General features: G+C 70.6%; 207 protein-coding genes and 15 pseudogenes (1 of these 222 only partly in view). 103 read left to right on the forward strand and 119 right to left on the reverse strand.

The window, feature by feature from the left end:
• On the reverse strand, positions 1 to 895 hold the 5' portion of the coding sequence (locus OG870_RS02995) for a LysR family transcriptional regulator (RefSeq protein WP_266593736.1). It extends 119 nt beyond the left edge of the window; 895 of the gene's 1,014 nt are visible here — the first part of the coding sequence; the start codon lies at positions 893 to 895; its stop codon lies off the left edge, out of view.
• Positions 896 to 966: 71 nt separating this feature from the next.
• On the opposite strand from OG870_RS02995, the gene OG870_RS03000 reads away from it, so the two are divergent.
• A complete protein-coding gene (locus OG870_RS03000; protein ID WP_266593734.1) occupies positions 967 to 1,854 on the forward strand; it encodes an SDR family NAD(P)-dependent oxidoreductase in 888 nt (295 codons plus the stop codon).
• 111 nt (positions 1,855 to 1,965) lie between these two features.
• Here the strand turns inward: OG870_RS03000 and OG870_RS03005 are convergent, their stop codons facing one another.
• Complete coding sequence (locus OG870_RS03005) at positions 1,966 to 3,165, reverse strand: amidohydrolase (RefSeq protein ID WP_327690590.1); 1,200 nt, start codon at positions 3,163 to 3,165, stop codon at positions 1,966 to 1,968.
• Between the two features lie 187 nt (positions 3,166 to 3,352).
• On the opposite strand from OG870_RS03005, the gene OG870_RS03010 reads away from it, so the two are divergent.
• Positions 3,353 to 3,916, forward strand: a complete 564-nt coding sequence (locus OG870_RS03010; protein ID WP_266593730.1) for a hemerythrin domain-containing protein — start codon at positions 3,353 to 3,355, stop codon at positions 3,914 to 3,916.
• Positions 3,917 to 3,952: 36 nt separating this feature from the next.
• On the opposite strand, the gene OG870_RS03015 is transcribed toward OG870_RS03010, so the two are convergent.
• Positions 3,953 to 4,480: a hypothetical protein gene (locus OG870_RS03015; RefSeq protein ID WP_266593728.1), complete on the reverse strand. Its 528-nt coding sequence runs from the start codon at positions 4,478 to 4,480 to the stop codon at positions 3,953 to 3,955.
• A 169-nt stretch (positions 4,481 to 4,649) separates the two neighbouring features.
• On the opposite strand from OG870_RS03015, the gene OG870_RS03020 reads away from it, so the two are divergent.
• Positions 4,650 to 5,183: a DoxX family protein gene (locus tag OG870_RS03020; RefSeq protein WP_266593726.1), complete on the forward strand. Its 534-nt coding sequence runs from the start codon at positions 4,650 to 4,652 to the stop codon at positions 5,181 to 5,183.
• Positions 5,184 to 5,188: 5 nt separating this feature from the next.
• On the opposite strand, the gene OG870_RS03025 is transcribed toward OG870_RS03020, so the two are convergent.
• Positions 5,189 to 5,971, reverse strand: coding sequence for an alpha/beta fold hydrolase (locus tag OG870_RS03025; RefSeq protein ID WP_266524527.1), 783 nt, complete (start codon positions 5,969 to 5,971; stop codon positions 5,189 to 5,191).
• A gap of 326 nt (positions 5,972 to 6,297) precedes the next feature.
• On the opposite strand from OG870_RS03025, the gene OG870_RS03030 reads away from it, so the two are divergent.
• Positions 6,298 to 7,539, forward strand: a complete 1,242-nt coding sequence (locus OG870_RS03030) for a cytochrome P450 family protein (protein ID WP_266845418.1) — start codon at positions 6,298 to 6,300, stop codon at positions 7,537 to 7,539.
• Between the two features lie 134 nt (positions 7,540 to 7,673).
• Here the strand turns inward: OG870_RS03030 and OG870_RS03035 are convergent, their stop codons facing one another.
• The 3 genes from OG870_RS03035 to OG870_RS03045 all read right to left on the reverse strand — a co-directional run bounded on the left by OG870_RS03035 (position 7,674) and on the right by OG870_RS03045 (position 11,120).
• Positions 7,674 to 9,224 carry a helix-turn-helix domain-containing protein gene (locus OG870_RS03035; RefSeq protein WP_266593720.1) on the reverse strand — a complete coding sequence of 517 codons (1,551 nt, stop codon included), beginning with the start codon at positions 9,222 to 9,224 and terminating at the stop codon, positions 7,674 to 7,676.
• 116 nt (positions 9,225 to 9,340) lie between these two features.
• Positions 9,341 to 10,525 (reverse strand): GDSL-type esterase/lipase family protein, encoded by a 1,185-nt coding sequence (locus tag OG870_RS03040; protein WP_266524521.1) that lies wholly within the window; start codon positions 10,523 to 10,525, stop codon positions 9,341 to 9,343.
• 16 nt (positions 10,526 to 10,541) lie between these two features.
• The gene (locus OG870_RS03045; RefSeq protein WP_266593718.1) at positions 10,542 to 11,120 is read right to left on the reverse strand and encodes a TetR/AcrR family transcriptional regulator; all 579 of its coding nucleotides are present in this window, start codon (positions 11,118 to 11,120) and stop codon (positions 10,542 to 10,544) included.
• A gap of 69 nt (positions 11,121 to 11,189) precedes the next feature.
• Between OG870_RS03045 and OG870_RS03050 the strand changes: the two genes are divergently transcribed.
• The 3 genes from OG870_RS03050 to OG870_RS03060 all read left to right on the forward strand — a co-directional run bounded on the left by OG870_RS03050 (position 11,190) and on the right by OG870_RS03060 (position 13,220).
• Positions 11,190 to 11,684 (forward strand): FBP domain-containing protein, encoded by a 495-nt coding sequence (locus OG870_RS03050; RefSeq protein ID WP_266593716.1) that lies wholly within the window; start codon positions 11,190 to 11,192, stop codon positions 11,682 to 11,684.
• A 9-nt stretch (positions 11,685 to 11,693) separates the two neighbouring features.
• Positions 11,694 to 12,314: an L-threonylcarbamoyladenylate synthase gene (locus tag OG870_RS03055; RefSeq protein ID WP_266524516.1), complete on the forward strand. Its 621-nt coding sequence runs from the start codon at positions 11,694 to 11,696 to the stop codon at positions 12,312 to 12,314.
• 150 nt (positions 12,315 to 12,464) lie between these two features.
• Entirely contained in the window at positions 12,465 to 13,220 is a 756-nt protein-coding gene (locus tag OG870_RS03060; RefSeq protein WP_266524514.1) for a dienelactone hydrolase family protein, read from the forward strand.
• Positions 13,221 to 13,516: 296 nt separating this feature from the next.
• Here the strand turns inward: OG870_RS03060 and OG870_RS03065 are convergent, their stop codons facing one another.
• Complete coding sequence (locus OG870_RS03065; protein WP_266593714.1) at positions 13,517 to 16,414, reverse strand: glycosyl hydrolase family 95 catalytic domain-containing protein; 2,898 nt, start codon at positions 16,412 to 16,414, stop codon at positions 13,517 to 13,519.
• A gap of 554 nt (positions 16,415 to 16,968) precedes the next feature.
• Positions 16,969 to 17,118, reverse strand: a complete 150-nt coding sequence (locus tag OG870_RS03070; RefSeq protein WP_266593712.1) for a hypothetical protein — start codon at positions 17,116 to 17,118, stop codon at positions 16,969 to 16,971.
• 360 nt (positions 17,119 to 17,478) lie between these two features.
• Between OG870_RS03070 and OG870_RS03075 the strand changes: the two genes are divergently transcribed.
• The 4 genes from OG870_RS03075 to OG870_RS03090 all read left to right on the forward strand — a co-directional run bounded on the left by OG870_RS03075 (position 17,479) and on the right by OG870_RS03090 (position 22,785).
• Complete coding sequence (locus tag OG870_RS03075; protein WP_266593710.1) at positions 17,479 to 18,678, forward strand: glycoside hydrolase family 64 protein; 1,200 nt, start codon at positions 17,479 to 17,481, stop codon at positions 18,676 to 18,678.
• A 359-nt stretch (positions 18,679 to 19,037) separates the two neighbouring features.
• A complete protein-coding gene (locus tag OG870_RS03080; protein ID WP_327667771.1) occupies positions 19,038 to 19,952 on the forward strand; it encodes an MHYT domain-containing protein in 915 nt (304 codons plus the stop codon).
• Positions 19,953 to 20,165: 213 nt separating this feature from the next.
• Complete coding sequence (locus OG870_RS03085) at positions 20,166 to 21,671, forward strand: metallophosphoesterase family protein (protein WP_266593706.1); 1,506 nt, start codon at positions 20,166 to 20,168, stop codon at positions 21,669 to 21,671.
• Positions 21,672 to 21,750: 79 nt separating this feature from the next.
• Positions 21,751 to 22,785 carry an LLM class flavin-dependent oxidoreductase gene (locus OG870_RS03090; RefSeq protein ID WP_266524494.1) on the forward strand — a complete coding sequence of 345 codons (1,035 nt, stop codon included), beginning with the start codon at positions 21,751 to 21,753 and terminating at the stop codon, positions 22,783 to 22,785.
• A gap of 2 nt (positions 22,786 to 22,787) precedes the next feature.
• On the opposite strand, the gene OG870_RS03095 is transcribed toward OG870_RS03090, so the two are convergent.
• Positions 22,788 to 23,762: a TauD/TfdA dioxygenase family protein gene (locus OG870_RS03095; RefSeq protein ID WP_266593704.1), complete on the reverse strand. Its 975-nt coding sequence runs from the start codon at positions 23,760 to 23,762 to the stop codon at positions 22,788 to 22,790.
• 273 nt (positions 23,763 to 24,035) lie between these two features.
• Here OG870_RS03095 and OG870_RS03100 point away from each other — a divergent pair, with 273 nt between their 5' ends.
• Complete coding sequence (locus OG870_RS03100; protein WP_266524490.1) at positions 24,036 to 24,470, forward strand: cupin domain-containing protein; 435 nt, start codon at positions 24,036 to 24,038, stop codon at positions 24,468 to 24,470.
• Here OG870_RS03100 and OG870_RS03105 read toward each other — a convergent pair whose 3' ends face one another.
• From OG870_RS03105 to OG870_RS03130, 6 genes and pseudogenes are all read right to left on the reverse strand, one after another.
• Complete coding sequence (locus OG870_RS03105) at positions 24,471 to 26,813, reverse strand: ATP-binding SpoIIE family protein phosphatase (protein ID WP_266524487.1); 2,343 nt, start codon at positions 26,811 to 26,813, stop codon at positions 24,471 to 24,473.
• A gap of 76 nt (positions 26,814 to 26,889) precedes the next feature.
• Positions 26,890 to 27,357 carry a peroxiredoxin gene (locus OG870_RS03110; RefSeq protein ID WP_266524485.1) on the reverse strand — a complete coding sequence of 156 codons (468 nt, stop codon included), beginning with the start codon at positions 27,355 to 27,357 and terminating at the stop codon, positions 26,890 to 26,892.
• Positions 27,354 to 27,734: a DoxX family protein gene (locus tag OG870_RS03115; protein WP_266524483.1), complete on the reverse strand. Its 381-nt coding sequence runs from the start codon at positions 27,732 to 27,734 to the stop codon at positions 27,354 to 27,356. The genes OG870_RS03110 and OG870_RS03115 overlap by 4 nt, the downstream gene beginning before the upstream one ends.
• Positions 27,735 to 27,825: 91 nt before the next feature.
• Positions 27,826 to 28,812: an NAD(P)-dependent alcohol dehydrogenase gene (locus OG870_RS03120; protein ID WP_266593702.1), complete on the reverse strand. Its 987-nt coding sequence runs from the start codon at positions 28,810 to 28,812 to the stop codon at positions 27,826 to 27,828.
• Between the two features lie 254 nt (positions 28,813 to 29,066).
• On the reverse strand, positions 29,067 to 29,765 hold the full coding sequence (locus tag OG870_RS03125) for a TetR/AcrR family transcriptional regulator (RefSeq protein ID WP_405656722.1): 699 nt from the start codon (positions 29,763 to 29,765) through the stop codon (positions 29,067 to 29,069).
• Between the two features lie 141 nt (positions 29,766 to 29,906).
• Positions 29,907 to 30,134 (reverse strand): annotated as a pseudogene (locus OG870_RS03130) (helix-turn-helix transcriptional regulator); the annotation flags it as partial.
• Position 30,135: 1 nt separating this feature from the next.
• Here OG870_RS03130 and OG870_RS03135 point away from each other — a divergent pair.
• Positions 30,136 to 30,984 (forward strand): annotated as a pseudogene (locus tag OG870_RS03135) (MFS transporter); the annotation flags it as partial.
• Positions 30,985 to 31,058: 74 nt separating this feature from the next.
• On the opposite strand, the gene OG870_RS03140 reads toward OG870_RS03135, so the two are convergent.
• A complete protein-coding gene (locus OG870_RS03140; RefSeq protein WP_266524476.1) occupies positions 31,059 to 31,589 on the reverse strand; it encodes a MarR family winged helix-turn-helix transcriptional regulator in 531 nt (176 codons plus the stop codon).
• 279 nt (positions 31,590 to 31,868) lie between these two features.
• On the opposite strand from OG870_RS03140, the gene OG870_RS03145 reads away from it, so the two are divergent.
• Both OG870_RS03145 and OG870_RS03150 read left to right on the forward strand, forming a co-directional pair.
• Positions 31,869 to 32,090, forward strand: coding sequence for a hypothetical protein (locus OG870_RS03145; protein WP_266593700.1), 222 nt, complete (start codon positions 31,869 to 31,871; stop codon positions 32,088 to 32,090).
• 73 nt (positions 32,091 to 32,163) lie between these two features.
• Positions 32,164 to 32,868 (forward strand): response regulator, encoded by a 705-nt coding sequence (locus tag OG870_RS03150; protein WP_266593698.1) that lies wholly within the window; start codon positions 32,164 to 32,166, stop codon positions 32,866 to 32,868.
• A gap of 93 nt (positions 32,869 to 32,961) precedes the next feature.
• Here OG870_RS03150 and OG870_RS03155 read toward each other — a convergent pair whose 3' ends face one another.
• Positions 32,962 to 33,654, reverse strand: coding sequence for a TetR/AcrR family transcriptional regulator (locus OG870_RS03155; RefSeq protein ID WP_266593696.1), 693 nt, complete (start codon positions 33,652 to 33,654; stop codon positions 32,962 to 32,964).
• 120 nt (positions 33,655 to 33,774) lie between these two features.
• Between OG870_RS03155 and OG870_RS03160 the strand changes: the two genes are divergently transcribed.
• From OG870_RS03160 to OG870_RS03190, 7 genes are all read left to right on the forward strand, one after another.
• A complete protein-coding gene (locus tag OG870_RS03160) occupies positions 33,775 to 34,524 on the forward strand; it encodes an SDR family oxidoreductase (RefSeq protein WP_266524468.1) in 750 nt (249 codons plus the stop codon).
• Between the two features lie 67 nt (positions 34,525 to 34,591).
• Entirely contained in the window at positions 34,592 to 35,494 is a 903-nt protein-coding gene (locus OG870_RS03165; protein ID WP_266593694.1) for an SDR family NAD(P)-dependent oxidoreductase, read from the forward strand.
• Between the two features lie 101 nt (positions 35,495 to 35,595).
• On the forward strand, positions 35,596 to 36,588 hold the full coding sequence (locus tag OG870_RS03170) for an ATP-dependent DNA ligase (protein ID WP_266593692.1): 993 nt from the start codon (positions 35,596 to 35,598) through the stop codon (positions 36,586 to 36,588).
• A gap of 143 nt (positions 36,589 to 36,731) precedes the next feature.
• Positions 36,732 to 37,508: an NPP1 family protein gene (locus tag OG870_RS03175; protein WP_266524462.1), complete on the forward strand. Its 777-nt coding sequence runs from the start codon at positions 36,732 to 36,734 to the stop codon at positions 37,506 to 37,508.
• A gap of 458 nt (positions 37,509 to 37,966) precedes the next feature.
• Positions 37,967 to 39,139 carry an MGH1-like glycoside hydrolase domain-containing protein gene (locus OG870_RS03180; protein ID WP_266593690.1) on the forward strand — a complete coding sequence of 391 codons (1,173 nt, stop codon included), beginning with the start codon at positions 37,967 to 37,969 and terminating at the stop codon, positions 39,137 to 39,139.
• 154 nt (positions 39,140 to 39,293) lie between these two features.
• Entirely contained in the window at positions 39,294 to 40,463 is a 1,170-nt protein-coding gene (locus tag OG870_RS03185; RefSeq protein ID WP_266524458.1) for a lactate 2-monooxygenase, read from the forward strand.
• Positions 40,460 to 41,440 (forward strand): 2-hydroxyacid dehydrogenase, encoded by a 981-nt coding sequence (locus OG870_RS03190; protein WP_266524456.1) that lies wholly within the window; start codon positions 40,460 to 40,462, stop codon positions 41,438 to 41,440. Before OG870_RS03185 ends, OG870_RS03190 begins: the two co-directional genes overlap by 4 nt.
• 6 nt (positions 41,441 to 41,446) lie before the next feature.
• Here OG870_RS03190 and OG870_RS03195 read toward each other — a convergent pair whose 3' ends face one another.
• From OG870_RS03195 to OG870_RS03205, 3 genes are all read right to left on the reverse strand, one after another.
• The gene (locus OG870_RS03195) at positions 41,447 to 43,057 is read right to left on the reverse strand and encodes an RICIN domain-containing protein (RefSeq protein ID WP_266593688.1); all 1,611 of its coding nucleotides are present in this window, start codon (positions 43,055 to 43,057) and stop codon (positions 41,447 to 41,449) included.
• A 427-nt stretch (positions 43,058 to 43,484) separates the two neighbouring features.
• Positions 43,485 to 43,862, reverse strand: a complete 378-nt coding sequence (locus OG870_RS03200) for a toxin Doc (protein WP_266524452.1) — start codon at positions 43,860 to 43,862, stop codon at positions 43,485 to 43,487.
• Positions 43,863 to 43,865: 3 nt separating this feature from the next.
• Positions 43,866 to 44,111, reverse strand: coding sequence for a hypothetical protein (locus tag OG870_RS03205; RefSeq protein ID WP_266524450.1), 246 nt, complete (start codon positions 44,109 to 44,111; stop codon positions 43,866 to 43,868).
• A 145-nt stretch (positions 44,112 to 44,256) separates the two neighbouring features.
• Here OG870_RS03205 and OG870_RS03210 point away from each other — a divergent pair, with 145 nt between their 5' ends.
• Together OG870_RS03210 and OG870_RS03215 are read left to right on the forward strand one after the other, a co-directional pair.
• A complete protein-coding gene (locus tag OG870_RS03210) occupies positions 44,257 to 44,748 on the forward strand; it encodes a methylated-DNA--[protein]-cysteine S-methyltransferase (RefSeq protein ID WP_266593686.1) in 492 nt (163 codons plus the stop codon).
• A 14-nt stretch (positions 44,749 to 44,762) separates the two neighbouring features.
• The gene (locus tag OG870_RS03215) at positions 44,763 to 45,485 is read left to right on the forward strand and encodes a 2OG-Fe(II) oxygenase (protein WP_266524446.1); all 723 of its coding nucleotides are present in this window, start codon (positions 44,763 to 44,765) and stop codon (positions 45,483 to 45,485) included.
• A gap of 118 nt (positions 45,486 to 45,603) precedes the next feature.
• On the opposite strand, the gene OG870_RS03220 is transcribed toward OG870_RS03215, so the two are convergent.
• Together OG870_RS03220 and OG870_RS03225 are read right to left on the reverse strand one after the other, a co-directional pair.
• A complete protein-coding gene (locus tag OG870_RS03220; protein ID WP_266524444.1) occupies positions 45,604 to 46,233 on the reverse strand; it encodes a hemerythrin domain-containing protein in 630 nt (209 codons plus the stop codon).
• Positions 46,230 to 47,843, reverse strand: coding sequence for a DHA2 family efflux MFS transporter permease subunit (locus tag OG870_RS03225; RefSeq protein WP_266524442.1), 1,614 nt, complete (start codon positions 47,841 to 47,843; stop codon positions 46,230 to 46,232). Before OG870_RS03225 ends, OG870_RS03220 begins: the two co-directional genes overlap by 4 nt.
• A gap of 168 nt (positions 47,844 to 48,011) precedes the next feature.
• On the opposite strand from OG870_RS03225, the gene sigJ reads away from it, so the two are divergent.
• Positions 48,012 to 48,956, forward strand: coding sequence for an RNA polymerase sigma factor SigJ (sigJ, locus tag OG870_RS03230; protein WP_266593684.1), 945 nt, complete (start codon positions 48,012 to 48,014; stop codon positions 48,954 to 48,956).
• Positions 48,957 to 48,961: 5 nt separating this feature from the next.
• On the forward strand, positions 48,962 to 50,425 hold the full coding sequence (gene qcrB / locus OG870_RS03235; RefSeq protein ID WP_266593682.1) for a cytochrome bc1 complex cytochrome b subunit: 1,464 nt from the start codon (positions 48,962 to 48,964) through the stop codon (positions 50,423 to 50,425).
• Here the strand turns inward: qcrB and OG870_RS03240 are convergent.
• Both OG870_RS03240 and OG870_RS03245 read right to left on the reverse strand, forming a co-directional pair.
• The gene (locus OG870_RS03240) at positions 50,416 to 52,659 is read right to left on the reverse strand and encodes a glycoside hydrolase family 9 protein (RefSeq protein WP_266593680.1); all 2,244 of its coding nucleotides are present in this window, start codon (positions 52,657 to 52,659) and stop codon (positions 50,416 to 50,418) included. The genes qcrB and OG870_RS03240 overlap by 10 nt on opposite strands.
• A 151-nt stretch (positions 52,660 to 52,810) precedes the next feature.
• A complete protein-coding gene (locus OG870_RS03245; RefSeq protein WP_266593678.1) occupies positions 52,811 to 55,906 on the reverse strand; it encodes a glycoside hydrolase family 2 TIM barrel-domain containing protein in 3,096 nt (1,031 codons plus the stop codon).
• Between the two features lie 256 nt (positions 55,907 to 56,162).
• Here OG870_RS03245 and OG870_RS03250 point away from each other — a divergent pair, with 256 nt between their 5' ends.
• A complete protein-coding gene (locus tag OG870_RS03250) occupies positions 56,163 to 58,547 on the forward strand; it encodes a SpoIIE family protein phosphatase (RefSeq protein WP_266593676.1) in 2,385 nt (794 codons plus the stop codon).
• A gap of 4 nt (positions 58,548 to 58,551) precedes the next feature.
• Here the strand turns inward: OG870_RS03250 and OG870_RS03255 are convergent, their stop codons facing one another.
• A complete protein-coding gene (locus tag OG870_RS03255; RefSeq protein ID WP_266524427.1) occupies positions 58,552 to 59,121 on the reverse strand; it encodes an RNA polymerase sigma factor in 570 nt (189 codons plus the stop codon).
• A gap of 19 nt (positions 59,122 to 59,140) precedes the next feature.
• Between OG870_RS03255 and OG870_RS03260 the strand changes: the two genes are divergently transcribed.
• From OG870_RS03260 to OG870_RS03270, 3 genes are all read left to right on the forward strand, one after another.
• Positions 59,141 to 60,502, forward strand: a complete 1,362-nt coding sequence (locus OG870_RS03260) for a serine/threonine-protein kinase (protein WP_327690591.1) — start codon at positions 59,141 to 59,143, stop codon at positions 60,500 to 60,502.
• 127 nt (positions 60,503 to 60,629) lie between these two features.
• The gene (locus OG870_RS03265; RefSeq protein ID WP_266845460.1) at positions 60,630 to 61,331 is read left to right on the forward strand and encodes a DUF4232 domain-containing protein; all 702 of its coding nucleotides are present in this window, start codon (positions 60,630 to 60,632) and stop codon (positions 61,329 to 61,331) included.
• Positions 61,332 to 61,453: 122 nt separating this feature from the next.
• A complete protein-coding gene (locus tag OG870_RS03270; RefSeq protein ID WP_266845696.1) occupies positions 61,454 to 62,707 on the forward strand; it encodes an SLC13 family permease in 1,254 nt (417 codons plus the stop codon).
• Between the two features lie 9 nt (positions 62,708 to 62,716).
• Here the strand turns inward: OG870_RS03270 and OG870_RS03275 are convergent, their stop codons facing one another.
• Together OG870_RS03275 and OG870_RS03280 are read right to left on the reverse strand one after the other, a co-directional pair.
• Positions 62,717 to 64,549 (reverse strand): RICIN domain-containing protein, encoded by a 1,833-nt coding sequence (locus tag OG870_RS03275; RefSeq protein ID WP_405626359.1) that lies wholly within the window; start codon positions 64,547 to 64,549, stop codon positions 62,717 to 62,719.
• Between the two features lie 408 nt (positions 64,550 to 64,957).
• Positions 64,958 to 65,860 (reverse strand): helix-turn-helix domain-containing protein, encoded by a 903-nt coding sequence (locus OG870_RS03280; protein WP_266845464.1) that lies wholly within the window; start codon positions 65,858 to 65,860, stop codon positions 64,958 to 64,960.
• Positions 65,861 to 65,923: 63 nt separating this feature from the next.
• On the opposite strand from OG870_RS03280, the gene OG870_RS03285 reads away from it, so the two are divergent.
• Positions 65,924 to 66,742 (forward strand): phytanoyl-CoA dioxygenase family protein, encoded by an 819-nt coding sequence (locus tag OG870_RS03285; protein WP_405626356.1) that lies wholly within the window; start codon positions 65,924 to 65,926, stop codon positions 66,740 to 66,742.
• Positions 66,743 to 66,976: 234 nt separating this feature from the next.
• Here OG870_RS03285 and OG870_RS03290 read toward each other — a convergent pair whose 3' ends face one another.
• From OG870_RS03290 to OG870_RS03300, 3 genes and pseudogenes are all read right to left on the reverse strand, one after another.
• A complete protein-coding gene (locus tag OG870_RS03290; protein ID WP_266524417.1) occupies positions 66,977 to 68,344 on the reverse strand; it encodes a cytochrome P450 in 1,368 nt (455 codons plus the stop codon).
• A 166-nt stretch (positions 68,345 to 68,510) separates the two neighbouring features.
• Positions 68,511 to 68,642, reverse strand: a pseudogene (locus tag OG870_RS03295) (IS481 family transposase); the annotation flags it as partial.
• 36 nt (positions 68,643 to 68,678) lie between these two features.
• The gene (locus tag OG870_RS03300) at positions 68,679 to 69,650 is read right to left on the reverse strand and encodes an aldo/keto reductase (protein ID WP_266524415.1); all 972 of its coding nucleotides are present in this window, start codon (positions 69,648 to 69,650) and stop codon (positions 68,679 to 68,681) included.
• Positions 69,651 to 69,893: 243 nt separating this feature from the next.
• Between OG870_RS03300 and OG870_RS03305 the strand changes: the two genes are divergently transcribed.
• Entirely contained in the window at positions 69,894 to 70,736 is an 843-nt protein-coding gene (locus OG870_RS03305) for an endo alpha-1,4 polygalactosaminidase (protein ID WP_266845467.1), read from the forward strand.
• A gap of 84 nt (positions 70,737 to 70,820) precedes the next feature.
• On the opposite strand, the gene OG870_RS03310 is transcribed toward OG870_RS03305, so the two are convergent.
• The 4 genes from OG870_RS03310 to OG870_RS03325 all read right to left on the reverse strand — a co-directional run bounded on the left by OG870_RS03310 (position 70,821) and on the right by OG870_RS03325 (position 73,447).
• Positions 70,821 to 71,372 carry a flavoprotein gene (locus OG870_RS03310; RefSeq protein WP_266524410.1) on the reverse strand — a complete coding sequence of 184 codons (552 nt, stop codon included), beginning with the start codon at positions 71,370 to 71,372 and terminating at the stop codon, positions 70,821 to 70,823.
• A gap of 25 nt (positions 71,373 to 71,397) precedes the next feature.
• A complete protein-coding gene (locus tag OG870_RS03315) occupies positions 71,398 to 71,856 on the reverse strand; it encodes a nuclear transport factor 2 family protein (RefSeq protein ID WP_266593660.1) in 459 nt (152 codons plus the stop codon).
• Positions 71,857 to 72,033: 177 nt separating this feature from the next.
• On the reverse strand, positions 72,034 to 72,228 hold the full coding sequence (locus OG870_RS03320; protein WP_266525776.1) for a ferredoxin: 195 nt from the start codon (positions 72,226 to 72,228) through the stop codon (positions 72,034 to 72,036).
• Between the two features lie 19 nt (positions 72,229 to 72,247).
• A complete protein-coding gene (locus OG870_RS03325; protein ID WP_266593657.1) occupies positions 72,248 to 73,447 on the reverse strand; it encodes a cytochrome P450 in 1,200 nt (399 codons plus the stop codon).
• A 279-nt stretch (positions 73,448 to 73,726) separates the two neighbouring features.
• Between OG870_RS03325 and OG870_RS03330 the strand changes: the two genes are divergently transcribed.
• Both OG870_RS03330 and OG870_RS03335 read left to right on the forward strand, forming a co-directional pair.
• Complete coding sequence (locus OG870_RS03330) at positions 73,727 to 74,350, forward strand: LysE family transporter (RefSeq protein WP_327690592.1); 624 nt, start codon at positions 73,727 to 73,729, stop codon at positions 74,348 to 74,350.
• Between the two features lie 109 nt (positions 74,351 to 74,459).
• Positions 74,460 to 74,906 (forward strand): nitroreductase family deazaflavin-dependent oxidoreductase, encoded by a 447-nt coding sequence (locus OG870_RS03335; protein WP_266593653.1) that lies wholly within the window; start codon positions 74,460 to 74,462, stop codon positions 74,904 to 74,906.
• Positions 74,907 to 75,055: 149 nt separating this feature from the next.
• Here the strand turns inward: OG870_RS03335 and OG870_RS03340 are convergent, their stop codons facing one another.
• Positions 75,056 to 76,024 (reverse strand): cation diffusion facilitator family transporter, encoded by a 969-nt coding sequence (locus tag OG870_RS03340; protein ID WP_266524392.1) that lies wholly within the window; start codon positions 76,022 to 76,024, stop codon positions 75,056 to 75,058.
• 95 nt (positions 76,025 to 76,119) lie between these two features.
• On the opposite strand from OG870_RS03340, the gene OG870_RS03345 reads away from it, so the two are divergent.
• Together OG870_RS03345 and OG870_RS03350 are read left to right on the forward strand one after the other, a co-directional pair.
• Positions 76,120 to 77,133, forward strand: a complete 1,014-nt coding sequence (locus tag OG870_RS03345) for a glutathione S-transferase family protein (RefSeq protein WP_266593651.1) — start codon at positions 76,120 to 76,122, stop codon at positions 77,131 to 77,133.
• 36 nt (positions 77,134 to 77,169) lie between these two features.
• Complete coding sequence (locus tag OG870_RS03350) at positions 77,170 to 77,478, forward strand: DUF4235 domain-containing protein (RefSeq protein ID WP_266524388.1); 309 nt, start codon at positions 77,170 to 77,172, stop codon at positions 77,476 to 77,478.
• A gap of 76 nt (positions 77,479 to 77,554) precedes the next feature.
• Here the strand turns inward: OG870_RS03350 and OG870_RS03355 are convergent, their stop codons facing one another.
• Entirely contained in the window at positions 77,555 to 77,947 is a 393-nt protein-coding gene (locus OG870_RS03355) for a VOC family protein (protein WP_266524386.1), read from the reverse strand.
• A gap of 129 nt (positions 77,948 to 78,076) precedes the next feature.
• On the reverse strand, positions 78,077 to 78,796 hold the full coding sequence (locus OG870_RS03360; RefSeq protein ID WP_266524384.1) for a TetR/AcrR family transcriptional regulator: 720 nt from the start codon (positions 78,794 to 78,796) through the stop codon (positions 78,077 to 78,079).
• A 132-nt stretch (positions 78,797 to 78,928) separates the two neighbouring features.
• On the opposite strand from OG870_RS03360, the gene OG870_RS03365 reads away from it, so the two are divergent.
• From OG870_RS03365 to OG870_RS48030, 4 genes and pseudogenes are all read left to right on the forward strand, one after another.
• Positions 78,929 to 80,431, forward strand: coding sequence for an APC family permease (locus OG870_RS03365; protein ID WP_266524382.1), 1,503 nt, complete (start codon positions 78,929 to 78,931; stop codon positions 80,429 to 80,431).
• Between the two features lie 19 nt (positions 80,432 to 80,450).
• Positions 80,451 to 82,085, forward strand: a complete 1,635-nt coding sequence (locus tag OG870_RS03370) for an amidohydrolase (protein ID WP_327690593.1) — start codon at positions 80,451 to 80,453, stop codon at positions 82,083 to 82,085.
• Between the two features lie 444 nt (positions 82,086 to 82,529).
• Complete coding sequence (locus OG870_RS03375; RefSeq protein WP_327690594.1) at positions 82,530 to 83,972, forward strand: hypothetical protein; 1,443 nt, start codon at positions 82,530 to 82,532, stop codon at positions 83,970 to 83,972.
• Between the two features lie 56 nt (positions 83,973 to 84,028).
• Positions 84,029 to 84,234 (forward strand): annotated as a pseudogene (locus OG870_RS48030) (IS982 family transposase); the annotation flags it as partial.
• Between the two features lie 165 nt (positions 84,235 to 84,399).
• Here OG870_RS48030 and OG870_RS03380 read toward each other — a convergent pair.
• From OG870_RS03380 to OG870_RS03400, 5 genes are read right to left on the reverse strand one after another with little or no spacing between them, the layout of a single operon-like run.
• A complete protein-coding gene (locus tag OG870_RS03380) occupies positions 84,400 to 85,647 on the reverse strand; it encodes a cytochrome P450 (RefSeq protein ID WP_266524376.1) in 1,248 nt (415 codons plus the stop codon).
• The gene (locus OG870_RS03385) at positions 85,644 to 86,249 is read right to left on the reverse strand and encodes a GTP-binding protein (RefSeq protein WP_266524374.1); all 606 of its coding nucleotides are present in this window, start codon (positions 86,247 to 86,249) and stop codon (positions 85,644 to 85,646) included. Before OG870_RS03385 ends, OG870_RS03380 begins: the two co-directional genes overlap by 4 nt.
• A complete protein-coding gene (locus OG870_RS03390; RefSeq protein WP_266524371.1) occupies positions 86,230 to 86,601 on the reverse strand; it encodes a DUF742 domain-containing protein in 372 nt (123 codons plus the stop codon). Before OG870_RS03390 ends, OG870_RS03385 begins: the two co-directional genes overlap by 20 nt.
• Complete coding sequence (locus tag OG870_RS03395; protein WP_266524368.1) at positions 86,598 to 87,017, reverse strand: roadblock/LC7 domain-containing protein; 420 nt, start codon at positions 87,015 to 87,017, stop codon at positions 86,598 to 86,600. The genes OG870_RS03390 and OG870_RS03395 overlap by 4 nt, the downstream gene beginning before the upstream one ends.
• A gap of 5 nt (positions 87,018 to 87,022) precedes the next feature.
• Complete coding sequence (locus OG870_RS03400; protein WP_266593641.1) at positions 87,023 to 88,771, reverse strand: sensor histidine kinase; 1,749 nt, start codon at positions 88,769 to 88,771, stop codon at positions 87,023 to 87,025.
• 315 nt (positions 88,772 to 89,086) lie between these two features.
• Here OG870_RS03400 and OG870_RS03405 point away from each other — a divergent pair, with 315 nt between their 5' ends.
• Complete coding sequence (locus OG870_RS03405; RefSeq protein ID WP_266593831.1) at positions 89,087 to 89,449, forward strand: DUF1304 domain-containing protein; 363 nt, start codon at positions 89,087 to 89,089, stop codon at positions 89,447 to 89,449.
• Entirely contained in the window at positions 89,446 to 90,009 is a 564-nt protein-coding gene (locus OG870_RS03410) for a TetR/AcrR family transcriptional regulator (RefSeq protein WP_266593639.1), read from the forward strand. Before OG870_RS03405 ends, OG870_RS03410 begins: the two co-directional genes overlap by 4 nt.
• Positions 90,010 to 90,013: 4 nt before the next feature.
• On the opposite strand, the gene OG870_RS03415 is transcribed toward OG870_RS03410, so the two are convergent.
• Both OG870_RS03415 and OG870_RS03420 read right to left on the reverse strand, forming a co-directional pair.
• On the reverse strand, positions 90,014 to 90,865 hold the full coding sequence (locus tag OG870_RS03415) for a hypothetical protein (RefSeq protein ID WP_266524360.1): 852 nt from the start codon (positions 90,863 to 90,865) through the stop codon (positions 90,014 to 90,016).
• 68 nt (positions 90,866 to 90,933) lie between these two features.
• Positions 90,934 to 91,893: a GlxA family transcriptional regulator gene (locus OG870_RS03420; protein WP_266593637.1), complete on the reverse strand. Its 960-nt coding sequence runs from the start codon at positions 91,891 to 91,893 to the stop codon at positions 90,934 to 90,936.
• 71 nt (positions 91,894 to 91,964) lie between these two features.
• Here OG870_RS03420 and OG870_RS03425 point away from each other — a divergent pair, with 71 nt between their 5' ends.
• Entirely contained in the window at positions 91,965 to 92,915 is a 951-nt protein-coding gene (locus OG870_RS03425; protein ID WP_266524356.1) for an NADP-dependent oxidoreductase, read from the forward strand.
• Between the two features lie 30 nt (positions 92,916 to 92,945).
• Here the strand turns inward: OG870_RS03425 and OG870_RS03430 are convergent, their stop codons facing one another.
• Both OG870_RS03430 and OG870_RS03435 read right to left on the reverse strand, forming a co-directional pair.
• Positions 92,946 to 94,052: an NAD(P)-dependent alcohol dehydrogenase gene (locus OG870_RS03430; protein ID WP_266593635.1), complete on the reverse strand. Its 1,107-nt coding sequence runs from the start codon at positions 94,050 to 94,052 to the stop codon at positions 92,946 to 92,948.
• 54 nt (positions 94,053 to 94,106) lie between these two features.
• Positions 94,107 to 95,561, reverse strand: coding sequence for an aldehyde dehydrogenase family protein (locus OG870_RS03435; protein ID WP_327690595.1), 1,455 nt, complete (start codon positions 95,559 to 95,561; stop codon positions 94,107 to 94,109).
• 103 nt (positions 95,562 to 95,664) lie between these two features.
• Here OG870_RS03435 and OG870_RS03440 point away from each other — a divergent pair, with 103 nt between their 5' ends.
• Positions 95,665 to 96,102 carry a MarR family winged helix-turn-helix transcriptional regulator gene (locus OG870_RS03440; RefSeq protein ID WP_266524350.1) on the forward strand — a complete coding sequence of 146 codons (438 nt, stop codon included), beginning with the start codon at positions 95,665 to 95,667 and terminating at the stop codon, positions 96,100 to 96,102.
• Positions 96,103 to 96,344: 242 nt separating this feature from the next.
• Complete coding sequence (locus OG870_RS03445; protein ID WP_266525773.1) at positions 96,345 to 96,725, forward strand: anti-sigma factor antagonist; 381 nt, start codon at positions 96,345 to 96,347, stop codon at positions 96,723 to 96,725.
• 45 nt (positions 96,726 to 96,770) lie between these two features.
• Here the strand turns inward: OG870_RS03445 and OG870_RS03450 are convergent, their stop codons facing one another.
• Positions 96,771 to 97,724, reverse strand: coding sequence for a ribose-phosphate diphosphokinase (locus OG870_RS03450; RefSeq protein ID WP_266524348.1), 954 nt, complete (start codon positions 97,722 to 97,724; stop codon positions 96,771 to 96,773).
• Positions 97,725 to 98,020: 296 nt separating this feature from the next.
• Positions 98,021 to 99,211: a cytochrome P450 gene (locus OG870_RS03455; protein WP_327690596.1), complete on the reverse strand. Its 1,191-nt coding sequence runs from the start codon at positions 99,209 to 99,211 to the stop codon at positions 98,021 to 98,023.
• 144 nt (positions 99,212 to 99,355) lie between these two features.
• Here OG870_RS03455 and OG870_RS03460 point away from each other — a divergent pair, with 144 nt between their 5' ends.
• Positions 99,356 to 100,018, forward strand: coding sequence for a DUF4230 domain-containing protein (locus OG870_RS03460; RefSeq protein ID WP_266524335.1), 663 nt, complete (start codon positions 99,356 to 99,358; stop codon positions 100,016 to 100,018).
• Here OG870_RS03460 and OG870_RS03465 read toward each other — a convergent pair whose 3' ends face one another.
• From OG870_RS03465 to OG870_RS03490, 6 genes are read right to left on the reverse strand one after another with little or no spacing between them, the layout of a single operon-like run.
• Positions 100,019 to 101,779: a complex I subunit 5 family protein gene (locus OG870_RS03465; protein ID WP_327690597.1), complete on the reverse strand. Its 1,761-nt coding sequence runs from the start codon at positions 101,777 to 101,779 to the stop codon at positions 100,019 to 100,021.
• Positions 101,779 to 102,126, reverse strand: a complete 348-nt coding sequence (locus tag OG870_RS03470) for a sodium:proton antiporter (protein WP_266525771.1) — start codon at positions 102,124 to 102,126, stop codon at positions 101,779 to 101,781. Before OG870_RS03470 ends, OG870_RS03465 begins: the two co-directional genes overlap by 1 nt.
• 8 nt (positions 102,127 to 102,134) lie before the next feature.
• Positions 102,135 to 102,875 (reverse strand): MnhB domain-containing protein, encoded by a 741-nt coding sequence (locus OG870_RS03475; RefSeq protein WP_327690598.1) that lies wholly within the window; start codon positions 102,873 to 102,875, stop codon positions 102,135 to 102,137.
• Positions 102,872 to 103,132, reverse strand: coding sequence for a Na(+)/H(+) antiporter subunit B (locus tag OG870_RS03480; RefSeq protein ID WP_266524327.1), 261 nt, complete (start codon positions 103,130 to 103,132; stop codon positions 102,872 to 102,874). The genes OG870_RS03475 and OG870_RS03480 overlap by 4 nt, the downstream gene beginning before the upstream one ends.
• Positions 103,125 to 103,577, reverse strand: a complete 453-nt coding sequence (locus OG870_RS03485) for an MrpF/PhaF family protein (protein ID WP_266524324.1) — start codon at positions 103,575 to 103,577, stop codon at positions 103,125 to 103,127. The genes OG870_RS03480 and OG870_RS03485 overlap by 8 nt, the downstream gene beginning before the upstream one ends.
• Positions 103,574 to 103,756 carry a hypothetical protein gene (locus OG870_RS03490; RefSeq protein ID WP_266524322.1) on the reverse strand — a complete coding sequence of 61 codons (183 nt, stop codon included), beginning with the start codon at positions 103,754 to 103,756 and terminating at the stop codon, positions 103,574 to 103,576. Before OG870_RS03490 ends, OG870_RS03485 begins: the two co-directional genes overlap by 4 nt.
• A gap of 245 nt (positions 103,757 to 104,001) precedes the next feature.
• Here OG870_RS03490 and OG870_RS03495 point away from each other — a divergent pair, with 245 nt between their 5' ends.
• Positions 104,002 to 104,688: a VanZ family protein gene (locus OG870_RS03495; protein WP_405626341.1), complete on the forward strand. Its 687-nt coding sequence runs from the start codon at positions 104,002 to 104,004 to the stop codon at positions 104,686 to 104,688.
• A gap of 137 nt (positions 104,689 to 104,825) precedes the next feature.
• A complete protein-coding gene (locus OG870_RS03500; RefSeq protein WP_266593623.1) occupies positions 104,826 to 106,052 on the forward strand; it encodes an RICIN domain-containing protein in 1,227 nt (408 codons plus the stop codon).
• A gap of 12 nt (positions 106,053 to 106,064) precedes the next feature.
• On the opposite strand, the gene OG870_RS03505 is transcribed toward OG870_RS03500, so the two are convergent.
• A complete protein-coding gene (locus OG870_RS03505; protein ID WP_266524318.1) occupies positions 106,065 to 106,301 on the reverse strand; it encodes a hypothetical protein in 237 nt (78 codons plus the stop codon).
• Positions 106,302 to 106,409: 108 nt separating this feature from the next.
• On the opposite strand from OG870_RS03505, the gene OG870_RS03510 reads away from it, so the two are divergent.
• The 3 genes from OG870_RS03510 to OG870_RS03520 all read left to right on the forward strand — a co-directional run bounded on the left by OG870_RS03510 (position 106,410) and on the right by OG870_RS03520 (position 109,399).
• Positions 106,410 to 107,450, forward strand: coding sequence for a PHP domain-containing protein (locus OG870_RS03510; RefSeq protein WP_266524316.1), 1,041 nt, complete (start codon positions 106,410 to 106,412; stop codon positions 107,448 to 107,450).
• A 37-nt stretch (positions 107,451 to 107,487) separates the two neighbouring features.
• Positions 107,488 to 108,150 (forward strand): HAD family hydrolase, encoded by a 663-nt coding sequence (locus tag OG870_RS03515; RefSeq protein WP_327690599.1) that lies wholly within the window; start codon positions 107,488 to 107,490, stop codon positions 108,148 to 108,150.
• A 289-nt stretch (positions 108,151 to 108,439) separates the two neighbouring features.
• Positions 108,440 to 109,399 (forward strand): SDR family NAD(P)-dependent oxidoreductase, encoded by a 960-nt coding sequence (locus tag OG870_RS03520; RefSeq protein WP_266593619.1) that lies wholly within the window; start codon positions 108,440 to 108,442, stop codon positions 109,397 to 109,399.
• On the opposite strand, the gene OG870_RS03525 is transcribed toward OG870_RS03520, so the two are convergent.
• Positions 109,396 to 110,052 carry a M15 family metallopeptidase gene (locus OG870_RS03525; RefSeq protein WP_327690600.1) on the reverse strand — a complete coding sequence of 219 codons (657 nt, stop codon included), beginning with the start codon at positions 110,050 to 110,052 and terminating at the stop codon, positions 109,396 to 109,398. The genes OG870_RS03520 and OG870_RS03525 overlap by 4 nt on opposite strands.
• 77 nt (positions 110,053 to 110,129) lie before the next feature.
• Positions 110,130 to 110,960 (reverse strand): alpha/beta fold hydrolase, encoded by an 831-nt coding sequence (locus OG870_RS03530; RefSeq protein ID WP_327690601.1) that lies wholly within the window; start codon positions 110,958 to 110,960, stop codon positions 110,130 to 110,132.
• Positions 110,961 to 111,215: 255 nt separating this feature from the next.
• Between OG870_RS03530 and OG870_RS03535 the strand changes: the two genes are divergently transcribed.
• Positions 111,216 to 112,244 (forward strand): SDR family oxidoreductase, encoded by a 1,029-nt coding sequence (locus OG870_RS03535; protein WP_327690602.1) that lies wholly within the window; start codon positions 111,216 to 111,218, stop codon positions 112,242 to 112,244.
• Positions 112,245 to 112,300: 56 nt separating this feature from the next.
• On the opposite strand, the gene OG870_RS03540 is transcribed toward OG870_RS03535, so the two are convergent.
• The 5 genes and pseudogenes from OG870_RS03540 to OG870_RS03560 all read right to left on the reverse strand — a co-directional run bounded on the left by OG870_RS03540 (position 112,301) and on the right by OG870_RS03560 (position 117,106).
• Positions 112,301 to 112,534 (reverse strand): hypothetical protein, encoded by a 234-nt coding sequence (locus OG870_RS03540; RefSeq protein WP_266593611.1) that lies wholly within the window; start codon positions 112,532 to 112,534, stop codon positions 112,301 to 112,303.
• Positions 112,535 to 112,639: 105 nt separating this feature from the next.
• The gene (locus OG870_RS03545) at positions 112,640 to 113,932 is read right to left on the reverse strand and encodes an ROK family transcriptional regulator (protein ID WP_266593609.1); all 1,293 of its coding nucleotides are present in this window, start codon (positions 113,930 to 113,932) and stop codon (positions 112,640 to 112,642) included.
• A 106-nt stretch (positions 113,933 to 114,038) separates the two neighbouring features.
• The gene (locus OG870_RS03550; RefSeq protein ID WP_405627031.1) at positions 114,039 to 115,013 is read right to left on the reverse strand and encodes a phosphotransferase family protein; all 975 of its coding nucleotides are present in this window, start codon (positions 115,011 to 115,013) and stop codon (positions 114,039 to 114,041) included.
• Positions 115,014 to 115,036: 23 nt separating this feature from the next.
• A pseudogene (locus OG870_RS03555) lies at positions 115,037 to 115,492 on the reverse strand (reductase); the annotation flags it as partial.
• Between the two features lie 561 nt (positions 115,493 to 116,053).
• Complete coding sequence (locus OG870_RS03560; protein WP_323179514.1) at positions 116,054 to 117,106, reverse strand: LacI family DNA-binding transcriptional regulator; 1,053 nt, start codon at positions 117,104 to 117,106, stop codon at positions 116,054 to 116,056.
• Between the two features lie 529 nt (positions 117,107 to 117,635).
• On the opposite strand from OG870_RS03560, the pseudogene OG870_RS03565 reads away from it, so the two are divergent.
• A pseudogene (locus OG870_RS03565) lies at positions 117,636 to 117,773 on the forward strand (ABC transporter permease subunit); the annotation flags it as partial.
• Here the strand turns inward: OG870_RS03565 and OG870_RS03570 are convergent.
• Complete coding sequence (locus tag OG870_RS03570) at positions 117,707 to 118,063, reverse strand: hypothetical protein (protein WP_327692383.1); 357 nt, start codon at positions 118,061 to 118,063, stop codon at positions 117,707 to 117,709. The pseudogene OG870_RS03565 and the gene OG870_RS03570 overlap by 67 nt on opposite strands.
• On the opposite strand from OG870_RS03570, the gene OG870_RS03575 reads away from it, so the two are divergent.
• Both OG870_RS03575 and OG870_RS03580 read left to right on the forward strand, forming a co-directional pair.
• Positions 118,050 to 119,693, forward strand: a complete 1,644-nt coding sequence (locus OG870_RS03575) for a glycoside hydrolase family 13 protein (RefSeq protein WP_327692282.1) — start codon at positions 118,050 to 118,052, stop codon at positions 119,691 to 119,693. The two genes, OG870_RS03570 and OG870_RS03575, sit on opposite strands and share 14 nt — an antisense overlap.
• Before the next feature lie 191 nt (positions 119,694 to 119,884).
• Positions 119,885 to 120,463, forward strand: coding sequence for a PAS domain-containing protein (locus tag OG870_RS03580; protein ID WP_405627028.1), 579 nt, complete (start codon positions 119,885 to 119,887; stop codon positions 120,461 to 120,463).
• Here the strand turns inward: OG870_RS03580 and OG870_RS03585 are convergent.
• Together OG870_RS03585 and OG870_RS03590 are read right to left on the reverse strand one after the other, a co-directional pair.
• Positions 120,415 to 121,317, reverse strand: a complete 903-nt coding sequence (locus OG870_RS03585; RefSeq protein WP_327667743.1) for a DUF3626 domain-containing protein — start codon at positions 121,315 to 121,317, stop codon at positions 120,415 to 120,417. The genes OG870_RS03580 and OG870_RS03585 overlap by 49 nt on opposite strands.
• Before the next feature lie 141 nt (positions 121,318 to 121,458).
• The gene (locus OG870_RS03590) at positions 121,459 to 122,457 is read right to left on the reverse strand and encodes a quinone oxidoreductase family protein (protein WP_327690604.1); all 999 of its coding nucleotides are present in this window, start codon (positions 122,455 to 122,457) and stop codon (positions 121,459 to 121,461) included.
• Between the two features lie 149 nt (positions 122,458 to 122,606).
• Here OG870_RS03590 and OG870_RS03595 point away from each other — a divergent pair, with 149 nt between their 5' ends.
• Positions 122,607 to 123,194, forward strand: coding sequence for a CGNR zinc finger domain-containing protein (locus OG870_RS03595; protein WP_266524294.1), 588 nt, complete (start codon positions 122,607 to 122,609; stop codon positions 123,192 to 123,194).
• 188 nt (positions 123,195 to 123,382) lie between these two features.
• On the opposite strand, the gene OG870_RS03600 is transcribed toward OG870_RS03595, so the two are convergent.
• A complete protein-coding gene (locus tag OG870_RS03600) occupies positions 123,383 to 123,979 on the reverse strand; it encodes a TIGR03086 family metal-binding protein (protein ID WP_266524291.1) in 597 nt (198 codons plus the stop codon).
• A 121-nt stretch (positions 123,980 to 124,100) separates the two neighbouring features.
• On the opposite strand from OG870_RS03600, the gene OG870_RS03605 reads away from it, so the two are divergent.
• The 3 genes from OG870_RS03605 (at position 124,101) to OG870_RS03615 (ending at position 128,072) form a co-directional block, all read left to right on the forward strand.
• On the forward strand, positions 124,101 to 125,372 hold the full coding sequence (locus OG870_RS03605; RefSeq protein WP_266524289.1) for an FUSC family protein: 1,272 nt from the start codon (positions 124,101 to 124,103) through the stop codon (positions 125,370 to 125,372).
• A 70-nt stretch (positions 125,373 to 125,442) separates the two neighbouring features.
• Positions 125,443 to 126,489 (forward strand): hypothetical protein, encoded by a 1,047-nt coding sequence (locus OG870_RS03610; RefSeq protein WP_327690605.1) that lies wholly within the window; start codon positions 125,443 to 125,445, stop codon positions 126,487 to 126,489.
• Positions 126,490 to 126,824: 335 nt separating this feature from the next.
• On the forward strand, positions 126,825 to 128,072 hold the full coding sequence (locus OG870_RS03615; protein ID WP_327690606.1) for a lactonase family protein: 1,248 nt from the start codon (positions 126,825 to 126,827) through the stop codon (positions 128,070 to 128,072).
• On the opposite strand, the gene OG870_RS03620 is transcribed toward OG870_RS03615, so the two are convergent.
• Entirely contained in the window at positions 128,040 to 128,765 is a 726-nt protein-coding gene (locus tag OG870_RS03620) for a DUF2470 domain-containing protein (RefSeq protein WP_266593593.1), read from the reverse strand. The two genes, OG870_RS03615 and OG870_RS03620, sit on opposite strands and share 33 nt — an antisense overlap.
• Positions 128,766 to 128,849: 84 nt before the next feature.
• Complete coding sequence (locus OG870_RS03625) at positions 128,850 to 129,458, reverse strand: TetR/AcrR family transcriptional regulator (protein ID WP_266524281.1); 609 nt, start codon at positions 129,456 to 129,458, stop codon at positions 128,850 to 128,852.
• Between the two features lie 118 nt (positions 129,459 to 129,576).
• On the opposite strand from OG870_RS03625, the gene OG870_RS03630 reads away from it, so the two are divergent.
• The gene (locus OG870_RS03630; RefSeq protein ID WP_266524279.1) at positions 129,577 to 131,145 is read left to right on the forward strand and encodes a cytochrome P450; all 1,569 of its coding nucleotides are present in this window, start codon (positions 129,577 to 129,579) and stop codon (positions 131,143 to 131,145) included.
• On the opposite strand, the gene OG870_RS03635 is transcribed toward OG870_RS03630, so the two are convergent.
• On the reverse strand, positions 131,107 to 131,937 hold the full coding sequence (locus tag OG870_RS03635) for a pentapeptide repeat-containing protein (RefSeq protein WP_266593591.1): 831 nt from the start codon (positions 131,935 to 131,937) through the stop codon (positions 131,107 to 131,109). The two genes, OG870_RS03630 and OG870_RS03635, sit on opposite strands and share 39 nt — an antisense overlap.
• Positions 131,938 to 131,994: 57 nt before the next feature.
• Complete coding sequence (locus tag OG870_RS03640) at positions 131,995 to 132,795, reverse strand: phosphotransferase enzyme family protein (protein ID WP_266524275.1); 801 nt, start codon at positions 132,793 to 132,795, stop codon at positions 131,995 to 131,997.
• Positions 132,796 to 132,845: 50 nt separating this feature from the next.
• On the opposite strand from OG870_RS03640, the gene OG870_RS03645 reads away from it, so the two are divergent.
• Complete coding sequence (locus OG870_RS03645; protein WP_266593589.1) at positions 132,846 to 133,565, forward strand: Clp protease N-terminal domain-containing protein; 720 nt, start codon at positions 132,846 to 132,848, stop codon at positions 133,563 to 133,565.
• Here OG870_RS03645 and OG870_RS03650 read toward each other — a convergent pair.
• Complete coding sequence (locus tag OG870_RS03650; RefSeq protein ID WP_266593587.1) at positions 133,562 to 134,056, reverse strand: GIY-YIG nuclease family protein; 495 nt, start codon at positions 134,054 to 134,056, stop codon at positions 133,562 to 133,564. The genes OG870_RS03645 and OG870_RS03650 overlap by 4 nt on opposite strands.
• A 192-nt stretch (positions 134,057 to 134,248) precedes the next feature.
• On the opposite strand from OG870_RS03650, the gene OG870_RS03655 reads away from it, so the two are divergent.
• The gene (locus OG870_RS03655; RefSeq protein WP_266524268.1) at positions 134,249 to 134,449 is read left to right on the forward strand and encodes a DUF5999 family protein; all 201 of its coding nucleotides are present in this window, start codon (positions 134,249 to 134,251) and stop codon (positions 134,447 to 134,449) included.
• A gap of 35 nt (positions 134,450 to 134,484) precedes the next feature.
• On the opposite strand, the gene OG870_RS03660 is transcribed toward OG870_RS03655, so the two are convergent.
• The 10 genes from OG870_RS03660 to OG870_RS03705 form a co-directional block, all read right to left on the reverse strand.
• Positions 134,485 to 135,120, reverse strand: coding sequence for an FxLYD domain-containing protein (locus OG870_RS03660; protein WP_266593585.1), 636 nt, complete (start codon positions 135,118 to 135,120; stop codon positions 134,485 to 134,487).
• 74 nt (positions 135,121 to 135,194) lie between these two features.
• Entirely contained in the window at positions 135,195 to 135,938 is a 744-nt protein-coding gene (locus tag OG870_RS03665; RefSeq protein WP_266524262.1) for a PIG-L deacetylase family protein, read from the reverse strand.
• An 81-nt stretch (positions 135,939 to 136,019) separates the two neighbouring features.
• Positions 136,020 to 137,330 carry an alpha/beta fold hydrolase gene (locus OG870_RS03670; protein WP_266593583.1) on the reverse strand — a complete coding sequence of 437 codons (1,311 nt, stop codon included), beginning with the start codon at positions 137,328 to 137,330 and terminating at the stop codon, positions 136,020 to 136,022.
• Between the two features lie 101 nt (positions 137,331 to 137,431).
• Positions 137,432 to 138,457, reverse strand: a complete 1,026-nt coding sequence (locus tag OG870_RS03675; RefSeq protein ID WP_266524255.1) for a LacI family DNA-binding transcriptional regulator — start codon at positions 138,455 to 138,457, stop codon at positions 137,432 to 137,434.
• A 79-nt stretch (positions 138,458 to 138,536) separates the two neighbouring features.
• The gene (locus OG870_RS03680) at positions 138,537 to 139,949 is read right to left on the reverse strand and encodes a BNR repeat-containing protein (RefSeq protein ID WP_266593581.1); all 1,413 of its coding nucleotides are present in this window, start codon (positions 139,947 to 139,949) and stop codon (positions 138,537 to 138,539) included.
• Between the two features lie 34 nt (positions 139,950 to 139,983).
• Complete coding sequence (locus OG870_RS03685; protein WP_266524247.1) at positions 139,984 to 140,304, reverse strand: L-rhamnose mutarotase; 321 nt, start codon at positions 140,302 to 140,304, stop codon at positions 139,984 to 139,986.
• Positions 140,305 to 140,336: 32 nt separating this feature from the next.
• Positions 140,337 to 141,416 (reverse strand): rhamnose ABC transporter substrate-binding protein, encoded by a 1,080-nt coding sequence (gene rhaS / locus OG870_RS03690; RefSeq protein ID WP_266524245.1) that lies wholly within the window; start codon positions 141,414 to 141,416, stop codon positions 140,337 to 140,339.
• Positions 141,417 to 141,538: 122 nt separating this feature from the next.
• Entirely contained in the window at positions 141,539 to 142,513 is a 975-nt protein-coding gene (locus tag OG870_RS03695; protein ID WP_266524243.1) for an ABC transporter permease, read from the reverse strand.
• Positions 142,506 to 143,546 (reverse strand): ABC transporter permease, encoded by a 1,041-nt coding sequence (locus OG870_RS03700; protein ID WP_266593579.1) that lies wholly within the window; start codon positions 143,544 to 143,546, stop codon positions 142,506 to 142,508. The genes OG870_RS03695 and OG870_RS03700 overlap by 8 nt, the downstream gene beginning before the upstream one ends.
• The gene (locus OG870_RS03705; RefSeq protein ID WP_266593577.1) at positions 143,543 to 145,060 is read right to left on the reverse strand and encodes a sugar ABC transporter ATP-binding protein; all 1,518 of its coding nucleotides are present in this window, start codon (positions 145,058 to 145,060) and stop codon (positions 143,543 to 143,545) included. The genes OG870_RS03700 and OG870_RS03705 overlap by 4 nt, the downstream gene beginning before the upstream one ends.
• A gap of 271 nt (positions 145,061 to 145,331) precedes the next feature.
• On the opposite strand from OG870_RS03705, the gene rhaI reads away from it, so the two are divergent.
• On the forward strand, positions 145,332 to 146,492 hold the full coding sequence (gene rhaI / locus OG870_RS03710; RefSeq protein ID WP_327690607.1) for an L-rhamnose isomerase: 1,161 nt from the start codon (positions 145,332 to 145,334) through the stop codon (positions 146,490 to 146,492).
• A gap of 45 nt (positions 146,493 to 146,537) precedes the next feature.
• Here rhaI and OG870_RS03715 read toward each other — a convergent pair whose 3' ends face one another.
• Positions 146,538 to 146,903, reverse strand: a complete 366-nt coding sequence (locus OG870_RS03715; protein WP_327690608.1) for a YciI family protein — start codon at positions 146,901 to 146,903, stop codon at positions 146,538 to 146,540.
• The gene (locus OG870_RS03720; RefSeq protein ID WP_266593573.1) at positions 146,900 to 147,763 is read right to left on the reverse strand and encodes a LysR family transcriptional regulator; all 864 of its coding nucleotides are present in this window, start codon (positions 147,761 to 147,763) and stop codon (positions 146,900 to 146,902) included. The genes OG870_RS03715 and OG870_RS03720 overlap by 4 nt, the downstream gene beginning before the upstream one ends.
• Before the next feature lie 169 nt (positions 147,764 to 147,932).
• Between OG870_RS03720 and OG870_RS03725 the strand changes: the two genes are divergently transcribed.
• Entirely contained in the window at positions 147,933 to 148,808 is an 876-nt protein-coding gene (locus OG870_RS03725; RefSeq protein ID WP_266593571.1) for an NAD(P)H-binding protein, read from the forward strand.
• A 17-nt stretch (positions 148,809 to 148,825) separates the two neighbouring features.
• On the opposite strand, the gene OG870_RS03730 is transcribed toward OG870_RS03725, so the two are convergent.
• Positions 148,826 to 151,456 (reverse strand): glycoside hydrolase family 78 protein, encoded by a 2,631-nt coding sequence (locus OG870_RS03730; protein ID WP_266593569.1) that lies wholly within the window; start codon positions 151,454 to 151,456, stop codon positions 148,826 to 148,828.
• A 278-nt stretch (positions 151,457 to 151,734) separates the two neighbouring features.
• Here OG870_RS03730 and OG870_RS03735 point away from each other — a divergent pair, with 278 nt between their 5' ends.
• From OG870_RS03735 to OG870_RS03755, 5 genes are all read left to right on the forward strand, one after another.
• A complete protein-coding gene (locus OG870_RS03735) occupies positions 151,735 to 153,774 on the forward strand; it encodes a bifunctional aldolase/short-chain dehydrogenase (protein ID WP_327690609.1) in 2,040 nt (679 codons plus the stop codon).
• Positions 153,771 to 155,219, forward strand: coding sequence for a rhamnulokinase (locus tag OG870_RS03740; protein ID WP_266845530.1), 1,449 nt, complete (start codon positions 153,771 to 153,773; stop codon positions 155,217 to 155,219). The genes OG870_RS03735 and OG870_RS03740 overlap by 4 nt, the downstream gene beginning before the upstream one ends.
• A 73-nt stretch (positions 155,220 to 155,292) precedes the next feature.
• The gene (locus OG870_RS03745) at positions 155,293 to 156,048 is read left to right on the forward strand and encodes a (Fe-S)-binding protein (RefSeq protein ID WP_266593823.1); all 756 of its coding nucleotides are present in this window, start codon (positions 155,293 to 155,295) and stop codon (positions 156,046 to 156,048) included.
• A complete protein-coding gene (locus OG870_RS03750) occupies positions 156,045 to 157,547 on the forward strand; it encodes a LutB/LldF family L-lactate oxidation iron-sulfur protein (protein WP_266524220.1) in 1,503 nt (500 codons plus the stop codon). The genes OG870_RS03745 and OG870_RS03750 overlap by 4 nt, the downstream gene beginning before the upstream one ends.
• On the forward strand, positions 157,544 to 158,212 hold the full coding sequence (locus tag OG870_RS03755; RefSeq protein WP_266524218.1) for a LutC/YkgG family protein: 669 nt from the start codon (positions 157,544 to 157,546) through the stop codon (positions 158,210 to 158,212). The genes OG870_RS03750 and OG870_RS03755 overlap by 4 nt, the downstream gene beginning before the upstream one ends.
• A gap of 135 nt (positions 158,213 to 158,347) precedes the next feature.
• Here OG870_RS03755 and OG870_RS03760 read toward each other — a convergent pair whose 3' ends face one another.
• Together OG870_RS03760 and OG870_RS03765 are read right to left on the reverse strand one after the other, a co-directional pair.
• Positions 158,348 to 158,944, reverse strand: coding sequence for a hypothetical protein (locus tag OG870_RS03760; protein WP_266524215.1), 597 nt, complete (start codon positions 158,942 to 158,944; stop codon positions 158,348 to 158,350).
• Positions 158,945 to 159,317: 373 nt separating this feature from the next.
• Positions 159,318 to 159,794: a MarR family winged helix-turn-helix transcriptional regulator gene (locus tag OG870_RS03765; RefSeq protein WP_266593562.1), complete on the reverse strand. Its 477-nt coding sequence runs from the start codon at positions 159,792 to 159,794 to the stop codon at positions 159,318 to 159,320.
• 156 nt (positions 159,795 to 159,950) lie between these two features.
• Here OG870_RS03765 and OG870_RS03770 point away from each other — a divergent pair, with 156 nt between their 5' ends.
• Positions 159,951 to 161,060: an ABC transporter substrate-binding protein gene (locus tag OG870_RS03770; protein WP_266593560.1), complete on the forward strand. Its 1,110-nt coding sequence runs from the start codon at positions 159,951 to 159,953 to the stop codon at positions 161,058 to 161,060.
• Between the two features lie 160 nt (positions 161,061 to 161,220).
• On the forward strand, positions 161,221 to 161,853 hold the full coding sequence (locus tag OG870_RS03775) for a transposase family protein (protein WP_266593558.1): 633 nt from the start codon (positions 161,221 to 161,223) through the stop codon (positions 161,851 to 161,853).
• Between the two features lie 223 nt (positions 161,854 to 162,076).
• Here OG870_RS03775 and OG870_RS03780 read toward each other — a convergent pair whose 3' ends face one another.
• Positions 162,077 to 162,265 carry a hypothetical protein gene (locus OG870_RS03780; protein ID WP_266593556.1) on the reverse strand — a complete coding sequence of 63 codons (189 nt, stop codon included), beginning with the start codon at positions 162,263 to 162,265 and terminating at the stop codon, positions 162,077 to 162,079.
• A gap of 29 nt (positions 162,266 to 162,294) precedes the next feature.
• On the opposite strand from OG870_RS03780, the pseudogene OG870_RS03785 reads away from it, so the two are divergent.
• The 3 genes and pseudogenes from OG870_RS03785 to OG870_RS03795 form a co-directional block, all read left to right on the forward strand.
• Positions 162,295 to 162,576, forward strand: a pseudogene (locus tag OG870_RS03785) (transposase); the annotation flags it as partial.
• Positions 162,577 to 162,896: 320 nt separating this feature from the next.
• On the forward strand, positions 162,897 to 164,453 hold the full coding sequence (locus OG870_RS03790; protein ID WP_327690610.1) for an alpha-L-arabinofuranosidase B: 1,557 nt from the start codon (positions 162,897 to 162,899) through the stop codon (positions 164,451 to 164,453).
• A gap of 85 nt (positions 164,454 to 164,538) precedes the next feature.
• On the forward strand, positions 164,539 to 166,098 hold the full coding sequence (locus tag OG870_RS03795; protein ID WP_266593552.1) for an alpha-L-arabinofuranosidase B: 1,560 nt from the start codon (positions 164,539 to 164,541) through the stop codon (positions 166,096 to 166,098).
• A gap of 1,263 nt (positions 166,099 to 167,361) precedes the next feature.
• Here OG870_RS03795 and OG870_RS03800 read toward each other — a convergent pair.
• Both OG870_RS03800 and OG870_RS03805 read right to left on the reverse strand, forming a co-directional pair.
• Complete coding sequence (locus OG870_RS03800; protein ID WP_266524189.1) at positions 167,362 to 167,688, reverse strand: helix-turn-helix domain-containing protein; 327 nt, start codon at positions 167,686 to 167,688, stop codon at positions 167,362 to 167,364.
• A complete protein-coding gene (locus tag OG870_RS03805; RefSeq protein WP_266593550.1) occupies positions 167,685 to 168,833 on the reverse strand; it encodes a tyrosine-type recombinase/integrase in 1,149 nt (382 codons plus the stop codon). Before OG870_RS03805 ends, OG870_RS03800 begins: the two co-directional genes overlap by 4 nt.
• 287 nt (positions 168,834 to 169,120) lie before the next feature.
• Between OG870_RS03805 and OG870_RS03810 the strand changes: the two genes are divergently transcribed.
• On the forward strand, positions 169,121 to 169,978 hold the full coding sequence (locus OG870_RS03810) for an AAA family ATPase (protein WP_266593821.1): 858 nt from the start codon (positions 169,121 to 169,123) through the stop codon (positions 169,976 to 169,978).
• Between the two features lie 59 nt (positions 169,979 to 170,037).
• Positions 170,038 to 171,330 (forward strand): VWA domain-containing protein, encoded by a 1,293-nt coding sequence (locus tag OG870_RS03815; protein ID WP_327692283.1) that lies wholly within the window; start codon positions 170,038 to 170,040, stop codon positions 171,328 to 171,330.
• Positions 171,331 to 171,468: 138 nt separating this feature from the next.
• Here the strand turns inward: OG870_RS03815 and OG870_RS03820 are convergent, their stop codons facing one another.
• Positions 171,469 to 171,831 carry a cupin domain-containing protein gene (locus OG870_RS03820; protein ID WP_266525751.1) on the reverse strand — a complete coding sequence of 121 codons (363 nt, stop codon included), beginning with the start codon at positions 171,829 to 171,831 and terminating at the stop codon, positions 171,469 to 171,471.
• A 172-nt stretch (positions 171,832 to 172,003) separates the two neighbouring features.
• On the opposite strand from OG870_RS03820, the gene OG870_RS03825 reads away from it, so the two are divergent.
• Positions 172,004 to 172,399, forward strand: a complete 396-nt coding sequence (locus OG870_RS03825; RefSeq protein ID WP_266524187.1) for a nuclear transport factor 2 family protein — start codon at positions 172,004 to 172,006, stop codon at positions 172,397 to 172,399.
• Positions 172,400 to 172,666: 267 nt separating this feature from the next.
• On the opposite strand, the gene OG870_RS03830 is transcribed toward OG870_RS03825, so the two are convergent.
• Positions 172,667 to 173,992 (reverse strand): competence protein CoiA family protein, encoded by a 1,326-nt coding sequence (locus OG870_RS03830; RefSeq protein ID WP_266593548.1) that lies wholly within the window; start codon positions 173,990 to 173,992, stop codon positions 172,667 to 172,669.
• Between the two features lie 326 nt (positions 173,993 to 174,318).
• Here OG870_RS03830 and OG870_RS03835 point away from each other — a divergent pair, with 326 nt between their 5' ends.
• A complete protein-coding gene (locus OG870_RS03835; protein WP_266524183.1) occupies positions 174,319 to 174,963 on the forward strand; it encodes a universal stress protein in 645 nt (214 codons plus the stop codon).
• Between the two features lie 229 nt (positions 174,964 to 175,192).
• Here OG870_RS03835 and OG870_RS03840 read toward each other — a convergent pair whose 3' ends face one another.
• From OG870_RS03840 to OG870_RS03850, 3 genes and pseudogenes are all read right to left on the reverse strand, one after another.
• Positions 175,193 to 175,699: a flavodoxin domain-containing protein gene (locus tag OG870_RS03840; RefSeq protein ID WP_266593546.1), complete on the reverse strand. Its 507-nt coding sequence runs from the start codon at positions 175,697 to 175,699 to the stop codon at positions 175,193 to 175,195.
• Between the two features lie 16 nt (positions 175,700 to 175,715).
• Positions 175,716 to 176,447, reverse strand: coding sequence for a CBS domain-containing protein (locus OG870_RS03845; RefSeq protein ID WP_266593544.1), 732 nt, complete (start codon positions 176,445 to 176,447; stop codon positions 175,716 to 175,718).
• Positions 176,448 to 176,459: 12 nt separating this feature from the next.
• Positions 176,460 to 176,788: pseudogene (locus tag OG870_RS03850) on the reverse strand (acetate--CoA ligase family protein); the annotation flags it as partial.
• A gap of 393 nt (positions 176,789 to 177,181) precedes the next feature.
• Between OG870_RS03850 and ppk2 the strand changes: the two are divergent.
• Entirely contained in the window at positions 177,182 to 177,985 is an 804-nt protein-coding gene (ppk2, locus tag OG870_RS03855) for a polyphosphate kinase 2 (protein ID WP_266593542.1), read from the forward strand.
• A gap of 1 nt (position 177,986) precedes the next feature.
• Here the strand turns inward: ppk2 and OG870_RS03860 are convergent, their stop codons facing one another.
• Entirely contained in the window at positions 177,987 to 179,261 is a 1,275-nt protein-coding gene (locus OG870_RS03860; protein WP_323179513.1) for a universal stress protein, read from the reverse strand.
• On the opposite strand from OG870_RS03860, the gene OG870_RS03865 reads away from it, so the two are divergent.
• The 5 genes from OG870_RS03865 (at position 179,260) to OG870_RS03885 (ending at position 184,776) form a co-directional block, all read left to right on the forward strand.
• Positions 179,260 to 180,972, forward strand: coding sequence for a SulP family inorganic anion transporter (locus tag OG870_RS03865; RefSeq protein WP_266593540.1), 1,713 nt, complete (start codon positions 179,260 to 179,262; stop codon positions 180,970 to 180,972). The genes OG870_RS03860 and OG870_RS03865 overlap by 2 nt on opposite strands.
• Positions 180,973 to 181,154: 182 nt before the next feature.
• Entirely contained in the window at positions 181,155 to 181,559 is a 405-nt protein-coding gene (locus OG870_RS03870) for a cyclic nucleotide-binding domain-containing protein (RefSeq protein WP_327692284.1), read from the forward strand.
• 44 nt (positions 181,560 to 181,603) lie between these two features.
• Positions 181,604 to 182,263 (forward strand): CBS domain-containing protein, encoded by a 660-nt coding sequence (locus tag OG870_RS03875; RefSeq protein ID WP_266593815.1) that lies wholly within the window; start codon positions 181,604 to 181,606, stop codon positions 182,261 to 182,263.
• Between the two features lie 174 nt (positions 182,264 to 182,437).
• Positions 182,438 to 183,142 (forward strand): response regulator, encoded by a 705-nt coding sequence (locus OG870_RS03880; RefSeq protein ID WP_266593538.1) that lies wholly within the window; start codon positions 182,438 to 182,440, stop codon positions 183,140 to 183,142.
• Between the two features lie 608 nt (positions 183,143 to 183,750).
• Positions 183,751 to 184,776, forward strand: coding sequence for a 6-phosphofructokinase (locus OG870_RS03885; RefSeq protein WP_327690611.1), 1,026 nt, complete (start codon positions 183,751 to 183,753; stop codon positions 184,774 to 184,776).
• A gap of 210 nt (positions 184,777 to 184,986) precedes the next feature.
• Here OG870_RS03885 and OG870_RS03890 read toward each other — a convergent pair.
• Positions 184,987 to 185,166: pseudogene (locus OG870_RS03890) on the reverse strand (ATP-binding protein); the annotation flags it as partial.
• Positions 185,167 to 185,267: 101 nt separating this feature from the next.
• Here OG870_RS03890 and OG870_RS03895 point away from each other — a divergent pair.
• Positions 185,268 to 185,477: a ferredoxin gene (locus OG870_RS03895; RefSeq protein WP_266593534.1), complete on the forward strand. Its 210-nt coding sequence runs from the start codon at positions 185,268 to 185,270 to the stop codon at positions 185,475 to 185,477.
• Positions 185,478 to 185,645: 168 nt separating this feature from the next.
• On the opposite strand, the gene OG870_RS03900 is transcribed toward OG870_RS03895, so the two are convergent.
• The 6 genes from OG870_RS03900 to OG870_RS03925 form a co-directional block, all read right to left on the reverse strand.
• Positions 185,646 to 186,164, reverse strand: a complete 519-nt coding sequence (locus tag OG870_RS03900; RefSeq protein ID WP_266593532.1) for a DUF2231 domain-containing protein — start codon at positions 186,162 to 186,164, stop codon at positions 185,646 to 185,648.
• Positions 186,165 to 186,271: 107 nt separating this feature from the next.
• The gene (locus tag OG870_RS03905) at positions 186,272 to 187,750 is read right to left on the reverse strand and encodes an aspartate ammonia-lyase (protein WP_327690612.1); all 1,479 of its coding nucleotides are present in this window, start codon (positions 187,748 to 187,750) and stop codon (positions 186,272 to 186,274) included.
• 142 nt (positions 187,751 to 187,892) lie between these two features.
• The gene (locus OG870_RS03910; protein WP_327690613.1) at positions 187,893 to 190,718 is read right to left on the reverse strand and encodes an ATP-binding protein; all 2,826 of its coding nucleotides are present in this window, start codon (positions 190,716 to 190,718) and stop codon (positions 187,893 to 187,895) included.
• A 222-nt stretch (positions 190,719 to 190,940) separates the two neighbouring features.
• On the reverse strand, positions 190,941 to 191,315 hold the full coding sequence (locus tag OG870_RS03915; RefSeq protein ID WP_266593526.1) for a WhiB family transcriptional regulator: 375 nt from the start codon (positions 191,313 to 191,315) through the stop codon (positions 190,941 to 190,943).
• Entirely contained in the window at positions 191,312 to 192,745 is a 1,434-nt protein-coding gene (locus OG870_RS03920; RefSeq protein ID WP_266845566.1) for a sugar porter family MFS transporter, read from the reverse strand. The genes OG870_RS03915 and OG870_RS03920 overlap by 4 nt, the downstream gene beginning before the upstream one ends.
• Before the next feature lie 154 nt (positions 192,746 to 192,899).
• Positions 192,900 to 193,889, reverse strand: a complete 990-nt coding sequence (locus OG870_RS03925; protein WP_266845568.1) for an ROK family glucokinase — start codon at positions 193,887 to 193,889, stop codon at positions 192,900 to 192,902.
• A 371-nt stretch (positions 193,890 to 194,260) separates the two neighbouring features.
• Here OG870_RS03925 and OG870_RS03930 point away from each other — a divergent pair, with 371 nt between their 5' ends.
• Both OG870_RS03930 and OG870_RS03935 read left to right on the forward strand, forming a co-directional pair.
• Positions 194,261 to 194,674: a cupin domain-containing protein gene (locus tag OG870_RS03930; RefSeq protein ID WP_327692285.1), complete on the forward strand. Its 414-nt coding sequence runs from the start codon at positions 194,261 to 194,263 to the stop codon at positions 194,672 to 194,674.
• A 53-nt stretch (positions 194,675 to 194,727) separates the two neighbouring features.
• Positions 194,728 to 197,556, forward strand: a complete 2,829-nt coding sequence (locus OG870_RS03935; RefSeq protein WP_266593520.1) for an ATP-binding protein — start codon at positions 194,728 to 194,730, stop codon at positions 197,554 to 197,556.
• On the opposite strand, the gene OG870_RS03940 is transcribed toward OG870_RS03935, so the two are convergent.
• On the reverse strand, positions 197,553 to 200,375 hold the full coding sequence (locus tag OG870_RS03940; RefSeq protein ID WP_327690614.1) for an AAA family ATPase: 2,823 nt from the start codon (positions 200,373 to 200,375) through the stop codon (positions 197,553 to 197,555). The two genes, OG870_RS03935 and OG870_RS03940, sit on opposite strands and share 4 nt — an antisense overlap.
• A gap of 381 nt (positions 200,376 to 200,756) precedes the next feature.
• Between OG870_RS03940 and OG870_RS03945 the strand changes: the two genes are divergently transcribed.
• The 3 genes from OG870_RS03945 to OG870_RS03955 all read left to right on the forward strand — a co-directional run bounded on the left by OG870_RS03945 (position 200,757) and on the right by OG870_RS03955 (position 203,100).
• Entirely contained in the window at positions 200,757 to 201,206 is a 450-nt protein-coding gene (locus OG870_RS03945; RefSeq protein WP_266524148.1) for an SsgA family sporulation/cell division regulator, read from the forward strand.
• Between the two features lie 161 nt (positions 201,207 to 201,367).
• Entirely contained in the window at positions 201,368 to 202,723 is a 1,356-nt protein-coding gene (locus tag OG870_RS03950; protein ID WP_266524146.1) for an NAD(P)/FAD-dependent oxidoreductase, read from the forward strand.
• A complete protein-coding gene (locus tag OG870_RS03955; protein ID WP_266524144.1) occupies positions 202,720 to 203,100 on the forward strand; it encodes a hypothetical protein in 381 nt (126 codons plus the stop codon). Before OG870_RS03950 ends, OG870_RS03955 begins: the two co-directional genes overlap by 4 nt.
• Before the next feature lie 14 nt (positions 203,101 to 203,114).
• Here the strand turns inward: OG870_RS03955 and OG870_RS03960 are convergent, their stop codons facing one another.
• Positions 203,115 to 203,576 carry a hypothetical protein gene (locus tag OG870_RS03960; protein ID WP_266524142.1) on the reverse strand — a complete coding sequence of 154 codons (462 nt, stop codon included), beginning with the start codon at positions 203,574 to 203,576 and terminating at the stop codon, positions 203,115 to 203,117.
• A gap of 187 nt (positions 203,577 to 203,763) precedes the next feature.
• Here OG870_RS03960 and OG870_RS03965 point away from each other — a divergent pair, with 187 nt between their 5' ends.
• A complete protein-coding gene (locus tag OG870_RS03965; protein WP_327690615.1) occupies positions 203,764 to 204,723 on the forward strand; it encodes a sigma-70 family RNA polymerase sigma factor in 960 nt (319 codons plus the stop codon).
• Between the two features lie 34 nt (positions 204,724 to 204,757).
• Here OG870_RS03965 and OG870_RS03970 read toward each other — a convergent pair whose 3' ends face one another.
• Positions 204,758 to 205,486 carry an SDR family oxidoreductase gene (locus tag OG870_RS03970; RefSeq protein ID WP_266593510.1) on the reverse strand — a complete coding sequence of 243 codons (729 nt, stop codon included), beginning with the start codon at positions 205,484 to 205,486 and terminating at the stop codon, positions 204,758 to 204,760.
• 376 nt (positions 205,487 to 205,862) lie between these two features.
• On the opposite strand from OG870_RS03970, the gene OG870_RS03975 reads away from it, so the two are divergent.
• From OG870_RS03975 to OG870_RS03990, 4 genes are read left to right on the forward strand one after another with little or no spacing between them, the layout of a single operon-like run.
• Positions 205,863 to 206,741 carry a patatin-like phospholipase family protein gene (locus OG870_RS03975; protein ID WP_266524137.1) on the forward strand — a complete coding sequence of 293 codons (879 nt, stop codon included), beginning with the start codon at positions 205,863 to 205,865 and terminating at the stop codon, positions 206,739 to 206,741.
• A gap of 26 nt (positions 206,742 to 206,767) precedes the next feature.
• Positions 206,768 to 207,964, forward strand: a complete 1,197-nt coding sequence (locus tag OG870_RS03980; RefSeq protein WP_405627023.1) for a macrolide family glycosyltransferase — start codon at positions 206,768 to 206,770, stop codon at positions 207,962 to 207,964.
• The gene (locus OG870_RS03985) at positions 207,964 to 208,452 is read left to right on the forward strand and encodes a hypothetical protein (RefSeq protein ID WP_266593506.1); all 489 of its coding nucleotides are present in this window, start codon (positions 207,964 to 207,966) and stop codon (positions 208,450 to 208,452) included. Before OG870_RS03980 ends, OG870_RS03985 begins: the two co-directional genes overlap by 1 nt.
• The gene (locus OG870_RS03990) at positions 208,449 to 209,387 is read left to right on the forward strand and encodes a hypothetical protein (RefSeq protein WP_327690616.1); all 939 of its coding nucleotides are present in this window, start codon (positions 208,449 to 208,451) and stop codon (positions 209,385 to 209,387) included. Before OG870_RS03985 ends, OG870_RS03990 begins: the two co-directional genes overlap by 4 nt.
• Positions 209,388 to 209,512: 125 nt before the next feature.
• Here OG870_RS03990 and OG870_RS03995 read toward each other — a convergent pair whose 3' ends face one another.
• The 8 genes and pseudogenes from OG870_RS03995 to OG870_RS04030 all read right to left on the reverse strand — a co-directional run.
• Complete coding sequence (locus OG870_RS03995) at positions 209,513 to 210,550, reverse strand: aldo/keto reductase (protein ID WP_327692286.1); 1,038 nt, start codon at positions 210,548 to 210,550, stop codon at positions 209,513 to 209,515.
• A pseudogene (locus OG870_RS04000) lies at positions 210,547 to 211,116 on the reverse strand (ATP-binding cassette domain-containing protein); the annotation flags it as partial. The gene OG870_RS03995 and the pseudogene OG870_RS04000, both read right to left, overlap by 4 nt.
• Positions 211,117 to 211,210: 94 nt before the next feature.
• Positions 211,211 to 211,714: pseudogene (locus tag OG870_RS04005) on the reverse strand (ABC transporter transmembrane domain-containing protein); the annotation flags it as partial.
• The gene (locus OG870_RS04010) at positions 211,711 to 213,084 is read right to left on the reverse strand and encodes an LLM class flavin-dependent oxidoreductase (protein WP_405626280.1); all 1,374 of its coding nucleotides are present in this window, start codon (positions 213,082 to 213,084) and stop codon (positions 211,711 to 211,713) included. The pseudogene OG870_RS04005 and the gene OG870_RS04010, both read right to left, overlap by 4 nt.
• 347 nt (positions 213,085 to 213,431) lie before the next feature.
• Positions 213,432 to 213,947, reverse strand: coding sequence for a flavin reductase family protein (locus OG870_RS04015; RefSeq protein WP_266524129.1), 516 nt, complete (start codon positions 213,945 to 213,947; stop codon positions 213,432 to 213,434).
• 425 nt (positions 213,948 to 214,372) lie between these two features.
• On the reverse strand, positions 214,373 to 214,837 hold the full coding sequence (locus OG870_RS04020) for an ROK family protein (protein ID WP_327690617.1): 465 nt from the start codon (positions 214,835 to 214,837) through the stop codon (positions 214,373 to 214,375).
• A gap of 148 nt (positions 214,838 to 214,985) precedes the next feature.
• Complete coding sequence (locus OG870_RS04025; protein WP_266593500.1) at positions 214,986 to 215,834, reverse strand: hypothetical protein; 849 nt, start codon at positions 215,832 to 215,834, stop codon at positions 214,986 to 214,988.
• A gap of 130 nt (positions 215,835 to 215,964) precedes the next feature.
• A pseudogene (locus OG870_RS04030) lies at positions 215,965 to 216,147 on the reverse strand (winged helix-turn-helix transcriptional regulator); the annotation flags it as partial.
• A 202-nt stretch (positions 216,148 to 216,349) separates the two neighbouring features.
• Between OG870_RS04030 and OG870_RS48035 the strand changes: the two are divergent.
• Positions 216,350 to 216,481, forward strand: a pseudogene (locus OG870_RS48035) (IS256 family transposase); the annotation flags it as partial.
• 15 nt (positions 216,482 to 216,496) lie between these two features.
• On the opposite strand, the gene OG870_RS04035 reads toward OG870_RS48035, so the two are convergent.
• The gene (locus OG870_RS04035) at positions 216,497 to 217,267 is read right to left on the reverse strand and encodes an MBL fold metallo-hydrolase (protein ID WP_266524122.1); all 771 of its coding nucleotides are present in this window, start codon (positions 217,265 to 217,267) and stop codon (positions 216,497 to 216,499) included.
• A gap of 121 nt (positions 217,268 to 217,388) precedes the next feature.
• On the reverse strand, positions 217,389 to 218,258 hold the full coding sequence (locus OG870_RS04040; protein ID WP_405626274.1) for a helix-turn-helix transcriptional regulator: 870 nt from the start codon (positions 218,256 to 218,258) through the stop codon (positions 217,389 to 217,391).
• 78 nt (positions 218,259 to 218,336) lie between these two features.
• Here OG870_RS04040 and OG870_RS04045 point away from each other — a divergent pair, with 78 nt between their 5' ends.
• The 3 genes from OG870_RS04045 to OG870_RS04055 are packed head-to-tail and all read left to right on the forward strand — an operon-like array spanning position 218,337 to position 219,793.
• The gene (locus OG870_RS04045; protein WP_266524118.1) at positions 218,337 to 219,104 is read left to right on the forward strand and encodes an SDR family oxidoreductase; all 768 of its coding nucleotides are present in this window, start codon (positions 218,337 to 218,339) and stop codon (positions 219,102 to 219,104) included.
• 42 nt (positions 219,105 to 219,146) lie between these two features.
• Positions 219,147 to 219,623: a hypothetical protein gene (locus OG870_RS04050; RefSeq protein ID WP_266593494.1), complete on the forward strand. Its 477-nt coding sequence runs from the start codon at positions 219,147 to 219,149 to the stop codon at positions 219,621 to 219,623.
• Positions 219,584 to 219,793 carry a 4-oxalocrotonate tautomerase family protein gene (locus OG870_RS04055; RefSeq protein WP_266524112.1) on the forward strand — a complete coding sequence of 70 codons (210 nt, stop codon included), beginning with the start codon at positions 219,584 to 219,586 and terminating at the stop codon, positions 219,791 to 219,793. Before OG870_RS04050 ends, OG870_RS04055 begins: the two co-directional genes overlap by 40 nt.
• A 624-nt stretch (positions 219,794 to 220,417) precedes the next feature.
• Here the strand turns inward: OG870_RS04055 and OG870_RS04060 are convergent.
• Positions 220,418 to 220,588 (reverse strand): annotated as a pseudogene (locus OG870_RS04060) (pirin family protein); the annotation flags it as partial.
• On the opposite strand from OG870_RS04060, the gene OG870_RS04065 reads away from it, so the two are divergent.
• Positions 220,553 to 221,346, forward strand: a protein-coding gene (locus OG870_RS04065) for an IS5 family transposase (RefSeq protein ID WP_266593813.1) whose coding sequence is annotated in 2 segments (ribosomal slippage) — positions 220,553 to 220,871 and positions 220,871 to 221,346 — 795 coding nt in all. Because the reading frame shifts where the segments join, the coding sequence is not laid out codon by codon here. The pseudogene OG870_RS04060 and the gene OG870_RS04065 overlap by 36 nt on opposite strands.
• 19 nt (positions 221,347 to 221,365) lie before the next feature.
• Here OG870_RS04065 and OG870_RS04070 read toward each other — a convergent pair.
• Positions 221,366 to 221,521, reverse strand: a complete 156-nt coding sequence (locus tag OG870_RS04070) for a hypothetical protein (protein WP_323179512.1) — start codon at positions 221,519 to 221,521, stop codon at positions 221,366 to 221,368.
• Positions 221,522 to 221,741: 220 nt separating this feature from the next.
• Here OG870_RS04070 and OG870_RS04075 point away from each other — a divergent pair, with 220 nt between their 5' ends.
• A complete protein-coding gene (locus tag OG870_RS04075; RefSeq protein WP_327690618.1) occupies positions 221,742 to 222,215 on the forward strand; it encodes an RICIN domain-containing protein in 474 nt (157 codons plus the stop codon).
• A gap of 134 nt (positions 222,216 to 222,349) precedes the next feature.
• On the opposite strand, the gene OG870_RS04080 is transcribed toward OG870_RS04075, so the two are convergent.
• Positions 222,350 to 222,721 carry a transposase gene (locus tag OG870_RS04080; RefSeq protein WP_327690619.1) on the reverse strand — a complete coding sequence of 124 codons (372 nt, stop codon included), beginning with the start codon at positions 222,719 to 222,721 and terminating at the stop codon, positions 222,350 to 222,352.
• Positions 222,722 to 222,917: 196 nt separating this feature from the next.
• On the opposite strand from OG870_RS04080, the gene OG870_RS04085 reads away from it, so the two are divergent.
• Both OG870_RS04085 and OG870_RS04090 read left to right on the forward strand, forming a co-directional pair.
• The gene (locus OG870_RS04085; RefSeq protein ID WP_327690620.1) at positions 222,918 to 224,432 is read left to right on the forward strand and encodes a hypothetical protein; all 1,515 of its coding nucleotides are present in this window, start codon (positions 222,918 to 222,920) and stop codon (positions 224,430 to 224,432) included.
• Between the two features lie 68 nt (positions 224,433 to 224,500).
• A pseudogene (locus OG870_RS04090) lies at positions 224,501 to 224,635 on the forward strand (IS5 family transposase); the annotation flags it as partial.
• Positions 224,636 to 224,745: the final 110 nt, after the last annotated feature.

Consider the following 224,745-nt stretch of genomic DNA (forward strand, 5'->3'; position numbering starts at 1 on the left):
CGGCTCGGAGGGCGGCTGCCACGCGCGTCACCGGCTCGGTCGGTGGGTGGGGCAGCCGGGCCAGGAGCAGACGGCGCTGTTCCTGGGGCCCGCCGCGGACCGGAAGGACCCGTACGCCCGGTGGCGCGGCGGGGGCGAGGGTGGAGGGCACGGTGGTGAGGCCGCACCCGGTGGCGACCAGCTGGAGTTTGGCCAGCCAGTCACGGGCGCTGTGGACGATCTCGGGCCGCTCGTCCAGGCCGGGCCACACCCCCAACAGCCGGTCCTCGCCGGAGCCGGAGCTCGCGATCCAGCGCTGCCCTCGCAGGTCGGCGACGTCGACGAAGTCACCGCGGGCGAGCGGGTGGGCGGCGGGCACGGCGAGACACAGTGCGCGTTCGGTGAGCGTCTGCAGAGCCAGCGGGGGTGACTCGGCGTCCGGCGGGCGAAACGGCGGCGCCGAGGCCAGGAGCGCGAGGTCCAGGCTGCCCGCCCGCAGGGCCCGCACCAGCGCCGGGGTGGTGCCTTCGCGGCTGACGACGTCGAGCCCGGGGTCCGTGCGGCGCAGTGTGGCCAGGGCCGCCGGCACCAGGACGGCTCCGGCGCTGGGGAACCAGCCCAGTCGGACCGTGCCGGCCTGCTCGGGCAGTCCGGACAGTTCGCGCGCGGTGGCGTCGATCTCGTCGAGCACGATCGTCGCGCGGCGCATCACCACGCGGCCGGGCGCGGTCAGGCGTACTCCTTCGCGCCGCCGTTCCAGCAACTCCGCGCCCGCCACCCGCTCGATCGCGGCGATCTGCCGGGACACCGCCGACTGGGTGTAGCCCAGCGACGCGGCGGCCGCCGTGAAGGTGCCCTGTTCGGCAACCGCGCGGAAGACGCGCAGCGCGGTCAACGACACATCCGTGAAGTCCATGACGATTACGGATACTACCTGTGCCTCAATGTCGTTGGACTCATGGCTGCGGCTTTTCTAGCGTGGCAGGCATGAACGCTTCGCGAATCGCCCTCGTCACGGGCGCCAACCAGGGACTGGGCCGCGCCCTCGTCGAGGGACTGGCCGCTCGCATGAGCCCGGAGGACGTGGTGTTGCTCACCGGCCGCGACCGGCAGCGTGTGGCGGACGCGGCCCGGGAGGTGGCCCAATTGCCCGGTACCCGCAGTCGGATAGAAGGCCGGGTGCTGGATGTGACCGACACCGAGGCTGTCGCGCGGCTGGCCGAAGAGCTGCGGGCGCAGCAGGGCGGCGTCGATGTCGTGATCTCCAACGCCGTCGCACGTGTGCTGCCCGACGAGTCCCAATCCGGGCGGGCCGACGAGTTCATCGACGTCTCCAACACCGCCACCCACGCGATCCTGCGCTCGTTCGGCCCCGTCCTGCGCCCGGGCGGCCGACTGCTCGTCGTGGCCAGCAGCCTGGGCACCCTGGGCCATCTCGATCCGCGGCTGCACCACCTGTTCGACGGCGCGAGCCTCGACCAGGTCGAGTACGCGGTCGAGTCCTGGCGGGGCCGCATCCACAACAAGACCGCCGAGGAGGCCGGTTGGCCCCGCTGGCTGAACGTGCCCTCGAAGGTCGCCCAGGTCGCCGCCGTCCGTGCGGTCGCCGCCGAACGCCGTGAACACGACGTGCTCGACGGCACCCTGATCGCCTCCGTGTGCCCGGGCATGGTCGACACCGCCACCTCGCGGCCCTGGTTCAGCGACTACAGCCACGCCCAGTCGCCTGCCCGCGCCGCCCGCGCCGTGCTCGACCTGGTCTTCGCGGAGCACGTCGACCCCGCTCTGTACGGCGAGTTGATCCGCTTCGGCAAGGTTCTGCCCTGGCACGACGGCGCGCCCCTGGTGGAACAGGACCGGCTGCTCACACCCTGAGGCAACGTTCGGCGGCTGCACCCCGGGCGACCGGCCCGTGACCCGTCTCGGCCCCCAGGCGAGGCATCGCGCGCGGCCGGAGGCGGCACGAAGGTGCGTGTTTCCGGGCCGTCATCGCCCGGCCGCGAGCACGGCACCGCGCCCGTGCTCGCGCCACGCCTGCTCTCGAAGTTCCGCGGACATCAACAACTCGACCGCCGTGCAGGCGAGCGCCTCCGTCGCCGCCAGCATCGCGCGGCGGCCGCGGTCGGAGGACGCCGCGGTGGCGAACTCCGGGGTGTGGTCGGAGCCGTCCGGATCCATGATCGCGACGAAGGGGTGGATGGCGGGCACGCGGCCGCTGACGTTGCCGATGTCGGAGGAGCCCAGGTAGACGCCGGGCTGGGGAGGCGTCACGCTGATACCTGTGCGTGCGAGGTGCCGGGCGAACCGTCCCGACAGCACCCCGCTGTCGCGGAAGTGCTCGTAGGACGGGGAGACGCGCCCGAACGTGACCGTCGTCCCCGTCGCCCGGGCCACCCCTTGAGCGCACGTCAGCAGCTCCCCCGCCAGCTCCTCCAGGGCGGTGGTCGTCCCGGCGCGCAGGCCGAACAGTCCCTCCGCGTACTCGGGGACGATGTTCGTCGCCACGCCCCCGTCGGTGACGATGCCCTGCACATGTGAGGCCTCGGGGAGCCGTCTACCCACGACGGCAAGGGTGTTGAACAGCTGGATGAGGGCCGCGAGGGCGTCGATGCCCTCGGTCGGGTTCCCGGTGGGGTGCGCGGCGCGGCCGTGGAAGCCGACGCGGTATCGCGTCTGGGCGGTCAGGGGCGCCCACTGCCAGCTGTGCACGCCGGGATGGAACATCAGCGCGGCGTCGACGTCGTCGAACAGGCCCGCCTCGGTCTCGGCGGCCTTGCCACCGCCGCCCTCCTCGGCAGGCGTTCCCACGGCCCACACGGCCCCTGCGCCCTCCCCCGCGACGGCCCGTGCCGCGAGCGCGGCACCGAGGCCGGCCGCGGCGACCAGATTGTGGCCGCACGCGTGCCCGAGCCCGGGCAGGGCGTCGTACTCCAGGAGCAGGGCCACCGCCGGGCGGCGTATGCTTCCCGCCCGCGCGACGAACGCGGTGGGCATTCCGGCGAGACCACGCTCCACGACGAACCCCGCGCGTTCGAGTTCGCCGCTCAGCAGCCGGGCCGCCCGGTGTTCCTCGAAGGCGTACTCGGGATCCGCGTGCAGGGCGAGGGCGATGTCCCACAGGCGCTCCGCACGCAGAGCAACCTCCCTGACCACCCGTCCGACCGCCACGTCCACCGCGTCTGTCACGCCGGCCTCCCCAGGTGTGCCATCCATGTCGGCTCTTGTGGGCGGGTTCCATCAAGGCGGCGGCCCACACCCTGTCCGACCGGGCGAGCTGCGGTGGTCGGGCGTTAGCGCAGCGGGGGCCTGGGCACTCGGGGCTCGCGGTGGATCCGGACCGGGAGCCACCGCTTCCTGGCTGGAGGTGGAGAGCATGGGACATGGTGGAAACGTCATCGACGAGCTGATGACCGATCACCGGGAGGTCGAGGAGCTGTTCGGCCGGATCGAGGCACTGCCGTCCGGAGACAAGGTCCGCAAGGTGTACGCCGACCAGGCCACGATGGAACTGGTGCGGCACTCGGTGGCCGAGGAGGAGTACCTCTACCCGGCGGTGCGGGAACACCTGGTCAACGGGAACGCCATGGCGGACAGGGAGATCGAGGACCACTCCAAGGCCGAGCAGCTGATGAAGGATCTGGAGAGCTGCGAGGCGGGCGACGCGGAGTTCGACCGGCTGATCGGGACGCTGATGAGCGAGGTCCGTTCGCACATCGCCGACGAGGAGCAGAACCTCTTCCCCCAGCTGCGCGCGGCGTGCACGGCGGAGGCACTCGACGACCTGGGCGACAAGGTCCGCCGGGCCAAGAAGCTGGCGCCGACCCGGCCGCACCCCTCGGCCCCGGACACCCCTCCCGCCAACAAGCTGCTGGCTCCGGGGGCCGGAGTGGTCGACCGGATGCGGGACGTGCTGAGTGGACGCGGCAAGCACGACTGACGGAGGCCGGCCGACTGCCGGAGCGGGCGGCCCGTTTCAGGCGGTGAGCGGGAGGGGCGGCTTGAGCAGGTGCAGCAGCTGGTCCTGGTGGAGCGCGGCGACGGGGGCGAGCAGGTCGGGGTGGCGCAGCAGTGTCGCCGCCCGCAGGTCGCCGGCCTCGGGGGCGAGCAGGCGTCGGAACGCGACGGGCGTACCGGCCGTGTGGCTGCTCTCGGCGGCGGCTGCCACCGCGAGGGCGGCCAGTTCCGGGTCTCCCAGCAGGCCGGCCGCCCAGCTGGCGACGACCTCGTCGACCCAGGTGCGCCAGGCATGGACTTCGGTGTCCTGGCCGGTGACGTCGTGCGCACCCGCGAGCCGGTCGAGCCGGGCGGATCCGCCCGAGCCCGCCATCCCGACGAGCGCGGCGTCCATCGGGGTCGGGTAGCGCAGCCAGGCCGCGACCGTGACGGCCTGGCGGGCCTGCGCCTCGCACAGGGCCGAGGCCAGGGCGCCATCACCTGAGGGGTAGGCGCAGGTCAGCCACTGGGTGGTCGCCGCGATCAGCGGGGAGAGGTCTGTGAGCACTGCGGGGCCGTCCGTACTACGTGGGAGGACTGGGAACTGGGCAAAGACGGTAGCTCGCGGTTGCCGGGGAGGAACATGCCCTCACCTCGCCCGATGACGTGGCATCGACCACAGCACGGCGGGGAACCCGGTGGCTCTCTGCACGCGCTCCTATCCCTGGGAGAAAGTCATGAGCTTCCTGCGTCTGGTCGGCCGCCCCATGCTCGCCTCGATGTTCGTCGCCGGCGGACTGAACTCGCTGCGCGCTCCCGAGCAGGTCGCCCCCGTGGCCGAGCCCGTCGTCCAGCCCGTCACCGAGCGGATAGACGCTCTGCCCGACCGCACCGAACAGGTCGTACGGCTCAACGGAGCCGTACAGCTGGTGGCCGGTCTGCTGCTGGGCACCGGGCGTCTGCCTCGGCCCGCCGCGCTGGCCATAGCGGCCACGCTGGTGCCGACGACGCTTGCGGGTCACCGTTTCTGGGAGGCGGAGGATCCCGACGAGCGCGCCCAGCAGCGCATCCACTTCCTGAAGAACCTGTCGATGCTGGGCGGTCTGCTGATCGCGGCCGACGACACCGCCGGCGCCCCCTCCCTGGCGTGGCGGGGCCGTCATGCCGCCCATGACCTGCGCCGTGAGGCTCATCTGGTACGGCGTTCCGTCGGTGCCACCGCACGGCCCGCCGCGGCGGTCGGCGGTGTCAGGGCCAAGCTGGCGCGCTGATCACCTCACCCGCCCGCAGGGGTCACGAACCGGTCGAGGGCACTGGTCAGCTCCGCCGGCTTCTCCACCGGCAGCTCGTGGCCGGCGTCGATGATGCGGATCACCGCGTCCGGGTAGTCCTTCGCCATGCGCAGCATCTGCTGCACCGGCAGCTGGATGTCGTGATAGCCGTGGATCATGAGGGTGGGTACGCGGATCTCGCCGACCCGGTCCAGTACGTCGAAGGCGCGCATGGCGCCGTAGAGCGTCATGACGACCTCGCGCGGGGTGTCGGCGGAGGACTTGACGTAGGCGCGGATCTCGTCGCGGGGGTGGCCGGGAGCGAAGGCGCGCTGGATGTTGGTGGCGACGAACAGCTTGTACGGGACGAGGGTCGAGGCCGCCATCAGCAGACCCCTGCCGCGGCTGAAGGCCATGCGTCCGATGGAGTTGACCAGTACGAGGCGTTCGACCCGGTCGGGGTGGTCGAGGCTGATGGTCTGCGCGATCATGCCGCCCATCGAGTGGCCCACGAGAACCGCCCGGTCGACCTTCAGGTGGTCGAGGAGGGCGATGACGTCCCTGGCCAGCTCCGCGACGGTGCGCACCCCCGCCCCGCTGCTCTCGCCGTGACCGCGCAGGTCCAGGCGGATCACCCGGCGCTGCTCGGCGAAGTGCTTCATCTGGTGGTCCCAACGGTGCCGGTTCGCCGTCCAGCCGTGGATGAACACCAGAGGCACGCCGTCGCCGTCGCGGGGGCCCTCGTCGTCGTACGTCAGCGCTGCGCCGTCGACCTCGAGCTGCGGCATCGGTGCCTCCTGAATGCGTCCGGTTACTGGCGAGTAGGGTAGCGCTCGCCGAGGCACACGTCACCGGCGCGGGCAGAGGAAGCCGACGCAGGCACACGGTCGGGCCCCGTGCGGGCGCACGGAGCCCGGGATTCCGGGGGCACCCTTGCGGCTGTCCGTCTGCGCCTTGCGGAACCGGTCGGCAGGCCCGTCAGGGCCGGAATGTCGCGGCGAAGTTTCGCTCAACCGTGCGAGAGCGAGGGGTGGCGATGTGTACTGTGCTGCGAGTGTCCGTTGCAGGGGCCATGGATTTCGCCCTGCCCGCCTTCCGTTCCGGGAGATCCGTAGTGACCGTGACCGATCGCCTCGACCGCTTTGTCATCGACCCGTTCGGAGCCGACATCGCCGCCGAGAGCGCCCGGTTGCGCGCCCTGGGCCCGATCGTGCCGGTCGAGTTGCCGGGCGGCATCCCCGCCTGGGCACCAACCGGCTACGACACCCTGAAGGAACTGATCCTCGATCCTCGGGTCAGCAAGGACCCGCGGCTGCACTGGAGGTTGTGGCCCGAGCTGGGTGAACACCCCTCGTGGGGCTGGATATTGGGCTGGGTGGGCGTGGTCAACATGCTCTCCACGTACGGCGGCGACCACGCCCGCCTGCGCAAGCTGGTGGCGCCGAGCTTCACCCGTCGGCGCACCGAGATGATGCGCGCACGGGTGGAGGCGATCACCGCGGAGCTGCTCGACGCACTGGAGGCGGCGGGCGCCGACGGCCAGGTGGTCGACGTCAAGGCGCTGTTCGCGCAGCCGCTTCCCATGCGGATCATCTGCGAACTGTTCGGCGTGCCGGACGAGTTGGTGGACGCCACGGGTCGGCTGATCGCGGCCATCATGGACACCTCCGACCCGAGCCCGGAGCACGCCGCGTCCGTGCAGCGGCAGATCGGGACGGTGCTGCCGGCGCTGATCGCCCACCGCAGCGAGCACCCCGGGGACGATCTGACCACCGAGTTGATCCGGGTGCGGGACGAGGACGGCGACCGGCTCAGCGACGAGGAACTGCTGTACACCCTGCTGCTGGTGATCGGTGCAGGGTACGAGACCACGGTCAACCTCATCGGCAACGCGGTCGTCGCCCTGCTCAGGCACCCGGGGCAGCTGGCCGCCGTACAGGCCGGGACGACCGGCTGGGAGGGCGTCGTCGACGAGACGCTGCGGGTGCACCCGTCGATCGCCGCGCTGCCCCTGCGGTTCGCCGTCACCGACATCAAGGTCGGCGACGTCACGGTCCCCGCGGGCGACGCCATCATCACGACGTACGCCGCCGCGGGGCTGGATCCCGTGCGCTACGGGCCGGACGCGGACGTCTTTGACGCGGCGCGCGGGGCCGAGGACCATCTGGCGTTCGGCATCGGGGTGCACCGGTGCATCGGCGCTCCGCTGGCCCGGGTGGAGGCGCTGACCGCGCTGCCCGCTCTTTTCGGACGTTTTCCCGGGATGCGGCTGGCCGTCGGCGAGGACGAGCTGCGGCAGGTGCCGTCGTTCATCGCGTTCGGCTGGCAGGAGGTGCCGGTGCGGCTGCGCGCGTAGAACCGCAAGGACCACGAAGACCGCAAGGGGGGCCCGACCGGTCCCCCGTTCCGGTCGTGCCCCGCCCATCGAACTTACGTCTAGGGCGGATCCGTTGTGTACCGCGTCAATGCCCGCTGCGGTCTGCGCAGGGCTCACTTGTGCACAGGCGAGCCCGGATGGTCCCGGTTCGTCCGGTTGAGGTCGGGCTGGTCGAGGTCGCCGAGGGCCAGGTGGGCGAGCACGACCTCGTAGAGATCGGTGCCGGAGGCGAGCAGTTGGCGTTCGAGGACGGGTTCCGCGCTGCGCACGTGCTCGCGCACCGTCTGCGCGTGCACGCCGAGGAGGTGGGCGGCGCGTTCGGCGTTGCCGCCTGCCGCGATCCAGGTGCGCAGGGTGCGGCGGAGGTCGCGGGCGTCGGACTCCAGGCGGCCGAGCAGGTCGTGTGCCCAGGTGCGCAGTGCGGGCCCGGCCAGCAGGTCGCCGAGCCGAGGGTCGGCGGTGTCCGTGGTGCCGGCGGTGTCGACGGGACCGGTCTCGTGGGGTTCCTCCGGCAGGCCGACGCGGGCGTTGATCGCGAGGTGGACGACGGCGCGGGCGGGGAGGTCGGAGAAGTCCGCGCGCAGCAGGCCCTCCACGCGTTCCATGCGGGCGCGGACCGTGTTGCGGCTGACGCCCAGGACCTTGGCCGCGTTCACGGCGGTGAACTCCAGGCCAAGGCGGGTGGTGGCGAGGAGTTCGGCGCGGGTGTGGTGCGCGAGTGTGTCCAGCGGGCGCAGGACCTCGGTCGTCCAGCCGTGGAGCACGGCCGGGTCCATCAGGCGTTCGGGGTGGGTGCGTTCGGCGTAGACGGCTTGCTTGTCGGGCCGGAAGCGGGCGACGGCGAGGGCGCTGACGGCCTGTCCGTAGCCGGTCGCGGTGCGGACGAGGCTCTGCGGGGCGCTGCCGCCGAGGAAGGTGCCCGGCCGCCTGCCGACCAGCAGGCGCAGCTCCGCGGCGGCCGCGTCGTGCGGAGCGACGACGATGACGTGCGCGTCCACGGCGGGGCAGCGCACGACCAGGGCCTGCTCGTCCGTCGCGTCCAGGCATTCCTCGGCGATGCGGTCGCGGTCCTGGGCGCCGGCTTCGAGCACGTAGACACAGGCGGTGTCGGTGTCGAGCAGGCCGGGCCACAGCCCTGCGGCGACACGACGGGCGGAGATGGTGTCCTCGACCATCAGGAGTTGCAGGATGGCCAGGCGCAGATCGGACGTCGCCCGTTGCAGACGGCGTCCGGCCATGCTCGACTCGTGTGCCCTGAGCAGGAGTTCGACCACCTGGGCGGTGTGGGTCACGATGTCCGAGGCCCGGCGGTCGAAAGGTTCCGTGCGGGACACCACCAGCACACCGGCCGAGGCGGGCTGCGGCAGCTCCACTCTGACGAGGCGCAGGTGACGCCCTTCGTCGTCCCAGGCCGCGGAGGCGATGCGGCCGGAGACGATGTCCGCGACGAGGCCCTCGTCCAGCGGTGTCGGCGTTCCGGCGAGGAGGCTACCCGTGTCGTCCTGCAGACAGGCCGTCCCGTGCACCGCGTCCGCGAGCCAGGCGGCGACCCGGCGGATGTCCCGTCCGGTCGGCCGGAGGTGGTCGAGCAGTTCCTGTGCCCACGTCGTGCCGTCGGCGCCCGTCACCTGCGCAGGGCGGGCCCCGTCCTTTCGGCCAGCCATCTCGGCCTTCTCCTCGTCCATCGCATCGACCTCGGCATATCGGTCGGGGACGTTACCTCACGTATGCCCGAAGGCGACACGAGTACGACGTCCGTACGGCGATGCGACGACGACCTTCACACTCCGCGAACGCCGAACACACCTCCCTCGGCGAAGGCCAGTTCGGCGAAGCGTTCGCCGATGCGGAGGTGGGTGGCGGCATCCGGGTGGAGCTGGTCGGGCAGCGGGAGTTCGGCGGAGTCGGACTCCCCGTACAGGTCGCGTCCGTCGAGGTAGTGCAGGTTCGGGTCCTCGGCCGACCGTTGGGCCACTATGCGGTTCAGCTCGTCCCGGATCACGCCGAGGGCCAGTTTCCCGTCGGCACGTTCCGCCGGATCGCCCATGGCGTGGAACTGCAGCCTGCCGTCGCCGAGGGAGGTGAAGTCGATGGCGCTCGGGCCGGGCGTGTCCTCGTGCATCGGGCACAGGATGGGTGAGACGACCAGCAGCGGTGTGGTGGCGTGGCCTTCGCGGACGGTGTCGAGGAAACCGTGGACGGCCGAGGTGAACGCGCGCAGGCGCATCAGGTCGGTGTTGACCAGGTTGATGCCGATCTTGACGCTGATCAGGTCGGCGGGGGTGTCGCGCAGCGTGCGGGCGGTGAACGGGTCGAGCAGGGCGCTGCCGCTCAGTCCGAGGTTGATCAGGTCCACGTCGCCGAGGGAGGCGGCGAGTGCGGGCCATGTGGTGGTGGGGCTCGCCGCGTCGGAGCCGTGACTGATCGAACTGCCGTGGTGCAGCCACACCTTGCGGCCGCTCGGCGGTGCGGGCTCCACCGGGGCGTCGGTGCGCAGGGCGACCAGTTCGGTCGTCTCGTTGTGCGGGAGCCAGATCTCCACGTTCTTGTCTCCCTCGGGCAGGCCGGTGAAGCGCAGGGTGCCCACGGGGCCGGGACGGAGCTCGGTGGTGCCGGCGGCCATGTCGACGGTCACGGTGTTGCCGCCCGTGACGCTCGCCCGGCCGGCCGCGCGGCCGTCGACGAGGAGGTCGTACACGCCGTCGGGACGCGGCGGGGCACCGACGTAGACGCGCTTGGTGGGCAGGGTGTCCAGTTCGACGGCGGTGGCACGCGTACGGAAGGCCAGCCGTACACCCGAGGGCTGGGACTCGGCGCCGGCCAGCTGTGGATCGGTGCACTGGGCGCGGGCCCGGGCGGGCAGTCGGTGCGGCAGTACGCCGTGTTCGGTGTGTTCCACGTCGAGTGCGCCGCGCAGCAGGTCGGCCGTGATCGGCGTGGTGATCCAGTCGTACGTGGTCTGCATGTACTCCGCCTGTCGGTCAAGTGGTGGGTGCGGTGGGCCAGTTGCGCAGCAGGGCGTCAAGGGCGTCAAGGATCCGCGTCCAGGACTCCTCGGAGCCGGGGGCGCTGTGGCTGAAGCCGCCGGCAGTCTCCAGGCTCGAGTAGCCGTGGAAGACGCTGCCAAGCAGCCGTACGGCGTGCGTCTCGTCCGGTTCCGTCAGGTGGTAGCCGCGCAGGATCGCCCGCGTCATCCGGGAGTGGCGGATGCCCGCGCCGGCGGCGGCCGTCTCGGGGTCCAGTCTCAGCCGGGCCGCGGCCGACCGGCCGGGGTGTTCGCGGCCGTAGTCGCGGTAGACGTTCGCGAAGGCCACCAGGGCGTCCTTGCCGGCCCGGCCGGCCAGGGCGTCGGCGGCCCGGTCGGCGAGCTCCTCCAGGGCGAACAGGGCGATCCGTGTCCTGAGGTCCTGGGAGTTGTGCACATGCGAGTACAGACTCGCGACCTTGACGTCGAAGCGCCGGGCGAGCTCCGAGACGGTCACCTGGTCGAAGCCCACCTCGTCGGCGAGCTCAGCACCGGCCCGCACCACACGCTCCGTGGTCAGCCCTACACGCGCCATAACCACCCTTCCCTCCGCCTGAAGCAATTATGTTTTGCCTAAAGCTTTTAGGCAAATTACCGTGTTCTTATGGAACCGCTGACCGAGCAAGAGATCCGTGCCGCGTTCGTGAACTGCACCAAGGGCGAGGCCAAGCGCCTGAACATCCCCCGCGACCTGGCCCTCCAGCCCTGGGAGGACCTCGACTACCTCGGCTGGCGCGATCCACAGGCTCCCGACCGCGCCTACCTCGTGGTCGAGCTGGAGGGCCGCCCCAGGGCCCTCGCGATGCGCTCCTCCACCGCCGGTTCCTGGCAGGCGCGGCGCAGCATGTGCTCGATGTGCCTCACCACCCACTCCGGTGGGGTGTCCCTGATGGTCGCGCCGAAGGCGGGGAAGGCCGGACAGCAGGGCAATTCGGTGGGCGCCTACATGTGCAGCGATCTGGCCTGCTCGCTGTATGTACGCGGCAAGCGGGACGCGGGCATCGGCGCACGGCTCCACGAGACGGTCACCCTGGAGGAGAAGATCGAGCGGACCGTGGCGAACGTCGCCGCGTTCGTCGCCAACGTGACCACGGCATAAGCTCGCCCAATGGCGAAGTACTTCGACGTGCACCCCGACAACCCCCAGCCGCGCACCATCGCCCAGGTCGCGGACAGCATCCGCGCCGACGCGCTCATCGCGTACCCCACGGACTCCTGCTACGCGCTGGGCTGCCGACTGGGCAGCCGTGACGGGATCGAGCGGATCCGGACCATCCGCCATCTCGACGACCGGCACCACTTCACCCTGGTCTGTCAGGACTTCGCGCAGCTCGGCCAGTTCGTACGGGTCGACAACGACGTGTTCCGGGCGATCAAGGCGTCGACACCCGGCAGTTACACCTTCATCCTGCCGGCGACGAAGGAGGTGCCGCGGATGCTGCAGCACCCGAAGAAGAAGACGGTCGGCGTGCGCATCCCCGACCACGTCGTCACCCAGGCCCTGCTCTCCGAACTCGGCGAGCCGCTGCTGTCCAGCACGCTGCTCCTGCCCGACGAGGACGAGCCGATGACACAGGGCTGGGAGATCAAGGATCGCCTCGACCACGTGCTGGACGCGGTGGTCGACTCCGGGGACTGCGGCACCGAGCCGACGACGGTCATCAACTTCTCGGAAGGCGAGGCCGAGATCGTACGGCGGGGGGCCGGGGACGTCAGCCGGTTCGAATGACGGCGTCGGCGGTGAGGCCGGGGGCCTGACGGCTGGACGAATGGCCCGTGCAACGATGACCCGGACCGGCCGCGACCGGCCCGTCGGGCCGACGTGTCGCTTCACCGCAGAGTACGCAAGTACGCAAGTACGCAGAGAGGTAGTCCCCCCATGACCTCCGTACAGGGAACAGCCGTTGACATCCCCACCGAGGACGGCGTCGCGGACGCCTATGTAGCACACGCCGCCGACGGCGGTCCCCGGCCCGGCGTTCTGCTCTACCAGGACGCCTTCGGGTTGCGCCCCCATCTGACGTCGATGGCCGACCGGATCGCCGAGGCCGGCTACACGGTGCTGGTGCCCAACGTCTTCTACCGTCACGGGCGTTCGCCGGTCGTCGAGCTGCCGGAGTTCATCGACCCCGAGGCGCGACCGGAGATCTGGGGGAAGGTCTGGCCGCTGATCCAGTCCCTGACGCCCGACCTCGCGATGCGGGACGCGGACGCGTATCTGCGCTGGCTGGCCGACTCCCCCCTGGTCGCGGACGGCCCGGTCGCGTTGACCGGTTACTGCATGGGTGCGCGGCTGGCCCTGTACACGGCGGGCACCTACCCGGAGCGGGTCGCGGCCGCGGCCGGCTTCCACGGAGGCCAGCTGGCGTCGGACGCTCCCGACAGCCCGCACCTGGTGGCCGAACACATCACCGCCGAGCTGTACTTCGGCCACGCCGACCAGGACTCGTCCCTGCCTCCCGAGCAGATACAGCGCCTGGAGGACGCGCTGACCGCTGCGGGTGTACGCCACCGCTGCGAGGTCTACCCGGGCGCCGCCCACGGCTTCACCCAGGCGGACACCGCGTCGTACAACAAGGACGGCGACGAGCGGCACTGGGCCGCGCTGCTCGACCTCCTCAAGCGCACGTTCTGACGCGCACTGCCCGAGGCACGCGGGTGCCGGCCTGACCTTCGACCCGTGTCGAAGACCTACGCACTGCATTTCCCAGCTCGCCCTCTGCAAGCAAGGGAGGACGCCCTCGCCGGCGTCGACATCTTCCTGACCGGTATCGCAGCCCTGCACTGAACGACTGCGAACGAGCACGAACGGCCGCTGCACCGCCCGTCCCACCGATCAATCTCTTGGTGTGCCGGCGGCTACGGAGCCGACGACGGCCCTCACGGGCGCGCGGGCGGGGCGCGTCCGTGAGGGCCGTCCAGTCGGCGCCGTCACACTCCGACGGGCTGCCACTCCTGGTTGTCGCCGCCGCCGGTGGGCCACTGGATGATCTTGGCGCCGTCGGCCGTCGAGCCGCCGTTCACGTCCGCGCACAGGCCGCTCTTGACGTTGATCAGGCGGTAGTAGCCACCGGACGTCGGTACGAGCTTCCACCACTGGTTGACGCCGTTGGTGTCCGACCACTGGTCGAGCGCTGTGCCGTTGGAGGTGGAGCCGCCGGGGTTGTCGAGCACCTTGCCGCTGTTGACGTTGGACAGGCGGTACGAGCCGTCGTAGTCGGGGAGCAGCTTCCACTTCTGGTTGGCGCTGCCGGACCAGGGGAACTGGATGGCCGCGCCGCCGTTGGCGGTGGAGGCGCCGGAGATGTCGATGACCTTGCCGCTCCTGCGGTTGACCAGCTTGAAGACTCCGGTGAGCAGGCCGATCGTGATCGTGGTGCTCGTGCCGGCGGTCAGCGACACCGTCCGGGCGTGGTTGCCCAGCGAGGACGTCTTCACCGTGGCGGCGGTGCTGACGGACGTGATGCCGCGTCGGCAGATGAAGGTGATGTCCTGGTCGATGTCCGAGGTGAGCTTGACGGTGGCGGTACGGGCCACGGTGTCCCAGGTCAGGGACTGGATGCTGATGCGGTTGCGGCCGCGGACGCCCTTGATGGTGCCCTGGGCCAGCTGGTCGGGGAGGGCGGGGAGGATCTCCAGGACGCCGGGGCGGCTGTAGACCAGTGCCTCCGCCAGGATGGCGGGGATGGTGTTGGCCGCGTCGCAGTTGTAGATGTCCAGATTGGGGTTGTGGGAGGTCATCAGCGAACGCCAGACCATGTTCTTGCCGTAGATCTTCAGCAGGTTGGCGTACACGCCGGCGCCGTCCTTGAGGCGGGCGCGGGACAGCGCGCGGTGCAGGCTGCCGTGGGCCGAGAAGTTCGCGTCGCCGCGCTTGTCCAGGGCCTTGGCCGCGTACTTGACGAGGTCGGGCTTCTCCTCGGGGTTGATCTCGTGCAGCGGCCAGGCGCCGTACATGTGCTGTACGTGCCGGTGGTCGTAGCGGTCGGTCAGGCCCGGCCAGGACCATTCGGCGAGCGCGCCGTCACCGTTGATGGTGTAGTCGGGCAGCTTGGCGAGCAAGGCGGTCCAGCGGGCCACGCCCTTGCCGCTGCCCTGTTCCAGTCCGAGTTCGTTCGCGGCGTCGATGGCGGCCTGCAGGGCGTGTCTGCCGGCCATGATGTCGCCGGTGGCGTTGATGGAGAAGGACTGGCCCGTGCTGGTCGGGGTGTTCTCCATGGAGAAGGAAGGGACGAACACGGCCTTGCCGTGGGAGTCGGTGCGGGTGAGGAAGTCCTCGTAGAACAGGGCGAGTTCCATCAGGGCGGGGCCCAGCTTGTTCTGGAGAAAGGCCTTGTCACCGGTGACCTGGTAGTACTCCAGCAGTGGGTAGAGCATCCAGTCGGCGCCGCCGGTCCATGCCTGGCCTGGGAAGCTGCCGTTGTTGAAGTGCAGCATGTGCCCGTACTCGCCGTCGGTGCGGGACGGGGCGAGGAAGCCGCGAGCGTTGTAGAACCGGGTCGCGTTGTCGCGCCAGTCGGCCAACTGGCCGAGGACGAGGTCGAAGTACCCCTGCATCGCGTCGGTGAGGTCGAGGATGTTGCCCCCGGAGACCTGGAAGTTGATGTTGGCGTCGGTGGTGAAGTCGTCGGCCCAGGAGCCGGCCCAGGTGCCGGTCCAGATGCCGGTCAGGCGGGGCGGCAGAATGCCGGTGGAGCTGACGAACAGATAGCGGCCGGAGTCGTACATCCGCTCCAGCAGCGCTATGTCGACCGCGCCACTGTTGGACTTCTGGCGGGCGATGAGGTCGCTGGTGGACAGTTGTCGGTCGGCGGTGGAGACGTTCAGGTCGATGCTGGAACGGTCGTACATCGCCTGGTGCTTGGGGGCGTGTCTGCCCAGCAGGGTGGCATAGTCGGCGGTCAGCGAGGCCAGCGCGGCCTGCAGCGGCTTGGCGTCCCAGCCGGTGGAGGTCTCGTACCGGCCCAGCTTGGTCAGCAGCAGCACCTTGGTGGCCTTGGCGACCACGAGGGTGTTTCCGCTCGCGGTGACCGAGGAGCCGGATCCCGAGACGACGACCCGGGTGACGCCCTCGTAGCCGAAGGCGCCCTTCCCGGCAGGGTAGGTGCCGCGCAGGTTCAGGTAGCCGTCGCCGCTGGAGACGCTGGCGGTGGTGGCGAAGGAGACGCTGGACGGCGTGGAGTCCAGTGCGGTGTTGACGCTGAGGGTGGTGTCTACGGTGCGGCCGGTGGCCGGCAGCAGCTCGTGGACGATGACCTGGTCGGCGCGGGAGACGAAGACGTGGCGCTTCCAGGTGCCGAAGGAGTCCGTCCAGGTGTGGGTGACCTCGCCGGTGCGGAAGTCGGTGATCCGGGCGTAGTCGTTGACCGTGGTCATGCCCGGGGTACTGAGCTGCAGCTCGTAGCCGGGGTGGAACGTCTGCGTCCACTGCAGGTTCCAGCCGTTCGCGAAGGTCGACGCGGCCCCGGAGTAGTCGCCCGCCAGCGCCTTGTCCCGGGCCGGCTCCAGCACGCTTCTCAGGTCCGGGGGCATCGTGCTCCGGGTGCCGTTCGGCAGCACCAGTTTGTGGTAGTTGAAGATCATCTTTTCGAGCGTGGGCGTGCCGTAGTACACGGTGCCGTACTCGCCGTTGCCGCTGAGGAACCCGTCGGTCCAGGCCGAGGCGGTGGCGTTGTCCCATGTACCGCGGCCCGGGAGGGTGACCTGGGGCGGGACGGCCGCGGCGGCCCGGTTGGCGAACACGAAGCCCGGCAGGGTCGTGGCGCCGAGGGTCAGTGCGGCGGCGGTGAGGAAGCGCCGGCGGTCCACGGGACGGTCGGGCAGTCTCATGATGCGACTCCGTTGTCTGATGCCTGACGGTGGGTACGGCCGGGCGTGGCGGCGCGCCGGTTCTGGTGCGGGCGGGGTGGCTTCTCGCCGGGAGGGAGCAGGCCGGCGCCCCGGATCGCGCGGTGGCAGGCGTGATCCGGGACTGCGGCCCAGCCCCGCTCCTCAGGCATGGCGTGGGAACTCGTCGTCGCCGCGCCGACGAACGCCCGCCGGCCTGCCGGGTTCACCACATGCCACTCCTCGCGTTTCCTCTCCATGTCCGTGGCGTAACACTCACCAAGGACATGGGATGGATTAGCAGGGATGGCGCCCCGTGGTGTCTAGAGCTGTGGGCGTAAAAACCTTCGATGGCCAGTAAATTCGAAGAACGTGGGGAGATTTTCCCTTTTCTGTTATCGGTGGCGAGGACCGAGGACTGCTCATACATGGGATGTCTTCCGCTCGGGTGGCGACCGAGAAGAATGGCGAGACATTCGGACGCATGTCACCACATCCCGATCGCCCGTTCACCCGTTCACCCGTTCAGCGGATCAGCGGATCAGCGGATCAGCGGATCAGCGGATCAGCGGACGGTCGACCGTCGGGACGCCGGCCGGCTTGAGGCAGAGCGCCCGGGGAGAGCGCATGCCCGAGATGGCGGCGGCGGTGATCGTGGCGAGGCGGACGATGGCGACCAGTCCTCCAGCACGGGCAGGACTGTGCACGTTCGTGCGTGCTCGGCGAGGATTTCGCCGTGCCCCCGGACCGGCACGCGGCTCGTGGGCACGACGCGCCGGAGCCCTTGGGCTCACCGTGCCGGGTGAACGTCGGATTCGCGGACCCCGGCGGCGAGATCGACGGCGTGCGGGCCTCAAGTGGACATCGGACGCGCACTCCACTGGAAACGACCACGGCGCCCGCGGAGTTCGCTCCGCGGGCTCCTTTCGTCGGCCATGGTTCAACTTATTGACATGCACGCGACCCGGTGCCAGTTTGAGAGCGCTCTCAAAGAGGTCCGGACCAATCCGGACCCATCCCCACAGGTGATTCCCCCCACAACAAGTGAACCCCCACGGAGGTGGAGCGTGCCCAGAAGGCTCACTCACCGGCTCCTGGCCCCGGCAGCGGCGGCCGCGCTGCTCGCCGCGGTCCTCGCCATCCACTCGCCGTCGTCCGCCGACGCCGCGGTGCCCGACACCATCCCCCTGAAGCTGACCAACAACTCCGGTCGCGGCGAACCTGTCTACGTCTACACCCTGGGCACCCTGCTCTCGACGGGGCAGCAGGGCTGGGCGGACGCGAACGGCACGTTCCACGCCTGGCCCGCGGGCGGCAACCCGCCCACTCCCGCCCCCGACGCGTCGATCGCCGGGCCCGCCACCGGTCAGTCGAAGACGATCCGGATCCCCAAGTTCTCCGGCCGGATCTACTTCTCCTACGGCCAGAAGCTCGTGTTCAAGCTGACGACCGGCGGTTTGGTGCAGCCGGCCGTGCAGAACCCGAGCGACCCCAACCGCGACATCCTGTTCAACTGGTCCGAGTACACGCTCAACGACTCCGGCCTGTGGCTCAACAGCACCCAGGTGGACATGTTCTCCGCGCCCTACGCGGTCGGGGTGCAGCGCGCCGACGGCAGCACGGCCACCACCGGCCACCTCAAGCCGGGCGGCTACAACGGCTTCTTCAGCGCTCTGCGTGGACAGCCGGGCGGATGGGCCAACCTGATCCAGACGCGCTCCGACGGCACCGTCCTGCGCGCGCTGGCACCGGGCTACGGCCTGGAGAACGGAGCCCTTCCCGCGTCCGCCATGGACGACTACGTGAGCCGCGTCTGGCAGAAGTACGCGGCGAGCACACTGACGGTGACACCGTTCACCGACCAGCCGGACACGAAGTACTTCGGCCGCGTGTCGGGCAACGTCATGAACTTCACCAACAGTTCGGGAGCGGTCGTCACCAGCTTCCAGAAGCCGGACGCCGACAGCATCTTCGGCTGCCACAAACTGCTCGACGCGCCCAACGACCAGGTACGCGGACCGATCTCCCGCACCATGTGCGCGGGATTCAACCGCTCCACCCTCCTGGCCAACCCCAACCAGCCGGACACCACGACGGCGAACTTCTACCAGGACGCGGTGACCAACCAGTACGCCCGGAAGATCCACGCCCAGATGGCCGACGGCAAGGCCTACGCCTTCGCCTTCGACGACGTCGGCAACCAGGAGTCCCTGGTGCATGACGGCAGCCCGCAGCAGGCGTACCTGACCCTCGATCCCCTCAACTGAAGGCTCAACGCCCCGCTCCCGCACACGGGGTGGCCTGTGTGCGGGAACGGGAACGGGATTCAACACGGTGATGGCGAGCAGACCGAACAGGGCCGTCTCCAGCAGCCAGTTGAGCCAGAAGTCGCGGCAGGAGCAGCCGCGAGGCGCTCGGCCTCCAGGTGGGCGGCCACGCGCCGGGTCTGCCTGACAAATATGACTTCTAAATATGATGTGTGACTGAAACTCGCCCATAGGTGACCGGAGTTAACCGCCGGGAGTTGAGAGTTATTCAGTTACCAGTGGTAATCCCTTGCCTTTACCTGACCTTCACACGTAGACCTTGCTCCACGTTCTGCCATGGCTCTGGGGGGAGTTGGCACATGCACGGCACGGTTGACGGGTTCCGCTATGGCGCGGTGACCCCTGCGGCTGCCTATCTGATGGCCTGTCTGGGAGGGGCGCTGGGACTACGCTGCATCGTCCGGTCCCTGCTCAACGAGGAGTCATGGAAACCCGGTTGGCTGGCGCTCGGCGCCGCGTCGATCGGCTGCGGCATCTGGACGATGCACTTCATCGCCATGCTCGGCTTCCAGGTCAAGGAGACCGGGATCCGCTACGACACGGGTCTCACCCTGCTGAGCCTGGCCCTGGCGATCATCGTGGTCGGCATCGGCGTGTTCATCGTCGGCTACCGCGGCTCCGGCAAGATCACGCTGGGCGTCGCCGGCGTGGTCACCGGTATCGGTGTCGCCGTCATGCACTACCTCGGCATGGCCGCGGTGGAGGTGAACGGCGACATCCGGTACGACCCGCTCACCGTCGCCCTGTCCGTCGCCATCGCCATCGTCGCCGCTACCGCCGCGCTGTGGGCGGCCGTCAGCATCCGCGGCTTCATGACGAGCCTCGGGGCCAGCCTGGTCATGGGTGTGGCGGTGTCCGGCATGCACTACACGGCCATGGCGGCCGTCAGCGTCCATGTGCACGACAACGGCAACGGGGCCTGGGCGGGCGACTCGCCCACCTCCCTGCTGCTGCCCATGCTCCTGGGACCGGCCGTCTTCCTGCTGCTGGCCGGGGTGGTGGTCATGTTCGACCCGCTTCTGGTGCTGGGCGACGGCGAGTGGAGCAGGTCGGCCACGTCCCGGCGGACCTCGGCGGCCAAGGAGGCGAACGAGCCCGTACCGCAGCACAGCAGCGCCGGCTTCGCCGAGCCGGTCGGCCAGGCCCGCCGCCGGCAGGATCACTACGGGACCGCCGCACCGCAGTGGGCCCCACCGCCCGGCCACGACTGGTGATCCGCGGCAGCGTTCCACATGCGGACGGACCGGGCGGTTCAGCGTTCCGTCCGCACGGGATACCGGCCCGTCCGCACGACAAGCCGGCCCTCGGTTCGGCGCACCGGGCGGGCACGCGGCAGGAACCGGTAGGCCGGGCGACCGGCCGAACTCCCGCGTAGGGCAACCCACCCCACCAGGGGCGGAGGAAGCCAAGATTGTTACGGTGCAGCGGTGTCTGACTCTTCACGCGATACCGCCGAAGGCGCCGGCTGGGGCTCCACAGAGCGCGGCGAGTACAAGCGGCTGATGCCGCACAGGGTAGAGAAGCTCTCCTGGCTCAGCCCCAAAACACTGTGGGCCGCTCGCAACGGCGTGCTGGCCTCCTGGTTCGGGGACCCCACGGGCCGTACCCGCAGCAGATGGGTGGCCCAGCGCCAAGCCGCGGGCGCACCCGCGGACAAGGTGATCCGGCGTGAGGATGCGGACCGGTTCTCGTTCATGGTCATCGGCGACACCGGGGAGGGCGACGACCCCCAATACGCGGTGGTACCGGGCTTCTTGAAGGTCGGTCAGGGGACGGACTTCGCTGTCATCGCCAGCGACGTCATCTACCCGGTCGGCAGCGCGGACGACTACGCCACCAAGTTCTTCGGCCCCTACCAGGACTACCGGGCGCCGATCTACGCGATACCCGGCAACCACGACTGGTACGAGGACCTCGGTGCCTTCATGCACGTCTTCTGCGAGGACGCCCCGCCCCTCGCGCCCGAGCCGGCGGCGCGCCCGCTGACCCGGGCCTGGGCACGCGGTCTCCTGTGGCACCGACCGCGCCCGAAGGACGGTCAACGCCTGGACGAGGCACGGCAGTTGCGGTCCGAGCCGGACCAACGGGCCGTCCAGCCGGGCCCGTACTGGGCCGTGGACGCCGGACCGGTACGGATCATAGGCATCGACACGGGCCTGCTCGGCACCATCGACGCCGAACAGGGCGCATGGCTGCGGGAGGTGTCGAAGGGCCCCCGGCCCAAGATCCTCATCACCGGCTCGCCCCTGTACGTCGACGGTGAGCACCACCCCTGCACCATCGAAGGGGGCAACGGCACCGTCGACGACATCGTCCGCGACCCCGAGCACCACTACGTCGCGGCGATAGGCGGCGACATCCACAACTACCAGCGCTACCCGGTCCAGGTGGACGGTCGCACGATCCAGTACGTCGTCTCGGGCGGCGGCGGCGCGTTCATGCACGCCACCCACACCATCCCCCGCGTCGACATCGCGAACGTCACCGAGAAGGACTTCCGCTGCTACCCGCTGCGCGGTGACTCCCTCGCCTTCTACAGCAGGCTCTACGGACGCCGCCTGCGCCTGCCGCGCCTGTTCACCCTCACCGAGCACGAGGCGATGGCCGTGATCGCCGAGCGGCTCGGCATTCCGCCGACCCGTGCCCCGGGCGGGCCGGTACGCGTCACCCGCCGGGCCCGCATCGTGGCCAGTCTGCTGGGTGCCGGCGGCCGCCCCGACCGCACCTCGCGCCTGCGCCTCCCGGTCCGCAAGATCTACACGCAGCTGTTCTCGCCGAGTTCGGCGACGTACAGTCCGCCCTTCTTCAAGTGCTTCCTGCGTCTGGACGTCACTCCGGAGGCGATCCGGCTGCGCTGCTTCGCCGCCACCGGCAACCGCGCCCAGGAGGTCGAACCGCCGGTCGAGGACGAGTTCACCATTCCCCTGACCTGAGCTTGAAAGTGGGAACACTTCCTGCGGGGATCCGGTTGACGCTGCCGTAGACCTTGATCGACGAACGACGGAGGACGCTGTGTCGCCGACCTCACGCCCCTTGCGCAAGCTGGGTTTCCTGACCATCGGCCTGTTCGACGAGACGGATCCGCGCCGGGGGCACGAGTCCACGCTGGAGATCATCGAACTGGGTGAGCGGCTCGGCTTCGACAGCGCATGGCTGCGGCATCGTCATCTCCAGTACGGCATCTCCTCCCCCGTCGCGGTGATGGCGGCGGCCTCGCAGCGCACCAGTCGTATCGAGCTGGGCACCGCGGTCATCCCGCTCGGCTGGGAGAACCCGCTGCGCCTGGCCGAGGACCTGGCAACGGTCGACATCCTGTCCGGGGGCCGGATCAACCCGGGTGTCAGCGTCGGCCCGCCGATGCACTACGAGCAGGTGAAGGAGGCGCTGTACCCGGACACGGCCGAGGCCGAGGACTTCTCCTACGAGCGGGTGCGGCGCCTGCTGGACCTCGTGCGGGGCAAGAGCGCGACGGACTTCAGCGGTGTCGAGGGCTTCGAGGTGTTCTCGGACCGGGTGCAGCCCCACTCCCCCGGTCTGGGGCGCCGGCTCTGGTACGGCGGTGGGAGTCTGGGTTCGGCGCGCTGGGCCGGTGGGCACGGCATGAACTTCCTCACCAGCAGTGTCGTGAAGGCCGAAGGGGCGGGCGGGGAAGGGGACTTCGACTTCGCGGAGATCCAGCTGTCCCACATCCGCGCCTTCCGGGCCCAGCACCAGGACGGCGAGAACGCGCGCGTCTCGCAGGGCCTGGTCGTCATCCCCACCGACTCCGCCTCGCCCGGCCAGCGCGCGAAATACGAGGAGTACGCGGCCAGGCGCACCCCTCGCACGACCTCACCCCAGGGCCCGGCCCGCCTGATGTTCGCGCCGGACATCGTCGGCACCTCCGAGGAGATCGCCGAACGCCTCCACGCTCATGCCGCGTTCCGCGAGGTGGACGAGGTGGCGTTCGCGCTGCCGTTCACCTTCGAGCACGAGGACTATGTGCAGATCCTCACCGACATGGCCACGAAGCTCGGTCCCGCGCTGGGCTGGCAGCCCGCCGTCTGAGGTCACCAGCGGCCCGGCTCCATTCCGGTGACCGGCTGCGACGGTCTACCGTCCACGCCTACGGGTACGTCGCCCGTCAGCATCACCCGGTGCATGATCCGCGGGACGTCGAGGTGGGTGTTGTCGCTGGGGGCGAGGTGGATGGTGGCCCGGTTGTCCCAGAAGGCCACGCTGCCCGGCTCCCAGCGGAACCGCACCGTGTACTCGGGCCGGACCGCCTGCTCCAGCAGCATGTCGAGGATCGCCCGGCTCTCCGGGCGGGAGACGTCGGTGATCTGCTCGAGGTAGTAGCCGTTGACGAACAGCACCCGCTCGCCCGTCTCGGGGTGCACGCGCACCAGCGGGTGCTCGGAGGCGACCTGATGGTCCAGCAGGTGGCGCAGGTAGCTGTCGTCGCCTGGGCGCGGCTGGTAGCCGACGCCCAGGCGGTGCTCTGCGCGGAGCCCGTCGACGAACGCCCGCACGGGAGCGGAGAGTCCGGCGTAGGCGGCCGCCAGGTTCGACCATGTCGTGTCACCGCCGTAGGGCGGTACGGTCTCGGCGCGCAGGATCGTCGCGGCCGGCGGGTCGATGCGCGCACCGTGGTCGCAGTGCCAGCCGCGCAGCAGCGTGTGCCGTCGGCGCTGCAGCCACTCGTCGTGCTCCATGCCGAATCTCCCGCCCAGCTCCAGGCGGTCGGCGGTCGTCTCGACCTCGGGGACGTCCGGCGGCGAGGCAGTGCCCCGTTTGCGCAGCACGACGGGCTTGCCGAAGCGGCGCGCGAATGCCACGTGCCCGGCGTGGTCGAGTCGCTGCCCGCGGAAGAACACCACCTTCCAGCGCAACACCGCCGCCCGGATCGCGGCGACCACGGCGTCGTCCGGTGCGGAGGCGAGATCGACCCCTGTGATCTCGGCTCCGATGTGCCCGGCGACCGGTTTCACCTCGATCGCCGCGGCCTGTTCGACGCCCGTCACCGTGTCCCGCTCCATCGTCATACGCGCTCCGATGATCACCGGACCGACTCGGCTCGGCCGGCCCCGCATCCGATCTTCGCAGGGAACGCGGGGGATGTTCCATACCAGATTCCCGGGCTCACGGACGACAAGAAACCCGCGGACGGGTACGGGAGCGGACCGCGGTATGACGCCTGAGTACGGATTGAATCATTCAGGCCCCAACTGCCTTTGTGGGCATCTATGTTCACGTCGTCACTCGATCTTCGTCCCCTCGACCCTTGTCGCCAGTCCCTCGTCTCGGGAGGCCTTCACATGCGCAATGCGCTCCGTACCGCCGTCGTCGGCGCGGTCGTCACCGGCACCGTTCTGACCTGCAACACCGCCGGAGCCACGCCGCCCGGCCCGGGGGTGACCGGGCGGCTGATCAGCCAGACCACCGTCGGGGACACCGACTACGTCGTCCGGGAGATCACCGTCCCGCCCGGCCAGAGCACCGGCTGGCACTACCACGACGGCACCGTCTACGGCTTCGTCCGTCAGGGCACCCTCAGCCACTACCACGCCGACTGCGCCGAGGACGGCGTCTACAGGACCGGCACCACCGTCCGCGAGCCGGGCGGACCGAGCGATGTCCACCTCGGCCGCAACGAGGGCACCACACCGCTGATCCTGGACGTGCTGTACATCCTGCCGCACGGCGCGCCCTTCTCGGAGGACGTGCCGAACCCGGGCTGCTCGTTCCAGTGATCACTGCGGGGTCAGCGACTGTTCGGCCCAGATCGTCTTGCCCTGGCCCGTCTGCCGACTGCCCCAGCGCTGGGTGAGCTGGGCGACCAGCAGCAGTCCGCGGCCGCCCTCGTCGAAGGCGTGTGCCCGGCGCAGGTGCGGTGAGGTGGAACTGCCGTCGGACACCTCGCAGATGAGGGTGCGGTCACGGATCAGCCGCAGTTGGACGGGGGGTGAGCCGTACCGGATCGCGTTGGTGACGAGTTCGCTGACGACGAGTTCGGTGACGAACGCGGCCTCGTCCAGGCCCCAGGCGGTCAGTTGCTCGGTCGCCGCTTGCCGGGCCGCGGCCACGCGCTCCGGATCCGGGGTGATGTCCCAGGTCGCGACCCGGTCCTCACGCAGCGCCCGGGTGCGCGCCAGCAGCAGCGCCACGTCGTCACCGGGCTCCTCCGGCAGTACGGCCTTGAGGACCGTGTCGCACAGCGTGTCGAGGGTGTCGGCGGGGGCGGTGAGCGCGCGGCACAGTTCGTCGGTGGCGTGGTCGACGTCGCGGTCGCGGTCCTCGATCAGGCCGTCGGTGTACAGGGCGACCACGGAGCCTTCGGGCAGTTCCAGCTCGGTGGCCTCGAAGGGCAGGCCGCCGACGCCGAGCGGGGGCCCGGCCGTCATGGGGATCACGCTCGCGGTGCCGTCGGGCAGCACGAGCGCGGGCGGTGGGTGGCCGGCCGCGGCAAGGCTGAGGCGACGCGAGACGGGGTCGTAGACGGCGTACAGGCAGGTTGCGCCGAACTCGGCGGCCTCGGCGCCGCTGTCGTCCGACGCCAGGTGGATGACCAGGTCGTCGAGGTGCGTGAGGAGTTCGTCCGGCGACAGGTCCACGTCCGCGAGGGTGCGTACGGCCGTACAGAGGCGGCCCATCGTCGCCGAGGACGGGATGCCGTGTCCGACCACATCGCCGACGACCAGGGCGACACGGCTGCCGGACAGCGGGATGACGTCGAACCAGTCACCGCCGATGCCGACCGGCGAGCCGCAGGGCAGATACCGGTGGGCCACGTCGACCGCTGCCTGTCCGGACAGTCCCCTCGGCAGCAGGCTGTTCTGCAGCGCCAGTGCGGTGGTGCGCTCGCGGGCGAAGCGGCGCGCGTTGTCGATGCAGACCGCGGCCCGGCTGGCGAGTTCCTCGCCGAGAACGGCGTCGTCGTCGCCGTAGTCGTCGGGATTCGCCATGCGGACGCCGACCGCGACGCCCAGCGTGATGCCCCGGGCCCGCAGCGGCACCGCGAGCATCGAGTGGACGCCCCTGCGGTACGAGCGGCCCGCGGGCGCCCGCGTGTTGCGCTCGGCGACCCACCGCATGAAGTCCGGCTCGCCCGCATGGCTGAGGACCGCCCGCCCCGTGTGCAGGGCCTTCGCGGTCGGCGAGAACGACGGGTAGATGTCGGTGTCCCCGACGTGCACGGCGGCCTCGGGCGTGCCCTCGGTGGCGGAGCCGTGGGCGACCCGCCGCATCATGACGTCGGCGTCCGGCATCACCGGCCGCTCCTCCGCGCCGAGAACCCAGTCGAGCAGGTCGACACTGGCGAAGTCGGCGTACCGGGGCACCAGGAGTTCGATGAGTTCCTCGGCGGTGCGGATCACGTCCAGGGTGGTGCCGATGGAGGCCGCCGCCTCGTTCAGCAGCGCCAGGCGCTGGCGGGCCCAGTACTGCTCGGTGCTGTCGAACGCGGCGAGCCCGACCGCGTACACCTCACCGGAGGGCTCCCGCAGCGGCCACATCTCCGTGGTCCAGGCATGATCCCGATTCAGTGCCGGGGCACCGCCGTAGCTCTCGTAGCGGCTCGTGCTGCCCGTCTCGGCCACATGGCGCAGATGGGCCAGGAAGCCGCTGCTGTGCTCGGCGTCCGGCACCGTGTCAGCGAAGAACCGGCCGAGCAGGGCGTCCTCAGGCACGCCCATGACGCGGGACGCGGCGTCGTTGAGGCGCAGATAGCGCTGGCGGACGTCGAAGACGGACATCGACATCGCGGCCTGCTGAAAGGCTCGGCCGGCCAGGACGGAACGGTGGTGGTCACCGGCGGGCTCGGCCGTGATCACGTAGCCGCCGGGTTCGCCGGCCCCGGTCGACATCACGCACGCCCGCACCATGAGCGGGACGGCGGAGCCGTCGCGATGCCGCACCATGACGGTGCCGGTCAGCGCCCCGACGGCCTCGGGCAGGGGTTCCTCGGCGAGCAGGTCCCGCACCGGCCGGCCCACCGCCTCGCCCGCCGGGTATCCCGTCAGCTGCCGGGCGCCCTCGCTCCACCCTGTCACGATGCCGCGGGCGTCCACGACCGCCGCGTTAGAGGCGTGCTCCATAGCCTTCAGAATGGTGCTTTTGTCCCACTGCTTCAACCGAAACGGAGGACCGGCCGGGTCCTCCGTTTCGCGGATGTCACTTCTGTTGTGCGCGCAGAGCGGCCAGGGCCCGGTCGGCGTGGGTGTTCATCCGCAGTTCGCTGCGGACGATGTCCAGGACGGTGCGGTCCTGGGCTATGACGAAGGTGACGCGTTTGGTGGGTGCCAGGGTGAAGCCGCGCTTCACGCCGAACAGCTCGCGGACCGTTCCGTCGCTGTCGGAGAGCAGCGGCATGCCGAGCGTGTGTCGGCCCGCGAACTCCTGCTGGCGTTCGACGGGGTCGCCGCTGATGCCCACGGGCTGGGCGCCGACGGCGGCGAACTCAGCTGCCAGATCGCGGAAGTGGCAGGCCTCCGCCGTGCAGCCGGCGGTCAGGGCTGCCGGGTAGAAGAAGAGCACCACCGGCCCGTCGGCGAGCAGTTCGGACAGCATGCGGGGGGTGCCGGTCTCGTCCGGCAGTTCGAAGTCGTCGACCTTGTCACCGATGGCGAGGCGTTCCGTCACGACCGTCCCTCCCCGCTCCTCGCGACGCTGCGGGCCCACAGCACGAGGGGCAGCTGCAGGGGCAGCCGTCCCAGGGCCGCGGCCTTCTGCGGGGTGGGGCGGTGGCGCCAGTCGACGGCCATCTTCACGTTGGCGGGGAAGACGCCGACGAAGAAGGCGGCCGCGGCCAGCGCCGAGGCCTTGCGGGTGCGGGGCAGTGCGATGCCCGCGGCCAGTGCCAGTTCGGCGGCGCCGCTGACGTACGTCCATGTCCGGGGCGCGCCCGGCAGGGCACGCGGAATGGTCGCGTCGTAGGGGCTCGGCGCGGCGAAGTGGGTGACACCTGCTGCGGCCAGCAGGCCGGCGAGCAGCAGGGGCGAGCGTTCGGACCGTGGCACGGTTCCTCCTCTGGTGACCTGCCGGGCGATGTTACCGGAGGGTAGAGGGGCGACGTCCCGGGCGTCCGGCATGGGCGGGCCTTCCGCTCTCTCACACCACGGTGACCACGGCCTTTCCGCGGGCGTGCCCCTGTTCCATGTGGCGCATGCCGTCGGCGACGTCGGCCAGGGGGTAGGTCCGGTCGACCACGGGGGTGAGTGTGCCGGCCTCGATCAGTTCGGTGACGGTGAGGAGGTCGTCGTGGGTCGGCCCGGCCGGGGCCGACGGGAGGATCACACGAAGCTGCTGGCGGACGAGGGCATTGACCGTGACCAGCCGCAGCATGGCTCCCATCGCTCCGAAGAGGTGACCGGGCGAGCCGCCGCCGTTGGCGACGAGGGTCCCGGTCGGGGTGAGCGACCGGCGCAACCGGTTCAGTGGGTGGTTGCCGACGTTGTCCAGGATCACGTCGTACCGGACGCGCCCTTCGGTGAAGTCGTTCCGGGTGTAGTCGAGGACGTGCGCGGCGCCCAGTGAGCTCACCAGGTCGGCGTTGCGGGCGCTGCACACCGCGGTGACCTCGGCGCCCTGGGCTGCGGCGATCTGTACGGCGAAGGTGCCCACGCCGCCGGCCGCCCCGTTGACGAGCACCCGTTGCCCGGCCCGCACCCGGCCCACCGTCCGGATGCCGCGCAGTGCGGTCACCGCCCCCATCGGCACTGCGGCGGCCTGCTCGAAGGTGAGGCGGGAGGGTTTGGGCACCAGCAGGTCCGCGGTGGTGCGGGCGTACTGCGCGAAGGCGCCCTGGCAGAAGCCGAGCACCTCGTCGCCGGGCTGGAGCCCGTGTACGTCGGCGCCGACCGCCTCGACCCGTCCGGCGGCGTCGATTCCGGCCACCCGGGACTTGGGCCGGGTCAGCCCCACTCCTCCCAGCCGTGCCACATAGGGATCACCGCGCATCATGTGCCAGTCGTAGGGGTTGAGCGCGGCGGCGTGCACCTGCACGAGCACCTGACCGGCCCCGATCTCGGGCCGGTCGGTCTCCCTCAGCCGCAGTATGTCCGGCGGGCCGAACCGTTCCTGAACGATCGCCTTCATGCGCCTCCCCCTTCACCCCCTCCTGATCGCCGGTCACGGCACCGGTCGACCAGCAGCGGGGACATGAGGTGTACGGCGTACGCCTCTGCTGGCACGGTAGGTGTACGCCGTACACCCGTCAAGGGGCGACGTGGACCGCAGCGGGGAAGAGGTGCGTCCTGGACGGCGACTTCAGGAGGACAGAAGGCCTGGGCGGTGACCCCAGACGGACAGAAGGTCTGAGGCGGCCGCCGCCAGGGCTTGTGCCCATGGGCTCAGCCGCGGTCGGCGCCCTGGAGCCGCTCAAGGCCGTCCAGCGTCAGGTCGAGGGCGAACTCGAACTCGAACTGGTCGTCACAGCCCGAGCCGACGACGGACTGCTCGTCGTGGGCCACCGCCATGGCCAGTTCGGTGATGTGGGGATAGCGAGCGGCCATCTCCTCGGGCGGGAGGGCGTCCGGATCGGGCGCGCCGTCGGAGGTGTCCCGGAACAGCTCCTGGGAGAAGCCCAGCAGGCGGCTGCCCATGACGTGCATCGCGTGATGGAGCAGGTCGATCGAGAATCCCCCGGCCCGGAAGATCCCGATCATCGAGTCCAGGTACTGCATGACCGCGGGGGTGGGGGTGGCCCGCGCCTTCATCCGCGCCTCGATGACCGCGGGCGCCCACGGGTGGCGCAGCAGCATGCGTCGGGCCGACAGCACGCGCAGGCGAACGGCGTTCTTCCAGTCGGTGCCGCGGGCCGGTGGGTCGATCTCCCCGACGAGGGCGTCGATCATGCCGTCCAACAGCTCGTTCTTGTTCGCCACATGCTTGTACAGCGCCATGGGTACGACATCGAGTGCCTGCGCGATCCTGCGCATGCTGAGCGCGTCGACTCCGCCTTCGTCGGCCAGGGCGACGGCGGCCCGCAGTACCCGCTCCTTGCTCAGGGGTGTGCGGGGCTGTGCTGCGGCGCCGACCTGCGTGGCCATCGCGACCATCCCCTCTCGGCCCGCCCGTCCGGGCACTGCCCGGAGCCGGCCCTCGTTTGCCTTGACGAAGGTACAGCGTCCACCCGGTGCACTCCCTGCGAGGTATACGGCGTACGCCCGCGACGCCGCCGTATACCGGCCCTAGGCGCGGCGGTTGTGGGTGCCGGGGGTGTAGCCGAAGGAGCGGCGGAAGACGTCGATGAAGGCGCTGGTGGAGGACCAGCCGCAGTGGTGGGCGACCCTGGTGACGGGTGCGTCGTCGGCCAACATGCGCAGGGCGTGGTGCAGCCGGGACTGAGTGCGCCACTGCGGGAAGGTCACGCCGAACTCACTGCGGAAGAGGCGGCTGAGGGTGCGCTCCGAGACCCCGGTCGCGGTGTCCGGGATCGGTGTGGCCGCCTTCCATCCGGAGGCGGCGCGCGCGGCCCGCGCTGCCGCGGGCAGCAGCAACACGGCGATGGGCTGGTTCTCCTTCGGCGGCAACATCGGCTTCGCGCTCGCACCACTCCTCGTCGCCGCCGTAGTCGCCACCGGGGGCCTGAACGCCTCTCCCCTGCTGGTCGTCCCGGCGCTGGCGGGGGCGGCGCTGTGCGCGGCCGCGGTGCGTTCCTCGGGGAGCCGCGCGGCGGATTCCCATGCAGTTGCCGCCCCCGACGTCGACGACTGGGCGTCGTTCGTGCGGCTGTCCGGTGCGATCGTGTGCCGCTCGATCGTGTGCCGCTCGATCGTCTTCGTCGGCCTGAGCGCCTTCGTCTCGCTCTACGTCCGGCAGCGGACGGGCGGCGGCGAGGCGGCCGGCACAGCGGCACTGTTCGTGTTGTACGGGGGCGGCGCGCTGGGCACGATGGCCGGGGGCCGGCTCGCCGACCGGTACGGACGCATCGCGGTGGTGCGGCGGTCGTACGCCCTGACCGTCCTGGCCGTCGCCGGCGTGATCCTCGTACCCGGCCCGGCGGTCTATCTGTTCGTCGCCCTCACCTCGGCAGGGCTGTACGTCCCCTTCGCACTGCACATCACGCTCGGCCAGGACTTCCTGCCGCGACGGCTGGGCACCGCGAGCGGGGTCACCCTGGGCCTGACGGTGAGCGTCGGCGGGCTCGCCGCCCCGGACCAGGGTGCGCCGGCCGACGACACCTCGCTGCGGACCGCCCTGGTCCCGCTGATCGTGCTGCCCGCCCTGGGCCGACTGCTGTTGTGCGGCCTGCGCGAGCCCGTCCCGGCGGTGGAGCCGGCGCCCGTACGGCAGCCACCCCGCCGACGCCCCGCGCCACCTCGGCGTGAGCCGGCGTCGGGTCAGGCGGTGCCCGCCTGCGCGACCGGCTGCTCCTCCGCGTCGTCGTCGAAGGAGTGGGAAAGGAAGTCGTCGACCATGCGGTGGAAGAGAGTGGCCAGCTGCCGCAGCTCCTCCGGCTTCCAGTCGGACAGGGCCAGTTGCATGCCGCGGGATCCCGCGTCCCGGACGCGGACTATGGCCTGTTGTCCGGCGTCGGTGAGCTGGATGCGCTGGGCGCGGCGGTCGTCGGGGTCGGGAACGCGGGTGACGTAACCGGACTTCTGCAGTTGCTGCACCGTGCGCGTGACGTGGGACGCCTCCACTCCCAGCCGGTTGGCCAATTCCCCCGGGCGCAGCGGCTCCGAATCGGCGACCTGCCGCAGCAACGCCACGGCCGCGCGGTCCAGCGGCACACCGGCGAGGGCCATCAGCCGGTCGTGCTGCCGGGCGCGCGTACTCAGGTAGGTGATGCGGGTGAGCGCTCGCTCGATCTCGATCACCTCGTCCGAGGCGGGGGTGTCGGGGATTTCGGGGAGCGGTGGAGGGGACATGCGATCAACTTTACCATATTGTTGCGTAACTCAAGTAATCTGGTGTGCGTGCTGCCGGCACGGCCCCCATCGTCGACGCGGCGGGTGAGCAGCTCACCCGCAAGGACCCTTGGCGATCCGGCCACCGCCGAGCCGGCCGCAGGGTGCCCGCCCCCCGTCTGACCTCCCCGGCTTCCCTCCGAGAGCGTCGCTCGTGTCGCGGGACACGGGCGATCCTCACCCGTCGTTCCTGGCGTGCATCGCCCACCATTGCTTCCAGGACCCGACCGGAAAGACGCGATGAGCATCCCTTGGCAGCGCTATGCGGACGACCACGTCCGCTTCGTCGACACCATGATCCTCACGGACGACGGCACGTGCGCCGTCGTCCCGACCGCCGCCCCGGGGCACGGCTTCGGGCTGATAGGCAAGCACGAACGCGCCCACTCCGTCGGTGGCGCCCTCCAGGTCCGCCACCCGCTGGAGGACGGATTCGAGGTCGCCACCCGCCTCCTCCTGTAACCCGCCGCTCCCTGCCGTGACGAACTGCCCGGCGCCAGGGAACCGCAGCCATGAGACGAGAAGAACGGACACCATGACCCTCCGCGTGCTGCTCGCCGACGACCACGCCCTCCTCCGGGCCACGTTCCGGATCCTGATCGACTCCTGCGACGACATGGAGGTGGTCGCCGAGGCCACCAATGGCGGCGAGGCCGTAGCACTCGCGCGCGTGCACCGCCCCGACCTCGCGCTGATGGACATTCGCCTGCCAGGCACCGACGGCGTGGCCGCCACGTCCGCGATCTGCTCCGACCCCGATCTGTCGGGCACGCGCGTGCTGATCCTCACCACGTTCGAGATCGACGAGTACGTCGCCCAGGCGCTGCAGGCCGGCGCCAGCGGGTTCCTCGGCAAGGACGTGACCGCCGACGCGTTCCTCGACGGCATCCGGACGGTGGCCGCGGGCGACTCGCTGCTCTCCCCACTCGCCACGCGCGCGCTGATCACACGCTTCCTGGCCGCCCCCGCGCAGAAGGAACGCCCGATGGCCTCCGCGGACCTCTCCGCCCTGACCACCCCTGAGCGCGAGGTGATGGGCTGGGTGGCGGAGGGCCACTCGAACGAGGAGATCGCCGAGAAGCTCTCCGTCAGCCCGCCCACGGTGCGCACGCAGGTCCACCGCACCATGACCAAGCTGGGCGCCCGCGACCGCGCCCAACTCGTCGTCATCGCCCACCAATCGGGCCTCACGACGGTGTCGCCGCCCGCGGATCGATGCCCGCTGACAACTGACATCTGACATCCACACCGACATCCAACGGCCGGCGGCCAGCATCTGACGGCTGACGGCCGACATCTGACCGCTCACGGCTCACGGCTCACGGCTCACGGCTCAGCCTGCGGAGAGTCTGTCCAGCCACTGTTCCAGCAGCGCCGACTCGGCGGGCGTGAACACTGGGGTCTGATGGGCGCGCAGGCGGGCGGCCAGCGTCGCGGCGGCGACAGGGACGGCCTTGTCCCGCTCGCGTGGCTGGCCCGTTTCGGCGGGACGGGTCAGCGAGTCGAGCACACTGTCACGCAGTCGCTCGGAGAACTGCGGGTCCGGGTACTGCTCCGGTCTGGTCAGCATCGACAGGGCCGCGCCCACGTTGGCCGACATGATCATCTGGGTGGCGAGGGCGGGCGGGACGGTGAGCCGGCCGTTGGCGGCGCAGCGTTCGAGGATCCCGTGCAGCAGGGCGTGCGCCTCCTGGGCCGCCGCAGGCGGAGCCGTCAGCTCGGGCGAGTACATCAGGCGGTAGTGGTTGGGGTGTTCCAGCGCGAAGCGCATGTGGCTGTCCCAGCCGCTCCGAAGGTCGGCGACCGGGTCGTCGCTGGGCCGGGCGGCCCGCTTGGAGGCGAGGTACTCCGCGAAACCGCGGTCGACGACGGCGGCAAGCAGCCCGGCCTTGTCGCCGAACAGCCGGTAGAGCATCGGCGCCCCCACCCCGGCTGCCTCGCAGACCGCACGCGTCGAGACATCCGCGACCGGCGCCTTGGCCAGCAGGTCCGTGGCGGCTTCCAGGATCTTTTCCCTCGCATCCATGCGTCCACGGTACGCCATTCGTAGCGCCGATACGAAAGGGGCTGTACCGTCGCTACGAATTCGTGTTATCGTCGATACGAACTAGCCGTAGCATCGATAACAGAAGCGAAGGACGCAGTCATGACCACTCAGCCTCAGACGGACCGGCGCGCCGCGATCGTGACGGGCGGATCGCGCGGCATCGGACGGCAGGTCGCCCAGCGGCTCGCCGCCGACGGGTTCGCCGTGGTCGTCGGATACGCGGGAAACAAGGACGCGGCCGACGACGTCGTACGCACCATCGAGGCGGCGGGCGGCACCGCGTACGCAGCCCGCGCCGATGTCGGCGACGAGACCGAGGTCGGTGCCCTGTTCGATCTGGCGGAGGCCACGTACGGCGGCGTGGACGCGGTCGTCCACGCCGCCGGCCGGATGCCCCTCTCCCCCGTCGCCGAACTCGACCTCGGTGAGCTCGACGCCGTGTACCGCACCAACATCCGCGGCACGTTCGTCGTCGACCAGCAGGCCGCCCGCCGGCTGCGCCCGGGCGGGGCGCTCGTCAACTTCTCCACCTCTGTGGTGGGTCTCGCCTTCCCCGGTTACGGCGCCTACGCCGCGAGCAAGGGTGCGGTCGAGGCGCTGACACTGATCCTCGCCCGGGAGATGCGCGGCCGTGACGTGACGGTGAACGCCGTCGCGCCAGGTCCCACGGCCACCGAGCTGTTCCTCGACGGCAAGGACGAGGAGACCGTCACCCGCCTGGCCGCGCAGCCCCCGCTGCAGCGACTGGGGACTCCGGAGGACATCGCCAACGTCGTGTCCTTCCTCGCCGGCCCCGAGGGCCACTGGATCAACGGCCAGGTGCTGCGGGCCAACGGCGGCATCATCTGACGGCGCGCCACGTCCTTCGAGAGTCGAGAGGAACAGTGAGAACAATGAGAAACGGTGAGGAACAGTCATGAGTGACAGCAGGGTCATCCTCGTCACCGGCGCCTCCAGCGGTTTCGGCGCCCTCACCGTCCGCGCGCTCGCCGGGCGCGGACACACGGTGTACGCGGGCATGCGCGCCCTCAGCACACGCAACGCCCGGGCCGCCGCGGACCTCGCCGCCCACGCGTCGGAGCACGGAGTCGAGCTGCGGTCCGTGGAGCTGGACGTGACGCGGCAGGACAGCGCGGATGCGGCCGTCGTCCGCGTCGTCGACGAGCAGGGCCGCCTGGACGTGGTGGTCCACAACGCAGGGCACATGGTGCTGGGCCCGGCCGAGGCGTTCACCCCCGAGCAGCTGGCGGACGTCTACGACACGAACGTGCTCGGCACCCAGCGCGTCAACCGCTCCGCGCTGCCCCAGCTGCGCCGCCAGGGGCAGGGGCATCTCGTGTGGATCGGCTCGTCCAGCACGCGCGGCGGCTGCCCGCCCTTCCTCGCCCCGTACTTCGCGGCGAAGGCCGCCATGGACGCCCTCGCGGTGAGCTACGCCGCGGAACTCGTACGGTTCGGCATCGACACCTCGATCGTCGTGCCGGGCGCCTTCACCTCGGGCACGAACCACTTCGCCCACGCCGGAGCACCGGCCGACGCCGACCGGGCCGCCGCCTACGACAGCCGGTACAAGGCGCTGATGGAGGATGTGAACGAGCGGCTGGCCGGGCTGATACCGCCGGACGCCGATGTCGGCGACGTGGCGAAGGCCGTCGTACGGACCGTCGAACTGCCGCCCGGCAGGCGGCCGTTCCGGATCCACGTGGACCCGAGCCGCGACGGCAGCGAGGTCGTCTCCGCCGTGGCCGACCGCATCCGTGTCGAGTTCTTCCGCCGGGTGGGTCTCGATGATCTGCTGACCCCGGCAAGCAGTCTGTAGGCAGCTTCGTTACCTGCGGACAGCGCCGTTCAACAGCCCCGTTCAGGGGAAAGCGGCGCGCGGAGCGAATGGCGGCGGGCCGCACCGTCGACAGTCATCCCGTGACGCTCCCCCTGATCCCGCCCATGCTCGCCAGAGCCGGCAAGCTGCCGCCCACCGCACAGGACGCCCGCTGGGCCTACGAGACCAAGCAGGACGGCCAGCGCGTGGTGGCCTACCTCGAAGGGGACGGCAGCGTCCTGCTGCGGGCACGGTCCGCGGAGGACATCACCGGTGCGTACCCCGAGCTGCGGCCGCTGGGCTCGGCGCTCGGTACGACACCGGCCGTGCTGGACGGGGAGGTACTGGCGCTGGACGACCGTGGACGCGCCGACTTCCAGTTGCTGCAGTCCCGCATGGGGCTGGCGCACGCGCCCGGCAGGGCGGCACGGCAGGCGGCGAATGTGCCCGTGCACCTCGTCCTGTTCGACGTGCTGCACCTGGGCGGACAGGACCTCACGGCGCTCCCGTATGCCCGGCGGCGGGGGCAGTTGGAGCGGCTAAGTCTCGACGGTCCGTTCTGGTCCACCCCGGCCGCGCTGGTCGGGAACGGTGATCAGGCCCTGCGGGCCACCCGTGAGCACGGTCTGGAGGGCCTGGTGTGCAAGCGACTGGACTCGGTGTACGAACCCGGGGTGCGTTCCCGGGCCTGGATCAAGATCCGCAACATGCACAGTGAGGACGTCGTCGTGGGCGGCTGGCTGCCAGGCAGGGGGCGACTGTCGGGACTGCCCGGCGCGGTCCTGGTCGGACAACGGGCGGCGGGGCGGCTGCGGTACGTCGGGAGCGTGGGCACCGGCTGGAGCGAGGCCGAGCGTGCGCAACTGGCGGCGCTGCTGGGGGCCGCCGCGACCGACGTATGCCCCTTCGACCCCGTACCGCCGGTCGTGGGAGCCAACTGGGTGGTGCCCCGGCTGGTCGGCGAGGTCCGCTACAGCACCCGTACCCGGGCCGGAATGCTGCGCCAGCCGTCGTGGCAGCGGCTGAGACCCGACCTGGCGCCCGAGGAGTCGTCGGCCGACATCCCGGACGATCCGGATGGGCCCATTGCCTGACACCCCGTCATCAACCGAACATTGGGCTGCGCTTCACCACTGGTACGCCTGCGACCTCTTGGCCCGGAAGTGAAAACCCGGGATGCTGAACTCCCTTGCCCCCCACAGCCGTTGGGCTGCGCCCGGACCAAGAGGAGGACGCAGTGTCGTCGCAGAAGTCCAAGCTGCATCGCAGGAGATGGCTGACCGGTCTGGCCGGCGCCGCCACGCTCGTCATCGCCTTCCCCGCCGCCGCCTTCGCCGCCCCGCCCCAAGCGCTGCCCGCGGCCGCGGACGCCGCGGAGTTCACGTACCAGCCGGCTTTCGACTACGACACGGACGGCTGCTACTCCAGCCCCGCCATAGGCCCCGACGGCACGATCAACGGCGGCCTCAAGCCGACCGGCGCCCTCAACGGGCAGTGCCATGACGCCTCCGACCTCGACAACACCAACAGCTACTCGCGCTACAAGTGCAACAACGGCTGGTGCGCGTACATGTACGGCCTGTACTTCGAGAAGGACCAGGCCCTCGCCGGCAGCAGCATCGGCGGGCACCGGAACGACTGGGAGCACGTGGTGATCTGGGTGCAGGACAACCAGATCAAGTACGTCTCGACGTCCAACCACGGCTCGTTCACGGTGCATGCGGCCTCCGAGGTCCGTTTCGACGGCTCGCACGCGAAGATCGTCTACCACAAGGACGGCATCAGAACGCACTGCTTCCGGCTGGCGAACACGAACGACGAGCCGCCGGAGAACGACAAGCACACCTGGCAGTATCCGCCGCTGGTCGGCTGGGACGGCTACCCCGCGGGCCTGCGCGACAAGCTGAGCACCTACGACTTCGGGAGCGCCAACTTCGGTCTGAAGGACAGCAACTTCGCCGCACATCTCTCGTCGGCGAAGCCGTCCGGAATCGCGTTCGATCCCAGCGCCTGATCGCGCCACCCTTCACGGGCCCGCTCGTTCCACAGCACCCGGGGTCAGACTGGCTCCGGGAGCCAGGAAGGGTGGATCATGCCGGGCGAAAGACGGACCGGACGTGGGCGGCTGCCACGGCGGGGCTTTCTGGCCGCGGTGGCGGCCCTCGGCACGGCGAGTGCGGGCGCCACGGCCCAAGGGAACGGGTACACCATGCCCACTCTCCGCTTCGCCGACCCCGCGACCAGGAGCAGGCTCGGCGACCTCTACACGCGAGCGCTGACGGCTCTGGCCGACCGTCACACCATCCACGCCGACCCGACGGTGTACGACAGGGCGGGGCTGCTCGCCCACCCGCCCGGGACGTTCGTACGGGCCGGTGGCGGCTACCCCTCACCTCAGCGGTGGACGCGGGACGCGGCCGTCAACGCGTGGAACGGCGCGAGCCTGCTGGCGCCGGCCGTCGGCCGCAACTCTTGTCGGTCGTCGACCGCGGCCCGCACGGGCTCGTCGTGCAGCAGGACGATCAGTGGTGGGACCAGGTCGTGTGGATCCCGGCCGCCTTGCACCACTACCGCGTCACGGGCGACCGGGACTTCCTCGGCCGCGCCTTCGAGACCTCCTTCAACACCCTCGCCGCCCGCAGGGCCCGCGACTTCGACGCCGCGTACGGCCTGTTCCGGGGGCCCGGCTTCATGAACGACGGCATCTCCGGCTACCCCGGTCCACCCGCCGCACCGGGCGTGCGCTCGTCCTTCGTCCTCGACCATCCCGGCACGGAAGCCCTCATGTGCCTGTCGACGAACTGCCTTTACCACGGAGCCCAGTTGGCACTGGCGAGCATGGCCGAGTCCCTCGGCGAGCCGCAGCGGGCCGCGTCCCTGCGGTCCGACGCGGCACGTCTGCGGGCCGCGGTCGACCGGCGTCTGTGGCGCGAGGAGGCCGGGACGTACGCCTACTTCGTCCGGGCCGACGGTCACGTCGACACCTCCCAGGAGGGCGCCGGCCTCGCCCTCGCCGTCCTGTGCGGCGTCGCCGACCGCACCCGGGCGGGCCTGATCCTCGACACCGCCCACTGGCAGCCCCACGGCATCGTGAACGTCTGGCCGCATTTCCCCCGCTTCGACGACCGCAGACCCGGGCGGCACAACGTCATGGTGTGGCCGATGGTCCACGGCCTGTACGGCAACGCCGCCGCCGACGCGGGCCGCACCGATCTCTTCGCCCGCTCCGTGGAGCGGCTCGCCGCACTCGTCACCGGCAGCGGCGGGAACTTCTACGAGCTGTACGACTCGGTGAGCGGCGCCGTCGACGGCGGCTGGCAGGAGGGCGGCAGCGGGCAGCCCGAACACTTCGTCTCCCAGCCCGACCAGGCCTGGTCGGTGACGGCGTATCTACGGATGGTCCACGAGGGGCTATTCGGGCTGGCCTTCGCCGAGGACAGGCTGCGGCTGCGACCGTGCCTCCCGCCGCAGTGGGGTGCGGTGAGCCTGCAGGGGCTGCGCTACCGGGGCATGACGCTCGACGTCGCCGTGAGCGGGGGCGGCAGCCGGGTGCGGTCGTGCACGATCGACGGGCGAGCGGCCGAACCCGTCCTGCCCGGTGACGCGACCGGTCACCACACGGTGGACGTGGTCCTCGGCGGGTAGCTCGACGACGTCCGCCGGCCCGCGTTCTCGCAGCCTCGTGAACCGGCGCGCGTCCTGCGTGAGTCGGCGGTCGCACCCTGCCTCTTCACCCGACCTACCGGCCGGTATCGTCGGCGTGCAGCGCGTTCTCCGGGACGAGAGACGGGACCCTTCCATGGCCAAGCACTGGGCGGACTTCCAGTACGAGATCTATCTCAACGGGATGTCGGGCGCCGTACCCAGGCTGCCCACCGACCTGACCCGGCTGGAGGAGCTGACCGAGCAGCGCCTCGGGCCCGGACCGGTCGGCTATGTCGCGGGAAGTGCGGGCGACGGCAGCACCGCACGGGCGAACAGGGCGGCACTCGAGCGACGCCGGATCGTGCCGCGGATGCTGCGGGACGTGCACGAGCGGGATCTGTCGGTCGAGGTGCTGGGCCGTGCCCTGCCCGCCCCGCTGGCACTGGCGCCCGTCGGCGTGCTGTCGATCATGCACCCGGACGCTGAACCGGCAGCCGCCCGCGCCGCCGCCGCGCAGGGGGTGCCGTACATCCTGTCCTCGGCGTCCAGTACGCCGATGGAGCAGGTCGCGGAGGCGATGGGCGATTCGGAGCGCTGGTTCCAGCTGTACTGGGCCAAGGACCGTGAGGTGACGCGGAGTTTCCTGAACCGGGCGAAGGCGGCCGGGTTCACCGCGCTGGTCGTCACCCTCGACACGCCGTTGCTGGCCTGGCGCCCCCGCGATCTCGACCAGGCCTATCTCCCCTTCCTGCACGGTGTCGGCACGGCGAACTACTTCTCCGACCCGGCCTTCCAGGCGGGCCTCGCCAAGCCGGTGCACGAGGACCCGAACGCGGCCGTGCTGCATTTCGTCGGCATGTTCGCCGACCCGGGCAAGACCTGGCCCGACCTGGCGTTCCTGCGGGAGAACTGGGACGGCCCGATCGTTCTCAAGGGCATCCTGCACCCGGACGACGCACGGCTCGCCGCCGACGCCGGCATGGACGGTGTGGTCGTCTCCAACCACGGCGGCCGTCAGGTCGCCGGATCCGTCGCGGCCGCCGACGCGCTGCCCCGGGTGGCCGAGGCGGTCGGAGACCGGCTGACCGTCCTGTTCGACAGCGGCGTGCGCACCGGGGACGACGTCTTCAAGGCCCTCGCGCTCGGCGCGCAGGCGGTGCTGGTGGGGCGGCCGTACGTGTACGGGCTCGGCCTCGACGGGCAGGCGGGCGTCGAGCACGTGATCCGCTGCCTGCTCGCCGAGTTCGACCTCACGCTCGCCCTGTCCGGACACGCCGCTCCCGCCACGATCGGGCCCGCCGACCTCATCGAGGAGTCCGCATGACCACTACCCCGAAGAACGTTCTCGCCGTCGTCGCCCCGCACGTCGGCGGCCGTGCCGCCGGTGCCGGACTCGCCACCCTCTTTCCCGGCGAGGCGAACGTCATCGTCGTCGAGGCGACCGACGAGGACCCGGCCGCCCTGCACACGGCGCATGTGATCATCACCGCACTGTCCCCGGTGACGGCCGAACACCTGGCCTCCGCACCGGACTTGGAGCTGGTGCAGTGCGCGAGCCACGGCTTCGACTACGTCGACGTGGAGGCCGCCCGGGCCCAGGACGTACCCGTGTGCAACATCGGCTCCAGCGGCGCCGAGTCGCAGAACGTGGCCGAGCAGACCTTCGCCCTCATGCTCGCGCTCGCCAAGCAGCTGATCCCGGCGCACTCCGCGCTCGTCGAGGCCGACTGGGCGCTGCCCCGGCTGCAGCGCTCGCTCACCGAGCTGTCCGGCAAGACGCTCGGCATCGTCGGGCTCGGGCACATCGGGCAGGAAGTCGCCCGCCGCGCGGTCGCGTTCGACATGAGCATCGTGTACGCCGGCCGCCGCAGGCTGCCCGAGGAGACGGAGGCCCGGCTAGGCGGGGCCCGCCACGTCCCGCTCGACGAACTGCTGCGCACGGCCGACTACGTCTCGCTGCACGCCCCGCTGACCACCGGGACACGGCATCTGCTCGACGCCGGGCGGCTCGCGCTCCTCAAGCCGACGGCGTTCGTGATCAACACGGCGCGTGGCGCCCTCATCGACCAGGACGCCCTCGCGGACGCGCTGGAGAAGGGCGCCCTGGCCGGGGCGGGCATCGACGTCTTCGACCCCGAACCGCCCACCCAGGCCCTGCGTCTGCTCAGGTCCCCGGGCGTGGTGCTCTCGCCGCACGTCGGCGGGGTGACCCGCGAAACGCTGGTCCGCATCGCGCTGGCCGCCGTGCAGAACGTGGCCGGCTTCCTGGCCGGCGGGCAGCCGAAGGACGTCGTGGGCTGACCCCGGTCACATGGTCCGCTCCGACAGTCGCGCGGCGCGCACCACGGGGCTGTCGGTGCCCGTGATCGACAACGAGCCCTCGTCGGCCGACGCCGTCGGATCTGCCAGCCAGCGCTGCGCCGAGGAACCCTCGCGGGCCTTGACGACGATGTCCGCACCCGGGTCCTCGGCGGTGGCGGTGAGGGCGAGCTGCTTGTCCCAGCGGGGCAGCAACTCCCCCTGCGCGGTGAGGTCGTAGCGCATGTCGTCGCCCCGCTTGTCCTTCTCGGCGGCGCACTTGCCGAGGACGACCACGCCGGCGTCCACATGCGAGTCCAGGCACAGGCCGGAGTCCGCCACGCTGCGCACCAGCCCGTTGCTCTCGTACGACCACTGCTGGGTGCGTGCGTCCGAGCATGCCGCCAGCTCGGTCCCGGCCCCGTCCTTCACCGCGCCCCTGATGTCGAGGCACAGGTCCGCGCCGGCGTTGCGCAGCCTGGACTGGCCCGGCGCCGTGGGGAGGTGGGCGGTTCCGGGTGACGACTGGGAGCCGACGCCCGGCGTGGTCCCGCCGTTCGCGCCGTTGGAGGCGGCCGGGTCGACGCCGTCGTCGTGCGAGAACAGTCCGGCCGCGAACACGGTCGCGAGCAACCCGGCGGAGGCGACGCCCACTCCGGTCAGCAGGGCCCGCGAGTTCCGTGGCGCCCCGGGAGACCTGCGGCCCGGCAGCGGGATACGGGGCATGATGCGCGGGCGTCCGCCGCCGTGCCGTGCGGACGAGCTGCGCGTGCGCTCCGGCTGCTGTGTGCGGCCGGGTCGGGTGTCGAGGTAGCGGAGGGCACCCCAGCCGAGCACCGATTCGGCCAGGAGTACGCCCAACCCGCCCTCGAAATGGCTCAGTTGCTCAGCGGCGAAACGGCAGTAGGGGCACTGGGCCAGATGTTGCTGGACATCCGGCAGCAGGGTCCCACCCCGGCGAATCGGAACGTCGAGGAGGCGGTTGTAGAACCGGCAATCCTTGCTCGGCGCGAGTTCCCGATGGGCATGTACACAACCTTCGCGGAACTTTTCACGCGCCTGTTCGAGTGCCGCCGACGCGGTGTCGGTATCCATGCCGAGCAGGCCGGCGGGTATGGAAATGGGCTCCGCCTCGACCTCGGTGTGCCAGAGCAAACACCGGGAAAGTCCGGGAAGGGCGTGGAATGAACGCTCGGCCAGCTTGCGATTCTCGGGCGTCATGGACTTCGCCGTACGCATACCGCGCCCGCCGGCCGGTTTCATCAGCTCCGGCAGAACGTCGGATATCCGGTCCTCGGCGGACCACACACGGACCGTCTCCCTGACGGCCACCAGGAGCCGGGGGCGCACCGCGAGCGCGGCCTCGCCCAACGCCAACCGGTCGAGGACCTGGTGAAAGGTGGCCGCGGTCACCATGGAGGCGACATCGGTTTGGGAGGCGAGGCAGATGTCCGCGTAATCGCGGGCGGGCTGCCAGTGCCGCGCCATGAGCAGCGCGACGGATTGGGCGACCTCACCGTCGGGACGGCCCCTGAGCCGGGTGGCGAGGTTCTCGTCGGATTCTCCGGGAACCCTGCCGGGCGGCGGGTAAGGGGGTCGAGGTGGGTGGGGGGTGGGCACTGAGCGGATTCCTTCCCACGCGCATGGGCCATACAGGGGGCGTGAATTCAGGTATGTCCATTCGACCCGGTTCGGATAGGCCGATCGACACCCGGCCATTACACCTCCCGCACGGGTAGTTCACTCTTGCACAACTTACTCACGACCAACAAGGCACTCAGGCAACGTCCGCCTCTTTGAAAGTTGGTCAGAAGCGGCGACAACTCGTCTCACCCGCATGACCTTTCGTCATTCCATGCGCCCCGTGTGAAAGAGGCGCACGCGCCGGAGCGTCACGCACGCTCCCGGCGCGCACCACCCCGTAGTGCACTGGGTACGGCCCTTCTCGGAGGCCCTGCGCAGGATGGCGGCTCTCCTGCGCCGCACGGGCCGCCGACCTTGTTCCTCCCGCCCTCGGTCGGCGGCCCCGGGGGCGGGTCGATGGCTCTCAGATCTGCCAGGAGCGCAGCCGGTCGGCCGCGCCGTAGACATCGGCCTTGTTGGACATCAGATCGCGGGCGAGGTCGACGAGGGCGCCGTAGGGCGGGTCGATGCCGACGCCGCTGACGAACATGTACGCCACGGCCGTCGCGCAGGCGAAGCGCGCGTTCGCAGCAGGCAGGGGCCTGAGCAGGGCGAGGGTGTGCAGCAGGGCGGCGGCTCGCCAGGCCGGGTCGGAGTCCACGCCCAGGCGCGGCGGGTCGACGCGGTGGCGGGCGACGGCGGCGACCAGCGCGGAGAAGTCGTTGACGGTGGGCTGGTCCGGCAGGACCTCTTCGTGGCGCTGCAGCAGCCAGGGCACGTCGATGTGGATGACGGGTGCCATCGGTCAGGCGACCCGCCCCTCGCTCGTGTGGGCCGGTTCGTCGTCGGGGAAGGCGGCCGCGAACTCGTCGGCGTGGGACGCGAAGAAGCGGCGGAAGGCTTCCGCGCCCTCCTGCAGCGCACGGTGCCGGGCTATGTCCGCCGCGGCGGCCTCGCGCACGAGTGCTTTCATCGACGTACCGCGCTCCTTGGCGATCTGCCGCAGGTCCTCAAGTTCGCGGTCGCTGAACTCGACATTCAGGGCTGGCATGCCTTCACGGTACCGCTGGGGTACTTACTCGTAAATATGTGCAGGTCACAGCGCCTCGGGGCCGGTACCTTCCAAGCCCGAACCGGCTGAGGACCAGGTCCGATTCCCGCCGGTGACGGGCTGCGCCGCGCAGCAGACTTGAGCCATGACGACGTACACGAAGATCGACAGCCCTGTGGGGGAACTCCTTCTGGTGGGCGAGGGGACGACGCTCACCTCGCTGTCCGTGCCGGCGCAGCGCAACGCCCCCGTCGTGCGTGCCGACTGGCGGCGCGACGACGAGGCGTTCGGCGAGGCCGCCCGGCAGCTCTCCGCCTACTTCGAGGGCCGGCTCATCCGCTTCGACCTGAGCCTCGCCCCTGAGGGGACCGAGTTCCAGCAGCGCGTGTGGCGGGCGCTCGACGAGATCCCGTACGGCACCACGACGACGTACGGGGCACTCGCCTCGCTGCTGGACGTGCCGCGGGCCGAGATCCGGGCCGTGGGTGCCGCGATCGGGGCGAACCCTCTGCTGGTCGTCCGCCCCTGCCACCGGGTGATCGGCGCCGACGGTTCGATGCGCGGGTACGCGGGCGGTGTCGAGCGCAAGGTGCGTCTGCTCACGCACGAGGGTGCACTGCAGCAGATGCTGGTGTGAGGGGAGGAGACGGCATGACTCTCACCGAGGCCCAAGCGCGCAGGCGCGTCGCGAGCACCGAATGGGCGGCGCTCGCCGCCGAGTTGGACGTGCACGGCAGCGCACCGACCGGTCCCCTGCTGACGGCCGCCGAGTGCCGCGAACTGGTCGCGCTGTACGAGAAGCCGGAGCTGTTCCGGACCACGGTCGACATGGCGCGGCACCGCTTCGGCTCCGGCGAGTACCGGTACTTCACCCACGATCTGCCGGCAGCCGTCGCCTCGCTGCGCGCCGCCCTGTACCCGCGTCTGCTGCCGGTCGCGCGGGACTGGGCGGCCCGGCTGGACCGTCCGGCGCCCTGGCCGGACTCCCTGCAGGAGTGGCTGGAGGCGTGTCATGCGGCCGGTCAGGACCGCTCGGCACAGATTCTGCTGCGCTACGGGCAGGGCGACTGGAACGCCCTGCACCGTGACGTGTTCGGCGACATGCTCTTCCCGCTGCAGGTGGTCGTCGGTCTCGACGACCACGGCAGCGACTACTGCGGCGGCGAGTTCCTGATGGTCGAGCAGCGGCCCCGCGCCCAGTCCCGGGGTACGGCGACCGCGCTGCGGCAGGGCCACGGTCTGGTCTTCACCACCCGGGACCGGCCGGTGCGCACCAAGCGCGGCTGGTCGGCCGGAGCGATGCGGCACGGCGTGAGCACCGTCCGCTCCGGCCGCCGGCACACGCTGGGCATCGTCTTCCACGACGCCGCCTGAGCAGCCGTGGCGAAGTCCTGTGCAGTACCGCGCCCCTCAAGGGGCACGGGGAACTGCGCGGCCGTCCCCCACCGGCCCGCCCTGTTCGTCAACGCGTTCACAGAGGTGCGCTTGGGCGTCAGGCTCCGCCCCACAGGCCCCGGCGCCGGTACCTCCCCTCCCACAGAAGGCGGTTGAGGATCCGGGCCGGCGGCGGCAGGGCGCCCAGGAAGCGGGCTCGATCGGCCGGCGGGGCGCCGTCGATGATCCAGGGTACGAACACCGAGGCGCCGCGCAGGCCTTGGGTCCTGCGGATGCGGCCGGTGAAGGCGGCCCAGTCGGCTGCCGTCAGGACGTCCTGCATCAGCGGCAGGGCGCTGTCCTCCTCGTGCTTGAGGTGGTCGTCGAGGGTGGCCGTCAACGCCCGTACGAGATCCGGCAGTTCGGGCGCACGGTCGGCCAGTGCGGTGTCGACCGCCGCGAGCAGCGGGTCGATGCGGGAGTGTTCGGCCTCCATGTCGTCCAGCAGGGCGAGGTCGCGGGGGCGGCCGGCGGCGCGTTCACGCACCCGCGGCCACAGACCTCCGTCCTCGGTGGTGTGGTGGATGTGCAGCTGGCGCTTGAAGTTCTCCCAGCCGGCGCGGACCTGGGGCGAGCCGGCCCGCCCTTCGGCGACGGCGGTCGCGAGGCGCTCCAAGTCGCGGCGGAAGGCGTCGTGGGAGGCGTACATCGGGGTGAAGTCGATCGTTTTCTGCGGGCTGTCGGTCATCGGCTGGCCTCTTCCAGTTCGGGATCGGACACGGGCAGGGCATGGGGGTTGGCGGACGGGCCGCGGTGGCGCCGTACGGCGAGACAGGCGAGCGATCCGGTCAGCAGCACGGCTGCGGAGACGTACACGGCCGGGCCCATGGCGTCGACGAAGCCGTGGCCGAAGACCTCTCCGCCGAGGGCGCGCATGCGTTCGGCGACGTCCTGCGGCACCCCGTGCGGCACGCCGCCCTGCTGCCGGGCGCCGACATCGGACTCGCCCCCGGAGAAGGCGGCGACGAAGGAGTCCCGGTACCGGGCGGGCAGCCGGCCGGCGCTCTCGCGGGCCCGGTCCGTCAGCGCGGAGGCGAGCTGGTTCTGCAGCACCGCGCCCACGACGGCGCCGGCGAGCACGGAGCCGACCTGCCTGAGCGCGTTGGTCACGCCTGAGGCCGCTCCGGCGAGCCGGGGCGGGACGCCCCGCATGACCTCGGTGGCCATCGGGGCGAAGGTGCAGCCGACGCCGAGCCCGGTGAGCAGGAGCGGGAGGGCGATGCTCAGCCATCCCGACCCGACGTCCGCGACCGCCACCACCCACGTCAGACCGGCCGCCCAGGCGAGCAGGCCGCCCATGAGGATGAACTTGCCGCCGATCCTGTCCGCGAGGGCGCCGGCGGGCCCGGCCGTCACGAAGGAGCCGATGGCGACGGGGAGCAGGACCAGACCGGACTTGAGAGCGCTGAAGCCGAGCACGGACTGCAGGTAGATCGTCAGCGGCAGGAACATGCCGACGACGCCGAACGACACCGTGACGCCGACGAGGTTGACGAGGGTGAAGTTGCGGTCGCGGAAGAGGGCGAACGGGACCAGTGGCTCGCCCGTCTGCCGGCCGCGTTCGTGCAGCAGGAACGCGGCGAACAGGACGGCGGCGGAAGTGAACAGGCTCCAGATCCAGCGGTTCCAGTCGTAGCGCTGCCCCTCGGTGAGCCCAAAGGCCAGGCAGAACAGGGCAGTTGAGGCGAGGACCACGCCGAGGGTGTCGAAGCTGTGGCGTACCCTGCGCTGTGCGCCAGGGATGATCGCCACGGTCATCACCAGCACGATCACGCCGAACGGCAGGTTGACGAAGAAGATCCACCGCCAGCTCAGGTGGGTGATCAGGGCCCCGCCGAGGATCGGCCCGAGCGCTCCGGACACGCCCGCGACCGCGCCCCAGATCCCCATCGCCACACCGCGCCGGTCGGCCGGGAACACCTCGGCGATGATCGACAGGGTCTGCGGCATCAGCAGCGCCGCGCCCAGCCCCTGCACCGCCCGGAACGCGATCAGCTGGGCGGGGTCCCGGGCCAGGCCGCAGGCGAGGCTCGCCAGGGTGAACAGGGCGACTCCGGCGGCGAAGAGGTTGCGTTTGCCGCGCAGGTCGCCGAGGCGCCCCCCGGTGATCAGCAGGACGGCCAGCGCCAGGGTGTAGGCGTTGACGACCCACAGGATCTCGTCGAGGGACGCGTCCAGGTCCTCGCCCAGTTGCGGGATCGCGATGTTCACGATCGTCAGGTCGAGGAGCGTCATGAAGAACCCGAGAGAAAGGGTGGCGAGAATCGCCCACGGGTTGCCGTGCCACTTCTTGAACACGATGTCGGTCTCCTAATGTCGGACTCGCGTTCAAGAGGGCGGGGCGGCGGGCGAGTGTGACACGGTGGGATTTTCCTGAGACGTGGGTCACATTTCGCCCCTTGGATGTCACATTCCGACCCCTGGGCGGCCTCGCAGTAGTGAGTACGCCACCGGGGAGGCCCACGTATGTCCGAACGCTCTGTGACCGATGAGGCGACCGATGTCTTCATGGACCATCGGGAGCTGTTGTTCGGCCTCGTCTACAACATGCTGGGCAGCGTCGCCGACACCGAGGACGTGCTGCAGGAGACCTGGCTGTCGTGGTCGGGCCGGGGCGCCGCCGGCGTCGCCAATCCGCGTGCCTACCTGGTCCGTATCGCCGTCAACCACGCCCTCCAGCGCCGGGCCTCGATCACCCGCCGTCGCGAGACGTATGTCGGCCCGTGGCTGCCCGAGCCGCTGGTCGCCGACGACGCGAACGCCGACGACCCGGCCCTGCGGTCCGAGTCCGTGTCCATGGCGATGCTGGTGGTCCTGGAGTCACTGACCCCGCTGGAACGGGCGGTGTTCGTCCTCAACGAGGTGTTCGGGTACGCCCACACCGAGATCGCGGAGATCATCGACCGCACCCCCGCGGCGGTACGGCAGCTCGCGCACCGCGCGCGCGGCCATGTCCATGCCCGGCGGCCGCTGTACCAGGCGCATCCGCGGGTACGGCGGGAGGCGACCGAGCGGTTCGTGCGGGCCGCGTTCGGCGGGGACATCGCCGCGCTGATGGAGATCCTGGCGCCGGACGTCACGGTGTGGACGGACGGCGGCGGCAAGCGCAGGCCGGCGGGGCTGCGTCCGGTGCACGGCCGGGACAAGGCGGTCCGCCTCATCACGTCGTACGCGGCTCGGCGCGGCCCGCAGAACCTCGACCTGCGCTACCGCCGCGTCAACGGCGACGACGCCGCCGTGCTGTTCGAGGGCGACTCCCCGTACGCCGTGATGGTCATGGACCTCACCCCCGAGGGCGACCGGGTGTCCGACGTCTACATCGTCACCAACCCCGACAAGCTCACGCACGTGCACAAGGACGAGGACGAGGACCAGGCCGAGGTCGAGGGGGCGGAGGCGGAGGCGGAGTGAACGCCATGGAGACCCCCGGCAGGGGCGAGCGCGTCGCCGACTGGCTCGACGGCCGCCTCGGCATCCACTCGCTCGGCAGGAAGTACCTGCGCAAGGTGTTCCCGGATCACTGGTCGTTCCTGCTCGGCGAGATCTGCCTGTACAGCTTCGTGGTGCTGGTCCTCAGCGGCGTGTACCTCACCCTGTTCTTCCATCCGTCGATGAACGAGGTGACGTACCACGGGAGTTACGTCCCGCTCAACGGCGTGCGGATGTCCGAGGCGTACGCCTCCACGCTCGACATCAGCTTCGACGTGCGCGGCGGCCTGCTCATCCGGCAGCTGCACCACTGGACGGCGCTGGTCTTCGTCGCCGCGATGCTCACGCACATGATGCGGCACTTCTTCACGGGTTCGTTCCGCAAGCCCCGTGAGATCAACTGGGTGTTCGGCTGGACGCTGCTCCTCCTGGGCCTGTTCGAGGGCCTGTTCGGCTACTCGCTGCCGGACGACCTGCTGTCGGGGACGGGCCTGCGCTTCGTCAACGGCGCCCTGCTGTCGATGCCCGTCGTCGGCACCTATCTGTCGATGTTCGTGTTCGGCGGCGAGTTCCCCGGTCATGACATCGTGGCCCGCTTCTACTCGCTGCACATCCTGCTGATCCCGGGCGTCATGGCCGCGCTCGTCGTGGCGCACCTCATCCTGGTCGTCCACCACAAGCACACCCAGTTCGCGGGGCCGGGCCGCACCGAACGCAACGTCGTCGGCACGCCGTTCATGCCGGTGTACCTGGCGAAGGCGGGCGGATTCTTCTTCCTGGTCTTCGGCGCCCTCTCGCTCGTCGCGGCCGTGGCGACGGTCAACCCGGTCTGGGTCTACGGTCCCTTCCGCCCCGACCAGGTCTCCACGGGCGCCCAGCCCGACTGGTACCTGGGCTTCGCGGAGGGGCTGGTCCGCGTCATGCCGGGCTGGGAGATCACCCTGTGGGGTCACACGCTGGTACTGGGTGTGCTGGTACCGGTCGTGGTCTTCCCTCTCCTCCTCGTCTTCATCGGGATCTATCCCTTCCTGGAGTCCCGGGTGACCGGCGGCCGAGGGGAGCACCACCTCCTGGACCGCCCGCGCAACCGCCCCGTCCGCACGGCGATCGGCGCGTCCTGGATCAGCCTCTACCTGATCCTGCTGGCGGGCGGCGGCAACGACATCGTCGCCACCCGCCTGCACCTGTCCATCAACACGGTCACCTGGACGGTCCGCGTCGCGGTGTTCGTCCTCCCGGCGGTCGTCTTCGTCGTCACCCGTCGCATCTGCCTCGGTCTGCAACTGCGCGACCGCGAGTTGGTGTTGCACGGCCGGGAGACAGGCGTGATCAAGCGGCTGCCGCACGGCGAGTACGTCGAGGTGCACCAGCCGCTCGATCAGGCCGAGTTGCACACCCTGACCGCCCATCGGCGGCAGGCAGAACTCGTGGAGCGCGAGCCTCAGCCCTGATCCGCCACGAACGACGCCATCCGGGCCAGGGCCGCGTTCCAGTTGATGGCCGTCTCGTTCGTCGACCAGGACTGGATGTCGTCGATGTAGCAGAACTGGCCTGTGCAGCCCTTGAGTTTGCTCTGTGCGTAGGGGTCCTGGATGGACGAGTTGGGTCCGCCGGCCAGGGTGCCGTGCGGCGGGTTCGGAAGGTTCGGATCGAGTTCGTGCGCGTACCAACGACTGTGCTGGTTATGGGAGTTGACCTCGCCGTAGCCGGTGACGTACGAGATGTTCAGCGCGTTGCGGCCGAGGATGTAGTCCATGCTCTCGACCGCGCCGTCACGGTACTTCGGGGATCCCGTGAGGTCGTACGCCGTCGCGAGGACCACGGCGTTGTTGAGGACCTGGTGACTGGAGCCCCAGTCGTAGACGTTGTCCGCGGGCGCGTACGGCATCCCGTACGGCTGTGACCTGAGTGTCGCCAGATAGCGGTCGGCGCCCTCGACGACCGACCGGCGCACCCTGTCCCGGCCGGGCAGCTTGTTCGGCACCGTCGCCAGGTCCAGCCGTCCGGCCGCGGCCGTCCTGCCCCAGTCGAAGCCGAGGCTGCCGAAGATGTCGGCCGTGTTCACCGGGGAGTTGAGCACGTAGTCCGCGAACTGCTTCTGTCCCGTGGTGAGGTACAGCTCCGCGGCCGCCCAGTAGAACTCGTCGGTCGCGTTGGCGTCGTCGTAGGTGCCGCCTCCGATGCCGTCACTGGCGGAGGCGTACAGGGCGGGGTGGGCGAGGGCCGCCGACCAGGCCTTGCGGGCGGCCGTCAGTGCCTTCGCCGCGAAGGCGCGGTCGTAGGGACGGTACAGACGGGCCGCCTGGGCGGCCGTCGCCGCCAGGTTGAGGGTGGCCTGGGTGGACGGCGGGTGCAGTTCGCGCTTCTGCGGGTCCTCGCTCGGCAGCAGGGGCAGGCCGGTCCACTGCTCGTCGTGGATCTTGTGATGTGCCATGCCGGCCAGCGGCTGCCCGTCGGGCACCTGCATCTTCAGCAGGAACTCCAGCTCCCAGCGGGCCTCGTCGAGGATGTCGGGCACCTTGTTCCCGCTCTCCGGGATGGCGAGGGTGCCGTCCCGCAGCTTCCCGGACTCCCCGGTGCGGGCCAGCAGTTCGCGTTCGTAGGTGCTCAGCAGCTCCCAGGTGGCGATACCGCCGTTGACCACGTACTTGCCGTGGTCGCCCGCGTCGTACCAGCCGCCGCTCACGTCGAGGGTGTAGTCGCACACGCCCGGCTGGCAGGGGACCTTGGTGTCGCCCTGGTTCGGTGCCACGCCGAGATGCCCGGCGGCACGCGCGTACCCGGGCCGCAGGTCGTCCCGTATCGCGATGCCACTGCGCTGTGTGTAGTAGTACTTCACCGAGTCGAGCCTCAGCTGCTCGTACGCGCTGGTGCCGATGTCGAACGGGCGGCTCGCCTCCCCGTCCGCCACCAGCGTGAACCCCTTGCCGTGCCTGTGGTAGGCGCCGAAGTCGATGGAGTGGACGTTCTGCCCGGAGGAGACGTCGGCCCCGCGCGGCACGGTCAGGCCGTGGGCGACCGTCGCCCCTTCGGCGTTCTTCAGCTGCCAGGGCAGTTTCGAGGTGGCGTCGGTGACGAGCGTGGCGTTCTTCGGGCCGGAGGGCAGATAGGCGACCTGGTTGACGCGCACCCGCGGCCCCGTGTCCGGCTCGTACACCTCGGGCGGCACCCCGCCCAGCAGCGACACGTCGTCCATGCACATCCGCCAGGCGTCCGCGCTGCCGCCCGCCTGGAGGGCGACCTGGCCCTGGGTGGTGTCGACGGGCGAGGTGAAGGTGTACGAGTAGGTGTCGCCGGAGACACTCAGCTGCGGGCTCACCTCGAAATAGGTGTCGTACGGCGCCACTTGGAGCCCGACGACCGCCCGCACCACGTGTCCCCCGGGTGAACCGGACGCCTTGAAGCTGAACTTGTACGACTCTCCCTTCACCAGGGTGACGTCGTTCTGGCCGACGGCGGCGTCCCAGCGGTTGGCGGTGCCGCCGGGCACGTCCGCGCAGAGCTGTCCGTCGGAGAGGGCTGCGGTGACGTTGGTGGTCGTCCACCAAGGGGCGCTGGTGGTGTCGAAGGTGCCGTTCTTCAGCTGCTCGACCTCGTCCGCGGCGGCCGGTCCGGCCGGTAACGCGGTGAGCGCCGCTCCCAACAGGGCGGTGATGGTCAACAGGACGGTTCTGCGTCGTTTCACGTCTGGGCTCCTCGGGCGGAGGGGCGGGTGACGCTCACCATCACTATGGGAGCGCTCCCAGATGCGGACGCAGCTCATGTTTGTTCGCACCATGACATCCCGTCAACGGTCCGGACGGGACTGGTTTTCCGCCCGGACCGTCACGACCCGCTCAGCCGGCGGGCGCCTCCAGCTTGCTGATCCGCACCGCACCGGCGGCTTCGCCCGGGTGAGCGCTGGTCAGCGTGAGCCTCAGCCGGGAGCCGCGCGCGGCGTCGAAGGTGATGACCGTCGGCGCGTCCGTGGCGGTGGCCCAGTCGACCGCCGCTCCGGTGACGGGCACGTACCGGCGGCCGTTCCACACGGCCGCCTCGACCGAACCGGGCAGGCTGTGTGTCGCGTCCACGGTGAAGGAGACCTCCACGCGGCCGAAGGTGCGGGGCCGGCCGTAGTCCACCAGGACCCAGTCCTGCGTCCGGGCGCCGTTGAACGCGGGCAGCAGGGCCGTGGCCGACTTGGCGAAGGCGTTGGACCAGCCGGTGGCCGCGTCGCCGTCCAGCATCGCGGCGGGGAGCGTGTCCGGGCGGCCCGAGTAACTGGCGTCCGCGGACGGGTAGTTCGGGGGCGCCGGGTGCGCCGGTGCGAAGGCGGGCGCCGGGGTGGTGGCGACCGACCCGGCGTGCGTGGTGGGCACGGTCGCCGTGCCCGAGCGCAGTCCCTCCACCCGCGCGGTCACCTTCAGGATGCCGGCCTTGGTGCCCGAGCGCACGATCGCGAGCGCCTTGCCGTGGAAGGCGGTGCGGGTACGGGCCTGGTAGCGCTCGGCGCTCTCCTCACGTCCGTTGTCGAGTCCGGCGATCGAGCCACCCTTCACCTCGAAGGTGATCAGGTGCTCGGCGTCGGGCACCACCACTCCGCGGGCGTCGACGACGTCCGCGGTGACGAACACGAGTGAACGCCCGTCCGCGGCCAGGGACGTGCGGTCGGCGGTGAGCCGTACGGCATGCGCCTCGTCCGCCGTGCGCAGCACGTCGGTGGCGACCACCTTGCCGCCCTTGCGGGCCACCGCCTTCAACTCGCCCGGCCTGTAGGGCACTTTCCAGATGAGGTGGAGCTTGCCCGCGCTGCCGTTCGGGCTGGTGTAGCTGCCGGGGAAGGGGCCCGTGGTGAAGGTCCTGTCGTCGCCGGTCGCCTCCGTGGTCTCCAGATACGTACGGCCGTCCGTGGTCCTCTTGGTGTCGAAGGAGCGCGTGCCGAGGGACTTTCCGTTGAGGAACAGTTCGACGTCGGCGACGTTGGAGTACGCCCACACCTCGACCGTGTCGCCCTCCTCGTGGTTCCAGCTCATGGGCAGCAGATGGACCATGGGCTCGCCGGTCCACTGGCTCTGGAACAGGTAGTACATGTCCTTGGGGAAGCCGGCCGTGTCGACCGCTCCGAAGAAGGACGCCTTCACCGGGAAGACGTCGTACGGGGTGGGCTCCCCGATGTAGTCGATGCCCGACCAGAGGAACTGGCCCGCGAACCACTTCCGGTCGCGGTCCTTCTTGTGCCCGTACTCCCCGCTCATGGTCCAGGAAGCCAGATTGTTGTCGTACGAGGAGGTCGCGCGCCTGCCCGGGGTGTGGTTCTCGCCGGTGTTGAGGTGCTCCGGCTCCTGGTACGCACCACGCGTCGAAGTCTCCGAGGAGGACTCGGACTCGAAGAGGAACAGGTGCGGGTAGGTCGCGTGCAGAGCGTCCACCGACCTGGCGGTGTTGTAGTTGAGGCCGAGCCCGTCGAGCTTGGCGAGCATCAGGTCGGCCGCGGAACCCTTGGCGGGCACACCGTGGTACTTGTTCGAGCCGATGACCAGCGGCCTGGTGTCGTCGGCGGCCTTGATCGCGCCGATGATCCGGTCGGCCATGGCGAGGCCCGCGGTCGAGGTGGAGTCGGGGATCTCGTTACCGATGGACCACAGGACGACGGCGGGCGAGTTGCGGGCGGCGAGGACCATCTCGGTGGCGTCCTTCTCGCACCACTCGTCGAAGAAGCGGCCGTAGTCGTATGTCGTCTTGCCGGTCCGCCAGCAGTCGAAGGCCTCCACCATCATCACGATCCCCAGCTCCTCGCAGACCTGGATGATCTGCGGCGAGGGCGGGTTGTGGGAGGTGCGGAAGGCGTTGACGCCCATCGACTTCATGATGGTCAGCTGTCTGCGCACCGCGTCGATGCTGATCGCCGCGCCGAGGGCGCCCTGGTCGTGGTGCAGGTCGACGCCCTTGATCTTGGTGGGGGTGCCGTTGAGCGCGAAGCCCTCGTCGGGGTCGAAGCGGTAGCTGCGGATGCCGAAGGTGGTGCGGTAGGTGTCGGCGGCTTTGCCGCCCACGCGCAGTTCCGTCTCCAGGGTGTAGCGGTGCGGGGCTTCGATGTCCCACAACTTGGGCCCGGGGACTGTGAGTTCATGGATCTCGGCCGCCCTGTCGGTCGTGTCCACGGTGGTCGCCCGGCGGGCCACCGTCCGCCCGCCGGGGTCCTTGACCGTCGAGCGGATCTCGACCTCGCTCGCGACGCCGGACTCGTTCACCACGGAGGTCCGTACGCGTACGACGGCCCGCTCCGGGGTGATGTCCGGCGTGGTGACGTGGGTGCCCCAGCGATCCACGTGCACCGGCTCGGTGACCACGAGGCGGGCCTCGCGGTAGATGCCGCTGCCCGAGTACCAGCGGCTGCTCGGCAGTTGGTTCTGCACCTTGACCGCGATCACGTTCTCGGTGGTGCCGTCGGTGTGCAGCAGGTCGGTCAGGTCGAAGGCGAACCCGGTGTAGCCGTAGGGGTGCCGGCCGGCCTGCGTGCCGTTGCAGTAGACGTACGAGTCCATGTAGACGCCGTCGAACTCCACCGAGATCCGCTTGCCGACGAACCCGGACGGCAGGGTGAAGGCGAGGCGGTACCAGCCGAGGCCGCCGGGGAAGAAGCCGGTGCCGCTGGTGGTGCCGTGCTCGGTGGTTGGGGTCTGCTCGATGCTCCAGTCGTGGGGGACCGCGACCTCGCGCCAGGCCGAGTCGTCGTAGCCGGGGTCGGCGGCCCGTGCGTAGGCGCCGGTCGGGTCGGTGATCCCGCCCGGGTTCACCAGCGCGAAGCGCCATCCGTCGCGCAGAGCGACGGTGCGGCGGCCGGATCCGCCCGCGGCGGCCTCGGCGGCCCGCGCCACCGGGGTGCCGAGAAGCGCTCCGGCCGTCGGCGCGGCCGTGGAAGCGATCAGGACCGATCTCCGAGTCACTGTCATGGCGGCTCCCCTTCATCAGGGCCCAGAAGTACTCACAACTGATCGTGAACAAACAGATTCTGACGCCGGGCCACGCGTGGCCGTCAAGGGTGCGGTGGCCTCGTTCTGCCCCACGGGACACAACGGCCGGATTTCCCCCTTGACCGTCCGGCCGCGTGCACGACGGGGTTCCCGTCCATGCGGGACGCGGACGCACTAGGCTGGAACTCATGTGACTCACCGGTTCACTGTGAGTGTTCGCGATGGAGTGGCGGAGATGAACCCGGAGTATCCGTTCGACGAGGCCGCGACGGCGCGGGCCGCCGTCGACGACTCGGGCACGCTCGTCGAGTGGAACGCGGGCGCGGAGAGACTGCTCGGCTGGCCGGCCGCCGAGGTCGTGGGCAGCCCCGCCGGGCGTCTGCTCGCCGACCGCGGGCCGCACGCGCCCTTCCCGCCCGACGGACTGCGCTGGGACGGCACCGTCGCCCTGCTCCACCGGGACGGACGTGAGGTGGCCGTGTGGCTGGTGGCCCACCACCGGCGGGCGGAGGACGGCGGCCCCGGCCGCTGGCACGCCTTCAGCCCACTCGACGGCAGCGGCCCCCGCCCCCCTGAAGACCCGCTGGCCGGCGCGGCTCCCACCCAGTCACCCTGTGCCGTCGCGGTCTACGACGAGCGGCTGCGGCTGCGCCACATCAACGACGCCATGGCCGACGTCATCGGGCTGCCCGAGGAGCGCATCCAGGGGCTGCGCCTGTCCGAGATCGGCGGCAGGCCGGAGAGCGAGGAGCTGGAGGAGAACATGCTGCGGGTTCTCGCCTCTGGGCGGGCGGCGGACATCCAGACGTACATGCGGACCGGCGGCGAGATCGCCGCGCACGCCTGGCTCGCCCGGATGGCCCCGGTCAGGGATGCCGAGGGCCGGGTGCGGGGCGTGTGCCTGGCCGCCCACGACTTCACCGACAACTACCTCGCCCGCGAGCGGCTGCAACTGGTCAACCAGGCGAGCGTGCGCATCGGCTCCACCCTCGACGTCACCCGTACGGCACAGGAGCTGGCGGACGTGTTCGTGCCCGCGCTGGCCGACCTGGTCAGTGTCGACCTGCTGGACCTGCAGGAGCACAGCGTCGAACCCCCGCCGCGGCTCAGCGCCCCGATCGAGATGCGCCGCGCCGCGCACGGCTCGGTCAACCCCGGCACGCCCGAGGCCGTCCTCAAACCCGGACAGCTGGAGGTCTATCCCGACGGCTCGCCACAGGCCGACTCTCTGGTGGCGGGCCGCACGATCGTCGCCTCGCTCTCCTCGGGCGCTCTCGACAAGTGGCTCAGCTGGCACAAGACGCGCGCCGAGCGGGTCAGGGACTACGGCATCCACGCCACGATGTCCGTGCCTATCCAGGCCCGCGGTCTCACCCTCGGGGTCACGGTCCTCACCCGGTTCCGGCGCCCCGACCCGTTCACGGCCGACGACGTACTGCTCGCCGAGGAGATCACCGCCCGGGCCGCCGTGTGCATCGACAACGCCCGCCGTTTCTCCCGCGAGCGCGAGACAGCCTTGGCCCTGCAGCGCAGCCTGCTGCCCCGCTCGTTGCCGCGCACAGCCGCCGTCGACGCCGCCTCGCGCTACCTTCCGGCGGCGCGGGCGGGGGTGGGCGGTGACTGGTTCGACGTGATCCCGCTGTCCGGGATGCGGGTCGCGATGGTCGTCGGGGACGTCGTGGGCCACGGCATCCAGGCCTCGGCCACGATGGGCCGGCTGCGTACCGCCGTCCGCACGCTCGCCGACATCGACCTCGCTCCCGACGAGCTGCTCACCCACCTCGACGACCTGGTGGTGCGGCTGTCGGCGGAGGCCGGCAACGACGGCAGTCCCGGTGAGGTCGGCGCCACCTGTCTGTACGCGGTCTACGACCCGGTGTCGCGGCGTTGCACGCTGGCCCGGGCCGGGCATCCGCCGCCGGTCGTGGTGCCGCCCGGGGGTGAGCCGCAGCACGTGGAACTGCCGGCCGGGCCGCCGCTGGGCCTGGGAGGGCTGCCGTTCGAGTCCGCCGAGCTGGAGCTGCGTGAGGGCAGCGTGCTGTCGTTCTACACGGACGGCCTGATCGAGACCCGCGAGCGGGACGTGGACGCCAGTCACCAGCTGCTGTGCGACGCGCTGGCGACGTACTCCGACTCGCTGGACGAGACATGCGACCGGGTCCTGCACGCCCTGCTGCCGACGGGCGGCGCCCTGGACGACGTGGCCCTGCTGCTGGCCCGTACCCGCGGACTGCCCGCCTCCCAGGTCGCGACCTGGGACATCCCCCCGGACCCGGCCCTGGTCGCGCCCATCCGCAAGCAGGCCGTGGAGCAGCTGGACACCTGGGGGCTGCAGGAGGCGGCCCTCACCGCCGAGCTGGTGGTGAGCGAGCTGGTCACCAACGCGATCCGCTACGGCGCCCGCCCGATCCGGCTGCGGCTGATCCACGACGGGGCCACGCTGATCTGCGAGGTGTCCGACACCAGCCACACCGCCCCGCATCTGCGCCGCGCCAAGACGTGGGACGAGGGCGGCCGCGGACTGCTCCTGGTCGCCCAGCTCACCGAGCGCTGGGGCAGCCGTCACACGGCGGACGGCAAGACGATCTGGGCGGAGATCGGCCTGCTCGACGAGGACTGAGCGCTCAGGGCGTGTCCGCCAGCCAGGGTCTGACCTGTCGGCGTGCCTCGTGCAGCCGCGACTTGAACGTGCCCAGCGGGATCCCGGCGCGCTCGGCCGCCTCCGCGTACTCCAGCCGGCAGATGTCGCGGTACACCAGCGGCTCGACCAGCTGGGGGTGCTCGCGCTCCAGCCGGTCCAGCGCCTCCAGCAGGTCGACGCGGGATCCGGCGATGACGCTGGTCGTGCGCGGGTCGGCGTGCCGCTCCGGGTCGATCGGGGCCGGCTGTTCGGCCGAGCGCCGCTTGAGTTCGCGGTACTTCTGGCGGCAGCAGTTGGCGACGACCGTGTAGAGCCAGGTGCTGAAGCGGCTACGGCCCTGGAAGGTGCCGATCTTCCGGGCGACCTGGAGCAGGACGTCCTGTGCGGCCTCCTCGGCGTCCTCGCGGCAGGGCAGGAACCGGCCACAGCGCCGCAGGACCTCCGGGCGGATGGCCTGGAGCAGCTCCTCCAGCGCCGCCGTGTCGCCTGCCGCCGCGTCGCGGGCCAGGGCCTCGGTCGGCGCGACCAGCGGCTCTCCTCGGAAACGATCCACGGCCAGGCATGATAGTCGTATGCACTCCGTCGAGCGGATCGGGCGCTACCGCCTCGAACGGCGCCTGGGCGCGGGCGCGTTCGGCACGGTCTGGCTCGCGCACGACGACGAGCTGCAGGCCCCGGTGGCGGTCAAGGTCCTCGCGGACAACTGGTCCCACCGGCTCGACGTCCGCGAGCGGTTCCTGGCCGAGGCGCGGATGCTGCGCCGGGCGGGTTCCGACCGGGTGGTGCAGGTCCACGACATCGGTGAACTCCCCGACGGCAGACCGTACTTCGTGATGGAGTACGCCGACGGCGGCACCCTCGCCGATCTGCTGGCCGCCGGCCCGCTGCCGGTGCCCGAGGCACTGCGTCTGACGGCGCTGGCCGCCCGCGGCGCCGCCGCACTGCACGCGGCGGGGATCGTGCACCGGGACATCAAGCCGACCAACGTGCTGCTGTGCACCTCACCCGAGGGTGTCTCCCGGGTACTGCTCGCCGACCTCGGGCTGGCCAAGAGCCTGGCTGAGGCGTCGGGCCTCACGCAGGCCGCCGGTTCCGCGGGCTACCGGCCGCCCGAGCAGGCCGAGGCCCGCGCGGGCATCGACGCCCGGGCCGATGTGTACAGCCTGGGCGCGGTCGGCTACCACCTGGTCACCGGCACGGTTCCGGGTGGGCCGGGCAAGGTCGTGCGGCCCGACCGGCTGCGTCCGGATCTGGCCCCGGCGGTCCGGCGGGCCCTGATGCGGGCGCTGGCGCCGGACCGTGGACGCCGCTGGCCCGACGCCGAGGCCTTCGCGGACGAGCTGGATCGGCTCGCCTCGTCCGGCCTGCGCCCCCGAAGACGCCGTACGGCTCTCGCCCTGACGGGCGCCGTGGCCCTCGTCGCGGGCGTCGGCGTGACCGTGGCGTTGGTCGAGCGGCAGTCCCCGGCCGCGGACGTGCGGGTCACGGACACGAGCCGCCGGGTCGTCGCCGAGGTGCCCGGCGACTGGGGCCGCCAGCTGCGCGACTCCGGGTGGGATCCGCGGGCGCTCGGCCTGCCCTCCGGCCATGAGCCGGGGCTCGCCGTCGCCGACCACCTGACCCGGTGGCAGAACCTGAGCGCCGACGTGAACGGCGTGTTCGTGGGCCTGAGCGAGCACGGCGACCTCACGGCCGCGGTGAACGCCCTCACCCACCCCGGCTGTCACTACGACGGCAGTCGCGCCTACGCCGGCCCGACCGAGCACGGCCGGATCCGCGGCTGGAGCCGCTGCCCGGGAGGCGGGTCGGTCACGGAGGCCGCGCTCGCCCCGACGGCCGGCGGCGCGCAGACTCGGGTGTACGTGCAGATCCGTCAGAGCGGCCGGGCCTCGGCGACCGACCGAGTTCTCGACTCCGTACGCACCGCAAGCTGACGCGAACCACTCGGGCCGCGCGCGAACTTTTCCGTCCCGGCACGCATCGGACCTGAGTGACGGGGCAGAGAGCGCCGTACGCACACGCCAGGGTGTGTGCGTGAAATCACCGGGAGTGTTGAGGACCATGACGAAGAAGTCCCCCTCCGTGCACCGGACGGCCCTGCTCGCGAGCGCGGTCGCGGTGCTGGGTGTGCTGACGGCCTGCGGCAGCAGCGGCGACGGCTCCGCGGCGAGCTCGCCGCGGACGCTGTCCGGTACGGCCGCGCCCGCTACCGGCGGCCACAGCACCGGCCGGGCCAGCGCATCCCCCTCCGTGTCGGGCACCGCGCAGGCCGGGGCCACCACGACCGCGTCCCAGGCCACGCCCAGGTCCACGTCCACGTCCGCGCGTGCCGGCGTCGGCGGTGGCGGGCGTTGTCACACCTCCGAGCTGCGGGCGAGCGTCGGGCGGAACGACCCGGGTGCCGGGCAGGAGAACTTCCCGATCGTGCTGACCAACACGTCCGCCCGCACCTGCACCGTGCGGGGCTACCCGGGTGCCGCGTTCGTCGACGCGTCGGGCCGGCAGCTGGGCCCGGACCCCAAGCGTGAGTCGGGTACGCCCACGACGGTGACGCTGACGCCGGGCAAGAGCGCCTGGGCAGGGATGACGTTCTCGAACCCCGGGGTCAGCGGCGCGCACACGGCCACTCCGGCCTCGCTCCTGGTGACCCCGCCGGACGAGCGGGACCACCTCTCGGTGAAGTGGACGGGCGGACCGGTCCCGGTGTCCGGCAACGCGTCCTCCGTGTTCCTGATGGTGTTCAGCCCCGGTACCGGCCCCTGAGCGGGCGGGGGCCCGGCGGGACCGTTCACCTCGACCTGCTTTCCTTGAAGGTGCCTCCCCGACCCCCCTGATCCACTCGGATCCGCTCAGATCCGCACAGATCCGCCCTGAAGGACCCCGCTCTGAACACCCCGCTCGCCGAAACGCTGTCCGTCGTCCTGCTCGTCGCCGTCCTCGCGTGGGCGGTGTTGCGCCCGAGGGGCCTGCCCGAGGCGGTGCTGGCGGTCCCGGCCGCCGGGGTGGTGATCGCGACGGGCGCGATCTCCCTGGACCACGCGCGGGCTGAGGCGGCGAGTCTCGGGCCGGTCGTCGGCTTCCTCGCCGCGGTGCTGGTGCTGGCGCACTTCTGTGACGTCGAAGGACTCTTCCAGGCGTGCGGGGCATGGATGGCCCGGCGGGCGGCGGGCTCGCCGGGGCGGCTGCTGGTGGCGGTCTTCGTGCTGGCGTCGGCGATCACGGCCGTGCTCAGCCTGGACGCCACCGTGGTGCTGCTGACACCGGTGGTGCTCGCCACCGCCGCCCGTGCCGGTGTGCGGGCCAGGCCGCACCTGTACGCGTGCGCCCACCTGTCGAACACGGCCTCGCTGCTCCTGCCCGTCTCCAATCTCACCAACCTGCTGGCCTTCGAGACGAGCGGGCTGAGCTTCACCCGGTTCGCGGCACTGATGGCGCTGCCGTGGCTGGTCGCGATCGGCGCCGAGTACCTGGTCTTCCGGCGCTACTTCGCCGACGACCTCACCGCGTCCCTGCACTCCCCCGAACCCGGTGAGACGCCCGAACTGCCCGTGTTCGCGCTGGTCACCGTGGCGTGCACGCTGGCCGGGTTCGTCGTAGCCTCGGCGGTCGGCATCGAGCCGGCCTGGGTGGCGGCGGCGGGTGCGCTGGTGCTGGCCGGCCGAGCGATGCTACGGCGGCGGGCCACCCCCCTCTCGGTGCTGCGGGCCTCCTCCCCCGCGTTCCTCGCGTTCGTCCTCGCGCTCGGCATCGTCGTGCGGGCTGTGGTGGACAACGGCCTCGCCGACGCGCTCGACCACGTGCTGCCCAGCGGGTCGGGGCTGCTCGCGCTGCTGGGCATCGCCGCGCTTGCCGCCGTACTGGCGAACCTGATCAACAACCTTCCCGCGGTGCTGGTCCTGCTGCCGCTGACCGCCGCGGCCGGGCCCGGTGCGGTGCTGGCGGTGCTGCTCGGCGTGAACATCGGCCCGAACCTGACGTACGCGGGATCGCTGGCGACGCTGCTGTGGCGGCGCATCGTGCACGGGCACGGCCAGGACGTGAAGCTCGGCGAGTTCACCCGGCTCGGTGTGCTCGCCACCCCGGCCGCGCTCGTGTCGGCCGTGGCGGCGCTGTGGCTGTCGCTCCAGGTCGCCGGCTGAGCCTGCAGGTCAGTGGCGGCCGCCGTGTCCGGCACCCGGGTCCGAGCCGTACCCGCCCCATCCGCAGTACGACGGGTTGTAGTAGCAGTAGGGGTTCTCGGGGTAGGAGCCGGTCGGCGTCGACTGTGGGGGAGTCGGCGTCGTGGACGGCGTCGGCGTGGGGCTCGGCGTCCTGGAGGCCCTGGGGGTGGGCGTGGCCGAGGGCGAGTGCAGGGGGCCGCTGTCGGTGTCCCAGTTGACCACCTGCATCTGGAGGTCGGCCTTGGAGGTGTCGAAGACCCAGCGCTGGGCGGTGCTGTCGTCGCGGGTCTTGACGACCAGCGCGCCCGAGCCGTCGGTGGCGGCAGGGGTCAGCGCCAGGTCCTGGTCCCAGCGCGGAACGAGCGTGCCCTGCAGGGTGAAGTCGTAACGGATGTTCCTGGCACCCGGCTTGGACGCGCCCGTGCACGGGGCGAGCTGCACCGAGAAGCCGAGGTGGGAGTCCAGGCACAGGCCGGGGTCCGCGACGCTGCGCAGACGGCCGTCGGTCTCGTACGACCACTGCTGGACGGCGGACGAGGAGCAGTCGGCGAGTTCGGTCTCGGCTCCCTCGACGGCCTTCTTGCCGATGACGGCGACGCACAGTCCGGAGTCGACGTTGTGCAGCCTGCCGCGCAGGGTGCCCTGGGAGCCCGTGCTGGTGCTGACCCAGGACGGGTCGGCGGCCGGTGTGCCCTTGCCGCTGCCCGGTGTCTCGGAGGGGTGACCGCCGTCGGCCGCGGTGCCGCCGTCGCCGGAACCGAGCACGGACCACAGGACCAGCGGGAGGACGATCAGCCCGCTCACCGTCACGACGGCCGCGGCGAGGTTGCGGCGGCGGGCTGCGGTGTGCCGGGCCGCCCTGTGGGCCGAGCGGCGGGCGGCGGCGCGGCCGCCGGGACGGGAGCCCGTGACGGGAGACGGGTACTCGCGGGTGAAGGGCTCGCCCGGTATGGGCGGGGCCGGGATCTCCTCGGGAAGAGCGCCGGGCTGCTCGGCCATGGAGGCGCGGGATTGCACGTAGGCCCGGGCGCCCCAGCCGAGCACCGCCTCCGCCAGGGCGAGGCCGATGCCGTGGTTGAACTGTGCGAGTTGGTCGGCGGTGCGGCCGCAGTGCCGGCAGCCGGCGAGGTGGGCGTTCAGGTCGGGGTCGATCTCGACACCGCCGCGCCGGTAGGTCACGTCGAGCATGCGCAGGTAGCGCCGGCATTCCTGCTCGGGGGCGAGTTCGCGGTGGACCTGGAGGCACTCCTCGCGCAGGCGTTCACGGGCCCGCTCCAGTTCGACGCGCGCGTCCTCCTCCTCAAGGCCCAGCAGGCCACCGGGTATCTCCAGTGGCTCGGCCTCGACCTCCACGTGCCACAGCATGCAGCGGGCCGACTGGGGAAGCCGCTGGAAGGCCCCGGACAGCAGGCGCCGGTCGGCCGCCGGGAGCAGCCGGGCCGCGACGCGGTCACCGCCCTTGGAGCACAGCTCGGGGTGGAGGTGTTCCCGTCTGTGGTCGTTGTCCCACTCCGCCGCGATACGGCGCACGGTGACCAGCAGTTGGGGGCGCCAGGCGGACGTCGGCCCGTTCTGCCGCAGGGTCTCGCCGAAGAGTCGGGTGAATGCGGCGGTCGTGAGCATTCCCGCGGAAGGGACACCGTCGGTGCACAGCCGGGCGTAGGCGAACGCCGCTTCCCAGTGCCGGTCGAGCAGCTCACCGACGGGCTGCAGCGCGGGCGTCGACCCCGTCCACTTCTTGAGCTCGGCGCTCAGTTGCTCGTCGGTGACGTCGAACCGGCGGTCGGACATGGGGGAATTCGACAGGCCGGCGTCATTCACGGCTGCATTCCTCTCGGCGGCATGCGCATAAAGTCCATACCAATGGGTATGGGGACCCGCCGCCTGTGCGACAGTGTCCGCCCGTACAGGATTCGGCAGCTCGAACGCCCCACCTGGGGAAGCTCTTTTGGAGCGTAGGTAGAACGGGGAGCGGCCTCGTGCGCCCAGCAAGAAAATGCATTGTCCGTGCGCCGACAGGGCACACCTTTACACAGGTCAGGGAGGCCTAACAAGAGATCTCGCGGTTTTGTGCTTTGCCTGCCCGCCGAGGGGATTTGACGAATAGTCAATCCTGTCGGGGTCGTAATCGGGAATGGGATTCAGCCGGCTCGCGGTGCGACCTCCCTCCGCCAACCATTGAACGGCCGTCCCGCCGCACATCCGACGGGTCGTTCGGCGCACATCGGCTCAGGTTTCAACCATTGAGCCGCCCCTCCGGTAGGCGCCTGGCGGCGCACCGTAACGCGTGTGGAAGACGCGGCTGAAGTGGAAGGGGCTGACGAACCCCGAGGCCGCGGCCACCCGGTCCACGGGCAGATCCGTACTCTCCAGAAGCTTTGCGGCATGGCGCAGACGCGCCTCGCGCAGCGCCCGCATCGGGGACTGCCCGGACTGCCGGGTGAACAGGTGGGCGAACCGTGAGGGCGACAGCGACACGCTCTCGGCGAGTGAGCGCACGGTGTGCGGTGCGCCGGGGTCCGCGGCAATCAGCGCCTCGGCGTGCCGCACCCGGGGGTCGGTGCCGGGAGGGGGCGACGGGAGTCGCGCGGTGGCGGCCGTGAGCAGGACGATCTCCTCCAGCGAGGACAGGGCGAGTTCCCGGGCCGCGGTGCCGTGCGCGACCGCGACCCGGTCGTCCGGTGCGGTGGCGGGCGGTGCGTCGGTTCCCGTCCAGCGGGCGTCGGCGAGCATCCGGCGGAAGGCCGCCCCGACCCGGTCGTGCAGGGTGGCCGGGGTCGGCGTGACGACGAAGAGTCCGTCGCCGGTGTCGTACGGGCGCAGCCACGGCGACCAGGCGGGGCGCGCCTGGCAGTGCACCCACCAGAACTGCCAGCTGCGGGCGCCCGGTTCGACGCCGTACTCGTGCCGGACGCCCGGGGCGAGCACCACCAGGTCTCCCGCGCCCGCCCGTGTCTCGGCCGCTCCCTGGCGCAGCCGGCCGTGCCCGCCCGTCGTCCAGGTGAACAGCCAGCTGTCGGCGCCCCGCGGCCGGTCGACGCCGTACCCCTGGAGCTGGTCGTAGCGGCCGACCACGACCAGGCCCGGCGGCGGCGCAGCAGCCTCGGGCAATCCGTCAGCGTTCACGGGCATCCTCCTCGGGCGTACGGCGGCCTAGCGTGATGAGCCGAGGACACCTGACCGAGGAGTGGACGCATGACAGCCATGGACATGGATGCCGCCGGCGCCTCCATCCTGACCCAGGACGGGCTGAGGAGGTTCGAGGAGGACGGGTTCACCGTCGTCCGCGGGCTGTTCGGCCACGACGAGATCGACCGGCTCCGCGCGGAGTTCGCGGCGCTGCACGCGGCCGGGCCGGTGCCCGGGCACTTCCAGCCGCGCACGTCCGAGGATCCGCTGGCGGCGTACCCGAGGGTGATGCACCCGCACGAGATCAGCGAGACCGCGCGGCGCCTCCTGCTCGACGCCCGGCTGCGCACGGTGCTGGAGGCTCTGCTCGGCGAGGAGGTACTGGCCGCCCAGAGCATGTTCTACTTCAAGCCGCCGGGCGCCCGGGGGCAGGCCCTGCACCAGGACAACTTCTATCTGCGGGTCGAACCGGGCACCTGTGTGGCCGCGTGGGTGGCCTGCGACGTGATCGACCGGGACAACGGCGGTCTGGAGGTCGTCCCCGGTACGCACCGGATGGACCTGTTCTGCCCCGAGGAGGCGGACGCCGACGTGTCGTTCGCGCGGGAGTTCGTTCCCCCGCCGCCAGGCCTCGCGGCCGTGCCGGTCGACATGGCGCCGGGAGACGTCCTGTTCTTCAACGGCAGCCTGGTGCACGGCTCGCAGCCCAACCGCACGCCGGACCGTTTCCGCCGCTCGTTCATCGGTCACTACGTGGGGCGGTCGGTGGAGCGCATCGGGCGCTACTACCGCACGGTGACGATGGACGGTGAGCGGGTGCTGCTGGCGGAGAGCGAGGGTGCGGGTCCGTGCGGCACGGAGTTCGAACCGCACGGGCCCCACTAGGGCCTGTTGCGAAAGTGGCGTCGTCGCCCGAAGGGCGGCCGCGCGGCGTCCGGTCCGTGCTCTCGGCGGGCCGCCCGGAAGCCCTCGTACTGGGCGTACTCGGGCTTTCGGGCGGTGCGGCGAGTGGGGGCACCTCCCACGCCCTTAAGGCAGTGGGGGAGCGTGCCGGGCGTCGTGCGGCTGGGGGCACCCCCCTCTGGGGGAGCCACTTTCGCAACAGGCCCTGGGCGGGCGCTAGAGGCCGACCCCGGCTCGGGGACGGTTGCGGGGGCGGACGGTCATCCGCAGGGTGCGCGGCCGTACGGTGAGCCGGGCGACCTGGCGGATGACCTGGCCCTCGGAGAGTTCCAGACGTACCGAACGCAGCAGCGTCGCGAGCGCCGTGACCATCTCGGTGAGGGCGAGACGGTCCCCCATGCACTTGTGCTTGCCGTCCCCGAAGGGCAGGAACGCGCCCGGCGGAGGCTCCTGCGCGGGGTCGGTCCACCGGTCCGGGTCGAAGGTGTGCGGGTTGGGGAAGCGCTCGGGGTCGCGGTGCAGGGCGTGCTGGCAGTAGGCCAGTTCGGTGCCGGCGGGCAGCGTCCACTCGCCGAGCCGGGTCTCCTCGGTGGTGCGGCGGGTGACCAGCCAGCCGGGGTGGTGCAGCCGCAGGGTCTCGGTGATCACCCGGTTCAGGTACGTCAGCCGGGTCACGTCGGCGAGGGCGACCGGCCGTTCGCCGAGGACCTCGTCCAGCTCGGCCAGGACCCGGGCCTCGATGCCGGGGTTGCGGGCAAGTTCGTACAGGAGCCAGGACAGCACCGACGCGGTGGTCTCGGTGCCCGCCACTGCCAGGGTGAGGATCTCGGAGCAGATCTGATGCCCGGTCAGCGGCTCGCCGGTCTCCTCGTCGACGGCGCGCAGCAGCATGGAGAGCATGTCCCCGGTGTCGTGCCCGGAGGCCTGCAGTTCGTCGACGGCGGAGTTGATGGTGGCGCGTACGCCGGCCCGGGCCCGGTCGAAGCGGCGGTTGAAGGGCAGCGGCAGGCGCTCGGTCCAGTCGGGCAGCATGATGCGCACACCGACGTCGTTCAACACCACCGACAGGTCGCTGCGCAGTCGGCGGAAGACGGCGTCGTCGAGGCTGCCGGCGAACACCGTCTTGGCCAGCATGTCGAGGCTGAGCCCGACCATCGCCTCGCGTACGTCGAGGGTCCGCCCGGGCTCCCAGCCGGCGACCGTGGCGGCCACCTCGGCGCGCATGATGTCGACGTAACGGCCGATCTCGGCGTGGGCGAACGCTGGTTGCACCTGACGGCGTTTGCGTACGTGGTTCCGGCCGGTGGCGGTGACGACACTGTCGCCCAGCAGCTGGCCCAGCTTGTCGTAGAGCCGGCCCTTGTCGAGGGTGGGCGCCAGGGCCCTGAGCATCTGGTGGATCAGGGCTGGGTCCTGGACCACGACGGTGCGCGTCCCGGGTTGCAGGACGATCTCGACGAGTGGTTCCCGTGTGTCGCGCAGCGAGTCGATGAAGCCGAGGTTGTCGCGCATTCTCAGGGCGTGGCCGATGAACGGAAGCGATCCTGCGGCCCGGGGTATGGGGGGAGGCGCAGTGGACGTCACGGGTCATCCCTTCACGGCAATCATGGGCGCCCTATGACTTCCCTGAAGTTTCCCCAGCGCAATCCTGTCATGAACGTGTCCTGCGCCACGTGGGACGAGCTGGTGGGGGGAAGGGGAGCCCCTCCCCTCCCCACTCCGGCCGGACGAGCTTGGTCACCTGGGCCCTGCTGTATTGAGCCGCAGCGTTGTTCACGCGGCTGATCGGTGGCCGGCCATCGAATGCGGTGGGGCAGCGATGGTGGTGGTAGGTGTGCAGGAGGTCTGCCAGGGCGTCGGTGCGTTCGGGGTTGCTGGTCCAGGACACAGGTAGGCCCAGTACCTGCCGGGGCACTCGTCAGCTGTGACCGACGATGGGATGCGGCGCGTACGGCTGCTCCAGCTCCTCGATCTCCTTGTCGCTGAGCTCGACTTCGACGGCGGCCACCGCGTCCTCGATGTGGTGCGGCTTGGCGGCGCCGACGATCGGCGCCGCCACCGTGTCCTGGTGCAGCAGCCAGGCGAGGGCGACGCGGGCGCGCGGGACGCCTCGGTCGCCCGCGATGCGGGTGACGGCCTCGACGATGGTCCGGTCGCTCTCCGGGTAGAGGCGGCTGCCGAAGTCGTCGTTCTCGCTGCGCTCCGTCACGGTGCCCCAGTCCCGGGTGAGCCTGCCGCGGGCGAGCGGGCTCCAAGGCAGGACGCCGACGCCCTGGTCGGAGCAGAGGGGCAGCATCTCGCGCTCCTCCTCGCGGTAGAGGAGGTTGTAGTGGTTCTGCATGGACACGAACTTGGTCCAGCCCTGCCGCTCGGCGGTGTACTGCATCTTGGAGAACTGCCAGGCGAACATCGAACTGGCCCCGATGTAGCGCGCCTTGCCCGCCTGCACCACGTCGTGCAGGGCCTCCATCGTCTCCTCGACGGGGGTGTGCGGGTCGAAGCGGTGAATCTGGTAGAGGTCGACGTAGTCGGTGCCGAGGCGGCTCAGGCTGTGGTCGATCTCGGCCATGATCGCCTTGCGGGACAGGCCGCCGCCGTTGGGCCCGGGCCGCATCCGGCCGTGCACCTTCGTCGCGAGGACGATGTCGTCGCGGTTCGCGAAGTCCCGCAGCGCCCTGCCGACGATCTCCTCACTGGTGCCGTCGGAGTAGACGTTGGCCGTGTCGAAGAAGTTGATCCCGGCTTCCAGTGCCTGCCGGATCAGGGGACGCGAGGCCTCCTCGTCGAGGGTCCACTCGTGCACACCGCGGTCGGGCAGGCCATAGGTCATACAGCCGAGACAGACCCGCGACACGTCCAGGCCCGTCGAACCGAGCTTCACGTACTGCATCGTTGCTGCTCCTGCCTTCGGGATGGGTACGAAGGGGAGCGTACGACTTCACCCGTCCTTCCAGTACCACGCCCACTTGACGCAGGGCCCGCGTCGGCGTTTTGATCTTCTGCGCAGCCGCTCAGCGGCATGCAGAGGTACGCCCAGCCGGTAGCGGACGAGGTCCAAGTCCGGCCAAAGTCGCCAGGTTCGCACTGACAGCCGGTCCGAGGCGGGGTCGTACCCGCGATTGATGGAGTGGACATGCCCACCAAGGGTGTCTCTCGTGTCGGGGGTCTTGGGACGGCCGTCGGCGCCTGTGTACTTCTCGCCGCCGCGTTGTCGGCGTGCGGTTCCTCCGGAGGGGAGTCGGCCGGCACGTCGAAGCCGTCCGCCGAGCTGCAACTCCCGCCCCGCCGCGCCGGTTTCGACTACCAGATCGGCGGCGCCTATCCCCCGCCGCCGGGCACCCGCGTCGTCAGCCGTGACCGTACGGCCTCCCCGGCGCCCGGCCTGTACAACGTCTGCTACGTCAACGCCTTCCAGTCCCAGCCGGACGAGCGCACCTCCTGGCCCTCCGACCTGCTGCTGCGGGACGGGCAGGGCAAGGTGGTCGTCGACGGGGACTGGGGAGAGGCACTGCTCGACATCCGGACGCCGGCCAAGCGGCAGCGCGTGGCGGCCCGGGTCAACCGATGGATCGACGGCTGTGCCGCCAAGGGCTTCGACGCGGTCGAGCCGGACAACTACGACAGCTACACCCGCTCCCGGCACCTGCTGACGGCGGACGACGCGACCGCCTTCGTCACGCTCCTGTCCCGGCACGCGCACGCCCGGCACCTGGCGATCGGGCAGAAGAACACGGTGGAGCTGGCCGGGCTGAGGAAGCGGACGGGGCTGGACTTCGCGGTGGCCGAGGAGTGCGCGGAGCACGACGAGTGCGGGGCGTACGCGAAGGCGTTCGACGACCGGGTGCTCGTGATCGAGTACTCGGACACCGGGCTGCGCAAGGCCCGTACGGGGTTCGGCGACCGGCTGAGCATCGTCCGGCGGGACGTGATGGTCTCGACGCCCGGCAGCGACGACTACGTGCGCAGGGTCCGGTGAGGGCGATGACGTACGGGGTGTCACGTCGTCGACTGCTGCTCACGCACCTGTACTTCACCGCCGTCGGCAGCCCCTGAACGCGCATCAGCCCCCGCCCAGCCGGTCCAGCGCCCGCTCCCACCCGAACTCCGGTCGCCCACCGTCCTCCCCCGGCTCACCGGAGTACGGCTCACCGAACCGGACGCCCATGTCGCGCAGGCGTGTCAGGCTGTCCTGATAGGCGGGGTGGGCGGCCAACGCGTCGGCGACGCACGGCAGTACGGCGACCGGGACCCCCAGACCGTACGTCTCGCACAGAGTGGCCACGGCCAGGGTGTCGGCCAGACCCGCCGCCCATTTGTTGATCGTGTTGAAGGTGGCGGGCGCGACGACGACGGCGTCCGGCGGCGGGAAGGGGCGCGGATCACCAGGGGTGCGCCAGGCGGAGCGTATGGGACGGCCGGTCTGTGCCTCGACGGCCCCGGTGTCGAAGAAGCCGTTCATGGCGACCGGCGTCGCGATGACGCCGACCTCCCAGTCCCGCTCCTGCGCGGCGGTGATCAGCCTGCCGACGTCCGCGGCGATTCCCGCGGCGCAGACGACGACGTAGAGGAAGGGCTTCTCGGCCTGCCGGGGTTTCCCGGCCTGTTCGGTCATCCGCGCACACTACTCAGCGGCATCATTACTCGATCGGGAAGGACCGCCCCAGCTCGGCCTCGGGCCGCGGGCCCTGGATGCGGCGCTCCTTCTCCTCGATCGCCACGTCGTTGATGCTGGCCTCGCGCCGGGTCATCAGGCCGTGCTCGTCGAACTCCCACAGTTCGTTGCCGTAGGAGCGCCACCACTGGCCGTCGGCGTTTCGGCACTCGTACTGGAAACGGACCGCGATGCGGTTGCCGTCGTGGGCCCACAGGTCCTTGCGCAGTGCGTACTCCTGCTCGCGCTCCCACTTGCCGGTCAGGAACCGCACGATCTCGGCGCGGCCGGTGACGAAGGTGTCGCGGTTGCGCCACACCGAGTCCTCCGAGTAGGCGAGCGCCACCTTGTGCGGGTCGCGGGTGTTCCAGGCGTCCTCGGCGGCCTGGACCTTCTGCGCGGCGGTCTCACGGGTGAACGGGGGCAGGGGCGGACGGTCGGCCATGGCTTCCTCCTCGGCGGGTGGACAACAGTATCCGGAGCGGCGGGGCTGCCCGGCGCCCTGGCCGGGCAGCTGTTCCTGCCGGCCGAGGGCGCCCTGGCCGACGCCGGGTTCGCCGAGCGCACCGAGCCCGCGCGCCGGGCCCGCGCGCCGGCGCGGCTGCTGCTGTCCCGCTGAACCTCAGCCCTCGGACACGGTGATGGCGCCCACCGGACAGGCCCGGGCGGCCTCCCGCACCATCGGATCCCCGCCGCCGTCCTCGCGGCCCGGCAGCAGCGTGCTGAATCCGTCGTCGTCCTGGGTGAAGACGCCCGGGGCGGCCATCGCGCACTGGCCGGCCCCGATACAGACGTCCTTGTCGATGTCGATGTCCATGTGCATGGCCTGCAGCCTCTTACCAGGTCACGGGGAGTTCCAGCATCCCCTGGATCGTGTCGCCGGGCTTGAAGGGGATCTCGTCCGCCGGAGCGGCGAGGCGCAGCGTCGGCAGCCGGTCGAAGAGGGTGTGCAGGGCGATCTCCAACTCGGCGCGGGCCAGGTTCTGGCCGAGGCACTGGTGGATGCCGAAGCCGAACGCGACGTGGTGGCGGGCGGAGCGATGCCAGTCGAGGGTGTCGGGTGCGGGGTAGACGTCCTCGTCGCGGTTGATGACCGAGGTCGCGAAGATGACGCCGTCGCCCGCCCGGATCGTCGTGTCGCCCGCCTCGATGTCCTCGGTGGCCCGGCGCAGCAGCCCGTCCGCGATGGACAGCATCCGCATCAGCTCCTCCACCGCCGAAGGCACGAGCTCCTTGTCGCCGCGCAACTCGGCCAGCCGCTCAGGGTGTTGGAGGAGGGTGAAGGTGCCCAGGGAGATCATGTTGGCGGTCGTCTCATGACCGGCGACCAGCAGGATGGTCGCGAACGAGGTGACCTCCGTGCGGTCGAGCACTCCCTCGCGCAGCTGCTGGTGGACGAGTTCGTCCAGCACGCCGTCGCCGGGCTCGGCCTGCTTCTGCTTGTGGTCGATCAACTCGTCGAAGTACGCGTCGAGTTGGTCGCGTGCGTCCTGCACGTCCTCGACCCTGGGTCCGCGCAGCAGCCGGCGTGACTGTCCCTCGAAGAACTCGTGGTCGGTGTAGGGGACGCCGAGCAGGGCGCAGATCACCATCGACGGCACGGGCAGCGCGAAGGCGCTCACCAGCTCGGCGGGCGGCCCCTGGGCCACCATCGCGTCGATCCGCTCGTCCACGATCCGCTGGATCTCGGGGCGCAGTTCGACGGCCCGTCGGAGGGTGAAGCTGGGGACCATCATCCGCCGCTGAGTGCGGTGTTTCGGGTCGTCGACACCGAGCAGCGCGACCCTCCGGTTCTTCACCGCCGAAAAGCGTTCGGTGGGTGCCGGGAAGTCGGGATGGGCGCGGTCCGTCGACAGCCGCTGGTCGGCGAGCAGATCGCGGGCCAGGGCATGACCTGTGATCAGCCAGGCCGGACGGCCGTCGTAGAGGGTGATCCGGGACAGCGGGCGGGTGGCGCGCAGGGGCTCGTAGGCGGTGGGCGGGTGGTAGGGACAGGTCCGGTCCTGGGGGAACGCGACGGGTTCCGTTTCCGTCATGGAAAGACCTCGCAGACGAAGAGCGTGCGTCGTGCAGATCTTCATTAGATGCCCGGGGCATCTATAAGGCGACGTGAAGTTCGGCCAGATCGGCGGCCTGGTCAATCTGGCCGGGGATACTCGCTCACGCATCGGAATTCGGTTGTGGGCGGGCCATGGCCGCGTCCACAATCCGGTCATGCCTACGACCTTCGCCCCGCTGCCGCTGACCGCCACCGCCACGCCGGCGCGGTTCCAGCAGCAGTCCGGCCGACACCGGAGGCCGACGCTTCCCGCGTCGTGACCGCCGCGCTCGTCGCGGGCCTGGTCGCGGGCTACGGCATCGCCGTTCCCGTGGGCGCGGTCGCGACCTACCTCGTGTCCCTGACCGCCCGTACCTCGCTGCGGACCGGCACCGGCGCGGCGCTCGGCGTCGCCACCGCGGACGGGCTCTACGCCCTGCTGGCCACGCTCGGCGGCTCCGCGCTCGCGGCCGCGCTGCGGCCCGTACTGGGGCCGCTGCGCTGGGCCTCGGCCGTGGTGCTGGCCGCCCTGGCGGTGCGGGGCGCGGTCGCGGCGCTGCGGCAGTACCGCGGTCACCGGCTCACCGCCCGTTCCGACCCGGCTCCCCCGAGTGCCGTACGGGCATATCTGAGCCTGTTGGGGATCACGCTCCTCAACCCCACCACGGTGATCTATTTCGCCGCGCTGGTGCTCGGCACCCGCACCTCACAGGCGGCGGCACCCCTGGAGCAGGGCGTGTTCGTCGCGGCGGCCTTCGCCGCGTCCGCGAGCTGGCAGCTGCTGCTTGCCGGGGGCGGCGCTCTGCTCGGCCGGGCGCTGACGGGCCGGCGGGGGAGGCTGGCGACGGCGCTGCTGTCGAGTGGCGTGATCACGGCGCTCGCGGTGCGGATGGTGGCTTGATCTTGACAGGTGTGTGGCCGAAGGCCGGTGCGGTATGGATGAATCCTGCGCGCACCGGTGTTCACCACGGTGCCAGTCAGCCGTACGACACGACGATGGGACGGATGCCATGCCTCTCGAGGGCGAGTACGAACCGAGTCCGGCGCAGTGGGTGCGGGATCAGGTGGAGCTGTACGAGAGCTCCGGTGGCACGAAGGGGACGACCCTGCGGGACACCGGGCTGCCGGTGATCGTGCTCACGAACCGCGGCGTCAAGAGCGGCAAGATCCGCAAGACGCCCCTGATGCGCGTCGAGCACGACGGCCGCTACGCCGTGGTCGCCTCGCAGGGCGGTGCCCCCGAGCACCCGGTCTGGTACCACAACCTCAAGGCCGACCCCCAGGTGGAGCTCCAGGACGGACCGGTGAAGCGGGCCTATGTCGCCCGCGAGATCAGCGGCGCCGAGCGGGACGAGTGGTGGGAGCGTGCAGTCGAGGCCTATCCGCCGTATGCCGACTACCAGGAGAAGACGGACCGGCAGATCCCGGTCTTCGTCCTCGAATCGGGAGAGAAGTGATCGGGGCCCGGGTCGGGGGCCGGATCACCGGGCCCTGAACCGGGCCGGAACCTGCCCCTCAACCGGGCCGGGCCCCGTCCGTGAGACGGGCCCGGAAAAAATTCTTCGATCGAGCACGCATGAAGCGGATGGCACCGGGCACGCGTGCGTCAGGCCCCGCCGCGTTCCCCCGTCGCGGCGGGGCTTTCCAGTGCCTCCTGCGCCGGCCGGTCGGTGATGTCGAGGAAGATCTGGTCGGCCTCGGGCACGGTGCTCGCCAGGGAGCGCTTGATCCGTACGGCGACCTCCTCGACCCGCTCGCTGTCCAGCCCGGGTATCAGGTCGATACGGGCGGCCACCAGGACCGTGTCGAGGCCCGTCTTCATCGTGAACAGTGCCTCCACGCTGTCGATCTCGGGCTGCGCTTCGAGCAGCGCGCGGATCCGGGCCGCCGTCTCCGGGTCGGCGGACTCCCCGATGAGCTGGTCGCGCGCCTCGCTGCCCAGCTGGTAGGCGACGAAGACGAGCAGCACGCCGATCGCCAGCGACGCCGACGCCTCCCACACCACCTGTCCGGTGACCATGTGCAGTGCCATGCCCGCGGCGGCAAGCGTCACGCCGAGCACCGCCGTGCCGTCCTCGGCGACCACCGTGCGCAGTGCGGGGTCACGCATACCGCTCCTGCCGCCCTGTTGGCGTACCTGATGCAGCGCCCTCAGCAGTGACGCGCCCTCCGCGACGAACGCGACGCCGAGCACGATCAGGCCCGCCACATAGCCGCTCAGCTTCTCGTCGGCACCGTTTCTGAGGGCCTCGACGCCCTGGAAGAAGGAGAAGCAGCCGCCCATGACGAAGATCCCGACGGCCGCGAGGAGCGACCAGAAGAACCGCTCCTTGCCGTAGCCGAAGGGATGCCGCGTGTCGGCCGGGCGGCGGCTGCGGCGCAGCGCGGCCAGCAGGAAGACCTCGTTGAGGCTGTCGGCCACGGAGTGCGCGGCCTCCGAGAGCAGAGCCGGTGATCCGGCCAGCAGGCCGCCGACGGCCTTCGCCACCGCGATCAGGAGATTCGCCGCGAGCGCCACCAGCACGGTGACGCGAGTCCTGCGGTCTGTCTTGTTGTCCGAAGATGTCCCGCTCACCTTCGCCGACTGCCCCTCTCGGGGCGGCTCACACCGTGCGGGTGGCCGAATTCGGGGAACGCGTCCCTGAGGGACACGCACCTCAGGGAGGAAACATGAGCGGCGGGGGCAACAGCGCGTACGGGAGGAAGTCGTTCAGGCGGTCCAAGAGCCACTTCACGGACCGGATCACGGCGGACGGCCGGGACGGGTGGCCGGTGGAGGCGGGCCGATACCGGCTGGTGGTCAGCCGTGCCTGTCCGTGGGCGAGCCGGGCGCTGGTCTCCCGCCGTCTGCTCGGACTGGAGAACGCCCTGTCCCTCGCCGTCGCCGACCCGGTCCAGGACGACCGCAGCTGGCGCTTCACCCTGGATCCGCAGGGCCGTGACCCGGTCCTGGGCATCCGTTTCCTCGGCGAGGCCTACGAGCGGCGGGAGAGCGGCTACCCGGGAGGCGTGAGCGTGCCCGCGATCGTCGACATCCCCAGCGGGAAGCTGGTCACCAACGACTACCAGCAGCTCACCCTCGACCTCGCCACCGAGTGGACCGACCTGCACCGCGACGGGGCACCCGACCTGTACCCGTACGCCCTGCGGGACGAGATCGACACGGTGATGTCGGACGTCTACGAGGACGTCAACAACGGTGTGTACCGGGCGGGTTTCGCCACGGACCAGGAGGAGTACGAGGCCGCGTACACCGGAGTGTTCCGCCGTCTGGAGCTGCTCACGCAGCGGCTTGCGCGGCAGCGCTATCTCGTCGGCGACACCATCACCGAGGCCGACATCCGGCTGTTCACCACCCTGGTCCGCTTCGACGCGGTCTACCACGGACACTTCAAGTGCAACCGTTGGAAGCTGGCCGAGAACCCGGTCCTGTGGGCGTATGTTCGTGACCTCTACCAGACGCCCGGCTTCGGTGACACCGTCGACTTCGACCACATCAAGCGGCACTACTACCAGGTCCACACCGGCATCAACCCGACCCGGATCGTGCCTCTTGGGCCGGATCCGTCCGGGTGGCTGACGCCTCATCACCGCGAGGAGCTCGGCGGCCGGCCGTTCGGCGACGGGACGCCACCGGGGCCCGCGCCCGCGGACGAGCAGGTCGCGCCGCGGGGCCGGCCCTGACCGACACACCGGCCCCGGCCGACTAAGGAGACAGACGTGGCGAAGACCAAGAAGAAGAAGCTGAAGCTGCCTCTCGCCTACAAGCCCCTGGGTTTCGCTCTGGGCTGGGTCAGCGGCTCGCTGGCCGGGCTCGCGTTCCGCAAGACGTGGATGGCGCTGCGGCACGAGGAGGACGCGCCCGACGCCCTGGACCAGGAGCGTGGCTGGGGGGAGATCCTGCTCGCCGCCGCGGTCCAGGGTGCCCTGTTCGCCGTGGTGCGCAGTGCGGTGGACCGCACGGGCGCGAAGGCCATCGAACGTTCCACCGGCGTCTGGCCGGTCGCCGACAAGGGCGGCCGGGACTGACGCCGGCCGGGGGCCCCGGCGGGGTGGCCTGTGAGTCGACCTGTGAAGCCGCCGGTGGAGTGGCCTGTGGGGCGGCTCAGCCCTGCTTGGGTGCCGTCGGCGTGACGCGGAGCAGAGTGAAGGAGTGGCCGGCCGGGTCGGCGTACCCGCGTTGCTCGAAGGGCCCGGAGGCGTCCTTCGTCTCCAGCGGGCGCCCGCCCAGCTCCACGACCTTGCGCTCCGCCTCGTCCAGGTCCGCCACGACGAAGTCCAGGTGGGCCTGGAGGGAGTTCTCGGGGCGCGGCCAGCTCGGCGGTACCGCGTTCACGTCGCGGCGGAAGGCGAGCCGGAAGCCGTCGACGCCCCTGATCTCCACGCGGTTGGCGGTCGCATCCGTCTCCTCGGCCTCCAGCAGCTCCTTGTAGAACACGGCGAGTTTCTCGGGCTCGGCGCAGTCGAGCACCACGTAACCCGCTTCCACCAATGGCATGTCTCCTCCGAACGGTGCGGAGCGCGGGGCGTGGTGCCCCGCCGCTCCTGTACCTCACGGATATCCCGGTCCGGCCATTTCAGTCGGCGACCAGCCAATTCCCTTACCGGCGCGACGAGTTGGCGGGCGTCAGGTCTCCCTTCCCGCCCGGATCTCCGCCAGCCGCGCCGCCGCCGCGCTCAGGAACAGGTCCAGTGCGACCGGGTAGGAGCTGTGGCGCATCTCGGCCACCAGATGGCGGGCGGTGGCGGCGATGTGGGGGTGTGTGTCGGCGGGGAGCCGCGCGTAGGTGGCCCGCCACACGGCCGTCTCCGCCTCCCGGGCGGCCTTCGGCAGGGCGGAGCTGGCCGAGTCGAGGGCGCCGAAGGCGAGGGACTGGTCGACGAAGGCGTGATAGATGCGCACCGCCTCACCGTCGGGGAACCCGGCGTCGCGCAGCACGCCGAGGATGGTCTCCACGGCGTGGATCTCGTACACCCGTCCAGTCACCCGGTAGGAGCTGAGGACGGATGCCCGCGGATGGGCGAGGGAGCCCGCGTGCATGCGCAGACCGAGGTCCCTGAGGTCGGCGCGCCAGTCGCCGGTGGGGCGCCAGGTACGCAGGGTGCTGCCGATGAGTTCGTCGGTGACGGCGAGCATCAGGTCGTCGGTGTGCCGGAAATAGCGGTACAGCGAGCTCGGGTCGGCACCGAGGGCGTGGCCGAGGCGCCGGACGGACAGGGCCTCCGCGCCGTGTTCCTCGATCAGGCGCAGGGCGGTGGCGACGATCAGCTCCTCGGACAGGACGACGCCCTGCTTGGTGGGGCGTCTGCGGCGCCGGGCATCGGGCGGGACGACACGCTCGCTCATGGACTGCCTCCCTGGGGACGGTGCCGGTGCCCGCACCTTATGACAACACCGTTGACGTGTTAAGCCCCCGGGCAGTTTCATGTGCGGTCACCGGGGCCGACCAGGCCCCACGGTGCGAGCGGAGACCCGGCCATGTCCGACACCCCCTTCGGTGCAGATCCACCAGCGCGGCCCGCGCTGCGCAAGTCCCTCGGCGTCCTGGACGGCGTCGCCATCGCAGCGTCCAGCACGGCGGCGACCACCAGCATCGGTATAGGCCTGGGCGTCACGGCCGGTGTGGTGGGCCTGCATCTCCCGGCGATCATGCTGCTGGCGTTCCTTCCGGTCCTCGGCATCGCGGGCGCCTTCTCCCGGCTGAACCGGGTGGAGCCGAACGCGGGCAACGGCTATGTGTGGGTGGGTCGTTCGCTCAGTCCGTGGCTCGGTTTCATGGTCGGCTGGGTGACCATCGTGGCGACGCTGGCGTTCCTCGCGTACACGACGGCGGTCACCGGGTCGGCAATGATCCAGCTCGCCGGGGAGGCGGGGCTGCACCGGGTGGCCGGACTCGCCCTGGACCCGGGCTCGACGGTGCAGACGACCGCCGTCGGCATCGTCGTCCTGATCGCGGTCACCATCACCGCCGTCACGGGCGTGCGGACCGCGGCGCGGCTGCAGTCCGGGCTGCTGATCTTCGAGTACGTCGTCCTGCTCGGGTTCTGCGGATACGGCATCATCCACGGCCCGCACGCCTTCAGCCTGAGCTGGTTCGACCCGTTCGCGATCCCGTCGGCGAAGGCGCTCGCGCAGGGGATGCTGCTCTCGGTGTTCTGCTACTGGGGCTTCGAGACCGCGTTCAGTGTCAACGAGGAGGTGCGCGAGCCGCGCGACGCCTCCCGCGCCGGCCTCATCACCCTGGTCACCATGCTGATGCTCTTCCTGCTCGGCTCGGTGGCCTTCCAACGGGTCCTGACCGAGCCGGAGCTGGCCGGGCACGGCGCCCAGGGCCTGGCGTACTTCGGGGACCGGCTGGCCTCCCAGCCGGTGGCGGCGCTCCCTCTCGTGGCCCTGATGTTCTCGGCGGTCGCCTCGCTGCAGGCCGGCGTGATTCCCACGGCCCGGGCGATGTTCGCGATGAGCCGGGACCGCACCCTCGGGCCCGTGTGGTCCAAGGTGAGCCCGCGCTACGGGACGCCGGCCGCCGGCACGCTGCTGATCGGCGCCCTGGCGACCGTGATCGCGGCACTCGCCCTGGTCATTCCGCGACTCTCGGACATGATCATGGCGACGGTGAGCGCTGTCGGCATCGTGGTCGCCCTGTCGTACGCCCTCACCGCGCTCGCGGCGGCCGTCCGCTTCCGCTCGCTGCTGCGCGAGGACTGGCGGGAGGGCATACGGGCCGTCGTGCTGCCGACGCTGAGCGCGGCGGCGCTGCTCGGCCTCGGCGGCTATCTCGGCTGGTCCTTCTACACCTCCACCGACCATCTCGAACTCCGCGCGGACAACGGCTGGTTCCTGCTCCTCGCTCCCGTGGTCATGATCGCGTCGGGCTTCGTGGCCGCCGCGTGGGCCAAGTGGGTGCGCAGGTCGACGTACTTCCGCACGGGCGACGGCACGGACGCCGACGCGCCGCAGCTGCTCGCCACATCCAGCTGACCCCCACCAGGAACGGACCATGCACACAGATCTGATCTTCACCGGCGGCCCGGTCCTCACTCCCGCGGGCCGCACCGCCACCGCCGTGGCCGTCACCGGCGACCGCATCACCGCCGTCGGGCACGACGAGGTCCTGGATCTCGCCGGACCGCGAACCGAGGTGGTGGACCTGGCGGGGCGGTTGCTGCTGCCGGGCTTCCAGGACGCGCACGTCCACCCGGTACCGGCCGGTCTGGAACTCTCCCAGTGCGATCTGACCGGGACCAGGACGGCAGAGAAGACGGTCGCCGCCATCCGCGCCTATGCCAAGGCGCACCCGGACCAGGAGTGGATCACCGGGGGCGGTTGGTCCATGGAGGCCTTCGAGGGCGGTACGCCGACGAAGGAGCTCCTGGACGCGGTCGTGCCGGACCGGCCCGTCTACCTGCCCAACCGTGACCACCACGGCGCCTGGGTCAACAGCCGTGCGCTGCGCCTTGCGGGCATCGACCGGAACACGCCGGATCCGGCCGACGGGCGGATCGACCGGGACGCGGCGGGAGATCCGAGCGGCACGCTGCAGGAGGGCGCGATGCAGCTCGTCGGGCGTCTGACGCCGCCGGTCACCCCGGCGGACCGGCTGGCGGCCCTGCTGTACGCGCAGCGTCATCTGCACGCGCTCGGCATCACGGCCTGGCAGGACGCTCTCGTCGGGGACTTCCTCGGCATGGACGACCCGTCGCAGGCGTATCTGACCGCCGCGCGCGACGGCTCGCTGACCGCTCGTGTGGTCGGCGCCCTGTGGTGGGACCGTGAGCGCGGGGCCGAGCAGATCCCCGAACTCGTCGAGAGGCGGGCGGCGTCGAGCCATGGCCGGTTCCGCGCCGGCAGCGTCAAGCTGATGCTGGACGGGGTCCCCGAGACCGGGACGGCGGCGCTCCTCGACCCGTATCTGGACAAGTGCGGCTGCGCCACCGCCAACCGCGGCACGAGCTTCATCGACGCGGGGCAACTCCCCAAGTACGTCACCGAGTTGGATTCTCTCGGCTTTCAGTGCCACTTCCACGCGCTGGGCGACCGGGCCGTACGCGACGCCCTGGACGCCATCGAGGCCGCGCGTGAGGCGAACGGGCCGAGCGACACCCGGCCGCATCTGGCGCACCTCCAGGTCGTGCACCCCGACGACGTGGCGCGCTTCGCCCGGCTCGACGCCACGGCCAACATCCAGCCGCTGTGGGCCGCGCACGAACCGCAGATGGACCAGTTGACCATTCCGTTCCTGGGGTCCGAACGGGCCGGGTGGCAGTACCCGTTCAGGGCGCTTCTGCGCTCGGGGGCCCGGCTCGCGGCGGGCAGCGACTGGCCGGTCAGCAGCCCCGATCCGCTGCAGGGGATCCATGTCGCGGTCAACCGTCTGACACCCGACGGCGACGACGCCCCGGTGTTCCTGCCGGGCGAGCGCATCAGCCTCGCCGAGGCCCTGACCGCGTACACCGCGGGCTCGGCGCATGTGAACCACCTCGACGACACCGGGCGGGTGGAGGCCGGGGCGTTGGCCGATCTGGTGGTCCTGGACCGCGACCCGTTCGACGGGCCGCCCGAGGCCATCGCGGAGACACGGGTGGCGCTGACCTATGTAGGAGGGGAGGGAGTGTACGCAGCTCAAGAGGCGTAGGCAGTAACGGATGTCACGGTGAGGTCACGCGTAGATCATTTAGGCTCTGGGCAGTCTCCTACCGCTTCTCGGTTCAACTTTCGGCCGTAGAAGCTGAGTTCGAGTCACGGGCGGTCGACATGACCGCCCGTTCGCAGGGCGGGGGGCTCTGCATCACCGTCTCCCGGAAGGAAGCGCATGCCTCAGGACGTCAAAATCGACCTCCCGTTCCCGGCCCAGCCAAACGCCCCGCTCCAGCCCGCAGAGGCGGGGAACGCTCTGGCCCGCCTCCTGGTAAAACGCATCGATGGGAGCACGGAGCAGTACCGAAGGTCCCAGAACGCCGCTCAGCAGCGGCTGGACGCACTCGGATCCCGCCACTCCAGCACCACGCTGCAGGTGGAGGGAGCCCTCCATCTGGCGCAGCCCACGTTCCTTCCCCCCGACGAGGAGGGCTACGCCAGGTTGAGGCACCTCGACGCCAGCCTGCGCACGATCGAAGCAGCCTTCCCCCAGGTCAGCATCGATATTGAGGTCTGCCGACTGACCTGCACGATGCTGGAAGGGGCTTGGCGGAGCCGGGCACTCACCCCGCCCCGCGAGGCGGAGCAAACGACCGTCTGCTCCTGCCCGCTGTGCCGTCGGCTGCCCACGCCCCCCGCACGCACGCTGGGTGACTACAGTTGGCGGCAGAGCGCCGGTCGTCCCCTCGCCATCAAGACCTGGCCGTACCGCCGGGAACTCGACAGCGTCCTGACCGGTGGATGGTCCTGGACCCGGCAGATGAACGACCTTGAACGAGACCTTGGCCACCGCCACCGCTTCGAAGACGACATCCTCGTCTTCCACGAATACAAACGCGTGATCGAGACCATCGATACAACGCGCCTCACCCAACTCGTCGAAGGCCGCTTGGCCGAGAATTTCAGCACCAACAGCGCACGGGCCCTGATCAGCGGACTCTTCGCAGCCCACAAGCGATCCGTCGACGAATACTGGCTCCAACAGCACCACGCGGGCCGCGTCACGCTCCCCCAGACCAACCCACTCAGCCAGAGCACCTACTCAATCCTGCAGATGCTGGACTGCCTGTTCTGGCACGTCTCACCCGACACCGAACTCTGGCAGGAAGAACACCTCGCCTCCCTGCTGCTGTGCCGCGTCATCGACGACATGACCGACGTACGAGCCGACGCCCTCACCGGCGAGATAAGCAACTTCTGGCTCGCCGACATGCCCACCCACGCCAAGGCCTTCTACGCCGCCTGCGCCATAGCCCTCGTCAAGTACGGCTGCACGCCCGAGGCGCACACCCCGATGTGGAACACCTGGCTGATGGCCACCACCATCACCTGGATGGGGCTCACGGGCCGCCACGCCCTATGGTTCGACGGCATCACCCAGGGCCTCCCTCCGGCCGAGGATTGCCCGCTTTGCGATCTGCAGCCCAACGCATGCAGCGGCATCCTCACCCACGGCGCCACCCTCACCATCGCCCCGCGGCCCACCGCACCGGCACTGAGCACCCGGACCGCCGAGCTGTCCGCACGCTGCCGCGCCCAATACCCCAAGACATGGGCCCTCTTTGACGCCGAACTCCATGCCTTCGAAGCACTGCACGGCCCCTGGAACGGCAACATCGACAGCACATGGGAGATCCTGCGCCGCACCTACATCGCCGCCGTGGAGGCATCCAGCGCCGCACCGTCCCTGGCCCGCGCTCGTGATGTCCAACAAGACGCCGGCGTAGTCGGATCTGAAATGTTTCACACCCTGCACGACCCTCAGACCGGGAGGGAAGACACCACACTGCTCGCCTACATGTTCGCCGGCGCCCACCCGCATTTCCTCTGGAACGCCACGGGATACCGTCCCACGGGCGTCGAAGGCGACTGGCTCGACGGCTGATGCCTCAATCCGTTCCAGAAACCCGGTAGCTGGCGGGGGGGACGTCGCGCCACGTCGGCCACGAGTTCGAGCACGACCTCGCCGGCCCTGAGCTGGCATTTCTGCGGCCGGCCCGCAAAGGGGAACCGAACGGGCCGGATCGCACCTGTTCAGACCGTTCCGACGGACCATCGGATCGACCAACCAGACCTTCAAGGGCCGGCCCAACCTGAAACGACGCGGCGGCAGGAGCCCTGCCGGAGTCACCGTCCGCGTCCTGACCACCGGACCGGCCGCTACGCCGCCGCCAAGGAGGACCCGGTGCCCGCGGCCGAACTCCCCGGACGCGGCTCGGTGGACGACCTGCTGAGCGTGCGAGCGACCGCCCGCACCCCCGCACGGCGCTGCCCGGCCGGAAACCGGCCGGGCAGCGGTCCCCTGGCGTGGCCTAGACGGTGAACTCGACCGGCAGACTGTCCAGCCGAAACTCCCACGTGGAGGCGGTCGAGCCGAGTTCCTCCGGCGGTACGGCCAGGCGCAGGCCCGTCAGCCGGTGCAGCAGGACGTCCACGCCGACCTCGATGATGGACTGGCCGATGCTCTGCCCGGGGCACTCGTGGGGACCGGAGCTGAAGGCCAGGTGCGACTGGTTGCCCTGGACCGCGACGCCCTCGTCCCGGATCTCCGGGTCGACATTGCCCGCGGCGAGGCCGAGGAGGAGCAGGTCGCCCTCCTCGATGTCGTGCCCGCCGAGTTCCAGCTCGCTGGCGGCGAACCGCCCCGGCAGGACAGCCAGCGGCGGGGTGTTCCACATGACCTCCTCCACCACGGCGGACACGTTCAGCTGACCGCTGATCAGCCCGGACAACCGCGCCGTGTCGGTCAGGAGCAGCTGCAGCACCCGGGCCAGCAGGTTACTGGTCGTGGTGTGGGCGGCGATCAGCACCAGGCGCAGATGGCTGACGACCTCGTCCTCGTCCAGCGCCGCCGGGTGCTCCAGCAGGGCGGTGGTGAAGTCCGAGCCCGGTTCGGACCGCTTGCGCTGGGCGAGTTCGCCCAGGATCTGCATGATGCGGTCGTTGTGTACGAGGGCGTCCGCGCCGCCCTTGAAGACCTGGGCGCACGACTCGACCAGGCGTAGCCCGTCCGCCTTGGGAAGGCCCAGGATCCGGGTGAGCACGAGCATCGGCAGGTGCTCGGCGTAGTCGGCCACCAGGTCGGCGTGCCCGGCGTCGGCGAACTCGTCGATCTGCTGGTTCGCGAAGTACGTGGCGTGCCGCCGGATGCCGCGGCTCGAGGCGGCCAGCAGTCCGTCGGTGACCGCGCCACGAAGCCTGCGGTGCGGCTCTCCGTCCTGGGAGACACAGTCGGGCCGCCAGCCCAGCATCGGCACCAGTGGCGAGGTCTCCGCTATGCGGCCCTCTCGCCAGTCCCGCCAGATGCGGGCGTCCCGGCTGAACTGACGAGGGCTGTCCAGCACCCGCCGGTTGTCGCGGTAGCCGAGCACCAGCCAGGCGGGAACGTCACCCTCCAGCAGCACCGGCGCGACAGAGCCGTGCTCCTTGCGCAGCCGTTCGTAGATGGCCTGCGGGTCGGTGGCCGCGTCCGGGCCGTACAGGCGCGTGACTTCTGCCCCGCCGTGCGCGACAGGGCACCCGCGGGGCGCGTCGGGGCCGTTTAAAGTCTGGTCGTTCATCGGGGCTCCAGTGCGACGGGGGAGCGATCCTTCAAGTGACGTATCAGCGCGACGAGCACGTCACGGCTGGAGGCCCGGTCGCGGGCGTCGCAGGCCACGACCGGGATGTGCTCGGGGATGTCCAGGGCGTCCCGGATCTCCTCGACCGGGTAGTCCTTGGAATCGGGGAAGACGTTCAGCGCGACGACGAAGGGGACGTTCTGCCGCTCCATCTCCTCTATCGCGCGGAAGCTGGAAGCCAGACGCCGGGTGTCGACCAGGACGACCGCGCCGAGCGCGCCCTTGAACAGGCCGTTCCACAGGAACCAGAACCGCTCCTGCCCGGGCGTGCCGAACAGGTACAGCATCAGGCTGTCATTGAGGCTGATCTTGCCGAAGTCCAGGCTGACGGTGGTCTGGGTCTTCTCGGCGACGCCGATGAGGTGGTCGACGTCGGCACTGGCCTGGGTGAGCGTCTCCTCGGTGGTCAACGGCTTGATGTCGCTGACCGAGCGGACCATGGTGGTCTTCCCGGTGCCGAAACCGCCGGCGATCATCACCTTCACCGAGCGGGTGCCACCGTCCGCCGGGCGGCCGGGGTGGTCAAAGCCGTTCAAGTCCACTGAGTACCTCCTCAAGGAGCGCGAGGTCGGGCCCGCGGCCGGCGCCGTGTGCCGGGATGGGGTCACGGGCTTCGACGCGACCTGCCTCCAGCAGATCCGCCAGCAGCACCGCGAGAATGTTGAAGGGCAGTCCGAGGTGGGCGCCGAGTTCGGCCACCGACAGCGGATCGCGGCAGCGCCGGAGGATGTCCTCGTGCTCGTGCTGCATACCCGGTACGGGGGCGGTCCGGGAGACGATGAGGGTCGCCACGTCGAGACTCGACGCCGAACCGCCCGGTCCGCTGCGTCCCCCCGTGAGGACGTAATAACGCTCAAGACCGGACGGCTCCGTGGGCCGGCGGGGAGCACTCATCCAGAGTGCTCCTCCACTCGCGGAGTGGTGCCGAGGAGCTCACCCATCCTGCGGGCCATATCCCTCATCTGGTGTCCGAGCAGGCCCTGGTCGAGGCCCTCCCGGGCGAGGACACCGAGATACGTCTCCACACCCGCCCGTACGACGAAGAGGTGGCCGCCGTCGACCTCGATCATCGCCAGCCGCAGCTGGCCCAGCGGTCCGCCGTGCCGGGAGAACTGCTCGGCGACCGGCTGGGCCAGGGCCTGCAGTCCGGCCACCACAGCGGCGAACCGGTCCACGTCGTCGGGGTCTTCGGCCCCAAAGGAGGTGATGGCCTTGCCGTCACTTGAGGCGACGAGGGCGAAACGGATCTCCGGGATGGACTCCACCAGATCGCGCAGCGCCCAGCTCACGTCGGTTCCCTGTTGCGTCATGTGGACTAGTCGCTCTCTTCAGTGCGGTGCTCGGTGGACTGGCTGCCGGCGGGCGCCGTGTCCTCCGTGGTGTACTCCTCGCCTGTCTCGCGGCCGGCGGTGGCGAAGGCCGCCAGGCCGGTGAACGAGGCGTCCGGCGGGACGGCGGGGACAGCGGTCTCCTCCGTCCGCTCGGTGCGCTCGACCGGCTGGCGCCGTGCCGCGTCCTCCCCCTCGTGCCGCTTGCTGCGGCGCCGGGGCAGTCCGCCGGGCGTGGTGTCCACCGTCACGGCTGCCTCGGCCACCGGCTGGGCGGGGGCCGGCTGGGCGGGTGCCGACGTGCGCACGGGGGCGGCCGCGGCGGGTTGAGCCGCTGGGGCCGCCGCAGTGGTGGAGGCGCCCGCGGGCAGCGGGCTGAAGTACTTGTGCGGGACCACGACCACCACCGAAGTACCGAGCCAGGGCGAGTCCGCGAAGGTGACGCGGATGCCATAGCGGCGGGCGAGGGCACCCACGACACGCAGACCGATGTTGGCATCCTCGGAGATACCGCCGATGCCGGGTCCGGCCGCGGTGCCGGTGAGAGCCTCCTGGGCCTCGCGCTTCTTCTCCTCGCTCAGACCCTTGCCGGAGTCCTGGATCTCGATGCCGACACCGTTGGGCACCTCCTTGCCGGAGACGAGCACGGGCTCGCTGGGCGGCGAGTAGCGGGCCGCGTTGTCCAGCAGCTGCGCGAAGATCAGCGTGAGGTGGTCCACCAGGCCGCCGTCCACGCCGAGTTCGGGCAGATGGCGGACCTCGATACGGTGGAAGTCCTTGATCCGGCCGATGCCGCCGCGCACCACGCTGAGCAGGCGCTGCGGCTCCTGCCACTGCCGGCCCGGCCGGTCCGAGCCACCGAGCACACCGATGCTCGCGGCGAGCGAGTCGGCGGGGCCTAGCTCCTGGTCGAGTTCCATCAGGCCGCGGGCCACGGAGGGCAGCCGCCCGTGCTCGCCCTGCATCTCGTGCAGCCGGCCACGGAGCTTGCCGGTCAGCACGTGGATACGGTTGCCGATGCTGATGACGGCCTGCTCGGCGGAGGTCGAGCGGTTGAACTCCTCCTCGACGCCGATCAGGGCCGTGCGCAGCGCCTTGCGAAGTTCGGCCTGCAGGTCGGCGCTGACCTTGGCGCACTGGTTGGCCGCGGGCAGCAGGTCGTCGATGGCGTCACCGGCGCGAAGCTGCCGCAGCGCTTCGGGCAGCTGCTCGTTGGCGAGCCGGGCGACCGCGTCGTGCTGGTGGGCGAGCTGCTCCCGCCAGACCTCGCCCTGATCGGCGAGCTGGGCCTCGTACGACGTGGCCTGCTCGGCGAGGCGTGCCTCGAAGGCCCGTGCCTGTTCGGCGAGTTGGGCGTCGTACGACGAGGTCTGCTGGGCCAGCTGCGCCTCGTAGGCGCCGGACTGGTCGGTGAGCTGTGCCTCCAGCGCGCCGCGGTCGGCGCTGAACTTCCGCTCCAGGCCCGCGACATGCTGCTGCCACTGCTGCGAGTGCTCGGCCTGCGTGGTGCGGAAGGCACCCTCGGTGCGGTTCAGCTGCGTGCGGGTGCGAATCAGCAGCCGTACGCACACGGCGCTGGCCGCGGTGGCGGCGACACCCGCGGCACCGGCGGCTATTCGCTCGGAGCTCATGAACGTTGCGGCAACCGTCCCGCCTCCTAAGGCCAGCGGCATCAACCACCAGCTGTACCAGGCGACAGGGGCCCGCGCCGCCGGCGGCGGAGTGGCGAGTTCCATCTGCATCCTTACGAGCAACACGATCGAACAGGGGGAGTGTGCAAGGGGGAGCTGCACTGATGCATGCATACGCACCACGAAAAGACCGTCAACGAACAAGTCAACTCGCAGCGCCGATCGGGAGCTTATCGGGTTTGAACCCGAAAGGATCAATCTCGAACGCCTGCGGAAGTGAGGGTTCCATCACTCTCAGACAGCAGCTCACACATCGATAAATACCTTTGCCTACCTGAGGGGCGTCGTCGCGGCCGCGATTGACTTCCTGGACAGGTGTCCATCTATAGTGGACACCTGTCCAAGAAATGGAGTCCGATGATGGAGACGGTTGCGAACGTGCTGGTCGGTCTGGTGGCCGCCCTGCACGCCTACATCCTGGTGATGGAGATGTTCCTGTGGCAGAAGAAGCCCGGGCGTGCGCTGCACGGGTTCGACCGGGAGATGGCGCGGGCGACCGCACCGATGGCCGCCAACCAGGGGCTCTACAACGGCTTTCTCGCGGCCGGTCTGGTCTGGGGTCTGATCGCGGCGGACCCGACCGGGTTCCGGGCGCAGGTGTTCTTCCTGAGCTGCGTCGTGGTCGCTGGTGTCTACGGCACCGTGACGGCCAACCGCCGCATCCTGTTCGCTCAGGCGCTGCCCGGCGCACTCGCCCTGGCCGCCGTCCTGATCGCGCGGTGAGCCGCCCCGCACCCGAGGACCCGCGGGCCGCACGCACCCGGGCGCGGCTGCGGGAGGCACTGCTCGCGGAGTGCGCCGAGCGGCCCCTCGTGGAGGTCGGCGTGGCCGCCCTGGTGCGCCGGGCCGGGGTCGGCCGGGCCACGTTCTACGTCCACTACGCCGACCTGGAGGCGCTGGCGGTCGACGCGTGCGCGGACGTCGTACGGGAGGCCGTGGAGGCACTGCACTCCTGGCAGGGACGGCCGGACCCGGTGCACGCGCCGCCCGCGCTCGCCGAGTTCTTCGGCTCGCTCGCCCCGCACGCCGGCCTGTACCGCGCGCTGCTGACCCCGGGCGGCGGCGGGCCCCTCGGCCGGGTGCTGCACCGGGACCTGCGCGCCTACAGCCTGCGCGAACGCGAACGGGCGGGCGCGGCGGACGCACCCCTGGTCGCGTCGGCCGTGGCCGCGACCTTCGCCGGTGTCCTGGCCGACTGGCTGCACGGGCTCCTGGACGCCGACGCCGCCCAGATCGCCGACGAGGTGTGGCAGCTGCTGGTGGCGCTGCACGCCAGCCGGTGACGGGTCACGCGCAGCCCCCCTCCTTCACCAGCGGCCAGGCCTCCACGCCGTCGGACGTACGGACGTAGGCCTTCGCCGGATCGTCCGTCAGCCACAACTGCCGGTCGCGGAAGCGGTATCCGGTGTCATGGGCGTCGGCCGGCATACGGACGTCTCCGTTGTACGGGGAGGTGAGCATGCCGTCGGGGAGTACCCGGTCGGGATCGCGGGCGTACAGCTTGCCCCGCTTCCCCTCCCCCAGTTCCAGGAAGTGCGCCTTCTCCCAGTCGCAGTGTTCTGGTCCGGCCGAGCTGTTCACCTTGGTGATCGGCAGCCGGTTGCCCTGCCGGTCCTGCCAGATCTCGTACCACTGCTTGTCCGTGTAGCTCTCCGGGAGTTCGGACGGATCGCAGGACGCGCTGGTCTCCGGGCCCCAACCGGGCCGGTTCTTCCGGTCCTTGGCCACGACCACGGCGACCTTGGTCCTGCCGCCCACGTCGAAGGAGTACAGGACACGGTCCGGCTCGCTGCGCTCCGCGCGGTAGCCGTGACGGGGAACGTCGGGCTGCTCGATGTCGAAGTAGGCCCTGAGGCCCTCCTCCGGCGTCGCCCCTCCGTCGCCCTCGCTCCACGGCTCGCTGCCGCCGCCCGAGTAGATCTCCCCGTCGCACTCCAGCGCCCGGCCCGCGGCGCCCGACTCGATCCTCGTGGCGCGGGCGCTGTCCTCGTCGAGGTTCTTCGTCGGCACGTGCAGCGGCCCGCTGTAGGGCACGGCCGGAGCCGTCCCGTCGACGACGAGAACCCCGGCCTCACCGTTGCCGCAGGCCACCGCCGCCGAGGCCACCAGCACCGTTGCCACCACGAGCCTTCCGCGCATTCCCCCACCCCTGTTCCGTTCACCGTTGTCCGGTCCTTCGACGCGACAGCGGTACGGAACGTTCGCGGCTAGCGGGCCGCCGCCTGGAACGTACGCCGGTACGCCTGCGGCGAGACCCCGATCGCCGCGTGCAGGTGCTGGCGGAGCGAGGCGCCGGTCGCGAAGCCGACGTGAGAGGCGATCTGGTCGACGGACAGGTCGCTGGACTCCAGCAGGTGCCGGGCGCGGGAGACACGCTGCTGGACGATCCAGCGGCCGGGGCTGAGGCCGACCTCGTCGTTGAAGCGGCGGGCGAAGGTGCGCCGGCTCATGCGGGCGTGGCCGGCCAGCCCGGTCAGGGTGAGCGGTTCGTCCAGGTGCTCCAGGGCCCAGGCGCGGGTGGCCGCGGTGCTCGCGGCCCCGCTCTCGGGGACCGGCTGCTCGATGTACTGGGCCTGGCCGCCGTCGCGGAAGGGGGGCACCACGCAGCAGCGGGCCACGAAGTTGGCCAGTTCGCTGCCGTGGTCGGTGCGGACGATGTGCAGGCAGACGTCGACGCCTGAGGCTGCGCCGGCCGAGGTGAGGACGCGCCCGTCGTCGACGAACAGGACGTCCGGGTCAAGGTCGATGTTCGGGTACCTGCGCCGGAACAGGTCGACCACGTGCCAGTGCGTGGTGGCCTTGCGGCCGTCGAGGAGACCCGCCGCGGCGAGGACGAAGGCGGCGGTGCAGATGGAGACGATCCGCGCGTCCGGGCGGATCCGCGCGAGCGCGGCGGCCACCTCGGCAGGCAGCTCGGTGGGGATGTGCGAGGGCGTCACGGAGGCGACGACGACCGTGTCGGCCGTGGCCAGGATCTCAGGGCCGTGATCGACACCGATCGTGAAGTCCGCGCTGGTGCGCACCGGTTGCCCGTCGACGGTGCAGGTCAGCACCTCGTACCGGCCGCAGGCCGCACCGAAGATCCGGCTGGGGATGCCCAGCTCGAAGGGGTAGACGCCGTCCAGGGCCAGCACGACGACCCGTTCCACCTGCCGCTCACCAGTCATGGCACGATCCTATCGAAGCTTGGCAATCGTGCCATTTTCTTGTGGGGCGACCCCGGGCACGCTGGTTCACCATGAGCACTGTGAACACGATGCGAGCCATCAGCCAGGACACCCTCGGCGGTCCCGAGGTCCTGAAGGTCGTCGAGCTGGAGCGGCCCGAGCCGCGTACGAACGAGGTACTGGTCCGGGTCCGCGCCGCCGGCGTCAACCCGACCGACTGGAAGCACCGCGCGACGGGCGGTTTCCTGGGCGAGCCGCCCTTCGTCCTGGGCTGGGACGTCTCCGGCGTGGTCGAGGCGGTCGGCATCGGAGTCGTCCGCTTCCAGCCCGGCGACGAGGTCTTCGGCATGCTGTCCTACCCGTACGGCCACGGCTCGCACGCCGAGTACGTCAGCGCCCCGGCTCGCTGGTTCGCGCCCAAGCCGGCCTCGCTCGACCACACGCAGGCGGGCGCGCTGCCACTGGTCTCGCTGACCGCCTGGCAGGCCCTGGTCGAGTACGCCGACCTGCAGCCGGGGCAGCGGGTGCTGATCCATGCGGCGGCGGGCGGGGTCGGCCATGTTGCCGTGCAGATCGCCAAAGCCCGGGGCGCGTACGTGATCGGCACTGCCAGCGCGGGCAAGCACGGGTTTCTGCGCGACATCGGCGTGGACGAGGCGATCGACTACCGGGAGACGGACTTCACCGATTCCGTGAAGGACGTCGACGTCGTCCTGGACACGATCGGCGGCGAGACCTCCACGCGCTCGCTGCGTGTGCTGCGGCCGGGCGGAGTCGTCGTCTCGATCCTGCCGGTGGGCTCGGCCGACTTCCACGAGGAGGCCGAGCGGCTCGGGGTCCGCTCGCTGCGGATGCTCGTGGACGCCTCGCACAGCGGCCTGAAGGCGATCGCGGAGCTGGTGGAGGCGGGGAAACTGCGCCCCGCGATCGCCGGCACCTTCCCGCTGGCCGATGCCGCCGAGGCGCACGCGCTCGGCGACACCGGCCGGACCACGGGGAAGCTGGTCCTGACGGTCGACTGACGGTCGAACCGACCGTCTACTGACGGTCTGTCAGAACATGAGCACGGGCTTGATCGCCTTGCCCGCCCCCATGTCCCGCACCGCCTGGTCGATGTCCGCGAACGGATAGGTACTGATCAGGCGGTGCAGCGGCAGTCGCCCTTCCTTGACCAGCTGGACCAGCGCCGGAATGAAGGTCTGCGTCTCGGCGTCGCCGAGGGTGAGGCCGACGACCTGCTTGCCGCCCAGCAACCCGTTGACGTCCAGGGCGACTTCGCTGCCGAACGGCGGGGCGCCGACGACGACCAGGGTGCCGCGCGCGGCGAGCGCGTCGACGCCCTGGCGCAGCACGGCGACGCTGCCGGTGGTCTCCACGACACCGTCGGCGCCCTGGCCGCCGGTGATCTCCGCGAGCGCCTCGGCCAGGTCGCTCTCGCCGACGTTGACGGTGTGGGTGGCGCCCAACTCCTTGGCCAGTGACAGCCGTTCGCCGATCTTGTCGACGGCCACGATCCGGGTGGCGGGGGTCAGGGCGGCGGCCATCACCGCGGACAGGCCGACGGCGCCGGCGCCGAGGACGACGACGGTGCTGCCCGTGACCGGCTTCAGCACGTTCCAGACGGCGCCCACTCCGGTCTGCACCCCGCAGCCCAGTGGCGCGATCGACTCCAGCGGTACGTCCGCGTCGACCTTGACGAGGCTGCGCTCGTCCACCAACGCCCGCTCGGCGAAGGAGGACTGACCGAAGAAGTGGCCGCCGAGCGGGGCGCCGTCCCGGCTGATGGTGCTGGTGCCGTCGGCACGGACACCGCCGATGAGGTTCAGCGGCAGCCAGGTCGCGCAGTACGCGGGGTGACCGCCGTGGCAGTTGCGGCACTCGCCGCAGGAGCTGAACGACAGCACGACGTGGTCACCGGGCGTGATGCCGGTGACGGCCGGACCGACGGCCTCGACGACGCCGGCGCCTTCGTGGCCGAGTACGCCCGGCAGGGGGAAGGGCAGGCCGCCGCTGGCGACTCCGAGGTCGGTGTGGCACAGTCCGGTGGCCACCATGCGGACGATCGCCTCGTGCGGTCCGGGCTCGTCGAGCTCGACGTCGGCGAGGGTGAAGGGTGCCCCGCCGGACTCGACGACCGCGGCACGGGTGGTGATGGACATCGTACGAACTCCCTGTGTTTTCAGGCGTGTTCAGCCGAGAAGGTCGAGCGCGGGCTAGTCGAGCGAGACGACGACGGACTTGACCGTGGTGTACGCGGCCAGGGCCTCGGGCCCGTACTCGCGGCCGAAGCCGGAGTCCTTGACGCCGCCGAAGGGCACCGCGGGGTCGAGCATGGCCCAGTCGTTGATCCAGACGATGCCCGCCCGGAGCCGGTCGGCGACGCGGTGGGCGCGGACGAGGTTCTGGGTCTGGATGCCCGAAGCGAGGCCGTACGGCGTGGAGTTGGCGAGGTCGACCGCCTCGTCCTCGCTGTCGAAGGGCTGCACCGTGAGGACCGGGCCGAAGATCTCCTCCTGGACCGCCCGGGAGTCGTTGGACAGGTCGGCGATCACCGTGGGCTTGTAGAAGTAGCCGCCGTCGAGGTCGAGCCGCTCGCCGCCGCAGACGATGCGGCCGCCCTCCTTGCGGGCCAGGTCGACGTACTCCTCGACCTTCTTCAGGTGCTTCTCCCCCGCCATCGGTCCGACGACGGTCTCCGGCTGCCGGGGGTCGCCGACCGGGACGCCGGGCACGGCCTCGGCGAGGATGCCGAGCACGGTGTTGTGCACCTGGCGCGCCACCAGCAGACGCGGGCCGCCCATGCAGAACTGGCCGGTGTTGAAGACGAAGGCCTTGATGATCGCGCCGACGGCCTTCTCCAGGTCGGCGTCCTCGAAGACGATGTGGGCGGCGTTGCCGCCGAGTTCCATGGTCACGGGCTTGAGGGCCTCACCGGCCGTGGACGCCACGTGGCGGCCGACCGCGGTGGAGCCGGTGAAGGCGACCTTGTCGATCCCGCGGTGGCGCAGCAGCGCCTCGCCCGCCACCGGGCCGGTGCCGGTGACCACGTTGACGACGCCGTCCGGGACACCCGCCTCCTTGAACAGCCGAGCCATGTAGAGGGCGCTCAGCGGTGTCTCGTCGGCCGGCTTGTGCACCACCGTGTTGCCGGCCGCGAGCGCGGGGCCGATCTTCGAACCGGCGAGGATCAGTGGGAAGTTGAAGGGTGTGATCGCGGCGACCACGCCGAGCGGCTCGCGCTTGGTGTAGGCGAGCGCGTTCATGGGTGTGTCGCGGATGGAACCGTCCAGGGAGTGGGCGAGGGCGGCGAAGTGCTCGTAGTCGTTGGCCGCGTTCGTGATGTCGACGGCGTGGCACAGCGAGATGGGCTTGCCGACGTCCAGGCTCTCCAGGCGGGCGAGTTCGTCGGCGTTCTCACGGATCAGTTCGGCGACGCGATGCAGGATCCGGCCCCGCTCGCGTCCGCTCAGCCCGGACCAGGTGCCGTCGTCGAAGGCCTCCCGTGCGGCGCGCACGGCCGCGTCCACGTCGGCGGCGCCCGCCTCCGCGACGGTGGTGACGACCGCGCCCCGGGACGGGTCGACCACCTCGGTGCGCGCTCCGTCGGCCGCCTCGCGCCACTGCCCGCCGACAAACAGCCGTCCGGGTTCGATCTCGAAGGTGGTCATCACCACTCCTCAGCCTCATCGCTAAGATTTCAACAAACAGGATTCCTGTTGGTTCGCAGTCTCATTACAGACAGGTTTCCTGTCAATGCTCTAGGCTGAACCCATGCTGCACTCCCAGGCTACGAAGACATCTCCGTCCCTGCTCTACATGGTCAAGCAGGTGGAGCTCGTGGTGCGCTCCCACCTGGACGAACTGGTCAAGCCGTCCGGGATCACCGCGCTGCAGTACACCGCGCTCACCGTCCTTGAGCGGCACGACGGGCTGTCGGCCGCGCAGCTGGCCCGCGACTCGTTCGTCACCGCCCAGTCCATCGCGGATCTCGTACGGTCCCTGGAGAACCGCGGGCTGGTGCGCCGGGAGCGCAATCCGCGCAATCGGCGAGAGCTGCTGATCCTGCTGACCGACGCCGGCCGGGAGCTGCTCGCACAGCAGGCGGCGCCCGTTCGGGAGCTGGAGGAGCGGATGGTCCGGGATCTCACCGCACACCAGTCCGAGCAGTTCCGCCAGGCACTTTCCAAGGCCTGGCACGCCCTGTCGTAGCCCCGCGACGCCCTTCACGGGGCGGCTCCGCGCAGAAGCCGTCTCGCAATTCAAAGACATATGTCAATCGAACATGCTCAAATTCATTCCAACGAGGGTAACTTGCAGGGCGGAGAACGGATTTACGCTCACTCGGGACCTGGGGGCTCGTCTGCACTCGTACGCTCGCTGCACGCTGTCACCCCGGCCCCCGGTGACCTGCAATCCCGCAGCGGACGGAGCAGGTTGGAGGCGATGTCGTGGTGCACCAGGAACCTGCGCCGCTCACCCGGCATCTCCGTGTCCACCAGGACCGGGGCCACACGGTGCTCGAACTCCACGGCGAGATCGACATCGCCGCGGCCCTGGAGGTCGCCCCCTATCTGGACCGGGTGACGGCGCATCCCGATGCCCGCCTGGTGATCGACCTGACACAGGTCGACTTCTTCGACTGCTCCGGGCTACGGCTGCTCTACCGGGCACGTGCCCGCATGCTCGACCAGGACGGAGAACTGCGGCTCGTGTGCACCCACCCGCTCACGCTGCGCATCATGCGGGTCACCGGCCTGGCCCGGCTGCTGCCCGCGCATTCGTCCCTGGACGCGGCCCTGGGCCAGCCGGAGGCCACGTCCGGGTCGTTATGACGGCCGTACGCGCCACTGCACCCCCTCCTCTCGTCTCCTCTTGGCCTATTCGCTTCGCGGCTCGCCGAACAAGGCGCTGACGGACTCGCCGTTGTGAATGCGGCGGACGGCCTCGGCGAGGGCCGGGGCGATGGACAGGATCCGCAGTTTCTCGGTGCGCTCCTCCTCCGGGACCGGCACGGTGTTGGTGCACACGATCTCCAGCACGTCGGGCTGCTCGCCGATCCGCTTCAGTGCCCCGGCCGCGAACAGACCGTGCGTACAGGCCACCCGGATCGACCGCGGCCCCAACTCCCTGAGGCGCTCCAGGAGTTCCAGGACGGTGCTGCCCTTGGCGATCTCGTCGTCCAGCACGATGACGTCCCGGCCCGCGACGTCGCCGATCACGGTGCTGATGGAGACCTGGTCGTCGGCGTACCTCTGCTTGGCGCCGGCGGCGACCTGGGCGCCGATCATCCGGGCGAAGGCGGCCGCCTCCTTGGCGTTGCCGAGGTCCGGCGAGACGACGGTGGTGCGGGTCAGGTCGTACTGCCGAAAGTGCGCGGCCAGCTCACGCAAGGCGTGCAGGTGGTCGACCGGTACCGAGAAGAAGCCGTGCACCTGCGGCGAATGCAGCGTCATGGTGAGGACGCGGCTCGCGCCGGCGGCGACCATCAGGTCCGCGACGAGCCGGCCGCCGAGGGAGATCCGGGGCGCGTCCTTCTTGTCGGAGCGGGCGTACGAGTAGTGCGGCATCACGACGGCGATCCGTGCCGCCGAGGCGCCGCGGGCCGCGTCGCACATCAGCAGCAGCTCGACGAGATGCTCCTGCACCGGTTTGACCAGCGGCTGGATGAGGAAGACGTCCCGCTCTCGGCAGTTGGCCTGGAGCTGCACCTCCAGGCAGTCGTTGGCGAACCGGCTGACCCGGGTCGGACTGAGCGGCACGCCGAGGTGCGCACAGACTTCGGCCGCCAGGTCGGGGTGGGCACTGCCGCTGAACACGGAGATGTCTCGCACAATCCGCTCCTCGCATGATCATTCCGGGGGACGGATTCATGCTACTGACCGGAAAAAGCGGTCGCGGTGCGCCGCTGACCGCGCGCCATCGTGCCGGCGTACGAGTTCCGTCACCTCAGGAGACTCCACGCACGGACCGCTCGGAATCGACCGGCTCGGCGGCGTCCACGGCGGCGACATCTGTACGGACGACGGCGACACTCGTACGGACGGCGGCGGGATCGAGCGCCGCCGTGGCATCACCAGGTGGTCGCGGGTGTCGGGGGACCGAGAACTACCGTCCCCTCAGGGCATGTTCACCATGACACCGGCAGCCTTCGCGGGCTTCGTGTCATCTGGCCCTGCCGCCACTCGATCGTCTCGGGCGTGAACTCGGCGCGCAGATGAGGGAAGCGGGCCGCGAGGTGGTGCAGGGCCAGGCCCAGTTCCAGGCGGGCGAGCCAGGCGCCCAGGCAGTGATGAGGGCCTGCGCCGAAGATCACGCCGGGTGAGGCCGACGGTGTGAACAGGTCCGGCGGGCCGGGCGGGAACACGTCGGGGTCGCGCCCGGCGGAGTTGGTCTGGACGGCGACCACGCTGCCCGCCGGGATCGTCACTCCACCGACGTCCGTGTCCTCCACGGCCCGCCGGATGAGGCCGGGCAGCACGCGCCCCTCGCTCAAGGGCACGACACGCAACAGCTGCTCGACGGCGACAGCTGCCGCCTCCTCGTCCTCGGCGAGTCCGGGCCAGGCCTCCTGCCGGTCGGTGAGGAGGTAGACGACGATGTTGCCGAGCGCCGTCATGGTGGTCTCGTGGCCGGCCACGACCAGCCCGCACACCAGGCGCACCAGCTGTCGCTCGTCGATCCCGAGGCTGTCGCCCGCCGCCACCAGGCCGCTCACCAGGTCGTCGCCGGGAACCCTGCGCCGCTCGGCGACCAGGTCGGCGCCGAACGCCCCGAACTCCCCCATGGCGGCGACTACTTCCTCTCGTGTGTGCGCGCCGCCCGAGAGCGCGTGGTCGGCCCAGTGCCGGATGCGTTCCCGGGCCGGCCGGTCGAGGCCCATCAACCGGCTGATCACCGACACGGGCAGCGGGCGCGTGAACCCCTCGATGATGTCGGCGGGTCGCTCCTGCGTGCCGAAGTCGTCCAGAAGTGTCTCCACCACCGAGGCCACCCAGGGCCGCCAGCGGGCGACCGCGCGAGGTGTGAACGCCCGCTGCACGGTGCCGCGGAGCCGCTGGTGCGGCTCTCCGTCCAGGTTGACCATGCCGTCCGGGTCGTCCAGCAGGTTCGGTACGGCGAGCAGCGGCGGGGCGTCCGCGGTGTGCAGGGAACTCCTGTTGAAGCGGGGGTCCATGAGCACCTGCCGCACATCGGCATACCGGGTCACGAGCCACACCGGGGTGCCGGTGGCGAGGGTGCCCCGCCGGGGCGGTCCGGGCTCGGGGAGGTCGAGGCGGTGCATGGGGCAGAGGGGCCGGGACGTGCTGTCTGTACTCATCCGGGACTCCAGGCGCGCCGGTACGGAGAGTTCTCCACGCTAGTGCGCCCGCGCTGCTTCCGTCAGGGGCGCCAATCGGCCAACGAGACGGTCTGCCAAGGGCTTTGGGGGGCATTCGGAACTGTAGGAAGGAGGGCCGTCGCCATGACGACTCCCATCAGGCGCGTGTCCAGGCGCATGCCCGGCTGGGCGAAGGCGGTGAGCGCCGTCGTGCTGGTGCTCGTGGTGTTCTTCGCCGGGATCCGGCTCAGCGTGCTCCCGGGCCTCAAGGACCTGTTCGGCACTCAGACGCACGACCGCTCGGGACCCGCACTGCTCCAGTCCATCCAGGACATGAGCCGTTACGACGCAGCCTCCGGCAACTTCCAGGTCGTCGTCGACCTGGAAAAGGACACCAAGTTCCTGCCCGACGCGATCCGCGGCTCCCGCACGCTGTACATCGGTGCGGGCACCGTCGACGCCTACGTCGACCTGGGCAAGGTCGGCAAGGACGACGTGACGGTCAACGGCGACCGTACGTCCGCCACGCTCCGGCTGCCGCACGCGGCGCTCGGCAAGCCGGCCCTGGACCCCGACCGCTCCTACGCCGTCTCCAAGCAGCGCGGTCTCCTGGACCGCCTCGGCGACCTGTTCTCGGACAACCCCAACAGCGAACAGGCCGTGCAGAAGCTCGCGGTCAGGCACATCGGTGACGCGGCCAAGGAGAGCGAGCTGACCAAGCGCGCGGAGACCAACACCACGAGCATGCTCGACGGCCTGCTGCGTTCGCTCGGCTTCAAGGAGGTGCATGTCAGCTACGCCGGCTGATCAGCTGCCCGCGATCCCCGGCAGGGCCAGTGCTCCGAGCAGCGCGGCGCCCAGCAGCACCCATGCCACGTAGTCCCCGACGTGCCCGGACTGCAGGCGCCGCAGCGGCAGCGCCCAGTCCGGGGCGGCGAGCAGCTTCGGGCGAGTGACGGCTAGGGCCGCGAGGCCCACGGCGAGCACGGTCGAGAGGAGGCCGAGCAGCACGCCCACCGGGGTCCAGTGCACGGAGGTGATCACGCCGCCGGACCCGGCCTCGTTCACCGCGTGCGCCACGACGTCGGCGAAGCCGGGGGCGACCCCCACGGCCAGCGCTCCGGCGAGCAGCACCGCGGGCACCGCGGTCATGGTGTCCGGGACGCGGCTGAGCCGCTGTCCGGTCTCGGGCTGCTCGCCGGAGCCGGTCGTCTCGTACTCGCCCCCGTCCCGGGGCCTTGGGCCGAGGCCGAGGAACACCCGTGCCGCGACCCTGAGCACCGCCGCGGCGGTCACCGCGCTCGCCACGACGTACAGCACGGTGAGCGGTCCTCCGACGGCCTCCTCCGTGACGGACTTGCCGAGTGCCGTGCCGAAGGATGGCAGTCCCGCGAGGCCGAGCGCGCCGACGACGTACATCACGGCGACGGCGCGCAGCTCCCGGGCCCGTCCGTGCAGGGCGTGCTCGTCGACGCTGCCGTAGCGGTCGAGGAGGATGCCGGTGCAGGCGAACAGGGCGGCCTTCACACCGGCGTGGCCGAGGATGTAGAGCGCGATCCCGTCGTCGGCCTCGGGAGTCAGGACGCCGATGGCGATGAGGAACAGCCCGGTGTGGGCGACCGTTGAGTACGCGAGCAGCCGTTTGGTGTGCCGCTGGTACCAGCACATGACCGCGCCGATCACGGCAGTCAGCGCGCCGAGCACCACGAGTACCCGCTCCAGGTCGTGGGCGGGCACCCCGCCCGGCCCCGAGAACACCGTCCCGTACACGCGCCAGACGCCGTACGCGCCCATCTCGACCATGACGCCGGAGAGCAGCATGCACACGGGGGTGGGCGCGACGGCGTGCGCGTCCGGGAGCCAGAAGTGGAAGGGCACGGCGGCGGACTTGACCAGCAGGCCGGTCAGGACGAGGACGAACGCCGCGAGGGTCAGGGCGTCGGGCCCGCCGTGGGCGTCGAGCCCGCGGCCGATCTGCGTCATGGCCAGCTCGCCGGTGCGGGCGTACAGCAGCCCGATGCCCATGAGCATCGCGTAGGCGCCGAGCGAGGTGACGACCGCGAAGGTCAGCGCGCCCTGCACGGCCCTGGCCTCCTCCACACGGGTGCCGGTCAGGGCGTAGGCGACGACGCTCATCAGCTCGAAGAACACGAACGCGTCGAAGAGGTCGCCCGCGATCGCAAATCCGCACATGCCGCCCTGGAAGAGCAGCATCAGCGCCGGGAAGGAGCCCGCGTGGCCGCGGGGTGGTTCGTCGAAGTAGTGCCAGGAGTACGCCAGTGCCGCCAGGGTCAGCACCGAGGCGAGCGCGGCCATGCCGAGCCCGGGCCCGTCGCCGACCAGGACGATGCCGACGCTCCGGCCGTTGACGGGCGTCCAGCCGCCGGCCCACTCGGTCAAGGGCGGGGAGGAGTTGAGCAGCAGCACGATCGCGAGGCCCGCGGTGCCGCCCGAGACGGCGCAGGCCACGGACTCGGCGACCACCCGGGGCATAAGGCGGCCGCCGATGACCAGCAGGGCGGCCCCGAGGAGCGGGACGGCGACGAGGAGCGGCAGCAGGTCGTTCATCAGCCGCGCAGCTCGGAGAGTTCGTCGGGGTCGACGGTGCCGTGCCGCTTGGAGATCTGCACGACGAGCGCGAGCAGCAGGGCGGTGACTGTGGCGCCGACGACGACGTCGGTGAGGGTCAGCGCCTGCACGATCGGGTCGACGACCGGCCGCGAACCGGGCTTGATGTCGGAGAACACGGGTGCGGTGGCGCCGTCGCGGTAGCCGACGGCCAGCAGCAGGACATAGGTGCCGGCCTGGCAGACCGACAGGCAGCCGACGGCGTGGATCAGGTTGCGGCTGGTGGCCAGGCCGTAGCAGCCGGCCAGGAAGACCCACACGGCCACCAGGTAGGGCAGCACATCCATCACGGAGTTCACTTCCCGCTCTCCTCCTCGATCTCGACGGCCTGGTCCAGGAAGCCGGCGAGCAGCACGACGACCGCGCAGGCGACCTCCATGCCGATGGCCGCGTTCAGCAGGGGGACGGTGCCGCCGGAGGACAGCGTGTTGAACGTGCCGTACGGCAGCAGGGTGTTGGCGAGGAAGGCGGAGCCTCCGATCAGGCTCGCGAGGCCGGTGACCAGGTAGGCGGAGGTGGCGAGCGCATCTCCGACCTCGTACGCGCCGACCGGCCGGACGCGTTCCAGGGCGCGGTAGTCGGCGCCCAGATAGAGCAGATGGAGGGCGGTCGCGGCGACGACGCCGCCCTGGAAGCCGCCGCCGGGGCTGAGCTGCCCGTGCGCGACGACGTACAGGCCGGTGAGCAGGGTGACCGGCAGGACGAGGAGGGCGTAGCGGCGTACGGGCAGGGCGACTTCGGCGGGCTGGGGCCGGGCGCGGTGTTCGTCGCGGGTCTGGCGCAGCAGCGCCACGCAGCCGAGGACGGCGGCGAACAGGATGGACATCTCGCCGAGGGTGTCGAAGGCGCGCTGGTCGAAGTTGACGGAGGAGATGGTGTTGGCGGTGTGCCGGGCGAGGGAGGCGCGGACGGCCCGGTCGCCGTACGGGTGCCTGTCGCCCCCGAAGGACGGCAGCTTGAGGCAGGCGGCGACGAGCAGGACGGCGAGACCCGCGGCTCCGGTCAGCAGGACGCACAGCCGGGCGCGCCTGCTCACCGCTCCCGTCCCTTGCTCCGGCCGCGCCGCCTGACCTTGCGGACGGTGAGCATGATCAGCAGTGGCGTCAGCGCGGAGCCGACGGCCAGCTGGGACAGGCCCACGTCGGGTGCCTGGAGCACGGTGAACAGCACGGCGAGGACGACGCCGAGGACGGCCAGGACGAGGGCCTGGCGGGTGGGGTCGCGGGTCGCCACGGCCACGGTCGCGGAGGCGCCGACCAGCAGCAGCGCGACGACGATCACCGCGTCAGCCACGGCGGACCCCCCTGACTCCGCCGGACAGGGCACGCGAGGCGACGAGGTTTCCGCTGATCAGCAACGCGCCGATGACCAGCAGCTTGGCCATGGCGCGGCTGGGGCCGGTGGCCACGCACAGCGCGATCACCGTCACCGCGCCGAGGCCTGCGACCGCCCAGGTCGGTCCCCAGGCGCGCGGTGGGTCCTCGGCCAGTTCGTCGGCGAGCAGCCGGGCGAAGACGAGTGTGCCGACGGGGCCGAGCAGGGCGAGGACGAGGCCGAGATCGACGTAGGAGGGGCGGTGATAGCCCTGCGCGAGGAGCAGCATGCCCGGGGAGGCGAGGGCGGTGGACAGATTCTGGGCCACGACCCGGCGCCGCAGCGGCCCGGTGGCCACGCCCCACAGGGCCGTTCCCAGGCCGCCGCCGAGGCCGACGGTCGCGGCGAACGTCCAGCCGTTCACGCCCCGGTCACCGCCCGCCGCGCGGCCCTGGCCGCCACCGCGCCCACGCAGGCGGCGCCCGCGCCGACCGCGAGTTCGAGCGTGTCGACCGTGCTGATGAGGAACAGCCACAGAACGGCGAGCGCGGCCCACCAGGCGAGCAGTTCGGCCGCGGCGACGAGCGTCGTACGCGGGGTCATGCGTCACCTCCTCGGTTCGGCTCACGCACCGTCATGACGAGATGTCCGTTACGTCCTTACGGGGCATCCAAACATCGCTGCGGGCGCCGCGGGGGGCGGCGCGCGCAGGTCTGAGCCCGGAGTGCCCCTACGACAGGAGGGGAAACCGCACGGTGCCCGGACCTGGGCCGAAAGCGGACTGCATTCTCGGCCGCCGAGCGGGTAACCGCCTGACAACGCAGGGAAGTTGAAGACTGGAGGACCAGGTGTCCCGTGCAGCCCTGACCCCACGCTCGTTGCTGCGCCCGCGTACCACCAAGGCGGAGAAGGCAGGCAGGACGGAGAAGCCGGGCAAGGCGGACAAGACAGGGAAGGCGAGAGCGAAACCGGGCAAGGTCCGCAGGACGCAGTCGGGGAAGTCGGCGAAGTCGGCGCGCGGGTCGCGGCAGACCCCCCGCGAGCGGCATGTCCTGCCCCTGCCGCTGCGCCTGCTGGCGATGCTGTGCGCCTTCGGGGTCATGGTGGCGTTCGCCGTGGTGCTGGCCCGACTCACCCTGGAACCCTCCCCCGCGTCCGTCTCGCTGACGCACACGAACCTGCATCCGGGAAGCTCCCTCAAGGCCTATCTGGACCAGCCGGCGCTGCGGGACGCGGTGAAGCAGATCGGCGGCAACATCCTGCTGGGGGTGCCCTTCGGCGTCCTCGTCCCGGTGCTCGCACCGCGGGCCCGCGGGCTGCTGCGGGTGCTCACGCTGACCGCGGTGGTGATGCTGCTGGTGGAGTTCGCGCAGGGCGCGCTGATCACCGGGCGGGCCTTCGACATCGACGACGTCATCCTCAACACGACCGGTGCGCTGATCGGCTACGTCCTGCTGGGCCGGCGGATGGGGCGGGCGGTGCACGCCCGGGAGCGGCTGCCGCGCGGGGCGGCCAAACGGACGAAGGGCGCGTAGCCGACCCCTTCGACTCCTGGTCCGTACCAAAGTATTGACGAGGTCCTTATCTCACTCCTTAAATCAAGAGGCGACGCCTTCACCCCCCACACCGGCCGACGCACCCGTGCGCCGGCCGCCGTACGGAAGGAAGTGCCGTGGCCTCCCCACGCCTGCTGCGCAGATGTCTGCTCGCCGCCCTGTCCGCCGTACTGGTCGCGACCGCCGCGACCGGTGCGGCGCACGCCGGTCCACCGGCGGCTGCCGCCTCGGTGACGTTCTCCGACAGTTTCGACGGCCCTTCGGGTGCCGCGGTCGACTCCTCGAAGTGGCAGACCGAGACCGGCGACAACGTCAACAACCACGAGCGGCAGTACTACACGTCCGGCAACAAGAACGCGGCCCTGGACGGTCAGGGCCACCTGGTCATCACCGCCCGGCGCGAGAATCCGGCCAACTACCAGTGCTGGTACGGCACCTGCCAGTACACCTCGGCCCGACTGAACACCTCCGGGAAGTTCAACGCCCAGTACGGGCACGTCGAGGCGCGGATGAAGATCCCGCGCGGGCAGGGCATGTGGCCCGCGTTCTGGATGCTGGGCACGCCCGTCAACTGGCCGGACTCGGGCGAGATCGACGTGATGGAGAACGTCGGCTTCGAGCCGTCCACCGTGCACGGCACGATCCACGGGCCCGGCTACTCGGGTTCGGGCGGCATCGGTGCGGCGTACTCGCTGCCGAACGGCCAGGTGTTCGCCGACGCCTTCCACACCTTCGCCGTCGACTGGGCCCCCGACTCGATCACCTGGTCCGTTGACGGCAACGTCTACCAGCGGCGCACACCGGCCGACCTGGGCGGGCGGACCTGGGTGTTCAACAAGCCGTTCTTCCTGATCCTGAACCTGGCGGTGGGTGGCTACTGGCCCGGCGACCCGGACGGCTCCACGGCCTTCCCGCAGCAGCTGGTGGTGGACTCGGTGTCGGTGACGACCGGGGACACGGCCTCGGGCGCGGCGATCAGGGGCCTGGGCGGCAAGTGCGTCGACGTCGCCGGGGCGAACCCGGCCAACGGCACCCCGGTACAGCTCTACGACTGCAACGGCAGCGCGGCCCAGCAGTGGACCGCCGGCTCGGACGGCACGCTCCGCGCGCTCGGCAAGTGCCTGGACGTCACCGGCAACGGCACCGCGGACGGGGCGACCGCGCAGCTGTGGGACTGCACCGGCGGCCCGAACCAGAAATGGACGGTCACCGGGGCCCACGACATCGTCAATCCACAGGCCGACAAGTGCCTCGACGTGACCGGGAGCAGCTCGGCCAACGGCACCCGGCTGCAGCTGTGGACCTGCACGGGCGGCGCCAACCAGAAGTGGACGGTCGGCTGAGCCGCACCCCTCTCAGCGCGGTCTCCAGGTGAACTTGTCCCCGCCCACCCAGCGCACCACGTCGGGATCGTCGAGGTCGTGGACCGTGATGCCGAACGCGGCAGCGGCCTCCAGGACGTCGGTGACGGACTTGGCCTCGCCGACCACCTCTCCGTCGATCTCCACGATCCGGAACGGCGGTGTGCTCGGGTGCACCCCGAGCACCATGATCCGCGGACGTGAGACCCGCGGGCTGTCTATTTCGGTCATGGAATAGAGCGTAGGACGCTTTCCGGGCCCAAGGCTCGTCACGTGCCGATCGATCGGCACACCGTGCGGCCCACGCGCGGCTGGTGAACCCTGGAGGTGGAGGTCACCATGGATCCCCTCGACGCACTGGACCGGATCGCCTTCCTGCTGGAGCGGTCGCTGGCGCCGACGTACCGCGTCCGCGCCTTCCGCACGGCGTCGCGCGTGCTGAAGCAGCTGCCCGGGGACGAGGTGCGCGAGCGGGCGGCCGACGGGTCGCTGGAGTCGCTCAAGGGCATCGGCCCGAAGACGGCGCAGGTGGTGCGGGAGGCGCTGGCCGGGCAGGTGCCCGGCTATCTGCAGAAGCTGGAGGGCGAGGCCGCGGCAGCACCGCACACCGAGGGCGGTGAGGAGCTGCGGGCACTGCTGCGCGGGGACTGCCATCTGCACTCCGACTGGTCCGACGGGGGCAGTCCGATCGAGGAGATGGGCCGGACCGCGGCGGCACTCGGACACGAGTGGGCGGCGCTCACCGACCACTCGCCACGGCTGTCCGTCGCACGTGGCCTCTCGCCCGAGCGGCTGCGCGAGCAGCTCGACGCGGTGACGGAGCTGAACGCGGCCTGGGCGCCGTTCCGGCTGCTCACCGGCGTCGAGTGCGACATCCTCGACGACGGCTCCCTCGACCAGGAGCCGGAGCTGCTGGAGCGGCTCGACGTCGTGGTGGTGTCCGTACACTCCAAGCTGCGCATGGACGCCCGCTCGATGACCCGCCGCATGGTGGCCGCCGTACGCGATCCGCACTCGGACGTCCTCGGGCACTGCACCGGGCGGCTGGTGACCGGGCGGGGGCGGCCCGAGTCGGAGTTCGACGCGGACGCGGTGTTCGCCGCGTGCGCCGAGACCGGCACGGCCCTGGAGATCAACAGCCGCCCGGAGCGGCTCGACCCACCGCGGCGGCTGCTGCGCCGGGCGGTGGACGCGGGGGTCCTGTTCTCGGTCGACACCGACGCGCACGCACCCGGACAGCTGGACTGGCAGATCCTCGGCTGCGCCCGGGCGGAGGAGTGCGGGGTACCGGCCGAACGGGTGGTGAACACCTGGGCCCTGGACGACCTGCTGGCCTGGACCCGGCAGCGGCGTACACCGGCGGGAGTGGCGAGTCCCTGACGTGGTACTCGTGCGGCCGAAGAGCAAGGGAGCGCGCATGGAACGGGCGGCCGTGTTCGACGTCGACGGGACCCTCGTCGACACCAACCACCTCCACGTGGTGACCTGGTGGGAGGCATTCCGCCAGGCCGGCCACACAGTGCCGATGCACTCCATCCACCGGGCCGTCGGGCTCGGCTCCGACGATCTCGTCGCCCACCTGCTCGGCGACGACCGCGACACGGACCGGGACGCCGAACTCAGCGCCGCGCACAAGGCGTTGTACGGCCAGTACTTCGCCCGGCTGCCCGCGTTGCAGGACGCCGGGCGGCTGCTGCGGCGCCTCGACCACGACGGCTGGACGGTGGTCCTCGCCACGTCCGCCAGCGGGCCCGAGCTGTCCGCGCTGCGCCGTGCCATCTCCGCCGACGACGCGATCACCGCCACCGCGAGCGCCGACGACGTCGAGGAGGGCAAACCGGCGCCCGAACCCGTCGAGCACGCCCTGGAGTTGGCCGGCGTGCCCGCGGACCGGGCGGTCTTCGTCGGCGACACGGTGTGGGACATGCGGGCGGGCAGCCGGGCGGGGGTGCACTGCGTGGGAGTGCTGTGCGGCGGGATTCCGCGCGCGGACCTGGAGGAGGCCGGGGCTCAGGCCGTGTACGCCGACCCCGCGCACCTCCTGGCGAACCTGGCGGACAGTCCCCTGCGGCAGCGGTGACGCACATCACCCCGTAACCCGGCGGGCAGAGGAACACCCGCGAGAGGTTGTCCGTTGAACAACACGTGGGTGCGGATGGGACAGTGTCCCCGGGCCTCACCTTTTGCCCACAGGGACGATCGTTCGGCTGAAGCCCTGTGGAGCCTTTCGCCGAGAGGCGACCGCCATCCGCGCCCACACCTTGACTGCCCCGACCGAGATTCCCCCGTCCGGTCGGGGCTCTTCTCCGCCCGCATGGCCGCAGGGTCCGCTTGACTTCGAGAGCACTCCAATACGTAGCGTTCCAGGCATGATCACTGCACAGCACAAGATCGGGTCCGGCTTCGGTGCCAAGAGCACCGCCGAGGACGTCCTGGACGGCATCGACCTGACCGGCAAGCTGGCCGTCGTGACGGGCGGCTACTCGGGACTCGGTCTGGAGACCACCCGCGCGCTCACCAAGGCGGGCGCCCGTGTCGTCGTCCCCGCCCGCCGCCGGGTCACCGCCGAGGAGGCGCTGGCCGGCCTCGGCGGCGTCGAGGTGGACGAGCTGGACCTCGGCGACCTGGAGAGCGTGCGCGGCTTCGCCGAGCGGTTCCTCGACTCCGGGCGGAACATCGACATCGTGATCGACAACGCCGGCATCATGGCGTGCCCGGAGACCCGGGTGGGGCCCGGCTGGGAAGCGCAGTTCGCCACCAACCACCTCGGCCACTTCGCCCTGGTCAACCGCCTGTGGCCGGCGATCGCGCCCGGCGGTGCCAGGGTCGTCGCCGTGTCCTCCCGCGCCCACCACTTCTCCGGCATGCGCTGGGACGACGTCGACTGGCGGCAGGGCTACGACAAGTGGCAGGCCTACGGCCAGGCCAAGACCGCGAACGTCCTCTTCGCCGTCCACCTCGACAAGCTCGCCCGCGAGGCGGGTGTCCGCGCCTTCTCGCTGCACCCCGGCGGCATCATCACGCCCCTCCAACGGCACATCCCCAAGGAGGAGATGATCGAGCGCGGCTGGATCGGCGAGGACGGCACCGTGCTCAACCCCGAGGGCTTCAAGACCCCTCCGCAGGGCGCGGCCACCCAGGTGTGGGCGGCGACCTCGCCGCAGCTGGACGGCCTCGGCGGCGTCTACCTGGAGGACTGCGACGTCGCCGACATCGCGGTGGACGGCGGGTCGACCGGTGTCAAGGAGTGGGCGATCGACCCGGAGCAGGCCGCCCGCCTGTGGGAGCTGTCCGCACGGCTGACGGGCGTGAACGCCTTCGCAGGCTAGGAGTTGTCGAGCCCCGTGGGCCCGTACACGGCGGCGGGAGCGCCCGTCGCCAGGGCCCAGTACCGGTCTCCGTACGACCAGAGCCACCACTCGGTGGGGTAGTTGACCAGACCGGCCGCGCCGAGGGCCTCCCCCAGCACCGCGCGGTGCGCACGGGCCTCGGCGGTGATGCCGATGGCGTCCGTGCAACAGGCGCCGTCGCTCTGCTCCGGATCGGCGTTCATCGGGGTGCCCAGGTCGAGTTCGCGGCCGGCGGCGTCGGCGAGGGTGAGGTCGACCGCCGCGCCCGCGCTGTGCGGGGCGACCTCGGGCGGGGAGACGTAGCGGCTGGCGGCGGTGAGGATGCTGTCGGCCGGCCACTGCGGGTGTGGGGCGCGCAGTTCGGCGGCGTACCGCTCGAAGTAGTGGCGCTGCAGGGCCGGTGGCCGGTATCCCTCCACGAAGGGCAGGCGCAGGCCGTCGGGCAACTGCGCCTGCGCGGCGAGGAGACGGTCCAGAACGCCCTGGCGCAGGTGGACCTCCGCGCCGTGGGAGTCCTTGTGCGTGCGGTCGTCGACCAGCAGCGCCGGCCGCACGTCGACGAGGGGCTCACCGTTCGCCTCCACGGGGACGGCGGCGACCCGCGCGTCGGACATCAGGATGATCTCGCTCATGTCCTGAGGATGTCCGGAGCATGCCCTGATCATGTTCTGGTCACCTCCCGGCCGCCCTCGGGACGCGGCACGGGCCCTCAGCTCGTCATGAACTCCAGCAGGTCGGCGTTGAGTTGGTCGGCGTGGGTGGCGAACAGGCCGTGGCCTCCGTTCTCGTAGACCTTCAGGGTGGCGTCCGGCAGCCGCCGGGCGGCACGCTGTCCGGTCAGCTCCAGAGGGGCCGAGGTGTCGTGCGTGCCGTGGACGACGAGCGCCGGCAGGTCGAGCTTGGGCAGTTCGGGGGCGACGTCCACGACCGCGACCAGTTCCTGGACGGCGGCGGTGGAGTGCGGTGTGGAGAGCTGAGCGCGCTCGACGAAGTACCGCACATACGCCGGTGACACGTCGTTGCCGGGCCGGTCGACGGCGAAGAAGCCCGGGGCCCCGTCCTGGAAGAACGCCGCCCGGTCGCGACGGCACTCCTCGTTGGCGGCCCGCACCGCGGCCTGGTCCAGGCCGCCCGCGTTGTCTGCGGTGCGCACCACTCCCGGGGCGATACCGGCGACGAAGGCGACGCGTGCAACGCGGCCGGCGCCGTGCCGGGTGAGGCAGCGGGTGATCTCCACCGTGCCCATCGAGTGACCGACCAGAGTGACCTCGCGCAGGTCCAGATGATCGAGAAGCCCGTGCAGGTCGTCCGCGAGGGTGTCGAGGTCGAAGCCGTTCCACACGTCCTCGGAGCGCCCGTGCCCCCGCCGGTCCGGGCTCACGCAGCGATACCCCTGCGCCGCCAGCGGCAGCATCTGGAACTCCCACATCTCCGATCCCATGTAGGCACTGTTGACGAAGACGGCCACCGGGCCGTCGGCCGGGCCGTAGTCGACGTAGTGCAGCTGCGTGCCGTCGGCGGGGCTGGCGAAGCAAGGCATGGGACGTCCTCCTGCGATCCGGTGGAAGGGCTACGTCGTTCATGGTTCCGGGTGCCGCCGCGCGGGTCGATTACCTCCGACGTCATGGAGGTCCGATGCCGTCGGTGGAGGTGCAGGTGAAGGTGAAGGTGAAGGTGGACGTGGAGGTGGAGGTGGAGGTGGGGGAGGACGGCAGGTGAACCCGCTCCGGACGGGTACTCGGTCACTCCTCTCCAGTCGAGCGGCCGGAAGGAGCCGAACCGGAAGGAGCCGAAGGTGAGCAGCACAACGGGCAGCAGGATCGTGGTCACGGGCGCGACCGGCAATGTCGGCACCAGCGTGGTGCGTCTTCTCTCGGAGGGTTCGCAGGTCGGTTCCGTGGTGGGGCTGGCCCGGCGGATCCCCGACTGGTCGCCCGCCAGGACGGAGTGGTCCGCCGTCGACCTGGCGTCCCAACAGGCGGACCTGGCCGGGGAGTTCACGGACGCCGACGCGGTGATCCATCTGGCGTGGGCGTTCCAGCCGACGCACGATCCGGCGACCACCTGGCGCACGAACGTCCTCGGAAGCATCCGGGTCTTCGACGCGGCGGCGGCGGCCGGGGTACCGACGCTGGTGCACGCGTCGTCGGTGGGCGCCTACTCGCCGGGGCCGAAGGATCACACGGTGGACGAGTCATGGCCGACGCACGGCTGGCCGGACGCCGCGTACTGCCGGGAGAAGGCCTATCTGGAGCGTGCCCTGGACACGTTCGAACGCGAACATCCCGAGGTGCGGGTGGTGCGCATGCGCCCCGCGTTCCTCTTCAAGCGGGAGTCGGCGAGCGAACAGCGCAGGATCTTCGGCGGCCGCTTCCTGCCGGGCCCGCTGGCACGTCCGGAGCTGCTGCCCTTCCTGCCCGACATCCCCGGTCTGCGAGTACAGGCGCTGCACACCGACGACGCCGCCAGGGCCTATGTGCTCGCGCTGGGCTCCGAGGTCCGCGGGGCGTTCAACCTGGCGGCGGAACCCGCCGTTGACGCGGATCTGCTCGGCCGGATGCTGGGCACGCGCCCGGTCCGGCTCCCCCGCGCCGCGGCCCGCTCGGCGATCGCCGCCGCCTGGGGACTGCATCTGCTGCCTGCCTCGCCGCATCTGTTCGACGCGGTCCTGCGCCTGCCGCTGATGGACTGCACACGCGCGCGTACCGAGCTGGACTGGCACCCGGAGCACACGGCCGACAACGTGCTGGAGGAGTTCCTTGCGGGCCTGCAGCGGGGCGAGGGTGCGGCGACGGAGCCGATGCAGGGGCACAAGGCGGGCTGACCTCCCTACCCGTCGTGCAGCCGGTCGGCCATACCCGTGATGGCTCCCTGTGACGGTCAGGCGGTGGACTCGTCCGGGTCGGGATGCTCGGGGTGGACGGTGGCGGGGCGGGGGCCGCCCTCGCGGCCGGTGCCGGCCTCGTCCGTGTCCGGCACGTCGGTGTCGGACCGGTCCTCCTGTGCGTCCGTGAGCGGTATGTCCAGTGGATCCTCGCCCTCGCGGACCTGCTGGTCCGGCAGATCCCGCGGTACGGGCTCGCCGTCCTGGTCTGTATGACGCCGATCGGCCACGGCGTACTCCCTTCACGTCGTCCGGCGACGGGCGAGTACCTCCACCGAAGAGCGGCGAAACGTGGGCCTGCCGTCGCCGCCCGGTCCCTCCGCTCCGCGGAGCGCCTAATGCGGAGCGCGCTCCTCCAGCGCCGTCCGCCAGGCGGGGGCCGGTCCCTCGGGCTCCGGTTCCGGGCGACGCCCGCCACGGGCGAAGAAGTCGGCCAGAGGAAGAATCGCGGCACCGACGGTGACCGCGTCGGGACCCAGGCGGCCGAGGTCGATGGTCACCTTCTCCGCCGGATGCCGCAGGGCGTACGAGGCCGCGTGCCTGCGCACGGCGGGCAGGAACCGTGCACCGAGCTGAAGCCCCGCCCAGCCGCCGATGAGAATGCGCTCGGGCTGGAAGAGGTTGATCAGGTCGGACAGCCCCGCACCCAGATACTCCGCGGTCTCCTCCAGCACGGCCCGCGCCACCGGGTCGGCCGCCTCGCCCCCGGCGGGATACGCGGCGGCCAGCATCGCCGTCAGCGCCGTTTCCTCGTCGACGCCCCGGGGCGGTCGCCCGCCCTCCTCGCGCCAGCGGTCGAGAAGCGACTCGGCCCCCGCGTACGCCTCCAGGCAGCCGAGCGCACCGCACCGGCAACGGCGCCCCCTGACCCGTACGGTCAGATGCCCCCACTCGACGGCCCGGCCGTGCTCCACCTCGGGGGTGACGAGGCAGGCGCCGACTCCGGAGCCGAACAGGACGACGACCGCGTTGCGCGCGCCGCGTCCGCCGCCGAACCACATCTCGGCCTGGCCGAGGGTCTTCGCGCCGTTGTCGATGAAGTACGGGACGGTGTCGGGGAGTTGGGAGGTGGAGCGGAGGAGGTCTTCAAGGGGGACCGCGTCCCAGCCGATGGTCTGCCCGTGTACGACGGCGCCGCGGTCCGGGGTGCGTTCCACGATGCCCGGGACGCCGATGCCGACGCCGAGGAGCTGCTCGGGGGCGATGCCGGCGCCCGTGAGCACCTCGTCGACGCCGTCGCGGATGTGGCCGACGATGACCTCGACCTCGTAGCGCTGCGTCTCCAACGGGCGCTCGGCGCGGGCGAGTTCGGTGAGGGTCAGGTCGAACAGCTCGATCCGCACCCGGGTCTCGCCGACGTCGACGCCGATCATGTGGCCGCTGGCGGGCGCCACACGCAGCAGGGTGCGGGGGCGGCCGCCGTCGGAGTCGACGCTGCCGGCCTCCTCCAGCAAGCCGTCCGCGACCAGGTCCGCGACGACGTTGCTCACCGAGCCGGAGCTGAGCCCGGTCGCCGGGCCCAGCTCGAAGCGGCTGAGGGGGCCGTCGAAGTAGAGCCGCTGCAGCACGGCCGTGCGGTTGGCCCGCCTGAGGTCGCGTACCGTGCGCCCGTTCCGCCCCGTAGCCATGTGGCTCCCTTCGCACCCTGTTCGACCTGCAACATACCTCCGAGTGCAGGCGTGGCGCGACATTCCTCCAACCCTTAGTTCACGATGTGAGCTAAGACGGGCCGAGCTAGGACGCGGCCAGCTCCTCGATCTCGTCGAGGGCCGCGACGAGTTCCGGGGCGACGACTTCCTGGACCCAGCGGTCGTGGTCCGCACCGGTCCCCCGCGGGATCGCCTCGGTGAGCATGATCAGGTAGAGATAGGTGCGGTAGAGGGCGAGGCGAAGAAGGGCCGGGGTGTCGAACACGACGCGTCCGCCGGCCTCCCGGTAGCCCGCCAGGAACGCCTCGTCCTTCTTGATGTCCCCGAGCAGCGCGAGAGAGACGAAGTCGGCCAGGGGGTCACCCCAGAACATGCGCTCGCCGTCGATGAGCCCGCCGATGCGGGGCTCCCCCGCCGAGCGGTCCAGCAGGATGTTGCCTCTCCACAGGTCGAAGTGGACGAGGTTCGGGACGGTGACGTCGTCGAGCGCGGGGTAGGCGGACCGCACGGTGCGGGCCACGTCGTCGGCGGGGCGGGGCAGGCGGGCCCGATAGTCGCGCGCGTCGTCCAGTACGGCGTCCAGAATGGCGGTGAACGCGGTGCGCCAGTCGTCGACGAGCGGGCCGAGCGCCCCGGACGGATAGCCGTAACCCGGCCCTCTCACGCGGTGCAGGCGGGCCACCTGGCGGCCCAACTCCGTACGCAGGGGCGCCTGTTCGGCCTCCGTGACCGAGTCGTCCCAGGGTTCGCCCGGGCAGGCCGTCATCAGCAGGTGACGTGCTGGGCCGTCGTCGCCGACGGCCACGACCCGCGGGGCCGGTACGTCGGCCTCGGCGGCGCCACGGTAGAACTCGGCCTCCGACAGCAGCAGGCCGCTCTCGTAGCGCAGCCCCGGGGCGTCCGGCGCGACCTTGAGCACATAGCGGCTGCCGTCGGTGAGCCGGAGTTCCTCGACGGCGTTGTAGGTGCCGCCGCTGAGGGGGCGCAGGTGCGTGAGGCGTTCGGGAGGTATCCGCGAGCCCTCCAGGATGCGTCGGGCTCTTTCCCAGGAGTCCACCACCGTGCGCCCACCCCTCATTTCGGTCAGCCGGCCGCGTACACGTCCTCGATGTAGCGCCCCTCCGTGATCAGTCCGTCCAGCCAGGCATCGGCCGCCGGGCCGTCCGCGTCCGGGGTGCGGTCCCGGTACAGCGTACGAAACGCGTCCCGCACTCCGGGCGCCATTCGCGAACCGTCGCCGCAGACGTACACCCGGGCCCCTGCGCCGAGCAGCTCCCACACCTCGTCGGCCTCGACGGCGACGCGGTGCTGGACGAACGTGCCCGCGGTGCTGAACGCCGGGCGCAACGAGACGGCTCCGGCGGCCTCGGCGGCGCGCAGTTCCCCGGCGTGCAGGAAGTCGGCGTCCGGTGCGTCGCAGCCGAAGTAGCAGAGCGCCGGGGCGAGTTCGGCTCCCTCGGCGAGGGCGGCCGTGCGGTCGGCGACGGCTCCGCGGAAGGGGGCGAGGCCGGTGCCGGCCGCGATCATGATCACGGGCGTGCGCGGCGCGGTCCCAAGACGCGATGAGCCGGCGCGCCACCCTGAGCATCACGGGGTGGTAGGTGCGCATCGAGCCGAGCGCGAAGGCGGGCATCAGGATGTCGTGCGCCCTGGCCCAGTTGGGCTCGTCGTTGTACGCGGTGAACAGGCCGTCGGCCGTGAACTCGCGGACGTTCTCCAGTGCGGGCCCGACATGCTTGGCGAACCGCTGCTCGTCGGAGAGGTCGGCCACCAGGTCCAGGTCGGCGACGAACAGTGCGGCCCGCCCGTGCAGCCGCCGCACGAGCACCGTTCCGTGCTCGCGCATGAGGCGCATCACCTGCTGGATGGGGGTGCGGCCGGGCCCGGTTTCGGTGATGTCGACGACGGGGACGGCGGGGAGGGTGTCTGCGGTGTGGGGGCGCAGCGCGGTGGGGGGCATGGCGCGACAACTGCCTTTCGCGGTATGGGAGTACTGCGATCAAGGGTGGTCTAGCGGGCCCGGCCGCCCGTGCCAGGCCACTACGCGATCGTGTAGTCAAGAGTGCCCGCGGGGGCTTGCGCATGTCCCCGACCTGCGACTCACTCCGGGTTCGGGAGGTCGGTGCGCTGTCCGGGGGCCGGAGCGGTGGTGGCCCGCGGGATGAGATGTGTCGGCAGGACGATGTGCCGCTTGGGGTCGGCGTCGGGGTCGTTGATCAGTTCCAGGGCCAGTTCGCCGACCATGCGCCCCATGTCCGAGGGCGACTGGGCGACCGTGGACAGATCGAACCACTCGGCGACCGGCTGGTCGTCGAAGCCGAGGACGGACATCCGCTCGGGGACCTCGATCCTGGACTTGCGCAGCGTCCAGATGACGGAGGCGGCGAGTTCGTCCTGCTCGGCGAAGACCGCGGTGGGCGGCTCGCGCAGGCTGAGCAGTTTCCCGAGCGCCTCCGTGACACCGCGCTTGTAGGGGAACGGGGTGGCCACGACGAGGGAGTCGTCGAGGGGAACGTCCGCCTCGGTGAGTGCCTGCTGGTAGCCGAGCAGCCGCTCGTGCGAGCTGAAGGAGAATCCGGTGGCGCCGACCGTCTGGACGAAGGCGATCCGGCGGTGTCCCAGGTTCAGCAGGTGCCGGGTCCCGTGGCGCGCCCCGGCCACGTCGTCGACGTACACGCTCGGCCGCTCGTCGGCGTGCTGGCTGGCGTAGATGACGGGCATGCCGAGGTCGTCGAGGCGGGCGCTCTCCTCGTCGGTGAGGTCGAAGGAGAACACGAGCAGTGCGTCGGCGTTGCGCCGGGCCGGCAACTGCTCGAAGAACGAGGCGCGTTCGGCGAGGTCCGGTATCACGTAGACGGCCAGCTCCAGGCCCGCCGCCCGCAGCAGCGGGCCCAGGCTGGACAGGGCCGAGCCCATGAACCACGAGTTGAGCGTGGGTACGAGCACCGCGACGATGCCCGTCCTGCCGGTCACCAGGCTCGACGCGTGCCGGGAGATCGCGAAGTTCAGCTCGCGCGCGGCCTGTTCGACCCGGACGCGGACATCCGGCGACACGTTCGACAGTCCCCGCAGGGTGCGCGAGACGGTGGATGCGGAGACCCCGGCCCGTTCGGCGACATCGGTCATCGTGGGGTGCCGCTGAGCAGCTGGCATGGGCGGACGCTAGCACAAGCGTGCACACATCCACACGGTCTGATGACAGCGCTGTCAACGAATTACCGGCACGTAACGCATTGACGTGCCCTCGACCTGGCTCCTAGCTTGCAAGCGCTGTCTCGCAGAGGCAGCAGATGCGTCGAAGATTACCCCAGGGGGTAGTCATCAGATGCTCTGAGCTGCAAAATCACCGTTTTCAAGCAGCATGACAGCGCCGCCACGAGCTCGGTTCCGTTCGACCCGGGAGCGACAGTGAAGATCAGAACGACCAGAGCGTTGCGGCGCTCTGGCGCCTTGTGCGGCGCTCGCCGCCCTGGCCGCGTGCGGCTCGGTGTCGAGCGGGCCGGCCGGCCGCTCCTCCTTCGAGGGGCGGGGCCCCATCACCGCCGATCGTGGCGGCCGGGAGGTACCGCGGCGGCCTCTACTCCGTCCCGGCGGGCTCGGACGGCGGCATGCTGTGCTACCGCACTACCAGGCGATGATCGTGCCCAGCATGTCGTTCACGCTGCCGCTCGCGGTGTGGAACCTGACGGCCTTCTTCCGGCAGATGCCCGACGAGCTGGAGCACGCGGCCATGATCGACGGCTGCACCCGCGGTCAGGCGTTCCGCCGCGTCATCATCCCGCTCGGCGCGCCCGGCATCTTCACCACCGCGATCATCACCTTCACCGCGACCTGGAACGAGTTCCTCATCGCACTGTCGATGACGAACGGGCCCGACATCCAACCGCACCCGTCGCGATCTCCAAGTTCGCCGGCGCGACCCAGTTCGAGACGCCGTTCGGCAGCCAGATGGCGGCCGGAGTCCTGGTCTCCGTTCCGCTCGTCGTCGTGGTGCCGCTGTTCCGGCGCCGGATCGTCGCCGGCCTCACGGCCGGCGCGGCGAAGTAGCCCTCTCGTCCCAGGTATTCCCACCGAAATCCGAGGAGCAGACACCACCATGTCCAGCAGCACCGCACCTTGGTGGCGCGACGCCGTCATCTACCAGGTCTACATCCGCAGTTTCGCCGACGGGAACGGGGACGGCGTCGGCGACATCGCCGGCATCCGCTCCCGGCTGCCGTATCTCAAGTGGCTCGGCGTGGACGCGATCTGGATCAACCCCTGGTACAAGTCACCGATGGCCGACCACGGTTACGACGTCGCCGACTTCCGGGAGATCGACCCCTTGTTCGGCACGGTCGCCGAGGCGAAGCAGCTCATCGAGGAGGCGCACGCGCACGGGATCCGCGTCATCCCCGACATCGTGCCCAACCACACCTCCGACCGGCACGCCTGGTTCCTGGCCGCGCTGGCTGCCGGACCCGGCAGCCCCGAGCGAAAGCGCTACGTCTTCCGGCCCGGCCGCGGGCCCGGCGGCGCCGAGCCGCCCAACGACTGGGTGTCCTGCTTCGGCGGCCCGGCCTGGACACGGTTGCCCGACGGCGAGTGGTACCTGCACCTGTTCGCCCCCGAGCAGCCGGATCTCGACTGGGAACACCCGGACGTACGGGCGGAGTTCGAGTCGGTCCTGCGCTTCTGGTTCAGCCGGGGCGTGGACGGATTCCGGATCGACGTCGCGCACGGTCTCGTCAAGCACCCCGAGTTGCCGGACCTGCCGCCCCGCCCGGAAGTGGCGCCCGAGGGGCCCCGCCGGCACGTCGACCATCCGCATTGGGACCGGGACGAGGTGCATGACATCTACCGCGCGTGGCGCCGGGTGGCGGACGAGTTCCCGGGTGACCGCTCGTTCGTCGCCGAGGCATGGGCGGACACCCCGGAGCGGCTCGCCGCGTACGTCCGCCAGGACGGCCTGCACACGGCGTTCAACTTCGACTTCCTGATGTCGAGTTGGGATGCGAAGGACCTGCGTGCCGTCATCGACGACTCCCTCGCCATGCTCGGTGCGGTGGGCGCCCCGGCCACCTGGGTGCTCTCCAACCACGACGTGATGCGCCACCCCAGCCGGTACGGCCGCAAGGTGGTGAAGCGGTGGGTGGCGGGCGAGACCTACCGGCCCGAAGGCCCCCTGGATCTGGAGCTGGGCACGCGGCGGGCACGTGCGGCGGCCCTGCTGATGCTCGCCCTGCCCGGCGGCGCGTATGTCTACCAGGGCGAGGAGCTCGGGCTGCCCGAGGTCGAGGACCTGCCCGAGGCGGTGCTGCAGGACCCGGTCTGGGAGCGGTCCGGGCACACCGACCGCGGGCGCGACGGCTGCCGGGTGCCGATCCCGTGGTCGGGGTCGAGCGCGCCGTACGGCTTCAGCCCCGAGGGCAGCGAAGCCGCGCCCTGGCTGCCGCAGCCCGCCGGGTGGGCCGGCCTCGGGGCGGCCGAGCAGACCGGCGCCGAGGACTCGACGCTGGAGCTGTACCGCGGCGCCCTGCGTCTGCGCCGCGAACATCCCGCCCTCGGAGACGGCGGCCTGACCTGGCTCGACTCCCCCGCCGGAGTCCTTGCCTTCGGACGCGACCCCGGCTTCCTGTGCGTGGTGAACCTGTCGGCCGAGGCCTATCGGCTGCCGGAGCACTTCTCGGTTCTGCTGGCCTCCGGGCCCGTGCGGGACGGTCTGCTGGCACCGGACCACGCGGTCTGGCTCGCGGTCTAGCGCGCTGTACGGGGAGGTCAGGGCGGTCTGCGACCCGGTCTGGTCTCCCCGTGACCGTCCGGGAATTCACCCCCGGCGCGCACCGCATGATTGCGTGGTGCACGCAGTGCGCGTCCCCTCGCGCGGGGTGGCAGGAGGTGTGGGTGGAAGAGGCCAGCCGGGAGGCCGTGGTGTGGCGCAATCGCGCCCACATGCTCTTCGACCGGGTCTCCGTGCCCGTCGCCGTGTGCGATGTGCACGGAGTCGTCCTGCTCGCCAATCCCGCGATGGCGGCCGAGTGCGGTACGGCCCCGGGGCGGCTGCGCGGCCGTGCCGTGCTGGAGCTGTTCCGGCCGCAGGAGACGACGCAGGTCGAACGGATCGCGCAGGCGCTGCGGCTGCGACACCGGTCGCGGTACGAGGTGTCGGTGCGGTGGGAGGCGCCCGGCGGCACCGAACGGTTCGGGGAGCTGACGGCCGATCCGGTGAGCGACACCGTGCAGGACACGCCCGCCCTGCTGGTGATGCTGCGTGTGCAGGGCGAACGCGACGAGCCGCTCCCGGACGCGCCCGCTCCCGTCGCACCCGTGGAGGCCCGCATCCTGGCGCTGCTCGCCGCGGGCGCCACCACGGCCAGGGCAGCCAAGGAGACCGGTCTCAGTACGGACGGGGTCACTTATCACCTGCGGCGGCTGACGGCACGCTGGGGCGCGTCGAACCGTACCGAACTGGTCGCCCGGGCCTACGCGCTCGGTGTTCTCACGCCCGGAGTGTGGCCGCCCGGCAGATAGGCGGTGCCCGCTCCCTCGGGTGCGCCGAAACGGGCGAGCGTGTGCCACACCATCTTCAGGGCCTGCAGCTCGTGACGGCCGGTGCGGGCCGCGTCCCCGATGATCCGCGGGTCCAGCCGGCCGTCCTCGGCGATCCGGGCACCCAGCTCCACGTACTCCTGGCCCCGGTAGTCCGCATGGCGCCGCAGCTGGGGCACGGTGAGCCGGTAGCCGGGGTGCCACTCGACGGTGCAGGGCAGGAGACGGGCCGCTGCCTCGACCGAAGTCCCGCGGTAGCTCTTGTCCAGGACAAGTGCCTCCATGTGCGCGGCGAGAAGGACGCCCCCGTGGACCTGGGCCTCGACGTAGTCGTTGAGGGCGTCCTGCTCGTCGGCCTCGGCGAGGGCGATGAGCGACATGCCCGCGGCGACCCCGAAGTCGGCCGGTTCGGCCGCGCTGTCCGGGTAGCAGAAGGTGGCGCGGGCCACGGCGTCCGCACCGAGCCGGAAGTGCGAGGAGCCGAAACGCGGTGCCGCGCCGACCACTTGGCGCCGGAAGTTCAGCGCGCCGTACACGGGCCGGTCGTGCGCGTCCGCGGCGTCGTAGGCACCACCGAAGATCCGGGTCTCCCAGCGATGGCGATCGCCGCCGGGGTGTGCGGTGAGGCCGCCATTGCTGGTGCCGGTGACGAACTGGGAGTGGTAGGCGCCGTCCTGGGCCAGTGCCCGGAGGATGGGCAGCCCGTCGATGAGCCGGTCGGGGTGGAAGTTCAGCGTGATGCGCAGGTCCGGGTCGACGGCCGGGCCTGTGGAGCGGGCGGCGACGTGACGCAGCGCCGCCCGTGCCCAGGGCGTCCGGGCGTTTGCGAAATCCACTGGCTTCCCTCCACGGGATTCTTGGGTTCCGACGGGCGCGAGCCCCTGGGGACCTCCCCCAAGAGATCGCTCACCGAGCAGGACATCCGCAACTCATTTTGTCGCCTCATTTTGTCGCCGGCGCGAACGCCTGCCGCGGGATCAGAGGTCGGCCACCGCCAGGACGATCTTGCCACGGTTGTCCCGCCGTTCCAGCAACTCGTGTGCCGCACGGGCCTCTTCGAGGGGTACGACGGTTTCGACCGGCACCCGGTACGTCCCCGCGGCGACCCGCTCGGCCAGCTCGCGCAGGTCCGGTCGGGGGTCGTAGCCGTGGATCTGGAGGTTGGTGAGCTGGAAGCCGAGGATGGACACGTTCTTGGGATAGAAGTCGCGTGTGTCGACGGTGCTGGGCTGCAGGGCGACGTTGGCGAGGGCGATCACCCGGCCACCGTGACCGGCCTCGCGCAGGCTCCGTCCGAACGCCGGGCCGCCGACGGTGTCGAGGACGACGTCGGCCCCTCGCCCGTCGGTCAGTCGCAGCACCTCGTCGACCTCCGCGTCGTCGGGATGCGCGGAGGTGTCGACCGTGTCCTGGGCGCCGAACTCCCCCGCCCAGGCCGCCTTCTCCGCGGATCCGGCGAGGGCGATGACCCGGGCGCCGGCTTCGGCGGCCATCTGGACGGCCGCGCTGCCGACTCCGCTCGCGGCCGCCTTCACCACCACCGTGTCCCCCTTGGCGACCTTGGCGAGATGCCGCACGCAGTACCAGGCGGAGAGCCAGGCCACGGGCAGTGTGGCCCCCTCTGCAAGGCTCACGCCGTCCGGCAGGGCGGTGACCTGCGTGGCTCGGACCGCCGCCAACTCGGCATAGAACCCGGGGGCGTTGATCCCGTCCAGGGCCATGACCCGCTGCCCGACCTCAAGGCCGGTCACCCCCTCCCCCACCGCCGCGACGACGCCGGCCGCCTCCACGCCCGGGATCAGCGGCGGGCGCCCGGCCCGGTGGTAGAGGCCCGACCTGATCAGGGCATCCGCCCGGTTCACGCCCGCCGCCGCGATCCGCAGCAGCACCTCACCGGGCCCCGCCACGGGATCCGGCACCTCGACCGGCACCAGCACCTCGGGCCCGCCGAACTCCTCGATCCGTACCGCACGCATACCGCACCCACTTCCTGCCACGGCCACTCACGCGGCCGACACCGGTTGAAGTGGTGTCACTCTCCGACACCACTTCAACCGGTGTCAAGAGGGGGCGTCCAGGCTGGACACCGCATGAACCGGTGTACGCCCGGTGTACGCTCTCCCGTATGACCGGCATCTCCGCCTCCGCCGACCCGGCGCTCGCCTTCCCGTTCATCGGCGGCCGCCCCTGTCTGAACTTCGTGGCGACGCTCGGGCGACGGCACGGCACTCCGCTGGAGCGGCTCCCGGACCCCGCCACCCTGGCCCGCTGGTTCGCGGAGGCGGAGCTGGCCGCGGACGACGAGCCCGTGCCCGTCACCGCTCGGGACCTGGCCTACGCCCGCGTCCTGCGCGAGGCCCTCTACCGCGTCGTACGCACATCCATGGCCGGTCAGGAACAGGATCCGGCCGACGTGCGGCTGGTCAACGAGGCGGCGGCACGCCCGGATCTCGCCCCTCAGCTGGGCCCCGTGCGCTGGACGGCCCACCGGCCCGCTCGGGCCGCCCTGGCGACGGTGGCCCGGGACACCGTCCTCCTGGTGAGCGGTCCCCAGCTGGATCGGGTCAAGGAGTGCGAGAGCCCGCACTGTTCACTGCTGTTCCTGGACGACTCCCAGGCCCGGCGCCGACGTTGGTGCTCCATGGACCGCTGCGGCAACCTCGCGAAGGTCTCCGGCTACCGGTCACGGAGCCGGGCGGCCACCACCCGGTGACGATGGATCAGACGTCCTGAGCGGGAGCGAGCTCGGCCGGGATGTGGTGGCCGGGCAGGTCGTCGACGTCGCCGTCAACCGGTTCCGGGCGGTGACGAACGGGTTGTTCGGGCCGAGTTCTCGGCGGTGGCGAACGGGTTCATCGGGCTGTGTCCGCTGACCGTCGTCACCGCCGCACTGCGCCAGCGTCAGACGCCCGCCGGGGTCCAGTGCGGGTCGCGGCCCAGGAAGGCGAGCAGCGCCTCGGCCCGGTCGTAGTCCCGTGCCGGCTCCAGCGCGGGCGCGAACACCTGGTAGGAGTCGCGGAGATGGTCGACGAGCCGCTCCGCGACCGGCCAGATCCCCTCGGCCAGTTCCCCGGACAGCGGCCGGTCCTGGCCGGTCGCGACCGCGATGTCCCAAGCGTGCACGGCCGCGTCCATGGCGGCCGCCGCGGCGGCGAACGGCAGGGGCAGCGGGCCGAGCGGCGTCGGCACCTGCTCGCCGTCGGCGGGCAGGCCGGCATACGTGTCCGCCACCGCGCGCAGCACCTTGTCGAGCTCCGCCGCCGGATCCCCGTCGAGGGCGTCTCCCGGGTGGAAGGGGTCGGAGTCCGGGCGGCCGCCGGTGATCGCGAAACCGTAGCCCTGCTGGTCGATCCGGGCGTGGTTGAGGACCTGCCGGGCCGTCCACGCGCTGCACGGCGTCGGCGCTCCCCACACCGCGTGCGGCACCGCGGCGACCACCTCGGCGAGATAGTCGTGCGCCCGCGTGAGAACCTCGATGCCCTGGGTGTTCTCCATCATTGTTCCTCTCCCGTCACCCTTCGACCGACACCAACAATCTAGGGTTCCTTGCGGACAGTTACGGTCCTCAATGACAGTTCGGGCCACACCGGCTGCGTCCTGGAAGGAGTGAGCCCCGCGCATGCGAGTGGTACGTGAGTGGACGGCGTCCCTGGTGCTCCAGGTGAAACGGCGCCGCGACCCGGTGGTCGTACAGACACTGCGGTCGGCGGTCGCCGCGACGATCGCCTACGTCGTCGCGCTGCGTCTCAGCCCCGAACCCGCGCCGCTCACCGCGCCACTGACCGCTCTGCTGGTCGTCCAGGTCACGCTGTACGCCACGCTCACCAACGGGATCCGCCGGGTGAACGCCGTGGTGGCAGGCGTCCTGGTCGCCATCGCCTTCAGCCTCCTTGTCGGTCTGACCTGGTGGAGTCTGGCCCTGCTGATCGTGGCCTCGCTGGTGGTCGGGCGTCTGGTGCGGGTCAACGAGTACGTGCCCGAGGTGGCGATCAGCGCGATGCTGGTGCTCGGCGTCACGACCGTCGGGGACACGGCCTGGGCGCGGATCGTGGAGACGCTGATCGGCGCGGTCGTCGGGTTCGCGTGCAATCTGCTGCTCGCGCCGCCCGTCTGGGTGGACGAGGCGGGCGAGTCGATCGAGGGGCTGGCCCGCCGGGTGCGGCAGCTGATGCTGCGCATGGGTGAGGAGGCGGCGGGCCGCACGCCGGTCGAGCGGGCGACGGAGCGGCTGCACGAGGCACGCAGGCTCGACCACGACATCGTCGAGGTGGACGCGGCGCTCCGACAGGCCGAGGACAGCCTTCGGCTCAATCCCCGCGTGAGTGAGGGCCTGCTGCACCGGGTGGTGCTGCGCACGGGGCTGGACACGCTGGAGATCTGCACGGTCGTGCTGCGGGTGCTGGCGCGGACCTTCACCGACCTCGCCAAGGAACGTGAGCCAGAGCGGCTGTTCGCGCCCGAGACGGGTGCCGCCGTGGAACGGTTGCTGTCCGAGATCGCCGACGCCGTGGTCAGCTTCGCGGTGCTGGTCACCAGCCATGTCAGTGCGAGCGCCGAGTCCGCGGAGTCCCGGCTGGCCGCTGAGCTGCGCCAGGCCGCGGCCACCCGCGACAAACTGGCTCAGCTGCTTTTGGAGGACGTACAGCGGGACGCCCGTACTTGGCAGCTGTACGGGGCCGTGCTGACCGAGGTCAACCGCATCCTCGACGAGATGGACACCGAGCACCGTTCGCGGCGCCTCTTCGAGGAGCTGGACCGCACCTCCCGCGAGCAGCGCGAGCGCATGCCGCGGCTGACCAGGCTGCGGGAGGGGCTGCGCGACTCCGAGATGCTGCGCGTCCCGGACGTGCTGCGCCGGAACCGCGGCGACGCCGCCCGTCGTTCCAAGTGACGAGGGGGCCGGGGCGGCGTACGTTCTGGCACCGGAGCCGAAGGGGCGGGCTGGGATGAAGGGGGCGGGGATGACCGACTCGACTGTGCGGATCGACGGGAACACACTGCGGCTGCCGGGCGGGGTGGCGGTGCGGTTCGTGCGCACACTGCGGCTGCCCGAGACGGGCACGCATCCGCTGCCGCCGGGCCTGGGCGAGTTCCCGGTGCGCCGGGTCACCGACTACCCGGACACGGTGCCCGCGCAATGGCGTGCACGGGGCGGCGTGATGCTACCGGTGTATCTGCGCGAGGCGATGTGGCTGACCTTCGCGGGCACGGCGGAACCGGCCGCTCTGCAGGTCGGCGTGGGCAAGGTGTGCGCGGTCTCGGGCAGGAAGTGGAGCGACCGCCTCTCCCGCGAGCCTCAGAACTACCTCGTACTGCCCCGCCAGCCCTGGCTGGACGGCATCAACTCCGGAAAGGGCACGGTCCGCCAGTTCGTGGCGGTGCCGCTGGGCCTGGGGGCGACCGTCGAGGGCCAGGTCACCGGCGAGGAGACCTGGGGCGGCGTACAGCTGCAGTCCTTCCCGCTCGTCGAGCCGAGGCTGGCCGAGTGGCGGGAGGAGGAGCGGCGCCGCTCGGAACTGCAGCGGATGAGCTTTACGGGTGGGGGCTACGGCGCGGCGATGCCGATGGCGGCGCCCGCGCCGGGGGCGGCTCCGGGGGCCGCTCCTGCGGGTCGTCCGCGGCCTGCCGCGGCCATGGGTCTGGGTGTCGGCGGTTCGATGCTCCAGGAGGTCTACCGGGACGACCGGCCGCTCAAGGACTGGGCCGAGCAGCCTGCCGGGCGGGTGTTCGTGCACCTGGTGACACCTCCGGAGTGGCGCCGTATCACCGGCGAGGCTCCGCCACCGTCGCCCGTGGACCGCGCGGCGTACACCCGGGCCGGACTGCCCTGGTACGACTACTACGACCAGGAGGCCGAGGACCTCGCGCCCACGGAGGCACTGGAGGGCGTACAGCCGGTCGGCGACTGGCTCGGCGACGACCACGAACCGTGGCAGGATCCCACGCCCCACCAGGTGAAGCCGCTGAAGGACGCACCGGGCAAGGCGGTCGAGGACGGCGACTGGTAACCGGTCGAGGACGACGGCCGGCAAGCCGATACCCCCGGACCCCGGACAATGCCACCGAGCGCGTCGGACTGATCGGCCGGGCGTGGTGGACCCGTGGCCCGGATTTCACTCTCCGGCGTCGCCAGGTCGGTCGGCGACGAGGGCTCCTCGGGCACCCGCGAGGCCCGGTCCCCTCGCCCTCGTCGTGGCGCCGGTCCTGGTCGCGGTCGGCGGGTGGGCGGGGGCGGGCGCCCATTGCACCCTGCGCAACGCTCATTGCCGGTCTTGCGTGGAGCGGCGGCGCGCGTCATGGTGGCATGTCACGAGCGCGGCGAGCGACCACCGGAGGTGCGGACATGGACAGTGGGGCAGGAGCGACCGGCGGCGGCCTGAGCAGACGCCGCTTTGTCGGCACGCTCGCGGGAGCGGCCGCGGTGACGGCACTGCCGGCACCCGCACCACCCAAGTCCGCGTCCCACGCGTCCACCCCCACGACCCCCGAGCTCGCGGCGGCCGATTCCGGCCAACCGCCCGCCGAGCGGTCCGCACCCCACCCGTCGGCGAAGCCCTCCTCCGGGCCCCACCCGCTCTACGTCGGCACCTACACCACCGTCGACGGCGGCGGCACGGGCATCGGCCTCGCCACATACGACTCGACGACCGGACGTGTCACCGGCACCGGCACCCTCACCGGCGTAGCCAACCCGTCGTACCTCGCGATCCATCCGAACGGCCGCACGGTGTACGCGGTGAACGAGCAGGACAACGGCGCCGTGACCGGCGTACGCCTCGCCGACCGCAGGATTCTGGGCGCGCGCAGCACCGGAGGGGCGGGTCCCTGCCATCTCTCCGTGCATCCGAGCGGCCGCTGGCTGCTGAGCGCCAACTACACGTCGGGCAGTGTGGCCGTGCATCCGATCGACGACTCGGGCGCGCCGGGCGAGCGCACGGACGTGGTGACGCACTCGACTCCGTCGCCCGGCCCGGGTCAACAGGGCCCGCACGCCCACCAGTTCATCACCAGTCCGGACGGCGGCCATGTGCTCGCCGTGGACCTGGGCACGGACACCGTCTACACGTACCGGCTCGACGAGCGCCGCGGCACGCTCACCGAGGTCTCACAGGCGCACACCCGGCCGGGCGCCGGCCCGCGCCACCTCACGTTCCACCCCGGCGGCCGGCACGCCTATCTGGCCAACGAGGTGGACGACACGGTCGCGGTCTGCGCGTACGACTCCTCCACCGGCCGTCTGACGATCGGCGAGCCGCAGTCGACGGGCTCCGGCTCGGGCACCAACTACCCGGCGCAGATCCTGGTGACGGCGAACGGCTCCTACGCCTATCTCGCCAACCGCGGCCACAACAGCCTCGCCCGCTACGCCGTCGAGGCGGACGGAGCGAAACTGCGGCTGCTCGACACGGTGCCGGTGTCCGGCGACTTCCCGCGTCAGATCGCCTTCTCGCCGGACGGCACGCTGCTGTTCGCCGCGAACCAGAAGTCCGGCACTGTCAGCGTCTTCCACGTGGACGGCAAGAGTGGTGAACTGCGGCTCGCGGGCGAGCCGTTCGCCTCACCCGTCGCCGTCTGTGCGCTGCCGCTGTAGGGCGCGCGGGCAGGAGGCGGCGCCGGCCTGCGCGAGCAGGACGTGCATGCGCTCGGTGAGCTGCCCGACGTCGTCGGCGGGAGCGTGGAACGGCAGTCGTACGTCGCCGTGGGCGCAGTTGCGCTCGATACGCAGCGTCAGTCCGTGCCGGTCGACGGCGAGGGGCTGGACGCGGACCGCGCCGTGCAGGCCGGCATGGTCGACGAGCCGGGTGAGCCGTTCGACGGCGTCGGCGTGGCAGTCGGCGAGATGGGTCAGCAGGTGGGCCTCGGCGAGGGCCAGCGGGTCGGGCTCGGCCGCGGCGAACTCGTCGAGGTCGACGACCACCGCGCCGGACGACTGCCGCAGCACGATCCTGGTGGCCCGCAACGCCAGATGGCCCTCCTCCGGGATGAAGTACCCCGCCAGCCACAACCGGGCCCGGATCCGGCCCCGAACCGGGACGGGTGCCACGTCGGCGAACTCCAGCACGGCGTGCGGCTCTCCACGGGGCGCGCAGATCGCGGCAGCGAGCAGGGCGCTGTCCTCAGGCACGCGCAACAGAACCCGGCCCTCCTCGTCCACGCTGTGCGCACCGACGAACTCCTCGCGGCCGCCGTCCCCGGTCACCGCGCAGGACCAAGCGGCGGCGAGCACCGAGCGGGCCCGTTCGGCCGCGGCGGGCGCGACCGTCCAGCTGGGGCTGTCACTCATCCCAAACCTCCTTAGGTAAGCCTTGCCTAACCTATCGAAGATCGGGGTGCAGGCCAACCATGGGGTCGCGGAAACGAGCGCGCTTCAGGGCGCGATGGCACCCAGCAGCGTCCGGGCGCACAGATCCCGCACCTGTTCCCGGGTCAGGTCCGAACCTCGCAGCCACTCCAGACAGACGGCCGTGGTGAAGGCCAGCCAGCCGCGGACGGCCAGCTGGAGGTCGGGGCGCTGCTGTGCGAGAAGGCCCAGTTCGGGATCGGCGGCGAGGGTCGCCAGGATCTGCCGTTCCTGCGCGGCCACCGCCAACTGGTAGACCCTGCGGACGGCCTGGTCCCCCGCCGCGTCCGCACGATGGAACGCGCGGAAGCCGTGCGCGTGGGCATGGACGTACTCCAGGAAGGTGTCGAGACCGGCGGCCAGTTGCTCACGTGCCGGGACCCCGGGCACGGCCGCCGTCATCCGCAGCATCCGCTCGCTCTCGCGCTCGACGACCGCCGCGAAGAAGTCCCGCTTGGTCGGGAAGTAGTGGTACAGCAGTCCGCGCGAGACACCGGCGATCTCGGCGACCTGCTCGATCCACACCTCGTCGTAGGGACTCTCCGAGAACAGCCGCGCCCCCACCGACAGCAACTGCTCCCTGCGCTCCTCGGTGCTGAGCCGACGCCGTGTGCGCCCGCCCTGGTTCGCGGCCATCCCAGCACTTTACTTGACGTCGGTTCAACGACGGGACCAGACTGGGGATCGCTATTGAACCCATGTACAACAGGTGCACGACAGCTCAACCTGCCGCTGATTCAAGGGAGATCGCGTCATGGCGCAGACGACGTCAGGGGCCGGACCGGCGACGGAGGCCGCGCTTCCCAGAGGCTTCCGTGGCGCCGAGCTGGGCTGGCCCGAGCTGCACCGCATCCCGCATCCCCCGCACCGGCTCCCCCTGCTCGGCGATGTGATCGGCGCCGACCGGCGCACGCCCGTCCAGGACTCCATGCGCCACGCCCGGCAGCTGGGGCCGGTCTTCCGGCGCAAGGCGTTCGGCAAGGAGTTCGTGTTCGTGTGGGGCGCCGGGCCGGCGGCCGACCTGGCGGACGAGTCGCGCTTCGCCAAGCACGTAGGCCTCGGGGTCGCCAATCTGCGGCCGGTCGTCGGGGACGCGCTGTTCACGGCGTACAACCACGAGCCCAACTGGCAGCTGGCGCACGACGTCCTGGCCCCGGGTTTCAGCCGGGAGGCCATGGAGGGCTACCACCCGATGATGCTGGCGGTGGCCGAGCGCCTCACCGACCACTGGGACCGCGAACTGACCGCGGGCCGGGCGGTGGACGTGCCGGGCGACATGACCAAGCTGACGCTGGAGACGATCGCGCGCACCGGGTTCGGGCACGACTTCGGGTCCTTCGAGCGCTCCCGGCCGCATCCGTTCGTGTCCGCGATGGTGGGCACCCTGTCGTACGCCCAGCGCCTGAACACGGTGCCGGCACCGCTGGCCCCGTATCTGCTGCGCCGGGCCTCGCGCCGCAACGAGGCCGACATGACCTATCTCAACCGCACGGTCGACGACCTGGTCCTGGCGCGCCGGGCCTCGGACGGGGGTGGGGACGGGGACCTGCTGGACCGGATGCTGGAGACGGCCCACCCGCGGACCGGTGAGCGGCTGTCGGCCGAGAACGTGCGCCGCCAGGTCATCACCTTCCTGGTGGCCGGCCACGAGACGACCTCGGGCGCGCTCTCCTTCGCCCTGCACTACCTCTCCCGGCATCCCGAGATCGCCGCCCGCGCCAGGGCCGAGGTGGACGCGGTCTGGGGCGACACCGCGGTGCCCGGCTACGACCAGGTGGCCAAGCTGCGGTATGTGCGCCGGGTGCTGGACGAGGCGCTGCGGCTGTGGCCGACGGCGCCGGCCTTCGCACGGGAGGCCCGCGCGGACACCGTGCTGGCCGGGGACCATCCGATGAAGCGGGGCGCGTGGGCGCTGGTCCTGACGATGATGCTGCACCGCGACCCCGAGGTGTGGGGCATCGACCCGGAGCGGTTCGACCCGGACCGCTTCGATCCGAAGGCCGTACGGGCCCGCGCGCCGCACACCTTCAAGCCGTTCGGGACGGGGGCGCGGGCGTGCATCGGGCGGCAGTTCGCCCTGCACGAGGCGACGCTGGTGCTGGGACTGCTGTTGCGCCGCTACGATCTGCGGCCCGATCCGGACTACCGCCTGCGGGTCACCGAGCGGCTCACGCTGATGCCCGAGGGACTGCGGCTGCACCTGGAGCGGCGCCCGGTCCCGGCCGGTGCCGACGCCGCGGCGACCTCCGCGACGGCCTCCGCAGCAGCCGTCGACGAGGCTCCCTCAGGCCCGCGCTGTCCAGTGCACGGGGCGGGTGACTGAGTCCGGCAGCCGGGTGCCCGCGCTGCCGCGGGCGGCGTTGAGCTGGGGCTGGGTGAGGAAGAAGGCGCCGGTCAGGTCGGCGTCGGTGAGATCGGCGTCGCGCAGGTCCGCACCGATCATGTCCGCTTCGCGCAGGTCGGCGCCGGTCAGGTCGGCGGCTATGAGGTAGGCGCCGCGAAGGTTCGCACCGCGCAGGTCGGCTCCCTTGAGGCGGGCGCCCATCAGATCGGCGCCGCGGCGGTCCTTCCTGCGGCCTCGGGTGCCCGCCCGCACCAGCTCGCTGGTCTTCAGCAGGAGCACGTTGACCTCCTGCCGGTGCGCGGGCACGTCCAACGCGGCCAGCTGCTCGGGAGTGCCACGGGTGAGGTCCTCGGTCTTCTCCAGGGCGCGGCGCAGCTCGGCGTGGACCGGGCGGGCCGGGGGCAGGGCGAGGGCCTCGGTGAGATACCAGAGCAATTCGTGCAGCTGCCGTACGACCGGGAAGACGTCGAACATGCGCCGGGCGTCCTTCGCCGGGCCCGTGCGCCAGTCCTGCCCGCCGAAGGTGACCTGCGAGACCTTCTGTCCCGCGCCGAAGCAGTCGTAGACCGTGCAGCCGGTGAAGCCCTTGTCCCGCAGCCGGGCGTGGATGCCGCAGCGGTGGTCCCCCCGCAGGTTCGGACAGGGCTTGCCTGCCTGCTTGTCGATCGCGAAGTCGGCGGAGGCGGCGAAGGGCAGGGCGACACAGCACAGCCCGAAGCAGCTCTCGCAGTCGCCGCGCAGGCCGGCACGGTCGGCTATGTGATCTGGCATGCGGCCCAGCCTATCGAGGTACGGCAGACCGCCTGTCCGGCGGGGATCACCGGCTGCTCAGGCCGAGAGGAGGGCCCGCTCCCACTGGTCTGCCCGCTGCTCGATGTACTCGGCGTCACCTCGCCAGGCGTCGCCGTGGCCCTGGGCCCACAGGGTCGTCCAGGGCTGAACGCCCTGGGCGGACTGGTCGCGCAGGAAGTCGTGCATGGCGCGGGTGCGGCGGCCCAGCATCGGCACGAGGGCGCGGCGCTCGGCCTCGTCCAGCCCGTATGCGTCTGCGAAGACGCGCAGCCGGTCGGCGGCGTCGGGGCTCTGCCAGTCGGGGTGTGCGGACAGCGGCACGAAGCCACGGATGGCGTAGGCGACGTCCCACAGGCGGGAGCCGGGGGCGGCGGTGTCCCAGTCGATCAGAGACAACTCGTCCCCCTCCGCGACCACGAGGTTCCACGGCGCCAGGTCCTGATGGGCGATGATGTCGGCTCCCTCCGCGGGGACGAGCACCTGCCAGCACGCGTCGGACGGCGGAGTGAAGTCCTGTACGGCATCGTGGAGATCCCGGACCAGACGGGCCACTCGGGCCAGCTGCTTTCGGGGTTCCACCAGGGCGAAACGGTCCGGCCAGATCACCTCGCCCGGCATGAAGGTCAGCACCTCGCGGCCCTGTTCGTCGATCCCCAGGGGGCGGGGGGCGGCACGGAAGCCGGCCTCGTGCAGGTGGGTGAGCAGCGCGTGCACCGCCGGTGTCCAGGGACCCGCGGGCCGCCGGACGGTGTCGCCGACGCGGACGACGCCTGCGCTGACGTTGCCACCCGACAGCGGCTGCTCCTCCTCGTGTGCCGGTTTCTCCTCAACTCCCATGAGGGCAAGTGCACGTTGACAAATCCGCTTTGTCAAGGCGCACTTGCCTCATGACGCTTCCCGATCTGGACGACCTCATCGCCGAAGTGGACCGCACCTGTGCCACCGCCCACCGCCCCGGCGGCCAGGATGAACAGCCCGACTGGCTGGCCCTGTTGACCGTCGCCGCCCGGATATCGGGACGGCTCCAGGCCCTGGCCGACGACCTGGTCGAGGACTACGTCGAGCACTGCCGGATGCACGGCTCATCATGGACGGACGTCGGTGCCGCCCTGGGGGTGACCCGGCAGGCGGTGCAGCAGCGCTTCCAGGCACCCCACAAGCGCTACGCCCCCGAGACGATGACCGAGGACCTGCGGCAGGCCATGGTCCACGTCAAGGAGGCCGCCGTGCGACACCACAACAACTACATCGGCACGGAGCACCTGTTGTGGGGGCTGACCGCGCGGGACAACAGCGCCACCCGTCTGCTGCGGGCGTCGGGTGTCTCGCCCGATGCCGTGCACCGCGCCGTCGGCGACCGGTTCGGCTTGGGCGCCTCCCGGGCTGCCGAGCGGATCGCATGGACTCCCTACTCCCGCAAGGCGCTCGCCCTCGCCGAGGCGCGCGCCGAGCGGACCGGCTCCCAGCTCATCGACTGCGCCGACCTGCTCATCGGCCTCGCGCAGGTGGGTCGCGGAGTCGCGGCAGCGGTGCTCACGGAGAGCGGCGCGGACCTGGGCACGGCGGGCTCGGGTCCGGATCCGGGTCCGGGTCCGGTGCTGGGTTAGCCGTCCGCGCGGGCAACGTCCTCGACCGCCCTGACCTCCTCGGTCAGCTTCGCGATCCGGGCCCGCTTCGCCCTGATCCCGCGCTCGATGAGCCGCAGATGGGTCGGCGACACGGGGACCGTGGCCTCGAACTGCTCCAACCGCCGCCGCTCCACGGCGAGTTCGGTCCTGAGCCGGGAGGCGGGGTCCGGGGGCGGGGGTGGATTGCGGCCGTTGAAGACCACGTTGCACTTGGGTCGCTCGGCGAAGACGGCCTCACGTTCGGCGGCCTCGGGGTCATCCGGATAGTCGATCCGTATCGCGATGACACTGGGCCCCCACGGCTGCTCCCGCAGATGTGTCCGCACGCGCGTGAGGGGCGAGACGGAGATCCCGACATAGAGAAGCCCCTCGACACCGTGCAGCCGGTACAGCGCCGTCCGGCCCCGGGTGTACAGGCTGCCCTCCTCGTCGAACAGGCCGCGCAGGAACTGCGCGTCGACGTCGCCCATGTCGCCGCCCCCCTCACTCGTCCCTGTCCTCACGCTCCCACGCGGGTCTGACATCGACGGCTGCGGAACCAGATCTCACCGATGAGTTTCCGGCCGTGTGGGGGTCTGCTCATACAACGGAAAACAAGCTCGGGTACCACAGAGACAAGCCCCACTCAAGGCGGGAGCCCGGACGGATCGAGGAGACAGATCATGTGCAGCCACCGGCCTTCGTGCCCCACCGCAGACAGCCCGGAACACCACCTGGCAGTGATCGTGTCGGCCCACCCCGAACAGGGCTGGAGCCTGCTGTGCAACGGGACGATCGTGTTCGACGACTCCGGTGAACTGCTGCCGGACGGTCGCGTCGTGAACCCGCACCGCGCCCTGGGCCCGCTGGCCGTCGCCGCCTGATCCCCGGCCGCCGACGGGCCCGATGAGGCGCCGGGTCAATACCGTTGCGCCTTGGCGAGGTTCGGGGTGAGTACGGGCTCGGGGGGCTTGCGACTGATGGCGATCGGCTGGGCCTTCTCGCCGGGGGCGAGGTCCTCGGCGCCGACGTACCGGGTCTCCACCACCTTGCCGGAAGAGTCCTTGAAGTCGACCCGGACGGCGTAGGACGCCTTCTTGTCGGTCTTGTTGGTGATGGTGACCAGGACGGCGAGCAGTCCGCCGGTCTGGGAGCGCGGCTTGCCGATCATGGAGACGTCGGACATCGCGTTGCCCTGCCCCTTGACGTTCTTCAGTTGGCTCTCGGCGGCCCTGTTGGCGCGCTCCACCTCGGCCGACACGGAGGCCTCGAAGGAGGAAGCGGCGGCGGAGGCCGACGCCGCTGCCGCGGAGGCCCTGGCACGCGCCGATGCGGCCGCCGACGCCAGCGCGGAGGGCGCCGTACCCGAAAAGGACGCCGTGTCCGGTGCGGTGGGCCGTTCGGTGGAGGGTGTGCTGGAACTGCCGCTGTCGTCGTTCGAGCTGCACGACACAAGTGTGAGGGTGCTCGCCATGGCCGCCACGAGGGCCAGCGAGGCGACGGCCGGCCGAGGCCGCACCGCTCGGCCTGGGCAGCGGGAAGGCCTCGCGTTCATCGGGTCATGTCCTTTCGCGGCATCCGGGCAATGAAATGAACCTTATGCCGGAATAATCCGCCAGGCATGTCGTGCTAGCGGCTGAAAACCTCGAAGGCCACGGCCGGCCTGCCCCCGAACTGCTCGGCCATCCGCTCGGCGTTCGCGGTGAGGAATCGGCGGACGTACGCCTCCGGGTCCTCGTCGGTCAGTGCCGCGATGTAGGAGCGGTGTTCGAGCAGCGAGCGCACCGCGCGCTCAAGGCCGGCCGACGCGTCCGCCGCGTGTGTGGGTGAGGAGGAGCCGGCGATGGCGACCCAGCGAACGCCGTCCCAGGGTTCCAGCCCCTGCTCCACGAGTTCGGGGAAGATCCACCGGTTGCCGGCGTCACCCGCCGCGTCGAGCGTGGCGCGCCCGACGGCCACGTGGTCCGGCGTGTTCCATGCGACGCCGCCCCAGGTGTCCCGGTGGTTGAGGGTGATGACCAGCTCGGGCCGGTACCGGCGGATCGCGGCGGCGATGTCGCGGCGCAGGGCGGGACCGTACTCGACGACTCCGTCCCTGTGATCGAGGAACTCCACCTCCGACACCCCGACTACGGCCGCGCTCGCCCGCTGTTCCCGCTCGCGCAGTGGTGCGCACTTGGCGGGCTCCAGTGTGTCGATGCCCGCCTCGCCGCGCGTCGCCAGCACATAGGCGACCTCGCGCCCCCCGTCGGTCCAGGTGGCGACGGCCGCCGAGCAGCCGTACTCCAGGTCGTCCGGGTGGGCGACGACGGCGAGGGCGCGCCGCCAGTCGACGGGCATGGGCTGGAGCTGGGCGGTCTGCGGCTCGGTCATGGCCGCAGACTAGTGCCCCGGCAGGCAACGTTTGCCCATCAAGGAGCGGCCAGTAGCCCGTGGCGGTGACGTCGCGCCTTGTCACGCCTCGTCACGGGCGAGGGCGAGCAGCCGGTCCAGCACCCGGGGTCCGCCGGCCCGTACCCCGTCGTGCTCGAACTCGTCGGTCACCCAGGTGCGCAGGCCCCGGATGGTGCGGGCCGTCTCCAGAGCGTGGGCCGTGTCGACGTACATGTCGTCGTGATACACGGCCGCCGCGACGGGAACCTCGTTGGCGGCGAGGTGCGCGGGGTCGTAGAGGGGCGCCCAGTCGGTGCGGGCGGCGAGGAGTTCGGCCGTTTCGCGCAGGGGGCGCAGGGCCGGGTCGCAGTCGAACATCCAGGGGTGGACCGACTCTCCCGTGAACATCAGCGGGCTGTCACCGGCGAGCGTCTTGGCCGCGTCGAACTGGGGGAACTCGGCGCGGACGCGTTCGGCCGCCCAGGCGGTGGGGCGCTCGTCCTGCCCGTAGATCGCCTCGTGGACGAGGGCGTACAGCGGATGGCTCGCGTACGACAGGAGGCCCTGGACCTCCTCCTGGAAGGCGTCGGACAGGACCGGGCCGTGCGAGGCGCTGACGAAGGCGTCCTCCAGCAGGTAGTGCAGGCGGTGACTGCCCTCGCTGCCGCCGAGGACGATGCCGAGGGACTGGAAGGCCTCGACGGTCAGGCGGTAGCCGTTCGGCAGGGTCACCTCGTGGGTGAGGAGGTGGTCGGCGATACGGCGGGCGCGTTCGACGTCCTGCGGGTAGCGGGCGTAGTGCGCGCTGACCTTGCGCTCGATGCGGGGGTAGGCGGCGCGGTAGACCTCGTCGGCGTGGGCGTCGAGGGAGGGCAGGCCGCCGGCGATCACGGCGGCGGTCAGGCCCTCGGGGGCGCTGGAGAGGTAGTTCACCGTGCAGAAGCCGCCGAAGCTCTGGCCGAGGGCGGTCCATGGGGCCCCGCCGGTGACCTGTGGGCGGATCGCCTCGCAGTCGCGGACGATCGCGTCGGCGCGGAAGTGCGCGAGATAGTCGGCCTGTTGCGCCGGGCCGCCGCGCAGCGGGAGGGTCTGGCGGTTGGCGGGGGTGGAGTGGCCGGTGCCGCGCTGGTCGAGGAGCAGGACGCGATATTCCTTGAGGGCGCGGCCGAGCCAGGACGACCTGCCGACGAAACGATTCGCCCCGAAGCCGGGACCGCCCTGGAGATAGACCAGCCACGGCAGGTTCTGCTGTGCCCTGTCTGCTTTGTCGCTCGCGACGACCTCACGGGCGAAGAGCTCGATCGCCTCCCCCGCCGGGTCGTCGTGGTCGAGGGGCACGGTGAAGCGACGGTCGGTGAGGACGACACCGGGCTGACGGTACGTGGCGGTCAACAGGTCTCCAGGGACGGACGGGTTTCGGGCCGCGTCCCACTTCATCACAGGTTCGTCCGGTGGCCGACCCCTGGGATCATGAAAACCTACTGAACCGACGATCAGCGGGCGGACAGGCTCGAACGCCGTACGACCAGCTCCGGCTGGAGCACGACGCGCCGGTGTTCGTGACGCTTCGTCCCGGTCTCCGCGTCCGTCTCCTCCAGTAGGAGCTCGGCGGCCAGGGCCCCCATGGTGACGGCCGGCTGCCGGACCGACGTCAGCGGTACGGCCGCGGCGGCGGCGAACTCGATGTCGTCGTAGCCGACGATGGCGAGGTCGTCGGGAACGCCCACGCCCGCCGCGAACATGGCCTGCAGGACGCCCAGCGCGAGGAGGTCGTTGGCACAGAAGACCGCGGTGGGGCGGTCCGCGAGGCCGAGAAGACGGGCTCCGGCGTCGCGGCCGGCGGCCACGTCGAGCCGCTCGGTGGGCAGCTCGCGCAGGGCGTCGGGGCCGAGGCCCGCCTCGGCGAGCGCGTTCAGGGCGCCCGTGCGTCGGTCGCGCACCTGGTTGAGGCCCGGCGGTCCGCTGACGTAGGCGATGGTGCGGTGCCCGGCATCGACCAGATGGCGCACGGCCAGCGCGCCGCCCGCCACGTCGTCGACGGAGACCGAGCACTCCGTGGTGCCCTCGGAGACCCGGTCGACGAGGACGAAGGGGATGTTGTGCCGCCGGAACGTCTCGATGTTCCGGCCGGTCGCGTCGGCAGGCGTCAGCAGCACGCCCCGCACCCGCTGCTCGGCGAACAGCGACAGGTAGTCGGCCTCCTCGCCGGCACTCTGCGCGCTGTTGCAGACCATGACACCCAGTCCGGCGTCGCGCGCGGCGCGCTCGGCGCCGCGCGCCACGTCGACGAAGAAGGGGTTGCCCATGTCCAGCACGAGCAGTCCCATGATCCGGCTGCGGCCCGCGCGCAGCTGGCGTGCGGACTCGCTGCGGACGTAGCCGAGCCGGTCTATCGCGGACTGCACCCGCGCCCGGGTCTCCGTGGCGACCGTGTCCGGGCGGTTGATCACGTTCGACACCGTGCCGACGGAGACTCCGGCGGCGCGGGCGACGTCCTTGATACCCACCGACTGGGACATCAGGCAGGGACCTCCAGGAGGGCGCGGGACGGCCGGAAGGCCTTCACATTACCGTCAACATCAGGTGCGTCCGGCCCGGTCACGCGGGTAGTGCGAAGTCGGCGACATGCAGCGCCGAGGGGGTCGTACCGCTCGACTTCTCCTGGTACATGAACGACAGCACGTTGTCCGCCGCGACCCGCAGTTCGTCGATCACGACCTCGCCGAAGGCGTTCAGGTCGCCGCCGTCGTACAGCAGCGTCCAGTCGGTGTAGCCGGAGGACTTGGACGCCCCGGCGATCCGGCCGAAGGGAAAGATCGCGTAGGCGTTGTCGTACCTGTCCAGGACCAGCTTGGTGCGCTGGCTGGAGTCGAGGGCGATCGGGATCTCCGTCTTGGTCCAGGTTCCCGAGGAGTTCTTGCGGAGGTGGAAGGCGCGGCCGTTGGCGGTGCGGTCGCTGACGTAGTTGGTGGTGCACTGGCCGAAGCGGCCGGGCACGTAGCTGATGATGGCGTGCGGGAGGCCCGAGGAGTCGGTGGTCTGGCTCTCCTGGTTCATCAGCGAGTGGTCGGGGTTCAGCGAGTCGACGACGAGTCCGCTGTCCGTGACGGCCACCGTGTCGGAGCTTCCGGTGGTGCCTACGACGGTGCCGGCGTCGTTGCGCCAGGTGCGGCCGCGGTCGGTCGAGTGGACGTAGCCCGTGTCGTGGTTGGTGATGCCGCCGCTGTTGCACATCACGGCCGCGTTCTGCTCGCGCCAGGTGAAGAAGGAGTGCAGTCGGCCGCCCGCGTCGTAGTCGATGCCGTGCAGGTACATGTTGCGGGCGGTCGAGGAACCGTGCGTGCTGGTGTACGTCCCCGTGGAACTGGACCACTCCCCCAGTGCCGTCCAGCTCGAACCGTCGTACTCGGCAAGGGCGTTGCGGCCGTTGCCGGAGATCCCGACCCGGTAGCTGAGCTGCAGCCTGCCCTCGGGGGTGGAGATGAACTGGGGGTAGGTGAACTGTGTCGTGAGCGCCAGTCCGTCGAGCGAGGTCTGGACGGAGCCGAAGACCGACGACGTCCAGGACGTGGTCGCCGGGTTGTCGAGGAGTCCGGCGATCGACTTCACGTAGAAGTAGCCGTCGCTGTGGGAGTCCATGTTGATATGCAGGCGGCCGTCGACCTTGGAGATGCCCATGGAGATGACGTTGTGGGAGTCGCTGCTCTTGAGGGTGTGGGAGAGCGTGACCGTCGACCAGCTCGATCCGCCGAGTACACGGCGGGCGATCACGGCCCTGCCCGTCGACGTGTACCAGGCGGCGTACTGGTGGCCCTTGTACGTGAACAGGCCGTTCTTCTGGAACGAGTTGTTGTTGACCAGGCCGTCGTAGGAGATGAAGAAGACGGCCTGGGAGTCGAGTCGGGTGGTGCTCTTCTTGCTGACGGAGGGGCCGGGAACGGCGGCCCGTGCGATGCCCGGTGTTGCCACGGCGGCCAGTATGGCGGTCGCGAGCACGGTGCGTCTTCTCATGAGCGGCTCCGGGGAGGGAGGTCGGGTAAGCGGGTCAGGCCAGGTGGAACACTTCGGCGAGCGGTTTCATGGCCTCGTCGGGCCGGGCGCCGTCCAGCGACTCGAAGAACGGCGCCATCTCGGCCTGCCAGCGGGCGTTGACCTCGGTGGCCTCCATGCCGGCGACGGCGGCCTCGAAGTCCTCCGTCTCCAGGTAGCCGACGAGCAGGCCGTCGTCGCGCAGGAAGAGCGAGTAGTTGTGCCAGCCCGTGGCAGAGAGCGCTTCGAGCATCTGGGGCCACACGGCAGCGTGGCGTTCGCGGTACTCGGCGAGTCGGTCCTCACGGACCTTGAGGAGGAAACAGACGCGCTGCATGAAGTACCAGCTTCCCAAGGGGGCGAAGGAGCCTAGAAGTTGAACTCGTCGATGTTCTTCGCGTCGAACACGGTCGGCTTGCCGAGGGTGATCACGCCGTCCTTGCCGATGGTGTACTCGGTGGAGCCGGCCTTGAAGGTCTCGCCCTCCTTGCCGGTGATCTGACCCGAGGCCAGTGCGACGGCGGTGCGTGCGGCGAGGTCGCCCAGCTTCGCCGGGTCCCACAGCTCGAAGCCGTCGACGGTGCCGTTCTTGACGTACTTGCGCATGTCGTTGGGGGTGCCGAGGCCGGTCAGCTTGACCTTGCCCTTGTACTTGGAGCCGGACAGGTACTGGGCTGCCGCCTTGATGCCGACGGTGGTCGGGGAGATGATCCCCTTCAGGTTCGGGTACTGCTGGAGCAGGCCCTGGGTCTGCTGGAAGGACGCCTGGGCGTCGTCGTTGCCGTACGCGATCTTCACCAGCTTGACGTTCTTGTACTTCGGGTCCTTCAGCTCGTCCTTCATGAACCCGATCCAGGTGTTCTGGTTCGTGGCCGTCTGGGCGGCGGACAGGATCGCTATCTCGCCCTTGTAGCCGATCTGCTGGGCGAGCAACTGCACCTCGGTGCGGCCGAGGTCCTCAGCGCCGGCCTGCGACACGAAGGCGTTGCGGCAGTCGGCTTTGGTGTCGGAGTCGTAGGTGACGACCTTGATGTTGTTCTTCATGGCCTGCTTGAGCGCGGTGCACAGGGCGCCCGGGTCCTGCGCGGAGACGGCCATGGCGTTGACCTGCTGCTGGGTGAGCGTGTTGACGTAGCTCACCTGGCCGGCGGTGTCGGTGGCGCTGGACGGACCGACTTCCTTGTACTTGTTGCCCAGTTCGGTCAGCGCCTTCTCGCCGCCCTTGTCGGCGGAGGTGAAGTACGGGTTGTTGACCTGCTTGGGCAGGAACCCGACGGTCAGGCCCTTCTTGAGGGCGGCGTTCGGGTCGGCCTTGCCGGCGGAGGCGGCCGGGCCGCCGTCGTCCTTGACGTCGTTCTTGGTGGTGCCACCGCAGGCGGTCGCGGCAAGGGCGAGGGAGGTGACGGCGGCGAGGGCCGCACAGGTGCGGCGGAGGGATGACTTGCGCATGGCGGTTCCTTATGACGAAGGTGAGTGCGACGCGCCCCTGAAGGGGCGCGGGACTGTGTTGAATGTGCGGCTCCGCCGCGTGGGCGCGACCAGCCGCATCCGGCCCGCAGCCAACGAACGGCCTATCCGGCGGAGCGAGCCGCTCTCGCGATGGAAACCTGGCGTGCGACACGCGGCCCGAGCACGGACACGACGAGCAACACACCGGTGACGACGATCTGCGACTGCGCCGAGACATTGAGCAGACTCATCACGTTCTGCAGCGCACCGAGCAGAAAGACACCCGCAATCGCACCGCCGAGCGTGCCCTTGCCGCCGTCGAAGTCGATGCCGCCGAGCAACACGGCTGCGACGACGGAGAGTTCGAGGCCGGTGGCGTTGTCGTAGCGGGCGCTGGCGTAGTGCAGGGCCCAGAAGATGCCGGTGAGGGAGGCCATCAGGCCGGTTACGGTGAACAGGATCAGCTTGTGCCGCTTGACGCGGACACCCGCGAACCGCGCCGCCTCCTCACTGGCGCCGATTGCGAACAGCGAGCGTCCGAACGGGGTGGCGTGCAGGACCACGACGGCGATCGCGAGCAGCACGAGGAAGGGCAGGAAGGCCTGCGGGACGAAGGTGTTCCCGATCCTTCCGGCCGCGAAATCCAGGTACTGCGTGGGGAAGTCGGTCACCGCGTCGGAGCCGAGCACGATCTGTGCGATGCCCCGGTAGGCGGCGAGGGTGCCGATGGTGACGGCGAGGGAGGGCAGTCCGAGCCGGGTGACGAGCAGGCCGTTGACCAGCCCGCAGGCGACTCCGAGCAGCAGGCAGATCGGGATGATCGTCTCGATCGCCATGCCCTCGTTCCACAGCTTGCCCATCACCGCGCCCGACAGACCGGCCGTGGAGGCGACGGACAGGTCGATCTCTCCGGCGACGACCAGCAGGGTCATCGGCAGGGCGATCAGGGCGATGGGCAGGGTGTTGCCGATCAGGAAGGACAGGTTGAGCGCGTTCCCGAAGCCGTCGACCGTTCCCAGGGACAGCAGCAGCAGGACGATCAGGAGGGCGCCGACGACCGTGTCCCAGCGGACCGCGCGCGTCAGGGAGTCAGGCATGGCGGGCGTTCCTCTTCTTCAGGGCCGAGGCGACGCGCAGCGCGACGACCCGGTCGACCGCGATGGCGAGGATGAGCAGGATGCCGTTGATGGCGAGCACCCAGACGGAGCTGACGCCCAGGGCGGGCAGCACGCTGTTGACGGAGGTCAGCAACAGGGCGCCCAGCGCGGCCCCGTAGACACTTCCGGAGCCGCCGGTGAAGACGACGCCGCCGACCACGACCGCGCTGACGACGGTGAGTTCGTAGCCGCTGCCCGTGCTGGAGTCGACGTTGCCGAAGCGGGCCAGGTACATGGCGCCCGCGAGTCCGGCGAGGCCTCCGCAGAAGGTGTACGCGGCCAGGATCCGCTTGCGCACGGGGATTCCGGCCAGCCGCGCGGCCTCCGGGTTGGATCCGAGCGCGTACAGCTCGCGCCCGCTGCCGAAGTGCCTGAGGTAGTACGCCGTCGCCACCAGCACCGCCAGGGCGATCAGCGCCGGCCACGGCACCGCGGAGATGCCGCCGGAGCCGAAGTCCACGAAGCCGCCGGGGAGATCGGCCGCCGTGATCTGGCGGGAGCCGACCCAGATGGAGTCGACGCCGCGGATGATGTAGAGCGTGCCGAGGGTGACGACGAGCGCGGGCACCTGGCCGAGGCTGACGAGCAGGCCGTTCACCAGGCCGAGGCCGATGCCGAGCAGGACGGCCAGGACGACGGATACGACCGGGTTGCCACCGCCGTGCAGATAGTCGCCCGCGGCGAAGGCGGTGATGCCGAGGGTCGAGCCGACCGACAGGTCGACGTTCCTCGTGATCACCACCGGGGACTGCCCGGTGGCGACCAGCACCAGGATGGTCGCGTTGAGGAGCAGGTCCTTGATGCCCTGCTCCGACAGGAACTCGCTGTTGCCCGCCTGGGTGATGCCGATCATCACCAGGAAGACGGCCAGGATGGCGAGTTCGCGCATCTTGAAGACGCGGTCGACGAGCCGGGTGCCGCTGGACCGCGGCACCTCGGCGACGGGGGTCTCGTCGGGGGTGGTCACCGTCATGCGGCGGCCCTCCCGGTGGCTGCGGCCATCACGGCTTCCTCAGTGGCGTCGGCGCGTGGGATCTCGGCGGTCAGGCGTCCTTCGTGCATGACGAGCACGCGGTCGGCCATGCCGAGGATCTCGGGCAGGTCGGAGGAGATCATCAGGACGGCCACTCCGTCAGCGGCCAACTCGCTGAGGAGCCGGTGCACTTCGGCCTTGGTGCCGACGTCGATGCCGCGGGTGGGCTCGTCGACGATCAGCACCCTGGGGCCGGTGGCGAGCCACTTGGCCAGGACGACCTTCTGCTGGTTGCCGCCGGACAGGGTGTTGACGGTGTCGGCGATCCGGGCGTACTTGACCTGGAGCTTCACGGCCCAGTCGAGGGAGCGGCGGCGTTCGGCGCCGCGGTCGACGAGGCCCGCCCTGACGGTCGTACGAAGTCCGGTGAGGCCGATGTTGCGCTCGATGGACATGTCCATCACCAGTCCCTGCGCGCGCCGGTCCTCCGGGACGAGCGCGAGACCGGCGGCCATGGCGACGGAGGGGGCGCCGTTGGTCAGCCTCCGCCCCAGGACCTCGACCTCACCGCCGTCCCAGCGGTCGATGCCGAAGACGGCCCGCGCGACCTCCGTACGGCCGGCGCCGACGAGTCCGGCGAGACCGACGATCTCGCCGTGCCGCACGTCGAAGGAGACGTCGGTGAAGACGCCCTCGCGGGTCAACCGCCGTACGCTCAGGGCGACTTCGCCGGGTTCGACGTCCTGCTTGGGGTACAGCTCGTCGAGGTCGCGGCCCACCATGCGCCGCACCAGGTCGTCCTCGGTCATACCCTCGGTCGGCTCACTGGAGATCCAGGCGCCGTCACGCAGGGTGGTGACCCGCCGGCAGATCTCGAAGATCTCCTCCAGCCGGTGCGAGATGAACAGCACCGCGGCTCCTTGTTCGCGCAGGGTGCGTACGACGCCGAAGAGGCGGGCCACCTCGCTTCCGGTGAGCGCGGCCGTCGGCTCGTCCATGATCAGGACGCGGGCCTCGAAGGAGAGGGCCTTGGCGATCTCGACGATCTGCTGGTCGGCGATCGACAGACCACGGGCCGGACGGTCGGGGTCGAGTTCGACACCGAGGCGCTGCATCAGCGCCAGGGTCGCCGCGTGCGTGGCCTTGTGGTCGATGCGGCCGAGGGCGCGCCGGGGCTGGCGGCCCATGAAGATGTTCTCGGCGATCGAAAGGTCGGGGAAGAGCGTGGGCTCCTGGTAGATGACGGCGATGCAGGCGTCGCGTGCGTCGCCTGGCCCGTGGAAGACGACGGGCTCGCCGTCGAGCAGGATCCGGCCGGCGTCGGGCCGGTGCACACCTGCAAGGGTCTTGATCAGGGTCGACTTGCCCGCGCCGTTCTCTCCGGCGAGCGCGTGCACCTCGCCGGGGAACAGCTCCAGGGAGACGTCCCGCAGGGCGCGCACCGCGCCGAAGGACTTCGAGATGTCCTCCAGCGCCAGCACCGGGGCCGGACCCGGGTCGGACGGGTGGGTCATGAGGGGCTCCTCGACAACGCCGACAAGGGCATCACGACGTCGTGAAAGGTTTCAACTTGGTTGCCGGGACGTTAGGCGCGCAGCCCATGTCACGTCAATGGGTCCGCCTCGAAAAGATTTCGAGAGCCCTTCGAGAGCCAAAGTTCACGGTCGATCCACGGGCAACAGCCTCGGCCGGGACGCTTGACACCCCTACGGGGAGCTCTAAGCTTCATCTACTGAATCGATTCATCCGCATGCCGTTCCGGCCCGACGTCACAGGAGCCCTGAAGTGACCGAGCTCGCCGCGGTGAAGGCCGCGCTGAAGACCCAGGCAGTCGAGACGCCCTCGTGGGCGTACGGGAACTCGGGGACCCGTTTCAAGGTGTTCGCACAGCAGGGCGTTCCACGCACGCCGCAGGAGAAACTGGCCGATGCGGCGCAGGTGCACGCGTTCACGGGCGTCGCCCCGACCGTCGCCCTGCACATTCCGTGGGACAGGGTCGACGACTACGGCGCCCTGGCGAAATACGCCGAGGACCACGATCTGAAGCTGGGAGCGATCAACTCCAACACCTTCCAGGACGACGACTACAAACTCGGCAGCATCTGCCACCCCGACCCCGCCGTACGCCGCAAGGCCCTCGACCATCTCATCGAATGCGTCGACATCATGGACGCCACGGGCTCCCGGGATCTGAAGCTGTGGTTCGCCGACGGCACCAACTACCCCGGGCAGGACGACCTCCGCGAGCGCCAGGACCGGCTCGCGGAAGGCCTGGCGGCCGTCTACGAACGGCTGGGCGAGGGGCAGCGCATGCTCCTGGAGTACAAGTTCTTCGAGCCCGCCTTCTACGCCACCGACGTCCCCGACTGGGGCACCGCGTACGCCCACTGCCTCAAGCTCGGCGAAAAGGCACAGGTCGTCGTGGACACCGGACACCACGCACCCGGCACCAACATCGAATTCATCGTCGCCACCCTCCTGCGCGAAGGAAAACTCGGCGGCTTCGACTTCAACTCCCGCTTCTACGCCGACGACGATCTGATGGTGGGTGCCGCCGACCCCTTCCAGCTCTTCCGGATCATGTACGAGGTGATCAGGGGCGGAGGGTTCACCTCCGACGTCGCCTTCATGCTCGACCAGTGCCACAACATCGAGGCCAAGATCCCAGCGATCATCCGCTCCGTGATGAACGTGCAGGAGGCGACCGCGAAGGCCCTGCTCGTGGACCGGGACGCGCTGGCCGCGGCTCAGCGTGAGGGCGATGTGCTCGCGGCGAACGCCGTGCTCATGGACGCCTACAACACCGACGTACGACCGCTGCTCGCCGAGGTCCGCGAGGAGACGGGGCTCGACCCCGACCCCATGGCCGCCTACCGCCGCTCCGGATGGGCCCAGAAGATCGTCGCGGAGCGGGTCGGCGGGGAGCAGGCCGGTTGGGGAGCGTGAGGGCCGCTGCTCGTCGGCCGGGGTCGGTCATGCGCAGGCTGCGGGTCAGCCTTCGGCCATGCCGAAGACGTCGTGGATCGGGCGCACCTCCACCGCCACGACGTGGAAGTCGAGGACGCGTTCGCCGATCTCCCTCGCCCGCTCAGGGGTCGCGCAGTCGATCACGTAGTAGGCAGTCAGCTGTTCGGTGGTGTCCGTGAACGGTCCGTCCGCCGGTCTCGGTCCGTCCGCGTGGTGGTGGATGGTCGCCGTGTCCCGCGGGAGAGCCAGGCCGGCTCCGTTGAGCATCTCGCCGGTGCCCTCCAGATCCTGATGGAGGGCTTCGTGCCGGCGGAGGACATCCGCGCGTTCGGCGGCCGTCATCGCCTCGGTCGCCGCGGGGTCGGCGTACATCAGCACCATGTACTTCATGCCGCCTTCCTCTCCGAGGGGACCACCGAGGTCGCCGCGCGGACCAGTGCGGCCGTGGCTGTCGAGCGGGACTGCTGGGGCCAGACGATCGACAGAGTGGCGGGGGGTGCGTCCGGGACCTCCCGGTAGGCGATGCCCGGGCGCGGATAGCGGACCGTCACCGATTCCGGCAGCAGTGTCACCACCTCGCCGAGCTCGACGAGTGTGAGCAGCTGGGACAGGTCGGCGATGTCGTGGCGTTCGACAACGCTGTCCAGGTAGCGGGCCAGGCCGTCCAGGCGACCCGGCTCGACTCCCGGGATGGCCAGGTCGGCGAGGGACAGGCGGTCGAGGGCGGCCAGGGGATGAGCGGCCGGGAGTGCGGCGACGCGGGGCTCGACAGCCACCGTCTCCGCGTCGAGGCCCGTCCGGTCGAACGGTTCGTGGATCAGGGCCGCGTCCGCCTCGCCCTGACGGATCAGGCGTGCCTGGTCGCCCCAGCCGGACAGGCGGATCGTCACGGGGAGGGCGGCGGCCTCGGTCGCGTAGCGGGCCAGGATGGGTTCCAGCAGGCCCCCGTCGCCGTCGGCCTTGATGGCGAGAACCAGCTTGGACTCGGGGCCTGCCGCACGCTGGGCTCGGCGTCCGGCCGCCTGCAGGGCGTCGAGGGCGATCCGGGCCTCCTTGAGCAGGACTGTCCCGGCTGGCGTCGGCCTGACACGGTGCGTGGTGCGCTCGAAGAGCGTGATGCCCAGGTCCGCCTCCAGCTTGCGGATGGCGCGGGAGAGGGGCGGGGCGGAGATGCCCAGCCGTTCGGCGGCGCGGGCGAAGTTCAGCTCCTCCGCGACGGCGACGAAGTAGCGCAGCGATCGGGACTCCACGACCTGCCACCTCCGTTCGGTATGACCCAGAGGGTAACAAGCGGGACCTGGTCGATCCTTCCGTCCGCCTGGGGCCGCGGCGCAGGATCGAGGCATGCGGTTCCCGGGCCGTCCGTGCGCGGCCAAGGGTGTCAACCGCCTTCCCAGCGAGCCCTCTTGGAGCTTTTCCATGCTTGTCATCACCACTCCCACCGGTCAGATCGGCCGCCAGGTCGTCGACGGCCTTCTCGACGCCGAGGAGCCGGTCCGGGTGATCGTGCGCGATCCCGCCCGGCTCTCCCCCGCCGTGCGCGAGCGGGTCGAGGTCGTCGAGGGTTCGCACAGTGACCCGGATGTCGTCGGGAAGGCGTTCGCGGGCGCGCATGCCGTGTTCTGGCTGGTGGCTCCGGACCCCCGGGCGGAGAGCGTCGAGGGTCACTATGTGGACCCCACCCGGGCGGCGTGCAGGGCGATCGGCACTCTGGGCGTCAAGCGGGTGGTCGGCGTCTCGACCATGGGACGCGGGATCGAGAAGAACGCGGGGCACCTGTCGGCGTCGGTGGCCAAAGACAGGATGATCGAGGACACGGGGGTGAGCTATCGGGCGCTGCAGCCGCCGGCCTTCATGGAGAACCTGCTCTGGCAGGTCGAGGCGATCAGGAACCAGGGCTCGTTCTTCTGGCCGCAGCCGGCCGATCGCGTGCTCCCGACCGTCGCCACGCGCGACATCGCCGCGAAGGCCGTCGAACTCCTGCGCCACGACTCCTGGGGCGGTCAGGGAGGCGTGCCGGTGGTCAGCCCCGACGCCCTCTCCCCCGACGGCATGGCACAGGTCGTCTCCGAAGTGCTGGGGCGACAGGTCCGCTACCAGCAGGTCGGCATCGAGGCGTACCGGGCGACGATGCTGCAACACGGGGCGAGCGAGGCGTGGGCGCAGGGTCTGGCCGACATGGCCGTCGCCCAGAACAACGGCGCCTACGACGAGGACCACCGCACCGCATCGCCCGGCCCCACCGGCTTCCGGCAGTGGTGCGAGGAGGTGCTCAAGCCGGCCGTCCTGGCCTGAGCAGCTCCACCACACGGTCACTCCGGCGCGGCGAACGGATGCCGTATCGCGGCCGGCGGCCACGCCGGTGGAGTGTACGGCCGCCGGAAGGTCCGCTGCCCCGAGCCGATCTCGAACGGCTCGCTGTCACCCGGGAGTTGGACCTCGGCCCGGGTGTTCGGCGGCACGAGGACCTCGACGACCAGCGTGTCGCCCTCGATCCGCCAGCCCGCCTCGGCACGGCCGTACGGCGTCTCGTGCGCGGCCCTCGCGAAGGTGAGATCACCGCCGGGAACCGGTGCGATGCGCAGTCGGCGCCATCCCGGCTCGGCGGCTTCGAGGCCGGCGACCGTGCGGTGCAGCCAGTCGGCGACGGCACCGAGCGCGTAGTGGTTGAACGAGGTCATCTCGCCCGGGTTGATGCTCCCGTCGGGCAGCATCGAGTCCCAGCGCTCCCACACGGTCGTGGCGCCCATGGTCACCGGGTAGAGCCAGGACGGGCAGCCCGTCTCCAGGAGCATCCGGTACGCCGACTGCGGCTCGCCGCCCGCGCACAGGGCGTCGCAGATCAGCGGCGTACCGGCGAATCCGGTGGCGATCCGGAAGCCTGCCTTGCGCACGATGAATGCCAACCGCTCGGCAGCGCCCGCCCGTTGACGTTCCGTCGGCAGCAGCGCGAAGCACAGGGCCAGTGCGTACGCGGTCTGTGCGTCGCTCGACATCCGCCCGCCCGGAGTGACGAACTCGTCGGCGAACGCCGCCCGTACGGACCGCGCGAGTTGCTCGTACCGGACGGCGTCGTCCTTCTCGCCCAGCAGCCGCGCCGTCTCGGCGAGCACGTGGGCCGAGCGGGCGACGTAGGCGTTGGCGACGAGGTCGCCGTCCGTGCGGGCATCTCCCGGGGCGTCCGGCGGGGCGGCCGGGTCGAGCCAGTCGCCGAGCTGAAAGTTCTGCCGCCACAGTCCGCGGCCCTCCTCGGTGAGGCGGGCGGCGGTCTCCCCCCACGCGCGCATGCTCGGGTACTGAATGCGCAGCACCTCCAGGTCGCCGAAGCGCCGGTACAGCGTCCACGGCAGCAGCACGGCGACGTCGGCCCACACCGCGTGCGGGGTGCCGCCGAAGTCGAAGGGCAGGACGTCGGGGACGACCAGCGGCGGTGCGCCGTCGGCACGGGCGAGGTGTTCGGCGGCGAGGTCGCGCAGCCAGCCGCCGAGCATGCCCGAGCAGTCGTGGAGGAAGGAGGCGGTGGGGGCGAAGACCTGGATGTCGCCGGTCCAGCCGAGGCGTTCGTCGCGCTGGGGGCAGTCGGTCGGGATGTCGAGGAAGTTGCCGCGCATGCCCCAGACGACGTTCTCGTGCAGGCGGTTGACCAGCTCGTGCGAGGACTCGAACCATCCCGTGCGCGTCATGTCGGTGTGCAGGACGACGGCTTCGACCGCGGCCGGGTCCAACTCGCCGGGCCAGTTCTCGATTTCGGCGTAGCGGAAGCCGTGGAAGGTGAAGCGGGGTTCGTACGTCTCCACGCCCGCGCCGGCGAGCGTGTACGTGTCGGTGGCGGCGGCCTGGCGCAGGGGCCTCACCCCGAGTTCGCCGTGCTCCAGCACCTCGGCGTGCCGCAGGGTGACCGTGTGGCCGGCCGGCCCCGCCAGGCGGATGCGCAGGCGTCCGACCAGGTTCTGGCCGAAGTCGAGAACGGTCTTCCCGGAGGGTGTGGTGATGACGTCGACCGGGGCCAGGGTCTGGGTACGGCGCACGGGCGGACCCGTAGGTGCCACCAACTCGGCTTCGGGGAGCCCGAGTTCGGTCACCGGCGACCAGTCGGAGATGTCGTGACCCGGTTCGGACCAGCCGGCGCGGGCCGTCCGGGCGTCGTAGGCCTCGCCGTCGTAGAGCTCGGTGCGCAGGACCGGTCCGGTGGTGGCGCGCCACGCCGCGTCGGTACCGATGGTCGTGACGGTGCCGTCGGGATGGGCGACCTCCAACTGGGCGAGCAACGCCCGGCGCTCGCCGTAGAGGTTGCGCCGGCCGTGGAAGCCGAGCCGGCCGGTGTACCAGCCCTCCCCCAGGAACGCACCGATCGCGTTGTCGCCGCTGCGGAGCAGATCCGTCACGTCGAAGGTCTGGTAGCGCAGACGGTGGTGATACGACGTCCAGCCGGGGGCCAGAACGTGATCGCCCACCCGGGTGCCGTTGATCTCGGCCTCGTACACGCCGTATGCGGTGATGTAGAGGCGGGCGGAGGCGACCGCCTTACCGAGGGCGAAGGTGCGGTGCAGCAACGCCGCAGGGAGCGGGGCGTCAGCGCGTTCGCGGTCCGGGGTGACGGGCCGGGCGGTCCAGTCGGCACGGGCGAGCAGCCCCGTCTCCGCCCGGGTGAGCGGCGACCAGGCGGACGGCTCGCCGCCCTTGCCCCACACCCGGACCCGCACCCCGACCCGGGCGCGGGAGCCGAGCGCCTCGCCCGGCCACTCCACCAGCACGGAGTCGGCACTCTCGACGCGTCCGGTGTCGGTGAGGACCGTGCCGTCGGGGCCGGAGATCTCAAGCCGGTACGCCTTCTGCGTCCAGCCGGGCGTGTCCGTCTCGGTGCGCCAGCTCAGGCGCGGGCGGGACTCGCCGATGCCGAGCGGCTCGCGGTGGTGTTCCAGAACGGGACCGGTGACGCGCATCAGATCGCTTCCTTGCCGTCGACACGTGTAATTGGCTCATTGGCCGGAAAAACGCCGTGAAACGTTTCACGGCATAGTGAAGCCGGCTGGGCGCACCGTCAAGGCTTCCGGCGTGGATGGAGTCACTTCTTTCGAGCCGACCCGGACGCGGATTGCCCCGACGTCTTGACGGTGTCGCCGCTCTGGGGCTACGTTCCCTGAAACGATTCAAACGGTATGCGAACAGTGATGTGCTCGCGGCGAACGCCGTTCCGACGACTCAAGGAAGAGAGCCGCTCATGGCACCCCACCCCGAAGCCGCCGCCCTCCTGAACCGTTCCCACCGACTCGGCTCCGACCCCCGCAACACGAACTACGCCGGGGGGAACGCCTCCGCGAAGGGCACCGACACCGATCCCGTGACCGGTGGTGACGTCGAGCTGATGTGGGTCAAGGGATCCGGGGGCGATCTGGGCACGTTGACCGAGGCCGGGCTCGCCGTCCTGCGGCTGGACCGGCTGCGGGCAATGAAGGGTGTCTATCCGGGGGTGGAACGCGAGGACGAGATGGTCGCCGCGTTCGACTACTGCCTGCACGGGAAGGGTGGTGCGGCTCCCTCCATCGACACGGCCATGCACGGGCTGGTGGAGGCCGCGCACGTCGACCACCTCCACCCCGACTCGGGGATCGCGCTCGCCTGTGCCGCCGACGGGGAGAAGCTGACCGCCGAGTGTTTCGGCGACACCGTGGTGTGGGTGCCGTGGCGGCGGCCCGGGTTCCAGCTGGGCCTGGACATCGCGGCGGTCAAGGAGGCCAATCCGCAGGCCATCGGGTGCGTGCTGGGCGGGCACGGCATCACCGCCTGGGGCGAGACGTCCGAGGAGTGCGAGCGCAACTCGCTGCACATCATCCGGACCGCCGAGGCGTTCCTCGCCGAGCGGGGGAGGGAAGAGCCCTTCGGGCCGGTGATCGAGGGGTACGAAGGGCCGGCCGAGGCCGAGCGGCGGGAGCGGGCCGCGGCGTTGGCGCCGTATGTACGGGCCGTCGCCTCTCAGGACAGGCCGCAGGTGGGGCACTTCGACGACTCCGAGGTCGTGCTCGATTTCCTGGCCCGTGCCGAGCACCCCCGGCTCGCCGCGCTGGGAACCTCGTGCCCGGACCACTTCCTTCGTACGAAGGTACGGCCGCTCGTTCTCGACCTGCCGCCGACCGCTCCCCTGGGGGAGGCGATCACGCGGCTGAAGGAGTTGCACACCGAGTACCGCGAGGAGTACGCCGCCTACTATCAGCGGCACGCCCTGCCCGACTCGCCCGCGATGCGCGGCGCCGACCCGGCGATCGTGCTGGTGCCCGGGGTGGGCATGTTCAGCTTCGGCAAGGACAAGCAGACCGCGCGGGTGGCCGGCGAGTTCTACGTCAACGCGATCAACGTGATGCGCGGGGCCGAGGCCGTGTCGACGTACGCGCCGATCGAGGAGTCGGAGAAGTTCCGGATCGAGTACTGGGCGCTGGAGGAGGCCAAGCTCCAGCGGATGCCGAAGCCCAAGCCGCTGGCGACGCGCGTCGCCCTTGTCACCGGCGCGGGCAGCGGGATCGGGAAGGCGATCGCCGAGCGGCTGGTCGGTGAAGGGGCGTGTGTCGTCGTCGCCGATCTCAATGCGGAGAACGCTGCCGCCGTCGCCGAAGAGCTGGGCGGTCCGGACAAGGCCGTCGCCGTGGCCGTGGACGTGACGGACGAGGAGCAGATCTCCGCGGCCTTCAGGGCGGCCGTGCTCGCCTTCGGCGGGGTCGACCTCGTGGTCAACAACGCCGGGATCTCCATCTCCAAGCCCCTGCTGGAGACTTCGGCCAGGGACTGGGACCTGCAGCACGACATCATGGCCCGTGGCTCCTTCCTCGTGTCGAGGGAGGCGGCCCGGGTGATGATCGCGCAGGAGCTGGGCGGCGACATCGTCTACATCGCCTCCAAGAACGCCGTCTTCGCCGGGCCCAACAACATCGCCTACTCGGCCACCAAGGCCGACCAGGCCCACCAAGTTCGGCTGCTGGCCGCCGAGTTGGGCGAGCACGGCATCCGCGTCAACGGGGTCAACCCGGACGGTGTCGTACGCGGTTCCGGGATCTTCGCGGGCGGCTGGGGCGCACAGCGGGCGGCGGTGTACGGGGTGACGGAGGAGAAGCTGGGCGAGTTCTACGCCCAGCGGACCATCCTCAAGCGGGAGGTGCTGCCGGAGCATGTCGCCAATGCCGTCTTCGCGCTGACCGGCGGGGAGCTGACGCACACCACCGGGCTGCACGTCCCGGTCGACGCCGGCGTCGCGGCCGCCTTCCTGCGATGAGCGCGGCCGTGAAGTCGTACGCCGCGGTCGACCTCGGTGCCTCCAGTGGGCGTGTCATGGTCGGCCGCGTCGGCCCCGACAGCCTTGAGCTGACGGAGGCGCACCGTTTCCCCAACCGTCCCGTGCGGGTGCCCGAGGGGCTGCGGTGGGACATCCTCGCGCTGTACGGGGGTGTACTGGACGGGCTGCGGGCGGCGGGGCAGGTGGATTCCGTCGGCATCGACAGCTGGGCCGTGGACTACGGGCTGCTGGACGCGGACGGGACGCTGCTCGGTAATCCCGTGCACTACCGGGACTCCCGGACCGACGGCGTCGCGGAGAAGGTCTGGGCGAGCGTGCCCGCCGAGCAGCTGTATGCGGCGACCGGGTTGCAGTACGCGCCCTTCAACACGCTGTACCAGCTGGTGGCGGCGCGGGAGTCGGCCCAACTGGCCCATGCCGAACGGTTGTTGCTCATCCCTGATCTGCTCTCCTACTGGCTCACGGGCGAGCAGGGCACCGAGCTCACCAATGCCTCGACGACCCAGCTGATCGATCCCCGGACGCGGGAGTGGTCGTACGACCTCGCCTCGCGGCTGGGCGTCGACCTCGGCCTGTTCGCGCCGCTGCGCCGGCCCGGCGATCCGGCGGGCGTGCTGCGGCCGGAGGTGCTGGAGGAGACCGGGCTGCGGGGTCCGGTGCCGGTGACGACGGTCGGTTCGCACGACACGGCGTCCGCGGTGGCCGCCGTTCCGGCCGACGGCGAACGGTTCGCGTACATCTGCACCGGGACCTGGTCGCTGGCCGGTCTTGAGCTGGGCGCGCCCGTGCTGACCGAGGAGAGCCGGGCTGCCAACTTCACCAATGAGCTGGGGCTGGACGGCACGGTCCGGTATCTGCGGAACATCATGGGGTTGTGGCTGCTCCAGGAGTGCGTACGGGCCTGGGGCGACCCGGAGTTGGGCGGGCTGCTGCTGGAGGCGGCCAAGGTGCCGACCCTGCGGTCGGTGGTCGACGCGGGGGACGCGGCGTTCCTGACGCCGGGGCGGATGCCGGAGCGGATCGGCGAGGCGTGCCGTGCCTCGGGGCAGCCGGTACCGGAGTCGCCCGCCGAAATCACGCGCTGCATCCTCGACTCGCTCGCCCTCGCCCACCGCAAGGCCGTCGAGGACGCGCAGCGGCTGGCCGAGCATCCGGTCGACGTCGTGCACGTCGTCGGCGGCGGCACCCGCAACGCCCTGCTGTGCCAGCTGACCGCCGACGCGTGCGGACTGCCCGTGGTGGCCGGTCCGACGGAGGCGGCCGCGCTGGGGAACGTCCTCGTGCAGTCCCGGGCGCACGGGCTCGTCGGCGATCTCGCGGGCATGCGGCGCCTGCTCACTCGCACCCAGCCGCTCACCCGGTACGAGCCGCGCGGCGAGACCGCGCCATGGCGTGCGGCGCAGGCCCGGATCGTCTCGGAATGAGAGCGGTCTCGCCCAGACCCCGGTGCTCGGACTACTCTGCACTCATCCGATGATCGATCCACTAGGAGCCGCGATGCGTGTCGCCCTGTTCCTGACCTGTGTCAACGACACGCTCTACCCGGACACCGGGCGCGCCGTGGTGAAACTGCTGACCAGGCTGGGCGTCGAGGTCGATTTCCCGATGGCCCAGACCTGCTGTGGGCAGGCGCACTACAACACCGGGTATCGGCACGAGGCGGAACCACTGGCCAGACATTTCTCCGATGTATTCGGGGATTACGAGGCGATCGTCACACCTTCCGGGTCATGCGGGGCGATGGTGCGGGAGCTGTATCCGCGGATGGGCGAGCGGGCGCGGGCGGAGGGGCGCGGGGACACCCTCGCCGCGACGCTGGCACCGGTCGTCCAAAAGACGTACGAGCTGACGGAGTTCCTGGTGGACGTGCTGGGGGTGACGGACGTCGGCGCGTACTACCCGCACCAGGTGACCTATCACCCGACCTGCCACGGTCTGCGCGGACTGGGCCTCGGCGACCGGCCGCGGCGTCTGCTCCAGGCCGTGAAGGGCCTGGAACTGGTAGAGCTGCCGGGCGCCGAGGAGTGCTGCGGCTTCGGCGGCACCTTCGCTCTGAAGAACGCGGACGTCTCGGCGGCGATGGGCGTGGACAAGGTGCGCAACGCAGAGTCGACCGGCGCCGAGGTGCTGTGCGCGGCCGACAACTCGTGCCTCATGCACATCGGCGGCACGATGACGCGGGCCGGCAGCGCCATGCGGCCGGTACACCTCGCGGAGATCCTGGCGAGCACGGAGGAGGAACCGGCCGTATGAGCGGGACATTCGTAGGGATGCCGGCCTTCCCGAAGGCCGCCCACGACGCCGTGCACAACGAGACGCTGCGCGGCAATCTCCGGCACGCCACCCACACCATCCGCGCCAAACGGGCGAACGCGGTGGCCGAGCTGTCCGACTGGGCAGAGTTGCGGGAGGCGGGCAAGCGGATCAAGGACCATACGCTGCGTCATCTCGACCGCTATCTGGTCCAACTGGAGGAAGCGGTCACGGCCGCGGGCGGCACAGTGCACTGGGCCGCGGACGCCGACGAGGCCAACCGGATCGTGGCCGACCTGGTGAAGGCGACCGGCGAGTCCGAGGTCGTCAAGGTCAAGTCGATGGCCACGCAGGAGATCGGCCTCAACGAGGCCCTCGAAGCCGAGGGCATCCGCGCCTACGAGACCGATCTCGCCGAGCTGATCGTGCAGTTGGGCAAGGACCGGCCCTCCCACATCCTGGTCCCCGCCATCCACCGCAACCGCGGCGAGATCCGCGACATCTTCCGCAAGGAGATGAGCGAGTGGGGCCGCCCGGCCCCGGAAGGCCTCACCGACACGCCCACCGAACTCGCCGAGGCGGCCCGTCTGCACCTGCGCGAGAAGTTCCTGCGCGCCAAGGTGGGCATCTCGGGCGCCAACTTCATGATCGCGGAGACCGGCACGCTGGTGGTCGTCGAGTCCGAGGGCAACGGGCGGATGTGCCTGACCCTGCCCGAGACACTGATCTCGGTCGTCGGCATCGAGAAGATCCTGCCGACCTGGCGGGACCTGGAGGTGTTCCTGCAGACCCTCCCCCGCTCCTCCACGGCCGAGCGCATGAACCCGTACACCTCGATGTGGACCGGCACGAGCGACGGTGGCGCCGAGGCAGGGGACGGCCCGCGGCACTTCCATCTCGTCCTGCTGGACAACGGCCGCACCGACACCCTCGCCGACGAGGTCGGCCGCCAGGCCCTGCGCTGCATCCGCTGCTCGGCGTGTCTCAACGTCTGCCCGGTGTACGAGCGGGCGGGCGGCCACGCCTACGGGTCGGTCTACCCGGGCCCGATCGGTGCCATCCTCAGCCCCCAACTCCGGGGCACGGCAAGCGACATCGACGCCTCCCTGCCGTACGCCTCGTCCCTGTGCGGCGCCTGCTATGAGGTGTGCCCCGTCGCCATCGACATCCCCGAGGTCCTCGTCCATCTGCGGGAACGGGTCGTGGAGGGCGGGCCGGTGACCCGCGAGGGCAACAAGGTCGTGCTTCAGCCCGCGAAGGGGCATGCCGCCGAGCGGGCGGCCATGCGCGCGGCGCGCTGGGCGTTCACCCGCCCCGGCGTCCTGCGTTCGGGCCAGCGGCTCGCCTCGCGAACCCGCCGCCTGCATCCACGGACGCTGCCTGGCCCGGGCCAGGCGTGGAGCGGCAGCCGGGACCTTCCGGCGGTGCCGGCGGAGCCGTTCCGCGACTGGTGGCAGCGCACGAACGGCGGGAACACCGAGAAGGGGACCTCGAAGTGAGCAGCAGGGAACGGATCCTGGGCCGGGTGCAGCGCGCGCTGGCGGACGTGGGACAGGACGACACGCCGTACGAGCAGGCGGTTCCTCGGGAGTATCTGCGCGAGCACGGCGAGCGGAGTGTCGAGCAGACGGTGGATCTGCTGGCCGAGAACCTGGCGGACTACCGGGCGATCGTGCACCGCTGCACGGAGGGCGAACTGGCGGCGTTGATCGGCCGGTTGCTTGCCGAGCGGGGCTCGAAGACGGTGCTGGTGCCGACGGGGCTGGACGAGGAGTGGCTCGGGGCGACGGACGCCGAGCGGGTCCCGGATCGCGGCGAGAGCACTCCGCACGAGCTGGACCGGGTCGACAGCGTGGTCACCGCGTGCGCGGTGGCCATCGCCGAGACCGGGACGATCGTGCTGGACGGCGGCCCGGACCAGGGCCGCCGCCGCATCACTCTCGTCCCCGACCACCACATCTGCGTCGTGCGGGTGCCGGACCAGGTGGTGTCCGCCGTGCCCCAGGCCCTCGAACGCCTCGATCCGGCCCGCCCGTTGACATGGATCTCCGGCCCGTCGGCGACCAGCGACATCGAGCTGGACCGGGTCGAGGGAGTGCACGGTCCGCGCTCCCTGGAGGTGGTGCTGGTGAGCGGCCGGCCGGATGCCGAGGTCACCCCGTAGCGGGCGAGCGGGGGCCGGTACGACGGCGGGGGTGCGCCGCGGTGCTGGACGGGGCGCCCTTCCCGGACGCCCCGACTCCGGCGAAGCTCCACGAGGCGCTGCGGCGGTCGGTGGACGCGGACGTGCTCGGAACGATCAGGAGTAGACCATCGGACAGCCTCGCCGCAGCGAGTGCTGTGCGGCCCGCAGGTACAGCGCCACATAGAAAGCGGCGTCCAGGTCCTCGCTCCAGGGTCCGGGCCGAGCGGCCGCCAGGTCCTTCGCCGGGCCCTCCAGGAACCACATGGTCAGATCGAGGTTGTCGCAGGCCGCCGGTATCTCGTCCACCGGCAGGTCGACGGCCGCCGCCAGCCGCTCGGCGAGACCGAGCACCCGAGGAGCGCCGGCGACCATCGTGGCGTCCGTGTACGCGGTGCCGAGGGGCAGCCAGATCTCCTCGTCGAGCGAGAGCGGTACCAGCACCGACCAGCCGCAGAGCACCTCTTCCTCCTCCCGTGACAGATGCGTCCGGCACAGCGCGCTGAAGCCGTCCATGGGAGGCACCAGCTTCTCCTCGAACGACATTCCGGAGCCGCGTACCAGGTCCGCCGCCTCGGGCACCGACTCGTACGGCGGCAGGCCACGCCGTCTCAACTCCTCGCCGAGCGCGGAGGCGAGGGCTCCTCGGCCGCCCTCGTCCTCGTCGTCGTCGAACCACTCCTGCGCACCGACACTGACCAGATAGATCCCCATGCCCGAAACGTACAGCGCCCCACTGACATCGCCTCGGGCCGTTCACCTCAGCAGGCCATCGTCCGAAGCGCGCGGGTTCGTGGATTCCTGGACCGCCCAGGGCACGAACCCGTCCGTCGGACGGTTCATTGAAGATCCACCATCCTGACTCCTGCTGACCAGCAGGAGTCAGGATGGTGGATCTTCATTCCGGGCTCGGGTCCGGGTTTCGTTTCACTCGAAACCGGTCCGCGACAGAGGTGCCGGTGTGGTCGTGGGCATGAAGAAACGGGTTTCTTGCGGTGCCTGGTTGTTGAGGCCGGTCACGAGCAGGGAGACCCGTTGTCCGTAGGTGCCCCGTTCGTTCCGGTGGGTCTTCGCGGCGAAGGGTCGGTCACGGCCCAGCGGGTGTGGCGACCGTGCCGCGCGTGGAGTGGGCGAGCAGCTTGGTCACCAGCTCGCGCAGGATCAGCCGCTCGATGACAGTGAGTGGTTCCATCAGGTCGGCGGTCATCTGCGGGACGTGCGCGGCGAGGGCACGCTCCAGCAGGTCGTTGCCCTTGTCGGTGGCCTCCAGGAGGGAGGCCCTGCGGTCCTCGGGGTGAGGGTGCCGGGTGATCAGCCCGGCCTCTTCCATACGGGCCATCAGCCGGGTCAGGCCGCCGGAGGTGAAGGAGAGGTCCTCGGCGAGGCGGGCGCTGGTGGTACGGCGCTCCGGATGCCGCGCCAGACGCAGCAGCACCTCGAACTCGGACCCGCCGAGCCCGGCGGCCTCGCGGATCGTGCGATCGGCCCGTCCACCGAATGCGTCGGTCAGGCGCAGGATGTCGCCGTACAGGACGACCGCCTCGTCGTTCAGAAGCTCACTCATAAACCTGACGGTACAGCAATATATTTGCTCGCCATGTGGTGATTTTTGCAGATCAGGACAGCTGCTCCAGTACTTGAAGCTTGAAATATAGCTGCCTTTGCAGATATTTTTCCTGCAGCCGATCGAACCGCACCGCACCGAAGGGACCATCCCCCCATGTCACTCGGACGACGTCAGGTACTCGTCGCAGGCTCACTCACCGCCGCCGCAGGCGCCCTGGGCGCCGGAACGGCGCACGCCACGGGACGCGCAGAGGAGACGAAGAGCCTGGAGCAGCTGTACCGCGAGGCGAAGGCGGAAGGCGGCGCGCTGATCGTCTATGCGGGCGGCGACACCGCGACCCAGCAGGACGGCAACAAGGCCGCCTTCGAGAAGGCGTTCCCCGGCATCACGCTGGACATCGTCGTGGACTACAGCAAGTTCCACGACGCCCGTATCGACAACCAGCTCACCACCGGCACCCTCGTCCCCGACGTCGTCCAGCTGCAGACCCTGCAGGACTTCGCGCGATGGAAGCGGGAGGGCGTACTGCGCTGCTACAAGCCGGCCGGCTTCTCCCGGGTACACCCCGCCTTCAAAGCCCCCGACGGCGCGTGGACCGGCATCTTCGTCGACGCGTTCTCCGCGATCTACAACGTCGACAAGGCCGGGACCACTCCGCCCACCTCCGCCCGGGACCTCCTCGACCCCCGCTGGAAGGGGAAGATCGTCTCGACGTTCCCCAACGACGACGACGCCGTCCTCTACCTCTACAAGGTCGTCGTCGACAAGTACGGCTGGGACTGGCTGCGCCGCTTCGTCGCCCAGGACATCGCCTGGGTACGGGGCACCCAGGAACCCGCAGACCGGGTCGAGGCCGGCACCGCGGCCGTCGCCCTCGGCACCGACGGCATGCTGACCCCGGCCGACGGGGTCAGGACCCGCTTCGTCCTGCCGAGGAGCGATCCCTTCATGGCCTGGGCCCAGCGCGCCGCCATCTTCAAGGACGCCAAGCACCCGGCCGCCGCCAAGCTGTACCTGAACTGGTGGCTCGACAAGCAGACCCAGTCCGACTTCTACATGTGGTCCGTCCGCACCGACGTCGCCCCTCACGCCGGCTATCGCCCCATCTGGGACTACCCCAATGCCAATGTGAACGGCTTCGACACGTTCATGGCCGACCGTGCCCTCGTGGAACGCTTCCGACAGCAGCTGACCCTCTACGTCGGCGAGGTCACCGGAGCACCGTCCCCGGGCTGGCTGGGATTGCACCCCGGACGCCGATGACATCTGGTCGCCCCTTCCGGCACCGCCTCGTCAGGCGGTGCCGGGACAGGCGACGTTCGGCATCAGCCCGCCAACGGCAGCAAGTGGATGCCCATGCCGGTCGACACGTTCTCCGTCTGGTGCTGAGACGCACCACTGGGGCCCGCGCAGAGGAAAGCTGGTGGCTGGCTTCGGCCGGAGCTGTCACCCATCCGGCGGTGACGGGACGTGCCCCCGACAGACGCGGCGTGCCGCACCACCGGCAGCGCGACTGGACCGCGCGCTGCAGAAGATCGCCCGCAGCGGCGGTGTCGTGGTCCTGCTGGACGGCACCCTCGTGCGCACCCGCCGCCGCACGGGGACGGAGAACCGGAAGAACTTCTCAGGCAAACACAAGGCCCACGGCCTGCTGTTCCTCGCCCTGACCGACGTGAAGGGCAACCTGATCTGGATCTCCGCAGCCAAACCCGGCCGCTCCAGCGAGATCACCACCGCCCGGCACAACAAGATCACCGAACAGCTTCGGGCGGCCGGGCTCGGGGCGCTGGCCGACCTCGGCTTCGTCGGCCTGGACGACGATCCCGACGACAACCCGGTGATCATCACCGGCCGCAAGGCCACCCGGAACCACCAACTCACCGCCGCGGAGAAGGAAGCGAACCGCCTACTCAGCCGCGAACGAGCCGCCGTCGAGCACGGCTTCGCCAACCTCAAGTCCTGGCGCTTTCTGACCAAGGTCCGCATGCACGCCCGCCACGCGACCACCCTCCTGCGGGCTCTGCTCGTCCTCGCGAACACCGAAGTGCAGAGGTGACGGACGATCTCCGTCAAGCGATCATGCTCCCGGCCTGCGCGAGTACGTCATTCCCGACCCACGCCAACCCCGTGACCTGCGAAATCACGATGAAAATTTCTCATTGTGCCGGGCTGGGCGGCGAGTTCGGTGGGTGCGACCCAGACTCCCGTCGCCGGGGTTCTGTCCGCAGAGGGCCTTAGCAACTTGGGTGTTTGTTCTCGGCCAGCCTCGGCCGCCTCAGTCAGTAGTAGCCGCCCGCGATTTCGAGTGTGATCTCAATGACCAGAGGATGTCCCCGCACGGGGTCTACCCTGGCCAGCGCGCTGGCCGCCTCCCCGCGGGATCCGACATCCAGGGTGGGGTCGGTGGCGAGAGCTTCGAGTAGCCGCACGCCCCGCTCCACGTCCACCCTGCCCAACGCCTCGGCCACATTCATCTGGTAGCCGAGGATCTGAGAGATGGGTCGACACCGGGTTCAAGAACGCCGTCGTCGAACACGGCGCCAGCCTCGGAATCGACGTCGAAGTCGTCAACAGGAATCCGGGAGTTCGCGGATTTCACGTCGTGAAAAGGCGCTGGGTAGTAGAGCGAAGTATCGGTTGGATCATGCTCCACCGTCGTCTCGCCCGCGACTACGAGACCCTCACTGCCAGCTCCGAGGCCATGATCCACGTCGCGTCGATCGACAACCTCGCCAAGCGCATAACAGACGCGACCACCCCAACCTGGCGAGGCACTTACCAGGAAATAAGGGTTAATTCACCTAGATCAAACGCCCCCTCAGAGTGGAGCGGCACAACAAACGGAGCGGAACCTGTCGGAAACATTGACGGAGCCATGGCAGAAACCTATCTTCTGCTCGAAGTGCCGCACAGCGTTCGTTATTTCGAACACTTGGTCCCTCGCCACGGCGATCGGCCGAGCAGACCGGCCGAGCCCGGAGGAAGAGCTGAACCGAACCGTGAGAACGCTGCTCGCCCTGCTGGGCCCGCTGCTGCTTGTCCACCGCCAACCCGTCGGGGCGCGGATCGCTGTCCCCGTATCGATGAACAAGGGGGTTTATGGTGCCTGAGCCATTCACGTTCCGACGACTGCACCGGGGGCTGGTTGTCTCCTTAGCCGCGGTGGCGCTCGCCTTCGCCGGCCTTGTCGCCTTCAGCGGCGCCTCGCAGGCCGCCACACAAGGGCCCTGTGACATTTACGCGGCGGGCGGCACGCCGTGCGTCGCGGCGCACAGCACCACCCGCGCGCTGTTCGCCTCCTACAACGGCCCGCTCTACCAGGTGCAGCGGCTGTCGGACAGCGCGTTGCAGAACATCGGGGTACTGTCCGCCGGAGGCGTCGCCAACGCCGCGGCGCAGGACTCGTTCTGCGCGGGCACCACGTGCACCATCACCCGCGTCTACGACCAGACCGGCAACAGCGGCAACACCCTGGTCTACCAGGGACCCGGCGGGACCGGCGGCGCCGACACGGCCGCCACCGCGAACACCGAAACGCTGACCGTAGGCGGCCAGAAGGCTTACGCGCTGTACATCAACCCCGGCAACAGCTACTTCGCCGGCGGCTCGGGTGTGCCGACCGGCAGCTCGCCGGAGGGCGAGTACATGGTCACCAGCGGCGCCCACGTCAACAACGGCTGCTGCTTCGACTACGGCAACAGCGAGACCGACCACCACGCCGACGGCAACGGCGCCATGGACGCGATCAACTTCAGCACCTCGTGCTGGTTCGGCGGCTGCAGCGGAACCGGACCGTGGGTGCAGGCGGACCTGGAGAACGGCCTGTTCTCCGGCGGCAGCACGACGTGGAACCCCGGCCAGGTCGCCGAGACCAGCCACTTCGTCACCGCGATGCTCAAGAACAACGGCACCACCCAGATGGCCCTCAAGGGCGCCAACGCCCAGTCCGGGAGCCTGACCCAGCTCTACAGCGGCGCACTGCCCAGCGGATACAACCCGATGCACAAGCAGGGCGCCATCATCCTCGGCAGCGGCGGCGACTGCTGCCAGACCAACAACAACGACAGCGCGGGGACCTTCTACGAGGGCGCCATGGTCCAGGGCTACCCCTCCGACGCCACCGACGCCGCGGTCCAGGCCAACATCGCCGCGGCCGGCTATGTCACCGGCACCACCACCCCCTTCACCCGGGGCGCGAGGCTCTCGCTGAAGGCCACCACCTCCTGCTGCACCACGGACTACCTGCAGCACAACGCGAGCGACGACAAGGTCGTGATCGCGCCGGTGAGCTCCGGCAGTTCCGCCACCGACAGGGGCGACGCCACCTGGATCGTCAGGCCCGGCCTGGCCAACAGTAACTGTGTCTCCTTCGAGTCGGCCAACGCATCCGGCAAGTACCTCAGGCACTCCGGGCTCCAGCTCTACCTCAACCCCAACGACGGGACCACCCTGTTCGCCGCCGACGCCACTTTCTGCCCGCAGCCAGGAAACAGCGGCACCGGTTACTCCCTGCAGTCCCTCAACTACCCGGCCAAGTACATCCGCCACTACGCCTTCACCGCCTACATCGCGAGCAACGGCGGTACCAACGCCTGGGACGCCACGTCGTCGTGGGCCCAGGACACCAGCTGGCTCGCCGCCGCCCCCTGGAGCTGACGAGCAGTCCGCCCCCACTCCGGCTCGGATCCAGCCGAATCCGCACCGGACTCACATCACCCGCCACCCTGTGAAGGAGTTCTTCATGATCAAGCGACCGTGGATGCGCAGCGTCAGACGCGCGCTCCTCGCGGCCGGCGCCAGCGCCGCGCTCGCCGCCGGCCTGCTCACGGCCACGGCCAGCACCTCGCAGGCCGCCACCCAGGGGCCGTGCGACATCTACGCGGCGGGCGGCACCCCGTGCGTCGCGGCGCACGGCACGACCCGCGCCCTGTACGCGGCGTACAACGGCCCGCTGTACCAGGTCAGGCGCGCCTCCGACAACGCGACCAAGGACATCGGCGTGCTGAGCGTCGGCGGGTACGCCGACGCCGCCGCGCAGGATTCCTTCTGCGCCAACACCAGCTGCGTCATCACCGTCATCTACGACCAGTCCGGCAAGGGCAACAACCTCACCCAGGCACCCGGGGGCTACTGGCCCGGGCCGGCCGAGGGTGGGAAGGACAACCTCGCCAACGCCGTCGCCGCGCCGGTCACGGTCGCCGGCCACAAGGCGTACGGCGTCTACGTGGCCCCGGGCACCGGCTACCGGAACAACCACACCTCGGGCATCGCGACCGGCGACCAGCCGGAGGGGATGTACGCGATCTTCGACGGCACGCACTTCAACGGCGGCTGCTGCTTCGACTACGGCAACGCCGAGACGACAGGCAACGACGACGGCAACGGCACCATGGAGGCCATCTACTTCGGCAACAGCACGGGCTGGGGATACGGCAGCGGCAACGGCCCCTGGATCATGGCCGACCTGGAGAACGGCCTGTTCTCCGGCGTCAACCGCGGCTTCAACGCGGGCGACCCGAGCGTCAACAACCGGTTCGTGACCGCCATCGTCAAGGGCGGGCCGAACCAGTGGGCCATCCGCGGCGGCAACGCCCAGTCGGGCAGCCTGTCCACCTACTACAGCGGCGTACGCCCCAACGATTCCGGCTACAACCCGATGCAGAAGCAAGGCGCCATCATCCTCGGCATCGGCGGCGACAACAGCGCTTCCTCCGCAGGCACCTTCTATGAGGGGGTCATGACCTCGGGCTACCCCTCGGACGCCACCGAGAACGCCGTACAGGCCAACATCACCGCCGTCGGCTACAGCACCGCCTCGACCAGCGCCCCCACCCCCGGCTCCCGGATCTCCCTGCAGGCCACCACCGCGTGCTGCACCTCCGACTACCTGCGCCACAACGACGCCGACAACAAGGTCGTCATCTCCGCCATCAACTCCTCCAGCTCGGCCACCGACAAGGGTGACGCCACCTGGATCGTCCGCGCCGGCCGGGCCAACACCTCGTGCCTGACCTTCGAGTCCGCCAATGCACCCGGCCGCTTCCTGCGCCACGCCGGCTTCCAGCTCTACCTGGACGCCGACGACGGCGGCAGCCTGTTCGCGCAGGACGCCACCTTCTGCCCCACTTATGGCAACAGCGGGGTCGGCCTCTCCTTCCAGTCCGTCAACTACCCGACGAAGTACATCCGCCACTACGCCTACACGGGCTACACAGCCAGCAATGGCGGGTCCAACACCTGGGACTCCACGGCGTCCTGGGCCGAGGACACCAGTTGGCTCACCGCGTCTCCCTGGAGCTGACGAGGGACCGGACTCTCCGAGCGCCTCCCAGCAGCGAGCACGGCAGCCTTGCAGAAGCGCAGGGAGGCCGTGCTTGCTCCCTGCAAGCTTGATCTGCATGCATCCCGCGAGCCACGACACTCCAACACCACGTGGCTCGACGGGATCACGGGTTCATACAGTCCGACGACGCACTGGAGATACACAAGCGACTGAGCCGGAGCGTGACCGATGAGCCGCATCGGGAGGGGTGCGCACTCTTGTCGGCCCAGTGCAGCGCAACGGACCATCCATGCGGATACCACCAGGGGCGAATGCGTACGTAGTACCAGCTCTCTGGGGAGCCTATCGCCCGGAGCGGGCCCCGCGTCCGACATGAGGGGGATGGCCCTGACGGGCCAACAGGGACGGACAGGGCGGGGCCTGGCGGCCCCACGTGCAGCGGCAGATCGTCCCGCCGGCATCTCGGACACCGGCCCACCGGGTAGCGCTCACGGTTTTGCCGCCATTCGCGACAGCCGCGGCACCGGGTCGCCGTATCGCCCCAGCACGCACAGTCCGCGCAGGACCGCACCGGCCAGGCCGCCGGGGGCGGGGCCGTGCGCGGCCTCAACATCCCTGCCTGCGCGAGCAGTTCAGCGGCGGCAGCTTTCAACGGTAACCGCACCTGATCGAGCATCTCCTGCGCAACCAGTGCCTCCCCCTCGGCATCCCGGATCGCCAGCGCACACCTGATGAGCCGCAGCACCATCTGCGGCCACGTCCCCGTCAGCCCCGCGTTCGCCGCCCGCTGCCCGGCGAGCGCCTGCAGGACCTCCTCCTCCGGCCACGTACGGCCGCTGATCCGCCGGGCATCGCTGAGTTCCAGGCGCCGCCGGACCGGAAACAACGTCAGTTGCCCGCGCATCACCGCGGGACAGATCCTGGGGTCGTCGACCAGATGCCGCGCCTCGCGCGGCCCCAGACAGGGAGCGGCCGCGCCCCGGGGACGCGGCAGGTTCCGGGCGCCCTGCCGGCCCAGGCCCAGCACGTAGACGTGCAGCTGGGTCGGCCCCGGGAAGACGGCCTCGATGCCGGACCGGATCTCCTCCCGCACCGCGATCACGCACGGACGGCACAAACCGTCACCGTCCACCGGCCCGACCCGGCAGCACCGCGGACACCGCGCCGTCCCCCGGTTCTCCAGCCAGCCACGACAGCTCCAGCACAGCCCGTCCCACAGACGCGACACGCCCCAGTCCAGGCAGAGCCCACACTGCCGCACCACCACCGCAGTCCCCACCGTCAGTTCGGCGGCCGCAGCCGGCGCGGGCCGTCCCGGCGCGGCACCGGCCGCACCGGCCCCGCCTCGTCGCCGACCGCCCGCTCCTGCTCCTCCTGGCCCCCGGCGGCAGCCACCGGCTCGGCCTCCATCAGGTCGGCCACCGTGCATCCCAGCGCCGCGCAGATCTTGTCCAGGTCATCCAGTCGCACCGTCACCGGAGTGCCGCCCCACAGGGCGGCGACCTTGCTCAGCGACGGCATGAACCCCACCTTCGCGAACGCCGCCTGCAGGTCGACCGGCCGCCAGATGTCGCGCTTGGCCGCGGCCCAGCGCAGATTCCACCTCACCGCAAACTCCCCCTATCCGCGACCAGCCGCTGCCCGGCCCGCGTCGCCGACTGCCGCCAGCGGTCCGCCTGCTCGGGATCGGCCTGGGCCGTTGCCAGGTAATTGACCGTCGTAGTCGTCCAGATATGTCCGAGCATCCGCTGCACCTCCCACAACGTCATGCCGCGCTCGTAGTTGTGGGTGGCGCACGCGTGCCGCAGCAGATGCGGGAACAACTCCGGCACCGGCCCCGGCAGATGGAGCCGCGACGCCGCCTTCAGCGCCCGCCGGAACGTCGCCGGGACGATGGCCGGCGCGATCGGAAGGTTCAGCGCCGCCACCGGCTTCGGCAGCCGCTCGGAGGGAAACAGCGGCGCCGCGGGATGCTCCGGGTCGTCCTGGAACAGGCCGCGGACCTCCTCCACATACCACCACAGCAGCGCGCGGCCCTCCTCGAACAGGAACGCCTCCCGCGGCCTCGGGCCGGACCCGCGGGCTCCCTTGCCCTGGACCACGAACCGGCCCCAGCGGCCCGACTCCCAGTGCACGTCCCCGAGCGCCACGCCACACAGCTCCGCAGCCCGCACCCCGGACACATAGGCGATCTTCGCCATCACATAGTCCCGGCACGCCACCGCCTCCTTACGGGCCTGCGGCAAAGCATTCCGCCACGCGGTGAAGAACTCCCGCATCGCCCGCTGCGACGGAGGCACCCGCAACCCGAAGTCGCCACGGTGACGGGGCCGGTTGAACGGGTCGACCGGCGACTCCACCACCGCCCCGAACAACCGATGGATCTCCCCGGCGTACCGCTGCTCCAGGAACGCGAAGTACGCGTCGATCTTGCTGATCTTCGCCAGGACCGTCGACCGGGCACGCTTGCCCGGACCCGCGAAGTAGCGGTCCAACGCGGCCGGCGTGAGCTGCCACGGCACGACGTCGTAGTGCTCGCACAGCTCGATCACCGGCTTGACCAGCTGGTCAATCGATGACGGCATCAACCCTGCCGCATCCCGCGCCCACTGGTACTCCGCGAGTGTGTCGAAGAAGTACGACCGCTCGTCCCGCTGCCCCGAACGGTTCCGGTAGGTATGGAGAGAGAAGACCTCAGCCAGGCCGACCGCATCGCGTCCAGGGGTCAGGGAACGGGTTTCGGACTCCCCCATGAACCCGCAGATTACGAGTGCCACTCGCAGAATCTGCGAGTGATTGCGGGAATCTCACACCCTTGAGGGACGGCTCGACCACGGGTCTCCTACCTGCTGACTTCGCCCGATCGTGCCCCTGGTCCCCACTCAGGAACCCGTGCGTACTCCAGTTTTCGGGGAGCGAGCTGGTCTCGCTCACCGAGGAGCCTCGGTTCGCGTGACAGAGTGGTGAACAAGCGCTTAGATAGTGGATCCGATCCGCGTTCCGATCCCCTCCGATCCGTGTCGAGCTGGAGGCTCCGTTGCTGTTCACATCCGTCGACGACGTCTCCGCGCGTCTCGCCGCCATCGGATATCTCGCCTCGCCCGCGGTCGCCACGACCGTCTTCCTCGCCGACCGGCTGGGCAAGCCGCTGCTGGTGGAGGGCCCCGCCGGGGTCGGCAAGACCGAGCTGGCCAAGGCCGTCGCCGAGGTGGCGCAGGCGCGGCTGGTCCGGCTGCAGTGCTACGAGGGCGTCGACGAGTCCCGGGCGCTGTACGAGTGGAACCACGCCAAGCAGCTGCTGCGCATCAGCGCGGGCCGCGACGAGACGTGGGACGAGGCGCGTACGGACATCTTCAGCGAGGAGTTCCTGCTCACGCGGCCCCTGCTCACCGCCATCCGTGGTGACGACCCCAAGGTGCTGCTGATCGACGAGACCGACAAGGCGGACGTGGAGGTGGAGGGCCTGCTCCTGGAGGTGCTGAGCGACTTCCAGGTCACCGTCCCCGAACTCGGCACGATCACCGCGACCCGGCGTCCCTTCGTCGTCCTCACCTCCAACGCCAGCCGCGAGCTGTCCGAGGCGCTGCGACGCCGTTGCCTCTTCCTCCACATCGGCTTCCCCGACGAGGAGTTGGAGCGTCGCATCGTACGGCTGAAGGTGCCCGGTCTTGATGAGGCACTGACGACTTCGGTGGTCCGCGTGGTCGGTGCCCTGCGCGCGATGGACCTGCGAAAGGTGCCCTCGGTCGCCGAGACGATCGACTGGGCGCGCACGCTCCTCGCGCTGGGCGCCGACACCCTCGACGAGACCGTCGTACATGACAGCCTGGGCGTTCTGCTCAAGCACCAGGACGACGTCCTCAAGGCGGCCGCCAAGCTCGACCTGGACGCCGTGTGACCGCCCCCGGCGTGGCGGATCGCCTCACGTCCCTTGTCGGGGCGCTGCGGGCGCACGGCATGCGGATCGGCACCGGCGAGACAGTGGACGCGGCGCAGGCCGTGGCGGCGCTGGGCCTCGCCGACCGCGAACTGCTGCGGGAGGGGCTGGCCGCGACGCTGCTCCACGGGCCGACCCAGCGGCAGGTGTTCGACCCGGTCTTCGACCTGTACTTCCCGCGCGGTATCGGCGCGCCCCAGGGCGAGTCGGCGGACCGGGACGAGCTGCGGGACCGGCTCGCGGCGGCACTGGCGGCGGGCGACGAGATGCTGATGGCACGACTGGCGGCCGAGGCGGTGGACGGCTTCGGCGGATACGGCTCCTCCCCCGCGTCGGACGGTTGGTCCTCGCACCAGACCCTTGACCGGCTCCGCCCGCAGACACTGTTCGCCCGTGTCCGCGACAGCGTCCGGGCACAGAGCGGCGCGTCCGGGTTCACCGACCGGCTGCTGGAGGACGAGATCCGGCGGCGTATCGAGACCTTCCGCCGGCAGGTGGCCGCGGAGGCGCGGCGCCGGATCGCCGAGCGGCGCGACCGGGACGAACTGGCCCGGCGCGCGGTGGCCACGACGCCCGACCGGGTCGACTTCCTGTACGCCGGCAAGCTCCAGCTTGTCGAACTGCGCAGGACGGTTCAGCCGCTCGCCCGCAAGCTCGCCACCCGGCTCGCGGCGCGTCGGCGACGCGCCTCCCGCGGCAGCATCGACCTGCGCCGCACCCTGCGCGGATCGCTGTCGACGGGCGGGGTGCCGATGAAGCCGGTGCTGCGCAGACGTCGTCCGGTACGGCCCGAACTGGTGCTGCTGTGCGACGTGTCGGGGTCGGTGTCCGGGTTCTCGGACTTCACCATGCTGTTGGTGCAGGCGCTGCACGACCAGTTCAGCAAGGTGCGGGTGTTCGCCTTCGTCAACCGGCTCGACGAGGTGACCCCGCTCCTCGAGCACGGCGCGGCCGACCCGGAGGGGCTGGGCGCCCGCATCCGCGCGGAGGCGACGCTCACGGGCTGGCACGGCAGCAGCGACTACGGCGTCGCGCTGGGCGAGTTCGCGGAGCGCTACGGCGACGCGGTCGGCCCGCGCACCACGGTGTTCATCCTCGGTGACGCCCGTACGAACAGAAGTGACCCGAACCTGGCGGCTGTGGGGCGCTTCGCCGAACGGGCCCGGCGCGTCTACTGGTTGAACCCCGAGCCGCAGGCCCTGTGGGGAACGGGCGACTCCGCCGCACCGGGATACGCCGAGCTGGTCGAGATGCACGAGTGCCGCACCGCCCGCCAGCTCAGCGCACTCGTCGCACGCCTGCTTCCGGTCTGACCGCCCCGGCACGCGCAGGCAGACACCGTGCCCTTCCTGGCCCTACTTCCCAGTACGTCTTCCGAGCCCTTCGTCTTCCGAGCCCTTCGTCTTCCGAACCCTTCGTCTTCCGAACCCTTCGTCTTCTGAGCCTTCTTCCTAGTCCTTCGCCTTCGCGTAGTCCGTTGCCATGCCGCCTGCGAAGTCGTAGACCACGCACGGTTCGTCTCCGACCACCCAGGCGTCGTGCCCGGGCGGGACCACAAAGGCGTCGCCCTCTGCGACCTCGCTCTCGCCGCCGTCGTCCATGCGTAGCCGCATGCGCCCTGTGACGCAGTAGCCGTTGTGATGGACCTGGCAGGTGTCCGTGCCGGCGATGGGCCCTACGGACTCGGACCAGCGCCAGCCGGGTTCGAAAGTGGCCACGGCGAAGTCGAGCCCCGTCATGTGGACCGCTTCGAGGTGTCCGAGCGGGAAGTCGCGCCGCTCGTCGGGCTTGTCCACGGCCTTGATCTCGATCATGTCGGTTCCCTCCATTGCGAGCCCCTTCCACCACACCATCGTCGTCCCGTCCACCTGGGGGCGCCATCCGGGGGACGCGGCCTTCGCGAACAAGCGGACAAGTGGGTCGAACAGGCGGAGAATGGTGCGCGGAGGCCGCCATCGCCGATCCACCAGAAAGGTGGCGATCATCGTGGCTGAACACCCCCACGCACTACTCGTCCGCAAGGGCTACGAAGCCTTCTCGAACGGTGACATGGACACCCTGCGCTCGATGATGACGAGCGACGCCACGCACCACGTGCCCGGGAGCCACCCGCTGTCCGGGGACTGCAAGGGGATCGACGCGGTACTCGACTACTACCGCCGACTGTTCGAGGAGACGGGCGGCACGTTCAAGGTCGAACTACGCAGCATCCTGGTGGACGGCCGTGGACATGCGGTCTCGCTCCACCACTCCACCGCCCGCCGTGGCGACAAGACCATGGACGAGGACGGAGGCATCGTCTTCCGAATCGTCGGAGACAAGATCACCGACCTCGACGAGTGCGTGGAAGACCTCGACGTGGGCAACGAGTTCTGGTCATGACGCCGTCGCCCGGCCGCGCAGCCGGGCGGACCGGTCCACATCCGCGATGCCGCCGGAGTCGATGACTCCGCTGCGGCACGGCTCGACACACCGTATGCCCGGCGAGCAGCACGTCCGACGAGCGACGAGCCGCATATCCGAAGGGGCCGCCCCGCCCGCCTCGACGACGATCTACGGCTGCTCGGAGCGCGACAGCTCGCCGGGTGTGTGCGGGGCGCGCCCGTCGGTAGGGCCTGCCGGCAGTGATGCGCGACGATCGGCCAGACCTCACGTGTCGTGGGTGGCCGCGTGCGTCAGTGCCTCCCGAGCCGCGTGCCGGTCACCGACCGTCTCCCACCACGGGTGGGTGTGCATCTCCTCGGCCAGACGCCTGCACCGCTCCCGCGCGTCCCCCAGACGATCACGCTGGTCGCCGGAGATCTCCGCGCGTCCCTCCGCGATGTCCGCGCCGCTCGGTAGGTGCGAGGCGATGTCCGCGCAGTGTTCGAGCGCGCGGGTGAAGGTGCGCCGCGCGGCGACCAGATCGCCGGGTATGACGAACTCGCCCACCGTGAAGGGACGGGAGAATTCGGACGGCCCCGGCTCCGTGTGCCACAGGGAGGCGTCGATGGGCTGCCCGTCGTCGAGCGCCCGGGTGAGTTCGCTCCGAACTCCCGTCCCCATGCCGTCACCGTCCCGCAGACCGGCCGGTCCTGGAAGCGGAAGGGGCTGTCCCGTCCCGGGCGCTGTCCGCAGACCCGGAACCGGCTCGGGGCGGCCTTCCAGGAACTCCTCCTTGTCCGTCGGGGTGACCCACATGTGCCAGCCCCGGCGGCCTGCCGGATGCGGCATGTAGAGCGAGACGAGTTCGCCCGCGCCAGTGCGCCGGATGACGTCGTCGTAGTAGAGCCCGCGCACCGGTTCCCACAGCCCGTGCCGTCCGCCACACCGGCCGGCGCCCTGCCGGGGACAGGGCACCGGATTGCTCCAGTCGCAGCGCGACATGTGCAGTTGTTTGACACCACCGCGCACCGACAGGGCCGCGCGGTCGGTCACGTCGCGCCAGCTCTGTACGTTCAGCCGGGCCCAGGGAGCGCGGTCGATGGGTATCGCGTTCTCGTTGTTGACGAGCCACAAGGGGGTGAGGCCCTCTCGGTGTGCGCTGCGGGTGCGCTCGTCCACGGAACCGCCGGCTATCGCCGCGAGCTGTATTTCATACGCCAGTCGGTACCTGTCGGCGCCCTCCACCGTCACATCCGTACGGCGCTTTCCGTGCTCGGCCCCCTCCGCTCGCGTCACATGGAAACCCTCCCCCGAGGCGATGTCGGCGGTGTATTCCCCGAGCGCTTTGTGGAGATCGCTCTCGGCCTTTGTCTCGGGGCGTTCGCCCTTTGCCACATGCATGGCGTGCGGTCGGCCGCTGACCTTGCGGATCGCCATGAAGCCGGGGCAGATGAACCCTTCGTCCTCATGGGCTTCCAGGCAGTACAGAAGATCCGGCTGGTAATTGCCGTAGATCTCGTCGAGCAGCCGCGGGTATTCGGGGTGTCCGAGATCCGCCTCGGTCAGATCGAGCGTGATGCCGAGGCCCCTGTGCCAGACGCTGTAGGTCATATGGCGAGAGTAGGACGCACCACTGACAATCCACTCGGGCGGTGATCGACAACGCCCGCCTGAATGCGACCGACGGCCTACTGAGACCGTTCGGGAAAACGATCGGTGAAAAGCCGGTCGAGGTGTGCGCGGACCGGGCACGCCCCTCGGTGACGGTCTCGACGACCTCGACGCCGGGATACTTCGATCTGCACCACACTGCCAGCGTCTCCCCTCTCCCACCTGCAGGCATGGGCCGCCAGGTCTCCGACCGGGACCGTTCGGCCCCTGCGCCGGCCGACGATCTGGCGGCACGATGGAGTTCACGACCCGGAAGGCGGCATTCCATGGGACGAGTGATCATCACCTGGACCGACCCGTCACCGGGGGGCCGGTCCGCGACAGCATGGGCCGAGCGGGAGGCCGCGCTGCGCCGGCTTCCCCTGAAGGTGGCGCAGGGCCCGCCGCCGAGTGATCAGGCGGACGGGGAGGCGGAGTTGATCGTGGCCGGGCTGGACCGAAGTCCCCGGCTTCCCGCGCCCGGCACGACGCCGGTGGTGTTCGTGCCCTGGGCACCGCGTCGCCTTCCCGACACCGTGACCGTGGGTCTCGATGCCCGCGACCCTGATGGCGGCGTCCTCCGGTTCGCCTTCGAGGCGGCAAGGCTGCGCGGGGTACGGCTGCACGCCGTGCACGCCTGGGCGCTGCCCGCCCGTGCCGCCGCCCGGTCACCGCTTCCCGTTCTGGAGGAGGACCGCGCCGAATGGGAGGACCAGGAGGTACAGCTGCTGTCCGACGCCCTGCGGCCCTGGCGCGGCAAGTACCCCGACGTCGACGTGCTGGAGGATGTGCTCCTCTTCGAGCCGTCCGACGCCCTGATCCACGCCGCCGAGAGCTCCGGGCTCCTGGTACTCGGCCTCCACACGGGCGACACCGCCCAGGACGTGCTGGAGGCGGCCGTGCGATGCCCGGTCGCCGTCGTGCCGTCCTAGGCCGGTCCTGGTCCCTGCCGTCAAACTCCGGTCGCCCGGCCAGGGGCCGGTCCCGGAGTCGGGCAGCGGCACAGCCCCCTGCGTCCTTCCGCCGCGCCGGCCCGCCCCCGGGGACGCCATGCTGCCGTCCGGGCCGATCGGACTGCACGGTACGCCGTCCGCGCCGACACCCGGCGCGGACGGCACATGTTCATGGTGCGCCCCCGCCAGGGAGACTGTTGCCGCGTGTTCAGTTCTTCGGCGCCCCCGTCAGTTCCTGGGCGACCTCTGCCGCCCAGTTCTCGATCGCGGTGAAGTCGCGGAAGTCGCCGCCCTTCCCGTTGCGCACGATCATCCGCGCCATGCGCCCCTTCGCGCCCTCGACCAGGCAGCCGCCGAAGGTGACATGTCCCTTGGCGTCGAGCCGGATCATGGTCCGCCGGACGTCGGACACGGGCGGGATCTCCCGCTCCGAGGCCGAGGCATCGAGCGGGCCGCTGCTGAACAGCCACAGAGGGCGCTCGGCGAGGGCCCGCCGGTGCCGGCGGACGAAGCGCCGGGCGTCCTTGTGCCAGCGTCCGGCGTACAGGCCTGCGCCGACCACGACGGCGTCATAGTGCGTCACGTCGCTGACCGACGCCGCCGGGGCGGCCTCGACCGTGAGGCCGTCCTTGCGCAGGACGTCGGCCACAGTCTCGGCGATCTGTGCGGTGGATCCGTTCGTAGTTCCGTAGGCGACCAGCACGTTGCCGGGCATGACGGTCCGCCTCCTCTCATATCCTGCGCATCCAGTCGTCGGCCACGCCGTGCACGGCCGGCTCGGCGGGCCGGACACGGGCGTCGTCCAGCCGGAAGGCGAGCTTGTCGACGACAGCGACGACCCCGTCGATCTGACGGGTCATGGAGACTGCGATCTCCGTCTCGCTCTTGCGTTCCATGTGCCCGGTAAGCGTGACCACACCTTCGGTCACGGCAACGTCGATGCTGCGCGGCGGCAGCCACAGCGCGCGCACCAGCACCTCCTCGATGACCTCGGTGCGGATCTCCTCGTCGGGCCGCAGGAAGACCCTCAGCAGGTCACGGCGGGTGACGATGCCGACGAGCCGGTCCGCCTCGTCGAGGACGGGCAGCCGCTCCACGCGGTGCTGGGCCATGGTTCGTGCGGCCTCGACGATGGAGTTGTCGGCGTGCACCGTGATCGGCGGCTCGGTCATCAACTGTCCGGCGGTGCGTGCCCTGGCCTTCGCCGCCTGCTTCCGGGCGCGCGACGTCAGCTCGGCGAGCCGGAAGCGCTTCTTCGGCTCATGGGGGTCGGATGTCTCCGCCTGCCGGACCACCAGGTCCGTTTCGGAGATGACCCCGATGACCTTGTCGTCATCGTCGACGACCGGCAGTCCGCTGATGCGGTGCTCGCCGAGCCGACGCGTCACCTCCTTGAACGGGGTGCCGTACTCGGCGCGGACGACCTCCGTCGTCATGACGGAGCCGACCTTGTTGTGCTTCATGATGTCTCCTCCTCAGCGGAGTCGGCGCAGATACGGGTCCTGGGGCCTGCGTGGCAGCAGGCGCACACGCGCATCGAGCACGGTCACTCCGCCCGGTGCCGCGAGTACGGGGTTGAAGTCGGCCTCGGCGAGCTGGGGCAGGTCGCTCGCCATACGGGAGAGCCGGTGCAGCAGCTGTCGAGGGCTTGGAGATCGACGGGCCCGCTGCCCTGTGGACCGAACAGCAGGGGCGCGCAGCGCTGGGTCGTGATCAGATCGTGCACGTCGTGGTCGGTGAGCGGGGCCAGGCGTGCGGCGTGGTCGGCGAGCACCTCGGTGGCGGTGCCGCCGAGGCCGGCGAGACCGATCACCTGGCCCGTCCGCTCGGCCAGCAGCGCACGGTGTCCCGGGCGCGGTGCGGCGCAGGCGCGGTCGGCGGCCAACTCGGCGGAGCGCCGGCTCACGCCGAAGAACCTCAGCCGCAGGTTCTCCGGGGACATCTCCTCGTACAGTCCCTGAAGTTGCTCGTGGTCCTTCGCCGTCACGGGGCGGATGCACACGGTCGTGCCGTCCGCGAGCAGGGCGTGGACCGGGGGGCGGCTGGGCGTGTCGTCCTTCATCGCGATTCTCCTCCGGGATTCCTTACACTTCGAGCGTCCAGCGGAACGGGGCGAGGTCCCATGGGCTGACCGGCGTTGAACCGAGGGCCGGTCGGCCCCCGGTGTCCGCATGTCGGTGACGGGAAGGGCGGCGCCATGGCGGGCAAGAAGACGGCGGCGTTGCCGCGCAAGACGTACGAGAAGGAACTGCTGCGCCTGCAGACGGAACTGGTGAAGCTCCAGGAGTGGGTGCGCGCCGAGCGCGCACGGCTGGTGATCGTCTTCGAGGGCCGGGACGCGGCGGGCAAGGGCGGCACCATCAAACGGGTCGCCGAGCACCTCAACCCGCGTGTCGCGCGGATCGCGGCGCTGCCGACGCCCACCGAGCGCGAGCGCACCCAGTGGTACTTCCAGCGGTACGTGGAGCATCTGCCGGCCGCCGGGGAGATCGCGCTGTTCGACCGGTCCTGGTACAACCGGGCCGGGGTCGAGCATGTCATGGGCTTCTGTACGAAGGAGGAGTACCAGCTCTTCCTGCGCCAGTGCCCGATCTTCGAGCGGATGCTCGTCGAGGACGGCATCCTGCTGCGCAAGTACTGGTTCTCGGTGAGCGACTCCGAGCAGCAGGACCGTTTCCGGCGCAGGCTGCAGGACCCGGTACGGCGCTGGAAGCTGTCGCCGATGGACCTGGAGTCGATCACCCGCTGGGAGGCGTACTCCCGGGCCAAGGACGAGATGCTGGTGCACACCGACGTCCGTGAGGCGCCGTGGTACGTGGTGGAGAGCGACGACAAGCGCCGGGCACGGCTGAACATGATCGCCCACCTGCTCGGCTCCCTGCCGTACCACGAGGTGCCGCCGCCGGTGCTGGAGCTGCCGGACCGACCGGCGTCGACCGGCTACGTGCGTCCGCCGCGCGATCTGCAGAACTACGTTCCCGATCACGCGGCGAACCTGTGACTCACCCGTACTGCGGTACGACCGCGACCGGGCAGGCGGAGTGGTACAGCACCGCGTGGGCGACCCGCCCGAGCTGAAGCCCGTGGTGTCCCTCGCGCCGCCTGGCCCCGACGACCAGCAGGTCGGCATCGTGGGAGAGGTAGGCCAGCACCCGGCGGGCGTGGCCCTCCAGGGCACGCCGGCGCACCTCGACGTCGGCCGGTGCGTCCCGCAGTGCCGTCTCCAGCGCCTCGACGGCCTCTTCCTGGTGCAACCGGGCGGGCTCACCGGCCATCAGGGGATGGTCGGTGGTCTCGTGCGCGGGGCACCGCCAGGCCCGTACGGCGTCGAGGGGCACCCCGCGCAGCCGGGCCTCCTCGTAGGCGAAGCGGATGGCAGCCGTCTGCCTCGCGTCCTCTCCGACACCCACCACGACCCTGCCGTGGACCGGCGTCCGGGCCTGGTTGTCGTGGCTGCCGCGCACCACGGCGACGTCGAGGCCGAGGAGGACGGGCCGGTAGCGGGTGGCGGCCGACGCGATGCCCGTCGGGTCGGGCTCGTGCTCGTCGCCGGCCTGCTCGCCGGCGTGGACCAGAACGACGGGGCGTTCCGTGTGCGCCACCACGGCCAGGCCGACGGAGCCGATCACGAAGCCGCCGATCCCGCTGAGGCCTCGGCGTCCGAGGACCAGCAGTTCGGCGTCCTTCGCCCGCTCTGTGAGGATGTCCGCGGGCCGACCGGCCACCTGCTCGGTGACGACCTCCAGGCCGGGGTGACGCAGCCGGATGCCCTCTCCCGTCTCGCGGGGGATCTTGTCACTCCAGTACTGCAGGGTCTCCCCGCCCAGGAGCGGTGCCTGGGCGATCGGCTCCGGGACCGGCTCCCGGACGTGGAGCACTCTCAGCGGCAGGCCGCGCAGCGTCGCCTCGCGGGCTGCCCATTCGGCGGCGGCCCGGCTTTCGGGGAATCGTCGAGACCTGCGACAACGGTGCGGACCATGACTCTGCCAACTGATCAGGGATCTGCTTCCAGCGTCGTCACCCGGGACCAGTTGCCGCAGGGGCCGCTGGTCCCGCGCCGGGACCGACCGGCCCCATCCGCGACGCGCTGGGTGGGGCCGGCTGCTCCGGCCGCCCGAGCCTTCGTGCTGAAGGCACCGGTGAGGATCGTCGGCGACTGCGCCCACTGGGCCGAACGACCTCCACCGCGGGATCTGTTGGGCCGTACCGGCAGGTCGGCCCTCGCCCGCGCGGGTGCCTCGGTGGATCCTTGAGGCACCCTGCGGAAGGAGTCCCATGTCCCACCGCCCGGACCGGCACGCCCCGCGCCGACGTGACCTGGTGCCCGGCACCGCGGTGCTGAAGGGCTACCGTCGCTCCTGGCTGCGCGGCGACCTGCTGGCGGGTGCCACGGTCGCGGCGTATCTGGTCCCGCAGGTGATGGCGTACGCGGGTGTGGCCGGGCTGCCGCCGGTCGTCGGACTGTGGGCGATCCTGCCCGCGCTCGCCCTGTACACGCTGCTCGGTTCGTCACGGCTGCTGTCGGTGGGACCCGAGTCGACGACGGCGCTGATGACGGCGACCGTGGTGGCCCCTCTCGCGGGATCGGATCCGGACCGGTACGCCACGCTGGCCGCCACCCTCGCCATGACGGTCGGCCTGCTGTGTCTGGCGGCATGGGTGCTGCGCCTGGGGTTCATCGCCGATCTGCTCTCCCGCCCGGTCCTGATCGGCTATCTGGCGGGCGTGGCCCTCATCATGACGGTGGACCAGCTGCCCAAGCTGACCGGGGTGCCGACGACCGGGTCGGTCTTCTTCGCCCAACTGTGGTCATTTTTCGGGAACTTGGGGCAGGTCCACGCGGCCACGATGCTGTTCTCCGCCGCCATCCTCACTCTGCTGTTCGCGGTGGCCCGGTGGGCGCCCGCGCTTCCGGGGCCGTTGCTCGCCGTGGTGCTGGGCACGGTGGCCGTGATCGTCCTCGGCCTCGACGACCGGCTCGGCATCAAGGTGATCGGGGACGTGCCGGCGGGGCTCCCCGACCTCGGCCTCCCGGATCTGACGGAGGTGCCGCATCTGGTGCTGCCCGCCCTGGGAGTCCTGCTCGTCGCGTACACGGACTTCATCCTCACCGCACGGGCCTTCAGCGGCGGCGAGGACGATGCGGCGGATCTGGACGCCACCCAGGAGTTCCTGGCGCTGGGCGCGGCCAATCTCGGCGCGAGCGCGGTGCACGGGTTCCCGGTGAGCGCCAGCGCCAGCCGCACCGCGCTCGCCTCCTCGGCGGGCGCTCACAGCCAGGCCTACTCGCTGGTGGCCGGCGCGGGGGTCATCGCGGTCCTGCTGTTCCTCAGCCCTCTCCTCGCGCGGACGCCGTCGGCGGTGCTGGGCGCACTCGTCGTGTACGCCGCCACCCGCATGATCGACCTGGCGGGCTTCCGCCGCCTGGCCTCCTTCCGCCGCCGCGAACTGCTCCTGGCGCTCGGCTGCCTGGCCGGGGTGCTGGCCCTGGACATCCTCTACGGGGTACTGGTCGCCGTCGGCCTGTCGGTGGCCGAGCTGCTGAGCCGGGTGGCCCGCCCGCACGACGCCGTCGAGGGGCTGGTGCCGGGGATGGCCGGCATGCACGACGTGGAGGACTACCCGACGGCCCGCACCATTCCGGGCTTGCTGGTCTATCGCTACGACTCCCCTCTCTTCTTCGCCAACGCGGAGGACTTCCGGCGGCGCGCGCTGGCGGCCGTCGACGAACAGACCGAAGAGGTGCGCTGGTTCGTCCTCAACACCGAGGCCAACGTGGAGGTCGACATCACCGCCCTGGACGCGGTGGACGAGGTGCGCCGTGAACTGGTCGGGCGAGGCGTCGCGTTCGCCATGGCACGTGTCAAGCGGGACCTGCTGGACGATCTGCGGCCGTACGGGCTGGTGGACTCGGTCGGCGAGGACATGATCTTTCCCACGCTGCCCACGGCTGTGGCGGCGTACCGGGAGTGGCGCCGCGGCCGGTAGCCGGAGGTGCTCGGTGCGCCGCCGGGTGGCCCCCGGGCCGGGGCCGGGTGGCCCATGGTCCGTGCGGCTGCGTGCCGTCACGCTGGAAGCGGCCAGTCGAGACGCGCTGCTGGAGGCCCGCCATGTACGGTCCCACAACGACGATCATGCCGCGGGCGCTGCCCGCCTAGCACCGGCAGCGGCTGATGGACTTGGCCCGGGAGGTGTCGCTCCCCCCGGGCACCCGCCTCTTCGAGGAGGGCGGCAAAGCCGGCCGCTTCTGGATCATCCGCACCGGCACGGTCGAACTCGACATGCGCGTGCCCGGCCGCCGGGCCGCCGTCATCGAGTCCCTCGGGCACAACGAACTCGTCGGCTGGTCCTGGCTGTTCCCCCCGCACATCTGGCACCTCGGCGCGGAGGCGGCGACGCCCGTGCGGGCGTACGAGTTCGACGCCGTGGCCGTGCGCACGATGTGCAAGGAGGATCCGGCGTTCGGCGAGACCGTCGCCCGCTGGGTGGGCGAGGTGGTGGCCCACCGGCTGCGCACGGCCCGTACCCGGCTGCTGGATCCGTACGCCCCGTACGGCAGCGGGAGCGCGCGATGAACACGCCCCCCACCCGTGAGGAACGGAGTGCCGAAGGAGCGACCGTGCACGGATCGCCGCACATCGTCGCCGACGTGATGACCCGCGCCGTGATCACCGCCAACCGCAAGGACTCCTTCAAGGACCTCGTGCGGATCATGCAGGACCACAGGGTCGGCGCGCTGCCCGTGGTGGACGCCGTCGGCCGGGTCATGGGGGTCGTCTCCCAGGCGGACCTGCTCCCCAAGGAGGAGTTCCGCAACAGCGATCCCGACCGGTACACGCAGCTGCGCAGGCTGTCCGACCTGGCCAAGGCGGGTTCGGTCACCGCTGAGGAGCTGATGACCTCGCCCGCCCTCACCGTCCGGGCCGGCGCGACGCTCGCACAGGCCGCGCGGACGATGGCACGGTCCAGGGTCAAGCGCCTGCCCGTCGTCGACGCCGCGGGCCGGTTGGAGGGTGTCGTCAGCAGGGCCGACCTGCTGAAGGTGTTCCTCCGCGACGACGCGGCCATCGCGGAGGAGATACGGCAAGAGGTTGTGGCGTATCTCCTCCCCGCTCCGGCGTCCGCGGTGTGGGTCGAGGTCCGCGAGGGCGTCGTTCTGCTCTCCGGCCGGGTCCGGGACCGTGCCCTGGTGCCCGTGGCCGCACGACTGGCCAGGGCCGTGGAAGGTGTGGTGGACGTCCGGTTCGACCTGGCCGGGGACGGCTCGGCCGCAGAGTGAGCCACTGGGCGCCGGGCACGCGTGCCGCCCGTGTACCGCAGCCTCCCCTGCCGGGCTTCTTCGACGTAGCGTCGGTGGTAGGGCCGGTCGGCCCCAGTGCGTCCGCCCCCGGCACGTCACGATCGTCTGAGGGCGGCCCGTGGTCCGCCACTCATCGGGGAACGAGGGGTCGACATGACCGAGGCACGCACGTTCACGGCGCAGGACCCGATCCGTGTCTTCCTGCTGGACGACCACGAGGTCGTCCGGCGCGGCCTGGCCGACCTGCTCGACTCCGAGCCGGACATCAGTGTGGTGGGGGACGCCGCGAATGTCGAGCACGCGCTGGTGCGGGCCCCCGCCGTGCGGCCGCACGTGGCCGTCCTGGACGTACGCCTCCCTGACGGCGACGGCATCTCCGTCTGCCGCGACCTGCGCAGCCGCATGCCGGAGCTGGCCGTGCTGATGCTGACGTCCTTCGACGACGAGGACGCCCTGCTGGACGCGATCATGGCCGGTGCGTCCGGCTATGTGCTCAAGCAGATCAGGGGCTCCGACCTGGTCTCGGCGGTTCGTACGGTCGCCTCGGGCCAGTCGATGCTCGACCCCGCCACGACCGCCCGTCTGATGCGCACGCTGCGCACCGAGCCCGCCGAGGCCCCCGAACTCGCACCCGAGCTCGCGAGCCTGTCGCCGCGTGAACGGGAGATCCTCGCACTGATCGGGGACGGCCTGACCAACCGCGAGATCGGCAAGCGGCTCTATCTGTCGGAGAAGACCGTCAAGAACCACATCTCGCGGCTGCTGGCCAAGCTCGGCGTCCAGCGCCGCGTGCAGGCCGCCGTGCTCGCCTCGCAGCTGGAGCAGCCCGCGTCCGGGGACCGTCCCGCACGGCGGTGACGCCCCGGGGCCCTTCGGCCGGTCCATGAGGCCCTACGGCCCCTCCCCCGGACGCCCGCGTGTGGCCACCGTGGGTGGGGGCAGCCAACGGCCCGGCCGTCGCAGGGCGGGGAGGAGCACCCCATGACCATCACCGTCCTGGGCGTGCGGTCCCGGGCCCTCGCCCGTAGTCGGCGCCGTCGCCGGCCGTGTTCCAGGGCCGCACCGCCCACCTCCTGCGGACCGCTCTCGATGTCCTGCTCGGCGGCACGCGCCGGCCCCGCGCAAGCACGTCACTACGATCGTGCCCTCGGACGACCGCCATGATCGGACGGCCTCCATGATCGGACGGCGGCACGGGCTGGTCATGCGGCCGAAGGTCCTCGGCGGCGGGCCTTCGGAGTGGGTCGCCGACGGAGTCATCGGCGCTCATCATGGAGGGAGAGGCACCCGGCTCGTCGAGTCGCATCCGCAGAGGTGAGCCGCATGGCTCTGTCCGTACGACACGGGCCGGGAAACGTGCCGGAGCGGGCTGCGAGACCGCCGAGGCGCCCGAGGCCGAGTGCGCACAGCCGAGCTTCGAGCGCGAAGACGGTGCATGGTCGCTCCGGGCGGAAAGGGAGGAAGCCATGAAGGTCGCAGTGCTGACCGGCGGCGGTGACTGTCCCGGCCTCAACGCCGTGATCCGCAGCGTCGTCCGCAAAGGCACCCAGGAGTACGGCTTCGAGTTCGTCGGCCTGCGCGACGGCTGGCTCGGTGCGCTGCAGGACAACGTCGTGCCACTGGACATCGCCCGTGTGCGCGGGATCCTGCCACGCGGCGGAACCATCCTCGGTTCCTCCCGCACCAACCCCCTCAAGCACGAGGACGGGGTGCGGCGCATCAAGGACACCCTGGCCGCGCACCAGGTGGACGCACTCGTCGTGATCGGCGGCGAGGACACACTCGGTGCGGCCACCGAGCTGAGCCGCCAGGGAGTCAATCTGGTCGGCGTGCCCAAGACCATCGACAACGACGTGCCCGGCACCGACTACACCTTCGGCTTCGACACGGCCGTGGGCATCGCCACCGAGGCCATCGACCGCCTCCACACCACCGCCGAGTCGCACATGCGCACCCTGGTGGTGGAGGTGATGGGCCGGCACTGCGGGTGGATCGCCCTGCATGCCGGCGTCGCCGGCGGCGCCAACGTGATCCTCCTCCCGGAGCGGCCGTTCGACATCGACCAGGTCTGTGCCTGGGTGAAGAACCGCTTCAAGATCAACTATGCGCCGATCGTGGTCGTCGCCGAGGGAGCCGTCCCCAAGGAGGGGCGGATGATCCTCAAGGACCGGACGCTGGACGAGTACGGGCATGTGCACCTGTCCGGCATCGGCGAGTGGCTGGCCCAGGAGATCTCGGCACGTACGGGCACGGATGCCCGCACCACTGTCCTTGGGCACGTTCAGCGTGGCGGCACTCCGAGCGCCTTCGACCGGTGGCTGGCCACCCGCTTCGGGCTGCACGCCGTCGACGCGGTCAAGGACGGCGACTTCGGCGTCATGGTGGCCCTGCGCGGCACCGACATCGTCCGCGTCCCGCTCGACGAGAGCCGGGGCAGGACCAAGACGGTCGATCCGGCGCTGTACGACGAGTTCGAGGTGTTCTTCGGCTGACCTCGCCACCGCCGGACCTGCTCCCCCACCCTCGGTCGGCATGAGGCACGGCCGCCAACGGGCAAATCTGCCGGCCGCCGCCCGCGCCGACGACGGCAACGTTCATCTGTCCGTCTTCGGGGTCGAGCTGATGCGTCGGGTGTCACAACGGTCGGCCACACGGCCTCACTTGAGCGGCGGACACCGCCGGCCCGGCGAACGGCAGGCGGGTCAGCAGGCCACCGGCACCCGCCACACCAGCCTGGTGCCGCCGCCGTCGGGGCTGCTCAGCTCCAGTCGTCCGCCGAGTTGCTCGGCGCGCTCGGCCATGTAGGCCAGGCCGCTGCGGCGCCCCTCGGCCGGGATGCCCACGCCGTTGTCGGACACGGTCAGCCGCACCTCCGCGCCTTCGCAGACGACGTCGAGCACCATGTCACCCACGGCGCCTGCCGCTCGTCCCAACGGCCGCCCACGATCCCGGTACCGCCCGCCACACCCCCGGAGACCTGGCGATGGCCCGTACCCGAAACCTGCGCATCGACCACATCGCCTGCACCGGTCACGGCCTGTGCGCCGAACTGCTCCCCGAGCTGGTCGGCCTCGACGAGTGGGGCTATCCCGTCCTCATCGGCAGGACCGTCCCCGTCCGGCTTCGCGCCCACGCCCGGCGCGCCGTCACGGCCTGCCCACACCTGGCCCTCCACACCGACGAACCAGCGTGACGTGCGCGGCCTTTCCGGGGTCCGCGACCACAGGACCGTGCCCGGAGAAGTCGCCGCCGGCTGCGATCCACAGGTTGTGCCGCGGTGGTCGCAGGGCCCGCACCCCTTGTCGCATGCGGGCCCGCCCCTGACCTGCCCACCCCGACGTCGGGATGAGCCCGCGTCAGGTCAGTTGTCGTCCCCGTCGCCACTCGACGCCGTCTTCGAGTAGCCGCCCTGCCAGGCGGCCTTCGCCCCCGAGTCGCCGATGCGGTAGACGTCGACGACGGCTCCCGCCGACACGACGAGCGACAGCACCACGGCGGCGATGCGCATCGGCGTGGCGGACAGGCGTGTGCGGGGCGAGGTCCCCGACGCGGACGCGGCGGTGCGGCGAGCCGCCCACCAGACGACGACGGTCAGAACGAACAGGCCGCCTGCCCAGGGAAGCATGCCGTCGCCGAGCTCGGCGTGCCGGCGCACCAGCGCGTTGCTGCCGACGTGTTGCTCCAGCCACTCCCCGGCTGACGTGGTGAGGGGAACGCTCAGGAGCGTGACCAGGGCCAGCAGCGGCAGCACGATGCCCAGGCGCTGTGCCGCCGTCGGCCGGATCGCGCAGACCACGAGGGCCAGAGCGGTCAGGGGGACGAGCACGACGACGAAATGCACGAGCAATATGTGCGCGGGCAGGCCGTTGACCAGGCTCATTGGTGGCTCCTCCAGCGGGGTTGGCACACGTGGTGTTGATCAGTCGCGCCAGCCTGGCACAGGAAGTTCTCAGCTTCTTCTGAGCGTACGAAGGCCTGGCCCTCGGCTCAGGGGCGGACGCTCCGGTACGGAACATCGTCCGGCCCGTGCCCTTCCGGAACACGCCCCGGTGCCAGGTCGGCGCGCACGTGCTGGTGCCCCGTGAGGGCTTCGGGGCGCAGGATCGTGTCCAGTTGGTCGGTGGTCAGGAGACCCGATTCGGCCGCAAGGTCCTTGATGAGACGGCCGGTGGCCCTGGCCTGGCGGGCGAGGGAGGTGCTTGCGGCATAGCCGATGTACGGGGCGAGCGCGGTGACCAGGCCGATGGAGCGGTGGACACCGTCGTGGAGGTGGTCACGGTTGGCTGTGATGCCGGGGACGCAACGGACGGCGAGCGTGTCACAGGCAGCGCGGAGGTGGGTCAGGGAGCGCAACAGGCTGTAGGCGATGACGGGTTCGAACGCGTTGAGCTGGAGCTGGCCCGCTTCGGCGGCCATGGTCACGGTCAGGTCGTTTCCGATGACCTCGAAGGCCACTTGGTTGACGACTTCCGGGATGACCGGGTTGACCTTGCCGGGCATGATCGAGGAACCGGCCTGTACCGGTGGGAGGTTGATCTCGCCCAGTCCGGTGGTCGGGCCCGACGAGGTCAGGCGCAGGTCGTTGCAGGTCTTGGAGAGTTTGACCGCGACTCGCTTCAGGACGCCGGAGAGCTGGACGAAGGCCCCGCAGTCCTGGGTGGCCTCGATGAGGTCACCCGCGGACACCACCGGTTCGCCACTGATCCCGGCGAGGTGCGCGCAGGCCAGCTCGGCATAACGGGGGTGGCCGTTGATGCGGGTCCCGATCGCCGTACCGCCGAGGTTGCATTCCAGGAGCAGGGCGCCGGCCTCGGTGAGGCGCCGTCGGTCCTCCTCGATCATGACGGCGTACGTGGTGAATTCCTGACCGAGTGTCATGGGTACCGCGTCCTGGAGCTGGGTGCGGCCCATCTTCAGTACGTCGCTGAACTGTGCGGCCTTCGCGGTGAAGCTGCCCGCCAGGTGCTCCAGGGACGCGCAGAGCCGTCGCAGTGAGGTGACCAGGGCCAGGCGCACGGCGGTGGGGTAGACGTCGTTGGTGCTCTGGCCCAGGTTCACGTGGTCGAGCGGGTGGATGACCTCGTAGCGGCCACGAGGATGGCCGAGGAGCTCCAGGGCTCTGTTCGCGATGACCTCGTTGGCGTTCATGTTCGTCGACGTCCCGGCGCCGCCTTGGATGGGATCGACGACGAACTGGTCATGGAGCCGTCCGGCGCCGATCTCCCGGCAGGCCGTGATGATCGCTTCGGCGATCTCCGAAGGCAGCAGGCCCAGGTCGCGGTTGGCTGCTGCGGCGGCCTGCTTGACCGCAGCCAGCGAGGCGATCAGGTCGGGGAACTGGGCGATGGTCGACCCGGTGATCGAGAAGTTCTCCAGGGCCCGCACCGTGTGCACGCCGTAATACGCGTCGGCGGGGACCTCCTTGTCGCCCAGCAGGTCGTGCTCGATACGCGTGGCTGCCGCCATCCGGTGCTCCTCTTCATCGCGGGGCCCGTCGGCAGGCCACCGCCATCCGGCCCCAGTGTCACTCTTCAACATGCAGAATGCAATATATTGGAATTGATGAAGATCGGCCACCTTCACCCCGGCCTACGGTCGGTACCTGCTGTCAGCGGGCGCTGGCGCCCGGCGTGTCGGCTGCCGACTGTCCGTCGTGGAGTGCCGAGAGCGCGGCGGCGAGCTTGCCGCGGCTGGTGATGCCCAGGCGAGGGTAGATGCGGTACAGATGGGCTCCGACTGTGCGGTGCGAGATGAACAGGCGCTGGCCGATCTCCCGGTTGCTCAGTCCCTGCGACGCCAGCACCGCGATCTGCATCTCCTGAGCCGACAGCCGGTCGCTGGTGTTCGCATGCCGCCGACTGCTCGACTCGCCGGCGGCGCGCAGCTGCTCGCGAGCCATCTCGGCCCAGGGTCGCGCGCCGACCCGGTCGAACTCGTCGCGGGCGATGCGCAGCGGGTTCCGGGCGTCCACGTTGCGCCGTTGCCGTCGCAGCCAGCGGCCGTGGTGCAGGTGCAGCCGGGCCCGCGACAGGGCCCAGCCTGCGGGCAACGCGGTCAGCGCCGCGGTGCAGCGCTCCTCCGCCGTGTCGTCCGGCGCCAGCACGGCCTCGGTGTAGGCCTGGGCCACCACCATCATTTCCGAGGGCAGTCGGGCGGCCAACTCGGGGAGCCCGTCCAGGAGTTCGCGGGCCTGCGGCACGTTGCCCGCGGCCACGGCGGCGTCCGCCAGGTCCGGTGCGAGCAGCCAGCGGCCGACCGAATGGTGGTGCGGGTCGGTCGGATCGAAGGCGCGCGCGAGAATGTCGTACGCCTCGGTCGTGTGGCCGTCGAAGAGCGCGAGCAGGCCCTCGACCTGCTGTGCCATCACGGCGGCGAACGGCATGCCGGGGAACAGCCGGTGGGCACGGAGCTCGCCGAGCATCTGCGCCGCAGTGTCGGTATCCCCGCGCAGCGCCGCCACCAGGCTCCCCGTCGCCTTCACCCCGAGCCAGACGATCCATTCCCCGGTCTCCTCGGCCAGGGCGAGTCCTTCGCCGGACTCCTCGCGGGCCCGATCGAGCTGACCGAGGTAGACCCGCGGCCAACTGCCGGCGAGTGACCGGGCGAGCAGTCCGAGCCTGCCCTGCGACCGCCACGCCGCGGCCGCCAGCGACAGGTACCGAGCGGCGCGGGTGACGTCGCCCAGGACCATCGCGCCGCTGCCGAGAAAGTGCATGATCCGGCCGTCCTGGTGGTCCGGCCGGAGGACGTCGAGCCGTGCGATCACCTCGGCGCCGTGCCGGTACGGTTCGGTGTACGCCCGTACCGTCAGGACGACGGGAGCGTCCGGATCGGGGTTCCAGCGGTCCAGTTCGGCCGCGGCCAGCGTGCGCACCCGTGCGTCGCCGTCCTGGAAGAAGCACCGGGCGGCGGCCCGCCACAGCAGGTTCTCGGCGACCCGCACGGCTCCCGCGTCGAACGCGCCGGCCGCCGTGGTCACCATGTCCTCGATACGGCGGTGCGGGTCCTCGGGTTCGAACGCCGCCTTGTCGGACACGACCATGAGGCGGGCCCGCTCCAGTGGGCCGAGTTCGGTCATGTCGGCCTGGTCCAGCAACAACTGGGTGTGGATCCGGTCGTTGATCTCGCTGGCCGACTCGACTGCCCGGACCAGGATTTCGGTCCTGCGGCGTGGGTCCTGGACGAGTTCGGCCGCCTGGCGCAGGGCCGGGACGGCCGACGCCACCTTGCCCCGGGCCAGCGCCGTGTCTGCGAAACGTTCCAGCCGGGCTGCGAGTTCCGCGTCCGGGCCCAGCGATGCGGCAGCCAGGTGGAGGAGTTGGCGCTCGGGGGTGTCGGCCATGGCCGCGGCGATGACTCGGTGGGCGGCCAGCCGGTCAGCGACTGTGGCGCGGGTGTAGATCGCCGAGCGCATCAGCGGATGCCGGAACTCAAGAGCACGGCCGACCAGGACGACCAGGCCCGCGTCGACCGCCTCCTGCACCGCCTCCAAGGAAACCGCCGTGCCCGTCAGACGACTCGACACGTCCAGCAGCCGGTTCAGTGGTGCGCTGGGCTCGGCGGCCAGGACCAGTAGGAGCGTGCGGCACTCCGGGCTCGCAGAGTCCGTACGTGCGGCGAACGCGTCCTCCAGTCGCTGGGTCAGCGGCAGATCGTCCAGCTGCGACGCCATGTCCTGCACCGTCTTGGGCAGCTCGACCAGGGCCAGCGGGTTGCCCTCGGCGCGTTCCAGGATGAGGGCCCGCATCGGAGCCGACAGGTCCGGTGCACCCGCATCGAGCAGTTCGGCGGCGGCCGACCGGCCGAGCGGCTGCAGCGGGAGGTCCGGCTGCGCGCTCGGGGCGTAGGAGTCAGGCGTGCGGAGCCGGGAGGCGGCGATGACCAGTACGGGGAGGTCGCGGGTGCGCCGGGCCACGAACCTGAGGACGTCCCGGCTCGGCGCATCGATCCACTGCACATCGTCGACGAGCAGGAGGAGGGGCTGCCGGTCGGCCTCGTCGGCGAGCAGTTCGAGTACGGCGAGCGCGACCCGGTAGACATGGGGCTCGGCCTGTGTGGCGCTGAACGCGTCGACCAGCGCCGTCCGATGCGGCGATGGCAGCTTCCCGATGCCGTCGGCGGCCGGTTGCAGCAGCAGCTGCAGAGCTGCGAACGGCAGCCACAGCTCGGTCTCCACACCGGCTGCGCTCAACACCTTGAAACCGCCCTCGGTGCCCTCGTCGCCGACCGTGCGCAGCAGAGCCGACTTGCCGACGCCGGCAGTGCCGTGGATCAACAGCGCACCGCCGTGTCCGTCCGCCGCGTCCGCCAGCAGCCTGCGCAGGACGCGCAGCTCCTCGTCCCGGCCGATCATCGCGAGGGTGCTGGGTTCGGCCTGAGGAAGGCTCCGGCTGCTGGGCTGAGCATGTGCGGCTTCCTCCGTGCAGAGTGTCACGTCGCACGGCATTCTAATCGCGACTCATTACACCCTCGGCGCGACCGCAACATCAGTCAAACGACTCAATCCTCGTCGGTACTGCGCCGCCGAGGCGGGGATTCGACGGCGTTGACGCGGCAGAACCGGCCGGGCTTGTGCTCCCCGGCCGGGTTCTGTCGATGAGGGCGCCGTCGGGATCAGCCCGGCGTCAGGAGGAACGCTGGTAGGGGTTCGCCATGTTCACGGCGCAACCCATGACGACTCCGGAGGGGCGATCCATGTCCTCGGTTCGACGAGGAGTTCGGCGGGTTCAGGTGACCGGGTGCGTACGGCCGGCGGCGGCCCCATGCGGAGGAGCGTCTCGCGTGTCTCCTCGGTCAGACCGCCCCAGATCCCGTGCCGCTCCCGGTGATCGAGCGCGTACTGGCGGCACAGGATTTGCACCGGGCACTGCTCGCAGATCATCAGCGCCCGCCCGACGCTCTCCAGGTCACCCGGAGGCGGGAAGAAGGTCTCGATGTCGGCGCCTCGGCAGGACGCGGCCGGCCACCAGCCCGCCACCGAACGGACGGGCAGGGCACGGTTGTTCAGTCGGAGGGTACGCGGCGCCGTCATCCCATCTCCTCCAGCTTCCTGCCGTTGGTCTCGCGCACCCGGACGGCGACGAAGACGAAGGAGAGCACGGCGAAGCCGGCGTAGACGGCGTAGGTCGACGACAGATTCCAGTCGGACATACGAGGGAAACTCTCGGTGACGGCCCAGTTGGCGATCCAGTTGGCGGCGGTCGCCACCGACATCGCGGCGGCCCGGATCCGCAGCGGGAACATCTCGCCGACCATCACCCAGAGCACCACACCCCAGGAGACCGCGAAGAAGAAGACGAAGGCGTGGGCGGCGACCAGCGCCACGGTGCCCTGCGTGTCCGGAATGGACAGATCGCTGCCACTCCCCCTCTTGTACGAGAACGCCCAGGCGGCGACCGCCAGCGACACGGCCATCCCGGCCGAGCCGGTCAGCGCGAGCGGTTTGCGGCCGACCCGGTCGATCAGAAGCATCGCCACGACGGTTCCCACGATGTTGATGATCGACGTGGACAGACTGATCAGCAGGGAGTTGGCCTGGTCGATGCCCACCGACTGCCACAGCAGTGACGAGTAGTAGAAGATGACGTTGATGCCGACGAGCTGCTGGAACACGGCCAGCCCGATGCCGACCCACACGATCGGCAGCAGCCCGAAGCGGCCGTCGAGCAGATCGCGTACCCGCGGCCTGTGGCCGGTCTTGAGCGCGTGCTGGATGTCGGTGATCCGTTCCTCGGCGCCGTCGTAGGTGCCCTGCAGATCGCGCAGTACGGCGAGGGCCTGGACCTCGCGGCCCGTGGCGACGAGGAAGTGCGGCGACTCCGGGATGCGCAGGGTGAGAAGCAGGTAGGCGAGCGCCGGGACGACGGCGGCCATGAGCATCCACTGCCAGGCGTGCAGGGCACCCAGCATGTTTTCGCTCCTGCCGTCGGCCCCTTGGGCTATGCCCCAGTTGACGAGTTGGGAGGCGGTGATGCCGAGCACGATGGCCGCCTGCTGGAACGAGGCCAGTCGGCCGCGGTGGTCGGGCGGTGCGACCTCGGCGATGTAGGTGGGCCCGATCAGCGAGGCGAGGCCGATCGCCATACCGCCGACGACACGCCAGGCTCCCAGGTCCCAGGCGGAGAAGGGCATGGACGAGCCCAGCGCGCTGATCGCGAAGAGGGCGGCGGCGAGGTGCATCACGCGCGGACGGCCGATGCGGTCGGCGAGACGCCCGGCGACGGCCGCTCCGAAGGCGGAACCGAGCAGGGCGGAGGCGACGATGGTGCCCGTCTCGCTGGAGGTGACGTCGAATCGGTGCTGGATTCCGGTGACGGCACCGTTGATGACGGCGCTGTCGTAGCCGAACAGGAAGCCGCCGATCGACGCTGCCGCAGAGATGTAGGTGATGCGCCTGAGGTCGGGCCGGTGGAGCGTGGCCCTTGGGCGGGCCTGCCCCCTGGAAGAGGCGTTCGCGGTCATGGACAAGGACTCCTTCACAGGACCGGGTGCACGGACGTACGGCGGGGGCTCCCGGCCGGGCGGGCGTGCCGGTCGTAGGGGACGTGGATCTGGACGACGACCGCGCTGGGGCGCGGGCATCGCTCTTCGTGCCTGTCGGCGAGCGCGCCGCCGGTCAGAGACTGGCTGCCGGGGACGAGAGCAGCTCGTGGACGCGGGCGAGGCCGGCCGCGCCGACGAGGCCGGCGTCCGGTCCGACGGTGGCGGTGCGGACCTCGGCGTAGAAACGGTGCTCGCCGCCGCCGAGGGCCCGGCGGTAGGAGATCTCGGCCGGACGCCTGATCAGTTCGCCGGTGTCGCCGAGGCCGCCGCCGATGACGAGGACGGACGGGTCGAGGATGGACGCGAGGTCGGCGAGAGCCTGGCCCAGCCAGCGGCCCGACTGCGCGAACACATCGAGGGAGAAGGGGTCGCCCCTGAGGGCCGCCTTGGTCACGTGGTGCCCCTCAAGGCCGGAGGGGGTGCCGTCGCCCAGCGCGAGTACCACCGCGGCCCGTGCCGGATCGGCGGCCGACATCTCGCGGGCGCGACGGGTGTGGGCCGCTCCACTGGCGTACTGCTCCATGCAGCCGTACTGGCCGCAGGGGCACCCGAGCCCGTCGGGGACCGCCCGGTAGTGGCCGATCTCCCCGGCCATGCCGAAGTGGCCTCGGAAGAGCCGGCTTCTGCTGATGATGCCTCCGCCCAGGCCGGTGCCCGCCATGACCATCAGCATGTCGTCGTGCGCGGCACCGGCTCCGTGAATGAACTCGCCCCATGCGGCGGCGTTCGCGTCGTTCTCGACGACGACCGGAAGGCCGGTGGCCTCTTGGACGATGTCCCGGATCGCCTTGTCGTGCCATCCCAGGTTGGGCGCGAAGCGCACCGTCGTACGGTCCGCGTCCACGTATCCGGCGGCGCCGACGCCGACCGCCCGGACGTCGTCCCAGCCCCAGCGGACCCGCTGGACCGCCTCGGCGATCGCCTCGGCGATCCGGTCCGGGTCGTGCGGGGTGGGGATGCGCACTCGGGAGACGACCTTCCCGGCGGGGTCGACCGCCCCTGCGGCGATCTTCGTGCCGCCGAGATCGACGCCGACCGTCAGACCGCCGTTCTGTTCGTTCATGCGGCACCGCCCACACCGTCGAACCGACGGGTCGCGTGCCGACGCGTGTGTCCGCCTGACCACCGCGGATCGACGAGAGCGAGAAGCATGGTGTGTTCCTAACGTTGTGACGCAGTGTGAATGTGCGGAAGAGCCGGCTCATCACCATCCGGAACCCCGGGCACGGCGGCTTCGGCACTCCAGGGCGACGGTTCGCCGCAGGGCCGGGAACCGCTTCAGCTTCCGTGATCCGGCAGCGATTTGCTTGAGTCATTCGACTGCGTCCTGAACGTCGTCCGCCCTCGCTGTCACACACGCGGACCGTGCCCGGTCTTTTCCTGTGAAGCACATCGGATCGACGGAGGGATGACACGGTGTTGGAGATGGGATCAATGGGCGGGCACGGGGACCCGGAGGGCACCGGCCCCAGGATGCTGGCGGACGTCATGCCGCCCTTCGTGCCGGAAGGCGCTTCGGCGATGACCGTGCTGGTCGAGTGGCCTCCGGGACACCCCGGTACGCCACCGCACCGGCACTCGGGGCCGTGTTTCGGCTACGTCACCGAAGGCGCCGTCCGGTGGGAACTCGAAGGCGAGCCCGAGCGTGTGATCAAGGCCGGTGAGACGTTCTGGGAGCCGGGCGGTGAGGTCATCCACTACCAGAACGGAAACGCGCTGTCGGACACCCCGGCCAAGTACGTCGTCGTCATGATGTGCGCGCCCGGCGAGCCGATGCTCACGCTGGTCGACGACGAGGAGCTGGAGAAGCGGGCCCACCTGCGCGCCCCGCGGCCTTCCTCCGACTGAACCACGGCCCGGAGACGGGGAGTTCGTCACGTCAGTTCTCGAAGGGGGCCACTGTGGCCGGTGATGGGTCGGTGTCGCACGGCACGGCCGAGGGGTTGGTGGGACGCGACGAGGAGCTGGAGCTGCTCCGGTCGTACGTCGACCAGGTGCTCGGCCACGGTGGGGTGCTGCTGCTGTCCGGGGAGCCGGGCGTGGGCAAGTCCGTTCTCCTGGACGCCGCGGCGGAGGCGGCGACGGCTGTCGGTGCGCTCGTGCTGCGCTCGGCCGGGGTCGAGTTCCTCGCGGATCTGAGCTTCTCCGGGCTGAACCACGTGCTCGAACCGTTGCTGCACGAGTGCGACGGGCTCGACCCGGCACACCGCGAGGCACTGACCGTCGCGTTGGGCGCGGGTGACGGTGCCCCGGTGGATCGGCTGGTCGTCTACGGGGCCGTACTGGCGCTGCTCCGCCGGGCCGCGATCACCCGTCCGGTTCTGCTGGTCGTCGACGACCTGCAATGGATCGACCGGGCCAGCGCCACGGCGCTGGCGTTCGTCGCCCGGCGGCTGACCGGGAGCCGGGTGGGCCTCCTCGCCGCTTCACGGCCGGGGTTCGAGAGCTTCTTCGAACGTGCGGGACTCCCAGAACTCACCGTGTCACCGCTGGACGACAGGGCCGCTGCCGACCTGGTCGGCACCCGGTTCCCTCTGCTCGCCGGGCGGGAGCTGCGGCGTGTCCTGGCACAGGCCCAGGGCAATCCGCTGGCCCTGCTGGAACTGCCGGCCGCACTGGACGACTCGCGGGGCAGCGCGGGAGTGGTGCTGTCCGAGGTGCTCCCGCTCAGCCGCCGGCTGCAGGACCTGTACGCCACCCGGGTCGCGGAGATGCCGGCACCCACAGGCCGGCTCCTGCTTCTGGCCGCGCTGGAGGACAGCGGCGACCTGCCGGTCCTACGGGCCGCCGCCCCCGGCGAGGACGTGCTGTCCCTTCTGGCCCCCGCGGAGCGGGCACAACTGCTGCGGGTCGAACACCTCGGCCTGGGACGGCTGTTCTTCCGCCATCCCCTGATCCGCGCGACGATCGTGTCGGGCTCGACCAGCTCTCAGCGCCTGGACGCCCACCGCGCTCTGGCGGAGGCGCTGCCCGATCAGCCCGATCGCCGGGCGTGGCACCTGGCCGAAGCCACACCCCGCCCGGACGAGCAGGTCGCGGCACTCCTGGAGCACACCGCCCACCGGGTCCGCCGGCGCGGCGACGCCGTCGGCGCCTTCAACGCGCTGGTACGAGCCGCCGACCTCACTCCCGGCGCCACGGAGCGCGGCAGACGGCTGGCAGAAGCCGCCTTCGTGGGTGCCGACGTCGCCGGAGAGCTGCGCACGGCGGCGGAACTGCTCGTGGAGGCCCGGCGCGCCGACCCCGAGCTCAGGGGATCGCTGCGGGCGGCGGCCGCGGCCTCCCACGTGCTGCTCAACCGCGACGGTGACGTCAACACCGCGCACCGGCTGCTCGTCGGTGCGATCACGACCCGCGAGGGCCGGTCCGACGGCGACGACGAGTCGCTCTCCGAGGCGCTGTGCACCCTGCGCAGGGTGTGTCTGTTCGCGGGCCGACCCGAGTTCTGGGACGCGTATCACGCCGCCATGTCCCAGCTGACCGAGCGGATGCCTCCCCTCCAGGAACTGCTCGGCGATGTCTACGCCGACCCGGCTCGCTCTTCCGCGGCCTCCCTCGGCCTGCTCGATGCGGTGATCCACGACCTGAACCGGGAAGCAGACCCGAGCCGGATCGAACGGATCTCGATGGCGGCACTCTTCGTGGACCGGGCGACGGGGTGTCGTGCCGCTCTCTGGCCCGTCGTCGAGGACGGGCGCGAGGGCGGCGCGGTCACCTCGGCTCTCATCGCGCTGGTGGTGCTGTGCCTGGACGACTTCATGACAGGTCGGTGGGAGGAGTGCGGCCGTCTCGCGGCAGAGGGGCTGGCACTGTGCGAGGCCCACGGCTATCAGCTGCTGGCCCAGCAGTTCTACCGGGCCCGGGGCCTGCTCGCCGCGGCGCGGGGCGAGGACGACACGGTGCGGGAACTCGCGCAGGGGATCACGGAGTGGGCGAGACCCCGCGGCGCCCGGACCGTCGAGCACTTCGCACGGCACATGACGGCACTGGCCGCCTTGGGACGCGGCGACCACGAGGAGGCCTACCTCGACGCATCGGCGATCAGCCCTGCAGGCGTGATTGCCCCCCATGCCCCGCTGGCTCTGTGGGTTCCCATGGACCTCGTGGCAGCCGCCGTCCGCAGCGGACGCCGAGCCGAGGCACTCGCGCATGTCGCCGCGATGCGAAGGACAGGTCTGCCCGGCATCTCCGGCCGCCTGGCACTGGTCACCGCCGGTTCGGCCGCGATCGCCGCTCCCGAGGACCGGGCCGCGGGCTTCTTCGAGGAAGCGCTCGCCGTTCCCGGTGCCGAGCGCTGGCCCTTCGACCTCGCCCGGGTCCGCCTGGCCTACGGGCAGCACCTGCGTCGCACACCGGCCGTCAAGGACGCCCGGGTGCACCTCGCCGCCGCCCTCAAGACCTTCCGCCGTCTCGGTGCCGTCCCCTGGGCCGCGCGGGCGGCCGAGGAACTGAGGGCCACCGGCCGTACCGCCACTCGGGTGCACCAGGACCTGGGGACCACCCCGCTCACGGAGCAGGAACACCGGATCGCCGCACTCGCCGCCTCAGGAATGACCAACAAGCAGATCGGCGAACGGCTGTTTCTCTCCCACCGAACCGTGGCGGCCCACCTGCACCGGATCTTCCCCAAGCTCGGCGTCACCTCCCGTGTCACGCTCGGCGAGGCCCTCGCCGAGCTGCCGCCGCAGCAGCCCCGCGAGAAGCGGTCTCCCACCTCGTCGCAGCACTAGAACGCGGCACTCGGGGGAAGAGACGCGAGCGCGTCCCTGAGTGCCGCGCGTGAGGCGATTCCGAGTTTCGGGAACAGCTGATAGAGATGCGAACCCACGGTCCGGGGCGAAAGGTGCAGACGTTCGCCGATCTGCTTGTTGGTCATGCCTGAGACCGCGAGTGCGGCGATCTCCCGTTGCTGCGCGGTGAGAGTCACGGAGCCACGCTTCGCCCCGGTCCGGGACCGGCGGGTGGCACGTAGTTCGCCCGCGGCCCGCTCGGCCCACGGCTCGGCACCCAGGCGCTCGAACGCCTCGGCCGCCGCGTCCAGTTGGGCCCGGGCCTCCGTGACGAAGCGCATGCGTCGCAGACGCTCCCCGTAGGCCAGCCGTATCCGGGCCAGGTCGAAGGGCTGATCCTGCGCCCCCGGGACGGCCAGAGCCCTGTCGAAGCGTACGACCACGTCGTCATCGGGTGCGACGAGTGCGGCAGAGCCCGCCACCAGCAGCGCCAGCTGCGGGGAGAGCGCCGCGATACCGGCCTCCTGCATCGCCCGCACGTGTGCCTCCGCCTCGGCGGTGCGCCGGGTGTGCACTGCCGCCTCCACGAGGTCCATGCAGGACCACAGCGCCTGCGGAGCGTGGGACGCGAGTCGGCCGGCGGAACTGATCGCCATGGCATGGCGGTAGGCGCACTCGTAGTCGCCCGCACCGAGTTCGGCGAGGACCCGGGCGTGGTCGGCGAAGGCCACCGCCTCCAGAGCCCCGCGAGGCATGGCCCAGTGAGTGATCCGGTCGGCCAGTCTCCGGCTCTCCTCGAAGCGTCCGTGGACGGCGGCGAGCAGGGCCTGGTGGTACTCGAAGTACCAGGAGAAGAACGGGTATTGGCGCTCCTCGCAGATCCTCAGGCCCTCCGCGGCCAGCGTCCCGGCCTCCTCCCACCTGCCGGTCGGGAAATCCTGCTGGCACAGGTGCATGAGCGCGTCGATGTGCCGACGGACGTGGCCGCCCCGGCGTCCGTGACGGACCACACGCCAGGAGACGTCCCGTAGGTCCGTGAGCCGGTCGGGGTGGACGGAGGCCGTACCGATGCGGACGATCTGCCCCGGGTCGTCTCCGTTGTGGATGCCGACGAGGATCGAGTCGAGTTCCTGACGGTCGGTCAAGCCTGTGCGTGGCGGGCCCGCCCGTGTCCTGCCGCAGGCGGAGAGCAGCGGCGGAGCAGCCGGCTTCAGACGGTCGATGGCGGCGTGGAAGGGTTCCCACAGGGCATCGCGACCACCGGACCAGCACACCAGCAGCAGGACGTGCAGTGCCTCGATGAGCCCCTCGTCCTCGGCGTCGTATCCGTGGGTGCCGCTCTCGATGGCCTCCACCAGGAGGCGGTGAGCCATGTCGATGTCGCCGTCACCGCCGTTGAGCAGGAGGAGTGCCGCCGTGGCGGCGGTGAGCGGAGACCGAGGGAGGTCCGGGTCCGCGTGCCGGGCGCGGTCGAGGAGCTCCGAGGCCGCGCGCAGCTCGCCGGTCGCGTCGGCACCGAGGTAGGCGGCACGGGTCAGTCGGCGTCCTCGGTCCGCGGGACGAGGGCTCAGCTCGGCGGCTCTGGTGAACGTGGCGATCGCTGCCGTGGCGTCACCTCGTCGGGATGCGCGATGCCCGGCCTCCTCAAGCAGGGCGGCAACAGGCTCGTCGGGAACGAGGGTTGCCCGGCCCAGGTGCCAGGCCCGCCGCTCGGGTGTCTCCGCGCGGATCTCGGCGAGCGCGCGATGAGCCTGGCAGCGCTCGGTCAGGGTGCTGGCCTCGACGACCGCGGCCCTCATCAGCGGATGACGGAAGGCGACCCGGCGGTTGGTGTCGTCGACGGTGATCAGGCGGTCCGATTCCGTCTCTGTCAGCGCCGCGAGAGTCTTCGTGTCCTGCGATCCGGCCCGCAGGACACCCGGATCTCCGGTGTCGTCGAGGGCGAGGAGCAGGAGGAGCCGGCGCGATTCGGCCGGAAGACCGGCCACGCGCGAAGCGTGGAGGTCCCGCACACGTGGGGAGAGGGGCAGTACGTCGGGCAGATCGGCCAGCGCACTGCGTTGCGGGCCGCTCAGCGCAGCGGGCAGTTCGACGAGCGCCAGCGGATTCCCGTGGGCCTGCCTGAGGACGCGGTCCCGTACAGGCGCGGCCAGCCCCGGAATTCGGGCTCCGAGCAACTCCACGGCCGCGTCGCGATCCAGCGGCGGCAGCTCGTACTCGGTGAGCCCGTCCCGCTCGAAGATGGTCTCGGCTCCCGAGCGGGAGGCGGCGAGGAATCCGATACGGCTTCCCGCCAGCCGCCGGGCGACGAAGCCCAGGACCGCCGAACTGGCCCGGTCGAGCCAGGCGAGGTCGTCCACGACGATGAACACAGGGCGTTCGGTTGCCGCTCGGCGCAGCAGGAGGAGCACCGAGTCGCAGACGTGAAGCTCGTCGGGCACCGGATCACCGCCGTAGCCCAGCGCACCGCGCAGAACCCTCCGATGTGTGTCTCCCAAGCGGTCGAACCGGTCGTTCAGCGGCAACAGCAACTGGTGAAGACCGGCGTAGGCGAGTTCGGTCTCGAAGCGGACGCCGACGGCCGACAGGACCTGGGCACCCGCCCCGGCCATGCCCCTGGCGATCTCATCGAGCAGCACGGTCTTGCCGACCCCCGGCTCTCCGGTGAGCAGCAGGGCACGGCCCGCGGCCGTTCCGGACCCGAGCAGGGCCTTGATCTCCTGGAGTTGCCGCGCACGGCCCACCACCCTGCCCACCACTCCGGGGGGCTGACTGCCGTCCGCGTCCAACCGCACGGTCTCACTCGACGGTTCGGGCATGGCCCTTCGTGATTCCGGTGCGGGACGGCACTGCGGCCATCGTGAGGGCAGGTGTCCGGCAGCGGTCGGGGGCAGCCGTTCGACACGCGAGCCGAGTGACATGAGTACTCCGTAGGTTGCACTGTCCTTCCCGCTGCACGGCGGGAAAGCTTGGGCTCACCGTGCACCCGGCCCGCGAGGACAAACATCAGTAACGTGACTGCGCGGCGACTCCCGGGTCATTTGTGCGCGGCGACTCCCGGGTCATTTGACTGATGGTGCGAGCGCGCGGGGTCTCGCAGAATCGTGATGTCCCTGAATCACACCAACGGGCACATGACGCATCACACCGTGTGCCCTCCGAGCCCCCTTGACCCCACCGGTTTACCGAGCGGTGATGTGATGAGAGAACCCGACAGTTTCCCTGTGGTGGTGTGCCGGATGCTTGTCCGCCTGGTCGTCGCCGAAGGAGTGGACCGGCCCGTGATGCTTGATCTGTCCTACGACAGAGGCGATCCCTACGCGGTGTCCCTGACGTTCCACATGTGCACTGACGCGACCGTGCGCTGGGTGGTCGGCCGCGATCTCCTCCTGGACGGGCTGGAGAAGCTCACCGGCGTCGGCGACATCCAGGTCTGGCCTTCCCGGCGCCCATGGGCCGGGAAGGTGCACATCGCGCTGTGCCCGTGCGCCAAGGAGGAGGCGGTCGTCGTGACCGCTTCGGCACGAGCCCTGGAAGCCTTCCTGCGACGCACGCTGGCGATGGTGCCCTCCGGTACCGAGGAATGCCACCTGGACGTGGACGCAGCCGTCCACCAACTCCTGAGCGACCCCGGTGAGTCGCTTCGATAGGGGCCGTCCGAGCCGGACGGACCGGAGCCGTGCACAGGAACTCGAACTGCATCACAACACGGAGCAGGTACCCCATATCCGCGGCCTGAGCCTCCCTTGTATGTCACATCGGCCGGGCCTGGGCGGTCTAAGTGGTGGCGGAGAACAAAGCAGAGGGAATCATGCGTGAGATTTTGATCGTCGGCGGCGGCTATGCGGGCTTCTACACCGCGTGGGGCCTGGAGAAGGCGTTGCGTCCGGGCGAGGCGCGGGTCACGGTCGTCGACCCGCGCCCGTACATGACCTATCAGCCCTTCCTCCCGGAGGTGGCGGCGGGTTCGGTGGAGGCGCGCCACGCCGTGGTGTCGTTGCGGCGGCATCTGCGTCGTACCCGGCTGATCGCGGGGACCGTGACCGAGATCCGTGACGCGGACCGTACGGTGCGCGTCCGCCCGGTGCGCGGGGACGCCTACGAACTGCGCTACGACATCCTCGTGGTCACCGCCGGGGCCGTGACCCGCACCTTCCCCATTCCCGGCCTCGCGCAGCAGGCCATCGGTCTCAAGCACGTCGAGGAGGCGGTGGCGATCCGGGACCGGTTGATGACCGGGTTCGACCAGGCGGCGTCGCTGCCGCCCGGCCCGGAGCGGCGACGGCTGCTCACCGTCACGGTGGTGGGCGGTGGCTTCTCCGGCGTCGAGGGCTTCGGCGAACTGCTGTCGCTGGCGCGTGCGTTGCTCAAGTCCTATCCGGAACTGAGCAGCAGCGACCTGTCCTTCCACCTGGTGGAGGCCAGAGGCCGGATCCTGCCCGAGGTGAGCGACGGGCCCGGTGCCTGGGTGGTGCGCCACCTGCAAGACCGCGGTGCGCAGGTGCACCTGAACACGCAGCTGGTGTCCGCCGAGGACGGGCATGTCGTGCTCTCGGATGGAACACAGTTCGACTCCGCGCTGATCGTGTGGGCCGCGGGCAATGCCTCGAACCCGGTCGTGCACAACCACACCGACCTGCCCCTGGATGAGCGAGGCCTGCTCCTGGTGCGCCCCGACCTCCGTGTGGGCACGGACAGCGAACCCGTGGCGGACGTATGGGCGGCCGGAGACGATGCCTCCATTCCCGACCTGGCCTCGCCCCTGCCGGGTGCCCGCACGGTGCCCAACGCCCAGCACGCCGTACGGCAGGGCAGGCTGCTGGCCAAGAACCTGGTGGCCGACCTGCGCGGCAAGCGCGTGCGGGAGTACCGCCACAGCAGTCTGGGTGTGGTGGCGACGCTGGGGCTGGGGCGGGGCGTCTTCCAGTACAAGCGCATCGTCATCAAGGGTTTCCCGGCATGGCTGATGCACCGGGGCTACCACGTCCTGGCCGTGCCCAGCTGGGAGCGCAAGATCCGCGTGCTGACGGTCTGGCTCACCGCGGCCCTGACCGGCCGGGACCTGGTCTCGCTCGCCTCTGTGCAACACCCGCGCGATGCCTTCGTCACGGGGGGCCAGCCGCAGGGCCCGGAAGCCGGCCGTGAGAAGGAGGGGAGCGCGGCATGACCATGTGGGGTTCTCGTTTCCACCGGGGGTACGCCATGGACGCACGTGAGGAGGCCGCCCGCGGCCTGACCGACATCGAGGGCTACCTCTACCAAAAGGCCCATCTGGGGGCGGCGCACCGGCGCGTGGCGGACTTCACCGCACGCGTCAAGGACCTCACCCCGCGGCAGAAGCGGGACATCGAGGGGTGGTACCTCGACGAGCAGAAACACGTCGCCCGCATGGTGACCGACCACATCGCCGAGCGCGTCGACGTATTGGAATCACAGCACCAGGTCCGGATCCGGCAATGGCTTCGCGGCACACTCACCGCCATGGCGCTGATCACCCTGGCGATGATCGCGTGCGTCGCCGTGATCCTTAAATCGTCGGCGTGACCGCCGTACGCCCGCTAGGAACGACCGGCGCGATACAGCCCCCGGCCGGCGCGCCGGACGCGGGAGGAGGCGACGAGGCGATCGAGTGTGCTGCGGACCGCGTTGATGCTTCCACTGTCGGCGTCACGGCCGAGCGCCACCGCAACATCGCGGGCCCGCACGTCGACGTCACCGACCTTGTTGAAGTACGCCATGATCTGCTCGGTGAGCCTGCCGTACTGCTTGTGCGCGTCTTCGTCGGTGTGCGGCGGCGAGGCGGTGGGCGCGAGGTCCTCGTCCACCGGCGCATCGACGATCGGGGCGACGCCCACACTGGCCAGGGCGCCGAGGGCACGCTGGAGCGACCCGAGATGTGCCACGACCGCGGCCAACTCCCGTTCCAGCGCCTGCTTCTGAATCTGTAGCCGGGCCAGTTCCTCCTGAAGGCCCTCGGCCGTGACCTCGATGCTGTGTGCCGTACGGCTCGCGGAGACCATGAGTTCTCCCCCTCCTCAACCCTTGTCGACATCATATGCAGTGCTTCGAGTGTCAGACAGAGCATTTCAGTGTGCCGAACAGTGGGATTTCGCAGGTCTCTGAAAAACACTTTCCAGTTCTGTCACAGGTACCCGTCTGCCGCGGTCCAGGCAGCCGACGGGGCGGAGCAACGGAGGTCAATGGATCATGTACGTCCAACCGTCCCCCACCCCACCTGACGACCTCGACGAGGCCGTCGCCGTCTTCGTGCGGCACCGCAGGCGGCTCTTCGGAATCGCCTACCGCATGCTCGGCAGTCCGGTCGAGGCCGAGGACGTGGTCCAGGAGGTGTGGCTGCGCTGGCAGATGACCGACCGCTCGGTGGTGGTCAACCCCGTGGCCTTCCTGTCGAGCGCGACGACCCGCCTGGCCATCAACGTCACACAGTCGGCGCGTGTGCGTCGGGAGACTTATATCGGGCCGTGGCTGCCGGAGCCCGTCGACACGAGCACGGACCCGGAGGTCGGCGCGCAGCGTGCGGAGGCAGTAGAACTGGCGCTGCTACTGGTGCTGGAGCGACTGAATCCCGTCGAGCGCGCCGCCTATGTACTGCGCGAGGCATTCGACTACGCCTACGCCGAGATCGCCGACATGCTCAAGCTCAGCCTCGCCAATGTGCGGAAGATCGTCAGCCGTGCGCGTCGGCACCTGCTGGACAAGCAGCGGGAGAGCGTGGACGCGGCCGAGCACCGCCGCCTGCTGAACGCCTTCCTTTCAGCGGCCCGGACGGGAGACGTGCCGTCACTGGAAGCCCTGCTCACGCCTGATGCCGTCAGCTTCTCCGAGGGCAACGGCACTCGGGGCCGTGCCCGGGTGGCTGAACTGTCGGCCCGTCGGCAGTTCTGGCGGGAGGCGGAGCCCGACCTGGTCGATGCCAATGGTCCTACGGGCGTGGTGGTTCCACCGGGACGGCCGGACCCTCGCTTCCATGACCGCCGCCTTCCTCGATTCGCTTCCCCGTCTCGCGATGTTCCCCTCCGCCGTGCCGCTCCGTGTGTGACGGCGACGCGTGACGTCCCTTCAGCCGTCACGGGCTCTGGTCCGAGCCGGCGCCTCCGGCGGGATGGGGCTGGTGCCAGGACCGTAGTTGGCCGGGGTCAAGCATGAAGAAGACGGTTGGGTGCCGACGACGTCGACGCCGTCATCGCCGCGCGAGCCACTCGGAGAAGGTTTCGTGACCCAGGTGGGCCTCCGCCGCGGGCAGCAGCGCCCGCTGCGCGAGCATCGCCCCGAAGAAGGGGGTGTGGACGTCGGTGACCACGTCACACATGTAGCCGCGCGCGGCCAACAACTTCGCGGTGACGTCGTCGAGGCGATGCTCCTCGGGGCCGGCGACCTCCAGAACACCGGACAGCGGTACTCCCACGGCGACATGGGCGATCTCGGCGGCGACGTCGTCGGCCGACACGGGACGGATCAGTACGGGCGCGACATGGACGGCGTCTCCGTACGTCGCCGCGCGCGACATGTACTCCACCGATTCGAAGAACGGCGTGGTACGCACGATGGAGTAGGGCGTGGGAGCGCGCCGCACATGTTCCTCCTGCAGCGCCTTCGCGCGGAAGTAGCCCGCCTGCAGGCGGTCGGCCCCCACGATCGAAAGGATCACATGATGTCCGGCGCCCGCCTTCGCCGCGGCCTCCACCATGTTGTGGGTTCCCGCGCCGAAGAACGCCCGGCTCTCCCGTTCTCCGCGGGAGGGCGTGTCGGTGAGGTCCACCACCACATCGGCGCCGCGCATGGCCTCGGCGAGGCCCTTCCCGGTCGTGACGTCGACGCCCTCATGACGTGATACGCGTACGACCTCCACACCGTGATCCCGGAGTCTGGCGACCGTCCTGGAACCGATCAGACCAGTGGCTCCTGCCACAACGACTCGCATTCCTGGCCTCTTCCCGTTCGAGGGGGCCGGTGACCCCACTGATGACTTCGTGAGGCGGCGGCGGTGTCGATCCCTCACACCATCTAGGACAGGTCTCACCTCAATGTTGTGACACTGATGTGGAGCTGCGTGTCACAGATTCGTGCGGGGCCCGGTCATAACGAAGACGTCACACATTGTGGGGCAGCCCGGTCCTAGTTGGGGGACCAATCCGATTCGGTGCCCATGGTGAGAAAGGTGGATCATGAGGGTTGCTCGCCGTCAGAAATCAGTCTCATCGGCACACTTCGGCGTCAGCGGAGGCGACTCGGGACAACTGCCCGGAAACCCGACGACGGCGGGTTTGCACACCCTTCCCCGTCCTGTGGCCGTCGTGGTGGGCGCAGGCGGTGTGCTCGGAGCGGCGCATATTGGTGTCGGGTACGCGCTGGAGCGCCACGGATTCGTCCCGGACATGATCATCGGAACCTCGGTGGGTGCCCTCAACGGGGCCATCGCGGCCGCCCATCCCGACGGGGCCGCGCCGTGGCTGGACCACGTGTGGACCCAATTGCGTCGCCGTGACGTGTATCCGCTCGGCTACCTGTCCTCACGGACCAGCCTCTTCACGGATCGCGGCCTGCGTCGACTGATCGCCCGGGCAGGGCTGCCGTCGCGGATCGAACAGTTGGCGGTCCCGTTCACCGCGGTGGCCATGGACCTGGTCACCGGCGCTCCGGTGCTGCTCGATCGCGGAGACCTCGAATCCGCGCTACTGGCCAGCGCAGCAGTTCCAGGGATGCTGCCCCCGGTGGATCGCGCGGGCCGGACTCTCGTCGACGGAGGGGTGATCGCCTACGTCCCCGTGTTGGCGGCCCGGCAGGCCGGGGCGGCCAGCGTGGTGGTGGTGGCGACCGGGCCGGAGAGCTCGCCGTTGCGCCCCACAGTTCCGCGCCGCCGTGCCAGCGCGATCGCGGCGAGGGCCGGGCTGCTGCTGTTGCACCACCAGATCGAGCGTGATCTGCATGAGGTGTCCCAGCACATCCCCACCGTCGTGCTGCCGACCGGCATCGAGGACTGGCCCGCACCGTGGGACTTCGGCCATTCCCAACGATTGATCAGCACCGCGTGCCTCACAGCGGAGCAATTTCTGGACGGGCTGCGCATCAGTGGGCCGGGGCTGTATCGGGTCGCCAACTCTCAGGCGACATCCGCAAGCGCGGACGAGGCATCGATTTCTTCCATAGCGGGAGTGGGCCAGTGAGCACCATCGCGTTCCTCAGTATCGGCATGCACGGGCACATCAACCCGACGCTTCCGGTCGTGGCCGAGCTGGTTCGGCGCGGCCACGCCGTCAGTTACCACACCTCGCCCGCGTTCCGTGAGGAGATCGAGTCAACCGGCGCGACGGTGCACCTGTACCCCGGGGGCGACCGGCCGTTTCCCGATCCGCCGACGCCGGTCACGTGGATGGAGTCACTCGCGAGCACCGCCGTTCGCATGCTGCCCGCTGTGCTCACCGACCTGCGCCGCGACCGTCCTGACCTGATCGTCCACGACAGCGCCTGTCTGTGGGGCGCGGTAGCAGCACGCGAACTCGGGGTGCCGGCAGCCTCCTCGTTCACCACGTTCGCCCTGAACCGGCATGTCCCGAGCCCCACCCGTGGCTCCTGGGAACTGCTGACCGCGGCGACGGCACAACCCCGCAGTGTCCAGGGCTACCTGCGGTCCCGCTGGGCGCTGCACCGCCGCTTTAACGCGCGCGGGTTGCCCCTCCTCGACCTGGCGAACATCCGCCAGCCCCTCAATCTGGTCTACACCTCACGGGCGTTCCAACCTGCCGTCGAGGACTTCGACCACTGCTACCGGTTCGTCGGCCCAAGCATTGGCGCCCGGCCGGTCGATGTGTCGTTCCCGGTCGATCGGCTGCGGGACCCGGTGCTGTTCGCCTCCCTGGGCACGGTGTTCAACGCCGACCCTCAGTTGCTGCGCAACCTGGCCACCGCCCTCGCCCCGCTGGGCGGCACCGTGATCGTCTCCACCGGGCAGACCGATCCCGAGACGTTGGGTCCGTTGCCGGCCAATGTGCTTGCCCGCCGCTTCGTACCACAACCGGAGGTGCTGGCCCGCGCGGCGCTGTTCGTCACCCATGGCGGGATGAACAGCGTCAACGAGGCCATGTACGCCGGGGTTCCGCTGCTGGTGGTCCCGCAGGGCGCCGATCAGCCGATGGTGGCCCGGCGCGTCGTCGAACTCGGCGCCGGTCTGTCGGTCCGTACCCAGGACGTCTCAAGGGATTCGGTGCGCGCCCTCGCCCAGCAACTGCTCCACGAACCCCGGTTCCGGGCAGCCGCGAGCACACTGCAGGTCGCCCAGCGCGAAGCGGGGGGATATCGGCGCGCCGCCGATGAACTCGAGCGGTACCTGCAAGCGGCCGGCTCGGTGAGTCAGTCGTCTCCGTCGATCCGGCGCATCGAGGCTGAGTGATGTCATCCGCCGTCGTTGTCCTCCTGCTGTTCGCCGGGCTGTCGGAGGCCGCCGGGCGCATCGTGCCTCTGGTAGCGCGCCGACCCGGTATGTCGCGGACTCTCGTGGCCAAGTTGCTGCTGGCCGCCGGCCTCGTCGAGGGTGTTGTGTTCGCGCTGTGGCCGCTGACTGCGTGGACCCTGGCCGGGTTGGCGCTGTCCTCTCCGCCGCCGGGCGCCGGCTTGGTGTGGACGCCAAGCGTGGTCGCCCCGCTGGTGCTCGCTGCCGTCCTCGCGTTCCCCTTGCTTGGGCCTCTGCTCCACTTCTTGCTCTTTGTGGGGGTGGGGGCCGGTCTGGTCGGCCCGCTCGCCTCGGCGAGCGGGCTGGGCTGGTGGAGCGCCGCCGGATGCGTCGCCGTCGCCGGGGCCGGGCTCGGTCTCGCCGTGGAGGCTGTTCGGCGTCTTGTCGTCAGGATCAGCGCGAACGCAGCACAGGAGTCGATCGCATGAACGACTACTTGCTCTGGGTCTGCCTGATCGGGCCTGTTCTGCTGGCCGAAGCTCTGCTGGCCCGCTACGAGGTACTTGCCTACGCCGCCGGCTGGCGGGCCCCTGTCAGCGAGCTCCCGGAAGGCGTTCCCTACGCCCGGGGTGCGGCCCCTGACAGCCCCCCGGATGCCTACCTGGTCTACCTCGACGGCATCGGCAAACGCCGCGTCCGTGACAGCCGGGACGGCGGCCAACTGGTCAGGGCCCTGATCGCCGGCGCGCCGGAGCTGCGGGTGCTGGGTCAGGTGCAGCCCTACTCACCACTGGCCGACCCGCTTGCCGATCGGCCGGTGTGGGCGTGGCTGCGCCGCCACATCGGGCTGCTGCTGTTCCTGCACAATGTCGTGCAGACCTTCGTCGCCGCCGACCACCGCTACCGCCCCCTGTACAACCGGGCCGTCGGCTCCCAGATCGCCACTCAGCTCCGGCTCGCCGGCTACCGGCCCGACAGCGGTGTCCCCGTGGTGCTGCTCAGCTACAGCGGCGGCGCCCAGGTCGCCACGGGCGCGGTGGCCGAACTGCACACCCAGCTAGGCTGCCCGCTCCTGCTGATCACGCTCGGTGGGTTCCACAACGGCGCCAACGACCTCACTCATGCCGAGCACTTGTATCAGCTCACCAGTGCGAACGACCAGATCGAGCGGGTCGGCACCTGGATCTTCCCTCAGCGCTGGCGGCTGTTCCGTCGTAGCGGATGGAACCGGGCCCGCCGCGCCGGGAAGATCACCGAGCATCGGCTCGACCCGGCCACTCACTTCGGCCCGGGCAGCTACATCAGCCCAACCGCTCAGCTGCCCGATGGCCGCAGCCACCTCGACCGCACCGCGGACACGGTGATCGCGGTCATCCGCGCCCACCGCGGCACGACCGTCGCGCAAGGCGACCCGTTGCCATGAGGGTCTCGACCAGAGCGCTTGCAGCAGAAGTGCCGTGACGGCGTGACCGGGTCCGGGCCGTTCGTGCTGACGCGGTATGGGTGGCCGGCAGGGAGGCGGCCACCCGGCTCTCGCCCCGTGCCGCGTCAGTTCCGCGGCCGACGGCGCAGCGCGGAGTCGGTGAGCGAGGGCGGGGTGTAACCGGCGTCGCGGGTCGAGAGGTTGGTGCCGGGCGGGATGATCTCGTCGATCCGGTCGAGTACGTCGCGGGTCAGCCGGATCTTGTCCGCGCCCAGTTGGCTGTCGAGCTGTTCGAAGGTGCGCGGCCCGATGATCGCCGAGGTGATCGCCGGGTGTTCCAGGACGAAGGCCAGAGCCAGCTGTACGAGAGTGAGGCCGGCCTCCTCGGCCAGCTGGGCAAGGGCCTCGGCGGCCGCCAGCTTGGCGGCGTTCTCAGGTGAGGTGGCGTCGAAGCGGGCCGCCTGGCCGCCGGCACGGCTGGAGGCGGGCTGCCCCGCACCCTGCCGGTAGCGCCCGGAGAGCCAGCCGCCCGCGAGGGGGCTCCAGGAGAGCACCCCGAGACCGTACTGCTGCGCCACGGGCAGGACTTCGCGTTCGATGCCGCGCACCAGGAGGGAGTACGGGGGCTGCTCGGCCACGACGCGTTCCCGGCCGCGGCGCTCCGCGATCCACTGGCCCTCGACGATGGCGGAGGGTTCGAAGGTGGACGTGCCGATGTAACGGATCTTGCCTTGCTGCACCAGGCCGGAGAGAGCGCCCAGCGTCTCGTCGAAGTCGGTGTCGGGCTCAGGACGGTGCACCTGGTAGAGGTCGATCCAGTCGGTGCCAAGCCGCCGCAGGCTGTTCTCCACCTCACGGACGATCCAACGGCGGCTGTTGCCCTGCTCGTTGGGGTCGCTGCCGAGGCTTCCGTGGAACTTGGTGGCGAGCACGACGTTGTCACGCCGCCCGCCGGCCAGTGCCTTGCCGACGATGGTCTCGGACTCCCCCGCGGAGTACACGTCGGCGGTGTCGACGAAGTTGATGCCCGAGTCCAGGGCGTGGTGGATGATCCGGACGCTGTCGGCATGGTCGGTGTTGCCGCGGGCTCCGAACATCATGGTGCCCAGGCACAGCGGGCTGACCTTGACGCCGGTGCGTCCGAGGTTGCGGTACTCCGTCATCGTGCGTTCTCCTTGACGAGTTCGTTGATCTTCAGGGGTTCCGTGGTGGCCGGTCGGCCGCCCTGTGCGAAGGCCTGCCACAGACGGTGGTACGGGCCGCGCGCGGCGAGGAGTTCGGCATGGGTGCCGCTCTCCACGACAACTCCCGCGTCGAGGACCACCACCCGGTCGGCACGGGCGGCGGTGGTCAGCCGATGGGCGACGACAACGGTGGTACGCCGGCCGGACAGGGCCTGGGTCGCCGCGGCGACCCTGCGCTCGGTGGCCAGGTCGAGTGAGGCGGTGGCCTCGTCGAGCAACAGGATGTCGGGGCCGACGAGTTCTGCCCTGGCGAGGGCGAGGAGCCGGCGTTGCCCGGCGGACAGGTCGCGACCCCGCTCCCCCACGGGCTGGAGGTAGCCCAGCGGCAGCGCGGCGACCATCTCGTGGGCACCGACGGCGCGGGCCGCGGTTTCCACCTCGGCGTCGGTCGCTTCCGGCCGTCCGTAGGCGATGGCGTCCCGGACGGTACCGCTGAACAGGTGCGGCTCCTGCGGCACCACCCCCAACGGCCTCCTGCTGGGCGTGCCAGTTGGCGGGGAAGAGGGTGCGGCGGCTGCGCAGGGCGATCAGACAGAGCACCGGGCCGACGATCAGGGCCACCACGGTCAGCGATGGGGACAGCAGCGCCATGCAGACCAGTGAGAACAGGAACATCAGGGCGTTGCCAGTGTGGTTGGGCAGGAACTGCAGCAGCGTCTGGATGAGGGTGATGTCGGAGATGGAGCGACTCACCACCTCCCCGGTGCGCAGGCTGTCCTGCTGTGCGCCGCCGAGCCGCAGCAATGCCGCGAAGGCGTCGTTGCGGAGGTCGTACTGCACGCCGAGGGAGAGCCGCCCGGAGTGGTAGCGGCGGGTGAAGCCCGCCGCGAAGCGGATCGCACCGAGTCCGGCGAGCAGGATTGTCCAGGGGGTGAGCGAGGCGGTGGTGCCCGCCGTGACCCCGTCCACGACGTGGCGCAGGACGAGGGGCAGCACGGCGGTGGCGGCGGCGCCCACGACGGCTGCACCGAAGGCGAGCAGGAGGTCGGCGCGGTGGCGCAGGCAGTACTCCAGCAGCCGCCGGATCCAACCGGCCGACGGCTGCTGGGCCGCTCGGGATTCGGGACGCGGACAGTCGGTCACCGGGCCGCCGCCAGCGCGATGCCGGTGTGGCCCTCGCCGGCGGCGACAGTATCGACGGTGTCGACGATTTCCACGGTTTCCACGCCTTCGAACAGCCGGTTGGCGGGGCGCGGGAGCCCGTAGTGCTCACGCAGGGTGGAGCCGGTGTACTCGGTACGGAACAGGCCGCGTTCCTGGAGGATCGGCACCACCCGGTCCACGAAGAGCTCCAGGCCAGAGGGGAGCACGGCGGGCATGATGTTGAAGCCGTCGGCCGCACCGCTGTCGTACCAGTGCTCGATGGTGTCGGCGACCTGCTCCGCCGTACCGGCGAAGGTGCGGTGGCCGCGGCCGCCGCCGAGCCGACCGATGAGCTGACGTACCGTCAACTGTTCGCGCCTGGCGAGTTCCACGATGAGCGTGTAGCGGCTCTTCGACCCCTCGATCTCGTCCTCGGTGGGGAGGTTGCCGGGAAGTTCCGCGTCGAGTTCCAGTACGTCCGGGGAGACCTTCAAGGTCTTGGCGAGCTGCCGCTTGGCGTACTCGGGGACGATCAGCCGGTCGAGCTCGGCATCCAACTCCCGTGCCTGTGCCTCGGTGTCACCGATCACGGGGACGATGCCGGGCAGGATCTTGATGCCGTCCGGGTTGCGGCCGAGCAGCCGCGCACGCTGCTTGACGTCCTTGTAGAAGGCGATGCCCTCCTCCAGGGTCTGCTGCGCGGTGAACACGGCTTCCGCGTACCGGGCGGCGAAGTCCTTGCCGTTTTCACTTGAGCCAGCCTGGACGAGCAACGGGTAGCCCTGCGGCGGACGTTGGACGTTCAGCGGTCCGTCGACCCGGAAGAACTCACCGACGTGGTCGACACGACGGACCCGCTCGGCCAGGGTGTGCACGCCGCGTTCCTTGTCGGCGATGACCGCGTCGTCCGCCCAGCTGTCCCACAGCTTGGTGGAGACCTCGACGAACTCCGCGGCCCGCCGGTAGCGGTCCTTGTGCAAAGGTGTGTCGTCGAGGCCGAAGTTGCGGGCCGCCTCGGCGCCCGCGGTGGTGACGATGTTCCAGCCGGCCCGGCCGCCCGAGACATGGTCCAGCGAGGCGAACCGGCGGGCCAGGTTGAACGGTTCGTTGTAGCTGGTGGAAGCGGTGGCGATCAGGCCGATGTGCCGGGTGGCCCCCGCCAGCGCGGTCAGCAGGACGGTGGGCTCCAGCCGGGCGCCGGGCCGTCGTCCGGGGTCGCCCATCAGGACGGGGCTGTCGGCGAGGAACAGCGAGTCCAGCTTGCCGCGTTCAGCGATCCGGGCCAGGTTCTTGTAGTGCTCGAGCTCCGAGTTCGCCTCTGCCGGGCTCTCGGGAAGCCGCCAGGAGGCTTCGTGGTGACCGGTGGACATGAGGAACGCGTTCAGATGCAGCGGCTTGCGGTCGGCCTCACGGCGAGTGTTCGGTGCCTCCCGGGATTCCGTACGTGTAGTCGATGTAGTCGATGTAGTCCGTGTTTCGGTTCGGTCTTCGGTACTGCGTGACATGGGGGTGTCGTCTCCTCAAGAGGCGGTGGCCGGTGCCGCGTCGCGCCGCGAGCGGGGAGCAGCGTGTCGCGGTGTTCCTGGCGGCGCGGGTCGCACGGGGAACGCGCGGTGACGGCGTCCAGCGTGTCGAACGGCGCGTCGAACAGCTCGTCGGGCAGGGGCAGTTCGGGATCGGCCCGGTCGGACAGTCCACCGCCTCCTGGACCCGGCGGTCAGAGCGAGTGATAGGCACCGTCGAGGAACACGAGCGGGTTGCGCCCCTCGTCGACCCAGGAGTCCACCACGCGGGCAATGACGATCCTGTGATCGCCCGCGGGGACGAACTGCTCGATCTCCAGCCGCAGCCATCCGGCCACGTCATCGAGGACTGGCTCGCCCTCCGGCAGTCGCCGCCACTTGGTCGGCGCCGCGAACCGGTCGATGCCGCTGGTGGCGAACCTGGTGGCCAGTGCCTGCTGGTCGGCGCCGAGGAAGTTGACCACTGCGGTGGCGGCCCGCTCGACATGAGGCCAGGAGGAGGTCGTGGTCCCGATACCGAAGGACACCAGTGGCGGAGTGAGCGACAAGGAGGCGAGCGAAGTGGCTGTGAAACCTACCGGCCCGAGGCCGGCGTCCGTGGTGACCACGACAACGCCGGCCGGGTACCTGCGGAACACGTTCTTGTAGCGCTGCGGCGCGATGCCCCCGGTGGAGGGTGGCGCGGAATACGAAGGCGCGGTGACAGTCAACGTCTCTCCCGGATGGAACGGCGAAGAACAAGAAGAAGAAGTGGAATCGGCACACGACGAGGCGGGGTCTGCTCACGAACGTGAAACGTCAGAGAACGGGCAGCCCGAAGAGACAAGGCGCGCATGCGCAGAGAGGTACACACCCAGGTGAGGTGTGCTCCCGTGGATCAGCGTCTGGTTATCGGCGACCCGGACAGGAGCAACAACAGAAGCGTCGGGCAAAGACGCAGACCGGCGCAGTCACCCGGCAGCGGCATGCCGCTGAGGGCAGGCGCTGGGGAATCCGCTGTCGACCGGTCATGAATCCATCATCAGGTTCCGGTGGGAGCCGGTCAACAAAGCAACTTTCTGAATTAAGTCGGAACGCAAATCCGCTCAGGAGACGGCGGGCAGCGCGGGCCATGGCCCAGCGAGTCCGCATACAGCTACCCAAGCGCCACCGCTCCGCCGGCGGTGGCCAACAACCATCCGTTGAAGCTGCTGAGCACCACGGCTCGTTCGGGGTCGTCACAGACCCAGGAACGCTCGGCCACTTCCGCGGGCAGATCGGCGAGGCACTCCGGCAGCCGTCCCACACCGAGCTCGACGACAACCAGGACCTCGGGGTCGAACATGTCGAGGAGCAGTGCCGCCGCCCTGCCTACGAGCCGAGCCCGACGGCGGAAGAGCGCCGCTCCCTGCGCGTCAACGGCCAGCGCCTGGTCCAACAGTTCGCTGAACGATCCGGCCCGCAGCCCCTGTTCGGCCGCGCGCCGCACCATGGCGTGGTCGGACACCTCGGGCTGGAGGCATCCGGTCCGCCCGCGCGAGCACGACTGCGCGCGGCCGGAGCCACCCGAGCCGAGCGGCTCTGTGGGCGAAGGGCCAAGCGTGTGCGCCCTGTCCGTCACTAGTCAGGAAAGGCCGGGGATTTGCCGCCAGTGCGCCGTCGAGGTGCGAATGGTCCCGCGGCCGGCGAGACCCGGGCGGCTTTCCGACTCCGACTTGTTGAGTTCGGCGCCACCCTGATTGAGCCCGAGTGGCTCGGCGCCGCGGTGCTTACCTGACGTCGACGAAGTCGCCGGGCGCTGTCGAGGCGGCGGTGGTGGCGGTGCCCGCGAAGACGTAGCGGTAGTACCCGTCGACCGTGGCCTTGGTGGTGGTCTTCAGGACGCCGGTACTGCTGGTCTGGACGGTCTTGAGGGTGCTGTAGGTGCTGCTGCCCTTCTTGCGGAACTGCAGCTTCGCGGGCTGGGACGCGTAGCCCGCGTACTTGCCTGTCGACCAGTTCGCGCGGGCAAGCTTGCCCGTGACCGTGATGGTCTTGCCCTTCTTGACCGGCTCGGGCGCGGCATCGGCGGTCAGCGTGGAAAGCTTCTTGATCGCGACCGTGGCGACGTCGTCGTTGTAGCTGGCGTTCGCGTACAGGTCCCACCCACCCAGGAAGAGCTTCCAGGTCCCGGCTACGCCGTTGTCCTTCATGTCGGTGGCCGGGTGGATGTTGAAGACGGCCTTGCAGTTGTAGACACCCTGGGTCGCCGTCTCCGTGCAGCTGGGGTCGTCGTCCGTCCCCAGGCCGCCGGTGATGCCGTCCGTGGTCGAGCTGTCGGTGCCCTGCCACAGGAAGGCCTCGGTGAGGGCGACGCCGTTCTGGTCGGTGGCGGTGTACGAGACGGTGACGGACTTCGTGCCGGTGGTACCGAGGACGATGTCCTTGCCACCGTTGATGACCGCGTTCGAGAACTTGGTGTTGCCCAGCGAGTCGTTCGGACGAACGGTCTTCGAGGCAAAGGAGCTGAGCTTCGCCGACGCACCCGCACGCTCTGACGCCTGAGCGGCGACCGGAAGAGCGAGCGCGGACAGAACGACGGAACTGGAAACTACGGCGGCCGCAACGCGTATGCGCATGAATCCCCCCACGGGAACCTGAGAGGCCCGCCGAAGTCTCCCTCCGGCCGGGCCTGTTGATCTCCGCATCATATGAAATCAGGTGGGAAAGAGTGAAGATCCTTTGTGCAATAAGTGCGTAACGGGCAAGTTAGGTGGGCGGGTTGTCGGGGCGGGCGTCGTACGCGGCGCGGGCGGTGTCGATGTGTGCCAGGTGCCTGGCGCTCCACTCCAACAGGGTGACGGCGAGCATGCGCTGGCTGATCTCGTCGATTGCCCGCTTGAGTTCGGTGAAGCGGCGCGGCCCGTGCCTGAGGTTGCGCACGACCGGCAGTCAATGAGTACCGAGGCACGAAGAGAAACCGCGATGTTCCCGCGCCTCCGCATTCCGAAGAGGAAGCCTTCCACCACAAGGTCGTCGAGGGCTTCACCCATACGATGGGACGCAACGCGTAGGCCTGGCGGCGCAGTCCAAACCAACGCCTCGGGGGCGCAACAACGCCCGATGGTCGACCCGCCGGGCTCACCGAATGGGAGGCCGCCGGGCCTCGAACGACGCTTTCTCATCAGCCGCCCAGACCCGCTGGCGATCAGTGAACGCACCCCACCTCGTCACCCTCGTCCGCGCCGGAACCAGCTTCGAACGCAGCCACCTCATCGAACGCCCCCCGGGGCGTTACGGCCTAGCCGATCGAGAAGGTGACACCGGGTGCGGCGTAATCGACGGGACCGTTGAACCGGGCCGAGGCACGTGCCACCGCCTGCTGCGGAGTAAGGGAACGGCCGACGTGGGTGACGATCAACCGGCCTGTCAGGGCCGCGCTGGCCGTGTCGCCGGTGTCTTCAGGCGTGTGGTGCACCTGGTCGCCCTCGGCGGGCACCTGGGTGCTCTCGGCCTCGCACAGCAGCACATCGCACCCGTCGGCCAACTGCGTGAGGTTCGCGCACGGCGCTGTGTCCCCGGAGTAGACCAGCGATTGGCCCTCGGCCTCGATGCGCACCGCGAAGGCCGGGATGCCGTGCTCCACTGCACGGCTGGTCAAGGTGAGGGCACCGACGCGCGCTTGGTGCCCGTCATACAACTCATGGATGGCAAAGGCGGACTCGACCGGACTGCGCATCGAGCTGTTGGTCAGGAAGTGGGCCAGCCGGTCAGCGATGCCCGGCGGTCCGTAGAGGGGGATGGGCGCGGCAAGCTCAATGTCCGCGAAGAGCGCCGCGTAATACGCGGTGAGCAGGTCCGCGCTGTGATCGGCATGTAGGTGCGAGATCCAGATCGCGTCCACCTCATCAAGACGCACATGCCGCTGCAGCTGCGCCAACGTCCCGCTGCCCGCGTCCATCCAGACCCGAGTCTCACCGCTGGACACCAGATAGCCGGAGCACGGGTTGTCCACGCTCGCATAGGGCGTCGCACACCCCAGGACAGTGAGGCAGAGAAGATCGCTGGTCATCCGGCGAGTGTATAGAACGCGTGATCCACAGGATTTGACAGTTTCTCACCGTGCTATGCGACCGTCCCCGCTGTGGTCCGAGCCGCTGTTGAAGGGCACGGTGATCCAAGCCGGCAGGTCGTCAAGGTGCCGGTTCGGCGACTTCTTGAGTGCCGATGACCGCGAGAAGGTCGAGCAGGCCGGAACTGTCCGTACCGGCTGCGGGAGTGAACCACAGCAGGCGCTGCCGGCCGTCCTCGCTGAACAGATTGAGGCAGTTGACCTCGATCAGACCGAGCGCGGGGTGGTTGAGGCGCTTGCGGTCGTCCCGCCGGAACGCCACGTCGTGGTCGGCCCACAGCGTGGCGAATTCGGAGGAGGCGCCGAGCAGCGAATGGATCATCGAGGTGGCTTCGGTGTCCTTCGCGTCCCTGCGCGCGGCAGCGGCCCGTAGATCCGCGACGAAGGCACGGGACTGGGCTTCGTGATCGGATTCGGGGTAAAGACGTCGGGCGTCGGGCTCCGTGAACCACCGGTGGACGAAGCTGGCCCGAGCCCCTCGAAAGCCGGATTGGTCTCCGACCAGGGCCACCGCGACCGGGTTCTGCACGAGGGTGACGTGCAAGTCGGTGATGACTTGTGCCGGTGTCGACGCCAGGCGATCGAGGAGATCGAGCATGCCGGGGTGCACGTGCGAGGCCGCTCCACCCTGCACGGGCACCGGGCGGTCCGCGAGGTGGAACAGGTAGTCGCGTTCGTCGGCGCTCAGGCGCAGGGCCCGCGCCAGCGCGGCGATCATCTGCTCGGACGGTTGGGACCCGGCTCCACGCTCAAGCTCGTTGTAGTAGTCCACCGATGCTCCGGCGAGCTGGGCGACCTCCTCGCGGCGCAGCCCGGGAACCCGGCGCCGGGGCCCGGTCGGGAGCCCGATGTCGACCGGGCGGATGCGTTCACGCCGCGAACGCAGGAACGCTCCCAGCTCGGTGTATTTCGCGGAACTCATGCCCTCCATTCTGTGCTCGGCCGGGCCGTTGGCCCAGGGGATGACATCCCCTGGTTGCGCTGTTCAGAGTCGCGCATCGTGGAGGTCATGACCACGAACCACCAAGCTCGAACTCATGAACCGGCGGCCGCGCGGGTTGCCGTCGTTACCGGAGGATCACGGGGCATCGGCCGGTCGGTCGCCGGCAAACTCGCCCGGGACGGCCTGGCCGTCGTGGTGAACTACGCCCACGACGCGGCTGCCGCCGAGGAGACGGTGGCGGTGATCACCGCTTCCGGCGGGCGGGCGATCTGCGTGCAGGCGGACGTGGCGGACGAGAGTGCGGTCGCCACGGTGTTCGACCAGGCGGAGCAGGAGTTCGGCGGCGTGGATGTCGTGGTGAACTGCGCCGGTCGACTCGCTCTGTCGCCCATCGCCGACCTCGACCTCGCTGCGCTCGACGCCGTGCACCGCACCAACATCCGCGGCACTTTCGTCGTCGCCCAGCAGGCGGCCCGGCGCCTGCGTACGGGCGGCTCCTTCGTGGGGTTCTCGACCTCCGTGGTCGGCACTCAATTCCCCGCGTACGGCGCGTACGCGGCGAGTAAGGGCGCCATCGAATCGATCACGCTGATCCTCGCCCGCGAGCTGCGCGGACGGGACGTCACCGTGAACACCATCGCCCCCGGGCCCACAGCCACGGACATGTTCCTCGACGGCAAGACGCCCGAGCAGATCGACCGGCTCGCCAAGACCCCGCCGCTGGAGAGGCTGGGCACCCCGGAGGACATCGCCAACGTGGTCGCGTTCCTCACCAGCCCGGAAGGGCACTGGGTCAACGGCCAGATCCTGCGGGCCAACGGGGGCATGGTGTGAGTGTGCAGCCGAAGGACGTGGTGATCAGGGCGCATCCGGTCCTTGGGGAAACTCACCGCACGGGCCCTGGCCGAGGCCGGCCACATCGTCGACGCCGGCATGCGCGCCACCAACAGCCGCAACACACCCACCGTCGCCGCGCTCGCCCAGGTCAAGAAGAACCACTTCGCTCCCGTCGGCGCACCGGCTGAAACCGTCCGTGCCGCAAAGCATGAAGAGCCCTACGGCCGGCTCAGGGAGCCAATGACCGAGGCCCCGAGCCGCATCTTTCCGCCGGGACGTGAGGGCCGGGAAGTGGTCTCCATCATCTACGACCGGATTCGCGCGGAGTTCTTCCACCGCGTCGGCATCGACGAATTGCTCACTCCCTGCGTCAGCCCTGACCCCGCCGACACCAGTCGAGGAACGGTCATCGGCCACCGCCCTCGGACAAAGACTTCCGACCCCATGGAAGAAACCCACACAAAGGACAAAGACCCATGCCTTTCGCCAACTTCAAGGTCCCCGCGGGCACCATGACCGCCGAGGACAAGAAGAAGATCATCGAGCGAACCACCGACCTGTACGCGGAGATCTACGGTGAGCGGGCCCGTCCCACCACTGTCGTGCTCATCGACGAGGTCGTCGACGGCGGCTGGGGCGTCGCCGGCAACGTCCTGACCGCCGCCATGCTCAACGGCGACGCCTGACGCCGACCACGCGCGTGCGGCCGTCCCGAACGCGACGAAGCTCCGGTTGAGCGGGGCGGCCTTGCCAAGTCGCCCTGAACCACCGGAGCTTCGATGTGCCGTCGGTCTGCCACCGTCTCCCTGATCAGGTTGCCCGCGATGGACGGCGTGGCGGGATTGTCGCTGAAAGAGCGGTTGCTGGTAGAGCGGTTGCTGGCCTCCGCACTGATGGGCTCGCGTAATTGTCTGTCGCCAATTGCCGGGGGAAGCGAGGGCGATGGTGACAGTGACCGTGTGTAGGGAAAGCAACCCGCTGACCCAACGCGTTGCCCAGGCCGGCGCGAGCGGTGCCGCCGAGTGCGCTCGGCGGCTTCCCTGCCTTGATGCTCAGTTGTGAGTCACCGCGGCGGTGTTGAACGAGATCCAGACGTCAGGAGGCAGGTCGGGCCGACCGGGTATCGGTCTGCGTGGGTATCGGTCCGCGTTACTCGGTCCATGCGTCGTCAGCGATCTCGGTGGCGACGCGACGCCCGTGCAGGGGCTCCCGGATCCCGTCCCTCACTCAACCCGCTGCGTCGATCGGGCCTCAGGGGTGGAAGGCCCCGCTCTCCGCCCCCGACAACCCCGTCGGCGCATCTCAGCAGGTCAGCGCATCCTCCCCCGCGGCTTCAATGCCACCGGAGGTAGCTCAGGAGCCGGCAGCGGTGCGCCGTCGTACCCCTTCACCTCGCCGAATCGCGACCCCGTCATCCAGTCCTCACGGGCCTGCACGATCTCTTCCTGGGTGCGGCCGATCCAGTTCCAGAACATGGACAGTCCGTGCTGCCGCCCCGGCCAGAGAAGTCGCCGGGCCCGCAGCCGGTGGCGGACCGGCTGTGTCTGCAGGGCATCCTGTACGTCCTCCACAACCACATAGCCTGGCAACTCCTGCCGCTGGAACTAGGGTTCGGCTCGGGACAGACCTGCTGGCGGCGTCTGGATCGCTGGCAGCAGGCCGACGTCTTCGACCAGTTGCACCGCATTCTGCTTGCCGAGCTGAATGCGGCCGGCGAACTCGACTGGTCCCGCGCGTGTGTGGACGGCTCCCCCATCCGCACGAAAAAGGGGGAGCGGACACCGGTCCGTCACCGGTCGACCGGCGGAAGACGGGCAGCAAGCATCATTTGATCTGCGACGGCCGCGGTACCCCGCTCAAGGTCATCACCACCGCGGCCAACGTCAACGACGTCACCCAGACGCTCGCCCTGGTCGACGGCATCCCGCCTGTGGCCGGGCGTCCCGGCCGGCCACGCCGCCGCCCCGATTCGCTGCTCGGAGACAAGGGCTACGACTCCAACCCCCACCGCGAGGAGCTGCGCAAGCGCCGGATCCTGCCGGTCATCTCCCGCAAGGGCGCCCCGAACATCAAGAGCCTGGGCAAGCTCCGCTACGTCGTGGAACAGACCTTCGCCCTGCTCCATCAGTTCAAGCGTCTCGCCGTCCGCTGGGCACGCCGAACCGAACTCCACGACGCCTTCGTCTCATTGGCCTGCGGCCTCATCTGCTGGCGACGCCTCAAGAAGACCCGCTCATGATCGCCGCACGAGCTTTCGGCTACAACTCACACCACTCACCCAGAGGGTCGGCCGCCCACGTCTGGGTGAAGTCGTGCACCAGGTCCCACGCCCGATCGATATCCAGGACAAAGTCGCCCGTGAACGCGGCGAGGTCGTCCATGATCGGGACTTCCACGACGGCACCCGAGGGCACGGTGCCGTCTCCTACGAGCAGAGACAAAGGCGGAAGGAGTGGGGCCGACTGGGCCGCTCCGAGGACGTGGTCGAGAAGCTCCCGGGCTCGTAGAACGATGACCCGCCCCTCTCGGACCGTGAGGAGTCGTCAGCGGGTCTTCCCCATTTTTCGGGCATAGGCGGTGGTGTTCGGGGATCCTGTTGAGGTACCTCTGAAAACCACTGCAAGGAGACCCCCAGTGCGCCGCCCGACCCGGAAAGCCTTCGCCGCCCTCATCGCCGCAGCCAGCCTCGCCCTCCCCCTCCTCACCCCCACACCCGCCTCCGCTGCCACCGCCACCAGCCGCTTCGCGAACTACCGCTACGGTGACTGCCTGCGCGAGACCGACGAAACCGGCCTCAAGGGCGACCGCTGCACCAGCGGACGCGGCAGCATCCTGTGGCATTGGAACGGCCGCCTCAACACCAGCACCACTCTTAAGAACTACACTTGGGACCGCTGCCTCGACGGCAATGACCGGGGCGACGTCTACCCCCTGAGCTGTAACGGCGGCTCATACCAGAAGTGGCGCACCGTCCAGCCCGCCGCCCGCAGCGCCATCATGCTCCAAAGCGTCGGCACGGGCCGCTGCCTCTACCAGCAGGACAACGGCTACTACCGCACTGCCAGCTGCGACCGAAATGCCCAGAACCAGCGCTTCACCATCGGCTGAACGGATCTCCCGACCGCTTCAAGAAGCCGCCGGGCGAGCAACTCTTCTTTTACGCGAGGCCGGAAGGCGGTCCGTTGGCCGCGGTGGTGATGACCTTGAACGGGGTGCCCTTCCCGTCGCAGATCAGATGGTGTTTACTGCCCGTCTTCCCGCGGTCGACCGGTGACGGGCCGGTCGCCTCGCCCCCTTTCTTTCGCGCGGATGTGGGAGGCATCCACGCACGCCCAGGTCCAGTCCAGGGCGTCGGCCGCGTGCAACTCGGCGAGCCGGATGCCGTGCAGCGTCTCGAAGACGCCGGCCTCATGCCACCGACCTAGCCGACGCCAGCACGTCTGTCCGGAGCCGAACCCCAGCTCCAGCGGCAGCCGCTGCCAACTGACGTCGTTGTAGAGCACGTACAGGATGCCCTGCAGGCACCGCCAGTCATCCACCGGCCTCGGGTCGGGAGCCTTCCGCGGCCACGGCGGCAGCAACGGCTCGATCAGCTCCCACAGTTCATCCTCCACGATCCACGGCCGATTCCCCCACACCTCACGAACGGCGGAATCGTCGTACCGGTCACGCCCGACCAGCACCCATCCACAAGATCGTGTTACGAGTTCTAAGCCCGGCTGGCCGCAACCATTTCCGCACCTCGCGGGTCACACCTGTGAAGCACGGCGGGCCGGGACCCTCCCGGCGCGCGGGGAAGGTTTCGGTCGGATGGCAAGACGATCACGGGTGCGCGCGGTCGCGACGGCGGCGGCGGGCGCGGTGGCGCTGGTGGCGGGGGTGTTCGGCACGGGTCCGGCCCGCGCCGACACGGCGGACGCCGCACGAACGATGACGGTCCAGTTCGCCGAGCACGAGCTCTTCATCGGGACGGAGCCGGCGAGCGTGGACCTGTCCTACCGGTGGAAGGTGGCCGGCGGGGCCACGGCACACCACGTCCACCTGACCGTCGACCTGTCCGGAGTGGCCGACTTCGCCGAGCCGGCACCGTCGGAGCACTGCAAGGGCAACCTCTGCACGCTGGACCTGGCGTCCGCCACCTCGGACTTCCACGCCATCACGCTGGTGCCGAAGCCCGGTGCGGCCGTCGGCAGCAGCGGCACCGTGACCGTCTCCGGCACGGCGTCGGACGCCACCGTCACCGGCGACCACCTCACCCTGACCAACGGCGCGACGCAGCTGAAGGTGAGCGCGTCCGCCGAGCAGCTGCACCAGGTGCCGGGCGACACGCTGACCTTCCCGCTCGACGTGTGGAACAACGGCCAACTCCCGGCGGCCAAGGGGGTGGAGCTGCGGATCGACACCACCGCCGGGCTGCACCTCCAGGGCTCCTGGGCCAACTGCCGCGACGTGCCCGCGAACGACCGCGGGGGGCACATCGTGCGCGAGACCCTGTGCGACTTCCCCACCCCGGTGGAGCCCGGCCAGCAGTACGCGTTGTCGTCGCCGCTGCGCGTCAAGGTCGGCGACGAAGCCCTGCGCGACAAGATCTTCTACGAATTCACCCCGCTGACCAGCGCGGCCCCGGCGGACGGCCCCGGGACCCCGCTGACCCTGGTCCCGAGGGGCGTGATGCCGTCCGACGGGAACATCGACCCGTACTTCACCACCTACGTCAACAGCGTCAACCACGCCGACTTCGCCGTCACCGGGGACACCGTCACCGGGCGGCGCGGCAGTCACGCCACGCTGCACGCCACGGTGATCGACCGGGGGCCGGCGGTGGTGGAGGACCTCCTCGACGACGACGCCTTCCTCCCGGTCCTCGTCAAGCTGCCGCCGGGCACGAAGGCCACGAAGATCCCGGACAACTGCCAGCCGCCGCCCACGGACGACGGGTCGGACCCCGGCCCCCGGATGGGCCGGTCCTCCTACCAGTGCTACTTCGGCGACCCCGCCCCGGGGGACAGACACGTCCTGTCGTTCACCGTCGCTATCGGCCCCCGTACCCCGGCCGTCTCCACGGGCCAGGTCCGCACGCTGGAGGTCATGAAGGGGCTCGATCCCGACGCCTCCAACGACAGCGCGGCGCTGACCCTGCGGCTGGCGCAGGGCGGCTCCGCGGCCGGAGCGTCCGGCTCCGTTTCGGGCGGCCCTTCCGCAGGGTCCGGACCGCTGGCCGACACCGGATTCGGCGGTGGCTGGATCGCCTGGGCGGCCGGCGCGCTGCTGCTGGCTGGTGCTATGGCCCTAGCGCTCTCCCGACGGTCCCGCGGTGGGAACTGACACGTCGTCCGGGTGTCAGAACCAGTGCAGGGTGCATTGCCCGTCTTCTACGGAGAGCCGGCGGTGGTGTGTACCACCGCCGCCTGGCCCGCGACTACGAAGCCCTCCCGGCCCGCTCTGCCGCCATGATCTACCTTGCGATGATCGCCCTGATGGCCCGCCGACTCACTAGAGAATCCACCCCGATCTGGCGAGGGCTCTAATGTCTCATCAAAGCCGCATCTCGGGACGAAACATCGGAAGGAAACGCTCTCTGAGGACCCGCCGGCCGCTTCGAACCCCGCGAAACGTGAGTTTTCCGTCATGGCCGACG

Source organism: Streptomyces sp. NBC_00461 (assembly GCF_036013935.1).
In the GTDB taxonomy this organism is placed as follows: Bacteria; Actinomycetota; Actinomycetes; order Streptomycetales; family Streptomycetaceae; genus Streptomyces.

Excerpts from the sequence above, each read along its gene's own strand:
- OG870_RS03365 (WP_266524382.1), top strand. The coding sequence starts at position 78,929 with ATGTCCGACACCCCCTTCGGTGCAGATCCACCAGCGCGGCCCGCGCTG.
- OG870_RS03420 (WP_266593637.1), bottom strand. The coding sequence starts at position 91,893 with ATGACTGGTGAGCGGCAGGTGGAACGGGTCGTCGTGCTGGCCCTGGAC.
- OG870_RS03055 (WP_266524516.1), top strand. The coding sequence starts at position 11,694 with ATGGCGAAGTACTTCGACGTGCACCCCGACAACCCCCAGCCGCGCACC.
- OG870_RS03335 (WP_266593653.1), top strand. The coding sequence starts at position 74,460 with ATGCCTCTCGAGGGCGAGTACGAACCGAGTCCGGCGCAGTGGGTGCGG.
- OG870_RS03545 (WP_266593609.1), bottom strand. The coding sequence starts at position 113,932 with ATGGCTACGGGGCGGAACGGGCGCACGGTACGCGACCTCAGGCGGGCC.
- OG870_RS03300 (WP_266524415.1), bottom strand. The coding sequence starts at position 69,650 with ATGCAGTACGTGAAGCTCGGTTCGACGGGCCTGGACGTGTCGCGGGTC.
- OG870_RS03655 (WP_266524268.1), top strand. The coding sequence starts at position 134,249 with ATGTGCAGCCACCGGCCTTCGTGCCCCACCGCAGACAGCCCGGAACAC.
- OG870_RS03280 (WP_266845464.1), bottom strand. The coding sequence starts at position 65,860 with ATGCCCGTGAACGCTGACGGATTGCCCGAGGCTGCTGCGCCGCCGCCG.
- OG870_RS03050 (WP_266593716.1), top strand. The coding sequence starts at position 11,190 with ATGGAACCGCTGACCGAGCAAGAGATCCGTGCCGCGTTCGTGAACTGC.
- OG870_RS03725 (WP_266593571.1), top strand. The coding sequence starts at position 147,933 with ATGCTTGTCATCACCACTCCCACCGGTCAGATCGGCCGCCAGGTCGTC.
- OG870_RS03980 (WP_405627023.1), top strand. The coding sequence starts at position 206,768 with ATGCACGGGCACATCAACCCGACGCTTCCGGTCGTGGCCGAGCTGGTT.
- OG870_RS03895 (WP_266593534.1), top strand. The coding sequence starts at position 185,268 with ATGGCCCGTACCCGAAACCTGCGCATCGACCACATCGCCTGCACCGGT.
- OG870_RS03095 (WP_266593704.1), bottom strand. The coding sequence starts at position 23,762 with ATGACGATGGAGCGGGACACGGTGACGGGCGTCGAACAGGCCGCGGCG.
- OG870_RS03675 (WP_266524255.1), bottom strand. The coding sequence starts at position 138,457 with ATGTCCCAGTCGGTGGGTATCAAGGACGTCGCCCGCGCCGCCGGAGTC.
- OG870_RS03205 (WP_266524450.1), bottom strand. The coding sequence starts at position 44,111 with ATGCCAGCCCTGAATGTCGAGTTCAGCGACCGCGAACTTGAGGACCTG.
- qcrB (WP_266593682.1), top strand. The coding sequence starts at position 48,962 with ATGGAGACCCCCGGCAGGGGCGAGCGCGTCGCCGACTGGCTCGACGGC.
- OG870_RS03065 (WP_266593714.1), bottom strand. The coding sequence starts at position 16,414 with ATGAGACTGCCCGACCGTCCCGTGGACCGCCGGCGCTTCCTCACCGCC.
- OG870_RS03695 (WP_266524243.1), bottom strand. The coding sequence starts at position 142,513 with ATGCCTGACTCCCTGACGCGCGCGGTCCGCTGGGACACGGTCGTCGGC.
- OG870_RS03250 (WP_266593676.1), top strand. The coding sequence starts at position 56,163 with ATGAACCCGGAGTATCCGTTCGACGAGGCCGCGACGGCGCGGGCCGCC.
- OG870_RS03325 (WP_266593657.1), bottom strand. The coding sequence starts at position 73,447 with ATGACGGAAACGGAACCCGTCGCGTTCCCCCAGGACCGGACCTGTCCC.
- OG870_RS04085 (WP_327690620.1), top strand. The coding sequence starts at position 222,918 with ATGGCAAGACGATCACGGGTGCGCGCGGTCGCGACGGCGGCGGCGGGC.
- OG870_RS03560 (WP_323179514.1), bottom strand. The coding sequence starts at position 117,106 with ATGCCAGCTGCTCAGCGGCACCCCACGATGACCGATGTCGCCGAACGG.
- OG870_RS03760 (WP_266524215.1), bottom strand. The coding sequence starts at position 158,944 with ATGGGGATCTATCTGGTCAGTGTCGGTGCGCAGGAGTGGTTCGACGAC.
- OG870_RS03790 (WP_327690610.1), top strand. The coding sequence starts at position 162,897 with ATGGTGCCTGAGCCATTCACGTTCCGACGACTGCACCGGGGGCTGGTT.
- OG870_RS03490 (WP_266524322.1), bottom strand. The coding sequence starts at position 103,756 with ATGACCCCGCGTACGACGCTCGTCGCCGCGGCCGAACTGCTCGCCTGG.
- OG870_RS03660 (WP_266593585.1), bottom strand. The coding sequence starts at position 135,120 with ATGAACGCGAGGCCTTCCCGCTGCCCAGGCCGAGCGGTGCGGCCTCGG.
- OG870_RS03390 (WP_266524371.1), bottom strand. The coding sequence starts at position 86,601 with ATGAGTGCTCCCCGCCGGCCCACGGAGCCGTCCGGTCTTGAGCGTTAT.
- OG870_RS03430 (WP_266593635.1), bottom strand. The coding sequence starts at position 94,052 with ATGTCCATCACCACCCGTGCCGCGGTCGTCGAGTCCGGCGGGGCACCC.
- OG870_RS03865 (WP_266593540.1), top strand. The coding sequence starts at position 179,260 with ATGTCCCACCGCCCGGACCGGCACGCCCCGCGCCGACGTGACCTGGTG.
- OG870_RS04010 (WP_405626280.1), bottom strand. The coding sequence starts at position 213,084 with ATGTCCACCGGTCACCACGAAGCCTCCTGGCGGCTTCCCGAGAGCCCG.
- OG870_RS03120 (WP_266593702.1), bottom strand. The coding sequence starts at position 28,812 with ATGAAGGCGATCGTTCAGGAACGGTTCGGCCCGCCGGACATACTGCGG.
- OG870_RS03315 (WP_266593660.1), bottom strand. The coding sequence starts at position 71,856 with ATGGCCGACCGTCCGCCCCTGCCCCCGTTCACCCGTGAGACCGCCGCG.
- OG870_RS03520 (WP_266593619.1), top strand. The coding sequence starts at position 108,440 with ATGATCACTGCACAGCACAAGATCGGGTCCGGCTTCGGTGCCAAGAGC.
- OG870_RS03900 (WP_266593532.1), bottom strand. The coding sequence starts at position 186,164 with ATGAGCCTGGTCAACGGCCTGCCCGCGCACATATTGCTCGTGCATTTC.
- OG870_RS03635 (WP_266593591.1), bottom strand. The coding sequence starts at position 131,937 with ATGCCAGATCACATAGCCGACCGTGCCGGCCTGCGCGGCGACTGCGAG.
- ppk2 (WP_266593542.1), top strand. The coding sequence starts at position 177,182 with ATGGCGGGCAAGAAGACGGCGGCGTTGCCGCGCAAGACGTACGAGAAG.
- OG870_RS03625 (WP_266524281.1), bottom strand. The coding sequence starts at position 129,458 with ATGGCCGCGAACCAGGGCGGGCGCACACGGCGTCGGCTCAGCACCGAG.
- OG870_RS03905 (WP_327690612.1), bottom strand. The coding sequence starts at position 187,750 with ATGGCGGCAGCCACGCGTATCGAGCACGACCTGCTGGGCGACAAGGAG.
- OG870_RS03920 (WP_266845566.1), bottom strand. The coding sequence starts at position 192,745 with ATGACCGCGAACGCCTCTTCCAGGGGGCAGGCCCGCCCAAGGGCCACG.
- OG870_RS03765 (WP_266593562.1), bottom strand. The coding sequence starts at position 159,794 with ATGAGTGAGCTTCTGAACGACGAGGCGGTCGTCCTGTACGGCGACATC.
- OG870_RS03000 (WP_266593734.1), top strand. The coding sequence starts at position 967 with ATGAACGCTTCGCGAATCGCCCTCGTCACGGGCGCCAACCAGGGACTG.
- OG870_RS03770 (WP_266593560.1), top strand. The coding sequence starts at position 159,951 with ATGTCACTCGGACGACGTCAGGTACTCGTCGCAGGCTCACTCACCGCC.
- OG870_RS03640 (WP_266524275.1), bottom strand. The coding sequence starts at position 132,795 with ATGGGAGTTGAGGAGAAACCGGCACACGAGGAGGAGCAGCCGCTGTCG.
- OG870_RS03945 (WP_266524148.1), top strand. The coding sequence starts at position 200,757 with ATGAGAGAACCCGACAGTTTCCCTGTGGTGGTGTGCCGGATGCTTGTC.
- OG870_RS03715 (WP_327690608.1), bottom strand. The coding sequence starts at position 146,903 with ATGAAGTACATGGTGCTGATGTACGCCGACCCCGCGGCGACCGAGGCG.
- OG870_RS03125 (WP_405656722.1), bottom strand. The coding sequence starts at position 29,765 with ATGGCCACGCAGGTCGGCGCCGCAGCACAGCCCCGCACACCCCTGAGC.
- OG870_RS03590 (WP_327690604.1), bottom strand. The coding sequence starts at position 122,457 with ATGCGTGCGGTACGGATCGAGGAGTTCGGCGGGCCCGAGGTGCTGGTG.
- OG870_RS03145 (WP_266593700.1), top strand. The coding sequence starts at position 31,869 with ATGAGCATCCCTTGGCAGCGCTATGCGGACGACCACGTCCGCTTCGTC.
- OG870_RS03795 (WP_266593552.1), top strand. The coding sequence starts at position 164,539 with ATGATCAAGCGACCGTGGATGCGCAGCGTCAGACGCGCGCTCCTCGCG.
- OG870_RS03685 (WP_266524247.1), bottom strand. The coding sequence starts at position 140,304 with ATGCAGCGCGTCTGTTTCCTCCTCAAGGTCCGTGAGGACCGACTCGCC.
- OG870_RS03515 (WP_327690599.1), top strand. The coding sequence starts at position 107,488 with ATGGAACGGGCGGCCGTGTTCGACGTCGACGGGACCCTCGTCGACACC.
- OG870_RS03455 (WP_327690596.1), bottom strand. The coding sequence starts at position 99,211 with ATGAGTACAGACAGCACGTCCCGGCCCCTCTGCCCCATGCACCGCCTC.
- OG870_RS03470 (WP_266525771.1), bottom strand. The coding sequence starts at position 102,126 with ATGGATGTGCTGCCCTACCTGGTGGCCGTGTGGGTCTTCCTGGCCGGC.
- OG870_RS03835 (WP_266524183.1), top strand. The coding sequence starts at position 174,319 with ATGGGACGAGTGATCATCACCTGGACCGACCCGTCACCGGGGGGCCGG.
- OG870_RS03355 (WP_266524386.1), bottom strand. The coding sequence starts at position 77,947 with ATGCCATTGGTGGAAGCGGGTTACGTGGTGCTCGACTGCGCCGAGCCC.
- OG870_RS04040 (WP_405626274.1), bottom strand. The coding sequence starts at position 218,258 with ATGGAGGGCATGAGTTCCGCGAAATACACCGAGCTGGGAGCGTTCCTG.
- OG870_RS03815 (WP_327692283.1), top strand. The coding sequence starts at position 170,038 with ATGCGGATCGGCACCGGCGAGACAGTGGACGCGGCGCAGGCCGTGGCG.
- OG870_RS03025 (WP_266524527.1), bottom strand. The coding sequence starts at position 5,971 with ATGCCGCAGCTCGAGGTCGACGGCGCAGCGCTGACGTACGACGACGAG.
- OG870_RS03705 (WP_266593577.1), bottom strand. The coding sequence starts at position 145,060 with ATGACCCACCCGTCCGACCCGGGTCCGGCCCCGGTGCTGGCGCTGGAG.
- OG870_RS03665 (WP_266524262.1), bottom strand. The coding sequence starts at position 135,938 with ATGACCGAGCCGCAGACCGCCCAGCTCCAGCCCATGCCCGTCGACTGG.
- OG870_RS04035 (WP_266524122.1), bottom strand. The coding sequence starts at position 217,267 with ATGACCAGCGATCTTCTCTGCCTCACTGTCCTGGGGTGTGCGACGCCC.
- sigJ (WP_266593684.1), top strand. The coding sequence starts at position 48,012 with ATGTCCGAACGCTCTGTGACCGATGAGGCGACCGATGTCTTCATGGAC.
- OG870_RS03425 (WP_266524356.1), top strand. The coding sequence starts at position 91,965 with ATGAGCACTGTGAACACGATGCGAGCCATCAGCCAGGACACCCTCGGC.
- OG870_RS03630 (WP_266524279.1), top strand. The coding sequence starts at position 129,577 with ATGGCGCAGACGACGTCAGGGGCCGGACCGGCGACGGAGGCCGCGCTT.
- OG870_RS03310 (WP_266524410.1), bottom strand. The coding sequence starts at position 71,372 with ATGACCGAACAGGCCGGGAAACCCCGGCAGGCCGAGAAGCCCTTCCTC.
- OG870_RS03305 (WP_266845467.1), top strand. The coding sequence starts at position 69,894 with ATGCCCACCAAGGGTGTCTCTCGTGTCGGGGGTCTTGGGACGGCCGTC.
- OG870_RS03260 (WP_327690591.1), top strand. The coding sequence starts at position 59,141 with ATGCACTCCGTCGAGCGGATCGGGCGCTACCGCCTCGAACGGCGCCTG.
- OG870_RS03580 (WP_405627028.1), top strand. The coding sequence starts at position 119,885 with ATGCTCTTCGACCGGGTCTCCGTGCCCGTCGCCGTGTGCGATGTGCAC.
- OG870_RS03530 (WP_327690601.1), bottom strand. The coding sequence starts at position 110,960 with ATGCCTTGCTTCGCCAGCCCCGCCGACGGCACGCAGCTGCACTACGTC.
- OG870_RS03510 (WP_266524316.1), top strand. The coding sequence starts at position 106,410 with ATGGATCCCCTCGACGCACTGGACCGGATCGCCTTCCTGCTGGAGCGG.
- OG870_RS03505 (WP_266524318.1), bottom strand. The coding sequence starts at position 106,301 with ATGACCGAAATAGACAGCCCGCGGGTCTCACGTCCGCGGATCATGGTG.
- OG870_RS03995 (WP_327692286.1), bottom strand. The coding sequence starts at position 210,550 with ATGACGGAGTACCGCAACCTCGGACGCACCGGCGTCAAGGTCAGCCCG.
- OG870_RS03060 (WP_266524514.1), top strand. The coding sequence starts at position 12,465 with ATGACCTCCGTACAGGGAACAGCCGTTGACATCCCCACCGAGGACGGC.
- OG870_RS03395 (WP_266524368.1), bottom strand. The coding sequence starts at position 87,017 with ATGACGCAACAGGGAACCGACGTGAGCTGGGCGCTGCGCGATCTGGTG.
- OG870_RS03020 (WP_266593726.1), top strand. The coding sequence starts at position 4,650 with ATGAGCTTCCTGCGTCTGGTCGGCCGCCCCATGCTCGCCTCGATGTTC.
- OG870_RS03985 (WP_266593506.1), top strand. The coding sequence starts at position 207,964 with ATGTCATCCGCCGTCGTTGTCCTCCTGCTGTTCGCCGGGCTGTCGGAG.
- OG870_RS03940 (WP_327690614.1), bottom strand. The coding sequence starts at position 200,375 with ATGCCCGAACCGTCGAGTGAGACCGTGCGGTTGGACGCGGACGGCAGT.
- OG870_RS03750 (WP_266524220.1), top strand. The coding sequence starts at position 156,045 with ATGAGCGGGACATTCGTAGGGATGCCGGCCTTCCCGAAGGCCGCCCAC.
- OG870_RS03960 (WP_266524142.1), bottom strand. The coding sequence starts at position 203,576 with ATGGTCTCCGCGAGCCGTACGGCACACAGCATCGAGGTCACGGCCGAG.
- OG870_RS03465 (WP_327690597.1), bottom strand. The coding sequence starts at position 101,779 with ATGAACGACCTGCTGCCGCTCCTCGTCGCCGTCCCGCTCCTCGGGGCC.
- OG870_RS03955 (WP_266524144.1), top strand. The coding sequence starts at position 202,720 with ATGACCATGTGGGGTTCTCGTTTCCACCGGGGGTACGCCATGGACGCA.
- OG870_RS03595 (WP_266524294.1), top strand. The coding sequence starts at position 122,607 with ATGACCGGCATCTCCGCCTCCGCCGACCCGGCGCTCGCCTTCCCGTTC.
- OG870_RS03650 (WP_266593587.1), bottom strand. The coding sequence starts at position 134,056 with ATGGGCGACGTCGACGCGCAGTTCCTGCGCGGCCTGTTCGACGAGGAG.
- rhaS (WP_266524245.1), bottom strand. The coding sequence starts at position 141,416 with ATGCGCAAGTCATCCCTCCGCCGCACCTGTGCGGCCCTCGCCGCCGTC.
- OG870_RS03840 (WP_266593546.1), bottom strand. The coding sequence starts at position 175,699 with ATGCCCGGCAACGTGCTGGTCGCCTACGGAACTACGAACGGATCCACC.
- OG870_RS03435 (WP_327690595.1), bottom strand. The coding sequence starts at position 95,561 with ATGACCACCTTCGAGATCGAACCCGGACGGCTGTTTGTCGGCGGGCAG.
- OG870_RS03930 (WP_327692285.1), top strand. The coding sequence starts at position 194,261 with ATGGGCGGGCACGGGGACCCGGAGGGCACCGGCCCCAGGATGCTGGCG.
- OG870_RS03185 (WP_266524458.1), top strand. The coding sequence starts at position 39,294 with ATGGCCAAGCACTGGGCGGACTTCCAGTACGAGATCTATCTCAACGGG.
- OG870_RS03400 (WP_266593641.1), bottom strand. The coding sequence starts at position 88,771 with ATGGAACTCGCCACTCCGCCGCCGGCGGCGCGGGCCCCTGTCGCCTGG.
- OG870_RS03215 (WP_266524446.1), top strand. The coding sequence starts at position 44,763 with ATGACTCTCACCGAGGCCCAAGCGCGCAGGCGCGTCGCGAGCACCGAA.
- OG870_RS03415 (WP_266524360.1), bottom strand. The coding sequence starts at position 90,865 with ATGCGCGGAAGGCTCGTGGTGGCAACGGTGCTGGTGGCCTCGGCGGCG.
- OG870_RS03600 (WP_266524291.1), bottom strand. The coding sequence starts at position 123,979 with ATGATGGAGAACACCCAGGGCATCGAGGTTCTCACGCGGGCGCACGAC.
- OG870_RS03140 (WP_266524476.1), bottom strand. The coding sequence starts at position 31,589 with ATGTCCCCTCCACCGCTCCCCGAAATCCCCGACACCCCCGCCTCGGAC.
- OG870_RS03615 (WP_327690606.1), top strand. The coding sequence starts at position 126,825 with ATGGACAGTGGGGCAGGAGCGACCGGCGGCGGCCTGAGCAGACGCCGC.
- OG870_RS03730 (WP_266593569.1), bottom strand. The coding sequence starts at position 151,456 with ATGCGCGTCACCGGTCCCGTTCTGGAACACCACCGCGAGCCGCTCGGC.
- OG870_RS03035 (WP_266593720.1), bottom strand. The coding sequence starts at position 9,224 with ATGGCTGGCCGAAAGGACGGGGCCCGCCCTGCGCAGGTGACGGGCGCC.
- OG870_RS03820 (WP_266525751.1), bottom strand. The coding sequence starts at position 171,831 with ATGATCGAGATCAAGGCCGTGGACAAGCCCGACGAGCGGCGCGACTTC.
- OG870_RS03370 (WP_327690593.1), top strand. The coding sequence starts at position 80,451 with ATGCACACAGATCTGATCTTCACCGGCGGCCCGGTCCTCACTCCCGCG.
- OG870_RS03575 (WP_327692282.1), top strand. The coding sequence starts at position 118,050 with ATGTCCAGCAGCACCGCACCTTGGTGGCGCGACGCCGTCATCTACCAG.
- OG870_RS03200 (WP_266524452.1), bottom strand. The coding sequence starts at position 43,862 with ATGGCACCCGTCATCCACATCGACGTGCCCTGGCTGCTGCAGCGCCAC.
- OG870_RS03610 (WP_327690605.1), top strand. The coding sequence starts at position 125,443 with ATGACCGACTCGACTGTGCGGATCGACGGGAACACACTGCGGCTGCCG.
- OG870_RS03345 (WP_266593651.1), top strand. The coding sequence starts at position 76,120 with ATGAGCGGCGGGGGCAACAGCGCGTACGGGAGGAAGTCGTTCAGGCGG.
- OG870_RS03155 (WP_266593696.1), bottom strand. The coding sequence starts at position 33,654 with ATGGATGCGAGGGAAAAGATCCTGGAAGCCGCCACGGACCTGCTGGCC.
- OG870_RS03745 (WP_266593823.1), top strand. The coding sequence starts at position 155,293 with ATGCGTGTCGCCCTGTTCCTGACCTGTGTCAACGACACGCTCTACCCG.
- OG870_RS03040 (WP_266524521.1), bottom strand. The coding sequence starts at position 10,525 with ATGCAGACCACGTACGACTGGATCACCACGCCGATCACGGCCGACCTG.
- OG870_RS03105 (WP_266524487.1), bottom strand. The coding sequence starts at position 26,813 with ATGGAGCACGCCTCTAACGCGGCGGTCGTGGACGCCCGCGGCATCGTG.
- OG870_RS03220 (WP_266524444.1), bottom strand. The coding sequence starts at position 46,233 with ATGACCGACAGCCCGCAGAAAACGATCGACTTCACCCCGATGTACGCC.
- OG870_RS03805 (WP_266593550.1), bottom strand. The coding sequence starts at position 168,833 with ATGGGGGAGTCCGAAACCCGTTCCCTGACCCCTGGACGCGATGCGGTC.
- OG870_RS03045 (WP_266593718.1), bottom strand. The coding sequence starts at position 11,120 with ATGGCGCGTGTAGGGCTGACCACGGAGCGTGTGGTGCGGGCCGGTGCT.
- OG870_RS03735 (WP_327690609.1), top strand. The coding sequence starts at position 151,735 with ATGGCACCCCACCCCGAAGCCGCCGCCCTCCTGAACCGTTCCCACCGA.
- OG870_RS03950 (WP_266524146.1), top strand. The coding sequence starts at position 201,368 with ATGCGTGAGATTTTGATCGTCGGCGGCGGCTATGCGGGCTTCTACACC.
- OG870_RS03165 (WP_266593694.1), top strand. The coding sequence starts at position 34,592 with ATGAGTGACAGCAGGGTCATCCTCGTCACCGGCGCCTCCAGCGGTTTC.
- OG870_RS03990 (WP_327690616.1), top strand. The coding sequence starts at position 208,449 with ATGAACGACTACTTGCTCTGGGTCTGCCTGATCGGGCCTGTTCTGCTG.
- OG870_RS03245 (WP_266593678.1), bottom strand. The coding sequence starts at position 55,906 with ATGACAGTGACTCGGAGATCGGTCCTGATCGCTTCCACGGCCGCGCCG.
- OG870_RS03645 (WP_266593589.1), top strand. The coding sequence starts at position 132,846 with ATGACGCTTCCCGATCTGGACGACCTCATCGCCGAAGTGGACCGCACC.
- OG870_RS03405 (WP_266593831.1), top strand. The coding sequence starts at position 89,087 with ATGGAGACGGTTGCGAACGTGCTGGTCGGTCTGGTGGCCGCCCTGCAC.
- OG870_RS03160 (WP_266524468.1), top strand. The coding sequence starts at position 33,775 with ATGACCACTCAGCCTCAGACGGACCGGCGCGCCGCGATCGTGACGGGC.
- OG870_RS03190 (WP_266524456.1), top strand. The coding sequence starts at position 40,460 with ATGACCACTACCCCGAAGAACGTTCTCGCCGTCGTCGCCCCGCACGTC.
- OG870_RS03080 (WP_327667771.1), top strand. The coding sequence starts at position 19,038 with ATGCACGGCACGGTTGACGGGTTCCGCTATGGCGCGGTGACCCCTGCG.
- OG870_RS03925 (WP_266845568.1), bottom strand. The coding sequence starts at position 193,889 with ATGAACGAACAGAACGGCGGTCTGACGGTCGGCGTCGATCTCGGCGGC.
- OG870_RS03460 (WP_266524335.1), top strand. The coding sequence starts at position 99,356 with ATGACGACTCCCATCAGGCGCGTGTCCAGGCGCATGCCCGGCTGGGCG.
- OG870_RS03440 (WP_266524350.1), top strand. The coding sequence starts at position 95,665 with ATGCTGCACTCCCAGGCTACGAAGACATCTCCGTCCCTGCTCTACATG.
- OG870_RS03265 (WP_266845460.1), top strand. The coding sequence starts at position 60,630 with ATGACGAAGAAGTCCCCCTCCGTGCACCGGACGGCCCTGCTCGCGAGC.
- OG870_RS04045 (WP_266524118.1), top strand. The coding sequence starts at position 218,337 with ATGACCACGAACCACCAAGCTCGAACTCATGAACCGGCGGCCGCGCGG.
- OG870_RS03965 (WP_327690615.1), top strand. The coding sequence starts at position 203,764 with ATGTACGTCCAACCGTCCCCCACCCCACCTGACGACCTCGACGAGGCC.
- OG870_RS03860 (WP_323179513.1), bottom strand. The coding sequence starts at position 179,261 with ATGGGACTCCTTCCGCAGGGTGCCTCAAGGATCCACCGAGGCACCCGC.
- OG870_RS03620 (WP_266593593.1), bottom strand. The coding sequence starts at position 128,765 with ATGAGTGACAGCCCCAGCTGGACGGTCGCGCCCGCCGCGGCCGAACGG.
- OG870_RS03525 (WP_327690600.1), bottom strand. The coding sequence starts at position 110,052 with ATGAGCGAGATCATCCTGATGTCCGACGCGCGGGTCGCCGCCGTCCCC.
- OG870_RS03320 (WP_266525776.1), bottom strand. The coding sequence starts at position 72,228 with ATGGACATCGACATCGACAAGGACGTCTGTATCGGGGCCGGCCAGTGC.
- OG870_RS03380 (WP_266524376.1), bottom strand. The coding sequence starts at position 85,647 with ATGAACGACCAGACTTTAAACGGCCCCGACGCGCCCCGCGGGTGCCCT.
- OG870_RS03680 (WP_266593581.1), bottom strand. The coding sequence starts at position 139,949 with ATGAGAAGACGCACCGTGCTCGCGACCGCCATACTGGCCGCCGTGGCA.
- OG870_RS04025 (WP_266593500.1), bottom strand. The coding sequence starts at position 215,834 with ATGCGCATACGCGTTGCGGCCGCCGTAGTTTCCAGTTCCGTCGTTCTG.
- OG870_RS03605 (WP_266524289.1), top strand. The coding sequence starts at position 124,101 with ATGCGAGTGGTACGTGAGTGGACGGCGTCCCTGGTGCTCCAGGTGAAA.
- OG870_RS03915 (WP_266593526.1), bottom strand. The coding sequence starts at position 191,315 with ATGACGGCGCCGCGTACCCTCCGACTGAACAACCGTGCCCTGCCCGTC.
- OG870_RS03150 (WP_266593698.1), top strand. The coding sequence starts at position 32,164 with ATGACCCTCCGCGTGCTGCTCGCCGACGACCACGCCCTCCTCCGGGCC.
- OG870_RS03700 (WP_266593579.1), bottom strand. The coding sequence starts at position 143,546 with ATGACGGTGACCACCCCCGACGAGACCCCCGTCGCCGAGGTGCCGCGG.
- OG870_RS03830 (WP_266593548.1), bottom strand. The coding sequence starts at position 173,992 with ATGACCTACAGCGTCTGGCACAGGGGCCTCGGCATCACGCTCGATCTG.
- OG870_RS03210 (WP_266593686.1), top strand. The coding sequence starts at position 44,257 with ATGACGACGTACACGAAGATCGACAGCCCTGTGGGGGAACTCCTTCTG.
- OG870_RS03010 (WP_266593730.1), top strand. The coding sequence starts at position 3,353 with ATGGGACATGGTGGAAACGTCATCGACGAGCTGATGACCGATCACCGG.
- OG870_RS03880 (WP_266593538.1), top strand. The coding sequence starts at position 182,438 with ATGACCGAGGCACGCACGTTCACGGCGCAGGACCCGATCCGTGTCTTC.
- OG870_RS03285 (WP_405626356.1), top strand. The coding sequence starts at position 65,924 with ATGACAGCCATGGACATGGATGCCGCCGGCGCCTCCATCCTGACCCAG.
- OG870_RS03885 (WP_327690611.1), top strand. The coding sequence starts at position 183,751 with ATGAAGGTCGCAGTGCTGACCGGCGGCGGTGACTGTCCCGGCCTCAAC.
- OG870_RS03845 (WP_266593544.1), bottom strand. The coding sequence starts at position 176,447 with ATGAAGCACAACAAGGTCGGCTCCGTCATGACGACGGAGGTCGTCCGC.
- OG870_RS03100 (WP_266524490.1), top strand. The coding sequence starts at position 24,036 with ATGCGCAATGCGCTCCGTACCGCCGTCGTCGGCGCGGTCGTCACCGGC.
- OG870_RS03740 (WP_266845530.1), top strand. The coding sequence starts at position 153,771 with ATGAGCGCGGCCGTGAAGTCGTACGCCGCGGTCGACCTCGGTGCCTCC.
- OG870_RS03360 (WP_266524384.1), bottom strand. The coding sequence starts at position 78,796 with ATGAGCGAGCGTGTCGTCCCGCCCGATGCCCGGCGCCGCAGACGCCCC.
- OG870_RS04055 (WP_266524112.1), top strand. The coding sequence starts at position 219,584 with ATGCCTTTCGCCAACTTCAAGGTCCCCGCGGGCACCATGACCGCCGAG.